The organism is Pelorhabdus sp. sgz311001, assembly GCF_055901755.1.
Map to the genome: position 1 here is coordinate 115343 of NZ_JBVXUT010000002.1, position 230686 is coordinate 346028.

Annotated in this window: 191 protein-coding genes, 1 other RNA gene, 2 riboswitches and 1 other annotated feature (2 of these 195 cut by a window edge); of the genes, 16 read left to right on the forward strand and 176 right to left on the reverse strand. The window is 44.9% G+C overall.

Going from position 1 to position 230686, the window contains the following annotated elements:
* From AC0MXB_RS06620 to AC0MXB_RS06680, 13 genes are all read right to left on the reverse strand, one after another.
* Positions 1 to 174, reverse strand: the start of a protein-coding gene (locus AC0MXB_RS06620; protein WP_474038857.1) for an ABC transporter ATP-binding protein. 519 nt of this gene lie to the left of the window's left edge; 174 of the gene's 693 nt are visible here — the first part of the coding sequence; it begins with the start codon at positions 172 to 174; the stop codon falls past the left edge of the window.
* Between the two features lie 17 nt (positions 175 to 191).
* Entirely contained in the window at positions 192 to 1325 is a 1134-nt protein-coding gene (locus AC0MXB_RS06625; RefSeq protein WP_474038858.1) for an efflux RND transporter periplasmic adaptor subunit, read from the reverse strand.
* Positions 1326 to 1338: 13 nt separating this feature from the next.
* On the reverse strand, positions 1339 to 2598 hold the full coding sequence (locus AC0MXB_RS06630; protein WP_474038859.1) for a TolC family protein: 1260 nt from the start codon (positions 2596 to 2598) through the stop codon (positions 1339 to 1341).
* Positions 2599 to 2739: 141 nt separating this feature from the next.
* Positions 2740 to 3132 carry a dihydroxyacetone kinase phosphoryl donor subunit DhaM gene (gene dhaM / locus AC0MXB_RS06635; RefSeq protein WP_474038860.1) on the reverse strand — a complete coding sequence of 131 codons (393 nt, stop codon included), beginning with the start codon at positions 3130 to 3132 and terminating at the stop codon, positions 2740 to 2742.
* 2 nt (positions 3133 to 3134) lie between these two features.
* The gene (dhaL, locus tag AC0MXB_RS06640; protein ID WP_474038861.1) at positions 3135 to 3767 is read right to left on the reverse strand and encodes a dihydroxyacetone kinase subunit DhaL; all 633 of its coding nucleotides are present in this window, start codon (positions 3765 to 3767) and stop codon (positions 3135 to 3137) included.
* Between the two features lie 15 nt (positions 3768 to 3782).
* Positions 3783 to 4778, reverse strand: coding sequence for a dihydroxyacetone kinase subunit DhaK (gene dhaK, locus AC0MXB_RS06645; protein WP_474038862.1), 996 nt, complete (start codon positions 4776 to 4778; stop codon positions 3783 to 3785).
* Between the two features lie 219 nt (positions 4779 to 4997).
* Positions 4998 to 6722 (reverse strand): methyl-accepting chemotaxis protein, encoded by a 1725-nt coding sequence (locus AC0MXB_RS06650; RefSeq protein WP_474038863.1) that lies wholly within the window; start codon positions 6720 to 6722, stop codon positions 4998 to 5000.
* Between the two features lie 299 nt (positions 6723 to 7021).
* Positions 7022 to 8716 (reverse strand): methyl-accepting chemotaxis protein, encoded by a 1695-nt coding sequence (locus tag AC0MXB_RS06655; RefSeq protein ID WP_474038864.1) that lies wholly within the window; start codon positions 8714 to 8716, stop codon positions 7022 to 7024.
* A gap of 281 nt (positions 8717 to 8997) precedes the next feature.
* A complete protein-coding gene (putP, locus tag AC0MXB_RS06660) occupies positions 8998 to 10479 on the reverse strand; it encodes a sodium/proline symporter PutP (RefSeq protein ID WP_474038865.1) in 1482 nt (493 codons plus the stop codon).
* Positions 10480 to 10599: 120 nt separating this feature from the next.
* Entirely contained in the window at positions 10600 to 11778 is a 1179-nt protein-coding gene (gene chrA / locus AC0MXB_RS06665) for a chromate efflux transporter (protein WP_474038866.1), read from the reverse strand.
* A gap of 2 nt (positions 11779 to 11780) precedes the next feature.
* Positions 11781 to 12605: a TIGR03915 family putative DNA repair protein gene (locus AC0MXB_RS06670; RefSeq protein ID WP_474038867.1), complete on the reverse strand. Its 825-nt coding sequence runs from the start codon at positions 12603 to 12605 to the stop codon at positions 11781 to 11783.
* The gene (locus AC0MXB_RS06675) at positions 12599 to 13960 is read right to left on the reverse strand and encodes a putative DNA modification/repair radical SAM protein (protein WP_474038868.1); all 1362 of its coding nucleotides are present in this window, start codon (positions 13958 to 13960) and stop codon (positions 12599 to 12601) included. The genes AC0MXB_RS06670 and AC0MXB_RS06675 overlap by 7 nt, the downstream gene beginning before the upstream one ends.
* Before the next feature lie 110 nt (positions 13961 to 14070).
* On the reverse strand, positions 14071 to 14922 hold the full coding sequence (locus tag AC0MXB_RS06680) for a DUF6282 family protein (protein ID WP_474038869.1): 852 nt from the start codon (positions 14920 to 14922) through the stop codon (positions 14071 to 14073).
* 170 nt (positions 14923 to 15092) lie between these two features.
* Here AC0MXB_RS06680 and AC0MXB_RS06685 point away from each other — a divergent pair, with 170 nt between their 5' ends.
* The gene (locus tag AC0MXB_RS06685) at positions 15093 to 16055 is read left to right on the forward strand and encodes a LysR family transcriptional regulator (RefSeq protein WP_474038871.1); all 963 of its coding nucleotides are present in this window, start codon (positions 15093 to 15095) and stop codon (positions 16053 to 16055) included.
* An 88-nt stretch (positions 16056 to 16143) separates the two neighbouring features.
* On the opposite strand, the gene dapA is transcribed toward AC0MXB_RS06685, so the two are convergent.
* Complete coding sequence (gene dapA / locus AC0MXB_RS06690; protein WP_474038872.1) at positions 16144 to 17028, reverse strand: 4-hydroxy-tetrahydrodipicolinate synthase; 885 nt, start codon at positions 17026 to 17028, stop codon at positions 16144 to 16146.
* 114 nt (positions 17029 to 17142) lie between these two features.
* Positions 17143 to 18090 (reverse strand): phosphoglycerate dehydrogenase, encoded by a 948-nt coding sequence (locus AC0MXB_RS06695; RefSeq protein ID WP_474038873.1) that lies wholly within the window; start codon positions 18088 to 18090, stop codon positions 17143 to 17145.
* Between the two features lie 249 nt (positions 18091 to 18339).
* Between AC0MXB_RS06695 and AC0MXB_RS06700 the strand changes: the two genes are divergently transcribed.
* A complete protein-coding gene (locus AC0MXB_RS06700; protein ID WP_474038874.1) occupies positions 18340 to 19638 on the forward strand; it encodes an SLC13 family permease in 1299 nt (432 codons plus the stop codon).
* A gap of 70 nt (positions 19639 to 19708) precedes the next feature.
* On the opposite strand, the gene AC0MXB_RS06705 is transcribed toward AC0MXB_RS06700, so the two are convergent.
* Positions 19709 to 20797, reverse strand: coding sequence for a response regulator (locus AC0MXB_RS06705; RefSeq protein ID WP_474038875.1), 1089 nt, complete (start codon positions 20795 to 20797; stop codon positions 19709 to 19711).
* 234 nt (positions 20798 to 21031) lie between these two features.
* Positions 21032 to 21293, forward strand: a binding site (T-box leader).
* Between the two features lie 65 nt (positions 21294 to 21358).
* On the opposite strand from AC0MXB_RS06705, the gene AC0MXB_RS06710 reads away from it, so the two are divergent.
* Positions 21359 to 22651 (forward strand): MFS transporter, encoded by a 1293-nt coding sequence (locus AC0MXB_RS06710; protein WP_474038876.1) that lies wholly within the window; start codon positions 21359 to 21361, stop codon positions 22649 to 22651.
* Between the two features lie 78 nt (positions 22652 to 22729).
* Here AC0MXB_RS06710 and AC0MXB_RS06715 read toward each other — a convergent pair whose 3' ends face one another.
* The 15 genes from AC0MXB_RS06715 to fliD (AC0MXB_RS06785) form a co-directional block, all read right to left on the reverse strand.
* Positions 22730 to 23209 (reverse strand): HD domain-containing protein, encoded by a 480-nt coding sequence (locus AC0MXB_RS06715; RefSeq protein ID WP_474038877.1) that lies wholly within the window; start codon positions 23207 to 23209, stop codon positions 22730 to 22732.
* Between the two features lie 67 nt (positions 23210 to 23276).
* Positions 23277 to 23942 carry a response regulator gene (locus AC0MXB_RS06720; RefSeq protein WP_474038879.1) on the reverse strand — a complete coding sequence of 222 codons (666 nt, stop codon included), beginning with the start codon at positions 23940 to 23942 and terminating at the stop codon, positions 23277 to 23279.
* 52 nt (positions 23943 to 23994) lie between these two features.
* Positions 23995 to 26025 carry a methyl-accepting chemotaxis protein gene (locus tag AC0MXB_RS06725; RefSeq protein WP_474038880.1) on the reverse strand — a complete coding sequence of 677 codons (2031 nt, stop codon included), beginning with the start codon at positions 26023 to 26025 and terminating at the stop codon, positions 23995 to 23997.
* 89 nt (positions 26026 to 26114) lie between these two features.
* Positions 26115 to 27803 (reverse strand): sensor histidine kinase, encoded by a 1689-nt coding sequence (locus tag AC0MXB_RS06730; protein WP_474038881.1) that lies wholly within the window; start codon positions 27801 to 27803, stop codon positions 26115 to 26117.
* Between the two features lie 166 nt (positions 27804 to 27969).
* Positions 27970 to 29226, reverse strand: a complete 1257-nt coding sequence (locus AC0MXB_RS06735) for an L-lactate MFS transporter (protein WP_474038882.1) — start codon at positions 29224 to 29226, stop codon at positions 27970 to 27972.
* Positions 29223 to 29672: a MarR family winged helix-turn-helix transcriptional regulator gene (locus AC0MXB_RS06740; RefSeq protein ID WP_474038883.1), complete on the reverse strand. Its 450-nt coding sequence runs from the start codon at positions 29670 to 29672 to the stop codon at positions 29223 to 29225. Before AC0MXB_RS06740 ends, AC0MXB_RS06735 begins: the two co-directional genes overlap by 4 nt.
* A 78-nt stretch (positions 29673 to 29750) precedes the next feature.
* Complete coding sequence (locus AC0MXB_RS06745) at positions 29751 to 30467, reverse strand: NAD-dependent protein deacylase (RefSeq protein WP_474038884.1); 717 nt, start codon at positions 30465 to 30467, stop codon at positions 29751 to 29753.
* Positions 30468 to 30551: 84 nt separating this feature from the next.
* Positions 30552 to 31061, reverse strand: coding sequence for a hypothetical protein (locus tag AC0MXB_RS06750; RefSeq protein ID WP_474038885.1), 510 nt, complete (start codon positions 31059 to 31061; stop codon positions 30552 to 30554).
* Positions 31062 to 31211: 150 nt separating this feature from the next.
* The gene (gene msrB / locus AC0MXB_RS06755) at positions 31212 to 31682 is read right to left on the reverse strand and encodes a peptide-methionine (R)-S-oxide reductase MsrB (RefSeq protein ID WP_474038886.1); all 471 of its coding nucleotides are present in this window, start codon (positions 31680 to 31682) and stop codon (positions 31212 to 31214) included.
* A gap of 75 nt (positions 31683 to 31757) precedes the next feature.
* Positions 31758 to 33047 carry an aspartate aminotransferase type Ic gene (locus tag AC0MXB_RS06760; RefSeq protein WP_474038887.1) on the reverse strand — a complete coding sequence of 430 codons (1290 nt, stop codon included), beginning with the start codon at positions 33045 to 33047 and terminating at the stop codon, positions 31758 to 31760.
* 158 nt (positions 33048 to 33205) lie between these two features.
* Positions 33206 to 33538 carry a hypothetical protein gene (locus AC0MXB_RS06765; protein ID WP_474038888.1) on the reverse strand — a complete coding sequence of 111 codons (333 nt, stop codon included), beginning with the start codon at positions 33536 to 33538 and terminating at the stop codon, positions 33206 to 33208.
* Positions 33539 to 33624: 86 nt separating this feature from the next.
* Complete coding sequence (locus tag AC0MXB_RS06770) at positions 33625 to 35424, reverse strand: glycoside hydrolase family 3 protein (protein WP_474038889.1); 1800 nt, start codon at positions 35422 to 35424, stop codon at positions 33625 to 33627.
* Positions 35417 to 36475: a mechanosensitive ion channel family protein gene (locus AC0MXB_RS06775; protein ID WP_474038890.1), complete on the reverse strand. Its 1059-nt coding sequence runs from the start codon at positions 36473 to 36475 to the stop codon at positions 35417 to 35419. The genes AC0MXB_RS06770 and AC0MXB_RS06775 overlap by 8 nt, the downstream gene beginning before the upstream one ends.
* Positions 36476 to 36609: 134 nt before the next feature.
* The gene (locus AC0MXB_RS06780; RefSeq protein WP_474039297.1) at positions 36610 to 38613 is read right to left on the reverse strand and encodes a SpoIIE family protein phosphatase; all 2004 of its coding nucleotides are present in this window, start codon (positions 38611 to 38613) and stop codon (positions 36610 to 36612) included.
* Between the two features lie 139 nt (positions 38614 to 38752).
* A complete protein-coding gene (gene fliD, locus AC0MXB_RS06785; protein WP_474038891.1) occupies positions 38753 to 40030 on the reverse strand; it encodes a flagellar filament capping protein FliD in 1278 nt (425 codons plus the stop codon).
* Positions 40031 to 40265: 235 nt separating this feature from the next.
* On the opposite strand from fliD (AC0MXB_RS06785), the gene AC0MXB_RS06790 reads away from it, so the two are divergent.
* Positions 40266 to 41777 carry a dihydrolipoyl dehydrogenase family protein gene (locus AC0MXB_RS06790; RefSeq protein WP_474038892.1) on the forward strand — a complete coding sequence of 504 codons (1512 nt, stop codon included), beginning with the start codon at positions 40266 to 40268 and terminating at the stop codon, positions 41775 to 41777.
* On the opposite strand, the gene AC0MXB_RS06795 is transcribed toward AC0MXB_RS06790, so the two are convergent.
* The 4 genes from AC0MXB_RS06795 to AC0MXB_RS06810 all read right to left on the reverse strand — a co-directional run bounded on the left by AC0MXB_RS06795 (position 41762) and on the right by AC0MXB_RS06810 (position 46893).
* The gene (locus tag AC0MXB_RS06795; RefSeq protein ID WP_474038893.1) at positions 41762 to 41998 is read right to left on the reverse strand and encodes a (2Fe-2S)-binding protein; all 237 of its coding nucleotides are present in this window, start codon (positions 41996 to 41998) and stop codon (positions 41762 to 41764) included. The two genes, AC0MXB_RS06790 and AC0MXB_RS06795, sit on opposite strands and share 16 nt — an antisense overlap.
* Positions 41999 to 42267: 269 nt before the next feature.
* Entirely contained in the window at positions 42268 to 42777 is a 510-nt protein-coding gene (locus AC0MXB_RS06800; protein WP_474038894.1) for an ECF transporter S component, read from the reverse strand.
* Between the two features lie 85 nt (positions 42778 to 42862).
* Positions 42863 to 44245 carry an amino acid permease gene (locus tag AC0MXB_RS06805; protein WP_474038895.1) on the reverse strand — a complete coding sequence of 461 codons (1383 nt, stop codon included), beginning with the start codon at positions 44243 to 44245 and terminating at the stop codon, positions 42863 to 42865.
* Positions 44246 to 44365: 120 nt separating this feature from the next.
* Positions 44366 to 44442, reverse strand: a riboswitch (glycine riboswitch).
* A 3-nt stretch (positions 44443 to 44445) separates the two neighbouring features.
* Positions 44446 to 44523: riboswitch (glycine riboswitch) on the reverse strand.
* A gap of 168 nt (positions 44524 to 44691) precedes the next feature.
* On the reverse strand, positions 44692 to 46893 hold the full coding sequence (locus tag AC0MXB_RS06810; protein WP_474038896.1) for an ATP-dependent helicase: 2202 nt from the start codon (positions 46891 to 46893) through the stop codon (positions 44692 to 44694).
* Positions 46894 to 47075: 182 nt separating this feature from the next.
* Here AC0MXB_RS06810 and AC0MXB_RS06815 point away from each other — a divergent pair, with 182 nt between their 5' ends.
* The 3 genes from AC0MXB_RS06815 to AC0MXB_RS06825 are packed head-to-tail and all read left to right on the forward strand — an operon-like array spanning position 47076 to position 50394.
* Positions 47076 to 47879: a hypothetical protein gene (locus AC0MXB_RS06815; RefSeq protein ID WP_474038897.1), complete on the forward strand. Its 804-nt coding sequence runs from the start codon at positions 47076 to 47078 to the stop codon at positions 47877 to 47879.
* A gap of 11 nt (positions 47880 to 47890) precedes the next feature.
* On the forward strand, positions 47891 to 48979 hold the full coding sequence (locus tag AC0MXB_RS06820; RefSeq protein WP_474038898.1) for an AAA family ATPase: 1089 nt from the start codon (positions 47891 to 47893) through the stop codon (positions 48977 to 48979).
* A gap of 5 nt (positions 48980 to 48984) precedes the next feature.
* A complete protein-coding gene (locus AC0MXB_RS06825) occupies positions 48985 to 50394 on the forward strand; it encodes a vWA domain-containing protein (RefSeq protein ID WP_474038899.1) in 1410 nt (469 codons plus the stop codon).
* Positions 50395 to 50585: 191 nt separating this feature from the next.
* On the opposite strand, the gene AC0MXB_RS06830 is transcribed toward AC0MXB_RS06825, so the two are convergent.
* The 48 genes from AC0MXB_RS06830 to AC0MXB_RS07065 form a co-directional block, all read right to left on the reverse strand.
* Positions 50586 to 53249 (reverse strand): two-partner secretion domain-containing protein, encoded by a 2664-nt coding sequence (locus AC0MXB_RS06830; RefSeq protein WP_474038900.1) that lies wholly within the window; start codon positions 53247 to 53249, stop codon positions 50586 to 50588.
* Between the two features lie 159 nt (positions 53250 to 53408).
* A complete protein-coding gene (locus tag AC0MXB_RS06835) occupies positions 53409 to 55130 on the reverse strand; it encodes a ShlB/FhaC/HecB family hemolysin secretion/activation protein (RefSeq protein WP_474038901.1) in 1722 nt (573 codons plus the stop codon).
* A 664-nt stretch (positions 55131 to 55794) separates the two neighbouring features.
* Positions 55795 to 56976, reverse strand: coding sequence for an AraC family transcriptional regulator (locus tag AC0MXB_RS06840; RefSeq protein WP_474038902.1), 1182 nt, complete (start codon positions 56974 to 56976; stop codon positions 55795 to 55797).
* Between the two features lie 14 nt (positions 56977 to 56990).
* Entirely contained in the window at positions 56991 to 58343 is a 1353-nt protein-coding gene (locus AC0MXB_RS06845) for an APC family permease (protein WP_474038903.1), read from the reverse strand.
* A gap of 28 nt (positions 58344 to 58371) precedes the next feature.
* Positions 58372 to 60168 (reverse strand): amidohydrolase, encoded by a 1797-nt coding sequence (locus tag AC0MXB_RS06850; protein ID WP_474038904.1) that lies wholly within the window; start codon positions 60166 to 60168, stop codon positions 58372 to 58374.
* A gap of 131 nt (positions 60169 to 60299) precedes the next feature.
* Positions 60300 to 62021 (reverse strand): methyl-accepting chemotaxis protein, encoded by a 1722-nt coding sequence (locus AC0MXB_RS06855; RefSeq protein ID WP_474038905.1) that lies wholly within the window; start codon positions 62019 to 62021, stop codon positions 60300 to 60302.
* 77 nt (positions 62022 to 62098) lie between these two features.
* On the reverse strand, positions 62099 to 62221 hold the full coding sequence (locus AC0MXB_RS06860) for a hypothetical protein (RefSeq protein ID WP_474038906.1): 123 nt from the start codon (positions 62219 to 62221) through the stop codon (positions 62099 to 62101).
* Positions 62222 to 62537: 316 nt separating this feature from the next.
* Positions 62538 to 63323: a hypothetical protein gene (locus tag AC0MXB_RS06865; protein WP_474038907.1), complete on the reverse strand. Its 786-nt coding sequence runs from the start codon at positions 63321 to 63323 to the stop codon at positions 62538 to 62540.
* A 176-nt stretch (positions 63324 to 63499) separates the two neighbouring features.
* Positions 63500 to 65125: a DUF342 domain-containing protein gene (locus AC0MXB_RS06870; RefSeq protein ID WP_474038908.1), complete on the reverse strand. Its 1626-nt coding sequence runs from the start codon at positions 65123 to 65125 to the stop codon at positions 63500 to 63502.
* Positions 65126 to 65570: 445 nt separating this feature from the next.
* A complete protein-coding gene (locus tag AC0MXB_RS06875) occupies positions 65571 to 66245 on the reverse strand; it encodes a type 1 glutamine amidotransferase domain-containing protein (protein ID WP_474038909.1) in 675 nt (224 codons plus the stop codon).
* A gap of 235 nt (positions 66246 to 66480) precedes the next feature.
* Complete coding sequence (locus AC0MXB_RS06880) at positions 66481 to 67914, reverse strand: alanine/glycine:cation symporter family protein (protein ID WP_474038910.1); 1434 nt, start codon at positions 67912 to 67914, stop codon at positions 66481 to 66483.
* A gap of 214 nt (positions 67915 to 68128) precedes the next feature.
* Positions 68129 to 69829: an MATE family efflux transporter gene (locus AC0MXB_RS06885; protein WP_474038911.1), complete on the reverse strand. Its 1701-nt coding sequence runs from the start codon at positions 69827 to 69829 to the stop codon at positions 68129 to 68131.
* A 224-nt stretch (positions 69830 to 70053) separates the two neighbouring features.
* Entirely contained in the window at positions 70054 to 70500 is a 447-nt protein-coding gene (locus AC0MXB_RS06890) for a chemotaxis protein CheW (RefSeq protein WP_474038912.1), read from the reverse strand.
* Positions 70501 to 70724: 224 nt separating this feature from the next.
* Positions 70725 to 71363, reverse strand: coding sequence for a deoxyribose-phosphate aldolase (gene deoC / locus AC0MXB_RS06895; RefSeq protein WP_474038913.1), 639 nt, complete (start codon positions 71361 to 71363; stop codon positions 70725 to 70727).
* Positions 71364 to 71367: 4 nt separating this feature from the next.
* Positions 71368 to 72375: an ABC transporter permease gene (locus tag AC0MXB_RS06900; RefSeq protein ID WP_474038914.1), complete on the reverse strand. Its 1008-nt coding sequence runs from the start codon at positions 72373 to 72375 to the stop codon at positions 71368 to 71370.
* 1 nt (position 72376) lies between these two features.
* Entirely contained in the window at positions 72377 to 73387 is a 1011-nt protein-coding gene (locus tag AC0MXB_RS06905) for an ABC transporter permease (RefSeq protein ID WP_474038915.1), read from the reverse strand.
* A 20-nt stretch (positions 73388 to 73407) separates the two neighbouring features.
* Positions 73408 to 74892, reverse strand: a complete 1485-nt coding sequence (locus tag AC0MXB_RS06910; protein WP_474038916.1) for a sugar ABC transporter ATP-binding protein — start codon at positions 74890 to 74892, stop codon at positions 73408 to 73410.
* 105 nt (positions 74893 to 74997) lie between these two features.
* Positions 74998 to 76074, reverse strand: a complete 1077-nt coding sequence (locus AC0MXB_RS06915; protein WP_474038917.1) for a substrate-binding domain-containing protein — start codon at positions 76072 to 76074, stop codon at positions 74998 to 75000.
* Between the two features lie 18 nt (positions 76075 to 76092).
* Positions 76093 to 76539, reverse strand: coding sequence for an RbsD/FucU family protein (locus tag AC0MXB_RS06920; RefSeq protein ID WP_474038918.1), 447 nt, complete (start codon positions 76537 to 76539; stop codon positions 76093 to 76095).
* Positions 76540 to 76556: 17 nt separating this feature from the next.
* Positions 76557 to 77489 (reverse strand): ribokinase, encoded by a 933-nt coding sequence (gene rbsK, locus AC0MXB_RS06925; protein ID WP_474038919.1) that lies wholly within the window; start codon positions 77487 to 77489, stop codon positions 76557 to 76559.
* Positions 77490 to 77578: 89 nt separating this feature from the next.
* Positions 77579 to 78616, reverse strand: coding sequence for a LacI family DNA-binding transcriptional regulator (locus tag AC0MXB_RS06930; RefSeq protein WP_474038920.1), 1038 nt, complete (start codon positions 78614 to 78616; stop codon positions 77579 to 77581).
* Between the two features lie 121 nt (positions 78617 to 78737).
* Positions 78738 to 79616: a damage-control phosphatase ARMT1 family protein gene (locus tag AC0MXB_RS06935; protein ID WP_474038922.1), complete on the reverse strand. Its 879-nt coding sequence runs from the start codon at positions 79614 to 79616 to the stop codon at positions 78738 to 78740.
* Between the two features lie 132 nt (positions 79617 to 79748).
* Positions 79749 to 80558 (reverse strand): HAD-IIA family hydrolase, encoded by an 810-nt coding sequence (locus tag AC0MXB_RS06940; protein WP_474038923.1) that lies wholly within the window; start codon positions 80556 to 80558, stop codon positions 79749 to 79751.
* A gap of 51 nt (positions 80559 to 80609) precedes the next feature.
* The gene (locus AC0MXB_RS06945; RefSeq protein WP_474039298.1) at positions 80610 to 81959 is read right to left on the reverse strand and encodes an MFS transporter; all 1350 of its coding nucleotides are present in this window, start codon (positions 81957 to 81959) and stop codon (positions 80610 to 80612) included.
* Between the two features lie 369 nt (positions 81960 to 82328).
* On the reverse strand, positions 82329 to 84815 hold the full coding sequence (locus tag AC0MXB_RS06950; RefSeq protein WP_474038924.1) for an HD domain-containing phosphohydrolase: 2487 nt from the start codon (positions 84813 to 84815) through the stop codon (positions 82329 to 82331).
* 235 nt (positions 84816 to 85050) lie between these two features.
* Positions 85051 to 85397: a transfer-messenger RNA gene (gene ssrA, locus AC0MXB_RS06955) on the reverse strand.
* Between the two features lie 281 nt (positions 85398 to 85678).
* Positions 85679 to 87139, reverse strand: coding sequence for a 4-hydroxyphenylacetate 3-hydroxylase N-terminal domain-containing protein (locus tag AC0MXB_RS06960; protein ID WP_474038925.1), 1461 nt, complete (start codon positions 87137 to 87139; stop codon positions 85679 to 85681).
* Between the two features lie 79 nt (positions 87140 to 87218).
* Positions 87219 to 88790, reverse strand: a complete 1572-nt coding sequence (locus AC0MXB_RS06965) for an acyl CoA:acetate/3-ketoacid CoA transferase (protein WP_474038926.1) — start codon at positions 88788 to 88790, stop codon at positions 87219 to 87221.
* Positions 88791 to 89285: 495 nt separating this feature from the next.
* A complete protein-coding gene (locus AC0MXB_RS06970) occupies positions 89286 to 91301 on the reverse strand; it encodes a calcium-binding protein (protein ID WP_474038927.1) in 2016 nt (671 codons plus the stop codon).
* A gap of 477 nt (positions 91302 to 91778) precedes the next feature.
* Entirely contained in the window at positions 91779 to 93263 is a 1485-nt protein-coding gene (locus AC0MXB_RS06975) for a hypothetical protein (RefSeq protein WP_474038928.1), read from the reverse strand.
* Between the two features lie 173 nt (positions 93264 to 93436).
* Entirely contained in the window at positions 93437 to 93907 is a 471-nt protein-coding gene (gene smpB, locus AC0MXB_RS06980; RefSeq protein WP_474038929.1) for an SsrA-binding protein SmpB, read from the reverse strand.
* A 126-nt stretch (positions 93908 to 94033) separates the two neighbouring features.
* Entirely contained in the window at positions 94034 to 96571 is a 2538-nt protein-coding gene (gene rnr / locus AC0MXB_RS06985; RefSeq protein WP_474038930.1) for a ribonuclease R, read from the reverse strand.
* 2 nt (positions 96572 to 96573) lie between these two features.
* Positions 96574 to 96969, reverse strand: a complete 396-nt coding sequence (locus AC0MXB_RS06990; RefSeq protein ID WP_474038931.1) for a PaaI family thioesterase — start codon at positions 96967 to 96969, stop codon at positions 96574 to 96576.
* Positions 96970 to 97239: 270 nt separating this feature from the next.
* The gene (locus AC0MXB_RS06995) at positions 97240 to 99240 is read right to left on the reverse strand and encodes a sodium-translocating pyrophosphatase (RefSeq protein WP_474038932.1); all 2001 of its coding nucleotides are present in this window, start codon (positions 99238 to 99240) and stop codon (positions 97240 to 97242) included.
* Positions 99241 to 99299: 59 nt separating this feature from the next.
* Positions 99300 to 99530 carry a preprotein translocase subunit SecG gene (gene secG, locus AC0MXB_RS07000; RefSeq protein WP_474038933.1) on the reverse strand — a complete coding sequence of 77 codons (231 nt, stop codon included), beginning with the start codon at positions 99528 to 99530 and terminating at the stop codon, positions 99300 to 99302.
* A gap of 117 nt (positions 99531 to 99647) precedes the next feature.
* A complete protein-coding gene (gene eno, locus AC0MXB_RS07005) occupies positions 99648 to 100934 on the reverse strand; it encodes a phosphopyruvate hydratase (protein WP_474038934.1) in 1287 nt (428 codons plus the stop codon).
* Between the two features lie 28 nt (positions 100935 to 100962).
* Positions 100963 to 102501, reverse strand: a complete 1539-nt coding sequence (gene gpmI / locus AC0MXB_RS07010) for a 2,3-bisphosphoglycerate-independent phosphoglycerate mutase (protein ID WP_474038935.1) — start codon at positions 102499 to 102501, stop codon at positions 100963 to 100965.
* 75 nt (positions 102502 to 102576) lie between these two features.
* Positions 102577 to 104499 (reverse strand): triose-phosphate isomerase, encoded by a 1923-nt coding sequence (gene tpiA, locus AC0MXB_RS07015; protein ID WP_474038936.1) that lies wholly within the window; start codon positions 104497 to 104499, stop codon positions 102577 to 102579.
* A 75-nt stretch (positions 104500 to 104574) separates the two neighbouring features.
* Positions 104575 to 105579, reverse strand: a complete 1005-nt coding sequence (gap, locus tag AC0MXB_RS07020; RefSeq protein WP_474038937.1) for a type I glyceraldehyde-3-phosphate dehydrogenase — start codon at positions 105577 to 105579, stop codon at positions 104575 to 104577.
* Between the two features lie 13 nt (positions 105580 to 105592).
* The gene (locus AC0MXB_RS07025) at positions 105593 to 106624 is read right to left on the reverse strand and encodes a sugar-binding transcriptional regulator (RefSeq protein ID WP_474038938.1); all 1032 of its coding nucleotides are present in this window, start codon (positions 106622 to 106624) and stop codon (positions 105593 to 105595) included.
* Positions 106625 to 106937: 313 nt separating this feature from the next.
* Positions 106938 to 108320, reverse strand: coding sequence for an RNA polymerase factor sigma-54 (gene rpoN, locus AC0MXB_RS07030; protein WP_474038939.1), 1383 nt, complete (start codon positions 108318 to 108320; stop codon positions 106938 to 106940).
* Positions 108321 to 108335: 15 nt separating this feature from the next.
* Positions 108336 to 109349 (reverse strand): hydrogenase expression/formation protein HypE, encoded by a 1014-nt coding sequence (gene hypE / locus AC0MXB_RS07035; protein ID WP_474038940.1) that lies wholly within the window; start codon positions 109347 to 109349, stop codon positions 108336 to 108338.
* Positions 109346 to 110437, reverse strand: coding sequence for a hydrogenase formation protein HypD (gene hypD / locus AC0MXB_RS07040; RefSeq protein ID WP_474038941.1), 1092 nt, complete (start codon positions 110435 to 110437; stop codon positions 109346 to 109348). The genes hypE and hypD overlap by 4 nt, the downstream gene beginning before the upstream one ends.
* Positions 110424 to 110648, reverse strand: a complete 225-nt coding sequence (locus AC0MXB_RS07045; protein WP_474038942.1) for a HypC/HybG/HupF family hydrogenase formation chaperone — start codon at positions 110646 to 110648, stop codon at positions 110424 to 110426. The genes hypD and AC0MXB_RS07045 overlap by 14 nt, the downstream gene beginning before the upstream one ends.
* Entirely contained in the window at positions 110639 to 112915 is a 2277-nt protein-coding gene (gene hypF / locus AC0MXB_RS07050; protein ID WP_474038943.1) for a carbamoyltransferase HypF, read from the reverse strand. Before hypF ends, AC0MXB_RS07045 begins: the two co-directional genes overlap by 10 nt.
* Positions 112916 to 112963: 48 nt before the next feature.
* Positions 112964 to 114328, reverse strand: coding sequence for a thioether cross-link-forming SCIFF peptide maturase (gene scfB / locus AC0MXB_RS07055; protein WP_474038944.1), 1365 nt, complete (start codon positions 114326 to 114328; stop codon positions 112964 to 112966).
* Positions 114329 to 114429: 101 nt separating this feature from the next.
* Positions 114430 to 114570 carry a six-cysteine ranthipeptide SCIFF gene (scfA, locus tag AC0MXB_RS07060; RefSeq protein WP_474038945.1) on the reverse strand — a complete coding sequence of 47 codons (141 nt, stop codon included), beginning with the start codon at positions 114568 to 114570 and terminating at the stop codon, positions 114430 to 114432.
* 64 nt (positions 114571 to 114634) lie between these two features.
* Positions 114635 to 115723, reverse strand: coding sequence for a copper amine oxidase (locus AC0MXB_RS07065; protein ID WP_474038946.1), 1089 nt, complete (start codon positions 115721 to 115723; stop codon positions 114635 to 114637).
* A gap of 82 nt (positions 115724 to 115805) precedes the next feature.
* Here AC0MXB_RS07065 and AC0MXB_RS07070 point away from each other — a divergent pair, with 82 nt between their 5' ends.
* Positions 115806 to 116942, forward strand: a complete 1137-nt coding sequence (locus tag AC0MXB_RS07070; RefSeq protein ID WP_474038947.1) for a metallophosphoesterase — start codon at positions 115806 to 115808, stop codon at positions 116940 to 116942.
* Here the strand turns inward: AC0MXB_RS07070 and AC0MXB_RS07075 are convergent.
* From AC0MXB_RS07075 to AC0MXB_RS07125, 11 genes are all read right to left on the reverse strand, one after another.
* Entirely contained in the window at positions 116932 to 117726 is a 795-nt protein-coding gene (locus AC0MXB_RS07075) for a polysaccharide deacetylase family protein (protein WP_474038948.1), read from the reverse strand. The genes AC0MXB_RS07070 and AC0MXB_RS07075 overlap by 11 nt on opposite strands.
* Positions 117723 to 118679, reverse strand: coding sequence for a DNA-binding protein WhiA (whiA, locus tag AC0MXB_RS07080; RefSeq protein WP_474038949.1), 957 nt, complete (start codon positions 118677 to 118679; stop codon positions 117723 to 117725). Before whiA ends, AC0MXB_RS07075 begins: the two co-directional genes overlap by 4 nt.
* 12 nt (positions 118680 to 118691) lie before the next feature.
* The gene (locus AC0MXB_RS07085; RefSeq protein WP_474038950.1) at positions 118692 to 120053 is read right to left on the reverse strand and encodes a gluconeogenesis factor YvcK family protein; all 1362 of its coding nucleotides are present in this window, start codon (positions 120051 to 120053) and stop codon (positions 118692 to 118694) included.
* 3 nt (positions 120054 to 120056) lie between these two features.
* Positions 120057 to 120935, reverse strand: a complete 879-nt coding sequence (gene rapZ / locus AC0MXB_RS07090; protein ID WP_474038951.1) for an RNase adapter RapZ — start codon at positions 120933 to 120935, stop codon at positions 120057 to 120059.
* Between the two features lie 82 nt (positions 120936 to 121017).
* Positions 121018 to 121755: a PHP domain-containing protein gene (locus tag AC0MXB_RS07095; protein WP_474038952.1), complete on the reverse strand. Its 738-nt coding sequence runs from the start codon at positions 121753 to 121755 to the stop codon at positions 121018 to 121020.
* Between the two features lie 76 nt (positions 121756 to 121831).
* Positions 121832 to 122557, reverse strand: a complete 726-nt coding sequence (gene bioD / locus AC0MXB_RS07100) for a dethiobiotin synthase (protein WP_474038953.1) — start codon at positions 122555 to 122557, stop codon at positions 121832 to 121834.
* A gap of 15 nt (positions 122558 to 122572) precedes the next feature.
* Positions 122573 to 123757 carry an 8-amino-7-oxononanoate synthase gene (gene bioF, locus AC0MXB_RS07105; protein WP_474038954.1) on the reverse strand — a complete coding sequence of 395 codons (1185 nt, stop codon included), beginning with the start codon at positions 123755 to 123757 and terminating at the stop codon, positions 122573 to 122575.
* Positions 123741 to 124523 (reverse strand): 6-carboxyhexanoate--CoA ligase, encoded by a 783-nt coding sequence (locus tag AC0MXB_RS07110; protein WP_474038955.1) that lies wholly within the window; start codon positions 124521 to 124523, stop codon positions 123741 to 123743. Before AC0MXB_RS07110 ends, bioF begins: the two co-directional genes overlap by 17 nt.
* On the reverse strand, positions 124501 to 124992 hold the full coding sequence (locus AC0MXB_RS07115) for a hypothetical protein (protein WP_474038956.1): 492 nt from the start codon (positions 124990 to 124992) through the stop codon (positions 124501 to 124503). The genes AC0MXB_RS07110 and AC0MXB_RS07115 overlap by 23 nt, the downstream gene beginning before the upstream one ends.
* Positions 124993 to 125223: 231 nt before the next feature.
* Positions 125224 to 126027, reverse strand: coding sequence for a Cof-type HAD-IIB family hydrolase (locus AC0MXB_RS07120; RefSeq protein WP_474038957.1), 804 nt, complete (start codon positions 126025 to 126027; stop codon positions 125224 to 125226).
* A 95-nt stretch (positions 126028 to 126122) separates the two neighbouring features.
* A complete protein-coding gene (locus tag AC0MXB_RS07125) occupies positions 126123 to 127826 on the reverse strand; it encodes a methyl-accepting chemotaxis protein (RefSeq protein WP_474038958.1) in 1704 nt (567 codons plus the stop codon).
* A gap of 315 nt (positions 127827 to 128141) precedes the next feature.
* Between AC0MXB_RS07125 and AC0MXB_RS07130 the strand changes: the two genes are divergently transcribed.
* Entirely contained in the window at positions 128142 to 128999 is an 858-nt protein-coding gene (locus AC0MXB_RS07130) for a MurR/RpiR family transcriptional regulator (RefSeq protein WP_474038959.1), read from the forward strand.
* A gap of 334 nt (positions 129000 to 129333) precedes the next feature.
* On the opposite strand, the gene AC0MXB_RS07135 is transcribed toward AC0MXB_RS07130, so the two are convergent.
* From AC0MXB_RS07135 to uvrC, 5 genes are all read right to left on the reverse strand, one after another.
* Positions 129334 to 129840: a hypothetical protein gene (locus AC0MXB_RS07135; RefSeq protein ID WP_474038960.1), complete on the reverse strand. Its 507-nt coding sequence runs from the start codon at positions 129838 to 129840 to the stop codon at positions 129334 to 129336.
* Between the two features lie 125 nt (positions 129841 to 129965).
* Positions 129966 to 130127 (reverse strand): rubredoxin, encoded by a 162-nt coding sequence (gene rd / locus AC0MXB_RS07140; RefSeq protein ID WP_474038961.1) that lies wholly within the window; start codon positions 130125 to 130127, stop codon positions 129966 to 129968.
* Positions 130128 to 130203: 76 nt separating this feature from the next.
* On the reverse strand, positions 130204 to 130971 hold the full coding sequence (locus AC0MXB_RS07145) for a TPM domain-containing protein (RefSeq protein ID WP_474038962.1): 768 nt from the start codon (positions 130969 to 130971) through the stop codon (positions 130204 to 130206).
* 14 nt (positions 130972 to 130985) lie between these two features.
* The gene (locus AC0MXB_RS07150) at positions 130986 to 131543 is read right to left on the reverse strand and encodes a LemA family protein (protein WP_474038963.1); all 558 of its coding nucleotides are present in this window, start codon (positions 131541 to 131543) and stop codon (positions 130986 to 130988) included.
* 97 nt (positions 131544 to 131640) lie between these two features.
* Positions 131641 to 133434, reverse strand: a complete 1794-nt coding sequence (gene uvrC / locus AC0MXB_RS07155; RefSeq protein ID WP_474038964.1) for an excinuclease ABC subunit UvrC — start codon at positions 133432 to 133434, stop codon at positions 131641 to 131643.
* Between the two features lie 147 nt (positions 133435 to 133581).
* Here uvrC and AC0MXB_RS07160 point away from each other — a divergent pair, with 147 nt between their 5' ends.
* Positions 133582 to 134910, forward strand: a complete 1329-nt coding sequence (locus AC0MXB_RS07160; RefSeq protein WP_474038965.1) for an acetyl-CoA carboxylase biotin carboxylase subunit — start codon at positions 133582 to 133584, stop codon at positions 134908 to 134910.
* A 107-nt stretch (positions 134911 to 135017) separates the two neighbouring features.
* On the opposite strand, the gene uvrA is transcribed toward AC0MXB_RS07160, so the two are convergent.
* Complete coding sequence (uvrA, locus tag AC0MXB_RS07165; RefSeq protein WP_474038966.1) at positions 135018 to 137840, reverse strand: excinuclease ABC subunit UvrA; 2823 nt, start codon at positions 137838 to 137840, stop codon at positions 135018 to 135020.
* Between the two features lie 104 nt (positions 137841 to 137944).
* A complete protein-coding gene (gene uvrB / locus AC0MXB_RS07170; RefSeq protein ID WP_474038967.1) occupies positions 137945 to 140062 on the reverse strand; it encodes an excinuclease ABC subunit UvrB in 2118 nt (705 codons plus the stop codon).
* A 479-nt stretch (positions 140063 to 140541) separates the two neighbouring features.
* On the opposite strand from uvrB, the gene AC0MXB_RS07175 reads away from it, so the two are divergent.
* The gene (locus AC0MXB_RS07175) at positions 140542 to 140598 is read left to right on the forward strand and encodes a CxxxxCH/CxxCH domain-containing protein (RefSeq protein WP_474039299.1); all 57 of its coding nucleotides are present in this window, start codon (positions 140542 to 140544) and stop codon (positions 140596 to 140598) included.
* Positions 140599 to 140736: 138 nt separating this feature from the next.
* Here AC0MXB_RS07175 and AC0MXB_RS07180 read toward each other — a convergent pair whose 3' ends face one another.
* From AC0MXB_RS07180 to AC0MXB_RS07450, 55 genes are all read right to left on the reverse strand, one after another.
* Positions 140737 to 141888 (reverse strand): S41 family peptidase, encoded by a 1152-nt coding sequence (locus AC0MXB_RS07180; RefSeq protein WP_474038968.1) that lies wholly within the window; start codon positions 141886 to 141888, stop codon positions 140737 to 140739.
* A gap of 93 nt (positions 141889 to 141981) precedes the next feature.
* Positions 141982 to 143100 carry a murein hydrolase activator EnvC family protein gene (locus AC0MXB_RS07185; protein WP_474038969.1) on the reverse strand — a complete coding sequence of 373 codons (1119 nt, stop codon included), beginning with the start codon at positions 143098 to 143100 and terminating at the stop codon, positions 141982 to 141984.
* A gap of 46 nt (positions 143101 to 143146) precedes the next feature.
* On the reverse strand, positions 143147 to 144034 hold the full coding sequence (ftsX, locus tag AC0MXB_RS07190) for a permease-like cell division protein FtsX (protein WP_474038970.1): 888 nt from the start codon (positions 144032 to 144034) through the stop codon (positions 143147 to 143149).
* Positions 144024 to 144710, reverse strand: coding sequence for a cell division ATP-binding protein FtsE (gene ftsE, locus AC0MXB_RS07195; protein ID WP_474038971.1), 687 nt, complete (start codon positions 144708 to 144710; stop codon positions 144024 to 144026). The genes ftsX and ftsE overlap by 11 nt, the downstream gene beginning before the upstream one ends.
* A gap of 140 nt (positions 144711 to 144850) precedes the next feature.
* The gene (locus AC0MXB_RS07200) at positions 144851 to 145582 is read right to left on the reverse strand and encodes a zinc metalloprotease (protein ID WP_474038972.1); all 732 of its coding nucleotides are present in this window, start codon (positions 145580 to 145582) and stop codon (positions 144851 to 144853) included.
* Between the two features lie 76 nt (positions 145583 to 145658).
* Positions 145659 to 146597 carry a transketolase family protein gene (locus AC0MXB_RS07205; protein ID WP_474038973.1) on the reverse strand — a complete coding sequence of 313 codons (939 nt, stop codon included), beginning with the start codon at positions 146595 to 146597 and terminating at the stop codon, positions 145659 to 145661.
* An 11-nt stretch (positions 146598 to 146608) separates the two neighbouring features.
* On the reverse strand, positions 146609 to 147445 hold the full coding sequence (locus AC0MXB_RS07210; RefSeq protein WP_474038974.1) for a transketolase: 837 nt from the start codon (positions 147443 to 147445) through the stop codon (positions 146609 to 146611).
* 19 nt (positions 147446 to 147464) lie between these two features.
* Entirely contained in the window at positions 147465 to 148313 is an 849-nt protein-coding gene (locus tag AC0MXB_RS07215) for a YitT family protein (RefSeq protein ID WP_474038975.1), read from the reverse strand.
* Positions 148314 to 148330: 17 nt separating this feature from the next.
* Positions 148331 to 149425 carry a polysaccharide pyruvyl transferase CsaB gene (gene csaB, locus AC0MXB_RS07220; RefSeq protein WP_474038976.1) on the reverse strand — a complete coding sequence of 365 codons (1095 nt, stop codon included), beginning with the start codon at positions 149423 to 149425 and terminating at the stop codon, positions 148331 to 148333.
* On the reverse strand, positions 149418 to 151460 hold the full coding sequence (locus AC0MXB_RS07225; RefSeq protein ID WP_474038977.1) for a DUF5693 family protein: 2043 nt from the start codon (positions 151458 to 151460) through the stop codon (positions 149418 to 149420). The genes csaB and AC0MXB_RS07225 overlap by 8 nt, the downstream gene beginning before the upstream one ends.
* Before the next feature lie 59 nt (positions 151461 to 151519).
* Positions 151520 to 152230 carry an LmeA family phospholipid-binding protein gene (locus tag AC0MXB_RS07230; RefSeq protein WP_474038978.1) on the reverse strand — a complete coding sequence of 237 codons (711 nt, stop codon included), beginning with the start codon at positions 152228 to 152230 and terminating at the stop codon, positions 151520 to 151522.
* Positions 152231 to 152244: 14 nt separating this feature from the next.
* Positions 152245 to 153352, reverse strand: a protein-coding gene (gene prfB, locus AC0MXB_RS07235) for a peptide chain release factor 2 (RefSeq protein WP_474038980.1) whose coding sequence is annotated in 2 segments (ribosomal slippage) — positions 152245 to 153279 and positions 153281 to 153352 — 1107 coding nt in all. Because the reading frame shifts where the segments join, the coding sequence is not laid out codon by codon here.
* Between the two features lie 5 nt (positions 153353 to 153357).
* Positions 153358 to 155877: a preprotein translocase subunit SecA gene (gene secA, locus AC0MXB_RS07240; protein ID WP_474038981.1), complete on the reverse strand. Its 2520-nt coding sequence runs from the start codon at positions 155875 to 155877 to the stop codon at positions 153358 to 153360.
* Positions 155878 to 156107: 230 nt separating this feature from the next.
* Positions 156108 to 156638 carry a ribosome hibernation-promoting factor, HPF/YfiA family gene (gene hpf, locus AC0MXB_RS07245; protein WP_474038982.1) on the reverse strand — a complete coding sequence of 177 codons (531 nt, stop codon included), beginning with the start codon at positions 156636 to 156638 and terminating at the stop codon, positions 156108 to 156110.
* 166 nt (positions 156639 to 156804) lie between these two features.
* The gene (locus AC0MXB_RS07250) at positions 156805 to 157524 is read right to left on the reverse strand and encodes an amino acid ABC transporter ATP-binding protein (protein ID WP_474038983.1); all 720 of its coding nucleotides are present in this window, start codon (positions 157522 to 157524) and stop codon (positions 156805 to 156807) included.
* Complete coding sequence (locus tag AC0MXB_RS07255; RefSeq protein ID WP_474038984.1) at positions 157511 to 158176, reverse strand: amino acid ABC transporter permease; 666 nt, start codon at positions 158174 to 158176, stop codon at positions 157511 to 157513. The genes AC0MXB_RS07250 and AC0MXB_RS07255 overlap by 14 nt, the downstream gene beginning before the upstream one ends.
* 179 nt (positions 158177 to 158355) lie before the next feature.
* Entirely contained in the window at positions 158356 to 159126 is a 771-nt protein-coding gene (locus AC0MXB_RS07260; protein WP_474038985.1) for a basic amino acid ABC transporter substrate-binding protein, read from the reverse strand.
* Positions 159127 to 159284: 158 nt separating this feature from the next.
* Positions 159285 to 159512, reverse strand: coding sequence for a hypothetical protein (locus tag AC0MXB_RS07265; RefSeq protein WP_474038986.1), 228 nt, complete (start codon positions 159510 to 159512; stop codon positions 159285 to 159287).
* Positions 159513 to 159603: 91 nt separating this feature from the next.
* Entirely contained in the window at positions 159604 to 162474 is a 2871-nt protein-coding gene (locus AC0MXB_RS07270; protein WP_474038987.1) for a beta strand repeat-containing protein, read from the reverse strand.
* 198 nt (positions 162475 to 162672) lie between these two features.
* On the reverse strand, positions 162673 to 164076 hold the full coding sequence (locus AC0MXB_RS07275) for a lipopolysaccharide biosynthesis protein (RefSeq protein ID WP_474038988.1): 1404 nt from the start codon (positions 164074 to 164076) through the stop codon (positions 162673 to 162675).
* A 5-nt stretch (positions 164077 to 164081) separates the two neighbouring features.
* The gene (locus AC0MXB_RS07280; RefSeq protein ID WP_474038989.1) at positions 164082 to 165221 is read right to left on the reverse strand and encodes a glycosyltransferase family 4 protein; all 1140 of its coding nucleotides are present in this window, start codon (positions 165219 to 165221) and stop codon (positions 164082 to 164084) included.
* 91 nt (positions 165222 to 165312) lie between these two features.
* On the reverse strand, positions 165313 to 166668 hold the full coding sequence (locus tag AC0MXB_RS07285; RefSeq protein WP_474038990.1) for a sugar transferase: 1356 nt from the start codon (positions 166666 to 166668) through the stop codon (positions 165313 to 165315).
* A 12-nt stretch (positions 166669 to 166680) separates the two neighbouring features.
* Entirely contained in the window at positions 166681 to 168069 is a 1389-nt protein-coding gene (locus AC0MXB_RS07290; RefSeq protein WP_474038991.1) for a glycosyl hydrolase family 28-related protein, read from the reverse strand.
* Positions 168033 to 169256: a glycosyltransferase gene (locus AC0MXB_RS07295; RefSeq protein ID WP_474038992.1), complete on the reverse strand. Its 1224-nt coding sequence runs from the start codon at positions 169254 to 169256 to the stop codon at positions 168033 to 168035. The genes AC0MXB_RS07290 and AC0MXB_RS07295 overlap by 37 nt, the downstream gene beginning before the upstream one ends.
* Positions 169256 to 170488 carry an O-antigen ligase family protein gene (locus tag AC0MXB_RS07300; RefSeq protein WP_474039300.1) on the reverse strand — a complete coding sequence of 411 codons (1233 nt, stop codon included), beginning with the start codon at positions 170486 to 170488 and terminating at the stop codon, positions 169256 to 169258. Before AC0MXB_RS07300 ends, AC0MXB_RS07295 begins: the two co-directional genes overlap by 1 nt.
* A 9-nt stretch (positions 170489 to 170497) precedes the next feature.
* On the reverse strand, positions 170498 to 171439 hold the full coding sequence (locus tag AC0MXB_RS07305) for a glycosyltransferase family 2 protein (RefSeq protein ID WP_474038993.1): 942 nt from the start codon (positions 171437 to 171439) through the stop codon (positions 170498 to 170500).
* Positions 171440 to 171455: 16 nt separating this feature from the next.
* Positions 171456 to 172130, reverse strand: a complete 675-nt coding sequence (locus AC0MXB_RS07310) for a CpsD/CapB family tyrosine-protein kinase (RefSeq protein WP_474038994.1) — start codon at positions 172128 to 172130, stop codon at positions 171456 to 171458.
* Positions 172131 to 172161: 31 nt separating this feature from the next.
* Positions 172162 to 173565, reverse strand: a complete 1404-nt coding sequence (locus AC0MXB_RS07315) for a GumC family protein (protein WP_474038995.1) — start codon at positions 173563 to 173565, stop codon at positions 172162 to 172164.
* A 30-nt stretch (positions 173566 to 173595) separates the two neighbouring features.
* Positions 173596 to 174339 carry a polysaccharide biosynthesis/export family protein gene (locus AC0MXB_RS07320; RefSeq protein ID WP_474038996.1) on the reverse strand — a complete coding sequence of 248 codons (744 nt, stop codon included), beginning with the start codon at positions 174337 to 174339 and terminating at the stop codon, positions 173596 to 173598.
* A 29-nt stretch (positions 174340 to 174368) separates the two neighbouring features.
* Positions 174369 to 176075 carry a ShlB/FhaC/HecB family hemolysin secretion/activation protein gene (locus AC0MXB_RS07325; RefSeq protein WP_474038997.1) on the reverse strand — a complete coding sequence of 569 codons (1707 nt, stop codon included), beginning with the start codon at positions 176073 to 176075 and terminating at the stop codon, positions 174369 to 174371.
* A gap of 195 nt (positions 176076 to 176270) precedes the next feature.
* On the reverse strand, positions 176271 to 177029 hold the full coding sequence (locus AC0MXB_RS07330; RefSeq protein WP_474038998.1) for a basic amino acid ABC transporter substrate-binding protein: 759 nt from the start codon (positions 177027 to 177029) through the stop codon (positions 176271 to 176273).
* A 222-nt stretch (positions 177030 to 177251) separates the two neighbouring features.
* On the reverse strand, positions 177252 to 177545 hold the full coding sequence (locus tag AC0MXB_RS07335) for a zinc-ribbon domain containing protein (RefSeq protein ID WP_474038999.1): 294 nt from the start codon (positions 177543 to 177545) through the stop codon (positions 177252 to 177254).
* Positions 177546 to 177863: 318 nt separating this feature from the next.
* Complete coding sequence (locus AC0MXB_RS07340; protein ID WP_474039000.1) at positions 177864 to 178967, reverse strand: Gfo/Idh/MocA family protein; 1104 nt, start codon at positions 178965 to 178967, stop codon at positions 177864 to 177866.
* Between the two features lie 10 nt (positions 178968 to 178977).
* Positions 178978 to 180285: a nucleotide sugar dehydrogenase gene (locus tag AC0MXB_RS07345; protein WP_474039001.1), complete on the reverse strand. Its 1308-nt coding sequence runs from the start codon at positions 180283 to 180285 to the stop codon at positions 178978 to 178980.
* Between the two features lie 76 nt (positions 180286 to 180361).
* Positions 180362 to 181600: a DegT/DnrJ/EryC1/StrS family aminotransferase gene (locus AC0MXB_RS07350; protein WP_474039002.1), complete on the reverse strand. Its 1239-nt coding sequence runs from the start codon at positions 181598 to 181600 to the stop codon at positions 180362 to 180364.
* A gap of 140 nt (positions 181601 to 181740) precedes the next feature.
* Positions 181741 to 184653 (reverse strand): flagellin N-terminal helical domain-containing protein, encoded by a 2913-nt coding sequence (locus AC0MXB_RS07355; protein ID WP_474039003.1) that lies wholly within the window; start codon positions 184651 to 184653, stop codon positions 181741 to 181743.
* A gap of 110 nt (positions 184654 to 184763) precedes the next feature.
* Positions 184764 to 185336 carry an acyltransferase gene (locus AC0MXB_RS07360; protein ID WP_474039004.1) on the reverse strand — a complete coding sequence of 191 codons (573 nt, stop codon included), beginning with the start codon at positions 185334 to 185336 and terminating at the stop codon, positions 184764 to 184766.
* Positions 185337 to 185360: 24 nt separating this feature from the next.
* Positions 185361 to 186470 carry a non-hydrolyzing UDP-N-acetylglucosamine 2-epimerase gene (gene wecB / locus AC0MXB_RS07365; RefSeq protein WP_474039005.1) on the reverse strand — a complete coding sequence of 370 codons (1110 nt, stop codon included), beginning with the start codon at positions 186468 to 186470 and terminating at the stop codon, positions 185361 to 185363.
* Positions 186471 to 186486: 16 nt separating this feature from the next.
* The gene (locus AC0MXB_RS07370; RefSeq protein ID WP_474039006.1) at positions 186487 to 187380 is read right to left on the reverse strand and encodes an NAD-dependent epimerase/dehydratase family protein; all 894 of its coding nucleotides are present in this window, start codon (positions 187378 to 187380) and stop codon (positions 186487 to 186489) included.
* A 29-nt stretch (positions 187381 to 187409) separates the two neighbouring features.
* Complete coding sequence (locus AC0MXB_RS07375) at positions 187410 to 188930, reverse strand: B12-binding domain-containing radical SAM protein (RefSeq protein WP_474039007.1); 1521 nt, start codon at positions 188928 to 188930, stop codon at positions 187410 to 187412.
* A complete protein-coding gene (locus AC0MXB_RS07380) occupies positions 188927 to 191263 on the reverse strand; it encodes a glycosyltransferase (protein WP_474039008.1) in 2337 nt (778 codons plus the stop codon). Before AC0MXB_RS07380 ends, AC0MXB_RS07375 begins: the two co-directional genes overlap by 4 nt.
* Positions 191264 to 191283: 20 nt before the next feature.
* Positions 191284 to 193353, reverse strand: coding sequence for a glycosyltransferase (locus AC0MXB_RS07385; protein ID WP_474039009.1), 2070 nt, complete (start codon positions 193351 to 193353; stop codon positions 191284 to 191286).
* Between the two features lie 134 nt (positions 193354 to 193487).
* Entirely contained in the window at positions 193488 to 195011 is a 1524-nt protein-coding gene (locus tag AC0MXB_RS07390; protein WP_474039010.1) for a flagellin N-terminal helical domain-containing protein, read from the reverse strand.
* 198 nt (positions 195012 to 195209) lie between these two features.
* On the reverse strand, positions 195210 to 195557 hold the full coding sequence (locus AC0MXB_RS07395; RefSeq protein ID WP_474039011.1) for a hypothetical protein: 348 nt from the start codon (positions 195555 to 195557) through the stop codon (positions 195210 to 195212).
* Complete coding sequence (gene fliS, locus AC0MXB_RS07400) at positions 195554 to 195949, reverse strand: flagellar export chaperone FliS (RefSeq protein ID WP_474039012.1); 396 nt, start codon at positions 195947 to 195949, stop codon at positions 195554 to 195556. Before fliS ends, AC0MXB_RS07395 begins: the two co-directional genes overlap by 4 nt.
* A gap of 17 nt (positions 195950 to 195966) precedes the next feature.
* Complete coding sequence (fliD, locus tag AC0MXB_RS07405; protein ID WP_474039014.1) at positions 195967 to 198159, reverse strand: flagellar filament capping protein FliD; 2193 nt, start codon at positions 198157 to 198159, stop codon at positions 195967 to 195969.
* Between the two features lie 33 nt (positions 198160 to 198192).
* On the reverse strand, positions 198193 to 198663 hold the full coding sequence (locus AC0MXB_RS07410) for a flagellar protein FlaG (protein WP_474039016.1): 471 nt from the start codon (positions 198661 to 198663) through the stop codon (positions 198193 to 198195).
* 31 nt (positions 198664 to 198694) lie between these two features.
* Positions 198695 to 198931 (reverse strand): carbon storage regulator CsrA, encoded by a 237-nt coding sequence (csrA, locus tag AC0MXB_RS07415; protein WP_474039017.1) that lies wholly within the window; start codon positions 198929 to 198931, stop codon positions 198695 to 198697.
* 2 nt (positions 198932 to 198933) lie between these two features.
* Positions 198934 to 199395 (reverse strand): flagellar assembly protein FliW, encoded by a 462-nt coding sequence (gene fliW / locus AC0MXB_RS07420; RefSeq protein ID WP_474039018.1) that lies wholly within the window; start codon positions 199393 to 199395, stop codon positions 198934 to 198936.
* Positions 199396 to 199414: 19 nt separating this feature from the next.
* On the reverse strand, positions 199415 to 199981 hold the full coding sequence (locus AC0MXB_RS07425) for a DUF6470 family protein (protein ID WP_474039019.1): 567 nt from the start codon (positions 199979 to 199981) through the stop codon (positions 199415 to 199417).
* A gap of 19 nt (positions 199982 to 200000) precedes the next feature.
* Positions 200001 to 201923 carry a flagellar hook-associated protein FlgL gene (gene flgL / locus AC0MXB_RS07430; RefSeq protein WP_474039020.1) on the reverse strand — a complete coding sequence of 641 codons (1923 nt, stop codon included), beginning with the start codon at positions 201921 to 201923 and terminating at the stop codon, positions 200001 to 200003.
* 15 nt (positions 201924 to 201938) lie between these two features.
* Positions 201939 to 204107, reverse strand: a complete 2169-nt coding sequence (gene flgK, locus AC0MXB_RS07435) for a flagellar hook-associated protein FlgK (protein ID WP_474039021.1) — start codon at positions 204105 to 204107, stop codon at positions 201939 to 201941.
* 10 nt (positions 204108 to 204117) lie between these two features.
* Positions 204118 to 204606, reverse strand: a complete 489-nt coding sequence (locus tag AC0MXB_RS07440; protein ID WP_474039022.1) for a flagellar protein FlgN — start codon at positions 204604 to 204606, stop codon at positions 204118 to 204120.
* A gap of 12 nt (positions 204607 to 204618) precedes the next feature.
* A complete protein-coding gene (gene flgM, locus AC0MXB_RS07445; RefSeq protein ID WP_474039023.1) occupies positions 204619 to 204918 on the reverse strand; it encodes a flagellar biosynthesis anti-sigma factor FlgM in 300 nt (99 codons plus the stop codon).
* A 120-nt stretch (positions 204919 to 205038) separates the two neighbouring features.
* Entirely contained in the window at positions 205039 to 205443 is a 405-nt protein-coding gene (locus AC0MXB_RS07450; protein ID WP_474039025.1) for a flagellar protein, read from the reverse strand.
* 164 nt (positions 205444 to 205607) lie between these two features.
* On the opposite strand from AC0MXB_RS07450, the gene AC0MXB_RS07455 reads away from it, so the two are divergent.
* A complete protein-coding gene (locus tag AC0MXB_RS07455) occupies positions 205608 to 206204 on the forward strand; it encodes an HD-GYP domain-containing protein (protein ID WP_474039026.1) in 597 nt (198 codons plus the stop codon).
* A 32-nt stretch (positions 206205 to 206236) separates the two neighbouring features.
* Here the strand turns inward: AC0MXB_RS07455 and AC0MXB_RS07460 are convergent, their stop codons facing one another.
* Positions 206237 to 206941 (reverse strand): ComF family protein, encoded by a 705-nt coding sequence (locus tag AC0MXB_RS07460; protein ID WP_474039027.1) that lies wholly within the window; start codon positions 206939 to 206941, stop codon positions 206237 to 206239.
* Entirely contained in the window at positions 206938 to 209091 is a 2154-nt protein-coding gene (gene recD2, locus AC0MXB_RS07465; protein ID WP_474039028.1) for an SF1B family DNA helicase RecD2, read from the reverse strand. Before recD2 ends, AC0MXB_RS07460 begins: the two co-directional genes overlap by 4 nt.
* Positions 209092 to 209353: 262 nt before the next feature.
* Between recD2 and AC0MXB_RS07470 the strand changes: the two genes are divergently transcribed.
* Entirely contained in the window at positions 209354 to 209542 is a 189-nt protein-coding gene (locus tag AC0MXB_RS07470) for a hypothetical protein (RefSeq protein WP_474039029.1), read from the forward strand.
* Positions 209543 to 209638: 96 nt separating this feature from the next.
* On the opposite strand, the gene AC0MXB_RS07475 is transcribed toward AC0MXB_RS07470, so the two are convergent.
* The 7 genes from AC0MXB_RS07475 to AC0MXB_RS07505 all read right to left on the reverse strand — a co-directional run bounded on the left by AC0MXB_RS07475 (position 209639) and on the right by AC0MXB_RS07505 (position 214642).
* On the reverse strand, positions 209639 to 209785 hold the full coding sequence (locus tag AC0MXB_RS07475; protein ID WP_474039030.1) for a YvrJ family protein: 147 nt from the start codon (positions 209783 to 209785) through the stop codon (positions 209639 to 209641).
* A 4-nt stretch (positions 209786 to 209789) separates the two neighbouring features.
* Positions 209790 to 210002: a DUF2922 domain-containing protein gene (locus tag AC0MXB_RS07480; RefSeq protein ID WP_474039031.1), complete on the reverse strand. Its 213-nt coding sequence runs from the start codon at positions 210000 to 210002 to the stop codon at positions 209790 to 209792.
* Between the two features lie 36 nt (positions 210003 to 210038).
* Entirely contained in the window at positions 210039 to 210263 is a 225-nt protein-coding gene (locus AC0MXB_RS07485; RefSeq protein WP_474039032.1) for a DUF1659 domain-containing protein, read from the reverse strand.
* 6 nt (positions 210264 to 210269) lie between these two features.
* Positions 210270 to 210911 (reverse strand): sigma-70 family RNA polymerase sigma factor, encoded by a 642-nt coding sequence (locus tag AC0MXB_RS07490; protein WP_474039033.1) that lies wholly within the window; start codon positions 210909 to 210911, stop codon positions 210270 to 210272.
* A gap of 206 nt (positions 210912 to 211117) precedes the next feature.
* Entirely contained in the window at positions 211118 to 213091 is a 1974-nt protein-coding gene (locus AC0MXB_RS07495; RefSeq protein WP_474039034.1) for an ABC-F family ATP-binding cassette domain-containing protein, read from the reverse strand.
* A gap of 330 nt (positions 213092 to 213421) precedes the next feature.
* Positions 213422 to 214258 (reverse strand): family 1 encapsulin nanocompartment shell protein, encoded by an 837-nt coding sequence (locus AC0MXB_RS07500; RefSeq protein WP_474039035.1) that lies wholly within the window; start codon positions 214256 to 214258, stop codon positions 213422 to 213424.
* Positions 214259 to 214300: 42 nt separating this feature from the next.
* Positions 214301 to 214642: a ferritin family protein gene (locus AC0MXB_RS07505; RefSeq protein WP_474039036.1), complete on the reverse strand. Its 342-nt coding sequence runs from the start codon at positions 214640 to 214642 to the stop codon at positions 214301 to 214303.
* 234 nt (positions 214643 to 214876) lie between these two features.
* On the opposite strand from AC0MXB_RS07505, the gene AC0MXB_RS07510 reads away from it, so the two are divergent.
* Entirely contained in the window at positions 214877 to 215410 is a 534-nt protein-coding gene (locus tag AC0MXB_RS07510; RefSeq protein WP_474039037.1) for a hypothetical protein, read from the forward strand.
* On the opposite strand, the gene AC0MXB_RS07515 is transcribed toward AC0MXB_RS07510, so the two are convergent.
* From AC0MXB_RS07515 to galU, 7 genes are all read right to left on the reverse strand, one after another.
* Positions 215403 to 215846, reverse strand: coding sequence for a hypothetical protein (locus AC0MXB_RS07515; RefSeq protein WP_474039038.1), 444 nt, complete (start codon positions 215844 to 215846; stop codon positions 215403 to 215405). The two genes, AC0MXB_RS07510 and AC0MXB_RS07515, sit on opposite strands and share 8 nt — an antisense overlap.
* A 59-nt stretch (positions 215847 to 215905) precedes the next feature.
* The gene (locus AC0MXB_RS07520; RefSeq protein ID WP_474039039.1) at positions 215906 to 216580 is read right to left on the reverse strand and encodes a response regulator; all 675 of its coding nucleotides are present in this window, start codon (positions 216578 to 216580) and stop codon (positions 215906 to 215908) included.
* Positions 216581 to 216593: 13 nt separating this feature from the next.
* Entirely contained in the window at positions 216594 to 217997 is a 1404-nt protein-coding gene (locus AC0MXB_RS07525; RefSeq protein ID WP_474039040.1) for a secretin and TonB N-terminal domain-containing protein, read from the reverse strand.
* Between the two features lie 14 nt (positions 217998 to 218011).
* Entirely contained in the window at positions 218012 to 218635 is a 624-nt protein-coding gene (locus tag AC0MXB_RS07530) for a hypothetical protein (RefSeq protein ID WP_474039041.1), read from the reverse strand.
* Positions 218636 to 218775: 140 nt separating this feature from the next.
* Entirely contained in the window at positions 218776 to 220260 is a 1485-nt protein-coding gene (locus tag AC0MXB_RS07535) for a glucose-6-phosphate isomerase (protein WP_474039042.1), read from the reverse strand.
* Between the two features lie 55 nt (positions 220261 to 220315).
* A complete protein-coding gene (gene galE, locus AC0MXB_RS07540; protein WP_474039043.1) occupies positions 220316 to 221317 on the reverse strand; it encodes a UDP-glucose 4-epimerase GalE in 1002 nt (333 codons plus the stop codon).
* 44 nt (positions 221318 to 221361) lie between these two features.
* Positions 221362 to 222264, reverse strand: a complete 903-nt coding sequence (gene galU / locus AC0MXB_RS07545) for a UTP--glucose-1-phosphate uridylyltransferase GalU (protein ID WP_474039044.1) — start codon at positions 222262 to 222264, stop codon at positions 221362 to 221364.
* 199 nt (positions 222265 to 222463) lie between these two features.
* Here galU and AC0MXB_RS07550 point away from each other — a divergent pair, with 199 nt between their 5' ends.
* A complete protein-coding gene (locus AC0MXB_RS07550) occupies positions 222464 to 223351 on the forward strand; it encodes a CsgG/HfaB family protein (RefSeq protein WP_474039045.1) in 888 nt (295 codons plus the stop codon).
* Between the two features lie 111 nt (positions 223352 to 223462).
* Positions 223463 to 224560, forward strand: coding sequence for a hypothetical protein (locus AC0MXB_RS07555; RefSeq protein WP_474039046.1), 1098 nt, complete (start codon positions 223463 to 223465; stop codon positions 224558 to 224560).
* Positions 224561 to 224666: 106 nt separating this feature from the next.
* Here the strand turns inward: AC0MXB_RS07555 and ppdK are convergent, their stop codons facing one another.
* The 4 genes from ppdK to AC0MXB_RS07575 all read right to left on the reverse strand — a co-directional run.
* Positions 224667 to 227324 carry a pyruvate, phosphate dikinase gene (ppdK, locus tag AC0MXB_RS07560; protein WP_474039047.1) on the reverse strand — a complete coding sequence of 886 codons (2658 nt, stop codon included), beginning with the start codon at positions 227322 to 227324 and terminating at the stop codon, positions 224667 to 224669.
* A complete protein-coding gene (locus tag AC0MXB_RS07565) occupies positions 227325 to 228122 on the reverse strand; it encodes a pyruvate, water dikinase regulatory protein (RefSeq protein ID WP_474039048.1) in 798 nt (265 codons plus the stop codon).
* A 129-nt stretch (positions 228123 to 228251) separates the two neighbouring features.
* Positions 228252 to 229952, reverse strand: a complete 1701-nt coding sequence (locus AC0MXB_RS07570) for a methyl-accepting chemotaxis protein (protein ID WP_474039049.1) — start codon at positions 229950 to 229952, stop codon at positions 228252 to 228254.
* A gap of 216 nt (positions 229953 to 230168) precedes the next feature.
* Positions 230169 to 230686 carry the final stretch of a calcium-binding protein gene (locus tag AC0MXB_RS07575; RefSeq protein WP_474039050.1) on the reverse strand. Its footprint extends 883 nt past the window's final position, so the window shows 518 of its 1401 coding nt (coding positions 884–1401); the start codon falls outside the window, past its right edge; it ends in the stop codon at positions 230169 to 230171.

Sequence of the window (230686 nt, forward strand, 5' to 3'; positions counted from 1 at the left end):
AGGTCGATCAAGACAACCTAGAATATTCATAAGCGTTGACTTACCAGAACCCGATGGTCCCATGATTGCTACAAATTCACCTGTTTCGATCGTCAAAGAAATGCCACCGAGAGCAGCCACTTCTTCCGTACCAATCTTATAATACTTTTTAATATCCTGCAGCAAAATCCCCATAACGGCACCTCCCTTCACTACATGGGCGGCGGCGGACCATTATCTTTTTTCGCCGCCGAAGTTGTCGGCGATTTCGTATAGGAAACGACGAGTTGATCGCCTGCCGCTACGCCGCTCAGCACTTCCACTTTGTCACTATCCATAAGCCCAACCGTAACAAAAACATTTTCCCGCTTTCCGTCAGGTCTTAAAATAGTAACATATTGACCGTTGGCGCTTGTCTTTAAAGCCGATAGCGGTATAAGCAAAGCATCTTGCTTTTCCGCTACTTTAATATTGACGCGAGCTGTCATTTCCGTTTTTAACAGATTTTCCGGATCATCTACTGTAAGCGTCACATAATAGTAGATGACACCACTAGTAGAAGACGACGATGATGACGAAGAAGACGAAGCGCTAGAAGAAGAGACAGTAGTCGTACTAGTAGAAATTTGGCTAATCTGCTCTACTTTGCCGGAAAAAGTCTTATCCGTATAGGCATCTACCGTAAAAGTTGCCAACTGCCCTGCTTTCACCTTGCCAATATCAGTCTCATCAACTTTTACCTTTACTTTTTTACTTGACACATCGCCAATCATCATAATGACTGTGGGATTATTAACGCCAGCGGTAACAACCGTACCGACCGACACAGGTTCACCTAAAACAACGCCGTTCATAGGTGATAGAATTACAGTCTTATCTAAATTTGATTTTCCTTCCGCATAACTAGACATGGCTGTTTGATAATTGAGCAATGCATCTTCTAAATCAGCTTGTGATTTGGCGCCGATCGAATGTAAGTATTCAGCCCGTTTATACTTGGCTGATGTATTATTCACTTGATAACGCGCCTGCTCTACTGTAGTTTCCAAAGCTCGCTCTTCTAAAATAGCTAGAACTTGCCCGGCTTTAACATAATCATTTTCCTTGACCTTAATTTCTTTTACTTGCGCCGCAATTTGCGACGTAATATCTACCGAATTAGCCGGTTTTACCGTGCCAGTTGCCGCTACAGTCGATACGATTGACCCTTGTACGACAGCGACCGTTTCTACTGGCACATTTTCTTTCTGTTTCGCATTGTGATAATAAAAAAAGCCGCCGCTTGCTGCTATAGCGAGCAAGATAAGTCCAATGAGACCTTGTTTACGCCTTATTTTCCCCCACATGATTCGGTCCCCCTTAATCAATTCCCATGGCATTTTTCAATTTGGCCACATAGGTCACATAATCGTATTGCGCCGTAATATAATTATTCTTCGCTGTTGACAGAGCCAGCTGGGCATCAATAATATCAAGCAATAAACCTTCGCCCGCCTTATACTTTTCCTCAGCAATAAAAGCATCTTCATCAGCCTTATGAATCGCCACCTGTGTTGTCTTTAAACGTTTCTCCGCTTCACTAATTCCCAGATAATATTCTTTGACAGCCAGTTCTACAGAGTCTTCTTGCTGCTCTAATTGCAGCTGCGCTGCTACAAGAGAGCTTTCGCTCTTTTTAATTTTTGCTGTTGTAATCTGTCCATCAAACAGATTCCAAGACGTGCTCACACCGACATATAAATTGCTATTATTGCTGTCAGGAATCATACTGCTGCCCCAGCTAGAAGCCACATTCAACGCAACAGACGGCTTCTTATCGGCTTTCGCAATATCAATATTTTGCCTGGCTTCGTCCACAGTAAGACGATATTTTTTTAAGTCCGGCCGATTGGCTTTAGCCGCTTGCAGGCATTGCGCCAGCGTCTTATTCCATGGAATATATTGAAAGTCATCGGTTAGTACAAGACCTTCCTCGCTTTTCCAGCGAATTAGATTCTTCAAATTATTCATAGCAACTTGCGTATTATTTTTCGCTTTCACTAAGCTTTGCTGCGCATCAGCCAGTTCCACTTCTGAGCGCAGTACATCGGCTTTAGCGATGCTCCCTGCGTAATACTGCGCCTGAGCATTTTGTAAATGCAGCCGGTAATTGTCAACCGTTTCCTGATCGACCTGCTGCACCTTTTGTGCATCTAGTACATCATAATAAGCTGACAGTGTTTTTAATACAACATCTTGCCGCGTCTTGGCCAAATCCAAATCGGCGATCTTCACATCGGTTTTCGCGACTTCAATATTGCCTTCATTTTTGCCGCCGCTGTAAAGCGGCAACGATACCGTTAAGGACGTAGAGCTTGGCAGAGAATGAAAATGAACTTGCTTTAAGTAAAACGTATTCGATGCGTCAACTGACAAGCCTTTCACGTCTTCCGTACTTTGCAACGTATACTTTGCTTGCGTTGTTTTTTCCTGGGCTATCTTAATATCAAGATGCTTATCTAGCGCAAGTCGAACGGCATCGGCAGCGGATAAAGGCGCTCCGAAACACCCCGCACTTTGCCACAGTAAAGCAGCCCCGATCAATAAAAACAGCCTAGCGCTCTTTCTTCTTTGCTTCAATATAAAACCCCCTTGCTGTAACCCTTGTTTTTTATTATAGCAAATAAATGTTACTAATTTATGACAGAAAAAGATCTCAAAACTGTCTAATAGACCAGTTTTGAGATCTTACCATTAGAAAAACACGTTCCGTTTAATCTACTAGCATTTATGCAATTCCCGCGCTTGTTCGGCCACAGCAACCACCTCGTCAAGCGTCGCTCCGATCGATGCTTGAACCGTAGCCGCAATAGCCCCTTCCACAAAAGGCGCATCAGCAATTCTGACTTTTTCCCGAATCGCTTCTTCCAAGAACTCTAGGGCCGTTTCACTGCTTAACACAGCACTGCCTAAATCAGCCAAAATAACGACGCCATCGCCGCTATAAGCCGCTGTGACAGCCTGAGAAATCCGCACAGCATCCGTACCAATCGCCCCATCTTCCAAACCGCCTGCCGCCATAATTTTAACGTCTTGTCCGCCCATTTGCGACGCTAATTCCAACAGGCCTTCCGCAATCTTATGATGATGGGAAACGAGCACAATACCAACCATAATTACCCCTCCTGCCCCTTGGCAAACTTAGCCAACGCTTCTAGGATTAAAGTGGCGGAAGTGGCTCCGGGATCTTGATGACCAAGACTTCTTTCCCCTAAATAACTGGCCCGCCCCTTCGTAGCAATGATGGTTTTCGTATATTCTACGCCTGCTTTCGCGGCCACCACCGCTTTATCCAAAGCAACGCTCAGCGCTTCGTTCGCTTCCATTGCCGCAGTAAAAGCTTCATAGGCTGGTTCTAAGGCATCAAGCATGGTCTTTTCGCCACGTTGCGCTTTACCACGATCTTTAATTCCCTGAATAGCCGCTTGCAGCATACTTGCCACGTCTTTACTGTCAAGCGCCGCCTTCTCCTGGCTTGCTGCCGCAGCGCGTAGGCAGGCTGTACCGTAGAGCGGACCAGATGCGCCGCCTACGGTAGAAATCAGCGTCATCCCTAGTTGCTTTAGAGTGCTGCCAATATCGCCCGGCGCTGCAGCCTGTTGGAATTTATCGATTACGGCAGAAAAACCACGGGCCATATTGAGGCCATGATCGCCGTCACCAATAGCAGAATCAAGCTCTGTCAGATATTCTTTATTCGCAATAATTACTTCGCCTACTGCGACAATTGCTGCAACGATTTGGCTCACACCAATCGCCTCCTCTTAGAATTGCACCCAGGCAGGCGTATCAGCCGGCGCTAGGAGCAGTGATTTTAATTCTGCATCCAATTTTAATAAAGTAATGGAAAAACCTGCCATCTCCAAAGAAGTCATGTAGTTGCCCACATAAGTTTTTGCTACTTTAATCTGCTTATCAGCCAATGTAGCAGCCACTTTTCGGTTTGCTACATATAATTCCATCAGCGGCGTACCACCGAGACCATTTACGAGAACAGCAACCTCATCGCCTGCGGCCAGCGGCAGATCCGCAAAAATCTTATCAAGGAGCTGCGTTGTAATTTCATCAGCTGAGCGAATTTCTTCGCGGTGCGTGCCTGGTTCGCCGTGAATCCCCATACCAATTTCGATTTCCTTCTCGCCTAACACAAAGCTCGGTTTTCCCGCAGCAGGTACCGTACAAGGGGCCAGAGCCATCCCCATCGACCGTACATTGGCGATGACTTTTTCGGCAACAGCCTTTACTTCTGTTAAACTGCCGCCAGCTTCCGCTTTCGCTCCGGCAATTTTATGAACAAGCAGTGTTCCAGCAATACCGCGTCGCCCCGTTGTCCACGTACTATTTTCTACGGCTACATCATCATTGACGACAACTTGTTCGAGCTCAATTCCGTCAGCTTGCGCCAATTCTGCCGCCATTTCAAAATTCAGCACATCACCAGTATAATTTTTTATGACAAGCAGTACGCCTTTGCCGCCATTGACCGCCTTTACGGCTTCATAAATTTGATCTGGTGTCGGTGATGTAAATACAGCACCCGCCACAGCGCCATCAAGCATCCCTTTACCTACAAAGCCGCCGTGAGCCGGTTCATGACCGCTCCCGCCGCCGCTAACTAAAGCAACTTTCGGCTGAGGGGCTGCCGCACGAACAATAACATCAAACCCCGGCACTCTTTTGACATACTGCGGATGGGCCGCAACCATTCCCTCCAGCATTTCCTCTACAACATTTTCAGGCACATTAATGATTTTTTTCATACATAAAACCCTCCTCATAAAATTCAATTGTGAAAAGAGAATCTGTTCATAAAAACCCTAATAAACCTTGTGAATAGACCTTATTACTAGTTGTAAATATTTCACATCGGCAATAAAAGTTCCTGCCAGAGAACGCAAACCGCAAAATATCTAAAGAAAGCAGCAAGGATTTATCAGTTTGCGCGATAGCTCCTTGCTGCTGTTCGATGAATGCTTCGGTTATAGGCGGAACCGACTTACGGCACTTTGCAATTCTTGGGCCAAATGGGCTAAGGAACGGCTGGCTGACGCAACATCTTCCATCGAAGCAAGCTGTTCCTCCGACGCAGCGGAAACGCCCTGAGCTTCACTGGCAGTAGTATCACTAAAACTGTCAATTCGCTGTACTGCTCCCACAACATTTTGACTGCTTGCCGCCATCTGTTCCACCGCAGCGGAAATGTCCTGAATCTGGCCTGATACATGAGTAACAAGATCAGCAATTTCCCGAAAAGCACTCCCTGCTTCATCTACAACAGCAGCCCCAGTTTTGACTTCTCGCGTACCATGCTCCATCGCGATAACCGCTTTGTCCGTGTCCCCCTGGATTTCTTGAATTAAATCGGCAATCTTCTTCGCCGCTTCTTGGGACTGTTCCGCCAGTTTCCGCACTTCTTCGGCTACGACAGCAAAACCGCGGCCCTGCTCCCCGGCTCTAGCCGCCTCAATGGCGGCATTGAGCGCCAAAAGATTCGTTTGACCAGCAATCCCCGAGATCGCATCGACAATCTGGCCAATTTCTTTGGAGCGTTCGCCTAATTTAGCTACCACTTGGGCGGAAGTATTGACGGTTGTCTCAATTTGCACCATTTGCGAAACTGCTTTATCGACAGCTTTGCCGCCCATTTGCGCTCGGTCGGCGCTCTGGGCCGATTGTTCAGCTACTGAAGTAATTTTCACAGCAATATGATCAATCCCTTCCGACAACTGACTAATATGTTCGGTGGCCTCACCAACATAACGCCGCTGCTCAGCAGCGCCGCTCGCTACATCGATCATAGAATGTGCTACCTGATTCGCCGCCGTAGCTGATTGCTCAGCGCTTGCTGTTAATTCTTCCGAAGAAGAAGCTACATGGTCGGCCGATGCTGATATCTTCCGCAGCATAGTGCGCATGGATTGCACCATCTGATCCATAGCCCGCGCCATATCAGCCACTTCATCTTTGCCGCGTAAAAAAGCCTCAGGAACCGTAATACTGTAGTCGCCAGATGAAATCGTATTGAGATCCTGTACCGCCAGTTTAATCGGTCCTGCTACCTTACGCGTAATGACTACGGCGATAACGACGCTGCTGATAAAGGCAATAAGTAAAAAGATCAGGATAATCATTTTGGCTCGTTCCATTTGGTCTTGGCTAATATCAAAAGTCTTATTAATTTGTTGTTCGCGAAATTTAATATATTCCTGATACTTGTCGCTCAACTTGTTAGCTGCCGGTGCTAGCTCCGTATTCATGAGCGCGATTACTTCTTCTTTTTTACCTGCTTTTTGCAACGGTACTAGCTTCTCCGTAATAAGCTTTTCATATTGATCCGATAAAGTCATGATTTCTTGCGCATATTGTTTCCCTCGCGGGGTTCTAGCCTGAGCCTCCAACTCTTTCACAATGGCATCTGAATCGTTATTCAATCCTTTAAATTCTTGGATATATTTTTCATCATTAGTAATGACATAGCCCCGTAACGCCGTGATCTGTCTAGCGCCAAGCAGTGCTGCATGATTCGTTTGCAGTAAACGCGGCAACGTATCATCTTGAAGGTCATCGCTTGAATGCCGGATTTGCTGCAATAAGTACCAACTGATTCCACCAGAAATAGCCATTAAGAAAACAACCACTAAAAACCCTGTTGCTATTTTTGCCCCTATTTTCATTTTCTGGCTGGCAAATGACCAGCACTCCACCTACCCTTCTTTTATTTAGCGCTTTATCCCCATTTTCCCATTGACCATTTCGATTTTTTACGACAAAACACCTCTATTTGTTTTAAAATTTTCTTTTTCTTTAAGATATTGTTTTTCGCTTTGTAATTCAGGTTGCAATGTAGACGACAAAAAAATCGCCCTATCGAAAACAACAGAAAAAAATTCCACTGCTTCCTTTGATAGGACGAAAAAATTTCCCAAATTCTACGAATTGTACTAGATCGCAATTCAATCTGATTTTTTCTCTACTTCAGTAAAATTATTTAGAATTGCTTCGTTTAGAGACGGAATCGACTTACGGCGCTTTGCAAGTCCTGGGCCAGATGAGCTAACGAACGGCTGGCTGACGCCACATCTTCCATGGAAGCAAGCTGCTCTTCCGAAGCGGCGGAAACGCTCTGCGCCTCACTGGCGTTCGTATCACTAAAGCTGTCAATTCGCTGTACTGCTCCCACAACATTTTGACTACTTGCCGCCATTTGTTCCACCGCAGCGGAAATATCTTGAATCTGACCTGATACATGCGTAACAAGATCCGCAATTTCCCGAAAAGCACTCCCTGCTTCACCCACAACAGCAGCCCCAGTTTTGACTTCTCGCGTGCCATGTTCCATGGCGATAACCGCTTTATCCGTATCACCCTGGATTTCCTGAATTAAATCGGCGATCTTCTTCGCCGCCTCTTGGGACTGTTCCGCTAGTTTTCGTACTTCTTCGGCTACGACAGCAAAGCCGCGCCCTTGTTCCCCGGCTCTCGCCGCCTCAATAGCGGCATTGAGCGCCAAGAGATTTGTTTGACCAGCAATCCCGGAGATCGCATCGACAATCTGTCCAATCTCTTTCGAACGTTCGCCTAACTTAGCAACTACCTGGGCCGAAGTATTGACGGTTGTTTCAATTTGCACCATTTGCGAAACGGCTTTATCAACAGCCTTACCTCCAGCTTGCGCCCGATCGGCGCTCTGGGCCGATTGTTCCGCTACAGATGTAATTTTCACAGCAATATGATCAATGCCTTCAGACAACTGTCCAATATGTTCGGTGGCCTCACCGACATAACGCCGCTGCTCTGACGCGCCGCTAGCTACATCCACCATGGAATGTGCTACCTGATTGGCCGCCGTAGCCGATTGTTCGGCGCTTGCGGTTAATTCTTCTGAAGAAGAAGCCACATGGTCAGCTGAAGCTGAAATCTTGCGCAGCATAGTTCGCATCGATTGCACCATCTGATCCATCGCCCGGGCCATATCAGCCACTTCATCTTTACCGCGTAAAAAGGCCTCAGGAACCGTAACACTGTAGTCGCCAGATGAAATCGTATTGAGATCTTGTACCGCCAGTTTAATCGGCCCCGCTACTTTGCGCGTAATCACTACAGCGATAACGATGCTGCTAATAAACGCAATAAATAAAAAGATTAGGATAATTATCTTGGCCTGTTCCATTTGATCCTGGCTGACATCAAAGGTATCATTAATTTGCTTCTCGCGAAATTTAAGATATTCCTGATACTTTTCGCTTAACTTACCAGCCACAGGCGCTACTTCTGTACTCATAATTGTAATTAATTCTTCTTTTTTACCTGCCTTTTGCAATGGTACAACCTTTTCCATAATAATCTTTTCATATTGGTCAGCTAAAGCCATAACCTCCTGCGCATACTGTTTTCCTTGCGGCGTAATCGACTTAGCCACAAGTTCTGCTTGAATTGCATCGGCTTCCTTATTCAGATCTTTATATTCTTGCAAAAACTTTTCATCATTTGTAATGACATAGCCTCGTAATGCTGCAATCTGTCTTGCGCCAAGCAGCGCTGCGTAATTGGTTTTTGCCATCAATGGCAGTGTCACATCTTGAATGTCATCACTTGAATGCCGGACTTGCTGCAGTAAATACCAACTGATTCCACCAGAAACAGCCATCAAGAGAACAACTATTAAAAACCCTGTTGCTATTTTCGCCCCTATTTTCATTTTCTGGCTGGCAAATTACCAGCACTCCACCTGCCCTTCTTTAATTTAGAGCTTTATCCCTATTTTCCCGCATAACCATTTTCGCTATTTTACGACAAAATACCTCTTTTTTATCAAAAAACTTTCTTTATCTTTAAATAGTCGCATTTTTCCTTGCGATCTGGGTTGAATTTAGGAAACAAAAATCGCCCTACCGAAAAAAGCAGCAGAAAAATTCCGCTGCTTCCTCCAATAGGACGAAAAAGTTTTCCTAATCATATGAATGGTACTAGTTCTAGTAATTAAATCTCATTTTTCTCAACTTCAGCAAAATCGGCTAAAATGGCTTCTGAAGGTTCCTCATCGAACAGACTAACAACATAAATTGTCAGACAAGACAAGAGGAAACCAGGAACAATTTCATAGAGACCAAACCAAGCAAACTGTTTCCAAATCAAAACAGTTACACCGCCGACAATCATACCAGCCAATGCGCCATTGCGCGTCATACGCCGCCAAAATAGCGATATGATTAAGACTGGACCAAAAGCGGCCCCAAAACCAGCCCAGGCATAAGCAACCATATTTAACACAAAATTGTCAGGATCAAGGCCAAGCACAATCGCCAGCAGCGATACACCGACTACAGTAAGGCGGCTAACCCAGACAAGCTCTTTTTCTGAAGCATTTTTCCTGAGCAACGCTTTGTAGAAGTCTTGTGATACCGCCGAAGCCGTAACAAGCAGTTGCGACGAAGCCGTACTCATTACGGCAGCGAGAACAGCGGAGAGAATCAGCCCGGCAAAGAACGAGGAAAATAATTCATGAGTCATTACCATAAATACCGTTTCCACGGCGGAGCCTTCTAACGGCTGCTGCAAATAAACCCGCCCGACCATGCCGACAAGCACCGCGGCAATCAAGGAAAAAATGACCCAGGTCATGGCAATATTCGTAGCCCGCTGAATTTCTCCCGATGAACGAATCGCCATAAACCGCACTAAGATATGAGGCTGGCCAAAATAACCAAGGCCCCAGGCAAGTAACGAAATAATTTCTATTGCTGAAAGCATCTGCCCATCAGGTTTCGTAAAAGGATTAAACATTTCTGGATTAAGCGTATTTAAAGCTTGCGTTGTAGCCGCTGGCCCGCCGAGAAAGCAAGCAGCAGTGACAGGTACAGCAATAATGGCAAAAAACATCATCACCCCTTGGACAAAATCAGTCCAGCATACAGCCATAAAACCGCCGAGAAAGGTGTAAAAAACAACAACAAGAGCGCCAAGTACCATCGCCGTAATATAAGGAAGGCCAAAGACTGTTTGAAACAACTTGCCGCCAGCAACAAAACCAGAGGAAGTATAAATCAAAAAGAAAATTAAAATAAATAAAGCCGAAGCAATCCGTAAAATCTGCGATTTATCATGAAAACGATTTTCAAAGTAGTCCGGTAAGGTTAAAGAGTCATTGGCAATCTGGGTATACTGCCGCAGCCGTTTAGCCACAAACTGCCAATTGATCCAGGTACCTAACATCAAGCCCAACGCAATCCAACCGGCCTGAACCCCGGCAACATAAGCATAGCCGGGAAGCCCCATGAGCATCCAGCCACTCATATCAGAAGCCTCAGCACTCATCGAAGTCACCCAAGCGCCAAGCTGCCTGCCTCCCAAAATATAATCTGACATACTTTGTTCCTTGCGCCAATGATAAATGCCGATAGCCAGCATCACGAGAATATAAAGCGCAAAAGCGGCAAAAATTCCGCCGTTTTGTTCAATCATAGCTCTTTCTCTCCTTCATAGATCGTGTTTTGAAAAATAAATCCATTTATAAAGTATACTGGTAAACTTCGTTTACAGCAACAGGGCAAAAAAATCCCCCTCTGATCCAGAGGGGGTTCATCATAGCCACATCGTCAATAGGCAACCAATGATTACGACGCACCAGGGAGGTACTCGCCAGAACTGAAGGAGTCCGAAACAAAGTATCGCTACAGTAAAATCGACTGCGTTGTTTATTGCCGATGTCCAAACCGGATCATACAGCGCGGCAAACAATATACCTACGACTGCCGCATTGATTGACCACAACGCCGCTTGGAGACTTGGCTTGGTTCGTAAAGTATCCCAAAAAGGTACAACACCAATAACGAAAAGGAAAGATGGCAAGAATATGGCAACTGTTGTAAAAACAGCGCCTAGCCAGCCACCCATAACCGCCCCAAGGTAGGCGGCGAATGTAAACAGCGGCCCTGGTACAGCTTGTGTCAAGCCATAACCAGTTAAAAATTGGCCTCGTTCCACCCATCCCACGGGAACCACTTCCTTTTCGAGTAGCGGCAAGACAACATGGCCGCCACCGAAAACGAGCGAGCCAATCCTAAAAAAACTATCAAAAATACCAAGCCACTCATTTCCGGTGACTTGTCGTAATATGGGCAAGCCAACAAGCATAGCTGCCAATATAACTAGCGCTATAATTCCGCTTTTTTTTGAGAGGGGAAAAGACAGAGTCTGATCATTGGTCACAACTCCAGACTTTTTAAGCAAAGTACCAACGAAGCCTGCAGCTACGATAATCCCTACTTGAATCAAAGCATTCGGCCAAAGCAACGTGATTGCTGCCGCAATCATAGCTATTGTGGCTCTGGTTTTATCAGGCGCTAGTTTAGCACCCATGCTCCATACCGCTTGAGCAACAACGGCTACGGCAATAATCTTTAGTCCATGTACCCAGGCTAATTGGGCTGTGTCCATATCGTGCAACCCATAATAGGCAAGTACGAGAACAAATGTGGAGGGAACTGTAAAGCCAAACCACGCAATCATGCCGCCAAGTATGCCGCCACGGTAAATTCCAATTGCTATACCGACTTGACTGCTTGCCGGCCCAGGGAGAAATTGACATAAAGCAACCAAATCGCCATAAAGTTCTTCACTAATCCACTTACGTTTTCTTACATATTCGGCGTGAAAATAGCCAAGATGCGCAATGGGCCCGCCAAATGAAGTAAGACCTAAATAAAGCGAGACCATGAGTATTTCTTGCAATCGTCTGAAGTAACGCTTATTCTCATCCATGTCTAACCTCTAGTTTCATTATCGTTCGATAATGAGGAATCGGTTGTACCAAGCTGCAATAATCTTGTTGTAGGCAAAACGTCGCTTTGAAACTCCGTGAGGTATTTCCAGTAGCGCAGCGGCATTTGGCTGCGCCGACAGAGCGGATTGTGCCGTTCTTTGATTTCAATTGTTTCATAGAAAAGCTGCCACAATTGACGAAATTTCACTTCTTCAGCATCTGCCTCTGGCATAGTAAAATCAGCAATAGGCAGAATCTGAGCCCGATACGCTTCATAGATAAGCCCCATCTGATGAGTTCGATCATAAATGAAAAACCGTTCTTCTGGATAGCGACTGCGAAAATGCGCCACAAGCAACGGCAATACAAAGTTTTTGGGTTCAATTTCAGCGACAAGGGCTCCCGCAAATATAGAAAACCGAATAAAACCTTTAAATAAATGGCTTTCTCGTTCTAAAAACCGTACTGCTTTTACCAGCTTGTCAACACAATCCTCGGTCAGCTGATTCACAATAGTAGGACCCACGCGATAGCCAAGGCGTAAAAAATGGAGAATGGCTAATTCCTTTTGGGGCAGACACGTAAGAAAGGCTTTTTGAATCAGCTCTAGCGCTTCTTTCCCGATTTTTTGCGGAATCGAGCGATACACGCGCTGCGCTTTGTCCTCCTCTGTCGCGATTGCTTCAATTGGAAATAGCAGCGTCACCGCTTGATCAGGCGGCAAAATATCGATAGGAATCTCTTTACGGTCATAACTGGCAAAAACACAGCATAAGAGCCCTTCAAAAGTACCGTCATATTGATAAACAGGCGCTTCTGCTACCATAATGCTGTCGCCTCCAACTGTTTCACTTTATCGGTCAAACCGCTAGGCAGCTTGATCGTTGAAGCTGTAAGTACGCTTTGTTCCACCGCGTCGGGAAATAGCGATAGCTGCGTGGACTGTTCGTTACCGGGCTTGTCTTGCAACAACCGCAGTTCCTTTACTGATAGGAGCGACTGTAGCATCGCCTGCTCTGATTTGATCATACCCGCAAAAGTCTTGCCGCGGCAAGTAATAAAATACTGCGCCCGTTTTAAGACGACGCCCAGCTTCTTTACGCCTTCAAATGTCAGTGAACCACTGCGTCTGGCCCGAATGATTCGTTTAGCGCTCAAGACGCCAATCCCCGGTACGCGCAGCAATTCTTCATAAGCGGCCCGATTGATTTCTACCGGGAAAAACTCGGGATGATGGAGCGCCCAACTGCATTTGGGGTCCATCGTCGGATCAAAACTTTGCCGCGTTTGATCAAGTAGTTCTGTGGCCTGAAAACCATAAAAACGCAGCAGCCAGTCAGCCTGATAGAGCCGATGCTCTCTTAAGAGCGGCGGCGCATCAAGGGCAGGCAGCAGACTATCTTGAGCTACAGGTATGTACGCCGAAAAAAAGACCCGCTTCAATTTATAGGTTTTATAGAGACTTTCCGTTAAATGCAAAATCTGAAAATCCGTATCAGCTGTAGCGCCGATAATCATTTGGGTACTCTGCCCCGCTGGGGCGAATTTCGGCGCATGACGATATTTTACGAGATCGCGGGAGTTTTCTTGCCGCTTTCCCGTTATAAACCCCATAGGTTTTAAAATAGAATGCTTCGATTTATCAGGCGCGAGCAGCGCCAAGCTCTTTTGCGACGGCAGTTCAATATTAACGCTCATACGATCTGCCAAGAGTCCTAGTTGTTCAATCAGGCGGCTGTCAGCGCCAGGAATAGCCTTTGCATGAATATAGCCAGCAAAGCGATACTCCTGGCGTAAAATTTTAAGCGTAGCAATGAGCTGTTCACAAGTATAATCAGGATTTTTAAACACGCCAGAGCTTAGAAAAAGTCCCTCAATATAGTTACGGCGATAAAAACTAATTGTGAGATCTGCTAATTCCCGCGGCGAAAAAGCGGCGCGATCGGTCTCATTGGAACGACGATTAATACAATATTTACAATCATAAATACAGATATTGGTCATAAGCACTTTTAACAACGAAACACAGCGACCGTCAGCGGCAAAAGTATGGCAGATTCCACAGGCAGCGGCGCTGCCAATGCCGCCCTTGCCTGCCTGTTTATCAACACCGCTTGACGTACAAGCCACATCATATTTCGCCGCATCCGTTAAAATCTTCAGCTTTTCAAAAACATCCACTTTGATCAGCTCCCTTACTTCTTATCATTATAATATAGAACATACGTTCTTGCAAAGAAGTAAAAATAAAGCGAGTACCTAAACGAGATACTCGCATGCTGACATAGTGATTAGAGCAGATCAAGTAGTTTTGCCGGATTGATTTTAGTCATTTGATCCATAGCGGTCTGAGAAACGCCGGCCTGTACAAAAAAGTCAATATGTTCAGCTAACGCTTCACTCCATAGCGGATTTTCCGTCTGCCCGCCATCGGTAGACAAGATCGTCGATTCATAACCAATTGCAGCAACAGCCTCCAGATTGATCGCAAAATTTTTCCGATATCCCTGACCAGGCGGTCTTGTGGCGTAACACCGTTCAAAAAACACGCCATACTGAGCTAATTCTTTCTGCTGCGCTAGCGACATATTAATGGACCACCATTCCGGGTGATTCACCATGATTTTTTGAACGCCCACTCGTTTCGCCGTTTCTACAACGATGAGTGTTTCCTCTGGCGCTAAATGGCCTGTGCCTAATACAATATTATGCTCCGCAATCAGCTTCAATACAGCAAGCAGTTCCGGCGTTACTTTACGATCTACTACGGAGGTAACACCGCCGCTTTTCCCTTGCAGCCGCTTTTCATGAGATGAATCGGCTGTAGGCAGCCAAATAATTTTAGCGCCCATCTTTATAGCAACCTCAACGGCTGCCGGATTGATACCGCCCACATACGAATTTAACGTGAGCCCGCCAAAAACACGAATTCCTGGCACGACATACTCAGCAATACTGGCTCGATCCATCGTCGGCACAAGATGTGACTTAATCACGATCGCTTTTGCCCCTACCCGCAAAGCTTCACGAGCCAATTCAATATCATTAAGTCTTCTAAGACGTACGTCAGGATTCGTATGAATATGCGTATCAATTACGCCCTGAAGTAACTCCTCGGAAAAGGTTTTTACACTATTTCCCATTGTCTTCCTCCCTTTTTAGATTTGACTGAAATTCTTTTATTTTTTTCGAATATTCTTGTTGTTTTTCGTTCTCAATTATATAATAATTCTATATATATAAACAAATACATAATTTCTAATAAGCCCTATAGTTTTAATTTATACATATTGAAAGAAGGCGCTGCACTACAATGACGGAACGTGAACTTCTTTACGTAAAAACAGTAGCTGATGAAAAAAGTCTGTCGAAAGCAGCAAAAAAACTGTTTTTAACCCAGCCATCCCTGAGTGTCTGTATGCAAAAAATCGAAACAAACCTTGGGATCAAACTCTTTAAGCGCACAAGCAAAGGACTTTTACTCACATTTGCTGGCGAAAGATATTATCAAATGGCCACAGATATTTTAAAAATCTATAATGATTTTGAAATTGAAGTGAGTGATATCAACAATTTGAAAAAAGGCCGAATGACCATTGGCATTACCGTATATTTGGCTACTTATATGCTACCGCTGGTGCTGCCCGCTTTTAAACAAAAATGTCCAAATATCGAAATATTTATCATTGAAAAAAATTCTACCGAGCTTGATAAATCTCTCGCGTCAGGTGAAATTGACTTTGCGATCATGCATACTTTTCCCTTTAATGAACATGCCAATAATATCAATACTAAAATTCACCCTTTATTTAAAGATCCACTCGTGCTGGTAACCAAACCAAACCATCCGCTGCGACAATATGCAATACCCAAGAATGACTTGGAATTTCCCCAGATCGATCTCACCTTATTTGCCCAAGAACCCTTCATTATGCTGCACCAAGAACAAAAAATCCGACAGGTCACTGATTTAATCTTGCAAAAAGCAGCAATTATCCCCACGATCGCCTTAACGACTAAGAGCTATGAAACGGCGAGAAGACTCGCTTGCGAGGGCCTTGGCGTAACCTTAGTTCCCCGCCAATACCTCGATATTTTTCCTAGTACCTTTCATCCTGATTACTATTACATTGAGGAAAAATATTCTCCCTACTGGACCATGTGTGTCGCTGTACAAAAAGATGCCTATATTTCCCGGGCGGCACGCCTATTTATCAGCATGATCACTGAACAATTTCATTTCACACCAGTAAATTTGAATAATTCTTTCGAATAAAACTAAAACACCTCGCATCGGCAGGCGTGTGAACTGCCGATGCGAGGTGTTTCCATAAATTTAAAAACAGATTAGCTCCGTGTTTAGCTTAGCCTTTAATCAAACCGTAAGCGGCCATTTCTTTCTTGAGCAATTCCAAATTTTTATCGCTTAGTTCGCTCAAAGGCATACGACAACGCCCCACGCGATAGCCAAGCAGCCCGACAGCTGTTTTAACAGGAATCGGATTTACTTCACTGAAAAGCGATTTGATGAGATTCAAAGTTTTAAGCTGCAGCTTTCTTGCGCCAGCAATATCGCCCGCATGAAATTTCATCACCATATCATGGGTATCCTGCGGAATGATATTGGCCATAGTGGAAATAACCCCTGTACCGCCTAGCGATAAGAGTGGCAAAATATTGCCATCTTCACCGGAATAAACCGTCATATTATCACCACATAAGTTGATAATATCGCCGACTTGACCTAAGTTACATTCCTTAATTGCAACAATATTGTCTACTTTAGACAATTCATAAACGGTTTCCGGATTAATATTCAAGTTCGTCCGACTAGGAACATTATAAAGAATAATCGGAATATTTACATTTTCAGCAATCGCTTTAAAATGATCGATAAGGCCTTTTTGTGTTGCTTTATTATAGTAAGGAGTTACGGAGAGCAGGGCATCGGTGCCGACAGCTTCCGCCTCTTTCGAAAGATCAATCGCATGACGCGTATCATTGCTGCCTGTTCCGGCAATGACAGGGATCCGTTTCGCCACCTTTTCTACAGCAAATTGGATGACAGCAATATGTTCTTCATCAGGCATTGTGGAAGCTTCACCCGTTGTCCCGCAAATCACGAGAGCGTCGGTTCCGTTTTGGATCTGAAATTCAATCAGCTTCCCCAGACTCTCATAGTCGACGCCGTCATCCGTAAAGGGAGTGACGATCGCCACAGCAGAGCCAATAAATAATGGTTGTTTCATGAGTTTTCCTCCTCATTTCTCTTGAAAAAATGTAAAGTCTTACTACTATGATTTTAGCCTATCTTACGCGAAAAAGAAATTCTATTTCTTTGAAAAATCATAAATTCTGTAATTTTATTGTGAAATACTTGGCTGAGACCGTAACAGACAGCCAATTTTCTCGAAAGAAACGCGATAAATCTCAATAGCTGCATCAACAGTCCCACCGCCAACATGGGGCGTCGCCACGACATTATCAAGTTGCAAGAGGGGATTATCAGCTGCTACTGGTTCACTGGCCCAAACATCAATCGCTGCTCCCGCAATTTTCCCCTGTTGCAAAGCTTCATATAAAGCTTGCTCATTCACCACATTACCACGACCTACATGAATGAGAACAGAGCTTGGCTTCATCAGCGCCAGTTCTTTGGCAGAAATAAAATCTCGAGTCCCACTTGTTAATGGCAAATGAACACTCACAATATCGGATTGCTGCAATACCTCTTCCAACGAGGCATACTTTACTTGATACTTTGCTTCAATAGCGGGTTCTAAGCGCGTGCGATTATAATAAAGCAAGGTCGTGCCAAAAGCCCGGGAGAGTTCGGCCACCCGTTTGCCAATATGGCCAAAACCAACGATACCATGGGTTTTTCCTTTTATTTCATAGGAACAAGATCGATAGGTCCACATGGACCATTGTCCGGCTCGCGTGCGTCGATCAAGCAGGATCGTCTTACGATATAAATCAAGAATCAGGCCAATTGTCAGCTCAGCAACACCATTGGCATTGCCGCCAGGCACATTGCCTACTACAATACCGCGTTTTGCTGCTGCCGCCGAGTCAATATTATCGGTGCCAACACCGACTTTCTGGACGATTTTCAGTTTAGGCGCCTTACTCATGAACGCCTCATCAACTTTATACGTTGCCGTAAGAAACGCATCAGCCTCAGCTAGTTTTTTCTCCTGTTCCGCTTCCTCTAATTCACTAAGAAAAATCAGTTCTAAATCCTGCGGCGCCTCTTGACAGAGCAACGCTTTCATTTCATCCGTAATTTGATCAAGAAAAATACAATTCACGCCAATTCTCCCCTTGTGTACCGCTTTTTACTCTCATTGATATTTTTTACACATCACACTTCCCGCTTCCTCTATAAACCTATATAGAAAAAATTTATAGGGGACATAGAATAACAAGTATTTGATTATAGCAGTTACCCATTATATAATTTAAAATACAAAATGCCAAGAATATTCACAACATATTGTCATAAGCGTCATGTGGTATTTTGTTAGTATTTTATAATGAAATAGGAGGATTTTCTTTAAATGATTAGTTTTTTTGTGGTACTCGCTATTGCGGTTTCTATTATTTTAGGCTATCGAACTAAAATAAACACCGGTTTTTTTGCAATTGCCTTTGCTTATTTGATTGGTTGTTTTATGTTGAACTTAAAATCCAGTGAAGTCGTAAGCATGTGGCCGATTAGTATCTTTTTTGTTATTTTCGCTGTTTCTCTCTTCTATAACTTTGCCCTTGTAAACGGCACACTGGAAAAGCTGGCCAACCACCTTTTATATGGCTGCCGACGCTATCCTCACTTACTGCCCTTTGCTATCTTCTTTGCCGCAACTTTGATTGCCGGCCTAGGCGCTGGCTTTTTTACGGTTATGGCCTTCATGGCGCCAATCACCCTGTTGCTCTGTGAAAAGACAGGCTTGAATAAGATGGTAGGCGCTGTTGCAGCCAATTATGGCGCCCTAGGCGGCGCCAACTTTATGACAAGCCAAAGCGGTATTGTGTTTAAAAGCCTCATCGAAGCTGCTGGCTTTCCCGCCGATTCTGCCTTTGCCTACACCACAACCATTTTTGTAACAACCATGGTAATTCCGCTTCTAGTTATTTCCGGGTTACTGCTCTTCTCAAAAAATGGCAAAGTCTCCAAAGAAAATTTCACCATTGAAAAACCGCAGCCCTTTGACAGCAAACAAAAGACGACACTCTATCTAATTATTCTCATGATGGTCATCGTTTTGGCCGCGCCAATTCTCCATATGATTTTACCGGCTAATAAAATGATCACCTTTATTAACTCCAAAATGGACATCGGACTCATTGCCATCGTGTTGTCAGTTGTTGCTCTCTTATTAAATTTAGCTGATGAAAAAAAGGTTATAGCCAATGTTCCCTGGAGCACACTGATTATGATTTGCGGCGTGGGCATGCTCATTTCCGTAGCGATTAAAGCCGGAACGATTAAATTGCTTGCCAGTTGGATCGGCTCCAGCATGCCTTATTACCTTGTTCCTATAGCGCTTGCTATTGTAGCTGGCATTATGTCCTTTTTCAGCAGTACGCTAGGCGTTGTTTGTCCCGCCCTGTTCCCGATTATCCCTTCGCTTGTTGCCGCCACAGGCATCAATCCTATGATTTTATTTACCTGCGTTGTTATCGGCGCTCAGGCAACAGCGATCTCGCCCTTTTCCTCTGGCGGCAGCCTTGTACTTGGCGCTTGCACCAGCGACGAAGCCCGTACTAGCTTATTTTCGAACCTACTATTCCGTGCCGTTCCCATCTGTTTATCAAGCTCGGTAGTAATGAGCGCCATTATTTATTTGCTCCTCTAATTCGCTAAATAGAACAGACTGAACCTTGCCTAAAACAAAGTCCAGTCTGTTTTTTTATATCTGATAAAAACTATGCAATTAATAACTCGGCTACTACCGAAATCATGGACGTATTCTGATTCACATAGGTATAAGTCGCCGTAATGCCATAAGGCGCTCCCATAAGCGATAAAAGACTTACATAATAATCAAGATTTTCATAAGTAAGCAGTTCATCAGAGTCAATCAGTACAGTAGCCCCGTCAACATAGCCAAGCTGAAAAACATTGCTCATACGGACAAGGCCTCTGTCTTGATACTTTTCAAAAGATAAAATATAATCCACTTTTCGATCATCGCCGGACCAGCAAACAAGGTCAATGACACAAGCAAGAATCATCTGCAATAAGGGACCATTGCCCATAACCGTCACAAGTTCCTGGGGTAACTTTTCTTGATAGCGAAGTCCGCTATGGCGCTCTTTCACATGTTGCTGCAAAGCCTCGGCAGCTGCTGATAAAGTAAATTCGCTGAAAGCGGCTGGCATCGTCTTAAAGTAAGACGACGTAAATGCCTCGATAATTTTCAGACTTGTAGCGGCTTTTCCCCAGCTCCGATCAGATTTATGCAGTTCTCGTTCCAAACCGGAAAACATCTTTGTAAACACGTTTTCCACATGGCCAATCTTGTCAGCGGCAGTAGCGGACTTTTCCTCCATAAGGCGCAGCATTTTTTTATAAGCTTCATTTTTATGCTGCAAAGAGCGTTCTATATTCTGCTTCTCTTTGATTAGGTTATAATATTCGATCCCTTGACGCAATACAGGCAGTAAATCTTCTTCCATACGCCAAGGCTTTGTAATAAAGCGATAGATTTCGCCATGATTCATGGCAGCAAGAACTTGATCAAGCGATAAGAGAGCATAACCTGATAAAACAATCCGTAACGTATTAGGATACATCCCTTTTATTTTTTGTAAGAAGGCGATACCATCTGTTCCTGGCATACGAATATCAGTGACTAATACACTGACCTCATGCTTTGCCAGCAATTCCAATGCCGCTTCCGCCGAAGTCGCAAAGAGCGGCCAAAAGGGTTCATCGGCTACACCACGTTTAAGCGAATTCAGCACACTAATTTCATCATCTACAAATAAAACTGTATTTTTGTAGTACTGCATTCTATTGCCCCCTCATCCTTAAGCAAGGCTGATTTTCTGCATTTTTTCTCTATGAAACAGTGACTTTCCTGCAAAAATCCGGAAATTTCTCAAAATCACGACATGCTATGCAAAACTTCTCTCGGGGCGTCCCCAAAATTGTTTTTAAAAAATTATAAAAAAATCTTGACGATCATAACTTCCTAAGCTATACTTGATCCATTACAACTTTACACTTACAATGAAAAATTACTTTAAAAAGTGATGAAGGAGACTACCTTACTGCGACGTTTCCAGAGATCTGGCGGTTGGTGCGAGCCAGAAACAAACCAGTGAGAATCAATCACTCCTGAACTGCAAAGCTTAACGGTTTCTAGAGCCTAGTAAGCTGCGCCGGACTCAACTCGCAAGAGTGCAACCGTTATTTGCTTAGGGTTGTTTGACCTGATGAGAGATGTTCTTTCTGTTGGAAAGGACAATAAGGGTGGTACCGCGAGATGAAACTCTTGCCCCTTGCCTGGGGAAAGAGTTTTTTTATTTTCCCGAAAACAGTCTTCATTTAAAAATTTCAAGGAGGATTTTATGAATCAAAAAGCTTCGAATTTCCGTTGGTTTTTAGGCGCACTCGTATTTCTTATCAGCTTCATCTCCTATATGGACCGCGTCAATCTATCGGTGGCCACACCAGAAATCATGAAAGAATTTGCTTTTACTAAGCTTGATATGGGTCTTTTACAAACCGCTTTCTTTGTAGGCTATTCCCTCATGCAGATTCCCGGCGGAATTTTATCGGAAGTCTTAGGGCATCGTCTTGTTGTCAGTGGCGCAGCTGCTTTGTGGTCTGTATTTACGGCGCTGACGGCAGCGTGCAATAGCTTGTCCCTGTTTATCGGCGTTCGCGCCTTATTCGGCGTTGGTGAAGGTCCTTTAGCACCTTCTTTCGGTCGCTTTATTTATCGCTGGTTCCATAACGATGAAAAATCACGCGGTACTTCATTCTTATTAAGTGGCGTCTTTTTTGGCCCTGTTGTCGGCCCAGCCTTGACTGTCGCACTCATGCTCGCTTTTGGCTGGCGTTCTGTCTTTGTTATCTTCGGCGCCATGGGCTTGGTTCTAGCTGCCGCCTGGTATTATTTCGCGAAAGATGAGCCGAAGCAAAGTCCCTTCGTAAATGCGGCAGAAGCCGCTTGGATCGACCAAAACAAAGTTCCTCTTGGGCAAACAAAAAAAGTCATGGCTCCATGGAAACACTTCTTATCGTCTTCGCAGTTTTGGGCCATTGGCCTGCAATTCTTCATTACGGACTATATTATGTATGTCTTTTTAGCTTGGCTCCCCCTCTACCTCATGGAGGCGCAAAACTTCTCTCTGCAAAAGATGGGCATTGCCGCTTCCTTTCCTTGGGCCGCTCTGTGTCTTGTAACCTTGGTCACCGGCTATTGGAGTGACAAACTCATTGCCAAAGGAGCTTCCAAGCACCGGATACGCACTTTGTCAGGCATTGTAGGTCTTGGGCTTTGCTGTCTTGGCCTGTATTTTGGCGCTACAGCAACAACACCTACCCTCAATGTCTTTTGGCTCACCCTATCGCTCGGCTCACTCGGCCTAACCTTCACAGCTGGCTGGTCTACTTGCATTGATCTCGGCGGTGCTTTTGCTGGCTCGGTCTCTGGTTGGATGAATTTCTGGGGAAATATCGGCGGCGTTATCGCCCCCATTCTTACTGCCTGGATTGCCACAAATTATGGGTGGCAATCAGCAATTACCGTTACTGCTGCCTTCGCCGTAGCCGGTATGGTAGCTTGGATCTTTGTCAGACCAGAGCGGTCGCTTGTACAAAACCCAGTCATACAATCAGAGAAAGAAGCGGTGTAGACTGCCCCATAAGTACAAGAAACTGACAGTTGCGCTTAACGCAGCTGTCAGTTTCTTTTTCCCCATACCGAATAAATATTAGATTAGACCTAACTCTTTTTGCACTTGTGCCAATCGATCTCGCTGTTCCTGCCTGACTAAAGTTTGTCCGTACTGATAGCAATCAAGTACATCGGCGTCTTTTACAATTTCTTCTAGCGGTGTTCCAACTACCTCTTTACTACTATGATGCTTAGCCGCTAACGCTAAGCTTTCTATTTCGGCGGAAGTAAATAGCTTCAGGTTCGTCAAAAATTCTATCAGCGGTCCATATGCTGCCTCAGCATGGCCCGCCTGCTTGCCTGTAATCACACGGCCATAGTCGTGAAGCGATGTGGCAATGGCTGCCAGCTCTGGATCGACGCCACGTTTCACAGCGAGCAGCTGGCCAAGACGCCCACAGCTCGCCATGTGAATTCGTTCCCAGTCTAAGGGGTAATCGCGGTCTGCTTCCCCTGTTCCAACATACTTATTAATTTCCGCTAGAAAAATGCTTTGTACTGTAAAAATCTTATTCATAGCTAACTCATCCTACTCTTTCTCAGCTTCTCTCGTTGCCGTTGCTATTTAGACCACACCCTTGTCCTTATCGCCCATCTTTATAAAATTTCGATGCATAAGCAATCAACTGAGTGCGATTATTACACCTTAGCTTCCGTAAAATTTCATTCACATGATATTTTATCGTCGTTTCTCGCAGATCAATCGTCTCGCTGATTTCCCGATAAGTCAGCCCATCAATCATGAGTTTCAAAATAGCTTCCTGCCGCTCACTTAGCGAATTTAAGGCTACTTGCTCTGTTTCGGCTATCTCCTTTTGTTCCATGCTTGGTTTAAGCTGTGAAAATTCTCGTAAAATTCGCCGGACTAGAGTAGGCGCAAGTGGAGCTTCGCCGCGCATGAGACTTTGAATTTGAGCCCAAAGTGCCTCGCCTTTCATATGTTTCAGCAAATAGCCGGAGGCCCCAGCACGAATCGCTTCAAATAAATGCTCCTCATCTTCCGATACGGAAAGCATAACAATTTCAATATGAGGAAAATCATGTTTAATAATTCGCGTTGTTTCTATGCCGTCACAGCCCTCCATCTGCACATCCATCAGAATTACATCAGGCTGATAAATCTCTACTTTTACGAGCGCCTCCAAACCATTGCCAGCTGTTCCTACTACATTCAAGCCATGGCAGCGCAAAAAATCGGCTAGCCCTTCTACATACAAACTGCTATCATCCACTAAGAGCCATTTCACCATCTATGCACTCCTTTGATTTTGCGGCAAATAAATCTAATTGTAGTTCTATGATTTAAATCTTAAATCGTTTCGTAATATCGTCGAGTTCTGAGGCCATTTTCGTTAGGGCCCTTACGTTTTCATTCACTTCATGCAAACTCGCATTTTGCTCCTGTGCAGCAGAAGCAACCGTTTCTGTATTCGCTTTCGTTTCATCGGCAACACCATTTAAATCCTGTACATTTAAGACAGCAGATTGCATGCCATCTGCCGTTTCCTGAACAGCCCGTGTTATCTGCCCAATTCCTTGCTGTACCTGTTCTAATTGCGTAATAATCCGCTGTAACCCATTTTCGGTATCAGCAACAGCATGTTTTCCTGCCGCAACTTCATTATTCGTTTTATTTACAGTCGCTACAGCTCGTTCAATCGCTGCCGTCATCTTGACAATAATGTCCTGAATATGGCTTGTCGCTTCCGCACTTTGTTCAGCAAGCTTACGAACTTCTTCGGCAACAACAGCAAAACCACGTCCAGCTTCGCCGGCTCGAGCGGCTTCAATTGCCGCATTTAATGCTAAAAGATTTGTTTGTCCAGCAATATTACGAATCACCGTAACAATATTTTCTATACTAGCAGAACCTTGAACCAGCTCCTGCGAAATATCCGTAATTTCGCCCATTGATACTTCTACAGTATTGTTTTGCTCTACCACTTTTTGAATGAGTTCCATCCCTTTACGCGCATCTTGTACGGCCTGGCAAGTTTGTCCATTGACTTGTTCGGCACTCGCATTCATTTCCTCAGTACTTGCAGAGATTTGTTCAAATACTGCCGATACTTCGCCAATACTTCTTGTATTTTGAGCCGCGCCAGAGGCCATTGTATTTGCAGTTCTGGCAATCACCTCTGAGGCTTTTAGTTGTTCCGTAACAGTAGCGCTTAACTCTTCGCTAGACGCAGCTACCATGTCAGCATTTGTTCTAACTTGTCCTACGATCCGATTCAGTTGCTGCCGCATTCGAATAAAGGCTTGGGCCATTTTTCCAATCTCATCATGACTGTGTACGGTAAGAGCAGTTTCCCGCAAATCGCCTGCCGCCAACTGCTCAAGGGAAAGCTGCATCACTACAATTGGTTTCGTAAAGCGCCGACTCAGCCAAATTACACTAAGCCCTGTAAGCACAATACAAATAAAGGCGCCAACCGCTAACAGGATTGTCATTTTCCTGACATCTGCCTTCAACTCGCTCTCATCAGCAGAAATCATAACAACCCATTTTTGCCCGTTTCCCATATCGACTGGCATAAAGAAACCCACGCGAACATCCTGATTCACAAAATTATAGACGCCTCTAACTGTTTGCTCTTGCTCTGTTGCGGCTTTAAATAGTTTTATTAAGCGTTCATCTAAGTCACTTGCTAAATTCAACTCTGCCGCCTGCTTTGCTGTAGAAAGATTTAATTTTCCTACTAGCTCGTGTGCCTTGGGCTGAGCCATTAACATGCCCGCTCCATCTGCCAAGGTAACATAGCCAGTTTCCTTAAACTTTATCTGTTCAATCATATCAGTAATCGCATCAAGCGTATAAACAGCCGCTACAAGACCTATGTACTGTTGATTCGCGCCAAAAACCGGTACAGCAATCATAACGGATAGCTTGCCATTGTTTTTAGCAACAACAGGCGCTGAAACGAAAGGCTGTTTCGTTGCCGTAACAGCCTTAAAATAATCTCGATCTAAGGCATTGGATGTTGTATTGTCAGAACGAACTACTCTTCCGTCAGCATACACGAAAAACAAATTATTCACTGTCTTCATCCGCTTTTGATATTCCTGCATTCCAGCAACAACGTTAGGTCGCTCACCAGATTTTAGCTTATCGCCAGCCGCTGCATCTTCAAGTTGAAGAATAATATTATGAACCGGATTCTGCACTTGCAAAGAAATATATTTACTTAATGAGTTCATACTTTCATTAATATTTTTTTCAAGATAAATCGAAGAATAATAATAGCTTATGCCAGTAAGTACTATAAATGAAACTAAGATAACAGGCAAAATAGTTAATATAAGTCTTGCACTAATGGACCGTACTGTCATCAGTAGTCCTCCTTAAAAAAATCATGCAGTTGTCGTAACAGTTCCTCAACATACAAACTGCTATCATCCACTAAAAGCCATTTCACCATCTATGCACTCCTTTGATTTTGCGGCAAATAAATCCTAACCTTGGTGCCAAGACCTTGCTCTGATTCAATCTCTAATCGTCCACCTAAATCCCCAGCTCTTTCCTGCATGATCACTAGTCCTTGATGTCGACCGCCCTGAGCCTGAGGCCGCTCCTCCAAAGAAAAGCCACAGCCATCATCAGCCACAGTAATCGTAATCCGCCCGTTTTGTACCATAAAGGATACTTCAATCGAAGCAGTCTGAGCATGCTTGCGGGCATTCGTCATTGCTTCTTGTATAATCCGCAGCAATTGTAATTCCTCTTTAGGTGTAAACGAAACGATCAGATCTTCAGGAATCAAGAGTCTTGTTTCAATGCTATACGTTTCTTCATACCAACTTAAAAACTCTTTCAATGCTGGAAAAAATCCCTGTTTTGCTGTAGCCGTTTTTAAACCATTGATGGCTTCACGAACATCGTTATGGAGCATATCAACTGTCTTGACGAGTTTTTCCAAAACACTTTTAGCCTTTACCGTTTTTCCTGCTGCGATCAGATCAATGGCACTTTCCTGCTCCAACTTTAAATAGCTCCAAATTTGGCCTGGACCGTCATGCAACTCGCGGCGAAGACGTTCTCGTTCCTGCAAAATAGACAAAGCTCTTTCCTGTTCCAACATTTTATACTGATCCATTTTTTGTTTCGTAATATCTTTAAACAGAAAAACCATGCCTAAATAATGACCATTTGATTGTAAGCGGATTTTATGAAATTCATAATAAAAAACCTGTCCCAGTCGTTCCCGCTGCACCTCACTAACCTGCTGATCACTGCTATTAATTGCTTCCGTTAAAGCAGGCCAACTAGATATCATTTCATTAAAGGAATCGCCAATATTCGCCGCAAGGCCTTGTAAAATATCTTGTGCCACCGTGTTGCGATCAGCAATATAACCATACTCGTCAACAACAATCAAACCATCTATCATATTCCTCACAGCAACTTGCTGAGCTACAGGTAAAATTGCATAAGTCTGCCAACGATAAAAGCCCCAGGTAACAAAAGAGCTTGATAATAAAAAGCCTAACGGCATGGGCGCCAAAGGTTGGCACTCTGGTATATTATCTAAAATAATACCTATTAAAGAAAAAAATCCCGAACAGGAAAACCACCAGGCTTGCCGCCGCCGTAATCCTGTTGTTCGTAAAATCCAACGAAACCCAAGCGATAATGTAACGAGGCAGAAAGTATAAGAAAGTGGAGCAGCAATCGAAAAAATCGGACCAGCTGTAGCCATAACAATATCGTCAGTTACTGCTATGGTCTGCCAATACTGCTCGTGCCATGGATTCGAAAAAATAGCCACTGTCATCAACAGACCGAGAAGAAAATAACCACGCTTTGCGAAACGCCAGAATCGATTCTCCTGCTGACTCATTTCTAAAACAAAAGCAAACCAAAAACAGCTGGAAAAATAACTCATACATTCTCCGAGCGATACCCACAGTAACTTATCGGACGGATCGGATAAACCTGTGAAAACCATAAACAGCAACCAAGCACTACGACATAATTGCCCGCCAACCTGAGACTTTACGCCAGGAAGACTGCGGAATTGCCAGGTATAGGTTGCCAGAGCAATCAGAGCCCCAATCACGAATAAGGTAAAGGGAATATACGCCTTAGCGCTATAGTAAACGAGATCCATGTAAGCAAATGATCCTTTCTCAACAAGCAAAACACTTTTCATTCACTGTTAACAATGACGAAACGAAATTCCGCCTTACTTATTTCACAATATGGAAGAAATAATTCGACAGGCGGCTCAGGAATCCTGCGGAAAAATCGCTACTACGAAAAGTGTAAATTTACAGTTATTTCTCACTATAGAGGGCGTTCGCTTCTGTAACAAGGGCTTTTTGACGAATCCCAAAAGTCAAAGCGCAAGCAACGGCCATAAATCCTGCCGAAAGTAAATAGGCATACAAATAGCCGCCTGTCCAATCAACAACCAGCCCCGCCAAAATCGGCCCAATCAAGGCGGCACCGCCCCAGGCAGTAAACAAAACGCCATAATTGATACTTAAGTTTTTCACACCAAAAAACTCCGCCACGGCCAAAGGAAATAATGCCGGACAAGTACCATAGCAAAAGGCCAGTAATGCTGCGCCGGCGCAAAGCGATAAGGGAGTTTCATAAGAGGCAAAGAACAGTAAATCCATAGCCAACACGGCAAAAATTCCTTTCATCAGGTTCAGCAAAGCAAAACGATCTGAAAAAAAGCCTGCAGCTACCCTGCCGAGTGTATTGAAAAGCGCAATAAGCAATACTAAATAAATCGCCTGATCCCACTGCGCCTGTTTTTTCGCAATCATCGCAATATGACCGATAATCATCAACCCAGCTGAAGAGGCAAACAAATACATAAACCACAACCGCCAAAACAGTGGGGTGCCAATCATTTCTCGCCAAGAGAAAGCTGAACTATCTGAATGGAAAGCAGCGGCTTCCGGATCAAATCGAGCAGTTTTCACTGGCGCCGTAGCTGCTAAAACGGGAGCTTTCGTAATAAATAAGGTCATAAATAAGAGCAGGCAGGCAACACCAATTCCTAACAGTAAAAAAGTGCGACTTATGCCATATTGCAATAATAGCCAATTGGCTATAAACGATACATAAATAGGCGCTAACCCGCTGCCACTAATGACTACACCTGTAACGAGTCCCTTTTTTGCCGCAGGGAACCAGGCTATGACTGTGGGCAACGTAGTTGAATAACAAATACCTGCACCTAACGCAGCAAAAGAATAAGCGCAAGCAATAAGCAACGGCGTCTGAGAAAAACTGCAACTGATAAGTCCAAGCCCCATCAAGACAGCGCCGAGGCGAATCGCCCGCCTAGGCCCTAATAACTTTTGCAATTTACCACTCAACAGCATCGCGACCGTAATGACAACAGCATAGGCTGTGTAAGGCAGTGAGGCTTGCACTAAAGTCCAATGCCAGTCTGATACGAGCGCCTTTTGAATCACACTCCAGGAATAATTAAGTCCCATCGATAAATTTACGCCTGTAGCCGCTGCCAACACAATCCAAGGCCGCCAGCGTAATAAAGTTCCCTGAAAACTCATTGGATCGCCCCTCCTTGCTTGGCGCGATCCGTCAAATTTACAGTTATTCGATCAATCATACTTTCTAGGATTAACTGTTCTTCGCGCGAAAACCCGACCAGGGCTTCCTGCGCCACTTTAGAGGCAACTGCCTGCCACAAAGGAAACTGTTTTTTCGCTTGTTCCGTCGCTATCACTTTTTTCTCGCGCCGATCCTTCTCATCAGCAATGCGCTGAACCCAGCCAGCCTGTTCTAAGAGCAGAACCGTCTTAGATACAGTCGGCGCTTCTAGGGATAGCCGCACAGCAATCTCACTTTGTGTCAAGGCTTCCTCATTTCTAAGACATTTTAAAACAGACCACTGGCTTGCCGATAATCCAGTTCCAGTAAAGCCTTCATTCGACCGCTTTGCCAGCAGCCGTCCTAAAACAGCAATTTTTATACCGATAGAATGTTTTTGCTTCATTTTGACCACCTAACAATAATTAGTTTCAAAACTAACTATTATCATATAAAAAATCACTTTAGTTCGCAATAAAATTCTTTATTTAATCTGATTTAAAATCTCGCCAACCTTACCATGAAGCACAAAATCAGCTTTACGATCCGCTACGGTTGGATCGCGATTGATTAAAATCAACTTGTTGCCGCGATAATAATCAATTAATCCCGCCGCAGGATAAACGACTAGCGACGTTCCTGCCACAATCAAAATATCAGCTTTGGCAATATAGGTAATCGCTTTTTCTAACACAGACTGATCCAGACCTTCTTCATACAATACGACATCAGGCTTAACGACTCCACCACAAGAACACGTCGGAATCAAAGAACTGCTTCGAATAAATTCAAGCGGATAGAAGGCTTGGCAACGCTCACAGTAATTTCTCTGAATCGATCCGTGTAGTTCCAGCACCTGCTGACTGCCTGCCGCCTGATGAAGTCCGTCAATATTCTGCGTAATTACAGCTTTTACTTTCCCCGCCGCTTCCCAGCGAGCCAGCCACTCATGGGCTTTATTGGGCTTTGCTTGAGGAAAAATCAGCTTTTTACGATAAAAATCGAAAAACTCTTCCTGATGCTGTACATAAAAAGTATGGCTCAACATCACTTCTGGCGGATAAGCATACTGTTGGTTATAAAGCCCGTCGACACTACGAAAATCCGGTATGCCGCTTTCGGTAGAAACACCAGCACCACCGAAAAATACGATATTATTGCTTTGCGACAGAATCGCAGCGATTTCCTGTAATTCCTTCATATTCCTACCCTCTCTCGTAACTACTTTTCTATAGCGATTAATGATTTCCTATGACTATTAAACCTGTCTCGCTTAAATTCCTTATCATTTCCGATTACGTTCATTCATATAGAGATTCCATATTTCTGGATTTTTCACGATCATAATCCCACTGCGGCTCACAAGATGAGCTGAAAAAAAGAGAAGATATACCGTGCCGCCATGATTTAACAACTCCATACTAGGATAATCATGCAGCCCCCAAAATACTGCCACACGAATCGGTACAATCAAACACAGCGGCAAAAGGCTCCGCCAACCGCCTTCTTGATATAAACAGCCATCTTCTTTACGGACTATTTTTGCCATTCCAGCGGCGACTGCGCCTGTAAATAGGCCGCAACCAAGCAAAACGAAAATTGGTAAAGTAAGCTGGTACAACTGATCGCCTAACTTAGTTAAAGACTGATACGTAAAAAACAACAGTATAAGAGGCATCACTACATATTTGCGCCCTCGCACCAATTGCGCTTTCGTCTGTTGATAAATAATATAACCAGCTAACAAAATAATTAGAATCAAATGATCTAGCGGCATCGCGGCAAATTGACTCACAGCAGTTTTCTCCTCCTCTTGATACTTTTATCATTTTATGGAATAGAATACGACAGCGAGCTATATTTCCCTTTTAAAAAACCTAGCCCTATCGGCAGCTTTTCCGATAGGGCTAGGCTTTACTTTACTAAAAGAATTGCCTGTATGCACTCACTTTGATGCTTTTTGCGTTATGTCCGGCAAAAATATTTTTTCATATTCACCATAACCGGCCTCTTGCAGTTTTTCTTTAGGAATAAATCGCAATGCAGCCGAATTAATACAGTAACGAAGACCCGTTGGCGCCGGACCATCAGCAAAAACATGGCCGAGATGGGAATCGGCTGCCTTACTCCTTACTTCCGTGCGATACATTCCATGACTCACATCTTCTGTTTCGACTAATACTTCTTTTGCCAGCGGCTTCGTAAAACTGGGCCACCCGCAGCCAGAATCAAATTTGTCTAAAGAACTAAACAGAACTTCCCCCGAGACAATATCGACGTAAATGCCAGCCTCATGGTGATTCCAGTACTTGTTTTGAAAAGGCGGTTCTGTATGACTTTCCTGAGTTACAGCAAATTCTAGCGGACTTAGCCGCTCTTTTAGGTCTTGCTTTAATGAAGCGCGATCTTGTTTCATGCTCTCACCCTTTCGCCAACACTATGCCTTTACTATTTTGTCCGTTCTATTTCGCTTAATTCGCCTCTGTTACTCTTAATTCGCGCGTTTTGCCAGCTCCTGCTCAGCGCTAACCAGTTTCACACAGAGAACGAAGAGCTCCATGGCTTGAGCCAGTTCCGCCAACGGCGGGAAAGTTGGCGCAATGCGAATATTTTTGTCTTCTGGGTCTTTGCCGTAAGGATAGGTTGCTCCAGCAGAAGTCATAATAACGCCAGCTTCAGCGGCTTTCGCCACAATCTGCTTCGCACAGCCTGGCAACGCATCAAAACTAATAAAATAGCCACCAGTCGGGTTGCTCCAGGAAGCAATTCCCTTACCACCAAGTTCTTGTTCCAGCAACTCAATCACCAAATCAAATTTGGGCTTAATCAAAGCAGCATGGTTCTTCATATGAGCTTCAATCCCCGCCCTGTCTTTGTATAAACGTACATGGCGAAGCTGATTTAATTTATCAGGGCCGATTGTCTGCACATTAATCTCTTTTTTCAGCCAGCTAATATTTCTTTCACTACTCGCTAACATGGCGACCCCAGCTCCAGGAAAGCTGATTTTCGAGGTCGAAGCAAAAGCAAAAACGCGGTCAGGATTCCCCGCTTCACGGCAAGCTGCCAAAATACTTAACAACGGCTTAGGCTGATCCGTCAAATGATGCACCGTATAAGCATTATCCCAGAAAAGTCTAAAGTCAGGCGCTTTGGTAGGCATAGCAGCCAAACGCCGTACTACTTCATCCGAATAGGTTACGCCCGTCGGATTGCTATACTTAGGCACACACCACATTCCTTTGATAGAATCGTCAGAAGCAACAAGTCGTTCGACTTCTGCCATATCCGGACCGTCAGCTAAATACGGTACAGGAATCATTTCAATGCCTAAGTGTTCGCAAATTCCAAAATGGCGATCATAGCCAGGGCTAGGACACAAAAATTTTACTTGCGGCAATTTACTCCAAGCAGTTTCACTGCCAGGAATCGGTTTCAGCATCGCCCGAGTCATCAAATCATACATCATGGTCAGACTGGAATTGCCGCCAATGATGACTTGCTCTGGCTGGGCATCAAGAAACCAAGCCATCAGTTCCTTCGCTTCAGGCAATCCGTCAACGCCGCCATAATTACGACAATCAGTTCCATTCGTCGCTTTGTAGTCAGAAGGGCCTAAACAAGTAAGTAATTCCGAAGAAAGCGCGAGCTGTTCACTGCAAGGCTTACCTCGTGACATATCCAGCTTCAATTTTTTGGCCTGCACAGCTTCATAGCTTGCTTGCAATGATTTTTGATATTTAATTAATTCCTCTTTCGTCATACTTTCCAATATATTCATAGTAGATCGCTCCTTTACAGTCTTTTTTATTGTAGGAGTCCCACGCAGGCGAGTCAATACCTTCCAGTTATGTATGCAAGATACATGAGGTTTTATCACTTAGGTCAATAAAAAACCTGATTCATGCCATATAGGCACAAATCAGGCTGTTAACTTCTTTAATTTTTGGGAATGACAATAGAATCTTTCATTAATTGACTGCCAGGCAAAGGGACATTGCGAAAAATTTCATCCTTAGAATTATTATCTCTGGCGCGACTTGTACTGAGAGCCTTGCGATAATGAATAAAGGCTCCTTTTTGACCACATTCGGGACAATAGGTATTATCACTGCGGTGACGATTGGCCTTCCAGGAAAATAAGTTGAAATGAAGCCCGCAGTTCTGGCAGATAAAACCGTTTACAAAAACGCCTTCCCGCTCTTTTTCCGCCACACCCACGGGGCGATTCTCCCGGCATAACGCAATCTGCTTTTGACTTAGATCATTCATAGTCCTTACCCCTCCTCCACAAGATCCAACTTTTCCTCGGTTGAAGCGATGAACAGCACCGTATAATAATAAGAATTAGAAAAATCTTACTCTTTTCCTGCTACTGCTGTTAAATTTTTTGCAAGAGTAAATCCTAAAGGAAAGATAAGCTTGCCGTCGTCATAGACAGGAACAGGCAAACGTCCCGCTGGTGAAAGCCGCCCAAATACAGCAGCCATACCAGCTTCCATATTACTGGCATTCTTTCCATATACAGCCAGATAGGCCGATAGATAAGGCAACGCAATCATATTATAAGGTGTATCAATGGCAATTCCGATAACTCGTTTGCCCTGCTTGCGGCTAAACGCCGCCAAAGCCGCAGCCCCTGCTTCTTCCCGCGGTAAAGCCATGATGACAATATCAGCGGCTTGCACTGTCTGCATTTCTGCTAGCGTCAAGGAACCGTTGTCTTGATAGAGTAACGGACTGAACTGTAGCTCTTGGAACCCTAAATCTTTACATTGAGTTTGCGCAAAATCTTGCATTAACTTTATTGTATCCGCCGTGGGAGCAGCTAACACAATGTTTTCACGACCAGTCAGCTGCAACGGCATTGCCCCAGCTTCATTTTTCACAAGCGTCACTGCCGCTGCGGCAATTTGCGCGGCTGTATCCTTAGCAACTATATTGCCAACCATTTTTTCGGCCCCATCTTGACTAAACTTATTTGTTGGGAGAAGTTTCGCTTTAAGACATAAGATTCGTCTAACTGACATATCAACTCGCTCTGGGGCAATACGACCGCTTCGTACTGCCGTCATAACCGCTTCATAAGCTTCTGGTAGATTTTCCGGCATTAGCAAAATATCCGCTCCTGCCTGCAACGCCATCAGAGCCGCTTGTTTTGCTCCAAAGTGCTTCGCAATGGCTTTCATCTCCAATGCATCAGTAATGACAACACCTTCGTACCCTAACTCTTCGCGTAGCAGCTTTGTCGTAACCTTCGGCGACAGAGAAGCTGGTAAATAAATCGCTTCGCCGGTATCCTGCGAAAGTACTTTCGTAGCATCGAGCGCCGGAAAAGCAATATGTCCGACCATAACCATGTCAGCAGTAGCGAGATTATCAATAAACGGTCGCAATTCCATTGCCGCCAAAGCCTCTTTATCTCGCTTCACAATCGGCAACCCCACATGGGAATCAACAAAAGTATCGCCATGTCCGGGAAAATGTTTCATAACAGCCAAAACGCCGCCATCATGAAGTCCTGTAATATAAGCTTTGCCTAAGCGAGACACGGCAATGGGATCTGCGCCAAAAGATCGAACACCAATGACAGGATTTTCCTGGTTACTATTCACATCAAGTACTGGCGCTAACGCTAAGTTGATCCCGAGCGCCGCCATTTCTTGTCCCAGAATATAGCCCGTTTGATAGGCGCCTTCGTTGTTACCGCCCGCACCGACGGCCATATTTCCCGGCAGAGCCGTACCGAAGAAGTATCGATTAACGCGACCGCCTTCCTGATCAACAGCGATCCATAAAGGAACTGGCCCGGCCAGAGCTGCAAGATCCTGGTTCAGCGCTACAGTCTGATCGACAGACTGAAAGTTTTCCGCAAACAAAATAACGCCGCCTAAATGATACTGCTGGATAGAGGCCTTTAGCTTTGACGTCACAGCTCGCACCGGTCGATTTTCTTCTTGCCGAAAGGCCGCTATGAACAGCTGTCCGACTTTTTCTTCCAAACTCATCGCTTTAAGACGCTCCTCGATCGCATCAGGGATCACTTCAGGAGTGAATCCATTGCTAACAGGCTGCGCCGCAGCAGCAGAAAAAGCAGTCAGGCAAAATAGTAATGAAAGCAAAAGCAACCGCATCATCCGTCTCGCTTGCCTAGACATTCTCTTTTTCAGCATAAACCGTCCGAGTTGGAAAAGGAATCACAATGCCCTCCTGCCGATAGCGACTATGAATTTTTTTGATAAATTTATGACGCACAAGATGCTGATCTGTCACGGTCTGAACGCGCAAAGTCACATTAAAATCAATACTTGATTCACCAAAGCGCGTGTAGCGAAGAACTGGATCGGAAGCCGCTACAGCCCCTGGTGTTTCCTGCAAAACCTCGCGAGCCACGGCAAGTGTCACAGCTTCTACCTGATCTAAATCACTATCATAGCTTACCCCAATGGGTATGCCGATGGAACACTCCGCAAAAGGCTGCGCATAGTTCGTGAGCGTTGCTGAGGCCACTTTCTGATTGGGTATCACTACCATATTTTCCGTAGAAGTCTTGATCGTCGTGTTCCGCCAATTCATATCGACAACATGCCCTTCTTCGCCGGTAGCCAATTTTACAAAATCGCCGATTTTGATTTGCTTCGCAACAAGAATATTAATACCAGAAAACAAATTCGCCAAAGTATCCTGCAAGGCCAGAGCGACAGCTAAACCGCCGACGCCTAAAGCCGTCAATAAAGGAGAAATGGCCACGCCAAAGGATTCCAATAAAAATAAAATTCCCATTGTGTAGACAGTTAGATCAATTGTTGTCGCCAAAATCGACGTAGAGGCAAACGCACCTGATGTCTTGCTGAATTTCTGCTTGAGATAACCAGAAGCCAGCCTTGCAACTACAAGAGTAATCGTTAAAATAACCAGCGAGTGAAAGAGCCGCTGTAAAAATAATAGCGGCCGCTCGGGAATCGCCAAAAATTCCATTACTAAGTACAGGCCAATTAAAGAACCAAGTAAAGTAGGAATTCCACGAAAAGTTTGCCGTAAGAGCGGATAAGAAAGATCAGTTTTATGGGCAATCACTTTCAGTACACGGTAAAAGAGAAAATGAATCACAATAATACCGCAAAATAAACTGACAGCAAACGCGGCAAGATGGATTTTAAAGCCGCCGTTTACAATTTGATTCGCTAAATCACTAAATATCTGGGGCATAGAACCTCCTTAAGAACTAACAAACCTTTATTCAGGAACGCTGAAAAATTCGTCACAGTCTGATGAATCCCCTGCCCTAAACAAATGGTACTTTCTAGTAAATGGACTATCTAACAGCCTTCTAAAATATTTCGCTATTGAATTTGGATGCAGACAGCCGAACAATCATCATGAATATTCTCCTGAAGCGCGAGCGATTTCAGCTTCGCCACAGATTCCGAAAAGCCACAGAATGCCGGCAATGATTCCTTAGGCAGCTGTTCATATAAACCATCACTGAAAAAATAAAAAGCATCACCTGGCTGAAAGGAAAGGACTAGTGTTTCAAATTCGGCAGAAGGGCCAATCCCCAGATAGCTTCCGGGAAGAGTCCGAACTTGGGGCCGATTCTGCTGACAAAGCATAAAATGATTCATACCGCCAGCCAAACAGCAAAGCTGGCGCTGGGAAAAATCAAATTCAAAGGCTATCATCGCCAAAAAAGAATCATCCTGAAAATAGCGGATCATCTGCTCATTAAATTGTGCCATCGTCTCTGTCGTCCAGCCCTGCATTTCTTCTAGCAGATGATCAAGCAGATTGGTAATTGCAGAAGTATGCAAAGCTGTGGCCATACCGTGACCCGCCACATCAAGTACATAGCCATAAAATTTATTATGATCCCGTGACCAAGCATAGCTGAAAAAATCGCCGCTCACGAAGTGAACTGGCTGATATACGGTTTGAACAACTAGCGATTTGTCGGCATAATCGCCAGGCAGCATACGCCGCTGTGCTTCTCCCGCCAGCTTGACTTCTTGTTCGATTTGATTCGCGAGCTTTTGTTCCAGCGTAATGTCACGATAATGAACGATAATCAAGGCTTCTTCTTCATAATGAATCAACGAAGCAGCCCGCTGTACACAAATATGTTTCCCTGCCTGATTATTAAAATAAAACACGGCCATAGGCAGTGACCCAGCTTCTTGCAGCATACTTTGATAGGCGGCAGCGCTTACCCCTTCTTGGGTTTTCCAAAACTCAAATAGATTCTCTTTGAGTGTCTCTATACCAAATAAAGTACAATACGCTTCATTGACTTCAAAAATCGTTCCTGTAGCAAAATCAGCCACAGCAATAGCCTCAGCTGCTTGCGCCATCAACGCTTGATAGCGTCCTTGACTTCGCGATAACGCACGCGTCATGTGAACTTGTTTCCGCATTTGCAGCCAAATAACTACGAAAGCGCCAAGAATGAGTAAGGAAAAAAATCCAGCCCGCAAAAAATAGAGGAAGCGAAGTTCCTGTAAAGGCTGCATTACCGTTTCTTTCGAGGTTCCCGCTAAAACTAGCAAAGGATAATCGCTGAAAGCGCGAAAGGCGCCGTAGCGAGCAATCCCATCGCCAATAGAAACCGCTTCATAAGTTCCAAAGTTTTCCCCTTTGCTCATGCGGCTGAAAGCTATGTGGGAAGAATAAAGTCCAGCTAACTCCTCTAAAGAGCGATTATTGGGTACACGTGCCAGCAGTCGTCCGTCTGTTCGCAGCAAAACGAGACTATTATCTCGGCCCAGCTCCAATTGACTAAACACACTCGTGAAATATTTTTGATCTAAGCCCACAGATACAATCCCCGCAAAATTCCCTTGGCTATCATTGATACGGCGACTCAGAAAAACAGATGGCGTTCCCGTAGCCCGGTTGATCCACGGAGCAGCAATGTAAAGTTTATCTGAATCATAATCAACCTGTGCCCGAAAATGCTCTCGCAGCGCAATATTTAACGGAGCCTGCAACGGCACAGCGCTAAAAATCAGATTACCAGCTGAATCAGCTACAGCAATCTGATTAATCGTACCTAGTTCTAAAGAGCTCTGTAAGAGACTTACATGCTTCGCTTCTAAGAATCCGTGCGTTTCCATATCAATTTTCATGACTAATAGAATATTATCAGCCTGCGATAACATGAGCCGAACATTTTCCTCTACAAGTCTCGTTACATTTTTGTTGGCTGTATGAGTTTCTTCAATCTGTGCGGCAAGATCTCGTTGGTAAAGTCCTTCTGCCGAATAAAAAGCCACAAGGCATAAAGTAACCGCAAGGCAGGCAATAAAAAACGTGGAACGCCAAAATGGGCCTTGTTTAAGGCCATTTTTCACAAACAAACTAAACACCTCACCTATTGCTTGGTTTACTTTCGCCAGCGGCTGAAGAACTTCCCGCTTCCCATTAAAAGTCTGTCACAAACCGTAAAAAAGCCTGCAGCAATGAATTCGTCAAAGTGCAGGCTGATATAGATTACAACATCATGTCAAGAAATAAAGACTGTGAATAATTATAGTAATTCGTATTATTATTAGTCTGTAAGTAATTACTCATAGTCGGCGCTTGGAAATAAGCGGAAGTTGGTGTACTTTGCGCTGTTTTTGCAATCTTACCCGCCGTTGTAGCTAACCCGTTAGGACCAGAAATCAGTCGATCTACATTAGCAGCGTCTGTCTTCAAAGCCTTTGTCAGTGTTTCCGTATCAACAGCAAGGTTACCAGTCTTACGGTCCATGGTAATGCCAATTTTCTCATATTGGCTGCGACGAATTCCGTCAAACTGACTTTGAATTCCCTTTAGCATCGTTTCACCACGCTTTGTCACATTCTCAGAGTTCTGGATATTATAGTTAATCTCATTATATGTTGCCGCTAAATCACGTACGGCACTAATGGTCTTATTCGCATCAGGTCCAACAGTCACTTTTTCTGCACCGACTGTAGTGCTCTTTAGGGTTAGGTTCACATTTCCATTGTCAATCTTGATCGCATTAGACGCTGACTTTTGGCTAACACCATTCACTGTATATGAGGCATCTTGGGCCTGTTTTACTTGATTTGTTAAACTAGTCTGACTAGCAAGGCTACCATAAATATCACGGACAGAAAAAGACGACGCCGCACCAGTTTGGCCTTCCATCGCCAAGTATGTTTTATCATTGACTGTCTTCACTTCCGCTTTCACGCTGCTGCCGCTACGATTGACCGCGTCAGCAATCTTGGTGAGAGCCTGTTTATTTGTATCCGTACCGGAAATATTAACAGTGATCTGCTTTTCTGTACCGCTCCCCACAGTAAGGCCCATCGTATAGACGCCAGCGCTAATACCGCCCAAGCCAGTAGACGTAAGAGTTTTTCCTTGATTTTGCTGGGCTGTGGCCACTTTTTCTACACTTACATCATAAGTGGCTGGTTTCGCTGCGGTTTTAGCTTCACCACTAACAGCCCCCGTCGAGTCTGAAACATACTTTTTATTCAATACACTCGCAGTTCCCGTTAAAGTTTGCGATCTTGTCTGCAAATTACTAACAGCCGTCTTAAAACCAGCTGTCTGATTCTGATACTCTTCCTGCTTCGCTTTAAAATTTGCAGCTGATAAATTTGAATTAATGGAAAATGTCGTGTTATTTGCCGCAATATTCATGTAATCTGTCAAAAAGGAGTCGTTCTGACCTACCTTGGAACTGTTCTGATTCAAAAAAATCTTGGTAAACAAATATGAATTAACGGAATTGTTAATATGTATCGCCATAAAACGCCACACCTTTCGCTTTGCGACTTCTTTTCTCCCAGCTAAAAACCTCTCATTCTTTATATCGAAAAAAATAGTCTGATGATTAAATGATTCTTAAAAAAACCTTTAAACAGCTAGACTTTTCAAGGATATTGCTAATGAATAGGCGAATTTACTTGGTAAAAGTCTAAATCAGAAAGCTTCTTGATTCTGGCAAAAGATCACCTTTATTCTACAAAAGGAGCAAACAGTCATGAAAAAATACGATGTTGTCGTAATTGGCACAGGGGCGGCGAATATTGTCTTAGACGCCGCCTTAAAACAAGGCTTAAAATGCGCCCAAATTGAAAAAGGGAAATTTGGCGGAACCTGCCTAACACGAGGCTGCATTCCTACGAAAGTCATGGTTACTGCAGCAGATTATATTCGGGAAATTCAGGAACTACCGAAAATCGGCGTCAATGTAGCGCCAGCTTCGATGAATTGGGAACTTGTCAGCAAACGGGTCTGGCAAAAAATAAATGAGAGTGATGAACTACGTTCCTACTATGAGTCCATCGAAGAACTAGATGTTTATCGGGGAATCGGTCACTTCACTGGCGAAAAAACCTTACAGGTAACCCTGCCTGATGGCGCCTTATCTGAGGAATTTACCGCCGACAAAATCATTCTCGCCGTAGGCGCCCGTACGAAAATCCCCACAATTGAAGGTCTCGAAGCAACAGGCTATCTCACATCAGAAACTTTCTTTGGTGAAAAATATCCGGCTCAGCCCTTTAAAGATCTCATTATCATCGGCGGCGGACCTATCGGCACAGAATTCGCACACGTATTTGCCGCTGCTGGCACGAAAGTAACGGTAGTTCAGCAAAATGTCCGCCTATTGCCGCGAGAAGATAGCGAAATTTCCGCTCACTTACTGCAGGGTCTACGAAAAGCAGGCATAACAGTCCTCGTCAATCACAAGCCCCTGCAAGTAAAACAAGGCGAAGATAAAAAAACCCTTCGCCTCCTTGACAAAGACACCAACCAAACCAGCGAAATCGCAGCGCAGGAAATCATGCTTTCCACCGGAATTGAATCAAATGCGGACACACTGCAGCTCGAACATACCGCCGTAGAAACGAATGATCGCGGCTGGATTGTCACCAATGAATTTCTCGAAACAAGCGCCGCTGGAATTTGGGCGTTAGGTGATGTCAACGGCGAAGCGCCCTTTCGCCATAAAGCCAACTATGAAGCAGATATTTTGGCTCACAACCTCTTTAGCGGCCATCATCCTAGTGACTGGCGCTGGGCCCGCTATGACATTGTCCCTGCCGTCACCTACACCTTCCCGCAGGTTGCCCATGTGGGACTTACCGAAGCAGAAGCACTGAAACAAGGCTATGAAATCACCACAGCTAAACACCATTATTCCGCTACAGCCAAGGGCTTTGCTCTCGGCTTCAATCCTGGCGATGAAGAAGACGGCTTCGTAAAAGTAATTGTAGAGAAAGCAACGAAAAACATCTTAGGTATTCATATTGTCGGGCCGCAGGCCTCAATCTTGCTCCAACCTTTCGTCAATCTGATGAATGCTGGCGAAACACGCCTTACGCCTGTCCACAACCATATTGCTTCACCTACAACGGAAAACTTAAGACGCTCCCGCCTAGTTCGCAATCTTGATCCTCGTTCCATTGTAAGTGTCGGTGAAACAATGACGCCGCATCCCTCGTTGTCAGAAGTGATTATGTGGATTCAATACTACTTCCCAGACTGATCACGGCTTAGCAAATGATCTTCTAGCAATGCTTCAATTTTAGGCGTACAACGCCGTCCATGACAGGAGCCAGACCCGGCGCCTGTCTTTTTTTGCACCGCGACTACCGAATCGGCTCCTGATGCAATAGTCTTCTTCATCGTCGCCCGACTAATGCCTTTGCATAGACAAACCTTAGTTAATTTATCGAGTACTTGCTGTTGTAATTCTTGTTCTTCCATAAAAATATCCCCCCATGTATTCCCTGAATGATTTCCTTTTGTGATGATTGTTCTAGCTTCGTGATGATCATTTCCAGTTAATAATGTTCGCTTTCGCTTGATGATTATCATTTTTACTTTATAATAATTATCTTCTACTTCTCTTTTAAATATACCTTTAATAAAACCTTCGTCAATAAAAAAAGACTGCCAAAAGGCAGTCGTAAAACTTCAAAACCAACTATTTCTAAATAGCGATTTGCGAAACAGATTCTTCCGATAAAATTCTTTTACCGCTTCACATACATTCTCAGCCTGGAAGCTAGCGGCAACACAAGAATTGCTGCTACGCCGATCTGTACAAGATTGCCAGGAACAGACAGCATTGGCGCCACCCAGTTGCCGTAAATAATACCTTCCGCCCCATAATAGCCGACCACCTTAATCAGGCAGGCTGCTAGCAGCGCTAACACATAGGCGGAAAAACTTTGCCGTTGCTCACAAATCGCCCCGACAACATAGCCCATAAGCCCGACAATCACGAGCGTAAAAGGCGCCCACAAAAACCAGCCGCCAACTACATCAAACAGAGCCATGCCAATGCCGCCAGCTACAGCGCCGAACCAGCGACCGTAAAGAATTGCCATAATAAAAAGCGGTACATTGCCTAAATGAATGAGTCCGCCATTTGCCGCAATGGGCAAGCGTATATTGACAAAAGAAGTGCAAATAAACACTAGAGCGATGCCTAAAGCTGCCATAACTAATTGTTTCGTTTGATACCTTGAAGATTGTCTCATGTTAAAATGCCTGCCTTATCGAAAAATAAAATATTTATCTACCATATCACACGAAACAACTTTACACAATAGGCAAATCCCTAAATTAAGCTAAACTGCTTTCTCCATCCTCGGCTTCTTTCGTTCTGCTCTTCGCGGCTTTATAAATCACGCCAAGCATAATAAACCATACTGGCGTCACAAACAGAGCAACGCGTGTTTCTTCATTTAATGCCAAGGTGACTAATACAAAGGCAAAGAAAGCTAAAATAATATAATTAATCACAGGGTACAGTGGCATTTTAAATTTATTTTTTGCCGCAAGCTCTGGTCGCGTTTTACGATATTTCAAATGACAGATCGTGATCATCGCCCAGATAAAAATGAAGCAGAACGTCGAAATACTGGTAATCAAGACAAAGACGCTTTCTGGCATAATATATTGCAGAATCACGGCTAATAGTATAACGAAAGCCGAAAAGAGCGTAGCATTCGCCGGTACTTGATTGGAGGTTAATTTTTTCATCGATTCTGGTGCATTACTTTCTCGTGCCAAAGCATAAACCATGCGGCTCGTACTAAAGATACCGCTATTGCAAGCCGATGCCGCCGAAGTTAACACAACAAAATTAACAATCGTTGCTGCCGCGGTAATCCCGATCGCCGAGAAAACCTGCACGAAAGGACTTTTTGCCGGACTGAGCGCCGTCCAGGGATAAATACTCATAATGACAAAGAGAGCGCCAAAGTAAAATACAATAATTCTGAGCGGAATATGATTAATGGCCTTCGGAATGACCTTTTCGGGGTTTTCCGTTTCCCCTGCAGTCAAACCAACTAATTCAATGCCCGTAAACGCAAATACCACCATTTGGAAAGACAGAATGAACCCGCTGATTCCATTAGGAACCCAGCCGCCATAGCTCCACAGATTAGCAAAGCTTGACGGGCCAGCGTCAGTCGCAAACCCTTTGATAACCATAAACGAACCAATTACAATAAGTGCTAAAATCGCCACAACTTTAATCAAAGCAAACCAAAATTCCATTTCACCAAAATGCTTTACCGCCGTCAAATTCATAATCAGTAGCACAACTAAAATCATGAGACTGGGAACCCATTGCGCGATATTGGGAAACCAATACTGAATATACAGCCCCGCGGCCGTCACATCGGCCATCGCCAAGGAAATCCAACAAAACCAGTACGTCCAACCCGTAATAAAGGCAGCGCCGTTACCCATATAGTCGCGGACAAAATCCACAAACGAATGATATTTGCTGTTAGACAGTAGCAATTCGCCTAGCGCCCGCATTACAAAAAAACAGATCGTGCCTGTAATCATATAGGCAAATAAAATCGATGGCCCCGCTAAGTGAATCGAACGACCTGAGCCGAGAAACAAGCCTGTTCCAATCGCCCCGCCAATGGCCAGCAGCTGAACATGACGATTTTTCAGCCCCCGTGATAAAGTTTGTTCTTCTGACATATGTATCCCGCCTTCCCTTCTGTTACTACGTGCCAAATACCAGCCTCGAGAAAAACAGAAAGAGGCCAAATTATAAAAATTTGGCCTCAAAATAAAACAGCAAGAAAATAGCTTTGTCTGCTCTGTCCTTTTACCTGAGAGATTCACTGATTTAGTATCAGCTTGCTCCTTCGGTGCTCAATTGAGGCTCTCCAGAGGTTCGTCCAGTAACGGTTCTTTTGCCTGAAAGCATAACATCTTCGGCGGATTATTGCTAATCTCTCTCCCGTTACCTTCATACGAAGTTCGGTATTCACTTTGATAGTACAGTTACATACTTTAGCACTCTTCATAGAAATTGTCAACCTTAAACAAACATTTTTCTTTTCTGTGCGTATATGAGCTACAATAAATCCTTAGCGTTAGCCAATAGCTTACTGTCCCAGCCAATATCTTTGATCGCTACTTTAGCGAACAGGCTCCAGAAAGCCTTCCTCTAAACACACGGCAACTGCTAAAGTTTTCACCTTGTCGGCAAACTTAATATCGAGACTCACCGCATTGAGCGCCGTAATCTGGCCCTCACCGAACCGGGCATGTCTGACCCTAGCCCCTACCTTCAGCCCCTCGCGCTTACGAATGGCGGTAGGCGATAAAACTTTTGCTGGCTGAGTTGGCACTAGCCGCGTGCTTGCAAAGGGACTTCTCACTGGCTGACGCTTCGGCTGCAACGCTTGCGGCGATGGCGCCTTGGGCGGCGTTACCATATGGCGTATGGCCATAACAAACTGCGACTCACTGACTTTTTCCTGATCCCGCTTCTCATAAGTGATCAATTGAAGTTGGTGCCTAGCTCGCGTCATAGCTACATAAAAGAGACGAACCGCCTCGGCCATAGCAGCTGGCTTTCCTTGCTGTTTCTCCATTACATCGCTGGCGGCAGGAATAATTCCCTCAATTAAATCAATCATATAGACCTTGTCAAACTCCATTCCTTTCGCGCTATGAAAGGTCGACAGAGTCACTTGATGATCTTTTTTCTGTCTCGCCTGCTTAGTCACAGTTTCTAGATGTTTCAAGCGGTTGGCAAAGGCTTCGACACTATCAAGTCCTGATGCAATCTCCTCGAGTGTGTTTAAAATGCCCAAGAGATATTCCTTGCGAAACCCCAGTCGGTCACACATTCGATCTAAGGCCTTGTCGTAACCAAGCTGATGGCGAATTGCCGCAATGGCTGCCAGAGGCTTTTTTTCTTTTAAAGAAATAATTACGTCCCGGCAACTTTCAATAAGCGGCCACTGATAGTCCTGCAGCGGCACATGACGGAGTAAATTCTGAAATACCGACTCGTGATTTCCCAATTCTTTTACGGCTTCCAGCTGCTGCTTCGTAATATAGCCGTTCATCTTCGCAAAGATCTTTTCAAAAATATCAATTCGTTTATCAGAGTAACTGAGTCGCATAAAGTTTAAAATATCAGCCACGACCCAGTGAGAGAAAAAGCGCTTGTCCTCATCTTGCATGGCAAAAGAAAGACCGGCTCGCTCCAATTCATTCACAAGGATAATCGCCGATGAGCTATTGCGATATAAAATAGCAATACTGTCTTTCGCGACCGCCTGTCGAATCGCCTCAATCAAATACTTAGCCTGCTGTTTATAATCACTGAGACAACGAATGTCAATGGGCGCCCCATAAGGATTTTCCGTAAACATCTGCTTCGGATACCGCTGGGCATTACGCTGAATAAACCGATTGGCGGCAATCACTATATTGCGGGAAGAACGATAATTTTGCTCCATATACAACAGCTGCGCCGCTGGATAAACCTCGCGAAAGTGCAGTAAATAATCCGGTTCAGCGCCGCGCCAACTATAAATCGACTGATCATCGTCAGCGACCACGCAAAGATTGCCATGAGCTTTGACGAGCTTTTCCAGGATAAAATGCTGTACCAGCGACGTATCCTGGCTTTCGTCTGTTAAAATATAGTCATAATACTGTTGGTATCTTTTCAGCAAGTCCGCTTCGGAGTTCAGAGCCTTATAAGCATAGAGCAGCATATCATCATAATCAAGTAACAGTGTCTCGCCCGCTGTCTTAAAGGCTTCATAAGCTTCTAAAATTTTTGCCGCCCCTTTCACGCTGCAATCCACTTCCGCCCACTTTTCCCGGGGAATAAGCTTGTTCTTGATAAAACTAATATAGGTGGTCAGCTCATCCATCTGATCTTCCGTCATCGTTTCCTTCGTAAGGCTTTTAAAAATATCCCGTAAAATCTGCCCCTTATTCAGCTCCGCTTGTCCTTCAATCAACTGATACGTCACCTGGCGCTGACGAAAATAGTCTCGCACAATCCGAAAGGCCAGACTGTGTATCGTCGAAAACTCAATAGACTCCAATTGCGGAAATAAAGCTTGAAACCGCCCGTTCATTTCTGCCGCAGCAGCCCGACTAAAGGTGACCGCTTTAATCCGCCGCGAAGCAACGCCTTGTACAGCAATCAAATAGCCTATTTTCGCAATGAGCGTTGTTGTTTTTCCCGAGCCTGGCGATGCGAGCAGCAGCAGCGCGCCTTGATTATGCAACACTGCGTCACGCTGTACTTGGTTAAGCACTACACCACGTTTCTCCAATTGTTCCCAAAAACTTTGTTCTGTAACCATCATGTAAAAACCCTTTCTCATCGCCCAGTGCAACAGATGGTACTAGCATCGCTGCGAAATCGTCTTTTTATTATATAATAGACCCTGCTAGTCGCGAGTGATATAATAAATCTGATTTAGCTCTGATAGAAAATCGTAAGTAATAATTATAATAACAAAAATACGGACTAAAGGAAAATCGGTCTATGGAAAATACAACCTTTCTGGAATTAATCCGGCAAAATCCCTATACACTCACCTCGATCAAGAATCCCACTGATGAAATGAAGCTGCTTGCTGTCAAAAGAAACGGCCTCATGCTAAAACATATTAAAAATCCAACCAGCGAAATGGAACAAACCGCACTGGAAAACAACAGCCGCGCTATCGAATTCATTGAAACTCCCACTGAAGCAATGATGCAAAAAGCCATTACAGCCAGTTGGACCAACTTGGAATATCTGAACAATCCCCCGGAAAAAATCATCGAACAGGCCATCAACCAATCCGGCTGGGCTATTAAATATATCAAAAATCCTAGCGAAGCATTGCAACTATTGGCAGTAAACAAAAATTATGATGCGATCAAATTTCTGAAAGAACCGACTAAACAAGTCCAACTGGCAGCAATAACGCATAGCTACGAAGCGCTGCGCTATATCAAAGCTCCTACACCGGATGCCGAGCGCCTGGCAGTGAGTCAAAATGAACGAGCCATTCAATTAATCAATGATCTAACGAAGCCCAAAATTCTAAAATTTCTCGCGATGAATTTTCTCGTCATTAAATATGTTATGAAGGAAATCTCTGTAGAAGAATTACGGCAAGTCCTACAAACCCAGCTTGCCAAACCAGATATTGCTGAAAAGTATGTACGCGATTTTTTAACTTATACCACCATTGACAAGCTAAGCCCCATTATGGCTATCGACCGACTCCTACTGATTGATCAGTACGGCAGTTGCACCGCGAAACGAATTGCTGTCGATGAACAGCTCAAGTTACTTTAGGAGGAACCCCCGTGAATTTTATTGATACCTTAACAAGCGCTGATTTAGTGCTCGCCACCGAAGCCGTCCCCCTCATTGTCGGCGAAAGCGGCATTGGCAAAACCGATTTAGCAAAAGAACTAGCCCGTCAAAAAAACTGGAGTCTCATTACCATTGACGCCAACCTCTTAAAAGAAGGCGAAATTGGCGGCTTGCCTACCGTAAAAGACAATACAACGGTCTATGCCGTGCATCATAAACTTAAAGAATTAGAAGAAGCTGCTGCGCAAGGGAAAACCGTGCTGTTATTTATTGATGAAATCAATCGCTGTGAACATGCGGTGCAGCAGGAACTAATGAATTTGATCTTAAACCGGGAAATTAACGGCTTCACCTTGCCGCTAACCGTAAAGATCCTGGCAGCCATGAATCCCTCGGGGAAATACGGCGCCGATTATGACTACCAGGTCGTCGATATGGATACCGCCCAGGAAAACCGCTTCGTTTGGCTCTACATGGAACCAGATTACCACCAGTGGCTCGCTTGGGCGACAGAAGCTGGTCTGGAAGCCAAAGTCATCGAATTTATTGCGACCTTTCCGGAGTACCTCCATAAAAATAACGAAGCCGATCTACAGGCCACGCCGCGCAGTTATGAACGAATTTCGCATATTTATAAAATTTATCAAGAAAAAACCGATGCGATTTCCCGCTCCGTCTTTCTCAATGTAATTCGCGGCAATGTGGGCCGCCTTATTGCCGAAGAATTTGTCAGCTTTGTCGAGTCAAACTATGCGCCGCTCTTGACTTATGAAGACATCTTTGCGGGCACAGCTTTATCAGAGGCTACCCGCCAGAAAATTAAAGCTGAAAGCCATACAAGGCTCTATCTCGCGGCAAAAAACATCCTAAAACACCTAGAAACAACTATCACGCAGGAGCCAACGACAGCCACGGAGCTAGTAAGCCGTCTAATTGACTTTTTACAAGCCTGCCCAGCCGACTTAATGATTGGACTCATGAAAGATATGAAACAAAATTATGAGAAAACCTACGCAGCAGCCCTTGCTGACGATGCTTTCGTCGAAGCTTATTTTGCAACTTACCGCTCAAGCAGGTGATCACGATGAATACTCCCTTTGGACAACACCAGCAAACACTCTATGACGAAGCCAAGGAAATCATCTCTCAATTTCTCCGTTCCAGCAAACAAAATACTTCGCGTAAAGTTCCGATTCCCGCCGCCTTTAAGGAAAGCTTTTTTCAACTAATCGATCAAGTGAATCTCGGCCTTATGGCCGATCAAGATAATTTCTATGGCTATTTTTTATTTCAAATGTCACGAGACCTCCGGTTTGACATGACTAGCCCCACTGGCGTCAATTTTCAAGCGCCGCGCTATGTCTTATATTTTAATCCCGTCATTTTTCTAACACTTACGGAAAAACAAATGGAGAGCACGATCAAACACGAAATCCTTCATGTTCTGTCACTCCACTTGTTACGCGCTAGAAATCTTACGAGTCAATATGGCACACTCGCCACAAATATTGCTATGGATATTGTCGTGAATACCTATCTTGATTATCTGCCGCCTTATGCGACAACATTAGCCTCAGTCAATGCCTACTATAATTTGAAGCTGCTGCCCTTTGAAACCTTTGAATACTACGCCGAAAAAATTCAGGCTGCTATTGACTTACTAGCGACTGACGAAAAAGGCGCCGTCGATGACAGCCGCCTTGATGAGGCTGTAGAAACAAAGTACGAACCGCAGCGAACCCATGATCTTTGGCAAGAATCCAGCGAGATTGACGCGAAAACCTTCTTAGAGTTTACCGAAAAATTGGCGCTTCAAGCTCAAAAAGGCACGCCTCCTGCTTATATTCTCAGTATGCTAGAGGCTCTCGCCGCCCGTAAAGGCGAACTTCCCTGGAACTTGTACCTCAAGCAGTGCTTGGGAACGATTGCCAGTACGAGACAGAAAACGACGTCCCGCCGCAACCGCCGCCAGCCAAACCGCCTAGACTTACGCGGCGAACTACGTAGTTACAAAGCCAAAATCGCCGTAGCCCTTGATATAAGCGGCAGTATTAGCGACGAAGAATTTCAGCAAGCCATGAAAGAAGTCTTTGCCATTGTAAAAAACTACAAGCATGAAATTACCTTGGTAGAATGCGATGATGAAATTCGCCGCGTCTACCCGGTAAAAACAGCCAAAGATCTTAAGGAACGGTTAAAAATCCGTGGCGCCACTCGCTTTACCCCGGTGTTTGATTATGCTAACCAGCATAAAATCAACTTACTCATCTATTTCACCGACGGCCAAGGCGAAACATCACTACAGACTCAGCCCCAAAGCTATAAAACTTTATGGATTCTATCTGGTAACAGTAAAGGCCTTTCCCTGAAAACAGCCTATGGCGCCGTAAAGCAACTTAAACCAGTCGAAAATAAGGATACAACCGTCGATCCTAATGATGTGGCTTTTCGCGACGGCTACTCCATGAATTCTCAGGAAAAAAATCATATATGAACAATGCCAAAAGCAAAACTTCTGACACACAACTTTTAAGGGACGAACCTGCTAATCGCAAGTTCGCCCCTTCTTTGTATACCTATTTTTCTGCAATACTTTTATAGTTTTTTATTATTAACTGTAAGCCCTTAATCAACTGCAGCCAGGCTCACGCCAATACAGCTCACTGCATACAAGCTAGACGCCCCTCATTGAGAGATAGCATCATCACCAAATACAACGGTATAGCCAACTATCCGATCCAGATTATCTTCCATCTTTTCTAACCAGACCACCGGACCATCATCGTCATCGTCATTTAGATTACTATTGACAGTTACTCTTCCGCTGTTATTACTTGCCGTAACAACACCATCTCCTTCGGAAGAGAAGCCAACCAAACCGCCTACATTCCTCTCGCCAGTTACATTCCCGCTGTTATTACTTTGCTGGATATTACCATAATTCCAGCCAACTAAGCCGCCTACATACCTCTTGCCAGTCACATTCCCGCTATTATTACTTCCGCCAATATTGCCCCAATTCTCGCCAGCCAGGCCGCCCACATAATTTTCCCCATTCACGCTCCCTTTATTATCGCTCCTGCTAATATTATTTTTCTCCCAATTATCACCAACTATTCCACCTACATGAGTAGCGCCACTCACATTTGCGCTGTTATAACTTGCACTGATATTGCCATGATTCTCGCCGACTAGACCACCTACACCAGTCTCCCCTTTCACACTCCCGCTGTTATAGCTGCCATTGATATTGCCACCATTCTCGCCGACTAGACCACCTACCCTATCACCACCGTTTACACTCCCGCTGTAATAGCTTGCATTGATATTGCCACCATTCTCGCCGACTAGACCACCTACCGTCATATAACCACTTACGCGCCCGCCGTTCACGCCGACATGGTACAGCGTCCCTAGGTTCGTCCTAGCGATAACCCCAACGCCAGAGGCATAATCTTCCCCTGTTACCATGGCATTATTTACTACCAAGTTGCTCACAGTAGCGGAGTCCTCAATCAAGCCAAAAAGAGCGCTACCATAATGCCTTGTAGCCGAAATTGTCAAATTCGAAATAGTATGACCCAGCCCTTCCAAGACACCATTAAATCTCTGTTGTACGACGCCGCCTCTGCCGCTATCATTTATATCTGTACCCAACGCATAATAGCCGATTGAACCAATATCTCGTAACGTATTAACGACTGTATACCGATTCCCATTTATCGTAAGATTGGGATTCGCGCCACTCAGAGTCAGCGAAGCATTATTAAAGGTTAAATTTCCGCTACCTTTCTCACTCTTCCCCGTTCCTGTTGTATCATTCGTAATCAAGTTCACGCCAGCATTCGCCCCTGACGCCGTTATACTAGCATTTACATTTATACTTCGATAAGCATCCAGCGTTAATCTTCCGCCGTTTCCGCTCCAACTAATCGCTGAATTGACGTTGATATCGCCATTCCCGTTTGGATTCGCACTACCGCCTAGCGCTGTGCCAATCCCTGTCGCCCCAGCGCTTGCTGTCTGGGTCTGCACTTTCACATTCCCGCCGCTATTTAAAGCGCTACTAATCGCATTAGCGCCGCTCGCATCAATCGTCATGTCATAAGGATCTAACAGCCAGCTACCGCCTTGTCCTTGCCTGCCCCCTGCTACCAAGACCTTCCCGCCGGAAATATCAAGTTTCTCTCCTGATGTTTCTACCACACCGCCGTTACCGCTGCCTTGCCCCACCACGCTGATCGTTCCTCCCGCGATGGCTTTCTTACCAATCAGGCTGACGCTGCCCCCATTTCCTTCTCTTAAAGCGTCAGCGCGAATCAGACTCGTTTCTTTTGCGGTTACTCCTTCTGCCTGCCAATTGCCAATAACGGCGCTACCACCGCCAGCCTGACCGCTTACATCCACTACCGACTCATTTTCCAGTCGAATCGTACTGCCTTCCAGCGTTATCTTACCGCCTGTTTCGCTCGTTTTCTCGCCTATAGCTGCAATGGTGCCGCTATTTATCACTTCATCACTGGAAAAATAGATCGTTCCTTGCTTTTCACTTACACTTTTCGCTCGTACCACACCGCTGTTATTCACTACCGTATGTAGCAGCGCATCCTTCGTTCCCGCGCTCATGACGACCAAGCCGCCATCCGCTGTAATCGTACCGCGATTCGTAACCTTGGCGTCAGCCGCCTTTGTATCCACTGTTAAACTAATAAGATCATCGCCGCTAAAAGACAAGCTCACTTGACCGCCTGCGCCAAGACCTACCACTTTCGCTGCGATCAATCCTTCATTTCCTACTGTCGAACCAAGAAGCATTGCCTCTTTTTGAGCTTGGATCATTCCTTCATTCACAACACTGGCGCTAGTACTGCCAAATCCTAAATTGTTTTGTTTGCTAAACACATACTTTCCACTCAAAAAATCCTGATCACTAATGGCTAATGTGGATGCTACGAGACCGCCTACATTTACTTGGGAACCAGGGCGAAAATAGATGCCGTTAGGATTGACAAGAAAAACCTTGCCATTGGCGCTTAAGCTGCCATAGATGCTCGATGCCTCGCTCCCTACAATCCGATTTAAAGCGACTGACGCCAGCGACGGCTGGACAAATCGCACGGTCTCTCCCTTACCAATATTAAAACTCTGCCAATTCACAACAGTTTTGCTGCTTTGCTGATTCACTGTCATCACTGGGCCTTGGTTCACAATCTGGACGGTGCCGCTCGCTATAATTGCACCGCTCGGATTAGCATGGGCCGATACACTAAACCACAGTAAGCTCCCAGCCACGACCGGCGCTGCCAGCCTAGCACATTTTTGCCATTTCCGTTTCCACTTTCTTGACACGATCTATTCCCCCATTCATTTAATCGACAAAATTCCCTTTAATATTTTCCAGTATACAACAAAAAGACAGCAGCCCACTAGGGGTTATCCTGCTGCCTTTAAGGGGTTATCCTGCTTTCTTCATTAATAGCCGATCCGGAATAAACGAGAAAAAAGACTTTACAAGCCCTGAATCAGCTGCAGCCACAGCCGTCCTGATTTATCCGTATCATTTTGCGCTTTGTGACTGCCGACTTTCCAGGCATAATCAAGGCGCATCCTAAACTCACCGACTTTATTCCATTCCACGCCAATCCCTGCCCCGCTTAGAGTCATTTTATTTTCGCCAGCGCCACTCCAGGAATTTTTATTCACAGTAACAGTGCCGTAATCATAAAAAACCACTAAGCTGACTTGACTCCTCGTCTGACTCCAGCCAGGCACACGCCAATAGAGCTCACTGCGTACCAGATAGCCTTCATCACCGCCGCTTTCGCCCTGCGGATAAGCTCGTACGCCTGTTGCTCCGCCTAAGTATAGTTTTTCACTGGAATCAAGATTTTTTCCAGCTAACTGTCCTGTAACGCTAATCTTAGCTGTAAGCCCCTCGTTAAGCCACTGAGTCCGCTCTAGCTGCAGCATTTCCTTCCGATAGAAACCGCTGCTATGATTATAGAGCGCATCACTTTGCTGTGTCACCCCATCTTCTATGCCTAAATGGCCTTGCACATAATTCAAGCTATACTGCGTAACGCCACCGCCCTGCCAAACGTCGCGACTACTGCCATAAAGCCCCAGAGTCATAGCCCGGCTTTTTTTGCGCGAGTCACTGCTTGCCGCTCCTACGATATCTTCTAAACGTTTTTGTTCATAGCCAAGCGACAAATTCAGCTCTTGATCGCGCTGTCGTACCAAAGGATAAGCAAAGGTGATACTGTCTGTAACCGCTTTCCCGCTCGCGCCAAGTTCCTGATAGCTGTCGCCAAGCGAATAATGCATTTGACTGCGATTCACGGTGACAGTCCAGCCGCTCGGCGCCACTAGTTGCCGATAGCCGATATGATAATCATGGATTTTACTGCTGCTTGTCAGCATTCCGCCAAAGCTAAAAGCTTCGCCTTGTCCCAACGAATTGACGAATTGGCCGTCAAAACCAAACCGACTTTTGCCGCTGTAACGACTGCCCCAGTTATCGCTGTAGAGGCTGCCAGAGAAATTCTTCTCGTTCTTAACGGTAAGAACAAGGTCGGCGGAACCGCCTTCTTTGCCGGGACGCAAAGCCCCTTTAACTTCAATTCCAGCCAATTCATTGGCTAGGCGCAGCGCCCGTTCGAGCGACGTGGTTTCAATGACTTCCCCTTTTTTCTGTGTAAAGAACAGCGAATGCAGTCGCTCTGGGCTGATTTTCGAACTGCTTTCGATGACAATCTCGCCATATACACCTGGTACAATCTGCAGCATCACAACGCCATCACGGACGGCCTGCGGCGGCACATAGGCAAACGCTACAGGATAGCCAGCTTCTTGCAAGACTTGCGTAATTTTCTGGGCTAACTGCTGCATACTTTGGAAAGTCGCTTGTTTCCCCTGCTGAGCTGCCACGAGAGGCTCTACGATAGGACGCATCGCCGGCAATAGCCCTGGCAATTCAATATTTTGGACCTGAAAAGATGGCCCTGCTTGGATTTGCGCCCCAGGCTGCTCGACGCTTGGCGTTTTACTCTTATCAAGTAGATTGTCTGGCATTTTTTGCGCTGGAAAAGCTTCTTTCGGCGGCGCTGTATTTTGCAGTGTGGAGCCAGCGTCAATCGTCGGCAATGGCGCTGCTAAGCCGCTGGTCAAAGGAAAGAGGCCGAAAAAAGCGGCCAAAGATAATGCGACTGGATACTTACATTGTTTCAAAACAATCACCTCAGCTATTATAGTACATACTGTTTCTGCTACGTGAGATCAGCCTAACCTTCTATGCTACTAAAGGGAATGTCAGAATAATTGTCCGTTAATAACTCGCCGAATAGCGGCAAAATCGAGCAATAAACTTCGCAATGATGCTTTTTCCGAAACGCCTCCAAATAGGCAAAGCTCGCAAAAGTATCCCGACAATTTTAATATGGGAAAACCGAAATAATACTTTCTTTCCTGTCAGGCCAAAATCATGACTGAAAATAAGTTTCTCTTCTTTTAAAACTTGAATGCAACGCATAATAACTTTGGCGTCAGATTCCTCTTAGAATACAAAATTTTACTGTTCACTAGTTAGTGTACAGTAAAGAAAAGCAGCTTTCTAGGGGTTATCCTGTTGACTTTCTCTAAAACCGCACTGAGAGACTGGATTTTTCAAAAATATCTGAAATAAGGCATCACACTACCGCTGCCTTATTTGCTATTCTTCTCGCAAATTTCAAGGGCTGCCCCCAGCCATTGGCTTTTCGGGAGCAGCCGCTCAGATAATCTCATTATAAAACAACAAATCTTGTGCCAAAATACCCTAACAATAAACAGGAGGTTTCTCCTTATCTAAAGGACAGTTTTTTTCCAGCTTCGCGGAAAAGCAAAATTTTCTTTGTTACTTAATAAGCCAAAAATCAATATCACTAGCAGCTTCGCTTTGAAAGTCCTGCAGAAGCTTTTCGAGACGCTGCAGCAGGTGTTTGCATTTATCGTTACTGCCAATCCGTATAACAGCATAAGAATTCCCCGCCTGGATCGGACTCGTCCGGTAGTTCTGTTCAGCTAGATTCTTACTTTGTTCTAAACAAGTTAACAGGTCTGTTGGTGAACCAATATTTTTTAATGTCAACGGCGTCATACTTACTTTATTACCAAATTGATCTGCAACCGCTGCTTCAGCTTGGCTGGAAAACTGCTCTATCGCCGCTAAACCAAGAGCTGCCTCGCTAGGTTTCGCTTTAATGGGCTGACCAATCTCCTGTTGATATTTCTGCCGATAATCAAGGGGTTTTACGCCAAACCACTTTTTAAAAATCCGGTTAAAAGACTTGCCGTCAGAAAAACCGCATTGATTGACAATAGCCAGAATCGTACAGTCTGTCTCTAGCAGCAGCCTTTCTGCCTTGGCGACCCGCACATAACCTAAAATATCTTGAAAGCTGGCAGCGCCAACCTCTCGAAACAAATGGGAAATATACGACTTGGAATAATACTCTTGCTGCGCAATATCGTGCAACAGATTTTTATCAAAGTATTTTTCATAAATATAGCCCATAATGCGATAATACATATCGTGTTTTTCCGGGCTGACTTCACCACGGCGATTGTAGTAATGCTCAAGCGAATATTCACGGACAAGCAGCTCGACCAGTTGGAAGGACAGCTCTTTATAGGCCCCCTTCTCCAGCAAAGCGCCCAGTAACTGTAAAAGTAGCTGACGCAGCTGTACGGTCTGTCCTTTATACTGAACAAGATCGAAAGATTCACAAGCAAACAATACATAATGAATCTGAGGAAACAAGGCGCGGTAATAGGCAAGGTTGATATGAAACACCGCCACCAGATTTTCACTGGCGTCATGGCGCCAGATTTTATGGGAGTCTTCTTGATTGACGACCACATAGTCTCCGGCTTTTAATGTGAAATATTCAAAGCTCGCCTTCACATTCACCACGCCTTGCAATACAAGAATAATCTCGATCGCCCCGTCATGGCAATGAAGCGGATATTCTTCAATCTGGTATACCTCAAATGCAATGGGCGATTGTTCGTCAAACGGAATGATTTCTCGATACATCGTCTCTTACTCCTCTAATCCAGCCTCAAAGTAGGCGGCGCTTGGCGAAATCCCCGCGTGACAACCGCCAGATACAAAAGACCCAGTCCCAGCCAGGCAATTCCTAACAGTTTCGCCTGAGATCCCAAATAAAACAGAAAATAGATACACAAGAAAGCGCCGCTTAAGGGGCATAGCAAATATCGGATCGTATGATAGCCGGATCGCTGTTTGCCGCGCCAGTAGAAATGAACAATAACCGCTATATTCACCATGGCAAAACCAAACAAAGCACCAAAGCTAATCATCGCCATCATATCCACCAAGTTATCGATCCAAATCGCGCCAAATAGCGTCAGGAAGGTAATACATAAAGTGTTATAGACAGGCGTTTGCCAACGGGGATGAATATAGGCAAAAATAGGACGCGGTAAAGCACCGTCACGGCCCATCCCCAAAAGAATCCGCGACGCTGCCGCCTGAGCTGAGATACCGCAAGTCAGGCTGGCTAAATTGCCGATCCAAAAATAGAGCGACTCCATATAATTGGCCTGTAGCTGCCTAGCCACCTCCATAAAGCCGGTATTTTCATCAACGATTTCCTGCCAGGCAAGCGGCCAGGCAATTTGACAAAAATAAGACTCTACCATAAAAAAAGCGCCAGAAACCAAACAAACTGCAATTAAGGCTCGTCCTACCGTTTTTTCGGGCTGAATCGTCTCTTCCGCCAAGGCAGTGACAGCATCAAACCCCAAAAATGCCAGTGTCAAAGTTCCCACCGCCGCAAGAAAGCTCTTTGTCTCAAAGGCGGGCGGATTATATAGAGCTTGGGCTGAAAAAAAGGTTCCGGCACCGCCGCCTGCCAAGATCAGCTTCGCCACCACACCAAGAAACAACAAAGAAAATCCTGCCTGCAACAAGACTGTCCAGATATCAACAGTGACCGTAAGCTCAATGCCGGCTATATTAATGAAGCAAATAATGACGGCGCTAATCACCATCCAGGCCCACACAGGCAGCAGCGGGCAGGCATGATTAAAAAACAGACCTAAAAGAAAAATGCAAAGGAGCGGCATAAACACATAGTCAAGTAGCATGACCCAGCCCGTAATAAACCCCATAGAGGGATTGAGCGATTTTTGCACATAAGTGTAAGCCGAACCGGCCATAGGATAGACTGACGCGAAGGCTGCATAGCTGAACGCGGTCAGCAATATCACTACGGTAGCGGCTATATAGGCCAGTGTCATCATGCCATGACTTAAGGCCGCCAGCGCGCCAAACTGTGTAAATACGGCAATCGGCGCCAAATAAGAAAGCCCGAAAAAAATAAGCTGCCTGCCGCTGAGTACTCGCTTCAAGGTAATATTGTTATCAGGTAAACCCATCTTGCAACCTCCGACATAATTTCCTTACTTATGGGTTCCAGCCAGAAGCCTGATACTGGGTTTCCCCGTTACTTACTGTCTCCACAACTTGTATCGAATGAATCTGATTCTCTGGGATCGTAAAAATATCCTTTGCTAAAATGACGAGATCGGCGCGCTTGCCAACCTCTAAAGAACCGGTAACTTCCTCAAGTCCCAGCGCTTTGGCGCCGTTAATCGTAGCCATGGCCACAGCTTGCTGGCGCGTCAGTTTCTGCCTGGAATTATGACGCAGCCTACTATTGGTCGCTCCTGGCGCATTTCGCGTCACCGCAATTTCAATGCCCCATAGGGGAGCAGGTTTTTCGCTGATTTCGCCGTCAGTAGCCATACAAGTCAACACGCCTGCCGCTGCTAAGACCTGCGCCGGAAACATGTTTTGGACCCGCTTTGCACCAAGGAGCGGCGCAAAAATTTCTTCATAATAAAAGGGTTCTTTATAATGCCAATAGGAATTGAGGGAGGCAACAATATTGCGCTGAGCCATACGTGTAGCATCTTCCTGCCTGACTAAGAGCAAATGGGTCAGCGTGTGGTGCAAATTTTTATCGCCATAGCGACTGCACGCGGCATCGAAACCGTCAAGACATACTTTGACCGCCCGATCTCCCATAGCGTGAATATGAACCGGAATATTTTCGCGGTGCATCACTGCAATGAAGCGCTTTAGTTGTTCCTCTGTAGCATTTTTATATAAACAACCGATATTCGCCGAGTTATCTGGCTCATCGGCGTAAGGCTCCATCAAATACATGCCTTTTTGAATCGCGTCAGCAAAGAGTTTCACTGAAAAAAACTGAAATTCCGCCACAGCACCATAGTGCTTTTGAGCATTGCGAAATTCTTCGACTGTTTGCTCCGGGTCAACCACATTTCCGAGCAGCGACACACGCCAGAGCAGCTGCTTGCGCCCTAACCGCAGCAGATCATAGACTGCAACAACATGAGGCGATTGGTTAGGCGATTTGAGTAAAATATCTTGAAGCAGTGTAACGCCATAGGAACTCATTTCACCGATAAAAGCCTGCATTCCGTGATCGGCTTGCCGTTGCTGCGCGGCTATCGATAGGGATGGTAAATACGCGTCCACATACTGACAAGCTCCTTCGCGCATAACTCCCCAGGGCTGATCGGAATACAAGGAAAAATCAGTACCGTGATACCAGCCAGTCAAGGTCGCCGGAATCCGGTTAATCTGATCGCTGCCCCTGTTTTCCGTAATCTCTCCGGCGATATCAAATCCCTGTCCGCGGGCCAACTCAATCGCTACGCTGTTATACCAAGCACAATGATAATCATTCGAGTAGAGCTTCACTGGCTTATGTTCCAGCAAAGTTCCCCGTAATGCTTCATCTAAGAGAAAACGACTTGGTCCGAGCTGACTTGTGGCCACGCCATAGACAGCGCCATTATATTCTTGAAATACGGCTTGCTCCCAACCAAAGCCAGTGATAACCTCGTCTTGGACTTTCGCCGTATCATTGGCAAAAGTGCGGATCAGCTCGATATATTGCGGAACGGTTTTTACGTCGGCTAAATAAAGGCTCGTAAACTTCGCTGCCGACTCCGCCGCATGCGTATGATTGTCGACAAAGCCTGGCAATACAACTTTGCCCGCCAGATCGGTCACAACCGTAACTTCCGTACAAAGTTCGGTAGCAGCGTCATGACTCCCCACAAACAGAATCTTGCCGTCTGTGCCGATCACTAAAGCTTGCGCCACTGACCAATCAGAATCTACTGTATAAACCAAGCCATTTTTCAGCAAACGTGCTGCCTCAGCCACATTCTCTCCGCCTTCTCGTTTTATGTTACATTTATCCAATTTAATTATAACATAAGGAAAAAGGGACTATCTTCTCAAATATCGAAGATAGTCCCTTCCTATCATAAAACAACTTGCAGTTTATCGTTACCTTAAATTTTAAATTTCCGAATCGATTGCTGCAACTCTTCCGCCATTTTTGCTAAATGTTGGCTAGCCGAAGCAATTTCTTCGACAGATGCCGATTGTTCTTCTGTAGCCGCTGAAATCGTCTGCGTCTGCTCAGCAGCTCGTTTGCTTTCCTGGTCAATTTCTTGCACGGCATTGACTACATCTTGCGTACCACTCGTAATGCTGTCAATCGAACCAGATATTTCACGAATTTGCTGCGTCATCTCCCGAACCATTGTCAATATCTCGCCAAAGCTATTTCCAGCTGTCGAAACAACTTGCGATCCTGACTCAACCTCTTTCTTGCCATCTTGCATAAAAGTTACGGCACTATCGGTTTTCGCCTGCACTTCATCAATGAGTTCCGTAATCTGTTTTGCTGCATCTTGAGACTGCTCGGCTAGTTTACGCACCTCTTCGGCAACGACGGCAAAGCCCTTGCCTGCTTCGCCGGCTCGCGCTGCTTCAATGGCTGCATTAAGAGCTAGCAAATTCGTCTGGCTGGAAATATTCGAAATTACATCAACAATCTGGCCAATTTGTTTTGATTTGTCTTCCAAATCACCAATCACGGCTGCCGTATCATTTGTCTTTTGTTCAATCACTGCCATTTGGGCTACGGCTTGTTGAATCGCAGCCTCCCCTTGGTTAGCTGTACTAGCCGTTTTTTCAGCAGACGTTGAAACCGTTCCCGTATTCGCAGCAACTTGACGAATGGCTGTCAATATATTCTGCACTACTTGATTCGAGCGCCTGACTAAGTGGAGTTGGTTTTCCGTCCCCTGCGCCACTTCTGTGACCGAGCCTGCTACCTGATTGGATGCCTGGGCTGATTGTTCGGCGCTAGCTGTCAGTTCTTCCGAAGAAGCCGCTAACTGCTCTGAAGTATTCGATAAATGTTTAATTAAATTTTTAATGTTATTTTTCATATCATTCACAGCGCGGGCTAACGCGCCAAATTCACTTTTATCAAGCAAACTTTCCGTCCGAGCTTCGTGCGTAAAGTCGCCTTGAGCCAAAATATCGACGAAACGGACTACTGCATTCAGCCGCTCTACAATCCGCTTCGTAATAAGCCAGCCAAGCAAAATTCCAAGTACAATCGCCGCTAAGGTCACACTTAGAAATAAGGTGTTAGCAAAAGCAAAGTTTCGTTTATTTTGCTGATTCATGGACTCGGCTTTCTTTTTCATCTCTTGGGACAAGTTGCGTAATTCGTTGGTAAACTCTTCAGACAAAGCCTTGCCTTCTTTACTGAATAGCGCATAAGCTTCTGCATTCTTATTTTGCATAGCCAAATCAATCACCTTGCTTCTTACTGTACGAAACTTGGCCAAGTCCTCGCGAATTTCTTTCAGTTTTGCCTTTGACTCATTATCTAAAGGAATCTGTTCGTATTTTGTTAAATTTTCGTCAAAGGCTTTTGCCCTAGTAGTAATGTCATCAAGTAACGCTTGATTTTCTTTGACGTCAGTAGTAAGCATCAACGCATACGTATCTGCTTCAATTTTTCTGGCATGAGTCCGACTATCATTTAGCAGTTCAATAGCCACTAAATTTTCATTATATAAGGTAACTAATGAATCATTGGTCTTACTAAGAAAATAGTAGCCTGTCCCCCCTACACACAAAACTGCCATAAGCAAAATCGCAATTAAGAGCCCTAATTTTTTGGCAACTTTTAAATTATTTAGCCATGACATCGTAATGACCTCCCTTTGTGATAAAACTCTCCCGTAACGCTTTCCCTAGATAGCTCTTCAGTCTATCTTTCTCTCTATTAGATCCGGCTATTGGCAAATCCATTCAGCTGCTGTGCCAAACTTGTCATCGCTTCGACGCTAGCTGTTACTTCTTCAATTGCAGCCTGCTGCTCAACAGTTGATAAGGTTTCATCGCCCATGGAAATCGTTGCAGGACCGCTAAGTTAATCCCATCTGTCAATGTAAGATCTGCAACATTGTCCCCATTTTTGTTCTGTTCCACAATCATTCCTCCTAATCTAAATAAAATTTACTTTCAATAAAAACAAAAAATACGCTTTGCAAAAAATGCAAGCGTACATTAAACATCTACCCATATGGTGAACTGCCTAACTTACTCAAAAAAACACAAAAGCTGGACTCTATTCATTTCATAAACTGCTTTAATAACAGATGTACTCTATCTGCACTGCATCTCCTTAAAAATAAAAATCTTTAAAAGACACAGCTAGCAAACTAGGTATTCATGTTATCGAGAAAAGCAGACCATTGCTGGCTTGATAATGGCGATAAAATGATAAGCTTGTCGGTCTCCTTATCAAAAAAAATAAAAGGTTCCCCTTCTTCTAACTCAGCGTGGAAATACTTATGTAGCAACTCGCCTAATGCCATTTCTGCCTGTATCATAAATATTTTTTCAATCACATCAGACTCTTGCGAATCCGCTTGGATAAAACTTCGTAAAAAGGGACTCAACAGTCCTGAGATCATAATGGTAATAAACTGTTCCTCTAAAATCGCCACAGAAATTTGCTCGGGTCCATAGCGATTCTGCTTACGAAAATAACCAGATATGAAGGCTACAATTTCTTGTTCCAATGAGGCCTGTCCCGAATTAAAGTTTTTAAAAATCGGCTTTGCAAAAAAGTTCACAAAAAAACTATAAATCATGTTTTTATGATACCGTGGCGAAAAAATATGACAATACCCAATAGGACAAGCATAATCAAGCACTTTACGCGGCACAATGGTTGTCCTAACTAAGTTCAGGATGATGGAATAATATTCGTGATAAATATGTTTTTTACCATATTGGAATACAGCTTCCTGCTCCCAGCCAGTCAAATTACTCGCTAAAAAACCGATTTCTACATTTTTTCGTAATGCAATAAAAGGGTTTGACGCAATGTTGGGAAATTGAAAATGTTGACCGATTTCATAAATGATTGACTTGTGGTAATTTGACAAATTTTTCAACGTTTCTTCATAAGCGGAAGAATTGAGGATCCTCACTGCTTTCACCTAACTCTCTACTCAAAATCCTACAAAACTCGCCTATTAGGATTTGGCAGTAAAATTAATCATTCGCTAAAATAGGTTAAAAACCTTTATTTTTCTTATAAAACAAAGCAGGACTATCTTGCTAATTTAAAAGACAGCCCTACTTTTTACTTTGCTACTTTGATAAATAAAAGCGTTTATCCTGAATAATTATAAGGGGTAAAGCAAACCGTATCGTCGTGAACATAAAGCGTCAAGTTCTGCAAAGCGTCAATAAAATGTCGACGTGACTGACTTATGACCACATAGACCCCACCATAAATAGCATCATACACATGAATTTTCCCTGGCGAAAGAGCTGACAACAGACGCTCTAACTCTTGGATTCGATCTTTTATTTCCTTAATTTCCTCAGTAAGCTGCCGATGTTTCTTATACAAATTTTCATACATATCGCGTTTTTCTTGCGGTAAACTCTGCAGATTCTGCTTAATAAAATAAAGCAAAGCCCGTTCTAATTCCTGATAAATTGCGTCATTACGTTTCAGGACAAGACGCAGACGACGAAGCTCTTCACTGCAAACAGGGTTCCCTGAAATCTCTAAATTGGTCGGAATGTTCGCCGCATTTCCCGCCGTAGTAACTCGAATTTCCTGGCCTGCTGATAGGCGTCCGCCAACAACTAAACCGCGCTTTCCTTCAACAATAATCGATACCCCAGCAAAAAGTTGACTATTCATCACAGCGTTTCGTACGAGAATTGTTTGATTCGCGTAGACGATGGCGTTCTCAATAAAGTTAGCTTCCACCCATTCGCGAACCTTAACCACCGTATACTCCATTCCCTGAATCCCTTTATGCACAACAAGACGCTTAGCATCCACATTCCCACCGCACACACTGCCATAAATCTCCACATCACCAGTAGCCTTGATCGAAAACCCGCACTGGAGCGAGCCATGCACAATCACGCTGCCAACAAAGTCAATGTTGCCTGTGGAATAATCCACATCTTCAGCAATTTCCAAAATCGGCAAAACTTGAATCCGTCCATTTCGAATGTGAAGCTGACCATCAATAGAGGCGATTAAGTGGAAATCGTCTCTAAGCTCCGTATTTTTGCCTGGATGTAGCACAATATTTTTACCTGGTTTAGCTGGAATTGGCATTCCCCAGATGTCCACGCCATCAATCCCTGGTTCAGCAGGAATTTTTTCGATAAGAAGGTCATCCTTATATACATTCAAAAAGCGGCGGATATTTTTCATATCACAACTGCCGTCCGCACACTGCACAGGCTTGCCTTGACTTTCTAGGTCAACATGATAAACAAGCTTCGCATCAGCGCCCTTTTGCGGCTCAATTCCCATGGCACAGGAAAATTGCGTACCAGGCTTCGCCGTTAGCGCAGCTAACAAAGCGGCTTCACGAATGCCGAATATGATGTTTGCTTCAATTAAACTACTAAAAAGATCACTGAAAGTAATACCACTATCCGATAAAAGTTCGTTAATTTCCACGACGGCCTCTAAGCGATCCCGGCGAATCCGTACAGAAAAAGCTTTGCTAAGATCTTTTTTTTCTTGTAAAACCTGCAGATTGATTGGCTCTTGAATTTGATTTTGTACTATCGCTCTTACAAATTTTTCTTCGATATAATCTATTTCAAGCTGTCTAATTTCCGATAAAATCTGTTCTATCACGGTAGATGTCATGGCCATAGTACCAATGGCATCAGAAGAAATCTTCAGAAATAGTCCAGCTTCGTTTCTAAATATTTCACAAGACTGGTCCGCATATAAAACAGATTGATTCACTTCCATAAAACTCCCCTTCAAAAAATCCATTTCTATCGACTCGTTGTATTTGCGAGACTATTATATTTTAAATTGTTCCACATTTTTCAGTAGTGCGTTAGTCCTATCTGTTAAATTCTGCGAAGCGGCACTTACTTCCTCTAGCGCAGCTTCTTGTTTTTCTACTAGATTTAAGGTTTCTTCCGAAGCAGCGACAACTGGAAACAATCAATCACAAGTTTTGCCACATAAATCACATTAGTTATGATATTTGACAAATTTTAAACGATATGGTTAGATTTCTCATTCAGTTGTCCCATTGCATCATCAGATTCGACGAAACTTTAACGTAAATCCCCACTGGCAGTAGCTTCATTTAAAGTATAGTAACTCGCAAAATGATTTTAAGATATGGCAAAACCTGACACATAAATAAAATAATGTCAGGTTTTGACTAGGGGAAAGTATTTTTTTACGCTAGATTAGCCAATTCATCGATAATGGCTTTAGCAAACAAAGCACTAGATTGCGGATTCTGTCCGGTAATCAAATTCCCATCAACAACAACATGAGCCTGCCAAGCTCCGTTTCTAACATAGGTTCCGCCAAGTTCTTTTAGCTTATCTTCTAGCAAGAAAGGCACTATATGATCTAATTGCACCGTTCTTTCTTCTTCATTCGTAAAGCCAGTAACCTTTTTGCCAGCAATAAGCGACTGACCATTATCAAGTACCGCACTAACCAGTGCAGCAGGGCCATGACATACGGCGCCAATAATTTTATTAGAGTTATGAAATTTATTTAATAAGGCGGCAAGTTTTGCATCTACAGCCAAATCGAACATGGGACCATGACCACCTGGCAATATCAGAGCATCGAAAGTGTCTGCTGACATGGATGCTAGTGTCTCAGACGAATCCAACACTTTCATGGCTGACTGCCAAGACACGGGGATTTCTTCAGCAAGACTATTGGGATCTAAGGGGATTTTTCCGCCCTTAGGACTCGCAACAACGACAGAATATCCTGCATTCAAAAACTCAATATAGGGTACGGCAAATTCCTCTAGCCACAATCCGGTAGGATGATTTTCATCTATAGCATGCACATTCGTAACAACCATCAAAATTTTTTTACTTGCTGCCATAATAAGCGCCCCCAAATAACAATTATCGGTTAACATGATTTATTATATAATTAATTATTGCTTTTGTCAAATTATTACTTCTTCTTGAGGATCGTTTTCTGTCGATCTAGTAAACAATGACTGTATATACTAAAAATAAATCAGGGCCTGCCCAATTAACACTAACCTGGCAGACCCTGTAATACGATTCACTGATAACATAAATGACGAATCATTTGCTGAAGCTGCTTATCAATTAACCAGCTTGCTTATTTGCTTTTTCGGCACGCGTCGGCCAACATTCTAATTCACCTAAACCTTCAATGCTGTCAGAATAAAAAACGGGATTTTGCCCCGCTTTTTTCTGCGCCCGATAATCTTCTAAAGCCGCAAAAGCAATTTTTCCCAGCCACAAAATAGCCAGCATATTAATAATCGCCATAAAGGCCATAAACAGATCGGCCATATCCCAGACTATTGCCACTTTAGCAACCGAACCAAAAAATACCATAGCTACAACGGCTGCCCGAAAGAGCATAATATTGGTTTTACTTTTTTTAATAAACTCCAAGTTTGTTTCGCCGTAATAGTAATTGCTGACAATAGAGCTAAAAGCAAAAAGCAATACAATGATAGCTACAAAATCATAGGCCCATTTGCCCACGTGGACACTCAGCGCCGCCTGAGTCATCTCAATGCCGCTTAGGCCGCTGTTTAAATCAATGCCTGATAGCAAAACAATAAAAGCTGTAGAACTACAAACTAAAAAGGTATCAACAAATACGCCCAGCGCCTGGATCAAGCCCTGCTTTACTGGATGAGTGACATGAGCTGCTGCTGCCGCATTCGGTACACTGCCCATCCCAGCTTCATTAGAGAAAAGACCGCGCTTAATCCCCATCATCATCGCCGCGCCAACCCCGCCGCCAACAACGGCCTTAACACCAAAAGCGCATTGAAAAATGAGTAGCAACACATCAGGAAGCATGGTGATATTTTTCACAATGACATATAAAGCTAGTAAAATATACCCACCGGCTTTAAAAGGAACCATCCATTCTACCATGGCCGCAATTCTTTCGACACCGCCAAAAATAACGATCCCTACCATCAGCGCTAAAATAGCCCCCATTGTCGTACGATCTAAACCGTAGGCGCTTTTCATAGCAACTGTAATACTATTGGCGTGAACAGAGTTAAAGACGAGGCCAAAGCTCAAAGTAATAAAGATAGCAAAGACTATGCCCATCCAGCGATGCTGCAGACCTTTTTCCATATAATAGGCCGGACCGCCGCGATATCCTTTCGGGTCTTTAATTTTATAAATTTGAGCCAAAGTGCTTTCAATAAACCCGCTTGCCGCTCCAATCAAAGCAATAAGCCACATCCAGAACACCGCACCAGGCCCCCCTAGCGCAACAGCCATGGCAATACCTGCAAGGTTTCCCGTTCCAACGCGGGAAGCTGTACTAATACAAAAAGCCTGGAAGGAAGATACTCCCTTTCCTTTCCCGCCTTTACCAACCCCTTCACCGAGTAAACGAATCATTTCACCTAGTAATCGAATCTGAACAAACTTAGTGCGAACGGTAAAATAAAGCCCGCCACCAATTAATAAAACAATCAACACATAAGACCACAGTACATCATTTAGTAGGGTAACTGTTTTCACCAAAAAATCTTCTAACAAAACGGCACCTCTTTTCCTAAAAATCAACTTTTTTAGTTTATCACATTTTGCTAAACTGTACAGTATTTTTCAGAAAAAATGTCTATTGGAAAAAGATTTTTTTAGTAAAGTACTTTTAAAGACAACAAATTTTTTCTAGCCTTTGCTACACTATTTTTGTATCTTGTCAATCTTGTCAATCTTGTCTTTCAGTCCAAATTACGCTAATCCCCTGCTAATTAACTGGTATTTCTATATACGTATTATGATAGCCCATTACACTTAACTGGCTGACTCGGTCATCAGCCTCCGCTACTTCTGCGGCTACTGCTTTACTATCGTCACGCAAACGAACCTTGATCACCCCATCATAAACGAACGCCATAATATCGATGGTTTTCCTTGCGTTCTTCTCCTTGTCAACGATCCTCATAAGTCTTTCAAATAGTAATTGTTTCGCTGCCTCAATCGTTGATTCGGGAACTTGTTGCTCCGCCAAAAATTGGCCAAACAGCTCATTATATCCCGTCGCCGCTTCGGCTGTGGCATAAATTGAATTTCCCAGGACAAAACCAGGCTGTACTTCATGGATGAAAATACCGTGATATTGACCATTCGATCGCTTACCAATGTATTTTGCCGTAACAATAATAAACAGCAATAGCAGCAAGTTAGCCGCTAGCACATAAGCCCATACAGCTTGATTGCCAACGCCGTAGCCAAGTAAATAAATAAAGAGCACTGCAAAAATTTCGCTACCAGCGCTAATGGCAATAGAAAAAGCTTTACGCGCTGTTGTCTGCATATAGGTCATCAAAATATAGGTGAAACTACCAATCAATAAGCCAAGCGCATAAATTCTAAGCGCCGTTACTCCCATTGCAATAATATTCCCATCATGAACGCCGAAAAAGGATAGTATGCTGCTCGGGAAAAATTCAATAAGGAGAGTACATACAGCCACAAAACCCATAACAATTTTCGTAATACGCATAGCTACTTGATGCATTGACCACCAATCTCTTTCCCCAAAAAGAGCGCCAACAATGGGCACCATGGCGCTTGTGGCGGCATATCGAAAGGAAGAGAGAAAAATAGACAAAGAGGCACAAACTGTATTTACAATAATCCCGCTCTTACCAGCAAGATCCATGATAACTACATTAATACAGAAAGTAACAACAGCCCCTAAGCCTTGTCCCAAAGCGGAAGGAAGGCCGGCTATAATAATATGACCTAAACGCAACAAATCCTTTACTGCTAGCGGCACAAAACAAAGTGTTCGATTTTTACGAAAAACTAGATACGGCGACAGCAGCAAAAATCCGGCGACAAAACCAGTCATTGTACCATAAGCAGCGCCAGCAATTCCTAATTGCAACGGTCCAAGATAGAGTACTTTACTAATCGTACCGACAATATTTACAAAAACCATAATCCCTGCTGCCAGTTTCGGCAAAGCATCAACTTTAACAAAGTAAGTCATACTCGTGACACCAATCATAAGCGGCGCTGTAATAAAAATAATATGAATATACTGGGCCAAAAGAGGTTTCATTTCCGATTCGCCGCCGCTTAACACCGTAGCAACACGATCACTAGCGCCAAGACCGATAAGAGTAAACAAAATACTGACGGTAATAATCGTAAACATAGTAAGTGAAAACAACTTGTTAGCCTCGGTCTTATTCCCGGCTCCCTTTGCCGCCGAAACTAAGACTTCGCCGCCAATTCCTAGCAGCATATATACCATATTAAAAACCATCGTAAGCGGTAAAGCTAAACTCACGGCCCCCATAGCAATAGGCCCGAGCATCTGACCCACAATGGCAATGTCTAGGAACATACTCGCAGTGATCGACAATGCTGATAATAATCCAGGAAAATAAAAGACATTGACTCTGTCATTCATGAGTCTTCCCTTATACTCAAACATCGAATTCCCCCTTATGAGCTTTATTTCTGACACTTTTTGTCGCAATAACAGTAGCTATATTCTCCAAAGAGCAAGTAAAATCATTTTATTATATATAAAAATTTTACCAAACGATAGCATCAAATCAGCAAAAGAATAGTTTAAAAGGCCGCGAAATCTATCACGGCCTTTTTGACTGCTTTTTGCCACTGCAACATCAGTTGTTATATGCAACAACGAATTAACTAACAAACCTCCTCTATTTTTGTTATTTCTAACTGAGTCAATACTGTATCAATATCTAATAAAATACAAATCTGATCTCCAATCTTGCCAATTCCCTGGATGGATTTGCAATTGGGACAGGAGGAAAACTCAGGAGTGCTTTCTATATTACGTTCATCGAGCTCTTGTACCTCTTTTACGGCATCAACTAGCATAGCCACTTGCATATTGCCAAGTTCCACAATCACAGCCGTTCGTTCTGCGGCCTGTTCACCACGGATTCCTAATTTCACCTTCAAGTCAATGACAGGAATGATCGCTCCCCGTATGTTGACTACACCCTCCATATAGACAGGCGAATTTGGCAGTTTTGTAGCTCCTTGGTAGTCTAGTATTTCTTTAATTTTAAAAATATCTATTCCATACTCTTCACTTCCCAATTTGAAGCTCACTATCTTCATATTCATTCTACCTCCTCTTTTACGAACTAAATTTATACTTTTTACGACATTAAATGACATTTGTATTTTTTTTGAATTCGACCTTACCGCATAATTTCCTTTATAAGATTGGGCTAGGCAAATATTTATTTTTTAGGCGCGTTTCTTCATAAAAAAAAAGCCCAGTATTCGTAACGTAATCGAATACTGGGCTTGACTCTCCCCTATGTAACTTATCAAAACTAATTGTACTATTTCAATAAAATAACTCCATTGCCTGCGCCAATCCGATCAGCTCCAGCCTCCACTAGCTTACAAGCAGCTTCATGGGTACGGATACCGCCGCTCGCTTTCACCTTAGCCTGATCGCCAACAGTCTGACGCATCAGCTTGACATCCTCCACGGTTGCGCCGCCGGTACTAAAACCAGTGGACGTCTTGACAAACGCGGCGCCAGCTTGAAGCGCAGCTTCACAAGCAGTTACCTTTTCTTCATCACTTAATAAACAGGTTTCGATAATGACCTTAACGAGAGCAGGCTTCGCCGCTGCCACAACTTTGCGAATATCTTCTGTCACAAATTCTATATTCCCGTCTTTAAGACTGCCAATATTAATAACCATATCAATCTCTTGCGCTCCGGCTTTTACAGCAGCTTGCGTTTCAAAAACCTTAGCCTCAGTCAGCATCGCTCCTAAGGGAAATCCGACCACGCAGCAAGTTTTCACTTCGCTTCCGGTTAACTCAGAAGCAACAAGCGGCACATGACAGCTATTCACACAAACAGAAGCAAAGCCATGCGTACGAGCTTCCGCACAATAACGCCGAATTGTTGCTTGGGTTGCTTCCGGTTTCAACATAGTATGATCAATCATCTGTTCCATTTTCATACGATCACCCTTTCATTGCTTGTTTTTTCTCACGTTCATTGGCGACATAATTGTAAATAAGGACAAAAATGAGGAGCGCCCCCCAAAAGATCTGCCGATAAAAATTTGATATATCCTCATACATATTAAGCCAGCTGCTAATCATTTGTACAATGATCGTTGCTACGATAACACCGCTGATATTCCCTTTGCCGCCATATGGGTTGATCCCGCCCAAAACAGCAATTAAAATAGCCTGCATCAAATACGAAGCGCCATAGTCGGCTTTGGCCGAATTGAATCGTCCCAGCATAATAATCCCAGCAACCGCACTAAACACAGCGCTTAATATGTAATTGGTCATAAATAAACGCACATTATCAAAGCCCGAAAACGTAGAAGCCTTGGCGCTTGTACCAAGCATGCGAAGCTTATAGCCTAACGTTGTTTTACTCATAATAAAAGCAGCAATTGCCGCAAATACTGCAAAAATAATCAGGGGCACCGGTATGCCGATTACACTACTGTTCATGGTAGCTGACAACTGTTTGGGCAGCTTTCCCAGTGTGCTGCCATTCGTCAGGACAATGGCGATACCTGTATAAAGCGCCTGCGTCCCCAAAGTTGCCAAAATGGGCGTAATTCCAACAACGCCAATTAGAAAACCATTGAGGGCGCCGCAAAGAACGCTCACCATCAAGGCCATACAACAGGCCACTGCAATCATCATAAATACTGTACTGTCGCTCATATCCGGCGTAGTCAGAACGATTAATAACTTGGCCATTAGCACCGCACACAGATTCGCAATGGCTACAACGCTAAGGTCAATCCCCGCTGTAAACAAGGTAAATGCCATCGCAATCGATAGAAGGCCAAACTCAGGAAACTGTTTCCCAATCGACTGGAAATTGGAAACATTCATAAACATAGATCCCTTAAGCGCGGCGCAAGCTACAAGCACAATTAGGAAAACGACCAGGAGCTGCGCTAAGTTTTTATCTTTATTTATTGCTTGCTTAATTGCATCCATCTCATTTTCCTCCTTCATTCAGCTTAATGGCAAGCTTTTTTTCGTTACGCTTCACTTGAATGGCGGAGGCTGCCGTCCCAATAATAATAATTGCACCAATAAATACTTTTTTCCAAATCGTTGAAATCCCTAATAAGATCAAGCTATTATCGACAATAACCAACAACGCCATGCCCAGCATTGCACCAAGCACACTCCCTTTACCGCCTGTCATTCGCACGCCGCCAAGAACGCAAGCAGCAATAACCGTCATTTCCATCCCTTCTAAATTATTAGGATGCACAGCCAGAAGCATTGTCGAACGAAGTACACCAATCAAGCCTGCCATACAGCCGGAAAAAGCATAAATCGCTACTAAAATGCCAAAAACATTAAAACCAGCCCGCTCCGCCGCTTTCACATCGCCGCCAATTGCATAAATCCCCCGTCCGAGCATCGTTCGATTTAAAATAAACCAACCGAAAAATACAAGTACAATCATTAGCACAACCCCGACAGGCATATTGGAAGTTAAGCCGGATACAGGGTTTGTTACTGAAAATAAGTTCATCTCGCCGAGTTCTTTAAGCGGTTCGCAAAGCGGGTATTCCCGCGACTTGAACACCCCTTGCATAATCCCAAAACAGATACTACTTGTCGCAAGGGTAACAATAAGTGCTGGAAATTTAAACCGCGCAATAATTACACCATTCAGTATACCAACGACCAAGCCGATCAGCATCGCAACTAAAAAATAAGCCAACGGATTGGTGAAAACGTCCTCTAATTGCGAGCAAACTACAAACATGGACAAGGAAGCAATCGCCGGAAAAGAAACATCTACACCGCCTGTAATAATAACGAACATTTCACCGATACAAAACATCGCTGGTACCGAAAACGCCCGCACAATATCAACGAGATTATTGCCTGTAAAGAACTGGCCGCTTTTCATTTGAATGACCATACACAGGAGCAGGATGATCAATGCTACATAAAATTCAGTCGACCTTACCGTTTTCTGCAAATTCATATCTGAATCGTCCTCTCCTTCTAATTTGCCAACTCAGCAAGGCGACTCTCTTCGAGGCCCTGTGTCGATAGAATTTGAACTAACCGACCAGACTGCATAACCATCACACGATTACAGTTCGTCAGCACTTCCGGCAAATCATCTGAAATAATAATAACCGTCAAGCCTTGCTTCGCTAGGCGTTTCACTAGCTCATAAATATCAAATTTAGCACCAATATCTACCCCAACGGTCGGTCCATTCAAAATTAATACCTTAAGATCCAGTGCCAGCCACTTGGCTAAAACACATTTTTGCTGATTCCCGCCGGAAAGTGTCCCTACGGGGTCTTCCATATTATGAAGGGCAATCGACAATTCCTTGGTCCAATACCCTGTCATTTCCTCAATCTTTGTTCGGTCAATTTTACCTAACCGATTGGCATAATCATGCCATTTTTTTATGGAAATATTGTCTGATATCGGCTGTGATAAGAAAAGACCTTCCGTAACACGATCCGATGGCAGATAGCCTATCCCATTGTCAATCGCTTTCTTTATAGAATCAATTTTCACCAATTTCCCATCAATAACAATCTCGCCGGAATCGGCTGCGTGATACCCAAATAAAGTCTCTGCTAATTCGGTTCGGCCTGATCCTAACAGACCAGTTATGCCGATAATTTCCCCCTGTTTCAGTGAAAAGCTTACATCCTTGAACCCATTTTTCAAGGAAAGATTCTTCACTTCCAATACGGTTGGTGCATTTTCTCTCGTATACTCATACCGAGACGAAACGATCTCCCGTCCTGTCATATAATAGGTAAACTTATTCTGATCAAGCTCTTTTGTATTTCCTGTGGCCACATTTTTCCCATTACGGAAAATTGTAAATCGTTCAGCAATCTCAAATACCTCATCAAGCTTATGAGAAACAAAAAGCACTGCGATCCCTTGCGCCTGTAGGTGTTTAATAATTTTAAACAAGGCTTTAACTTCCCGTTTCGTAATTGCCGTTGTCGGCTCATCCATAATGATCAGTTTCGCATCATTTAATAACGCACGACTGATCGCAATCATTTGGCGCATACCTACCGTAAGATTTTCCACTGTTTCATCTAAATCAATCTCAAAACCAATCTTGCTTATGGCTTCTTCGGCAATTTTACGCATACGCGCTTTACTTACAAAGGTTCTGCTTGCTGCCACTTCCATATTAATTGCAAGGTTTTCCATGACAGTCAGGTTTGGAAACAAAGATAGATCCTGGTAAATAACCTGTACACCGCTCGCTATCGCTTGTTTGGGGTTCATTTTTTCATGTTTTATGCCATCGATTTCAATCGTGCCCGAATCCGGTGTATAAAATCCTGAAATAATATTAATAATTGTGGATTTACCACAACCATTCTCGCCTGCCAGGCAGTGAATTTCACCTTTTTTGATCTCAATATTTACACCATCAAGTGCCTTGACGCCACCAAAATATTTCTTAATATTTGTTGCTTTTATAATATAATCTGACACTGCTTTCCCCCCCAGCCCTACACACTACCTATCACAGCTCTTTATCATTACGAGATCGGCAAAAGTGATGAGCCAACAGCCCCCTCACTTTTGCCAGAACGTTTCCTAGAAATTGTAGTTATCTACGTTTTCTTTATTAATAGCAATCCAGCCGGCGCCCATGAACAGCGTTGGGTTTTCTTTGCTTTGGATCAGTTTACTATAGGATTTCAAACCAAGATCGGTACCATCAGTAATCTTTTTACCTTCAAGCACTTGACGAGCCAATACGCACATGGCATAACCAGCTTCTGCCGGGTCCCAAAGAGTAATGAAGGAAAGCGATCCGTCTTTAATTAAAGAACGGCATTCGTTCGGCATACCAGTACCAACAACAAAGGTTTTGCCTTTCAGGCCCATTTCATTAATCGCACGAGCAATGCCTGGGGTATCCATCGAAGATGTACCGACAAAGCCTTTCACTTCAGGATGTGATTTCATGACTTCCTTCGCAACCTGATAGGCTTTTTCTGAATTATTTTCTGATTCTACGCGTTTGGGATTCGCAAGTAATTGTAAGCCGGGATATTTAGCTTGTTGCTGAGCAACAGCACCATTGGCCCATTCATTTTGCGAAGCATTGGTAAGATGAGCCACCATGGTTGTGTAAACACCTTGGCCCCCCATGGATTCTTGCAGTTTATCCATGATAAAAGCGCCATATCCAGCATTATTGAAAGCTTCTAAATCATAATCGACATTTTTACAGCTTGATCCTTCATGAGTAATAACAACAATCCCTTTATCACGAGCTTCTTTCAATACAGGATCGCAGGCTGCCGGATCAACTGGTACAACGCAAAGGGCATTGATTCCTTGATTGATAACATCTTGAATAACTTGAACTTGTTGGGCAGCATCGGTAGAAGCAGGTCCCTTTTGATAAGCATTGATTCCTGTATCAGCGGCATATTGTTTAACCCCTTGATCCATACGAGCAAACCAGCCATTAGAAGAGTCTTTTATAACAACGGCAATTTTCCAATCTTTCTTCTGGCCTTGTGTCGCAACATCTGTTGTCGTAACCACTTTTTGAACGGATGCCTTGGGTGCATCGGCTTTCTTACCACTGTCGCCACAGCCAGCCAAACCAGCGCAAAGAAGTAATCCTAACGCAACTGCTAAATACTTTTTCTTATTCATCAATAGTCCCTCCTTAAATTACATAACACCTTTTTGTAATATAATACAGCCATAGGGCTGACGTTCTCCCGTCGAAACAGTAACAAAGGCGGCTTTTCCTTTTTCATAAAACTCAAATCGATCGATAAACCCGACACAGGCTTCGCCCTTTGGTTCATTTTTCTTAACGGCTGCGATGAAATCATCCCAAACTTTCGGCCGTTCCATCGACCCTTTTAAATGATCCATAATGTCCATAATCATGACCGGATGCTCTACATACTCCACGTCAAGCGGCATAAGCTGCAGTACGGCATCGACCATCTCCGCCGCCCCGATCCCATCGGCATTAATTGTAATACCATTCTTCGCCATAGAAACTGCCGGATAAAAGTCATCAGCAATTACAATTTGATCACCATGTCCCATATCAGCCAATGCCTTTAACAGATCCGGACTAATGCATTTAGGAATTCCCTTTAGCATACTTTCCCTCCTATCTACTAATCGATGCTTGCCTGTTTAAGAAACGCTTCAACCTCCTCTCGCGTTGGCATCGCTGGAGTTGTGCCAATTTTCTGAACAGATAGGGCAGCAAGTGCACTGGCAAAGCGAGAAGCTTCCCACAAGTCTTTCCCCTCCGATAATGCTGTCAGGAGGCCACCATTGAATGCATCGCCTGCACCGGTAGTGTCGACTGCATCAACCTTAAATGCACTGATAATTTCTTCACGCCCATGATCAGAAACGAACACACCTCGTTCCCCTAATGTTATTAAAACGACTTCAACGCCCTTATTGTAAAATACCGCAGCAGCCTTTTTCGCTGCAGCCAAATCCTCTACAGGTACACCGGTCATCATTTCTGCTTCCACTTCATTCGGTGTTACCATATAGACCTTTGCTAAAAACTCATCACTGACTTGCTGATAAGGAGCTGTATTCAAAATGACTTTACAGCCACATTCATTGGCAATGTCAACGATGCGTTCATTGGCGTCCTGATTCACCTCCAACTGCAACAGCACATAAGCGCACTCCTTAAGCAGAGGTTTCAAATTATCAACGTCTTGTGCTGTTATGGTACTGCAGGCGCCAGGTACAATAATGATTTTATTCTGACTGGTTTGTTCATCCACCATAATAATGGCAGAACCTGTACCAACTTCCTGATTATAAAGTATGTATTCTTTGCTTAAGTTCAGCTCAGCCATGACACTAAGCGCAACATCAGCAAAAGCATCGTTTCCAACTTTCGTAATCATGGCCACGTCCGCTCCTGATTTATGAGCAGCAACGCCTTGATTAAACCCTTTGCCGCCAGCTCCCATCTTAAACATGGACCCCTTAACCGTTTCGCCGGGCTGCGGTAGATGTGCCGCTCTTGCCATAAGATCTACAACAAAACTTCCGAAAACTGCAACCTTTTTCCCCATGAAAAAGTCTCCCTTCTTTATCCAAGCTTGTGATTTATGATGTCATTTTGCCCGTATGTAACCGGTTACAAAAATGTGCATAGCAGTTTCTAGCCTCGCCATTTCTCTGACCCACGCAAAATCAGTTTTGTCGGCAAAAAGATTTCTTGCCGGCAAGGCACCTGGTTTGGATCATTCCTATCAAGCTCATCCAAACGTCTTGTTAAAAGTTCAATGGCATTCCAGCCCATGCTATATACATCACGATCTACAACGCTTAGACGAATGTTCATATATTTCAATATCTCCATATCATCAAAGCCGATCATTGAAATATCTTCCCCAAGTTTCAAGCCTTTTTCCGTAATATAATGAATACAGCCAAGCGAGGTCATATTATTTGATGAAAAAATTGCAGTCGGCGGCTGTGATTGCTCCATAAGACTTTTCATAAGCTCATAGGCTAATGGCTCATGAAAGTCTCCTTGCCGTACATAGCAACTTTCCGGCTTAACACCCCATTTTTCTAGAGCTGCTAAATAACCCAGCCAACGCTCATTTCCCGGACGAGAGTTCTCCGGTCCTTTTATTGTAGCAATGCGCCGATGGCCTTCTCGTAAAAGACAATCTACAGCAGCATAAGCCCCGTTAAAATCTTCGGAAAATACACCATTCAAACGACAATTTTTAAGAGCCCGGTCAATCAGAACAACGGGAACACCGGCTTTTTCAAATTCAAGTAACCGCTTGCAACTTTCCGTGTTATTCTCATCAATCGGAATCACAATAATACCACTTAACCGTTCCGCCTTAACAGAACGAAAAAACCGGTGCTCTTTCTCAACACTATCATCGGTTCCATAGAGAAAAATATTATAGCCATATTGTTCGGAAGCATTTGTTAGCCCACGCAAAAGTTGCGAAAAAAAAGGATTTTCAATATCGGGAATCAAAAATCCGATGTTCAAAGTATTACCCGTACTAAGGTTACGGGCTAAAGAATTGGGCGTATAGTTCATTGAGGCAATCACATTCAAAACTTTTTCTTTGGTCTCTTCACGCACATGAGGCTTATTATTAATAACCCTCGATACCGTTGCCGATGAGACACCCGCTTTTTTGGCAATATCATATATATTAATACTCATTTTCAACATTCCTTCGCATTGTAACCGGTTTCAATTCCATTCTAACAGATTGTTTTGAATTGTCAATATATTGTATTGCAAAAATATCCTTCTCAGAACAACAAACTCCCCTGGCAGCGGCTTATGCTTCCGGACGATACTCAGCGCAAACAATAGATAGCTTGTCTACCTTTAATGAGTTTGCCACAGCATCGCATTTCGCCATGAACAAAAAGAATATATGCTCGCGATCAATTTCACTCAAGCTTTCATAATTTCCTTGCCCTTTAGCGATGATCACATCAGCCTTATAAAAAATTTCTCTAAAAGCTGGACTCGTTTTTTCTATAACCGTACCAAGTGATCCATCGCCATTACTAATGACTTCGGCCACTTCTTGCATATGCACCATAGTTGCATCTTCCACGGTAACGTCATTGACAATCGGTTCCCCTCTAACGCCAAAATAAACTTTTAGGTTAGGAAATGCTGCCTGAATATATTCAATAAAAATTTTATCAATAACGATTTCGCCGCAATTGTCCCCTAAATAGAGAAGTGTTGTTGCCGTTTTTAATTTTTCATATAATATTTTACTATCGTCAATAGGCATCGTTTGTGCATGAATCGCAGCTATTTTTTCCAGCAGCATTTTTTCATCAAAAGTATGACTTGCCGCAAAGTCGATCAAGTTCGCCGTAATAGCAATCTTTAATGCGGCATCAAATTTACCGTCCGATTGATTGATCAACTTGCGTATGCTATCAGCAATACCGAGAAGTTCCTGATTGTAGTAACTTTTAATTTTTTTATAAGGATCGGTATCATCAATATACTTAGTAATAATATCCCAAGTACCTTTAATCACTTCAGGATTAGATCTTTCATAATTCGTACCCTGTAAATATCCAAGCGCGTCACGCATAATTTCTTCTTTCTTAGCAGAGTCTAACTGAACAAAATCTGTGACTGTTAAAATTTGTTTTATATTGCATAAAATGCAATTCAGATTCAGTTTCATAATCGCGATTCTCCTTGTTTTAGCTAATACTTATTGAATACTTCACCAATCATATTATCGGGAAAGACAAAATTAGCAGACCAACAGCCTGCTAATTTTGTCTTATACAATACATTTCGTAGTACCGCTTTACTATTTAGCCGCTTGTAAAGCAATAGTCAATTCGGCGACACTTGGAAACACATAGTCAGGCTGAACTTCCGCTTGCGCCAAATCAGCCAGCTTAGTTTCGCCGCTTAATACGAGAATACCACAAATAGCAGCATTCTTTGCCAGTTTAATATCTGTATACAGTCGATCTCCAACCATAGCCGTTTCTTCTCGTTTGCAATTGAGCTTAGCAACTAAAACATCAATGATTTCCCGATAAGGCTTTCCGATAATTTTGGCTTTTTTACCTGTAGAAGCATAAATCAATTCCAACATCGCTCCCGTATCAGGTAAATAACCAGAGCGATCATCGGTCGGGCAGTTAATATCAGGATGAGTTGCAATAAGCGGTACGCCTTCCCTGATTAAGTGACAAGCTTCCGTCAACTTGGCATAAGTAAGGGTCTGATCAAATCCTAAGACGACATAATCGGGGTTGTCAGCTGTCAAGATGAACTGTTGTGCGATAAATTCTTGTTCTAAATCAGGTGTACCTAGTAAAAAAATTCGCGCTTGCGGTTTTAGCTTTTTTAAATATAGCGCGGTCGCTTCACCGGAAGTCAATATTTGTTCAACAGTTGCTTCAATTCCTAAAGCCTGAAGTTTTGTAACATAAGATTGTTTATTTTTTGAAGAATTATTCGTTAAAAACAGATAGGGTCTGCCGCTCGCTTTTAAATATTGCAGAAACTCTATGGCACCAGGCAACAGTTTTTTGCCTAAAAAAATGGTACCATCCATATCTAACGAAAAATATTTTAAGCGTCGTAACTTCTCAAAATTCTGCGACATTGTCTGTCGCCTCCTACTTTTTACAACCTTACGCGCAGCAGCGCCAACAAGCTATACGATTTCTTTCGGTTTGGCATTCCATACAAGCAGCGCCAACAGACAAGAAACAACAGCCGCGCCTACCCAGAATTCCCCTGCCAGTGTAAAGTCATAAATTTTTTCGCCGTTCACAATTGTCATATGAGAATTGATGAGATAGCCGCTGATCGCTTCCTGCATTGCTGCACCGGCATAACTTAACAGACCAATCATCCCCATTGCTGCACCAGTTGCCCGTTTAGGAACAATATCAACTGCCATAAGACCACCTAAATAACAGACAAGAGCTCCCATTACCCAACCGTATAGGCTCAAGCTAAACATATCCATAGCAAAGCTTGGCGGAGCCCAGAGGAAAAGCATAACTGATATAACATATAAAACACCATATATTAATGCTGGCATATTCCGTTTGTGATTAAACAATTTATCGGAGACAAGACCGCAAGTCAAAGCGCCAAAGATCCCGGCAACCTGCATTACACCAAGGACACTACTAGCTCCCACTGTGGAATAGCCTTTTTCTGCTGTTAAGTAAACAATCCCCCAGCTTTCAATGGCATAGCGTGTGATATAGCAGCAAAGGCTCGATAAGCCAAGAATCCATACTGCGGGATTTTTAACAACTTCCCATTGCAGCTGGCTTACCGTTTTAGTACTCTTTATCGCTTCTGGTTGTACTTCCCCTTTATATACTTCTACATTAGGCAACCCATTTGTTTCAGGACGGTCGTGCATGCAGAATAATATAGCGAAAGAACCTACCATACAAACAAGACCCGGAACGATAAAGCCCATTTGCCAGCTATACGTAGTAACAAGTACAGCTGTTACTACATAAGTGAAGGCGGCGCCGAGATTATGGCTTGTAAACCAAATACCATAATAGGTACCACGTTCTTTATTCGTAAACCACTGATTCAATGCAACAATGCAAGGTCCGGCGCCAAAGGACTGGAACCAGCCGTTAATGCCCCATAAAACCACAAGCGGTACGAAAGTATTGCAAAAGCCCATACCGACACTAGCGACAGATGACATAAATAGTCCGAAAGCAAAAAAACGTTTATTATTAAATCGATCCGCTAGAAAACTATTAGTAAATTTACCAAGACCATACGTAATGAACATCGCCGAGCCCATAAGCCCCAACTGCTGTGCATCTAGTATACCTAATGACATAAGCTGTTTTTTCACTACCGAAAAGTTAAGTCTCAATACATAAAATAAGCCATAGCCAATCGTAATCGAACCAAATACTTGCCAACGCATCGTATTAAATTTCGATTTGATTTCTTTTGGATCCGTAAGCGGTGTTATATTTGCGCCCGTTTTAAAGAAGGTCCAAATAACATCAATGATTCCCATACCTTTTCACCCGATTCCTTCATTTTTTGTTTGGCTGGTAGCAGATACGTTCTGATTTCAAAGAAAACGTAACATTGCCTACCATTACGCCCATAGCAATCAACCTATTCCCCTCAGACACCTCCCCTGCTCTATATTTACACTTATCCATATCTGAATTATCACACAATTTTTGATATTTTGTTATCAGAAAAACAAACGAAAAGCACGTAGGAATAAATCCTACGCACTTTTCACCGGGAATAAACTGGACATATAGAACCCTATTTCTCTGCTCTATCCCAAATATACTCCATTGTAGCTTTACAGCATATTTATTCGAGCAATGTATAACATAAATTTTGCAGCCCGACGTTATTACTGCTAGGCTGAAAATGCTTGGTCATCCGTCGCTTGCTCAATAACGGTAATCATTTCGCAAAATTTTTCAACAAGGCTGGGATCAAATTGAATACCTGCACATTTCTTCAGTTCAAGGAGGGCTTCACGACTCGAAATTGCGTTTCGATAAGGGCGGTCGCTTGTCATAGCATCGTAAGCATCTACAATTGCTAAGAGGCGGCATTCAATTGGTATCTGCTCTTCTTTAAGACCTAAGGGGTATCCGCTACCATTCCACCACTCATGATGTTTTAAAATCCAATCTGCTATTGGCATTAGATCAGGAGCCGCTATAGCAATTCTGTGTCCAATTTCGACATGGCGCTGCATGATACGACGTTCTTCCTCGTCGAGAGGTCCCGGTTTCAAAAGAATATGATCAGGAATACCAACTTTACCAATATCGTGAAACTGGCCTAATAGGCGCAGATCTGCAAGATTTATCTCGGGAATATTAATAGCTGTGGCTAATAAAACTATTTTATTCTGTAACCGATCAGCATGTCCTCCGGTGCAGAAATCCCGCACTTCAAGCGCTTTCATTAAGGCCTTGACGATCGCACTACGTGTACTCTGTTTCCGATGGAGTTTTTCGCGATACATCATATCATCAGCTTGTTTAAATAGATGCAATAGACTTCCTGAAACCGGAAGACCGACTGCCGAGCCTGTAGATATACTGAGTAGATTTTGAGGATCTTTTCTATTAGAAGTCTGAACAGCAAGCTTAATTTTTTGGCAAACCTCGTTTACTGTTGATAAAGTGGTATTTTTTATAATAATTACAAATTCATCGCCACCAATCCGAGCTACGACCGCGCTTGGGGGTAAAGATTGCTGCAGTGCTATAGTTGCCGAAACTAGTAATTGATCACCACGATCATGGCCCAAAGTATCATTAATTAACTTTAAACCATCGACATCACTAACAATCATACCAACCGGAGAAGTCTCCGTAGCTAAACGCTGAATTTCACTTTCGAAAAAAGCACGGTTATAGACTCCTGTAAGCGCATCATGAAGACTAAAATAAAGTAATCGTTCTTCAGCATATTTACGCTCCGTAATATCACTGAAACTACCACGAACACCAAGAAAGTTTCCACTCGCGTCAAAAACCTGGCGGCTCACATGGCTAACCCAATATTTTTGTCCAGTTTTTGCTGTAATATCAAATTCCGTTGGTTTATCGGAAATTTCCTGCGGATGTCCACGAAATAGTCTGTCAAGCAGAACAGGCGAGGCATAAAATTCCTCATCCCGATAGCCTGTAAGCCGCTCACAGTTGGGAGAAATATATAGTATTCGTCCCTCCAGACTGCGCCAGTAAGCTATATCTGAGGCAAAATCCACAACTGTCCGGTACAGTTCCTCACTTTTTTGCAGTGAGGAATTTTTTTTATCTAGCTCTTCTACCATTTTATCAAAAGCCTGGGATAAAGCGCCAATTTCATCATGAGATTTAATTTGGCTGAACCGACTAGCTCCTGTTTTTGTCTGGATTTCTTCAACATGGCGAGTAAAGGTTTTTAGCGGGGCCATTAAATGGCCTACAACGTACCAGATTAAACTGAGCACAACGAAAATACCTAAAATTGTGCCCTTAAAAAAATACTCTCTTCCTCGCACAATTGGAGCATAGGCCTCAGCAATAGGATAGTTAGATACGAGAATCCAATCGGTAGATGGGACCCGCTTGAATGTTGCAAGGACAGCATTACCCCGTGAAGTACTTGTTTCTTCTGTACCTTCAAAACCCTCAATGGCTTTATCGAATAATAGGTTGGCGCCTAGGGGGACATCTTGTTGCAAAATGCGTTCACTGTCAGGATGAATAATGATTGTCCGATCCGTATTATAGAGATAAAGGTATCCTGTTTTGCCGATTTTTGTTCGAGATAACTCACCAAGAAAGTTGTCTTTCATAAGGTCAATACCGCCAGCTAGTATAGCCACCACATTCCCATTATTATCGAAAATAGGCGCAGTGCACATAATTGCCGAATGTCCGTGACTTTGACTGGAAACATATGGATTCCCCAGAACGGGAACCCTCTCAGCCAGCGTTCTTTTTATATAATCGCGATAAGAAAAATCAAGTCCCCGTCGATTCGGTGCAAAAGGATATTCGGCAACGATTCGACCTTGTGGTGAAAAGATAAAAATATTATTATCAAATATTGTATGCAGGCCAGCCATGCCGTTTAAGAAGTCTTGCGCTTTTTCTGGATTATCTGCAAGGTCAAATGGCGCATGTTTTGACTCAGCAATAAGCGTCGCATGGGCAGTGAACAATTTACTGTCAATTTCTTTTGCTATAGCCGACAGTAGGGTAAACTGCTGGTTGGAAATGGATTGCTTAAACTCAGATTCAAAATAGGTAAATGTCAAAAATGACATAATTGACATCAGTACCGTAGCTAATAATGATATGGTAAGTATGGCTTTATTTTTAATGCTAAGTACCATAAATATCCCCCCATAGCAGAGTAAAAAAGTTTAATCGTAGCGTCGGAACAAATGCTGATATATCCTGTAAATATATCAGAAAATTCCCCCTTATGAAACAAATCTCCTGCAATTATTTGAGTAAACTGGAAATTATGTTTATATACGACCATCATTGCCTACCCCAAATCTTTTAAAGAACAAACAACAAAAAACCCGCGAAATTCGCGGGTTTTCAATTTTTTTCGGATTTAATTGGTGGAGGTGAGGGGAGTCGAACCCCTGTCCAGAAACATTGCTACAACAACTTCTCCGAGCGCAGTTTGCGATTTAGATTTCGCCGCCTTGACGCCCGCAAACAGGCTTCTTGGCCGCTATCTCGATAAAGTTTCCCAGTCGGCTCTCCGAGAATTGAGCTTCAGGTATCCCGCTAAGTGACGTTCATCCCCGGATCACGGGCGAATCTGAGGCGAACGTTAGCATTAAGCTGCTAAAGCGTAATCTTCGTTTGCGTTTAATTGCGTTCCACCGTATTGACGGGCTGATGGAATCCCGGCTCGCTATTGCTGCCACAACTATCCCTGTCGAAACCAGTACACCCCCATGATGACGGGATGTACGGCGAATAGCCGTAGCGAACGATTTTATCATCTGCCACTTTTACAGAGATAAAACGTTTGTTTGCTTATTATAGCATAAAGAACAAGAGTTCGCAACAACTGCAGTCTTTATCGCTGTTTGACTTGTGAATGTATCAGATGAAAATATCACTATAAATAATGAAATACTTTATTTAATAGATTGCCTTATGCCAACAAAAAATGGCCACTTTTAAATAATGAATGGGTGTGTATGACTAGCAATGCACACCCATTCATCGGAACTTACTTCTTCGCTTTTTCTGGTTCAGTCAAATCTGCTGTAATACCAGCAATCCGTTTCGCATCAGCAGCATAAGCTTCCCACTTGGTAAAAGCCTTAACGACCATTTTAGCCCCATCTGGTGAACCGCCGCCATGCATGCAGCCTGGAATGCCGCCGCCCACGGTCAACCACTCAACAAGACGAGCCGCCCGGGCCCGGGTTTCACCATCAGCTCCAGCAACAAGACATTCAAGCAATTTCTCACCGTATTCTGGCGACTGGAAATCTGTATAGGATGGGAAACAGCCAGTTTCAGCGATACCACCACTGATGTCCTGGGCCATAACTTTGGTTGCATAAGGAAGTTTAGCCACCTGAGTTTTATTGGTATGAGCCAAAAGTGCATCAGGCACAAAGAGTCCAGCTGGCTGTTGCTTGCCGATCATCATTGCCCCAAGTCCCAGACCGTAATTCACTTCGTTATTAATAGCCATTTCCGTAAGTGCTGCCTGAAACGTCTTTTGACCTAAGCCATTGGCTCTTGCCATGTTAATCGCTGCACCAATCATGACGTCGCCCTGACCGGCAACGCAAGCACCAATAGCCGCACGGTAAATAGCGGCAAAATGACCAATGATTTGCCCTGAATATTTAAATTCGCCATTCATAAATATGCGATCATTCGGCACAAATACTTTATCGAACAACAGGAATGCCTGAGTGATATTCCCTACTTTCGGAGCATCCCAGCCTTCTTCTTCGTCCCGTTTTTCACTGGGACGACGGGTTTCAACAATAGTCAGTCCATCAGCATCACGAGGAACGGCGCAAGCTACGCAGAAATCCTTTTCGGACTCACCATAGCCGCTGCCAGGAACAGCAATAATTTCATGAGCTGCCGCCACACCACAGATCTGAATTTTGTACCCACTAATCACGACGCCATCGGCCCGAGTTTCTTCTACGTGCAGATTTTGCATTTTATTAGCTTGCTGGGAAGGCTTTAAAGATCGATTGCCTTTCGCATCAGTGATGGCGCCAGCCAAAGCTATGGCATTGTCTTCTACATACCGAAAATACTTTTTTAAACGCTCATGATAAACCGTGCCTAAGTCTTTATCCATTTTAGCTGTTACTTCCCACAAAACATTAAGTCCAGTCCACCCCGCGCAGGTAGCGCCTTGACAAGTTCCCGTCATATGAAACTGAGCACGCTTCATATTGGCATTGCCTACTACAGCTTCGGCACTATCCATTAACGTGTTCCAACGATGAGCAGTCTCACCAGTAAGCTGCGACTTAGCAGTGAAAATAGACGCTCTTTCTGGATCAAAGGCGGCATCATAAGACAATGCAACGGATTGAACATGCAAGCGAGTCGCCGGATCGGTGGTAACATCCTCAATCAGTTTACCCCACTTGTAAATATTAGGCCGCAGTTTCTTCAAACTCGCTTTATACTGATCGCCATTCATCAACATACATCTACACTCTCCCTTTTTTGCATCTATTTGTTAACAGGGCATCTGCCCCACGAGCAAACCAGCCTAAACATAAAGCCTATTTCTTGGCTGCTATTTCCGCTTTGATTTCCATCGATTCCGCCTTGAAAATCCGGGCATCCATCAACTTAAGATCAGCGACAATATGCGGTCTAAATCCCATTTGGGCAATAATATCCTTCTCAATATCGATACCCGGAGCAATCTCTGTAAGAGTAAAGCCTTCAGGCCTTAGTTCAAATACCGCCCGCTCTGTAATGTACATAACCTGCTGTTTAATCTCCCTGGCATACTCACCGCTAAACGTAATCTGACCAACCTTGGAAACTATTTTTTTGCTCTTTCCTTCTTGGAGAATCTGCAACTTACCGTCTTTTATATCTATTTCTAAGCCGCCAGCTGTAAGTGTGCCAGCGAAAATAACCTGCATGGTATTTTGCGTAATATTTACAAAACCACCGGCTCCTGCAATACGCGGACCAAACTTGCTGACATTCACATTCCCGAATTGATCAGCTTCGGCCAAGCCAAGCACCGCTAAATCCAAGCCGCCCCCATCATAAAAATCAAATTGATAGGGGTGATCCAAAAGCGCTTCTGGATTCAGCGCACAGCCAAATCGCAGTCCCGATAAGGGAATACCTCCAATAGGCCCTGGTTCAACAGTCATAGTCAGTTGATCAATGAACCCTTCCTCAGCTGCGACGGCAGCAACGCCTTCAGGCATACCAATTCCCAAGTTAATAACTGCATCAGGAATTAACTCCATTGCCGCCCGGCGGCAAATAATCTTGCGTTCATCCAAGGGCATAATCTCCCAGTTGTTCAGGGGTACTTTTAGCTCACCGCAGAGCGCCGGATCATACGGTCTCGCCATAGTCTGCCAGTGATTTTTCGGTTTTGCAACAACCATATAATCCACCAGAATACCAGGAACCTTAACAAGCTTGGGATCAAGCGTACCAACCGCAGCTATACGCTCTACCTGGGCAATAACAATTCCGCCAGAGTTATGGGCCGCCATGGCAAGTGACAGAATTTCCAAAGAAATGCCTTCCTTTTCGCAAGTAATATTCCCGCGAATATCAGCGGTTGTCCCACGGATGAACGCGACATGGATGGGAAAAGCCTTATAAAAAAGATATTCCTTGCCATCAATCTCAATCAGCTGAACCACTTCGTCCTTAGAAATTTCATTCAGCCTTCCGCCCGTTTCCCGAGGATCAGCAAAAGTGCGAAGACCAACAGGGGTTACAATCCCAGGCTTTCCCCCAGCAATAGCCCGGTATAAATGCATGACTACTCCTTGCGGTATATTGTAGGCCTCAACTTTATTATCCATGATCATTTTAACCATGTCTGGCTGGAGACCAAAGTGACCGGCAACAATTTTGCTTAACAATCCGTCATGGCAGAGACGATTTAATCCCCACCAGGATTTCCCATCATTCTGACTAGCGCCAAAAGTTAATTTCAAATTACTTGGCTCGTTAGATTCCAAAAATCTTTTTTCCAATGCTTCAGTCAATTCGGCGGGATGTCCCATGCCAATAAAGCCAGATATCGCTAAGGTATCACCTGACTTAACTAATTTAACCGCTTCAGCAGCACTGATAATCTTGTTTTCCACGTTTACCCCCTCCTTTGGCTCGCCCTCGGTTTGTCCATATATTAAAACTCAATAAAATAGGAGATTGCCTATGAACTTTGAAATTCCATTACTGTACCATAAAAATAAGAACTTCGAAGGATAATAATCAAAAAATTCCGTTTATTTTTGTGATAGTGCTACAGCAAACCCTATTATTGCTAAGTCATAGGTAATCGATCTAATCGCGAAACAGCCAATACATTCAATTTAAAGGCGCCCCTAATCTTAATATGCTTGAACATTTTTACTTATGTCAGGGACCGTAAAACCATTTTCTGAACACTCGTCGTTACCATCACTGACATGAACTTGCTGAGTAACCTACCTTAAATTCCATGCAAAAAAGAAGCATAAAATGGCCAAACGGCCCTTTTATGCTTCTTTTATAAAAATTTTGTGATTTGTATGGTGGAGGTGAACCAAATTTCGACCTGCATCTTAATTTTCAGAATGCAGGCCTCCTGCTTCAACTTATCACTTGGCTGACCAGCTCTTGCCGTCAGCTGCTAACTGATACATTTTACCGCCAATATTAAAAGAATTCAGCTGATAGCCGCCGCCCTTCGCCCAATCTTTAATCGTCAAAGTGTCACTACTGCCATCAAGCGAAATGACTAGATCATTGCCACTCAGCTGGCTGTGCACACTACTTAAAGACATATTGTAGAGCATGATGGAGTCCTGACTATTGTCAGAGCGGCCGCTGATCACATCTTGACCGTCTGTCTGGCCCCACCAGTACTCATCCTTGCCGCTGCCGCCGGTCATAACGTCACTCCCGGCGCCACCCCACATCTTACTGCCACCGGAACCTGCTGTCAAAACGTCAGAGCCGCTACTGCCGCGAAAGATCATTGCACCACCGTCCGCCGCTGTGACTTGATGAATCCCATTTAAAGCATAGCAGGGATCTGATAATTCTACCGTCGCCGCCTGACCGTCATTCCAAGCTACGACCTCGCTGCCAAAGACCCAGCCTTGAATTCTCTCTTCCGGTTTAGCGCTATACCAGCCTTGTACTGTCAAAGTAGAACCGTCGCCTGTTTTGATAACATAGTCATCGCCCTGCCGTTCGCCGCTGTAGCCGTTTCTAGCCACATTATAGAGATACAAGGCATCACCGCTGTTCACAGCCGACTGACTAACCACATCCTGCCCATTGCCGCTACCCCACCAGTAAGCCGTACTGCCGCTGCTGCCAGCCATACGGTCGTTGCCGCCAAGACCGCCCCACAGCTGCCCTCCCATAGCGCCTTCCTCTAGTATATCATCGCCATTTCCGCCGCGGACAATGCCGACTTGTCTGTCATCGACTACGACCTGATGGATATTTTCCTGGGCGTAAGCTGGTTGCGCCAATTCGACGGTAGCCGTTTGACCATCATTCCAGGCTACTACGGTATCGCCAAAAACCCAGCCTTGAATCCGACTCGCTGGATCTGCTGCATACCAACCTGCTACGGTCATACTTTCCCCGTCAGGTAGACTAATCACAAAATCATTGCCGCTTTGTTCGCCGCTATAGCCATTCCGATCTACATTATAAAGATACAAAGCATCGGCTCCAGCGCTGCTGGTACGTCCGCCTTCCTGCACCACATCATGACCATCGCCCTGGCCCCACCAGAAACCATTACTGCCGCTGCCGCCAATCATTTTGTCATCACCAGCCGCCGCCCAGAGTTGATTATTGCCGCCACCGCCATCTAACACATTATTGCCGCTATTACCGCGGAAAATATCATCACCAGAGCCGCCGATAACATTGGGAACCGTACCGACAGACATGTTGATTTCCCTTGCACTAGAATCGGACGAATAATCAAGGGTACTAGCTGAATGAGATAAGACTGTAATACCAACCTGAGTTGTCGCTGCTGTATTATGCGAATCCGTCACTTTCACGTTAAAGGAAACATTTTGCGTACTTCCCGCCGTCAGCCGATTCGTCGGCGTAAAGATCAGCGTGTTCAGATCATTTTGCACCTGCGCAACACTGCCTGTTGCGCTGTATATTCCCGTACTGGCATTGTAGCTGCCACTCGCTGCAGTAAGACTTCCCATCCACGGGTTTATCAGTTGCACATTCAATGTTTNAGTTGTTGCTGCTGTATTATGCGAATCCGTCACTTTCACGTTAAAGGAAACATTTTGCGTACTTCCCGCCGTCAGCCGATTCGTCGGCGTAAAGATCAGCGTGTTCAGATCATTTTGCACCTGCGCAGCACTGCCTGTTGCGCTGTATATTCCCGTACTGGCATTGTAGCTGCCACTCGCTGCAGTAAGACTTCCCATCCACGGGTTTATCAGTTGCACATTCAATGTTTCAATATCATTTACATCCGGATCGCTGATCCTTATGCTGCTAAACGGCGTAATAGTCGCATCATCGTTCACGGTCTGGCCTGATATTCCGCAACTAATCGTTGGGGCGGTATTATACGAATCGGTCACTTTCACTGTAAAGTAAGGTTGTTCCCTAACATCCATTTTTATCCTCCCTGAAACTATAGATTTCTAAAATCTTTTGATGGGAAAGCCGCTTAACAAGCCTCCCACTATGACGCTCGATAATTTCACGATGTATAAAACCATACTATATATAAGTACACTTTACCACTTCAGTAATTCTTTTCCCATTATTTTTATAAACTATAATATTGTGGGATATATATCATATATTATTCTTTAATTCATAATTGTTAAACTAGACAACATTTTTAAACTATTCTAGCCAGATTCAGCAAATTCCTATAGAAACATATATTTTTTCCATTTAAAGAAAAACCCATTTTATTGGTGGAAATACACATAGCCTTTCAAAAAACACATAGCAAAAAACCTGCAAACTTTAAAGATTTTTAAGTTTTCCGAATTTCCATGTAGGATAATGTGAAAAATAGAACCATGAAACAGCCATTTGACTATTTCATGGTTCTAATATTTGCAAGAATTCCGACCTAAATCTCAGCGGGTTTTATAGCCTTGATAGTCTTTCAACTTCGTATCTTTGGCGAGCATCTGTCCGATTGTCATACCGCCATTGAGTTCAGCAACGGCCTTTAAAGCACGGTCTGACAAGAAGACTTTGCTCGATTTTCCTAAGAACTGTGTCTGCCGATCCGGCCACAGCTGGCCTGTCGTTTCATTGCGGCCTTGCAAAATATATTTCACGTCACCCTGATCATTGGCCTGCTGCAACGAAATCTGCTGTGTTGTCTCATACTCAGCGATAGCAGCACATAAAGCCGCATCATCTTTCCGTTGACGATTCATAATCAGCACAGCTTTCGTGTCCTTAAATTCTGTGCAGAAATTAAAGTCGCCCTGGGAATCCATCGCGGCAAAGATCGGCCCTTGTCCATTATATAAGGGACGAATTACTTTTTCGATACTTAGTGATTTACCCACGCCTTGCGTCTGAGCATGCAAATCATAGTCATACTGATTGATATAAGTTCCGTCAGCGCCTAACTTATTGGTCATACCCACCACGTTGACCACGCCAGGAATCGCAAAATACTGAACAGCCGCTTTCACCACATCGACCTGCGAGGCCGATACAACCCAAGGATCAATGCCATTGTCCGCTAAAGCGCGATATAATTCCTTCATTTCCGGTGTCACCGTAATTCCCAGTTTAAAAGATACAGCAACCGTTCCGGCTTCACTGGCAGTTCCGTCAGGTGTCGTATATTTCCCTTTAGTCCAAGTCTGTCCTTTGGCCGGATCGCCATAATAGCTATCACACTGATAGGCCAAATTGAAAACTTCTTGAGGCGTCATGCCTGTAAACCAATAGGTCACCCAAGGATAGGATACAGACGTATCCATAGTTTCTGATACAGCATCATAGAGCCAACGCATTTTAGCGCGAAAATCCTGATAAGCAAAGGTATTTTTTACATCAGTCGTGACTTCGCTACCTGCCTTGGTCACAACTCCTGCTTCATATAAAGTCCGATAATCATTCACCGCATCATTAATCGCCGCCTGGATGGTGACAGGCTCGCCTTCGCCATCATTAGCGCCATAAGTAAGAGTCAATTTATCATCAGGAATACCTGATTTCAGAATCGTTTCTAATTGATCTGGCTTAATGGCAAAAGCCAAATGATCTAATTGCCAAATAATCAGTTGTTCTTCTACGTCCATGATCGAAGTAGTGTTATCAAAATCAAGGGTCGCATAGGGACGTTGGCTCGCATGATAAGTGGGCGAACGTTTGCCATACTTCTGTAAAAATTCATTGAGTGTCGCTTTTGTTTCTGGTTCCCAATTCACGCTCTGCAAATATCCTGACTGGAGTTGCTGGGCGGCAATCGGCGTAGTCATAGCAGCCAATTCGGCGGCCTGTGCATACACAGGGGGCTGCCATAAATTGAACGATAGTACCGTATTTAGAACGCCGCCGGCAAGACATAGAGCTTTTGCTGACTTCATTTTTTTCATAAGTGGTAACACATCCTTTCCATTCCTTTTCAGTATAGTCCGGGAAAAGAGTAGCTGTATTATCGTTATATTAAGTTTTTGTTACGTTTCACCTAATTGGAATAGGAACAGGAATAGCAATAAAAAAACGAGACAAAAATTTGTCCCGTTCGGTAGTACTTTATTGGAATGATCTAATCTCTCTGCCGATCTTTTAAAGCCCGATCCACATCCCGTTTTGCCTCGCGCGCTGCTAAATCCTGGCGTTTATCATAATTCTTTTTACCACTGGCAAGACCAAGCTGTAATTTCGCTTTTCCCCGCGCAAAGTAAATTTTAAGTGGCACAAGTGTATAGCCCTTGGTCTGAGTCTGACCAATCAGTTTCATGATTTCCCGTTTATGCAATAACAGCTTACGCGTCCTTAGCGGCTCATGATTATAACGATTTCCCTGTTCAAAGGGACTAATGTGTACATTATGAAGCATCACTTCTGCATTTTCAATGCGAGCAAAGCCATCCTTTAGATTGGCTTTTCCGGCCCGCAGGGATTTCACTTCCGTACCAGTCAGCGCAATCCCGGCTTCATAGCTCTCGTGGATAAAATAATCATGTCTAGCTTTACGATTTTCTGCAACAATTTTAATACCGGTTTTGGCTTCCATAGGAAATACCCCCTTTTTTGCCTGTATTTCATCATATAGCAAAATGAAAGATCCGTCAAGGATGACAGTAATAACAAGGGCGGGAGCCTTTTCCCGCCCGAAAAAATTCTATTAGCGAATCACAAATCATCCTTCAAAAGACTGACGCTTTTTCTGGCGCGCCGCTTTGCTTTTCGAACGCTTCTTTTTCGCCCGTTTCGCTTTGGCGGCGATCGGATCATACCAAGCATTCTCTTTCTGCGTCACTGGCTTTGCCACGGGCGCTGTCTTAGCGATCTTGCCTGGTTTTCCTTTACTTGACGTTGTCCGTCCATTCTGTTTCGCTGTCTTTTTATCAGAAGACAACACATATACAGAAGAGTCCCCTAGTACATGCGTTCTTGACACAGTAGTGTCTTTACCTGTCCGGCTTCTATCGTCTTGACCACGCGAGTCTTTCCCACGGCCAAACTTTTTATTTTTTCCTGAACCGCGACTATCACCGCGTCCTTTTTTCAGGAAAACAGGGCGATCGGCTTTAAAACGAGGCGTAAGACCTTCGCCTTCCCCAGCTAATAAGATAAAATCAATACTGCGTTCTTCTGGATTCACCTTCACAAGTTTAATCTGCACGGGATCGCCTAAACGATACTGTTTACGCGTTCTCTCGCCTAGCAACATATAACGTTCTTCCAGGTACTGATAGTAATCGTCATCCATGGTAGAAACATGGACAAGACCCTCAATACCGTTTGCCAATTCCACAAAGAGACCAAAGGCCGTTACGCCGCTGATAAAGCCTGGAAACTCTTCGTCCACAAACTGCGCCATATATTCTACTTTCTTCAAATCTACTGTTTCGCGTTCGGCATCTGCTGCCGCCCGTTCTCGCAGCGAACAATGATGCGCCCATTCCGGCAAAAGCTTCAAGAGAGCATCCTTTCGCTGTGGCGTTAAGCTCTTGCCTTGGAAGGTTTCGCGCAGCAGCCGATGAACAATCAAATCAGGATAACGGCGAATCGGTGATGTAAAGTGCGTATAATAGGAAGCAGCCAAACCGAAATGACCTAAATTTTCCGCTTCATAGCGCGCCTGCTTCAACGATCGCAGCATAACTGTGCTAATAATTCGTTCTTCTGGCTGTCCTGCGATATTACTTAACACTTGCTGCAACGCCAAGGGCTTCACTTCGCCTGTCGTAGCAATTGCTTGGCCAAAATTATGTAAAAGCCCATTTAATTTCGCAATTTTCTCTGGCTCTGGCTCTTCATGCACGCGGTATACAAAAGGCAGTTTGCGCCGCACCATATGCTCGGCCACCGTTTCGTTGGCCACAAGCATAAATTCCTCGACAATCGATTCAGCAATCGAGCGAACTCGCTTGACAATTTCTACAGGGTGTCCCGCTTCATCAAGTTTTACTTTTATTTCCGGGAAATCAAAGTCAATGGCGCCGCGGCGCATCCGACGATTCCGTAAAATCAGACAGAGCCGTTCCATTTCTTCAAAATGCGGCACAAACTCCTGATATTCTAAACGCAGCGATTCATCTTGCTCTGCAAGAATCTTACGAACGATCGTATAGGTCATCCGTTTTGTCACATGAATCACGCTAGGGAAAATCTCATAAGTTAAGACCTTGCCATCAGGGCTGATTTCCATTTCACAGGACATAGCGAGCCGATCTTCTCCGGCATTTAAGCTGCAGATTCCATTGGAAAGACGGCGTGGCAGCATAGGGAGCACACGGTCGACAAGATAAACGCTTGTCCCTCTTTCGCGGGCTTCTTGATCGAGAATGCTGTCTTCCGTGACATAATAGCTGACATCAGCAATATGGACGCCAAGACGGTAGCGACCGCCGCTTAATCGCTCTACTTCTACTGCATCATCAAGATCCTTCGCATCTTCCCCGTCAATTGTTACGATCGTCCGTTGCCGTAAATCGCGTCGTCCCGCCAATTCGTCCGGTGAAATCTGGCTAGGAGCCTGTTCAGCCGCTGCCTTGACTTCTTCGGGAAAATCGACTGGTAAATTATGCTTTTTTATAACGGATAGAATTTCGATTCCCACATCGCCAGGCGAGCCAAGAATTTCGCTGACAGAACCTTCGGCACTACGGCCTTTATCAGGCCACTTGTTAATAGTAGCCACAACTTTTTGCCCATTTTCCGCGCCATGAAATTCTTCTTGCGGAATAAAAATATCATAGCCAATCCGTTTATCGTCAGGCGTCACAAAGCCATAATGGCGCCGCGCCTCAAAGGTTCCTACAATGGATGAGTTCGCCCTAGTGACAATGCGAATAATTTCGCCTTCCTGAGCTCGTCCAATGATTTTGCCACCGTGAATTCGGGCGACAACTCGATCATGATTCATCGCTCCATTTAACGCATGAGGTGCAATATGCACATCAGGCAAATCTGGAATTTCACTAATCACAAACCCAGCGCCCTTACGGGTCATCTCGAGTCGTCCGACCATGAGATTCATGCGCTGCGGTACACCATACTTGTCAAAGCGCGTTTTAATGACTTGCGCACTCTGCTCCAAACTCTCTAATACCTGCCAAAATTCTTGTAGCGCTTCACCATCTAAAGCAAGCTGATCGGCCAAATCTTCCGCCGCCAGCGGCTTATAAGCTTCGTGATTCATAAACGTAAGTATTCGTTCTGTTAAGTTCATTTTCATTCATCCTTTAGCACGATTACAGTAGTTTTGCCTTCGGCTGTCACTGTTCCGTCTGCCAATTGAATTTTACCAAGTAGTTCATACATCTTGCCCTTTACCTTTACAATACGGCCTGTCACTGTAAGGGGTTCACCGATCGGCGTCGGTGCGCGAAATCTTACTTCCAGCCTTGCGGTCAGTGCTTTCATTCCCTTAGCGTAAATATAGCGAGCCGTCGCTTCATCGAGAAGCGTACTGATAATGCCGCCATGCAAAATCCCATCATAACCTTGATGCTCTTTTTGCCCGACAAAAATCGTCTTATATACATTATCTTCTTCCGTGAATTCCAAATGCAACCCAATTGGATTTTGCCGTCCGCAGGCAAAACACCAGTCATTTTCTTCTTTCATTATTTTACCCCTCCAAGCTATAAAATACTCGTAAAAGGCTACAAATTCCTCGCCTTCTTAAAAACATACTATACAGGCTCACGTGGGCTGATCATTCAGGCTTAGTATATATTTATAATTACCCCTTAAGGCAGTTTTCCGCCTAGACAAAAAACACGTTGCTATTCATTGTATTTCTCCATTTCCCAATTAAAACCTTTAAAAAGTCGTCTTTTGCAAAAACAAGAAAACGACAGCCTCAAAAGAAGCTGTCGCATCTTTACCGTTGCCCTAAAAGAAGAGCAACGGTGCAATAATTAAAGAAATCGTTCCGGCCACTTTAATGAGGGGGTTCATTGCCGGTCCTGACGTATCCTTAAAGGGATCGCCAACCGTATCGCCAATAACAGCAGCCGCATGAGTCGGTGTGCCTTTACCGCCGTACTGACCTGATTCGATGTACTTCTTAGCATTATCCCAAGCTCCGCCGGCATTGGCCATGAAAATCGCCATAAGTACGCCAGCAGCCGTAACCCCGGCTAAAAAGCCAGCAAGCGCTTTTGCGCCAAGAACAAAGCCGACAAAAATCGGCGATCCAACGGCAAACAGGCCTGGTACCATCATCTCACGAATGGCCGCCCGCGTGGAAATATCAACGCAACGAGCATAATCCGGTCGTCCCGTTCCTTCCATAATGCCAGAAATTTCACGAAATTGACGGCGTACTTCGCCGATCATTTCAAAAGCAGCCTTCCCAACCGCTTCCATGGTAAAGGCGCAAACAAGAAACGGCAGTGTCGCTCCTAAGAAGATCCCGATAAGCACACCTGGTTCAGTCAGATTCACCACGAGATGACCACCGATAAGTAACGAACTCAGCTTAGGATTCTTCGCCACCTCTTCACCAAAAGCGGTAAAGAGAGCTAACGCCGTCAAAGCAGCAGAACCGATCGCAAAGCCTTTCGCAATAGCGGCTGTCGTATTGCCTACAGCATCAAGCTGATCCGTTGTTTTCCGTACATTCGGTTCCAGTTCAGCCATTTCAGCAATGCCGCCAGCATTATCAGCAACAGGACCAAAGCTATCGACAGCAACAACCATGCCAGCGGTGCAAAGCATGCCCATAGCGGCCATAGCAATACCATAAATACCAGCTTGTTGAAAGGCAATCGCTGTAGCGATACAAAAAACAACCATAGGTAAAGCCGTGCTTCTTAAACCATTAGCAATACCAGCAATAATATTGGTGGCAGCGCCAGTCTGAGATGCATCGGCAATCAGGCGAGTCGGTTTTTTCGCATGGGACGTATAATACTCCGTAATCGAACCGACAAGCACATTGACGATAAGACCGCAAACCACAGCAATAAAAATACCTAATCCTTTACTGCCGAAGGTAGCCGTAGCCAGAAAGTAGGCAAGAACTGCTACAATGAGGTTCGTTCCCCAAAGACCACGATTCAAAGCAGCCTGAGGATCGCCATTTTCGCCGGTCCGCACCAAAAAGGTACTCACAAGGGCCGCAAAAATCCCAGCAGCGCCCAAGAGCAGCGGGAAAATAACGCCATCAACGCCAAACAGTCCGTTGCCAATGAGCATAGCGGCAATCGCCGTAGCGCCATAAGATTCAAACAAGTCAGCTCCCATGCCTGCCGTATCGCCGACATTATCGCCGACATTATCAGCAATAACGGCCGGATTCCGTGGGTCATCCTCGGGAATCCCAGCCTCGACTTTGCCGACGAGGTCGGCCCCGACATCAGCTGCTTTCGTAAAAATACCACCGCCAACACGAGCGAAAAAAGCAATGGCGCTGGCGCCGAAAGCAAAGCTATTTATCACGCTAGGATCGCCAAAGATTAAATAAAGAACAGATACGCCAAGCAGTCCGAGTCCCACAACAGACATCCCCATAACCGCCCCAGCGCGAAACGAAACACTTAACGCTTTGTTGAGGCTGGTTCTGGCTGCTTCTGTTGTGCGGGCGTTCGCTTTTGTTGTCGAGCTCATGCCAATATAACCAGCAATGGCTGAACAAACTGCGCCCACTAAAAAGGAAATAGCGAGTTTATATCCGGAAACAACAAACAAGAGGACAAAGATAATGACAGTAAACGGAATGAGGGTTTTATACTGGCGGTTTAAAAATGCCATAGCCCCTTCAAAAATCGCCTGTGACAGGCCTTGCATTTTCTCATTACCGGGGTTCTCCCTGAGGACGCTCGCAGCAAGATACGCTGCAAAAAGCAATGCGACAACTCCGGCAACAGGTGCAATGTAGATCATTTCCATTTTTGCATTCCTCCTTTATTTGGCTTACCAGAAAAAACCTTCCGCCAAATGCCCGGATTCTATTGTGAAAGTTTGACTAAGACCATGGTGACAATAGCGAACAAAACGCCTAGTACCATCGTTGCTTTCGCCAGAATTTCATCAACGCCTTTTTTCTTACCGCCGAAGATCGCTTCTGCGCCGCCGCTAATCGAACCGCCCATGCCGGCACTTTTACCGGACTGCAGAACGACTGTGGCGATAAGAGCCAGGCAAATAACGGCCTCTACAACCATCAGTGCTGTATACAAAGATATACACCCCCTACTTTATACAATTCATTGTAGCATACATTAAATGGCATCCGCAAGAGACCCTGAAAAGCGCTCTGCTTTTCAGGGTCTCTAAATTTGAAGCAACTATGCAATTTATTTCAGGTTATAAAACACTTTACGGCCTTTATATTGCGCTAAAGTGCTCAGTTCTTCTTCAATACGCAGCAGCTGATTGAACTTAGCAACGCGGTCCGTACGAGTCGGCGCGCCTGTTTTGATTTGGCCAGCATTCACAGCTACGGCAATATCAGCAATCGTAGCGTCTTCGGTTTCCCCGCTGCGATGAGAAATTACGCAAGTGTAGCCAGCGCGTTTCGCCATTTCAATCGTATCAAAGGTTTCTGTCAGCGTACCAATCTGATTGACTTTAATCAAAATGGAGTTAGCTGTCTGTTGTTTGATGCCTTGGCTGAGGCGTTCCGTATTCGTTACGAATAAGTCATCGCCAACAATCTGAATTTTGCTGCCTAGTTTATCTGTAAGCAACTTCCAGCCGTCCCAGTCGTCTTCACTGAGACCATCTTCCAAGGAAATAATCGGATATTTTGCTACAAGCGCTTCATAGTAGGCAACCATTTCTTCGGAAGTTTTTACAACGCCTTCGCCTTCTAGATGATACTTGCCGTCTTTATACAGCTCCGTTGCGGCCGTATCAATAGCTAAAACGATTTGTTCGCCTGGTTTGTAGCCTGCTTTTTCAATGGCTTCTACAATCGCAGCGAGAGCTTCTTCATTCGAAGCAAGATCCGGTGCAAAGCCGCCTTCATCGCCGATCGCTGTATTTAAGCCTTTATCTTTCAATACTTTTTTCAAAGTATGGTAGATTTCAGCATTCCAACGCAGACCTTCCGCAAAGCTTGGCGCGCCAACAGGCATGATCATGAATTCTTGAATATCGACGGTGTTATCAGCGTGTTTACCGCCATTTAAAATATTCATCATTGGTACAGGCAGTTCTTTGGCATTGATACCGCCAAGATACTGATAGAGAGGCAGGCCAATGGATTCTGCGGCGGCTTTCGCGGCGGCAATGGAAACGCCAAGAATGGCATTGGCGCCGAGTTTGGCTTTGTTGGGCGTACCGTCCAGTTCCAGCATCAATTTATCAATGCCAATCTGATCAAGAGCATCCATACCAATTACTTCCGGTGCAATCAGGTCGTTGACGTTTTTCACAGCGTTCTGTACGCCTTTACCTAAATAACGACTCTTGTCGCCATCGCGCAGTTCTACGGCTTCATAAGCGCCAGTCGAAGCGCCAGATGGAACAGCAGCGCGGCCTCTAGTGCCATCTTCTAAATATACATCTACTTCCACGGTAGGGTTTCCGCGGGAATCCATAATTTCACGGGCAAATACATCAGAAATAATTGTCGACATTGTAAAACCTCCTACAATAATTTACGCTTTATTTTTCCAACAAAGATGTGCCAGTCATCACAGCAGGCTGCGGCACCTTAGCTAAATCAAGAATCGTCGGCGCAAGATCAGCGAGACGACCTTCCTTCAGTTTGGCCCCGCGATGCTGCTCAGAAATCAGAATGAGCGGCACTCGGTTTGTCGTATGAGCCGTAAAGGGCGTTTTATTCACTTCGTCATACATATACTCAGCATTGCCATGATCGGCTGTAACAAGAACGATCCCACCGCGATCATGCAGTGCATCAACGACACGGCCGAGGCACGTATCAACCGTTTCAACAGCGCTAATCGCAGCATTCATAACACCAGTATGCCCCACCATATCACCATTCGCAAAATTTAAAATGATGAGATCATGTTTGCCTGACTGAATTTCCGCTACTACGCGATCCGTAACCTCCACCGCACTCATGGAAGGCTTCAAATCATAGGTGGCTACCTTAGGTGAAGGAATCAAAGCACGATCTTCCCCTTCGTAAGGCTGCTCTTCACCGCCGTTAAAAAAGTAAGTCACATGAGCATACTTTTCGGTTTCAGCAATGCGGAGCTGTTTTAAGCCTGCTTCGCTAAACACCTGTCCTAAAGTCTGGCGAATCTCCTGCGGCGGATAAGCTACAGGTACGCCAAAGGTTTCGTCATATTGCGTCATGGACGCAAACTGAACAGGTAAGTAGCCTTTTTCCCGCACAAAACCCGCAAAGTCTTCCTTGATGAAGGTTTGCGTTAACTGCCGAGCGCGATCAGGCCGGAAGTTGAAGAACACGATGCCATCGCCCGCCTTGACACCACAGGCGGAACAAGCAACAGCCGTCGGTTTAACAAACTCATCGGTTTCCCCGCGTTCATAGGCGGCCTGCAATGCTTCCACTGCAGTTTTCGCCTGGAAACCAGTGCGGCTTACAATGGCGTCATAGGCAAGCTGCGTTCTTTCCCAGCGTTTATCACGATCCATTGCGTAATAACGGCCAGCGATCGTCGCGATCGCGCCAATACCTGTTTGGGCCATAGCCGCTTCCAGTTCGTCAATATATGCTTTAGCGCTCGATGGCGGCACATCACGCCCATCGAGAAAGGCATGAATATAGACTTCCTTCAAGCCCTGCTCTTTCGCCATAGCGACAAGGGCTTTGAGATGACCAATATGACTATGAACGCCGCCGTCAGACAAGAGCCCCATCAGATGCAGCGCGCCGTTTTTCTGTTTTGTTTCACTCATAACTTGCAGCAAAACAGGATTTTGATAAAATTCGCCGTCCCGAATGGCTTTTGTAATCCGCGTAAGCTCTTGATAGACAACCCGGCCAGCGCCAATATTCAAATGGCCGACCTCGGAATTGCCCATCTGTCCGTCAGGCAAGCCTACGGCTTCACCGGAGCAGGCCAGAGTCGTATGCGGATACATTTCCGAGTACAGTGTCATATGGGGCGTATTTCCCTTGGCCACTGCATTAAAAGGATCATCAGCCCGGCCGATTCCCCATCCGTCTAAAATAACTAAGGCGATTGGACTTTTCAATTTACTCATGGCCTTCCCCCCTAACAGATCCATTTATTATTCTATTGCACGATGAAGCAAGGTTTATAATTCGTAGTTTATGACTCAATAGTTGATAATTTTAGCAAAGCCGTCGGCTTCGAGCGCTGCACCGCCCACCAGGGCGCCGTCAATATCGCTTTTTGCCATGAGTTCGCCAATATTCGAAGCTTTCACGCTACCGCCGTAAAGAATGCGCACAGCCTGAGCTGCTTCATCGCCCACAAGTTCCGCTACTTTCGTGCGGATCACAGCGCAAACTTCATTGGCGTCGTCAGAAGAAGCTGTCCGGCCTGTGCCTATGGCCCAAATAGGTTCATACGCAATGACAAGTCCAGCCACTTCACTTGCCGTAAGACCAGCTAGCCCGGCAGCGACCTGACCATTCACCCAGCTTTTCGTTTCGCCCGCTTCTTTTTGCGCCAGACTTTCACCAACGCAGAAAATCGGCAAGAGCTTCGCCGCGAGAGCCGCTTTAATTTTTCGATTGACGGTTTCATCGGTTTCGGCAAAATATTCCCGCCGTTCCGAATGACCAATAATTACAGCTTCACAACCAATATCGACAAGCATGGCTGGAGCGATTTCACCGGTAAAAGCGCCTTTGGGTTCAAAGTGAACATTTTGCGCCGCTACTTGAATCGCACTGTCCTTCACGGCCGCAGTTACTGCTGCTAACGCCGTAAAGGGCGGGGCAATGATGACCTGCGCTGCCGCGTCTTTGGCTGCGTCAATTAATGCCTGAGCCAATTCTACCGCTTCTGCAACCGTTTTATGCATCTTCCAGTTTCCCGCAATCACTGGACGTCTCATGTCCGCCAGAGCGGCAATACCAGGAAGAATCTTACCTTCTAAATATTCGAGCGAAGCGCCGCCGCCGGTAGAAATATGACTGATTTTTTCAGCAAGACCGGTCTTTTCTAAGGCAGCAATGGAATCGCCGCCACCGACAATACTGGTAGCGCCTGATTCGGCTACCGCTTTCGCTACAGCTTCGGTGCCCTTCGCAAAAGCATCCATTTCAAAGACGCCCATCGGTCCGTTCCAAACGACTGTCTTAACACCAGCAAGAGCAGCAGCAAAAGCTGCCTGACTTTTGGCGCCAATATCAAGAGCCATGCCCGCTTCGTCAATTTGATCAACAGGAACGGTTTTATGGGGAGCATCAGCTGCAAAAGCCGCCGCTACAACTACATCTTCCGGCAGCAGCAGATTGACCTTTCTTTCCTTCGCTTTGGCAATGAGTTCTTTCGCCAAATCAATTTTTTCTGCTTCCACCAAGGACTTCCCCGTTTTATAGCCCTGCGCCGCCAGGAAGGTATTGGCCATCCCGCCGCCAATAATGAGCGTATCCACTTTGGTTAAAAGATTGTCAATTACACCGATTTTATCGGAAACTTTCGCACCGCCGATAATGGCTGCAAAAGGACGAGCCGGATTGGCCACGGCCTGACCGACAAAAGCAATTTCTTTTTCCATTAGGAAACCGGCTACCATGGGAATAAACTTCGTGATCCCTTCAACCGAAGCATGAGCCCGATGGGATACGCCGAAGGCGTCATTTACTGCCACATCAGCCAGTTCCGCCAATTGACGGGAGAACTCTGGATCATTCTTTTCTTCGGCCTTATGATAGCGCAAATTTTCTAACAGCAAAATCTGACCAGGCTGTAACGCCATGGCTTTTTCTTTGGCAACAGGTCCAATACAATCTTCGGCAAACAAAATTTCCTTACCAAGTAAAGTGCCGAGCGCTTTAGCCACAGGTTGCAAACTGAATTCCGGCACTCTTTCGCCTTTTGGCCGTCCCAAATGAGCTGCCAAAACGAGCGAAGCCCCTTGTTCCAAAAGATAGTTCAGTGTTGGCAGCGTAGCCCGAATCCGCGTATCGTCTGTAATGTTTTGGGCTTTGTCCATGGGTACATTGTAGTCGACCCGGACAAATACGCGCTTTCCTGTGAGAGAAATATCGCGAATTGATTTTTTCACAGTAAATTCCTCCTAAAAAGGGTCACAAGTAGCTTGTGACCCTTTCGTTGTTTACTGATTGGCATTATGAATCGATTAGAGGCCTTTTTTCGCAATATAGACAACTAAGTCTACAACGCGGTTCGAATAACCCCATTCATTGTCATACCAAGATACGACTTTGGCCATGCCGTCAACAACCATTGTGGACAGTGCATCAATCGTTGAGGAAGCGGGGCAATGGTTATAGTCAATTGATACAAGCGGTTCTTCCGAATAATCCATGATACCTTTCAGTTCGTTCTCTGATGCTTTCTTCAAAGCTGCGTTAATTTCCTCCACAGTAGCCGGTTTTTCCAAATTTACCACTAAATCGGTAATGGAAACATTGGCTGTAGGCACACGCATGGCAAAACCGTTCAATTTGCCTTTCAGTTCAGGCAGTACAAGAGCTACTGCTTTCGCAGCGCCTGTCGTAGTCGGAATAATGCTCTTAGCCGCAGCACGAGCACGGCGCAAATCTTTATGGGGCAGATCAAGAATCTGCTGGTCATTCGTGTAAGAATGAACTGTTGTCATCAGACCTTGTTTGATACCGAAGTTTTCCATCAGAACTTTGGCAAAAGGCGCCAAGCAGTTCGTCGTGCAGGAAGCGTTGGAAATAATATGATGCGCAGCAGCGTCATATTTGCCTTCGTTAACGCCCATAACAATGGTAATATCCTCCCCTTTAGCTGGAGCGGAAATAATAACTTTTTTAGCGCCTGCTTCAATATGAGCTTTGGCTTTGTCTCCTTCGGTAAAACGCCCCGTCGATTCAATAACAACTTCTACGCCAAGCGCTTTCCAAGGCAGTTTGGCTGGTTCCCGTTCAGCCAATACTTTAATTTTTTTGCCGTTAACAACAATATCAGAACCTTCTACTGTAACTTCTGCATCAATTTTACCGTGAATGGAATCATATTTTAGAAGGTGAGCCAGCGTTTTTGCATCCGTTAAATCATTAACTGCCACAATTTCCACGTCGGGGTTATTCAAAGCTGCCCGAAATACGTTGCGACCAATTCGCCCAAAACCATTAATCCCTACTGTCGTTGCCATAATGTGATTCCTCCTATTTTTTGTTATGTATAATCATTTGCATGACTTTCGCCGCCGCTTCGTCAATGACGAGAATTCCGGTACGACTCGCTCTGGCAACGGCAATGACTGCCTCTGCCTTACTGGCGCCGCCGGCGACGGCAATTACGGAATCAATGCCCGCTAAGTCACCCAAATGCAATCCCACGCTACTTGTTGCATAAACGATTTCCCCCGAAAGTGTACAGAAATGACCGAGAGCCTCGCCAACTGCCCCTTTTTCTAGCAGTTCTGCGACGACAGCGGGGTCCATCTTTCGCCGTCTAGCCATGGCGTCAGCTTGCCCGATACTATGAAGCAATACATTTGTATGCTGCGTCAACGCGCGAATTTCCTTGGCCTGGGGATCATTCGCCAAAATAACTTCCAGTGCACTTTCATGAATCCCATCAGGAATATGAAGCATCCGATATGACCCGCCTAATTTTGCCGCCATGACCGCAGCAATCGTATTGGCCTGCAATTCGACTTGTTCACCCAAGCCGCCGCGGGCTGGAACAACAACCGAATTAGGCCGTGAAAAGGTAATTGATTCAGCTACCATCGACATGGTAGAACCGCCGCAAACACCGACGATCATGCCATCTTTTAGCTTTTCGGCTAATAGCGTTGCCGCTGCTCTGCCTAATTCTTTTAAAACAGTATGATCCTGCTCAGAATCGCCAGGAATAATCATCACTTTTTCTAGCGCCAGACTCTGTTCCAGTTCTTCTTCTAACGGAGTGAGTCCATGAACCAGTCTAATATAATCGGACAGATCGGCAATGAGCTGCTGCCCCTCAGCCGTGACAGTCATACCTAGTGAGCTAAAATCAAGCAGCCCGGCATTTTTCAAAAAATCCACTTGTGCTCGAATAATTCGTTCGCCTGTGTCAAGCAGCCCAGCCAATGCTCGCCTGCCAATCGGCTGAGCATATTGGATATGTCGCAGAATATGATAGCGTTCTTCAATAACAGCAATGAGTTCTGGAGCAATTTTGCGATGAATCTGGACTATCTTCTTCATGGGAAGGCTCCTTCTCCTTGAAAGGTTGCGCATGAACAAAAAATGACGTTTTTTAGCCAATTATGACAAACCTTCTCTTAGTATGCTTCTCTTTTTAACGAAAAATCCCTTCTAAGAAAAAATGAGTCATTGAATTTAGTTTGGGGACTTTTTTTGTCCCTGCACGTTATTATCTGTCCCTCGTACTATGTTATTCTTGCTGCGCCAAAAAATTCCTTCTCACTATAAAAACTTTTTTATTTTTTTCTGAAAATAAGAAAAGACTTGCTTTCGCGGGAATTTTCATCCTAATCAAAGCAAGTCTTCCTGATTTTCAATAACGTTTTCGTTTACTGGAAGAAGGTATCCCGAGTTCTTCCCGATACTTTGTCACCGTACGACGCGACAAAACAAGGTTCTTACGACCAAGCAATTCGGATAACATCTGATCACTATAAGGCTTCTTCGGATTCTCCGCCGCAATCAGATCTTTGAGTTCATCCTTGGCTTTGCTTGCCGCTACGTCTTCGCCTGTGGCGCTGTGCACACTAGAGGAGAAAAAGGTCCTGAGTGCAAATAGTCCGTGGCTTGTAGCCACATATTTATTAGCAATGGCCCGACTTACTGTAGACTCATGCATTTGAATGCCGTCAGCCACTTTTTTCATCGTCAAAGGCTTAATATATTTGGGACCATATTCAAAAAAGTCGTGCTGAAATTCTACAATCTGTTCCATTACGGCAGCCAAAGTCCGCCGCCGCTGCTCAATACTTTTGATGAGCCAAAGCGCCGCGCTGAGGCGACCTTCAATAAATTTTTTCGCTTCTGTCCCGGCTTCTTTCACAACATGGCGATAATAAGGGTTAATCGTCAAACGAGGAACGAGTGAGTCATTGACAAGGATGACAAACTGACCATTGATTTTTTCTACTGTGACATCAGGTGAAATATAGCCAGGATCACTCTCGCTGCCAAAAGCCCGTCCCGGTTTCGGATCAAGCGTCTTGATTAGATCAATCGCTTCTTGGACTTCTACGGGACTTGTGTGCAGCTTCTCCGCAATCAATTTGCATTTTCCCGCCGCCACTTCGTCTAGATAGTATTCAATAATCTGTTCAACAAGATCCTCTTTAATCTGCTTATGAGAAAGTTGCAGCCGCAGACATTCCTTTAAGTCACGGGCGCCAACACCGCTGGGATCAAAGGTCTGAATAATATGGAGCATTCTTTCTACAAGCTCTTCGGGCTGTTTGAGCTGTTTTGCCGCTTCTTCGAGCGTCAACATCAGATAGCCATTGTCATTGATACAGCCAATTAAATACCGACCAATTGCCAACGATGGCTTATCAAGGACCGTAAAATTCAATTGAAATTCCAAATGTTCGTGGAGCGATACCGTACGCAGGCCTACATTTTCATGAGGACCCTGCCCGGCCTCTTTCAGCCACTCCTTTTGGGAATCTTCGTCAAAGTAGTCAAGCCATTCGGCCACTTCGGTGCTGTTATCCTGCTCAGACGTATCAGCGCTCTCATCTTCCCCGTTTTTTTCTGCCGTGGGCTCCTCAATTTCTAGCACCGGATTTTCCTGCAGCTGCTCTTCAATCATGTCCGATAACTCCAGCGATGACAGTTGCAAAATAGCAATCGCCTGTCGCAATTCCGGTGTCATAACGAGTTTCTGATTTAATTCCAGTTTCAAACCATAATCTAGATTCATCGTTCCTCCTCCCTTCTAGCAAATACGAGGAAGCTGATCACCAATCAGCATATCCAATTTGCGAATCCCTCCAATTGTTGTTCGAAGCCCAACTTGCCCTGCCGGTTCGGTTACGACTTGACCTATGCGCGCCGCTTCTCGACCATAAGGATGACGCCGTAGTACTGCCAACGCTTTCTCAGCCAGTTCTTCGGCAACTAGCACGATCATTTTCCCTTCATTGGCAAGATATAAGGGATCAAATCCCAATAAATCACAAATGCTCTGTACTTGCGGCCGTACCGGAATTGCTGTCTCATCAAGCAAAATACCGACTTTCGCCTGCTCCGCTATTTCGCAGAGAGTTGTGGCCAGTCCCCCTCGCGTTGGGTCCCGTAACACAGCCACTTCTGGCACTTCAGCCAGCAGGCTTTCGGCTAAACCATTTAAGGGTGCACAGTCACTCACTATTTCTGCGGGAAAAGTCAAGCCGTGACGCTCTTTCATCACCGCTAACGCATGCTCTCCTAATGTGCCGCTGATCAGTACGGCCTGGCCTGGCGCTGCCAAATCAGCTGAAATCTGTACCTTAGGCAAAATCCGCCCAACGCCAGCCGTATTAATATAAAGTCCGTCAGCCAAACCGCGCTCGACTACTTTCGTATCGCCGGTAACAATCTGTACCCCAGCCGCTTTCGCTGTTTCGCCCATAGCCGCAGCAATCTTCTTTAAATCTGCCAACGGATATCCTTCTGCAATAATAAAGCCAGCGCTCAAATACAGTGGCACGGCGCCATTCATGGCTAAGTCATTGACTGTGCCGCACACAGCGAGCTTACCAATATTACCGCCGGGAAAAAAATGCGGGCTAACCACAAAAGAATCCGTCGAAAAAGCCAGTCTGGCGCCGTCAATAGTAAACTGAGCGCCATCATGACGCGCTTCCAACATCTCATTGGCAAAAGCAGGCATCATGACTGATTCAATTAACTCTTGGCTCAGCCTGCCGCCACTGCCATGAGCCATTTCAATAAATTCTTTTTCCTTCATATTGACCACCTGCTATCGCCGTATTTATACCATGCTGCGCATGTTCCTTCCACACTGACCATGCAGGCGCCTACAGGACTCTCTGGCCGACAAACCTGCCGAAACAGCGGACAAGACGGCGGCGTAATTCGCCCCTTCAAGACCTCGCCGCAGCGACAGCCTGCTGGTTCCGCCGCTGTAACTGGCGGCAAAGGCAGACGATTTCTAATATCAAAGTCCTGATAAGCTTCCCGTAAAGCCAAGCCGGAAAGCGGTACTGAACCAATGCCGCGCCAGATTGCATCGACCGGTTCATAGACTGTATCAACAAGCTGGCTGGCCACAGGATTTCCGATTGATTTCACTACGCGTCTATACTCATTTTCCAATCTGGCTTCGCCGGAAGTAGCCTGACGGGCTAGTTGCGCCACAGCTTGTAGAATATCAAGCGGGTCAAATCCAGCAACAACCGCAGGCATGTGATACTGCTCCGCTAGAAAATCAAAGGGCGCAAGACCCGTCACAGCACAAACATGACCTGGCAGTAAAAATCCGTCAATTTTCGTAAGTGGGTCATCTAATAAGGCTTTTAATGCTGGCGGCACCAGCTTATGAGCTGGTAATACAGCAAAATTTCGCAAATTTTCCTGCTGTGCCGTAAGAATGGTAGCCGCTGCTGTTGGTGTTGTTGTCTCAAAGCCGACAGCTAAAAAAACAACCGTTTTATCTGTTTCTTCTCGGGCAATTTCCAGACTGTCTAAGGGCGAATAGACGATACGAATATCGGCGCCTTGCGCTTTTTCCTGTAGCAAAGTGCCTAACGATCCCGGCACTTTCAGCATATCGCCAAAAGTTGCAATAATCACATCACTACAGCGACTATAGAGAATCGCTTGATCCATATAAGCGCTTCCAGTCACGCAGACCGGACAACCTGGACCGCTGACAAGCTCAATATTTTCCGGCAAAAGTTGACGAATTCCCGCTTTAAAAATAGAGACTGTATGAGTGCCGCAAACTTCCATGAATCTCACTGGCCGATCGAGTAACGCTAGCTCTGCCGCAATGTTTGCTGCCGCTTGTTTCATTTCCTGGTCAGATGGCTTCATGCGCTGCTATCTCCCTAAATAATTCCATGGTTTTTTCGGCCTCTGCCGCATCAATGACCTGAATGGCAAAGCCCGCATGAATCAGTACATAATCGCCAATGGCAGCCTCAGGTAGCAACATGAGACTAATTTGACGCGTAACGCCAGTGACATCCACTTCAGCGCTATATTCTTCACGCGACAGAATTTTTCCGGGAACTGCTAAACACATCCTCGTACCCTCCTCATACCGGCGATGACCGCCTGTCCTAAAGCCAAGCCACCGTCATTCGCCGGAACTTGTTGATTCCAATAAACCTGAAGTCCTTGAGTCTCAAGTTTCTCAATCATATATTCCAGTAAAAAAATATTTTGAAAGACGCCGCCGCTCAGAGCGACTTTGGTAAGCTTATGATCTCGGCTGATGGCAATCACCTGATCCACAGCAGCCTGCGCTAAGGTCAATTGAAAGGACGCGGCAAGATCAGCCTGACTTTCTCCTGCCAACAGCCCTTCCGTTAAGGCCGCCATGGTCGGCAGAAAATCGAGTTCTTTCCTAGTTGAAACGCGATAAGGCAACAATCGGCCCCGCCCCTTCGCGGCTAGCTGCTCTAGTTCCACTGCAGCTTGTCCTTCATAGTGTGTCGTAAAACGCAGCCCCAGCAGTGAAGCCGCCATATCGAAAAGGCGTCCAACACTGGAAGTAAGCGGCGCCCGTAGCTTATTATCAACAGCCTGTAGCACAAGCTCGAAGCCTGACGGCAACGCCTGTACTAGCGCCAGATCTAGCGTCGTAAACGCATCACCGTATATTTCCCTAAGGGCCCATAGACCAAGACGCCAAGGTTCAGCAATCGCTTTTCCGCCGCCAGGCAATGGAATATAAGCAAAATGGGCGATCCTCTGATACTCTGTTAGAGAAGCGATTAAAAATTCGCCGCCCCAAAGTTTACCGTCAGCGCCATAGCCAGTACCATCAAAAGCGACGCCAATGACTGGTTCATCCAGGCCATGTTCGGCCATGACGCTAGCAATATGAGCGTGATGATGCTGTACTGCTGTTTTGGGCCCCGAAAGCGTTGCCACATATTGTGTGGAAAAGTACCGAGGATGAAGATCATAGGCGGCTAGTTCCGGCTCCATATGGGTCAAACGCGATAAATGCATAATATTAGCACAATAATGCTGATAGGTCGCTTCATTTTCCAAATCACCAATATGAGCGCTCATAAAGGCCTGACGGCCGCGAATCAGACAGAAGGTATTCTTTTGCTCCCCACCGGCGCCTAGCACGGGCGGCAACTCCCAATCAAGTAACAGCGGCAAGGGTACATAGCCGCGACTGCGTCTAATAAATGACGGTTTATGCCGCACAAGACGCATCACACTATCATCAACAGGGCGAAAAATCTCCCGATTATGAATTAAAAAGAAATCGGCTAGTAGCGCCAATTTTTCCTGGGCGACTGCATCGTCATAAGCCAAAGGTTCTTCGCTTTTATTGCCGCTCGTCATGACTAAAAGATCGTCTTTGGCTAGCAATAGATAATGAAAAGGTCCATAAGGCAGCATCACGCCAAGATATTCATTGTCAGGCGCTACTAAAGAAGCAAGTATTTTGCCCGCTTCCGGCCGTTTTTTTAGTAATACAATAGGCCTTGCCCGACTGGTAAGCAAAGCTTCTTCCTCCGAATTAACAAAGCACACTGCTTTCACGGCAGCAAGACTTCCAGCCATAACCGCCAGCGGTTTTCCTTGACGGAATTTTTTAGCCCGCAGTTTCGCTACAGCCCGTTCCAAGCGAGCATCACAGCATATGTGATAGCCGCCGATCCCTTTTACGGCTAGCAGCGCCTCCTGCTGCAACAGGGCTCGCGTCTGTTTCCATAAAAGCGCCGATTCGCTAGCCAACTCCCTGCCGTGATTATCGGTAAGGCGATAAGTCGGACCACAATCCGGACAGGCATTAGGCTGCGCATGAAAGCGGCGACTGTGCGGATCGTCATACTCAGCTTGACAGCGAGGGCACATGGGAAAATCAGACATCGTCGTCAGGGGCCGATCATAGGGAATATCACGAATAATGGTATAGCGGGGACCGCAGTGCGTACAGTTAATGAAAGAATAGTGATAACGCCGATCTCGCGGATCATTCAGTTCCTGCTCACAAGCGCGGCAAATGGCCACATCTGGTGAAATGAGAGCGATTTTATCGTTTGTTTCCTCTGAGGCCAGGATAGTAAATTCCGTCGCCTTAGTCACAGCAATGTCTTGCACAGTCACTTTCAATAAAATAGCCAGAGGCGGTTTTTCGGTCGTCAGACTCGTCTTAAAAGCGTCTAAGGACCTTTCATCTCCCTCGACCTCAATCACTACACCTTGCCCATCATTTTTCACCCAGCCCCCCAACGCGAAACGCTGGGCTAAAGAAAAAATAAAGGGGCGGAAACCCACCCCCTGCACAATCCCTTGAACAGTAAGTCGTTGACGTTTCATCATTTCTCCTGTGAGGATCGGTTTAGTATATTATTAAAAATTCACCATCTGCTATTTCTTTTCCTGCTCCATAGCCAACTTTGCCTGAATATACAGAGCGCACTCTAGGCGCTTTTTCTGCAGTTCACAACCGAGTTCATAAGGCTTAGTAATATCATGATGGAAAAGATCCGCATTGGCGTGACAACCGCCGCTGCAGTAAAAGCGGGCCCAGCAATTCGCACAAGCTGGTTTATTTAAAACATGAGCCTGTCGGAATTTCAGCGGCAGTTCCTGATTCTGCACGCCCGTAAATACTGTACCGAGCTTGTATTCATCACGGCCTACGAACTGATGACAAGGATATAAATCTCCGTCTGGCGTAACCGCATAATATTCATGACCAGCGCCACAGCCGCTCAGCCGTTTGGCAACACACGGTCCATGGTCAAGGTCTACGTTAAAATGGAAAAATTCAAAGCCATTACCAGCAAACTTCCGTTCTAAATAGGCTTTAGCCAATTTTTCATATTCGGCGGCAATCGCTGGCAGATGTTCTTCGGTCAAACGATAGTCAGCCGATTTTTCCACTACAGGCTCTACTGATAATTCTTTAAAGCCCATGTCGGCCATAGCTAACACATCACTGGCAAAATCGAGATTCTTAGCGGTATAAGTGCCCCGCAAATAGTAGTTTTGGTTATTACGCGAAAAAATCGCCTTGGAAATATTGGGCTGTACCTGAGCAAAACTGCCCTTGCCGCCTGGATAAGGCCGCATAGCGTCATGAACCTCTTCGCGCCCATCCATGCTCAGCACCAAACTAATATTATTTTCATTTAAGTATTCAATAACGGCATCATTTAATAAGACGGCATTTGTCGTAAGGGTCAGTTTAAAGATTTTGCCTGCTTCTTGCTCGCGTTTACGTACATAAGCGACAATCTCTTTAACGACATCAAGATTCATGAGCGGCTCGCCGCCGAAGAAATCAATTTCGCAATGCTTGCGCGTACCGCTATGTTCAATAATAAACTCCACAGCGCGCTTACCTACTTCACTTGTCATCATGGTGCGGTTATGGCCGAAATCGCCCGTTCCAGCAAAACAATAGCCGCAGCGCAGATTACAGTCATGGGCGATATGGAGACACAACGACTTTACAATTGGCTCTTCGCTAAAAGTAAGCGGCACTGTTAAGTCAGGCGAAAAAAGCTGTTCCGCTGCTTCGAGTTCCTTCAGTTCAGCCATTACTTCCGTTAATTCAGCGGCATCATAAGTATGAGCCCATTTTTCTAGCACTACAGCTTCATTGGCGCCGTCAAAATCCTCGAGTATATCATAGACAAGTTGATCGACCACATGAACGATCCCGCTGTTAATATCAAGGACAATATAAAGTCCGTCTAAAGAAAATTTATGAATTCCCTTATGCATAGTACAATCCTTTCTTTCTCACACTATTTATAGCAGCCCGAAGGCGTCATAAAAAAAGCAAGCCCCTGCGAAAAAGTCAACAGGGGCTGGCTGCTAGAAGCTTACTTTTGGCAAACCTGATTGCCAACGGTGCAAGAAGTCTTGCATGCCGACTGGCAGGATGCCTGACATTCGCCGCAGCCGCCGGTATAAACGGTCTTTTTCAAAGATTCTTTGTTAATTGTAAGAATATGTTTTGCCATTGTAGTCCCTCCTTAACCTGGATATTCTTTTTAAGTGTACCATAGATCCCTTAGCCGAACAAGATTACTTCTTGTCTAGCGCTTTCGTAAGAGAGTCTGGTACAAAGAGCAGACGAATCGGCAGATTGGAAGCGCCGGGCGGTGAAAAAGTAACCCATAGCGACTTACCGGACTGATACGTGCCGAACAGTTCCGCCGCAGTAATCGTATCAGCGCCAAATACCGGCTGATCTTTCGGAGTCAATACAGGCGGTTGAATCTTAAAATCATACTTAATCCCTAAAGCACCGCCATAATCGCCGCCAAGCGGATTTAGATACCCTTTAAAGGTTTGTTTGCCATCAATAGAAGGCATAAATACATGATACATGACACCGTAATTGCCATAATTCATCACAGGGCGACCACTCGTCGCATCTGTGCCGATCACATAAGGATCTACTTCATTATCGGCTAGCGTAATTACGACGGAACCATCTTGGGTCGGATTGTAAACCGCATTGGGGATAAGCAGCTTATCACGACCAGCAAAGGTACCGCGCAGCGCTGTCTCATCATTCGGCAATACTTTTAGCGATTTAATCGTTTCCTGTTTATACTTTTCCGGTACCATAACCGTTTTTACGGTTATGGGTTGATCGACTTTAAAGTCAAAAATACCATTTACGAGTTCATCTGGTTTTACCGTCATTTTCTGTAAAGGCTCCCAGAGCAAAGAACTGCCGCCTGCCGGTACCGACACCGTATAAGCTTCATGGCGATCTGCCAAGTAATCCAGTTGCGCGTCCTTGCCAATTAAACCGTAAGCAAGACCGGGACCGGAGAAACCATAACGATACACATTAATGTTAGCTTCTTTTGTACCGTGATTTTCAAGTAATACTAAAATCTTTTTCGGCTCTTTCGTACCATTCACATGGTGAAAAAAGAGTCGTACATCGCCATGCACTTTATCTTCGTATAGAACGCCATCGGCTGGCGCCGTTTCTGGACTGTCTGATAATAGCAGCGTGCCACCATACTGCGTAGTCGTCAAAGCCCATTCCGGTGAATCGACAAATACTTTATCAGGTAGCGGGGCTGATGCAGCAAAGCCAGCACTTTGTCCCAAGAGCATTACAGCAGAACTAAGAAGTACTAATAATTTTTTCATGTCTCGTCCCCCTTATCTCGTTTATTATAGCAAAGGCTCTTCTGTCTGTAAACGGAAGGCATTAGAGCGAAAGGAAGATCGAATGAAAAAGGGAGTCATGCTTTTCTATGGTTTTTACGCCTTGACCCACATCTACATAGGCTTTCGTCTCACAAGATTGCTCAAGCTGTCCGCTTTTGGCATGGGGCTGCTCTGGGCTACGCTTTTCTTGTTGTTTTTTGCTTTTTTACTTGGCAGAAAAATCTCTTCATCGGCAAAACTGGCGAATATTTTTCTAAAAACAGGTGCTTATTGGTTCGGCATTTCCTACTATTTAGTGCTCTTTCTCCTGCTTGGTGAAGCGCTGTTATTTCTGCATCGCCGCCACCCTTTTCTGCCGACTGTTTTTCTCGCCACCCCTCGCCTAAGCGCTTTGTTCTTATTCTGTTTACTAAGCTTGATTCTCCTCTGGGGCGCTTACCAAGCGCGTACGGTAAAAATCCGCTCCTACAAGCTTGCTATCGCTAAACCTGCCGGTTCTCTTACATCGCTGCACATCGCCTTCGCAGCAGATCTACACTTAGGCAGTATCATTACGAAAAAAGACCTACAGCGCTTTGTGAAATCCCTAGAAACGCTGCAACCTGACCTCATTTTACTAGCTGGCGACATCATTGACGGCGACGCCTTTACTTGCCGTCCGATGCTGCCGCTATTAAAAAAGCTCCAAGCTCCCTATGGCGTCTATGCTGTGTTAGGCAATCACGAGTACCTCAATGGGCAAGTTCAAGAAATTACCGCTTTATTAACGCAAGCTGGAATTCGTGTCTTGCGCGACGAAATAGTGATCCTCGCCAATAACTTAGTATTGGCGGGACGTGACGATAACACCAGCAAAACCTTTACCGGCAAAGACCGACTCTCCCTAAACAGCCTGCTAACAAAAGCCGATCGCCGCCTTCCTATTTTGCTATTAGATCATCAACCGATCGAATTAGACAAAGCCCGGACGGAAGGAGTCGATCTCCATCTGTCCGGGCATACTCACTACGGTCAATTATTTCCGAATAGCTTGATTACAGGCAAAGTATTTGAAGTCGATTGGGGCTATCGCCAAAAAGAAACTCTGCAAATTCTCGTCACCTGCGGCTTCGGAACGTGGGGCCCGCCGCTACGCATTGGCAGCCAGTCAGAAATCATTGATCTTACGATTACTTTTGCCAACCCGATCATCCCGTAAAGGGAGTAACGAAGCAGGCCTTCCAAAGGCGCAGCTTGAATTCGAGCAGCCCCCAACGCGGCCGATGCATATTTACTCGTTTTAGCCGATACGGTTCATCGCCAGCAAGCCAATACCCGGAAACGCCGGAGCAGGCGCCGCGATACCCCGCTTCTTTGAGCAAAGCAAAAGATTCTTGATCATAAGAACCGAAGGGATAAGCCAAAAATTCTACAGGTCGCCCCAGTTTGGCCTCTAGCGCCGCTTTCGATCCGGCAATTTCCTGCTGTTTTTGCGGCAACGGCGTTTCCGCTAAGGCTGCGTGATTTAACGTATGCGAACCGATTTCAATGCCGCGCTGTTGCATATCTTTGATTTGATCCCACGTAAGATATTCCTCTTGTCCGATCGAATTTACAATGACAAAAACAGTACCGCGAAAGCCCTGCTGTTCCATGAGCGGCAAGGCCGCCGTATAATTATTGGCATACCCATCATCAAAAGACAGCACGATCGGCTTGTCTGGCAGTGTCGCCCGCCCAGCCTGAGCTTCAGCCACTTCATGGAGTGAAACCGTATGATAACCGGCCGCTTTAAGATAGGCTAACTGCTCTGTAAATTCGGACGGTGAAATTCGATAATCTTCCTCTAGATCACTGGGATCATGCTCAGCCACTTCATGATAAGCAATAATCGGCACGCCGCTGTGATAAGCCACATGCCACTTTGCCAGCAAAATTCCCAAAACAAGTAAACCAACAAGTAAAAGCGCTTTTTGCGGCTTTGACAGAGATTTATTTCTCATAAGGGTCCTCTTTCCGGTAAGTTTTTCGCGATTTCCGCTAATTTGCGCAGACGATGATTCATTCCTGATTTGCCAACCGTCCCCCCCAAATGATCGACCAGTTCCTGTAGCGTCGCCTCAGGAAAATTCAGACGTACTTCCGCTGCTTCCCGCAGATTCGCCGGGAGACTCCCCAGTCCTTGGTAGGCTTCAATTTGTTTAATAAATTCAACCTGACGAAAAGCAGCATCAACGGTTTTTTGCAAATTTGCCGTCTCGCAATTGACGAGACGATTGACTTGATTGCGCATGTCCTTGACTTTGCGAACTTTTTTAAAAGTCTTGACTGCTTCGCTAGCGCCAATGAGCCGCAAAAAAGCTTCAACGGCATCGCCATCTTTTAAATATACAATAAAGTCAGCTTTGCGATCGGTCATACGGGCAGGAAACTGAAAATACTTCATGAGACCTACCAACGTTTTTGCATATTCTTCACTACTTGTAACAAGCTCTAAATGATAATCGCCTTCGGGGCGATTCACTGAACCGCCGCCGAGAAAAGCGCCGCGAAGATAGCCCTTCCGACAGCAGGCCTTCCGAAAAAAAGCCTTGTCCTGCCCAGAGTAAATACCGCCTTCGCGCATCAAGCCGAGCTGTGCCAACAGTTCCATGACTTCTGGCGTTGGCATAATTTTAATCAAATAGCTATTATTTTTTTTGAGCCGACGACCTTTCGAAACAACGACCTGCGTTTTCAATTGAAAACGCTGCTTTACTAAAACTAGAAATTTTCTAGCTACAGCAGCGTTCTCTGTCGTAAAATTAATTCCCAGTGTCTGGTTGCCGCCAATTACCATATTACCACCCATGCGCATCAAAGAAGCCAGTTCAGCAACTAGGCAGCAACTTTTACCACCCACCATGCGGGCCAGTTCATTTTTTACCGTATTAGAAAAGGAAATGGGAAAAGACATATTCTCACCTAACTATTTATCGTCCTTTAATTCCTTGATATGTTCGCTAATTAAGTAGTAATCCAGTAGCTTCATTCGCTCTGAATTGGCTTTTAATTTATAAACCATCGACATAATCGTTCGTGACAGCCTAACAGGATCGTGACGGACAAGATTTGTCTCACTGATTAGATTAGCCTGTACGACTTTTACACCTAATTTTTCAATAGCGGCAATGTCTTCCGCCATAACGGGTCGCGCGCCTTGCTGCGCATAAACTTCCTGCAGTTCTGGCGCAACCTTTTGGCTATTGACTACCACATAGTCAATGCAAGGACCCACATGATCGAGAATCGCTTTGACATGATCGTACGCTGTAAATCCGTCCGTTTCCCCAGGCTGGGTCATGACATTGCAAATATAAATTTTTACGGCATCGCTTTGGCGCAGCGTTTCCGCCATTCCCCGAATCAAGAGATTAGGCAATACGCTCGTATATAGGCTGCCTGGTCCTAAAATGACGGCATCGGCTTCGGTAATCGCTTCCAGCGCTGCTTGTACCGGTTTCACATCAGGCGGCACAATATCGACGCGATGAATCCGTTTTTGCACGAGAGGAATCTGCGATTCCCCTTCCACAATGGTTCCGTCTTCCATAGTCGCCACAAGGCGAATCGTATCAACGGAAGAGGGCAAAACCTGGCCGCGTACAGCCAAGACTTTACTGGATTTTTTCAAGGCTAGCTCTACATCGCCCAACACTTCCGTCATGGCGGCAATATACAGATTGCCAAAGCTATGCCCCGCTAAATTCCCGGTACCGCCAAAACGGTGCTGAAACAACTTTTCCATGAGCGGTTCTGTATCGGCCAAGGCCACAAGACAATTGCGTAAATCGCCTGGCGGAATCATGCCAAGATCCTGGCGTAAACGACCTGACGAACCACCATCATCAGCGACTGTCACAATGGCCGTAATATTGCTTGTAACGCTTTTGATCCCGCGTAGCAGTACCGATAAGCCTGTCCCACCGCCAATGACGGTAACACAAGGTCCACGATTCAATTTACGTTTTTCAAAAATCATCTCCACAAGCTTATCAGCGCCGTCAGGAATAAGCACTGTTACGACAGATCGGATGATCTTACGTGTGGCAAATAGCATAATAATCAAACCGACGACAATGGTTATAGATCCGGTTACAAAGGTTGCTGTGTAATCATATTTTCCGGTACTCAAATAGACCATGCGAAAAATGGTCTCTTCCACAAAGCCAATATACTTATAGTTAAACACCATGGCTAGGCCTAGACTTGCCGCAATAACACCGACAGAAAAAAGCAGTAGCCACCGTTTAAAATTCATGCCAGGATAAAGCCACTTCAAATAATGCATCTACTACACCTCAACGACATTATGCTGAATGTCTCTATGCTCCAAATTCACTTTGTAGCCTTTTTTACGCAATCCATCATGAATTTGTCGCGCCACATAAACAGATCGATGCAGACCGCCCGTACAGCCAATAGCAATAATCAGCTGACTTTTTCCTTCTTTAATATAGTTAGGAATAAGAAAATCGACAAGTCCGCCAAGCTTTTCCATAAACTGATGGGTAATGGGCCATTTGGCAATATACGCCGCCACATCGGTTTCTTCACCACTATGACGCCGCAGCGATTCGACATAAAAAGGATTCGGTAAAAACCGCACATCAAAGACCATGTCAGCATCAATTGGCATGCCATGTTTAAAGCCAAAGGAAACGACAGTAATATTCATGCGTTCGTATTCCTGATCACTGGAAAAAAGGCGAATAATCCGCTCCTTTAACTGGCTAGTTGCGAGTTCCGACGTATCAATAATATGAGTTGCCCGACCACGAATCGGCTCAAGTTTTTCCCGTTCTTTTAAAATTCCTTCACTAATCCGTCCCTGCTGCGCCATAGGATGGCGACGACGCGTTTCTTTATAACGTCGAATCAGCGTTTCATCGGAGGCTTCTAGAAAGAGCACTTCATATAAATGGCCTTGTGTCTCCATCTCTTCTAAGGTAGCCACAAGCGAGTCAAAAAATTCACCGCCGCGAATATCCACAACCAGGGCAATCTTATGAACGCCACCGCCCGACTGTGCGCACAAGTCAAAAAATTTGGAAATCAGCATGGGCGGTAAATTGTCGACACAAAAATAGCCTAAGTCCTCCATAGCGCGAACAACCTGTGTTTTACCGGCTCCAGACATGCCGGTGATGATCACTAAACGAATATTATCCATAAATATTTACCACCTCCTGCAAAAATAACCAACTAAAAGAGTAACAAATAAACCTAAACAAAACTTTATTTATAAATTATGGTTAAAATACGACTTTATGCGTACGATTACTGCGTCGATTTAAATGATCTAGAATTCGCTCAACCGATGTATTTAAGACTTGTTCTGCTGGAATTCCATGGGTAGAAAGAATCTCTTGCGCTGCGCCAAAATCAGCCACCGTATCAGCAAAATGGCTATCAGAACCAACAACAAGCTTCGTACCATACAATTTAGCCAAATTCACGATATTGTGGCAATGGGGTTCGCTCCCCTTGCGCGCAGCCGTTAGTGAGCAATTGTTTATTTCAAGCGCCACATCTAACTCCGCTGCCGCTTGCACAATAATTGCTTCATCCATCAAATATTCTGGATTACCAGGATGGACAATAATATCAACAAAACGATTTTTCATCGCATTAATGAGCATCATCGTATTTTCGTCCATCGAACCATAAGGGGCGCAAAAAGTATGCAGACCAGCTGCTACTACGTCAAGCTTTGCTAAACGATCGTCATCAAGGTCTAGTCCGCCATCACGATTCATAATATTAGCTTCAATCCCTTTTAAAATTCGAACACCATGCACCCGATTCGGAATCGCCACTTGATTACTAAAGTGATAAGCACAGGGAGCTCCAGGCATACTTGGACCATGGTCTGTCAAAGCAATCATTTCTAGCCCTTCCTTTTTCGAAGCAGCCTGAGCAATTTCTAATACCGTACTATAGGCATGACCGCTGGAAATGGTGTGAACATGCAAATCAGCGATAAATTTCACAAAAATCACCTTCCTCATCACTTTTCACTACAATTATAGGACAGAGCGGTCAAAAAAGCAAAGCCTCCTTCCTGTCTTAGCGAAAGAGGCTGATGATTTGATCCATCTGGAGGTACTGTTCAGCAAGAGCGGCTAACGAATCGGTTTTTTCGGTACTGACATCAATCGATGGTGAGAAAGGAAACTTCCCTAGTGTAGGAATAGCGGCAAGTCGTTCAATATAGTCGGCATTGGTTGACTCTAATACTCCAGTTTTTTCTTTATTCCATCCGTTATAAATCAGGCCTTGCCAGTCGACGCCGCGCTGACGACCATATTCTGCCGTCAGCAAAACGTGATTAATCGCGCCAAGATTCGGCCAGGTTACAAGTAGGGTAGGAAGCTGTAGCTCTCGCATAAAATCAATCAACAAATAGTCTTCCCAAAGAGGTGACGTAATCCCGCCAACACCTTCTACTAAAACAAACTCATGACGCTGCTGCATTATAGCGACCGCTTGTAATAAAACATTCACATCGACAGTAACCCCACTGACCTTTGCCGCTACAGCCGGAGTGAGAGCGGGCTCCAAACAAAGCGGATTGACTAACTCTCGCTCCGCTTCGCCAAGACCGGCCGCTTTCATGAGAAACGACGCATCCTCTGACAGAAGCCGACCGCCAGCGTTGCGAACACCGCCTGAAGCTACGGGTTTGACAACCCCCACATCAAGCCCCCTCGCTTGCAGTGCCGCTGCGATCGCCCCAGTAATCACGGTCTTGCCAACTTCTGTACTTGTCGCTGTAATAAATAAACCAGCCACATTTTCGCCTTCCTTCTATAGATCTGTTGTTAGTAAATTCATGCCTTGGAGTACCTGACCAATCTTTTGGGCCGCCACGGTCAAATCGTCTTTATTGTGTGCCGCCGTTACGGTCAGACGCAACCGACTGCTCCCTTGTGGCACTGTAGGCGGACGAATTGCCGAAACAAGCAAGCCTGCCGCTTCTAATCTTTTCGCAGCTTCCATCGTGTTAGCGGCATCGCCGATTAAAATCGGTATAATCGCTGTTTCACTCATCATGATTGGTACCTTGTAGGACTGTAATAGCGATTTAAAATACTCACTTTTCGCTGCAAGGATTTGAACAATTTCCGGCTCAGCCACTAAAACATCGAGCGCTGCCGCTGCCGCTGCCAAAGTTTGCGGCGCCAAAGCCGTCGAGAAAATAAAACTACGTGATCGATTCATTAGATAGTCAATCAGTAGAGTTTTGCCAGCAACAAAGCCGCCTTCCGCCGCAAGCGACTTGCTGAGTGTCCCCACCTCTAAATGAATGCGACCCTTTAACCCAAAATGAGCGGAAGTTCCTTTGCCGCCTGGTCCAATCACGCCAGTGGCATGAGCGTCATCGACCATAAGCAAAGCATCATACTGTTCGCCTAACGCCACAATCTCAGGCAATTTAGCAATATCACCATCCATACTGAAAACACCATCAGTTACAATGAACCGCTGGCCTGCACAAGGCGTCACTGCAAGTAGCTCAGCCAAGTGGTCCATGTCACTATGACGGTATACGACAGTTTTTCCTTTTGCCAAACGGCAACCATCAATGATGCTCGCGTGATTTAAGGCATCGCTGAATACAATGTCTTGTTCGCCAACCATGGCGCTGACAATTCCCAGGTTCGCCATATAGCCTGTATTAAAAATCAAAGCAGCTTCCGTTTCTTTGAACTGTGCCAACTTTGCCTCAACAAGTCTGTAGCCGCTGTGATTGCCGCTCGTCAAGCGCGCTCCGCCCGAACCAGTTCCGTAGGCTACCGCTTCACGCGTCTGTGCCATGACGGTTTCGTGGTGAGTCAGTCCAAGATAATTATTGGAAGAAAATAAAATATATTCCTTGCCATCTTTTCGCACTCGCGCTGGCGTAACTGGTTCAAAGTCCACTAAGCGCCGCCGCAGCTTATTATCATCAAGCGCCGCTAACTGTGCCGCCATTTCATCGAATTTTTTCATGGTCTGCCTCCTGAGGAATCGCTAAAACAGGCTGATTCTCTAAATAATCCACAAGATTGTCTAAATCAACTGCTTCAGTAACAAAAAAGGCTCTGCCGCCTGAAGGACTACCAAAGCGTTTTAAGTGGGGCAATCGAAAATAACACTGGCTCGATCCTACATACCCTGTCGTATAGTCAGGATCATCAGACCAACATAGCTCGGCAACAACTCCAGGCGCCGCCTGAACTTTCGAAGCCAAAACCAGCGCCTCTCTAACATGAAGATTCGTAAGCCCCTGCTCCGCTAAAAACTTCTCATAAAGCGGCCCGTCAGCCACATCCATAGCGCTAACCCGAACACCTCGCTTAGCAAAAGAATCAAGGCGTCGTCCGTCAACCGCTGACAAGATCATCGCCCCGCGCATGCTATCAGGTAAAGCTGCCAGAGCTTCCATTCCCTTATAAGCCGCTCGCTCAGTCACACCAGCTTGAACTAGCGCTAAAATCGCCTGTTCGCGCCCTTGTTCAATCGTTGCCGCTTTCCCAGTAACAATCGGCAAAAGCGGAATTTCCTGGATTTGTGGTTGCTCAATGCCTTCGATCTTCAGATTAATAAAATCGGCGGCACCGCGACTATGACGGAAAGCCCGCTCAATCATCGCCAGCGCCGCCTGCTTCACAACTTCTTCACGGACAATCCGTTCGGCGCCTGATATATGACGTCCGCCCATTTCGTGCGACCCACCTTGAGCCGAACGCATCTTAACGCTGTATAACATGCTCATAAGCCCTCTCTGTTTCCCGACGAACCCGCCGCAACAATAAGGTAAGCGGCCAAGCCGCAATCGCCGTATAAACCATGCCTGGTACAGCAGCAAACACAACGGCCCAAGCTGCCTGCCCAATCACCAACATCAACGTCAATCTTGCCGCAAACGAAGCGATAGGCCCAGCTATAGCAACAGTAATAAAGGAGGTTCCACCAAGTGCCAACACCGCGCCTGCTGTTAGGCGAAAGAGTAGTGCAATCGCCGTATTAAATATAGTTTGCGTCCCCAATAGCAGCATGGCTAAACTTGCCAAAACCCCCGCTAAAAAATACCGTCGAAAACCATAGACAGCGCAAACGGCTACCGCTAAAGGCGCTGACAATTGAAATTCCGTTCCTGGTAGAATGCCCGGCAGCTTTAACGAACCAGATACCGCAATAAGCGCCGACAAAAGTGCTGTGACTGTCATATCCTGTACTCGCATAATTTTTCTTTGGCCGCCTTTCCAACATGAATAATATGAAATAAACCTTTGTAATAATCTACGTAAACCAAATAAAATTAATAGGTTAACATTAAATCGAAAGAAAAACCGCTGCCGCGATAAAAATCGCCAAAGCTACGCCGCAACGGTTAACTTATTATTCTTATTTAGTTTACAATTATCACTATACTGCAAAATTCACTAAAAGTAAAGGCAAAGAATTCAGACGAATCAAATGTCCAATACATATTTTTCTATAGCTTTAGCAACGCCATCATTGTCATTCGTGTCGGTAACCGCCTGAGCAATCGCTTTCACGGCCGAAGCGCCATTTCCCATAGCAACCCCCCAGCCGGCAAAAGAAATCATATCTGTATCATTGAGCGAATCTCCCAACGCCATCACTTCTTCTTGCGAAATAGAGAATCGTTTGGCCAACAAATCTAGAGCTGCCCCTTTATTGACTGCGGCATGCATAATTTCGACATAGCCAGGCTGAGAGCTTGTTGCGTAAATCTCGCCAGGATACAAACGATGTAATTCATCAATGACGCTTGCCACCTGCTGTTCTCCCACCATGCCCAAAAGCTTCGTAGGCGCTTTAGCAAGCCGATAGAGATCCTTGCCGATCGCTACCGCCTCTACCTTTACGCGACTAGCATAGGTCTTGGCAATCGCATTAAGCTGATCCACATAGAGTTTATCATCAGCATAGGCTTGAATATACCACCCTTTATCTTGAAACAAAGTAAGAATTTCTTTGGCAATAGGACTAGGAATCGGCTGATGATAAAGTACCTCCCCTGATAAAGCGGATTGGATCAAAGCGCCATTATAAGTGATCAAAGGAACATCGAGTCCGATCTGCTTGGCAAAGATCACCGCAGAAGCAAACATTCTGCCTGTAGCTATGGTAACAACTACATCCTTGGCCACAGCACTTTGCAGCGCTGCAATCGTCCGCGGCGATACGGTCAGATTTTCTTGCAATAGCGTTCCGTCTAAATCAATCGCCACAAGGCGAATTTTCGGCATAAAAACCCCTCTTTTCTTGGTATGTACCATTTTTTCTTGGTATGTACCCTCTTTTGTTCGTCATGCCGAAAAAGAACTCCTGTTATGGCTTCCGATTAGAGTTTAAACTTCTCTACAATCTGTCGCATAGACATTGCTAAGTTCGCCAAATCAGCAGCACTGCTATTAATCTCTTCCATTCCCCGACTTTGCTGATGAGCCGTTTGCGCAACTTGATCAGCACTGGTAGCCGCAACAGCAGCTATTGAGCTAATGCTTTCCACATTCTGCACCATTGACTGCGTCCCTTGGGCCGTTTCCGCAACAGACAAAGCAATATGGCCAATTCCCTTCTGAACATCGGCTAGCCGCTGTAGAATACTTTCAAAGCCTTTTTGCGTATCAATTGCCGATACCTGCCCCTGTTCAGCTTCCTTCGTACTTTCTTTGACTGCCGTAACGGCATAGGCGATTTTCTCACTCATTTGACTAATAATATCACCAATATCCTTCGTCGCCTCAGAGCTTTGTTCCGCTAATCTCCGCACTTCTTCCGCGACCACAGCAAAACCGCGACCTGCTTCTCCAGCTCTAGCAGCTTCAATGGCCGCATTTAAAGCGAGCAGATTCGTCTGTCCAGCTATTTGGTCAATGACGCTAACTATACCACGGATTTTTTCCGATCCCGTCGATAAGTCAGCCGCTACTGTATCGATTTCTTGCATTTTATTACTAATAGATTCGTTTTGTTCCACGACGCGTCGCAACATTCCCATGCCTTGCGAAGCTGCTTCGGCCGTTGTCTTAGTGCTCTGATCAACTTCATTGGCACCATGACGAATCGTCTCTGCCCCTGCTGAGATTTCTTCCAATGTTGCCGACATAGTATGGATACTATCAGCATTTTTTACTGATCCTACAGCAATTTGATCAATACTTTGTGCAATCAAAGCTACCGAGCGCATTTGTTCCGTCACCGTAGCGCTAAGTTCTTCGCTAGCAGCAGCCAACTGTTCACTATTGCTATGAATCTGTTTGACAAACCCCTTTAAAGACTCACGCATAGAATTACCAATGCGACCAATATCGCCTAATTCATCATTACGAATAATAGGAATCGGATTGCCTGATAAATTCAATTGACCGACCTGCTCAAGATTACGACAGACACGATCAAGACGCGTTGATAAATGACGACTGTATAAAAAGATCAGCAAAATAACCACAACGAGAATAACACCGCTCAAAATTGCTGCTATCTGGCTATTTCTCTCGGAAGAAGTCACGATTTTTTGACCTTGGCTTACCAAATAAACTTGCTGCGCTTCCGCTAATTTCGCAAACCCTGCATCAATTTCCGTAACGGCGTTACGCCCTTCGCCAGTCAAAGCAAGCCAATTAGGCGCATTACTTTTTCTTGCCGGAATCATCCGTTTATCCGCATAATCTATATACCACTCTAAGGCCTTTTGTATTTTTTCGCCCTCACTTTTTCGTTCCGTCGCAGTAACGGTCTGATTATATTCCTTAATTAAATCCAAACTCTTTACGATACTATCGCGATAATTTTTTTCATAAACGGCCATCCCATCAGGATAGAACAGAAAGCCTCTCATATTGAGTAAAGCCCGCGTAAACTCTGTATGACCGCTTTTTATCGTCGCAAGATCTACTGCCGTACGATTGACAATCACATCAGCTTCCCGTCCCGCTTGGCGAAATTCTAATAAAGTAAATCCTAAAATGCCCATAAACAAAACAACCACTACAGTAAACATTAAAGCAAGCTGCATCCCCATTGAAAACCGAACATTCCCCATAATTAGTCCCCCCGCCTTGTAATTTTCCCACATTTTTCTATTTTTCTCTTTTTTCTACTTTATCTAATTTCATTTTATTATTTACAACATTATTTTACAAGAGACTATTGACTGAAAATTTTGCAGTCCAAAATATCTGCTATAAAACAATAGGACCATTTGATACCGCAATGATTGGAATACTATGGAGAAGCCGCAACCTTTCCTATTTGAAGCCATAGTAGTCATATTTTAGCTGACTTAGAAAAGAAATTTTGCTTATTCCTAAGTCTATAGTAAAATAAAAAGTATATTTTCTTGTTCGGAGGCGCTATCATGAAAGATCAATCAAAATCAGCTTGCTTACTGCGTATTCGCAGCGTCTTCCATAATCTAACCAAGGCGGAACAAAAATCAGCCCAATTTATTCTTGATCACCCTGCCGATATTATCCATATGACAATTACCGAACTAGCCGAAACAATCGAGACGGCAGAATCAACGATTTTCCGACTTTGCAAAAAAGTAGGTTTCTCCGGTTACCAGCAATTCAAAATTGCCTTGGCTAGCGACTTATATACGCCCTTTGAATCGCTTGTCAATGAAGTTGAATTGTCAGATTCTGTTTTAGAGATTGCCGGCAAGGTCTTTCAACAAATTGCCGAAGGACTGCAGGATACCTTAAAACTCATGGAAGAACCAGCGATGAGTAAAGCCATTGCCGCTTTAGCACAAGCTCGTCGCATTGATGCTTATGGTTGTGGCGGTTCTGCTGTAATCGCTGCTGACATTGAACACCGCTTTATGCGGTTTGGCGGCGCCGTACGAGCATATGCCGATCCGCATATGCAGTTAGCTTCAGCGTCACTCTTACAAGCAGGCGATGTAGTCCTTGCCATTTCCCACAGCGGTTCCAATCAAGACATTCTCGCTGCCGCCGCTTGTGCCAAAGAAAGCGGTGCAACAATCATTGCTCTGACAAGTCACATGCGCTCGCCTTTATCGCTGCTTGCTCATATTTCGCTGTATGGCATGTCACGCGAGGTAAAATACCGCTCAGAAGCCATGTCCTCGCGGCTCATTCACCTCGCAATTATTGATGTCTTATATGTGGGCGTTATGTTGCTGCAACAAGATACGATTACTGATAATATGGAAAAAGTCCGTAAAGCCATTGCAATGAGACGCCTCTAAGAGGAGGAAGGGTTTCGTAACGCGTCAACGTTAGCACTTGACTTCCGCTTTTACGAAATCCCTTCCTCCTTGGCCTGGTTACTAAAAACTAGATGGGTTTCGTAACGCGTCAACGTTAGCACTTGACTTCCGCTTTTACGAAATCCCTTCCTCCTTGGCCTGGTTACTAAAAATTAGATGGGTTTCGTAACGCGTCAACGTTAGCACTTAACTTCCGCTTTTACGAAATCCCTTCCTCCTTGCCTATCTATAAAATTTAAGAAGGAATTCGTGGCGCATAGCAAAGAAAAAGGCACCTATTTTCGCAAAAGAAAATAAGTGCCTTTTTCTTTGTTTATTTTTTAAAAAGTGTTTTAACGCCAAAAACTAGTACAACGGCGACCCCGAAAAACATTAGTGCAATCGAAGGGGCGGCCAATAAATGAATGGTTGCTTTCGCCGCAGGTATACTCCCGACGACAGGAGCCTGAAAAGCGACTAAGAGCCATGAGCAAGCATAACCTAGTCCGCCTAAACCAAGTGCCAAGGAAGCCCATTTCTTCAATTGCTCGCCTACATTCAAACAAGCCAAAACAAAATTTAAGATCAGCATGGCCGTACCAATGGCGGCGCCATGTAAATGTGCTCGCAACAACATTCGCCAGCACCGATCCACCAGCGCAGTAATTTTCTGCGGATCATTTTGGTAAAGTGTTGCCAAGCCAGGCTGGGCTAATTCTTTCCAGTAATGCTTTATTGCTTCTTCTGCACCACCCATAATAACACCAATAGAGAAGCCAAATAAAATAGTTAATATAGCTAGCAAGCTTCCCCATCTAACACTTTTTAATTTTTCTTCCACTCTTTCTTCTCTCCTTCACACATTCCATAAACTATTTATGGTCAAAACAGCTTGATACTAATTAGAAATATTTCTAAAATATTCTAAAAAAAGGTTCTGCTTCTGCAGAACCTTTTGTATCACTACTATTCTTGTTTTTCAAACTGATCTTTGCCTACGCCACAGAGAGGACATACCCAATCATCTGGAAGGCTGTCGAAAGTTGTTCCTGGTGCTAAACCGTTATCAGGATCCCCAGCTGCTTCATCATAAACATAACCGCAAACTACGCATACATACTTTGCCATATTAGTAAACACTCCTTTTTCTTTTCGCTATTTAGTATTATGAAGATATTATTATTTTACCATACAAATTCTCAGATTACCAGTTTCTGTTTGAGCCACCGCCGCCGCCGCTGCCACCGCCATAGCCGCCTCCGCCGGAGCCGCCGCCAAAACCACCACCGCCGCCGCGTCGAAATAAAATAGATAAGATCATACCAGTTATAAAACCGCCAAAAAATACCCAGTCACTTACCAACAGCAGCACTAGCAAGGCAATACCGGCAATTTGCAGCCATTCGGGAATATTCGTACTGTTTGTCTGCTGCGCCGTGCTGTGAGCGCGCGCTTCTGGTCGGGCAATATCTACATTGTATTCTTTCGCCGTTTCTCCGATGATCGCAAAATAGCCATTCAAAATTCCTTGCTCATATTGATTATTTTTAAAATAAGGAATCATATACTCATCTTGAATGCGCCCGGTTTTTCCGTCAGGCAGCGCGCCCTCCAGGCCATAACCGACTTCAATGCGTGACTGTCGATCATTTACCGCCACAAGCAAGACTACACCATTATTTAATTTCTTATCGCCAATACCCCACTGTCGTAAAAAAGCAAGGCCCAGTTCGTCAATGGCTTGTCCTTCTGTCGATTTTAAGGTAACCACAACAACCTGAGCCTTTGTTTTCGCTGCTAGTCTTGCCCCGACTTCATTGATTTTATTCTTTGCTTCCGCCCCTAAAACGCCAGCGTAATCCTGTACGTAAATGCTTGATGTCGGCGCAGGCGGAATAGCAACCTGCGCCGCTGCCAGCGAAGGCAAAAGCAAGCTTGTAAGAAGCAGTAATCCGATAAGCCATTTCTTCAAGCTAATCGCCTCACTTAAAATTGAACTTTCGGCACCTCTTTTGCTCCTTCATCAGCCTTGAAGTACTCTTTCGGCATAAAGCCCATCATTCCGGCAAAAATACTCGTCGGCAAAGTACGGATTTTCGTATTATAAAGCTGTACCGAATCATTGTAGTCCTTGCGAGCTACAGCAATCCGATTCTCTGTGCCGCTTAACTCATCCATTAACTGCCGGAAATTTTTATCAGCTTTTAAATTCGGGTAGTTTTCCGCCACAACCAAAAGTCTGCTTAAAGCCCCGTTTAATTCACCATTTGCCGCCGCTTTCGCTGCCGGTCCCTGTGCCCCGCCTAATTTGGCACGCGCATCAGCTACGGCTTGAATCGCGCTTTGTTCATGAGCTGCATAGCCTTTGACTGTATTCACTAAGTTGGGGATAAGATCACTGCGGCGCTGTAATTGATTTTCAATCTGGCTCCACTTTCCATTTACATTTTCATTCAGATTGACCAAACCGTTATAGCTTGACACAGATCCAATGAGCAGTAAAACAATGACCCCGATTACAACCCATAATGTTTTATTTTGCATTGACCAAAGCCCCCTCGATTTTCTGATTTGTTATCAAATACCAAATAATTGTTGGTACTTTCATTTTACTACGTCTGTCCCAAAAAACAAAAGCTTTTTACTTCTGGCGAAAGAAAAGATATACAGCTTCTGCCGCCGCTTGATTCATCCCTTCCGCCGCCAGCAATTCTGCTACGGAAGCCGCCTTGATTTTCGCCAAAGTACCAAAATGATCCCACAAGGCCTGACGCCGTTTGGGGCCAATTCCTTGTACATGGTCAAGAACGGAAACCAGATTCCGTTTCGACCGAAGCTTACGATGATAGGTAATGGCGAAGCGGTGAGCCTCGTCGCGAATACGCTGCACCAAATAAAGCGCTTGGCTATGGCGCGGTAAAATCACCGGATCCGATTCACCCTCGCGAAAGATATGTTCAAATTCCTTGGCAAGCCCCACCACGGGACCATCATAACCACAGTCGCGAATCACTGTCAGGGCGGAACTCAACTGCCCTTTGCCGCCGTCAATGATAATCAAATCAGGTAACGGCCAATCTTCCTTACCATAGCGACGCCCGACCACCTCTTGCATCGATTTGAAGTCATCAGGTTTCCCTTCCACTGTTTTCAGCTTAAAGCGCCGATAATCCTCTTTCTTGGGTTTACCGCCTTCAAAAACGACCATAGAGGCTACCGTTTCAGCGCCTTGGATATGGGAAATATCAAAACACTCCATGCGATAAGGCTCCTTCGCAAGACCGAGATAGCGCCCAAGATCAGCCACAGCGCCGCTTGTCTGAGCATCCTCTAAGGCCAGCTTTTGAGCTTGCTGCTCTAATACAACCGCCGCATTCCCTGAGGCCATCGCCACAAGATCATGTTTCGTACCGCGCTGCGGCGTGATCAATTTCACCGAACCGCCTTTTGTTTCGCTGAGCCACTGGGCGAAAAGTTCTTGCTCTGGTACAGGAAGCGGTAAAAGAATTTCACGGGGTATAAAAGTAGTTTGATTATAGTACTGCTTTAAAAAAGCGTCTAAAACAGCGCTATCGTCCTCCGCCTCACTACCAGCAAGCAAAAAGTGATCACGGCCAATGAGCTTACCACTGCGAATAAAAAAGACTTGCACACACGTACCGACAGCGGACCTAGCAAGCCCAATAGCATCCTGATCCCCAGAGCCTGTTACAATATTCTGCTTCGCCTGTACCTGCGCAATGGCAGCAAGCTGATCCCGCCGTCTAGCTGCCGTTTCAAAGTCAAGAGCCTCTGCTGCGACTTCCATACTCTTTCGCAGTTTTTTGGTCACATTATCGCTACGCCCTTCTAAAAAGAGACAAATCGAGTCGACCATTTCGCGATACTCTTCCGCCCGAACCAGCCCGGTACACGGTGCTAGACATCGCTTAATATGGAACTGCAGACAAGGTCTTTGTCCATGCAATTTGGGACAAGTCCGTAGCGGAAAAAGCTGCCGAATTAATTTTACCGTCTCGTGCATGGCGCCAGCATTCGTAAAGGGACCGAAATAACGAGCGCCGTCTTTTAAAACCTTCCGCGTCACATACAAACGAGGAAAGGTCTCACCCACGGTAACTTTAATATAAGGAAAGGTTTTATCGTCGCGCAGACTAATATTATATTTCGGACGATGCTTCTTAATCAAATTACATTCTAAAATCAGCGCCTCAATTTCGGACGTTGTAATAATCGTTTCCAAATTAGCAATATGTGATACCATCGCCTTAACCTTGGGCGAATGATTTGCGCTTACCTGAAAATAAGAACGAACGCGATTTTTTAAATTGACAGCCTTGCCAACGTATATAATTTTCCCCTGACTGTCCTTCATGAGGTAACAGCCTGGACGATCTGGCAATACTTTGAGTTTTTCTGCCACCTCTTCTGTCATGTTAGTCCTCCTATTTTTGTATACAAAATACTGTGTTTTTAGAGAATTTCTTTTATTCTAGTTGCCAAAATAATATTTGCGTCTTATAATAGTTGATATTAGGACCAAGTATAAATTATATATCATTTGCTAATGGAGGTCTAGACGATGTTCAATCGACTGCTCATTGCCAACCGCGGTGAGATTGCTGTCCGAATTATCAGGGCCTGCCAGGAGCTTGGAGTAAAAACAGTTGCCGTGTACTCTGATGCAGATGTAGATTCTCTGCACGTGCAGCTTGCCGACTACTCCTGCCGTATCGGTCCTGCTGACGCGGTCAGCAGCTATTTAAACAGTACAGCGCTGATTAACGCTGCCAAAACAGTGCAAGCCGACGCCATTCATCCTGGCTACGGGTTTCTCTCTGAAAACGCTGAATTTGCCGAAGCAGTAACAGCTGCAGGCCTTACTTTTGTAGGTCCTACTGCCGCAACGCTAAATCAAGTCGGCAATAAAGACGCTGCAAGAGCTGCTATGAAAACAATCGGCATCCCTTTAATTGAAGGCAGCGGTCTATTAACTACCAAAGAAGCTACAATCGCAATTGCCCGTGAAGTTGGCTATCCGGTTATTTTAAAACCAAGTACCGGCGGCGGCGGTCACGGTATGATAATTTGCAATACGGAAGAAGAACTCCTTCACAATTATGAAATGTTAGAAAGTGCTGGTCAAGTACATACCTTTCTACTAGAACACTATATTACAGGCGCACGTCATATTGAAGTACAAATTTTAGCTGACCACTATGGTCATACCATTCACTTAGGCGAACGCGAATGTTCTTTGCAGCGACGCAATCAAAAGCTGTTAGAAGAATGTCCTTCCAGCGCCCTTACCAGCGCCTTGCGCAACCGCGTTGGGGAACTAGCTGTTCGTGCTGCCAAAGCAGTGCATTATCGCAATATCGGTACAGTAGAGTTTTTAATGGATCATTCAGGAAATTTCTACTTTATGGAAATCAATCCGCGTGTTCAAGTTGAACATGGGATTACCGAGCTTGTTACCGGTGTAGATTTAGTGAAAAAACAAATTAAAATTGCTGCAGGGAAAGTCCTCAATCTCAATCAGGAAGATATCACCTTTCATGGTCATGCCATTGAGTGCCGCATTAACGCTGAGGACCCTGCTCAGCAATTTCTTCCTTCGGCTGGAACGATCTCCATTTACCATCAGCCAGGCGGTCCTTCTGTCCGTGTCGACAGCGGCGTCATGGCCGGCTCTACGATCCAGCCTTATTATGATTCTCTGATTGCCAAGGTCATGGTTCTTGGCAGATCTCGCGGCGAAGCAATTCGCATTATGGAAAGAGCACTTGCCGAATACCGAATTGGCGGTATTCACACAACCATTCCGTTCCACCAGCAAGTGCTCAGCAATGCCCTCTTTTGTTCAGGCGACATTGACACACAATTTGTTGCCAAAAAGATGGCGCTCTAATCGTTAATAAGGTTTAGACCCTTATTATAAAAGCCTATTTGTTCAAGCCTGTAGGGCTTGGCGGCCACCGCTATGGCCGCTTTTTTTATTTATACGCGAAAGTTTAGCTACTTTCGCGCTAATATCGGCCCGAGAAATTGACCTGTATAGGATTTTTTCTCTTTGGCGACTTCTTCAGGCGTACCTGTAGCAACAATCGTACCGCCTCTGACGCCGCCTTCTGGTCCCAGATCAATTAAATAGTCAGCCGTCTTAATCACATCGAGATTATGCTCAATAACGAGAACAGAATCACCGCCGTCAACTAAACGCTGCAATACTTCTAAAAGTTTATGAATATCTGCCGTGTGCAGCCCTGTCGTCGGTTCGTCTAAAATATAAAGAGTTCTGCCGGTACTACGGCGCGCTAGTTCCGTTGCGAGTTTGACACGCTGGGCTTCGCCGCCGGATAGCGTCGTCGCCGGCTGACCTAATTTAATATAACCAAGACCCACATCCTGAAGGATTTGCAATTTACGGTGGAGCTTAGGAATATTTTGAAAGAACTCTACCGCTTCATCAACGATCATCGCTAGAACCTGGGAAATACTCTTCCCCTTATAATGTACCTCCAGGGTTTCTCGATTATAACGAGCGCCCTTGCAAACTTCACAAGGAACATATACGTCAGGCAGAAAATGCATTTCAATTTTGATAATTCCATCGCCATGGCAAGCTTCACAGCGGCCGCCTTTGACATTAAAACTGAAGCGCCCCGGCTTATAGCCGCGCATCCGGCTTTCCGGCGTCTGACTAAAAACATCACGAATAGTATCAAAGAGCCCTGTATAAGTAGCTGGGTTTGACCGCGGTGTACGGCCAATCGGCGATTGGTCGATTTCAATAATCTTATCAATAAACTCGGCGCCTTTTAAGAGTTTATGCTCGCCAGCTCGCTGACGCGAACCATATACCTGCTGCGCCAACCCTTTATAGAGAATCTCGTTGACAAGAGTACTCTTACCAGACCCTGATACGCCAGTTACTGCCGTAAACAGCCCGAGCGGAAACTTTACCGTAACATTTTTTAGATTGTTTTCTTTGGCGCCAACGACTTCGAGCCATTTGCCATTGGGCTTACGTCGTTCCTTCGGTACAGGAATTCGCCGCACGCCGCTAAGATACTGGCCAGTAATGGATTCTGGGCAGGCTTTAATATCATCAATCGTTCCTTGCGCCACTACGCGGCCGCCTTGAACGCCAGCTTCTGGACCAATATCAATAATGTGGTCAGCAGCAATCATGGTATCTTCATCATGCTCCACCACAAGCAGCGTATTGCCAAGATCGCGCAGATGCTTTAGTGTCGCTAATAAACGATTATTATCGCGCTGATGCAGTCCAATGCTTGGCTCATCTAAAATATATAAAACCCCTACGAGGCCTGAGCCAATCTGCGTGGCCAAACGAATTCGCTGGGCTTCGCCGCCAGACAGCGTCCCTGCCGCCCGATCTAGCGTCAAATAATCAAGTCCTACATCATTTAAAAAGCCAAGTCTTGCCGCAATTTCTTTAAAAATCTGTTTGGCAATCGTTTGCTGCCGCGGCGTAAGCGTTAATGAGGCAAAAAAAGCTTGGCAGTCCGCAATATTTAGCTGCGTGACTTCATAAATATTTTTATCGCCGATACGAATTGCAAGAGCTTCCGGCTTCAACCTGGCGCCGTGACATTTCGGGCAAGGCTTAGAACTCATAAATGCTTCGATTTCTTCGCGCATCATATCAGAAGAAGACTCGCGGTAACGACGGTTCAGCGTTGGCACGACCCCTTCAAACGCAACATGATACGTCTTTTCTTCGCCATACATATTTTCATAAGAAAACGTAATTTTATCATCGCCGGTTCCTTGCAAAATCGTCTGCTGTAAATCCTGCGGCAGACTATCCCAAGTATTGTCCAGGGAATAACCGGCCTGACGAACCAGCGCATCAAGCTGGCACATAAAGTAGGAATTTAAATTTTTGCTGAGAGCGGCAATGGCGCCGTCAATTAAAGCTTTACTGCCATCAGGAATCACTAGCGATGGATCAATTTCCATGTTGTTGCCAAGACCGGTACAGGAGGGACAAGCGCCGAACGGACTGTTAAAAGAAAACATGCGCGGCGCAATTTCCGGCAAACTAATCCCGCAGTCAACACAGGCAAAATTTTCACTAAAAGTCAATTCGCCTTGCTCAGCAGTTCCGACAAGAACAATCCCATCGCCCTGCTCTAATGCCGCCTCCAAGGACTCAGCCAATCGAGCTTGCACATTGTCGCGCAGAATAATCCGGTCGACAACAATTTCAATAGAATGCTTCTTGTTCTTTTCCAAAGAAATTTCTTCTGACACGTCATAAATCTGACCATCTACGCGCACACGAATATAGCCAGCCTTGCGAATCTGTTCAAAAACCTTGACATGCTCGCCCTTTTTACCGCGGACAACAGGAGCTAATATCGTCAGCTTAGCTCCTTCGCCTAAAGTTAACAGTTGGTCAACCATTTGTTCCACCGTCTGCTGTTGAATCGGCTTACCACAGCGCGGGCAGTAAGGAATCCCAGCTCGGGCAAACAGCAACCGAAGATAATCGTAAATTTCCGTAACTGTTCCCACTGTAGAACGGGGATTACGGCTAGTCGTTTTCTGATCAATCGAAATTGCTGGCGAAAGACCTTCAATATAATCAACATCGGGCTTGTCCATCTGGCCTAAAAACTGTCTGGCATAAGCCGAAAGCGACTCGACATAGCGTCTTTGCCCTTCAGCATAAATCGTATCAAAAGCCAGTGAAGACTTACCAGAGCCGCTCAAACCAGTAATAACAACAAACTGGTCGCGGGGAATGGTAATATCAATATTCTTTAAATTATGTTGTCTTGCACCCTTTACAATAATCTGATCCTTCACAACAAATTCCTCTCTATTCTCTTTCGCAGACTCGCTTTGCCCTTTAGACACGCCGTGTGCTGCTTGCTTTATATTAAATATCAGCTATTTGCTTTGCATATCATTTAACTGCGTTGCGTACCGCTTGCTTTTGCTTTACTGTTCCCCTTGGTGGTCTTGCTCGTCCCTTGCGCCTTGCCGCTACCCCGTCCTTTCGGAGCAGCCGTCTCCAGGCGCTGCCTGAGTTCTACAATCTGATCGCGTAGCTGGGCGGCCCGTTCAAACTCTAAAGCCTTTGAAGCAGCTTTCATTTCTTTTTCCAGACTAGCCGCCAAATCCTGCATTTCCCGCAAGCTCAATGACGTCATGCGCGGTGCTTTATATTCAGCCGGTTCTTCGGCCACCTTGGTTGTCTCAATCAAATCTCGTACCTGCTTTTGAATCGTCTGTGGCGTAATACCATACTTTTCGTTATGAGCCATCTGAATTTCCCGACGGCGATTCGTTTCATTGATGGCCCTTTGCATGGAGCCAGTCACTCGATCAGCATACATAATAACCATGCCTTCGGCATTTCGCGCCGCCCGGCCAATGGTTTGAATCAGCGATGTTTCTGAACGCAAAAACCCTTCTTTGTCGGCGTCAAGAATCGCTACTAGCGACACTTCCGGCAAATCCAGACCTTCCCTGAGCAAATTGATGCCAATTAATACATCAAACACCCCAGCACGAAGATCACGAATAATTTCACCACGTTCAATCGTGGCAATATCAGAATGAAGATAACGAACCTTAACGCCGGTTTCCTTCAGGAAATCCGTCAAGTCCTCAGCCATTTTTTTCGTCAGCGTCGTCACAAGAACGCGCTCATTTTTAGCAGTGCGCTGCTTAATTTCACCAAGTAAATCATCCATCTGTCCAGGAATTGGACGTACTTCAATCATAGGATCGACTAGACCAGTAGGACGAATAATCTGCTGTACAATCTGACTGCATTCCTTAATCTCATAATCAGCCGGAGTGGCTGATACATAAACAATCTGATTGATTCGCTCAACAAATTCATCAAATTTTAACGGCCTGTTGTCATAAGCCGAAGGCAGACGAAAGCCGTTCTGCACAAGCGAATCCTTGCGCGAACGGTCGCCAGCATACATGGCCCGGACCTGCGGCAAAGTGACATGGGATTCATCAATCACCATAAGGAAATCTTCCGGGAAATAATCGAGCAGCGTATAGGGAGAATCGCCGCTCTGCCGCGCCGTCAGATGACGCGAATAATTTTCAATACCGGAACAATAGCCCATTTCCAACATCATTTCAATATCGTAATTCGTTCGCTGCTCTAGCCGCTGCGCCTCTAACAACTTACCATCAGCGCGCATCTTAGCCAATTGCTCCTGCAGCTCAGCCTGAATATCGTCTACAGCCCGCAGCAAATTTTCCCGCGAAGTGACATAGTGAGATGCCGGATAAATGGCAATATGTTTACGTCGCGCGAGAATTTCGCCAGTCATCGTATCAATCTCGACAATCCGTTCCACTTCATCACCGAAAAGCTCCACTCTTATAGCTCGCTCCGCATAGCCAGCCGGAAAGATCTCAATGACATCACCACGAACGCGAAACTTACCGCGCACAAAATTAATATCATTGCGCTCATACTGAATTTCGATCAGCTTCCGCAAAATTTCATCACGGTCTTTAATCTGGCCTTCGCGCAACGATAATACAAGCCCTTGATATTCATCAGGCGAACCCAAACCGTAAATGCAAGATACACTTGCCACAATGATAACATCGCGCCGCTCAAAGAGCGAGCTAGTCGCTGAATGTCGTAGTTTATCAATTTCATCATTAATCGAAGAATCCTTAGCAATATAAGTATCAGTCTGAGCAATATAGGCTTCCGGCTGATAATAATCATAATAACTTACAAAATAACCAACTGCGTTATTCGGGAAAAACTGTTTAAACTCACTGGCCAGCTGAGCGGCCAGTGTTTTATTATGAGCAATGACCAAAGTTGGCTTTTGCACCTGTTCAATCACCTTGGCAATCGTAAAGGTCTTGCCTGTTCCGGTAGCGCCAAGTAGAACCTGACTAAACTGATTCTGCCTGATTCCTTGGGCCAAGCGCTCAATCGCTTCAGGCTGATCGCCTTTCGGCTCATAGGGCGCCTCCACTTGAAAAGGAATGCCGCCTTCGTGATAGACCGTATTCAGCTTAGGAACCGTCGCCATCGTGCACCCTTCTTTCCTCTAACAATCGACAAACGCCGTCGCCAGATAATCATTATTATATCACAATAATTATAAGCATATATATAAACTGCTACGAAAAAATACTACCACAATTGCGACTCAAAAAGCAAACATAAGTTCGTATTTTTTATCACCGAACAGACCGAAGAGAAGTAGTCTTTCCCCGCGTCCCCCCTACCGACGAATCGCTGCATTCATGTTTACCGCCGAGCAGACCTAAAGTAGGTGGCGATTACATAAGCGAAAGTTTGATCCACTTCAATCACTATTGTCACCCAGACGGCCGGAGACGAATGACCTTTGTATAAGCGGAAGTCAGTGCTAACTGTGAAGCATTACAATCGCCATTGCCACCTAGCAGGCCGGAGACGAATGACCTTTGCCTCTCTCTTCTCCCCTTACCAGCGAATCGCTGCATTCATGTTTGCCGCCGAGCAGACCTGAAGTGAGTAGCAATAATGTGCTCTAATCACTATTGCCACTCAGCAGGCCGGAGAGGAATGACCTTTGCATAAGCGGAAGTCAAGTGCTAACGGTGGAGCGTTGCAATCGCCATTCCTCTCCGGCCGTCTCTTAGGCGAAAAGGCAAAAAAAGGAAGCAGTCGATTCGCCCCACCTTCCTAGGCTCACCTTCTGCTTCCCTTTTTATAACTTTATTGTTTCAGCTTACCACTGACCACTTCAATTGCCTTTTGCAGTTGTACATCCGAAGCCTGGTCCTTCGGCGGCGGCGCATCAAGTACAATATCAGGCTCAATCCCAATGCCGTTAATCGATCGATCATTCGGCGTAAGATATTTTGCGATTGTCAATTTAATTGCCGTCGAACCGTCGAGTCGTACGAGAGTCTGTACCGACCCTTTACCATAGGTCTTCGTACCAATCAGCGTTCCTGCCCGCGTATCTTGAATCGCTCCTGCTACAATTTCCGAGGCACTGGCGCTGCCGCCGTTTACTAGTACCGCCACAGGATATTTGACTGCAGACAAATTCGATGTATGGGTTTCCCGTTTGCCGTCACGCGTCACTACTGATACGACCGGCCCTTGCGGTACAAAACGATTTGCCACTTTCACACACTCTTCCAGTAAGCCGCCGGGATCATCGCGAAGGTCAAGAATCACAGCCTTCATTCCTTGATTTTCTAGCTCCTGATACTGCTTATTAAAATCGCTGCCTGTATTTTCATTAAACATGGAAATACGGATGTAGCCGATCTGATTGGGCAGCATCTTGCTGCTGACTGTTTTAATCTGGATATTAGAGCGAACAAGCGAATAATCTTTCGGTTCTTCGTTACCGCGCTTAATCGACAATACAACAGTGGTCCCTTCTGGACCGCGAATTTTGCTTACGGCGCCGTCAAGGGGCATATCTTTCGTAGGCTGTCCATCAATCCCAACAATCTGATCACCGCTTTTAATGCCTGACTGTTCACCAGGCGTTCCTTCGATTGGCGATATAACGAGAAGCTTTTTATCTTTTACACCAACTACAATTCCTACACCGCCAAAAGAGCCTTCTGTCTCAATCATAAACTCTTTGAACATCTTCGCGTCCATATAGAGGGAGTGAGGATCGCCGAGCGACTCAACCATGCCTTTAATCGCTCCAGCCATCAGCTTATCAAGTGGTACATCTTCTACGTATTTCGATTCTACAACCTGCACCGCTCGAAAAAACTGCAGAGATGACAATACATCACCTGTATGAACTTTCAACACGTAAAGAAACCCAGCTGTCGTTACAACAAAAGTACAAAACACGAGTAAAATTGCGCTGGCAATCAGTTTGCGCCGACTCATAACCCCATCACCTAACTCTCTTCACCTGCAGCGCCACGAGCGCCGTCCCGTCTTAACTATATGCAAAATCAGCACAAACTATGCTCCTACCACTTACGGCAGATACCCCATCGGGTTCACAGGCGTACCGTTTTCCCTCACTTCAAAGTGAACATGGGGACCTGTAGCATAACCGGTTGCGCCAGCTAAAGCAACAGCCTGGCCCTTGCCAATCTGCTGGCCTTCGCTGACAAGCAGCTGACTATTATGACCATATAGTGTCGTAATACCATTGCCATGATCAATCATAACTGCTTTGCCATAGCCGCCCATCCAATCAGCATAGATGACTACGCCAGAATCAGCCGCCACGACGGTATCGCCATAATCAGCGCCAATATCAATTCCGGTATGAAACCGAGGATCGCCGAACACAGGATGATTTCGTCCGCCAAAGGGCGAGGTAATTGGACCGGAAATCGGCCACATCATGGCGCCGCTACCGCTGCCATGGCCAATATTATAGCCGCCGCCGCGAATCATCCGTTCAATCCGTTGCGATGTTTCCATGAGTTCCTGATAAGCACGATTCGCTGCATCACGCTCATTGATCGCGCTATTCATGAGCGACTGCAGACCATTCTTCTTTTCTTCCATGATTTGCTTCTTCTGGGCTGCCACATTTTTCAGTTGCTGAATCTGGGCCTGATTTTGTTCTAGCTCATTCTTCTTTGTTAGAATCAGCTCACGTTCTGCCTTTACTTCCATCACGAGGTCAATATCCTGTTTGACCACACGTTGCAGTAAGTCGAGTCGTGTCGTAAAATCAGTAAAGTCTGTTGCACCAAGCAACACGTCAAGATAACTGATCTGACCGTTTTTATAAACATCGCGCATGCGCTTATTCAGTACAATCGTTCTGGCTGCTAGCGTTTTTTCCGCCTTAGCCAATACTTCTTTATTTGTCTCAAGCTGTCCTTGCGTTTCTTTTAGCTGCGAATCGACGCTCTTATACTCATTGAGAGCCGTCTCATAAGACACCTGTGCTGACTGCAGCATCGGGTTAATCGAATCTACCTTTTTCTGCGCTTCTGAAATCTTATTTTGCTGTGTATTCATTTGCTGCTGTACGCTTTGCAGATCACTTTCATTATCGGCAAAAGCAGTAACCGTGCCAAAAACTAACAGTACCAGAGCTGCTATTACAGCAGTTCCTTTACGAAACCGATTCATCCAATCCCTCCAAAACCCGCTGATGCATAATCGCTTGTCCCTGGTCTTATACTCGTAAAAATTTCTTCAAGGAAATCGTACTGCCCACTGCGCCAATAACCGTACCAACGATGAGCAGAAAAATACTGATTTCCGTTACAAAAGGATATCGTGGAATTAAGGGGAAAAAGGCCATTGTCTGATAGACCTTTTCAGTAAGAAACCCGTAAGACTGTCCTAATAGCAGAACAGCAATCAGAGCGCCGCCGAAGCCAAGAATCATACCTTCTAAAATAAAGGGCCAGCGGATAAACCAGTCTGTCGCTCCGACATACTTCATAATGCCAATTTCCTTACGCCGTGCAAACACGGTAATACGAATCGTATTGGCAATAATAAATAAGGCGGCAAAACCAAGAAAGACGATTAAAATAAGCCCGACAATCCGAATCATCTTGGTAAGCTGGAAGAGATGTTCAATCACCTCTTGCCCGAAGCGAGCATTTTCTACGCCCTGAATTTCGCCAGCCGCCTGAGCTACAGTTTTCACCTGCTCTGGCCTGTCTACCTTGACTTCAAAAGCATTTGGCAGCGGATTGCTATCGCCAAGAGCGGTTAAGAGTCCTTGCTGCTCACCAAGGCGCTGCTTGAATTTCACAAGCGCATCTTCCTTGCTGACAAATAAAACTTCCGTTACGCCAGACACCTTCGTAAGTTTTGTACCGACTTCCCGCATATCTTTATCACTAAGATTGTCTTTTAAGTAAACGGAAATTTCCACCTGCGACTCTAAAATTGATGCCATGTGATTTAAGTTAAGCACCATCATTAAAAAAATCCCCAGAATCAGCAGGGACAAAGCCACCGTACTAATGGAGGCAATACTCATTAGGCCGTTATGGCGCAGGGATTTGAAAGATTCGGCAACAAAATATTCCGCCGTTCTAATCTTCATAGCCATATACCCCTTTCAATTCATCACGGACAATACGGCCCTGCTCCATAGCGATGACTCGCCGCTTTAAAGCGTCAACGACGTAGCGGTCATGCGTCGCCATAATAATCGTCGTGCCTTCCCGATTGATTTTTTCAAAGATCTGCATAATTTCCCAAGATGTTTCCGGATCAAGATTTCCTGTCGGTTCGTCGGCAATAATCACCGCAGGCTTATTCACCAAAGCTCGGGCAATCGCTACACGCTGCTGCTCGCCCCCTGATAATTCCGACGGATAATGTCTAGCGCGATGCCTCAGTCCCACACGGTCAAGCACAAAATGAACGCGCTTTTGAATTTCCCGGTGCGGCGCCTCAATAACCAGCATGGCAAAAGCCACATTTTCATAGACTGTTTTATTAGGAAGTAAGCGAAAATCCTGAAAAACAGTGCCAAGACTTCGCCGTAAATAGGGAACATCCTTTACTGCCATTTTCGTTACATCATATCCATTGACAAAAATCTGACCGGAACTTGGCAGCTCTTCGCGAAACAATAACTTTACAAAAGTTGATTTACCAGCGCCACTCGGGCCAACAAGAAAAACAAAATCGCCTGCTGCAATCTTCACTGTAATGTCAGACAAGGCGACAGAGCCGTTGCTATAGACTTTCGATACCCCTGTCATGCTAATCAAACCAAAAGCACTCCTTTAACTTCAGAACAAAATCAGAACAATAATGAAACTGTACTTAAATTGAACCATATGTAAGGACCTGTATTCGACAGGAGTCATAAAAAACCTTCTTCTTTCAAAAAAATCGCCTAGTAAAATCCTTATTTTAACAAGCCCCATACATACCAAGTCAAAAATCCCAGCAAAAATAACAAACCAAAATACCAGCATCCTACGGTCATGCGCTGATAAAAGGCGATTCGATAATAAGCGCCTTCACTGTTTTGCCGCCAGAGCTGCCGTAAGGAGCCGACAAAAACAAGCAAAACCAGCAAGTTTGCTGTAAAAAAACAAAAACAGCCGAGAACCAGACTACCAATCCACCACAGCCGCGGCGTAATCGCTTCGGCAATTTTGCCGCCATCCAGGGGAGCACAGGGAATAAGATTCAACAAATTGAGTAGACAGGCTGTATAGGAAAGCACCAGCCAGAAGAGACTGTCAGACCAAAAATAGGCTGTCAGAAATAGCAAGGCGGAAAGCGTTCCGGCTGCCGGACCACCTATGGCAATATTGGCTGCCATTTTCGCATTACTCGGGCCTTGCTTCAGTTGAATCACAGCGCCCACAAAGGGCACGAACCATAATCCCCCTGTTTCAATACCCACGGCAGCCGAAGCTAGAAGATGGCCCAGTTCGTGAATCAAAAGGAGCACAATAAAGCCAACCGCAAAATGCCAGCCGAACGCAGCGGCGTAAAGCCCCAGAGAGAGCGCGATCGAGGCGGCTGTCGTCAGAATCGGCCCTAGCGATGCCATAGCGCCAATCCCCATAAGTGCAATGGCTAACCGCTGGGCCAGGCGTCCTCCCAAACGGACTACCCGAGTCATCATGGCTACGCCTCCCTTGTATCGCTAAAATCAAAAAGGGCTCATTCCACTTTATGCGGAATGAGTCCTTCTTATGCTTTTATTTCCGGGCAATAACCTTGAGAGCCGCCGCAACAATGTCGGCTGCTGTTAAATGATATTTCTGCAACAAGTCGCCGGCCGTACCGGATTCGCCAAAAGTATCTTGAACACCAACGCGCTGCATCGGTACAGGCGCCGCTTCCACTAAGACTTCCGCCACAGCGCTGCCCAGTCCGCCATAAATACTGTGTTCTTCACAAGTTACAATTGCGCCCGTAGCCTGAGCTGCCGCAATGACCGCCGTCTGATCGAGCGGCTTAATCGTATGGATATTGAGAACTCTAGCCGTATAGCCTTGTTCGTTAAGCAGCTTAGCCGCTTCCTGCGCGGCGGCTACGAGCATCCCTGTGGCGATCAGCGTCACATCTTTGCCGTCAGCAAGCTGCACCGCCTTGCCTGGTTCAAAGACATAGTCTTCGCCAAAGATATCAGGCGTTCCCATCCGGCCGAGACGCAAATAAACGGGACCTTCATAGGCTGCGGCATAAGCTACAGCAGCTCGGGTTTCTGCTGCATCGCAAGGAACAATTACTGTCATATTCGGAATCGTCCGCATCAACGAAATATCTTCAATCGACTGATGGGATGCGCCGTCTTCGCCAACAGTGAGTCCAGCATGAGTGGCCGCAATTTTTACATTGAGCTTCGGGTAACAGATCGAATTGCGAATCTGTTCGTAAGCCCGTCCCGCCGCAAACATAGCGAAAGTAGACACAAAGGGAACTTTTCCCGCCGCCGCCAAACCAGCCGCTGTTCCCATCATATTTTGTTCGGCAATGCCTACATTAAAAAACCGTTCTGGATAGACTTTTTTGAAATCTGCTGTTTTCGTTGATTTTGACAAATCAGCGTCAAGCACAATAATATCTTTATTTTGACCGCCCAGCTCTTTTAAAGCCTGGCCGTAAGCTTCTCGTGTGGCAACAAGTTTTCCCATGAGCTTTTCCCTCACTCCTCTTCAAATTGCGCCAAGAATTTTGCACACTCTTCGCTTGTCGGCGCTTTTCCATGCCAGTCTGCTTTATTTTCCATTTCACAGACGCCTTTTCCCTTAACCGTATGAGCTACAATCAGCGTTGGTTTGCCTTTATAGGCTTTAGCCGCTTCCAGTGCGTCATGAATGGCAGTAAGATCATGTCCATCAATTTCAAGCACATTCCAGTTAAAGGCCCGCCATTTTTCGGCAATCGGCAAAGGCGACATGACTTCTTCAATAGGTCCGTCGATTTGCAAACCGTTAAAGTCAACAAAGGCTGTAAGATTATCAAGCTGATAGTGACCGGCAAACATAGCTGCTTCCCAAATCTGTCCTTCTTCGAGTTCACCGTCGCCCATGAGCGCATAAACGCGATACTCTTTCTGGTCAATGCGACCAGCCAAAGCCATGCCATTAGCTGCGCTAAGCCCTTGTCCCAAAGAACCTGTCGACATGTCCACGCCAGGAATGTATTTCATTTCTGGATGGCCCTGCAAGCGACTGTTAACTTTTCTTAAACTCATAAGCTCCTCTACCGGAAAATAGCCTTTTTCCGCTAAAGCAGCATAGAGAACTGGCGCCGCGTGACCTTTACTTAAGACAAAGCGGTCACGATTGGGATCTTTGGGCTGCTTGGGATCTACCTGCAAATGTTTAAAATAAAGCATTGTTACAATATCAGCGGCCGACAAAGAACCGCCGGGATGACCCGATTTCGCCTCTGTTACCATGGCGATAATATGCTTGCGGATGGCTACAGCCTTAGCTTGTAATGCTGCCTGTTCCGCCTGAGTCAATGTTTCTGCCATATATAAGCCTCCTAAACCATCATGTATTATCTTTAATTGAGCCAAACCCCTCGCCCATCACATCATGGGCATCTGTCACAATCACAAACGCGGCTGGATCAATTTTATGCAAAATTTCCTTAATCGGGGAAACTTCGTTAATACTTACTACACACAGCACTACATCGCGCTCCTGACCGGTAAAAGCCCCGCGACCACTTAAATAAGTGACGCCGCGACCAAGCTCAGCCATAATGGCAGCGCCAATCTCACTGGAATGATCCGTCATAATCAAAAAAGCTCGGGCGGAGCTGCGCCCCTCCTGAATCAGGTCAATAAGCTGCGTAGCTACGACGAGCGTAATGAGTGCATAAAGCGCTAATTCAGCTTTAGCAAAAGCAAAACCTGCGAAAGCGATTACAAAAAAATCAATAGAAAGCAAAGCCTGCCCTACGCTAATGCCGATGATTCGGCTGAGAATGGCCGCGCCTAAATCAGTGCCTGCTGTTGTCCCATTAAATTTAAAGACAAGGGCCAGACCAATTCCGTCAATGACGCCGCCATACAAGCAGGCCAATAGAGAATCATGGGTGAGTACAGGAATGAAAGGTTCCAAGCCGTCAATAGCTAGTGATAACACAATCGCCCCATAGAGCGTATTGAGTCCATAGCGTTTCCCGAATAGCTTAATACCAAGCAGAAACAACGGCACATTCATGGCCAGACTGGTAAGTCCGACCGGCCAGTTGAAAAGATAGTGGAAAATCGTCGCCAGGCCTGTAATGCCGCCAGCGGCAATTTTATTGGGAATCAAAAACATATTTAGTGCAATAGCGCTCAAAATTGCGCCGATAGCAATCCCAACAGCATCACGCAGCCATCGTTTCACTGTGCCGCCCCCTCATGTCATTTGCGTTGAATCAGGGAAAATGCTTTCTCTACATTGGAAAAAGCCAAGTCGCGCAGTTCGCTGATTTTCTTGGACTGCACAAAGGCGTCTTGTTCAATCTGCGGCCACAAATCATCAATTTTTTTCTTTAGCGCTGCGGCCGTAACCGTCATCAGCGATCCGCCGTGATGCGCTGATAAGCTCGCCAAAAACCGATCAATTTTCGGATCATAGGAAATACCAATTAAGGGCACCTGCATAACCGCCGCAAAAATAAGCGCATGAAGACGGATCCCAACGAGTAAATCCATATTGCCTACGAGTGACAGCATCTCTGTCGTAGTAAACTCTTCTTTTAACAAAACAGCAGACTCTTTCATCTGTTTCACGACTTTTTCCGCTGTTTGGAAATCGTCAGGCCACTGCATAGGCAGAAAAACTACGCGAGCCTCATAGGCGGACGCTACATAATCAGCGATTTGGGCTAATACGGTTTTGTAATGAGGCCATTCCTTCCATTCGCGAATGCTAATTCCCACTACCGGTCGTACGCCAGTCACACCATAGCGACGCAAAATCGTCCGTCCAATCTGCTTATCGACAGGATGCATGGCAAGAACCGGATCCGCCGTAACATAAACTGGCGGCTTGTTAATTCCAAGCTCCACCAGTTCTTCCCGCGAGCCCTCATCACGTACCGTAATTAAGTCAACCTGATTGCCAATGCGACGCATAACGGCCCGAGCTAAAGGTTTCTGCACCGGACCGATCCCTTGCGCATAGAGCATAACAGGCTTACCAAGTTGTTTTGCCAAAAAGACAATACTTAAATAATAGTAGAGACTCCGATCACTCGTCACATCCTGCAAGAGACTGCCGCCGCCGCTAATTACCAGATCGCTACTAGCAATCGCTGCCATGATCTTAGGATAATTCAGGCGATACACGGCAGCTACGCCATGACGACGGCGCGTATCTTCAGGATTCCCGGAAATGACCGTAATCATAACATCGGGTTCTAAATCAGTAAATGCTTCGATCATCGCAGCTAGCATGGCTTCATCGCCAGCATTGGCGAAGCCATAATAACCGGAAATCACTATACTACTCATTCGATGTGGATCTCCTTCCGGCCCACTCACTTAACCACCGCAGCAGTTCCACGCCAAAGACAGCTATGATTCCAAACAAAGCTCCTAACACCACGCCGTCAATCCCGCGAATAAAGGACATCAAGACAGGCGTACGTACATGGGCAAAGGTTTCGACAAGCGATCCCAACGCAATGGTCGCAACAACTACGAGAGCGAAATGAAGCGCCCGCGGCCAACGGCGATAAAAAGCCAGCGCCGCCAGTAAAAAGGCAGGATGACCAATCATAAATTCTTTTTCCCGCGGCCGAGCGTACATGGCATTTTCCAAAAAGGCTCTAAGTTTCAGCTCAATCGCCGGTACAGGCACACCAGCCGTATGACCGGAACGACCAACATAAACCCAGACAGCAATAGCAAAGACGCCCAAAGCCAGCATCATTTTCATATCAATTGTCATACTGAGTAAGCGCTTCAATTGAGGGCCAATCTGTTTTACTTTCTCCTGATCAAACAGATTAAACCTGGTTAAATAAATTACAAAAATTAAGAGAAGCGGCATCACAAAAGTTGCTTTTACACCGCGATAAATTTCCATTTCCAAGAAAAAGCGTACATCACCAAGTAAAGCTGCTACATATAAGCCGCCTACCATAGCAATCGAGAAAGCAATGGTCAAATTGAAGAGGCCTCGTCCTAAAATGGCTGGCAGCGTAAGATCTTTCGGTCCTTCGGCCCGCCATTTATCAAGCTGATAGGTCATAGCCAGCACCGGTAACGTAATGGCGCTGAGCGTTGCCGCCGTCTGGCGCACAAGCGTACCGCCGCCTTTTAAGAGTGGCAAAAGCATTAAGACTGTCGGCAACAGCAATAGACCATATAAGTATTTTACCGGAACAGGTCGAATGGCTGAAACAAGCAGGCAAACAGCCGCCCAGACACCGAGAATCATAAGCGCTAACAGCGGTACAGGCGGATAGTAGACAGGAAACAGTCCCGCCTGGCCAATCTGATAGCCCTTATCCATTAAAGCCTGCGCCGTCTCGGTAACATAGCTTATGTTTGTCTCTAACAGCGTCATTCCCTGAGCGGGTTTATCATATTTTCGCATTAAGTTAACACGGATATTCCGTTCTTCATCGGTCAGTACCCACCGATGTACTGCTTCATCGAGTTTCAGCTTCGGTTGTTCATCTTTGGGGATCACATAGACGCGAGCTGACTTATAGTCATTCATCGCGGCCAGCGGCAGCAAGCCGTCTTGTTTTAAAAACTGCAGCTGCAAAGGATGCTCAATCATCTGTAACGTAAGATGGCGCGCCTTCATCTTGTCAGCAACCTGCGGCAACAGCCCCGGATAACCTGTTACTTCATCACCGACAAACATAATGCCTGACAGGTTTTTCGCACTGTCAAGACGGGCAAACACAGCATCGATGTCACTTTCATCCACTTTTGTATAATTCGTCGGTCGCGCTACTACGGCAAAACCAGCGTCATTGACAGCCTTCATTTCGTCTGTGGGCAAACCGAGATTCCATTTATACACTTTTTCATAGTCAGCTAAAACAGCTAGAACCGGATGGTCGCCGCCGCGAATCTCCGTAACTCGTTCCGGACTTAAGCGACGAATTAAATCTTCTTTTACCTCTGTAAAGGTCTGATCCTGATTGCCAACTACATAGGCAGCTTCCGGTTGAAGCCGTCCTGAGGCCACTAAATCCCGCCAAAAGGGATCCGTCAAAGAACCTTCCCGATACTGATGGAGAATAGACGTACCGGAAAAAGACGTAACTTTACCGCTCTTATTGAGTTTTTCCAGCGTCGTTTCATAAACAGCCATGGAAGTAATTCCCGCCTGTTTATATGCAGCCAGCAACTCTGGCAAGGAGATGCCCTCCATATGGGCCAGCTCTACAGCATCTTCATAATCTAGGACAAGTTCGACTGTCCGGTTATTTTGCTCTAATTGAAAACGCTGCCCTAAAACTGCCAAAGCTGCCATTAGGCCCACAAGCACCAGGGCAATAAACACTTTATTATATCGATTGGCCACAATCTCTCCACCTTTAATCTGCAGCTACGCAAAGCAGCTTTGCTTGCAAAATTCTAATCTTATTGTTTGCCGCTGGCAGGACTCTGATTCCCGGCATAGATGACAATTTGTCCGTCTTCATTTACGATGTTTTGAATCGTTGTACCAAACGGAAGCTTTTTCGTATCAGCCAAAGGAATTTCTGTCAAAATAGAACCGCCCAAATTCCCTACTGGCGAATGATTCAGTAAAAAACGCTCCGTCACAAACTTAATTTTCTGACCGTCGGCGGCAATCTTTCCTTCCAACGTAATGGACAAGGCCATCAAACCACCTAACGACAGTTGGGAGCTTACGGTAATCTTATCAGGCTTCACCGTAACAGTAGCATTTTTACTTCCCTTGACATTGGCGTCAAGAAACTGCGCCAGTTCTTTTTCGGTCACAACGGCTTTTAAATTTACAGTATCTACTGATTGAACGGTAAACCGCCGCTGCAGCAGTAAAGAATTCATATCAAGCTGTAATCCTTTCAGTTCCGCCTGCATGGAAGAAACCGTCAGTTTATCAAGCTTGGCATTCTTCGCATCAATCTTCACCGTGTCAAATTGGCCTGAGAGCATCAAAATCGCGGGATGCTTTTCAGTCTGCAACGTAACCTGCTCACTGCCTGTCAGCTCTTTCAAGCTTTCCGCCCCATAAGCAGCTGTCCAGGACGGGAGCAGCAATTCAGCCGCACCGCCGAAGATAACAAGCAAAAAAAACAGCAATAACAACAGCTTCTTGACCATAGGCTCACCTTCTTTTATTCTTTTGCAACTTGTTTCTTTAGGTAGGCCTCAATGAAAGCGTTAATTTCACCGTCCATAACGGACTGCACATTGCCTGTTTCGGCGCCAGTCCGATGGTCTTTGACTAAATTATAAGGATGGAACACATAGGAACGAATTTGGCTACCCCATTCAATAGCCTGATATTCGCCGCCTATTTCATTTTTCAATTCCTGCTGCTTTTGTTGCTCTAATTCAAAGAGACGCGCCCTGAGTAGCCGCATGCACTGTTCTCTATTTTGAATCTGCGACCGTTCGCTCTGGCACTGCACGACAACACCCGTAGGAATATGAGTCATACGGACAGCCGAATCGGTCTTATTGATATGCTGACCACCAGCGCCGCTGGCCCGGTACGTATCAACCCGCAAATCAACGGGATTAATGTCAATTTCCACAGAATCATCAATTTCCGGCATTACATCAAGGGCGGCAAAAGACGTATGGCGCCGTGCCGAAGCATCGAAAGGCGAAATTCGCACAAGACGATGAACGCCCTTCTCTGCTTTTAAGTAGCCATAGGCATTGACGCCTTGAATCATGAGCGTAGCACTCTTTACACCAGCCTCATCGCCAGCCAGAAAGTCCATGGTTTCAATGCGAAAACCATTTTTTTCCGCCCAACGGCCGTACATTCTAAGGAGCATGGAAGCCCAATCCTGTGCTTCCGTGCCGCCAGCGCCAGCATGAAGTGTAACAATGGCATTATTTTTGTCGTATTCGCCGCTCAACATAAGAGTGAGTTCAAGATGCTCCATTTGGGCGTTGATTTCTTGCAGGGACCGCTCCACATCGGCGTAGACGCTTTCGTCTTGTTCCTCTGTGCCAAGCTGCCACAAAATTTCCGTGTCAGCAAGCTGCTCCTGTAGTTTTGTATATTCGCCAACGGTATCTTTCAGAATTGTTACTTGCTGTGATACCTTCTGGGCACTGTCAGGATCATCCCAAAAACCAGGGGCCATCATTTCCTGCTCCAGTCGCTGAATCTCTAGCTCTTTCGCAGAGACGTCAAAGAGAAACCCTGATTTCTTCTAATTTTTTCCCTGCCCGTTCAATTTCAATCCTTAAATCTTCTAATAACAACAAACTCATCTCCCGCAACAATTTTTATATTTCTTACCTGAGCCGCAGGGACACACTTCATTGCGTCCTGTCTTATCATGATTCACAATCGGCGTCTTAGGCTGCGCTTGCGCTTCCGTATCTTCACCGTGAGAAGCATGCGCCTGTTGCAATCGATCTGACGCCTGCGGCTGCTCTGTTACGATGTTGACGCGATACATATATTTCACAATATCATCTTGAATATGCTCAATCATCTGCTGGAACATATCATAAGCTTCCAGTTTATATTCTACCAAAGGATTTTTCTGACCGTAAGCCCGCAGTCCAATGCCTTGACGCAGCATTTCCATGGCGTCAAGATGTTCCATCCACTTATCGTCAACAACTTTCAGCATAATGACGCGTTCCAGTTGGCGCATATTGTCTTCGCCAAACAGCTGTTCTCTGGCATCATAGGCTTCCGTAGCTGCTTTGAGCAGTTCTTCCTGCACTTCAATCCGGCTCATGTCAGCGAGCGCTTCTACGGTTAAACGGCCTTCCGCCGCAAAGGCTTCTTCGCTGAAATGAATTAGCCCAGCCAAATCCCATTCTTCTTCATACACTTTTTCATTGGCGTAAAGATCCATGCCTTGCTCAATGAGTTTCTCAATCATCAAGAAAATATTTTCCCGCAGATTGTCGCCCATGAGAATCTTGCGACGCTGGCTATAAATCACTTCACGTTGCTGATTCATGACATCATCATATTCTAGGACTTGCTTACGAATATCAAAGTTGCGTCCTTCGACTTTCTTCTGGGCCTGTTCAATGGAACGCGTAATGAGCGGATGCTCAATGGGCTCATCTTCCTCCATGCCGAGCTTCTCCATAATCCCGGCAATATTGTCAGAACCAAAGAGACGCATCAAATCATCTTCTAAGGACAAATAAAAGCGCGAAGAACCAGGGTCGCCTTGACGACCGGCACGACCGCGAAGCTGATTATCAATTCGGCGGCTTTCATGACGTTCTGTACCGACAATATGAAGACCGCCTACTTCCGGCACTCCTTCGCCAAGCACAATATCAGTACCACGACCCGCCATATTCGTCGCAATCGTCACAGCGCCCATCTGCCCGGCCTGAGCTACAATCTGGGCTTCTTGTTCATGAAACTTAGCATTGAGTACATTATGAGGGATTCCCTCTTTTTTCAGCATATCGCTTAATAACTCTGACTGCACAATGGAAGTCGTACCAACAAGCGTCGGTTGACCTTTCCGGTGCACTTCCACAATGTCAGCCACAACGGCTTTATATTTTGCTTTTTTGTTCTTATAAATTACATCAGGCATATCTTGACGCAGAATCGGCTTATTCGTCGGCATAACGATAACGTCTAAACTGTAGATTTTACGGAATTCCGCTTCCTCTGTTTTAGCCGTACCAGTCATACCGCCCAGTTTTTCATACATTCTAAAATAATTTTGGAAGGTAATCGCCGCCAGGGTTTGGCTTTCCCGTTCAATCTTCACGCCTTCTTTGGCTTCAATGGCTTGATGCAATCCATCGGAGTATCGGCGACCAAACATGAGACGGCCCGTAAATTCGTCGACAATGACGACTTCGCCGTCTTTTACTACATAATCTTTATCGCGTTTCATCAGGCCATGAGCCCGCAGCGCCTGATTAAAATGATGGGACAGTTCAATATTTTCCGCTTCATAAAGATTAGTTACGCCAAGGAGTTTTTCTGCTTTGGCAATACCGCTTTCCGTAGGCGCTACTGTATGAAGCTTTTCATCAATCGTATAATCTTCGGTAGCAACCAGCTTTGGCACAACTTTAGCCAAACGGGAATAAAGCTCTGTCGACTTTTCGCCAGGGCCGGAAATAATCAACGGTGTTCTCGCTTCATCAATTAAAATACTATCGACTTCGTCGACGATGGCGTAATGCAAAGGCCGCTGCACCATTTGCTCTGGCTGCACAACCATATTATCACGAAGATAATCAAAGCCAAATTCATTATTCGTACCATAAGTAATGTCAGCGCCATAGGCTAATTTACGCTCATCAAAATCAAGGCCGTGGACAATAAGCCCCACGGACAGACCTAAAAAGCGATAGAGTTTTCCCATCCACTCGCTGTCGCGGCGGGCCAGGTAATCATTAACAGTTACGACGTGAACGCCACGGCCTGTCAACGCATTAAGATATACAGGCAAAGTGGCAACCAAGGTTTTACCTTCCCCTGTACGCATTTCGGCAATATTACCTTCATGCAATGTAATGCCGCCTAAGATCTGTACGTCAAAATGACGCATGGCCAAAACACGGCGCGATGCTTCTCTTACTACAGCGAATGCCTCAGGCAAGAGGTCATCGACTGATTCACCCTCTTTAATCCGACGCTGAAATTCCACAGTCTTACCTGTCAACGTTGTATCGCTCATAGCCTGCATTTTAGGCTCTAGGGCATTGACAGCGTCAACATACTTTTGCATGCGCTTAATTTCGCGTTCATTGTCATCGCCGAGCAGCTTTTTTAAAAATTTTAACAAGAGTATCAACTCCCCACAATCGTGTCCTAATAAGATCTCTCTATATAAGTAAATAGAGGTATTTTCCTACTTCAGGCTATATCTTTGCCTATTATATGATTTTAACAGAGCCAATTTAAAAAGTCAAAAAGGCGTCACTCTTTATTATATAGCGAACGACTCAGAAAGTGTACTGAAAAAAAGAAAAACAGAAGCTGACAAGCAGCTTCTGTTTTTATCGTTTCGTCGCTTTAGAATTCTGGTTCGATTAAACCGTAATTGCCGTCTTTGCGGCGATAAATCACGTTGACTTCCTCGGAATCGGCATCGCGGAATACGTAAAAGTCGTGATGAATCAAATTCATCTGCAAAATGGCCTCTTCGGTCGTCATTGGTTTTACGGCAAACCGTTTCGTTCTGACAAGCTTAAATTCCTCGCTCTTTTCTTCCGGTACCGGCGCTGGAACTAACTCGCTCTTAAAGGAGCCTCCCCGCATTTTACGAGAAATTTTCGTTTTATATTTTTCAATTTGTTTTTCGATTTTATCAACGACAAGATCAATTGAAGTATACATATCATTCGTTGATTCTTCACCGCGGAGCAACATGCCGTTTACCGGAACAGTGACTTCCACAATGTGCTGGCCTTTTTCCACTTTGAGGATGGCGGAAATGTCGCCAATACCGTCGAAATATTTAGTGATCTTTCCGACGCGTTTTTCGACATATTCTCGCAGTGCAGGTGTAATTTCGATGTTTTTACCTCGAACATTCATTTTCATATGATACATCCCCTTTCCAGTCTCCTATTTTATATAATTCACCGTTTCTTTCAAAAATCCTCTTAGTATTGTAACAGAAAATTAACAAAAAAATAAACTTGTCTAACAGCAGGCTCTGCTCAGACAAGTTTTACAAAAAGACACTAATAATATGTCAACCAAATTTTTACAGAATTTTCGACAGGAAGGCGCGCGTTCTTTCTTCCTTAGCACCAGTGAAGAAGGCCTCTGGCGTTCCTTCTTCAATAATCCGGCCTTCATCCATAAAGACGACACGGTCTCCCACCTCACGGGCAAACCCCATTTCATGGGTTACTACAACCATGGTCATTCCTTCACGAGCCAAGGCTTTCATAACATCAAGTACCTCATTGATCATTTCCGGATCAAGCGCCGAAGTAGGTTCGTCAAACAGCATAATCTTGGGTCGCATAGCTAGAGCCCGCGCAATAGCCACACGCTGCTGCTGACCGCCAGAAAGCTGATCAGGATAGGCTTTCTCTTTATCAGCTAAACCAACCTTTGCCAAGAGTTCCCGCCCGATCTTTTCAGCCTCGCTTTTTGCCATCTTGCGTACCTGAATTGGCGCTAGTACGATATTTTCCAACACTGTCATATGAGGAAATAAATTAAAGCGTTGGAAAACCATCCCGACTTCTTCTCTTACCTTATTAATATTCGCCTCGCCAGAAAGCGCAATGTTGTCAACAACGATCGTCCCTTCTGTGGGCTCTTCCAAATAATTTAGACAGCGTAGTAGCGTACTTTTTCCCGATCCGCTCGGTCCAATGATCACGAGAACTTCTTTTTCTGCTACCGTAAGATCTATTCCTTTTAAAACATGCAAGTGTCCAAACTTTTTATGGATATTTTTAACGTCGATCATCGATTTTATACCTCCGCTCCAAATAAGCGATAAACCGGGAAATTGTCAGTGTCATCATTAAATAAATGAAAGCGACAGCTAGCCAGATTTCAAAAGATCCGTAGGTTCTAGCAATAATGAGCTGTCCCCGCCGAGTTAGTTCCTCAAAACCAATCACCGATACGAGCGATGAATCTTTGAGCATGGCAATGAACTCATTACCTAACGGCGGAATAATACGCTTAAAAGCCTGAGGCATGATAATAAATCGCATGGTCTGCGCCCAGGTCATGCCCAGAGACCGCCCTGCTTCCATCTGCCCTTTGTCAATCGATTGAATCCCACCGCGGAAAATTTCCGCCACATAGGCGCCGCTATTAATACTGCAGGCCGTAATCGCCGCAATAAACGGATCGATTCTCTGTCCGACAATAATCGGCAGCGCAAAATAAATGAGAAAAATCTGGACTAACAGCGGCGTGCCGCGAATAAAGTCAACATAAACAGCCGCCGGATAAGAAAAAAGTTTTTGTTTCGATAATCTGGCAATGCCGACAAACATACCGATTAAAAGACCAAAAGCTACACTGAGTGTCGTAATTTCAATAGTAACCCCAGCGCCCAGTAATAATAACGGGAACGAGTTGACGATAAGTTGAAAATCAAAGTTCATAAAAACTACTCCCCTTGCCTAAAAATAAGCCCATCCAAACGATACAATGAATAATCATACACCTTTTGATTATAGGCACACAAAAAGAGACTGTCAATGAAAAAGTGCTCTTTTAACAGACAAAAGGCAGCAAAGATCGCTCTCTGCCGCCTTTCGTGTTTCGTTACTTTCCCAAAAACTTATGGTTTTTTGCCGAACCATTTTACATAAATCTTTTCATATTCGCCGTTTTTCTTTAATTCTTCCAACGCTTTGTTGATATCAGTAATAAGCTGAGCATTCTTTTTGGAAGCAGCAAAGCCATAGTCTTCAGAACTTAAGGCATCGCCAACTTGTTTCGAACCCTTGCCCGTCTCTTGATTCATGTAATAATTGTTGACAGGCATATCATTAATAACCGCATCAACACCGCCGGCCTTAAGTTCTAAAAAGGCTTCTGGCGCCGTATTAAATTCACGGATTGTTGCATCTTTTACTTTTTTCGCTTCATCCGCACCAGTCGTACCAATCTGTACGGCAATTTTCTTGCCAGTTAAGTCCGAAAACCCTTTAATTGCATTGTTGTCACTCTTTACCACAATGGACAAGCCCGATTTATAGTAAGGTGCCGAGAAAGCCACCTTTTTAGCCCGTTCTTCCGTGATCGACATGGCCGAAACAGCCAAATCAATATTGCCTGCTTCCAGAGCCGGAATGAGTCCGTCAAAGTTCATGCTTTGAACCTGCACATCAGCATTCATTTGCTTACCAATGGCCTTGATTAAATCCATATCAAACCCGACATATTCTTTACTTTTATCATCTTGGAATTCAAAGGGAGCGTAAGCTGTATCAGAGCCTACCTTAATGACTTTTTTCTCGGCCGCTTTCGGTTGAGAGCCACAGCCAACTAACCCTAACGACAATACAAACACAAGTAACATACATAGAGAAAGCATCTTCTTTGTCACGATAAGTCCCTCCAGGCAAGCGAGATCATCTCGCTGTTTATTTTTAGTAATTATACACCTCCTATGAATAATTCAGCAAGACTTTTTTTTATTAAAATGTTACCTTTTTACTTTATTTATTAAATAAATTAGTCGTAAACTACTGCAATGTAGTACCTTCACGGGCCAACAATCTGAAAATCATCGCTAACAGCTGGTTTTGGCATTTGTATAATCATAACTTTGCGATCATGGTTTTGCATTGTCGCCGTTCCGTGCGCTGCTAAAATCGGCGGCGGCGATGCTAAAAAAGCGGCAAAAGCCACGATAAACACAATAAGAACAATCCCCTGTTTCACCTTATCGTCCTCCATTTCGTTCCAACCAAGCAATAACTTTGCGGCCAAAGAAGTATCCTTAAATAAAGCAGTTAGACGAAAGTGTTTACTCTCGTCTAACTGCTTATCACAAGCCCCGTAAGAATTTATCCAAAAGTATTTAGGACTGTTCTTTTCCTACGACCTTGCCGATAACACCGCCGCTAGCTGTTACAGAACCCCCATCCTGGCATCCCTTCACTGTTGAATTATAATCCCAGGCAACGACACCACCAGTCCGGCTTCCAACGCCCTGTCCGCCTCGTATTATACCGTTATTAGACGAGTAGGTCAGTAAGCTCCCAGCACCGTTCGCGCCAGAAATGCCACCAGCATTGCTAAAAAATCCGAGATCCACAATCGCACCGTTATTTTGGCTATCAGTAATAACAGCGTTAGACCAGTTAGTACCAGCAACCCCACCAGCGTAACTACAGTCAGCCCGATTGGTAATAGCACCACTATTGACGCTGTTAAAAATGGAAGCCTGACAATTGGCGCCAACAATACCGCCAGCGTAACTATAAAGGGAATCGGTTGTTACTGCGCCCGCATTACTACTCTCGTGAATCGCAGCGTAATTCGTGTTAAAACCGGCAATGCCACCTAGATGCCAGCCGCTGCCACTAATTTTGCCGGTATTCACAGCATTTGTCACCAATGTAGTGGGGCCATTACTTGCCGTGCTATTGCTTGCCGTACTATTACTTACCGTACCATAGAGCCAACCCACAATGCCGCCCACATTGCTACTACTGTTTATGCCATAATTTTGGCTTCTATCATAGGTAGTGATGCCGGAAACTGCCACCTCGCCAGAATTTGCTACATCTCTTACCGTTGAATTGAGATAGGCAAATCCAGCGATCCCGCCGATATTGCTATTCATGGTCCCAGTCACGGCAGCCGTGTTTCCAAGGAAGCTTAAAGAATCTCCAGCGCTTAGACCAACAACGCCGCCTACATTGCTGTAGGAAAGCGAGCTCGTAACAGCGCCGTAATTAGCGTCATTCTTAATAATGCTGCCCTCGCTATAGCCGACAAGTCCGCCCAAATTTCGCGTTCCACCAATATGCGTATCCATTCGTACATTCGTATCATAAAGAGGCGGCTCAGCCGGCGTACTTACGTCAGCATCATCAGCCACTTTACCAAGATTTGCACTATTTACAATGGTACTATTGACATTATGCCCGACAAGTCCGCCAATATCGGAATTGCTACCGCCTGATACATTGCCTTTATTAAAGCTGGAGTCAATTAGACCTTCGCCATAATTTACGCCCACAAGTCCGCCAATATAACGGCTTTGGCCGGTTACAAGACCTTTATTGGCACTTTGAAACAAAACACCCGCTTTATTGCCGCCAATCAGACCGCCGATATTGCTATTCGTACCGCCGCTAACATTACCATAATTTACACTATCTTCTACAATAGAACCTTCCCAGTTAGACCCTACTAAGCCGCCAACATAATCTTGATCATAAACGCCGCCTGTTACGGAACCAAAGTTTGCCCCATTTCTAATCATACTATTGTTATAGTTATAGGCTACAAGACCACCTGCATAGCTTTGGTCCCCTTGCGACGCAATCTGCCCATAGTTTACATCACCGGAAAGCACACTGCCGCCATAGTTCATTCCGACAATACCAGCCGCATGCCGCTGTATGCCAGCACCCGTCACAGACGCATAGTTGCTGCTATTTTGAACAACTGTATTGCCATCGGCTCGACCTGCAATGCCAGCCGCATAACCAAAACCTGTCGCATTACCCCTTACGGCGACATTCCCACAAACAGTCACATTATCAATCAAGCTGCTTGAAGCGACACCGACCAGACTGCCAAGGTAGTTTGTATCGGCACCGCCTGCAAGCGAAACAGAGTCAAGGGTTATATTACGAAGCGTAGCATTTTGGGCGCTACTGAATAATCCCACATTAGCCGCATCAGATGAAATTTTCAAATTACTGATTTTATAATTCTGACCATCGAATCGACCCGTAAAATTGCCAAGCGGTACAAACGCGCCGCTACCAAGATCGACATTTTGACTTAAAGCATAAATACCAGCCAGATTACTATTAACATTTTGCAAATTATCGGCATTATTCACCAGCATATAGGCTGAGAGAGTTCCTCCCGAACCTACTTTTACCTTACTGGTATAGGGATTGCCGCTTGTATCTGATTTCGTTGTTATATCGGAGTAGGATACAGGATTATAAAAAATCAGTACATTTTGGCCGGAAGCCTTGGCTCCAGAATCGATAGCCACTGTGCCGACACCACTACCATCGACACCGGCTTTTAAAATCAAATCGCCACTAGCCGAGAGAGACGAACCAGCTTTTAAATTTACGGAGTTACCAACTAAACGAATCACGCCGTCGGCAGCCGTCACGCCAGAAGCCTGGATTTTCCCTTCATTATTGACGACAGCCGCCCACAGTTCTACCGCACCATTGGCCGCTTGAATCGTCCCCTGATTCGTTATGGCCGCACTGCCACCATTAAGCGAGTAAGCGTCCTTCATAAAGTCAGCAACTTGAATGTCTTTGGTCGAAGCCGTTAAAGCTCCTACATTGACTTGCGCATCCTTACCAAATAAAACACCGCGCGTATTGATTAAAATCACTTTACCGTCAGCAGTAATCTGCCCCAAAATTGCTGATGGATTTGAACCAACCACACGATTCAAAGCAACAGCTTGACTGGATGGCTGATTAAACTGCACTCGCTCGCCAGTCCCAACCGAAAAGGCGTTCCAATTGACCGCTAGTTTATTGGAACTTTGATTGATCTTAACAAAAGATGTGCCTTGCCCTTTGATCGAACCGCTTCCTGCTACGACAGTTCCACCAGAAGGATTGGCGTAGCCCGTAGCCATGGCCGTTACAATTACACTTGCCACAAGCCACTGTACTACTTTCTTTTCACCCGTCTTAACATTTTTGTCCCACATACGCCGCCATGCTCTTTGCATCTACCTACCGCTCCCTTTTCTTTAGCCTCTTTAGTCAGTAAAGCTTGATCATTTTCCATCTTATACTATTATCAAAAGAGAAAAAAATATGCGTGTTCTGTAAAAAAAATCCTTGTATCTTACAAAGAATCTGACAATATAAGAATAAACCTTTTTACATTATTTGTAAATTATCAATTTACATTATTTGTAATTTAATTAATTCTCGCAAGTAACTTCCCGGACTTTTGCCAGTAAACCGAACACTTTCCGCCGAAATAGGCAAAAAACCAAGACCAGCTGCCCCAACAAGACACAGCCACTTGCCTCATAGGTTCCCTGTAAAAAAACATAGGCGGACAGACCGAATAAGGCGAGGGCCGCCAAAGAACTTCTTTGCCAATCGCCATAGTGGATTGTCCGTTTTAGCCGCCAAAACCGCAGAAAGGAGCTAGTCAGGTAACCACTGGCAAGGGCTAAGGGAGCTGCTATAACGCCAAGCGAATCCAGTAAAGTCTGCAGTAAAACCACATTGACGATACAGGCGCATAAAGTTGATAGAAACAAAAACCTCGTCGCTTTAAACGCCGTAAAAATAGTACCTAAAAACCCATTATAGATACTTGCCAGAATCGCTGTCATATACAAGGGAATCAAAGACCTAGCTGCCGCATAAGCGCTATCGACAAGGAACGGAAAGACTAACGATACAAAAGACAACCACAGCGAGCCGCAACAAAACAGACTCAGTAAAAAGAAGCCACCTGCCTTACTATAAAAGGTTTCGCTAGCGTCACTCTTGGCAAAAGCCGTCTCCTGCCAAGCCAATTGAAAGCATAATGAGATAAGTAAAAGGGCCAACGGGAATTTTCCCGCCAGTGAAAACAGGCCATTCGCCTCAGGCGACAGCTTATGAAAAATGACAGTGCGATTATAGTCTGTTAAAAACCAGTAACCAAGAGAGTTGAAACAAAGGGGCAAGGCAAAAACAAGCATCGACCGAATCTCCTGGGGACAACTGCAACACCAACTCACATGATGACGCAGAGCCAGCTTTCCTTCCAGCAACAGGAGTTGTCCAATCAACCCTAGTAGCATGGCCAGATACAAACTGCCATAGCCAAGCTTTAAAACAGCTAGAAAAAACACACTGGCAGCTGCCATGATAAAACTGTTTACCATGCCGGAAACAGCAAACAACGTATTTTCCCCAAAGCCTCTGGCCACAAACGTATAAAAACTTTGCCAGCAATAGGCAAAGCCATAGAGCAGCAATAAACCCAGGTAAGGTATGTCACAATAACAAAACAGCAATACACCGCAAATCCCATAGAGGCAGAAAGATCCCCATAAAATAACAAGACCGCTACTGACTGCTGAATATTTCCCCTTCTTATCGCTGTGATCAAACATAAAGCGTAGCACAGTCGCCCAAATATCAAGAAACAAAACAGACGTAAATAAATTAAGGTAGGCTAGTGTCACATCATAGTACCCGTAATCAGCTGACGAAATATAGCGAGTATACAACGGTATGAGAAAAAAAACGGTTAACTTGCTAAAAACAGTGCCAATCAGATAGGCCAAAGAAGAGCGGGCAAAGCGGCCCACCAATAAAGTCATGAGCATCACCTTCCCAGCAAAACTTGTTCATAGACCTGCAACGTTTTTTCTGCCATAAGCGGCAAAGTAAACTCCTGCTCATAGCGCCGCCGCCCAGCCTGACCAAACTGAATTCGCAGTCTGGGATTGAGACACAGCTCCCAAAGACGTGATGCTAAGGCAGTCAAATCACCCCGCGGCGTAAGAAACCCTGTTTCGCGATCAGTCACAGCTTCCTTTACACCGCCCACATCAGAAGCAATTACAGGCAAGCCTTGACGCATGGCCTCCAAAATACTAATGGGAAACCCTTCCCATTTACTTGCCAGCACAAAAACATCCTGTTCAGCCAAAATAGCTACTACATCATCACGCGCACCGAGAAAATGAACTTGATCCGTAATGCCAAGCTTTGCCGCCAAAGTCGTCGCCTCAGGCAGCGTCGGCCCATCGCCCACAAAAGAAACCTCCACCAAAACTTCCCGTTTCAAGAGCTTTGCCAAGGCTTGAAGCAGCAAAGCCTGATCCTTCTGCTGATTAAAGCGGGCCACCATAACCAATCGAACCGGATCACTGCTTGGCCGCAGCGCCCGACCAGACTGGTTTTGACTCAAACACGACAACTGACGCTGCGCCTCAACACCATTATGAATTGTCAACATTTTATGACGACATCCTGGCATCGCCCGAACCCCTAATTGTCTATCATAATCAGACACACAAATAAAACGACTGGTCCCCGCGGCAGCGATCTGCTCCGCCAGACGGTAAATTAGGCGCTTCGGCCAAGAGATCCCTTCTGTAAAAGCCCAGCCGTGAACTGTAAATACGACAGGTGTTGCCGAAAATCGTCCAGCCAGCCGACCTAAAAACCCAGCTTTACTAGAATGACAGTGAATCAGATCAGGCTGAAGCGTCTGAATCAACTTTTTCAATTCCCACAAGGTTTGAATATCCTGTTTCATCGCCAGAGGCTGCACAAGTTCAGGCAAAAGATGTAAAGTAGCCCCCGCCGCGGCGAGACGATCTCCCAGCCAGCCGCTCTGTCCGAGCGCCACATGAACTTCATAAGAAGCGGGCAGACAGGAAATTAAATCAGCCAAATGACGCTGCGCCCCGCCAAGACTGCCTGTTGTAATCACATATAGGAGCTTTCTAGCGCCCATTTTTTCACCTTCTCATTCATATTAGATGAATCAATCTAGCTTCAACCGCTTGGCCTGATCTACCCCAATGAATCAGCCTGTAGTCCTTACCTTAGCTACGATAGGCCGCTTCCTGTATCGGTTTAGCCGCCACCCCTTCAGTGCTTTGCTTCGAAACAAGGACCCGAAAAGTTTGAAGCATAATTTTTACGTCAGTAACCAGATTCATATTCTGAATATATAACAAATCATATGTGAGCTTATCGCCAGCTGTCGTATTATACTTGCCATAAATCTGCGCCAAGCCGGTAATTCCCGGTTTTACACGGTGGCGATAAGTATAGGCCGATAATTCCTGCTTAAAATTTTCTACAAAAAAGGGGCGCTCTGGCCGCGGCCCTACAATACTCATCTGACCTAAAAGAACATTGACAAACTGAGGAATTTCATCAAGACGCGTTGCCCGCAGGAAACTTCCCACTAAGGTAATCCGCGGATCCTTTTCACTAGCCATGACAGGGCCACTAACTGCTTCGGCATCACGGCGCATCGTGCGAAACTTATAAACCATAAAAGGCCTTTCATCGCGGCCACAGCGAATTTGACCGTAAAATACCGGCCCCTTGCTATCCCATTTAATCGCTGCAGCAACAATAAGCAATAGAGGCGAAAGGAACAACAGGGCTACAGCGGAAAAAGCCATATCAAAAATCCGTTTAAGACAGCGCTGCTCTAACGTAGGCTGAAGATAACGGGGACGAAAAAAGGGAATATCATCCATTTTATCGAGAAAGCCTTGATGACAAATTAGGTCATAAAAGACAGGGACAAGAAAAACTTGTTTATTCTCGCGCTGACAAAAATCAATTACCTGCGCCTTTACAGTAAGCGGTAGACTGGCACAGGCAACAATTACATCGACTTGGTCAGCGAGCTTCTCCCATTTTCTAGCAGCCCAATTATGACAGACATACTTGACCTGATCATGTAAATGGCCTTGCAAAGCCAGCCGCGAGACAATCCGTTCGCTTTCGGCGGCGGAACCTAAAAGTAGCAAGGTGCGAGACCGCATGACAGCCTGATCAAAGCGCCAGCAAAGATAGCGCCAAAAAGTCAAAACAACGAACTGCGTGAATAGAGCCGTCACAAACAAGAAGCGTAGAGAGTTAAAATCTGGCAAAAACAAGCTTAATAACAGCACTCCGGCCGCTACATTACCTAACGACATAACCAGTCCCAAGGCCACTTCGCTATAGGTTTTACGCAAGGTTGCAAAAAGACCGTTAGCTCGAAACAACAGCAGTGTCACACCGAGCAGCAAGGGAATCATATCACGGTATACAGCCGTTGCAGCAGACTTGGTCCCGCTGCCAAATAGTACGGGAGCGCCGTAATAAGCTGTCGCCATTAGCGCTATGTCAACAAACACTACCAAAGTCTTTAGCAAACAAGGAAATTTCTGTCGCATGAACTGTCCTCCTCATGATGGATCTTGAATAAAGGGGAGCACGTTTTCATAATAAGGCATCCCCTGCAATAACCCCCCCAGGACCGGATGATCGATCACAAGCTCCCTAATCTGATAACCCGCTTGGCAATCCCAAATATAAAAAGGAGCTGTTGTTACACGCAAAGAACCTCGCTCCTCAATCAAAGGATTGGTGAGAGTAATCCGGCCGATACAAGCAGTTCTTCCCGGAACATTCCCTGTTTTATGGACAATAGCGATAGCCGCGCCGTCAGCATTCGCCCCCCTCAGACCGCTCCGATTCGCATTGATAACATGAATGTTGGCAAGATCAATATAATAGGAACGACTGTCATGATTCTCGATTTTAAGACCATTCAGCCTGTTATTTTCCCATAGAGAGCCTGCAACTTGAACTCTGCCTGCAATAATTTCATCTCTGCCAACAATACTCAAGCCGCGTTTACTGCCAAAATCATGGTGATTTTTAATTTCCACTGATACTGGTACAGTCGATCCGGCTAAATTACCAAGCAAAAGTTGAATACCGGCTCCGGCATTTTGGGCCGTAATCGGATCAGTTATGACAACATGTTCTAAGCTGTCGCTCGGCCGATTCGGCTCCAAATCCAGCCCCCCCTCAGGGTCCTGTCCTTGCGTACTTGTTAAAACAGGCCGTAGGAGCGTCACATTCCTCCCGGCAATAAGGGAAATTCCCTGACGGCGATTGCCGCTAGCCGTAACATCCATTAACGTTATGTCTTCTGGCACAGCATTGAGCTGTTTCCAGGTACCGGGCCCTGTAAAGACCTCTGTTCCGATATAAACCCCATCGCCCCAGCATGCCTTGGCGGTAATCCCCTGCACCAGGACCTGTCGGCTGCCCGAAATAAACAAACCAGTTCCCCATTGACCTTCTGATCCCTGATGCCGCTGTCTATCGCCACAGAGAGTCCCGCCAAACACCATTACATCCTGCACATTTTCAATGGACAACACCGCGTAAAAAGCCGCCCTATTTGGCTTAGCCTGGAGCGTAGTCCGCTCTGTCAGATAAAGTCGACTATGATCGCGCAGCTTAAGTGACGTTAGAGCGTCAACAAGGTAATTTCCCGGCGGAATCCAAAGACTTTTACCGTTATTTGCCGCCTCATCGACAGCGTGCTGCAGCGCCGCCGTATCATCATGAATCCCATCACCCAACGCACCGAAATTCTTCGCATTCAGTGCATCTGACGGTACCGTTGGCAGCGGCGCTCTGATTACATCCTGATCAAGCCCTGCTTGCAGCTGTTCTTCTGGCGATAACTTAGCCGCCAAGGTGGTACAACCGGCGGTAAAGACCGCAGCAAGAGCTAACGTGATTAGCCATTTTGCCACTGACTTGGTTGGGATTGACATAAAAAATCCTCCTTGGACGCAGCCTGCGAAAAACGCCGCCAAAAATTTTGCCGCAAGGGATCAAGCGCCGATGGCCGATACGCCGCCGCCAAGGTAAAATTACGCTTAGCCTGATTTGAGCACCAGGCTGAATTATCCAAAGCTGCGCCAATTCCCGCCGCTAAAGCCATACTGTCGCCAGGTTTGTGTAAACAGCTAGGCGGCAGAAGCTCGGGGATGCCCCCGGCGGTGGAACCAAGAGCTGGACAGCCCCGCCCCATAGCTTCCAACAAAGCACGCGGCAGTCCCTCTTGAAAACTAGGTTGAATGTAGAGATCAATCTGGTCCAACCACTCATTGACCGCTGTACCGTGAGGCAGCGTACCGCAGAAAACGGTACGATCGCCGATCCCATATTGTTCGGCTAGCTTTTGCCAAGGCGCCGGATCGCCGCCGCCTAGTACTTGAAATGAAAAATCATCGCGGTCTTTCGCTAAATAACTTAGCGCTTGTAAGGCAACATGAACGCCTTTCATGTGATTTGCGAGTGTCCCGATCAAGCCGATTTTTCTAACAGGCGTCGCTGCAAGACTCAGCCGTAGCAAACGCCGTTCTAGCACATAAGGCGCTTCATCAGCCAGTTGGACGTCGGAGCAGCTTACAGTCTCACCGTAAGAAGGATAGCGTTTCTGTAAAAACGCCTTCGTAACATACAAGGCATAAGGCGCTTTTTCTACCATACGGCGTGTAGCCCAATAGGCGTAAGGAGCATAAAGTTTCCCCTGCCAAGAGCCATGATTCCAGAGAGCGTCAAAGGGACAATACACAACCTCGGCCAGCCAGGGTTTCTTCTGCTTTCTTGCTAGCGGCGCCGCCAAGCGACTGATCTCACCGATCCTTGCAATCAGCCCGTCGCACTGCACTAATGCATCACTCAGTCGTTTCACAGCCTCCTGCCGCGCCCCCAGCCAGGCCAGCGGACTGCTCACCGAAGGAATCTCGACAAAGCGAACCTTAGGGCCGCTTGACAAATCAAGATACTGCCGTTCTTCCGTTTTTCCTAAAGAGCGTACGCGAGCCGCCACAACAATCTCATCGAAAACCTCGAGATAGCGCCGCCATAACCTGTAGGGATACTGTCCATCAGAATAGTAAAGGCCTTTCTCATCCTTATAAAACTTATGATCATGGGTAAACAGTACTTTCATCAACCTCGCCTACTCTCTGTTTCTTCTCTAGCTATCGTAAGCCCCACAGCCAATAAAAAAGCCGCATGAAGCCCATTGCCCAAAATGCCGCCGACGCTTTCCGTCAGCCCAATGAGCAAATAAGCAATCATGACGAACAAGGGCACGGCGCAATAACCATCAAACTGGACTTTTTCTATAGTTTGCCAAAAGGCTAAAAAACATACCAATCCGTGGAAGAAAACCAGCAATGCAAACGCGAAAATCCCCTTCGTTCCCAAAACAGCCAGATAAACATTATGAGCTAAAATACCGACCTGGGCCGTAAAATACTGATTTCCATGCCCCAAGACCTCAGCTTCGGCAAAAACTTGGCGCCACACAAATTCGCGGCCGGAAAGCAGTGTCTGATCTGGATTCGAAGCAAACTTATCGGTCATCGTAGCAAAAATCCCTTCATGTATCCCGCCCAAAACCAACAACAGAACGATACCGCTACAAAGTACGGCAAACCCGCTAACCCCCCATAGCCAGCGCCATTGCTTCGCACGATCCAAAAGCAAAGTCCCATAAAATAAGCCAGCCATTGCCAAAAAAGCTAAAAAACTAGTACGCGATCCCGTAAAAATGATTAGCAGGACCGAAGCGCCAAGCGCCAAAACCAAAGCAGCTGTTACGCAACCTTGCCTTAGAGTTTGCTCAGTTGCAATCCGTCCGCGCAGCAGGCCAAACAGCCCCGCAGACAACGCAACCAGAATGAGTCCCATGGTGTTGGCATTCACAAATACGCCTTTGTAATAGGATGTTGTTACAGGATATAACGCCAGTGACGCCACTAGATAAGCGGCAAAAGCTAGCACAAGTCCCCAAGCTAAAATGAGGCGCCCGCGCGGCCCCGTCAAATATGGAAAGCCCAAAAAGAAAATGACCGGTACACCAAACAGCTGCCAAACCTCGCCAAATAAATCATCCTGATTAGAAAGGGCAGAAAGTAGCGACAGCAACGAAAAAAGCAACCACAAAAATAGTACGACCATCGCTTTTCGCGTTATACTCCCTAGCGAAAATCCGGTCAAAAACAAAACAATATAACCATAAAGACCCGCCACAGCGAAGCGTAGTAAACTAAAATGGCCCTGCTCTTCAGTAAGAGCATTGAGAGTTAAAACGCCTAACAGAACAGCCAGAAGTACGCTAAGAAAGATCATAGTACGACCTTTCATGGCAAAGGGTTTCGAATGAGCCTCAAGCATCGACACCAATCAGAGCACCTCCCGCCGTTGTGTCTCCCAAGCGCGCATGAGCGCCAGCAATCGCGGACTTACAAGTCCAGCAAAAGCGATAAGCCAACCGTTTTTCTGCCAGGGATACTCCTGTAGATAAGCTAGGGCTAGCTTGAACCCTGCCAAACGATTGCTCGCTAAAAAGGAATAAAACAGCGCTCCCTGACGAAAAATCCGATACCACTTCGGCGCATAACGCTTCAAAGCAGGTCCATGTCGACTTAAAATATAGGCCGTATCGTGGGCTTGATCTGGCGCATCACGCAAAAAGCCTTCGGATCGCTGCCAAATTGATACGTTGCTAGCACGATTTGCACTCGTTAAATGAACGAGTGCAACCACTTCGGGAATCATCCGTGTCTGATAGGTTTGCGCAAAATCTAGTAAGTACGTTTCTTCATAGGCCCGACCGCGGGAAAAGCGCACCTTTTCTAAGGAACGCCGACGAACGCAATGAAAAAAATCGCTCAGTCCGACGCTGTCGCGCCAGCGCAAAAAAGATTCATAATTGAGCACTGTAGCGCCGAAAACGGGTTCTGGCGATACTCTGCCATCATCGCGACGATAGAGAAAGCCCAGTCGTTCAATTATTTCAGGACAGCGCAGCGTTTCCTGACGGATTTTCAGCAAAGCGTCTGGTAGCAATTCATCATCACTATCAAGAAACAACAGCCATTCCCCCTGACTATAGTCAATCCCCGTATTGCGCGCCGGACAAACTCCCTGATTCTGTCGATGGCGAATCAAACGAATGCGATAATCTGAAATCGCCCCCGCCACATCAGCCGACTGGTCTGTGGAGGCATCATCGACAACAAGCACTTCAAAATCATCAAAGGACTGCTTCAGACAGCTTTCAATGGCTCTTACCACTTCTTTTTCCCGATTAAAGACAGGAATGATAATTGTAAAATAAGCCAAAACGTTCCCTCCGCTTCTACATTGCTCCCTGAAAAAAAGCATCTGCTAATTTTACGCGTGTCATTAACAAGCCTAGTAGCTTCGCACGAGTTCCCTGCAGCATTTCCGCCGCTTTCTTCGCTTTTGTCGCTTTGACGGAGCAAGCCTCAACAAGCAAAATAACGCCGTCAGTTTTTGCCGCTAAAAGGCAGGCGTCAGATACGATATCGCTTGCCGTAACAAGCAGCGGCGCACTGTGAATCAGCACATAATCAAAGCATTGTTTTAGCTCGCCTAAAATTTCGGTGAGGCGCGGCCTCGCCAAAAGACTCATGGGCGGCTCGGCGGAACAACCGCTTGGCAACAGCGTAAGTCGCTTCAAGTGCGACGGTTGGAGCATTGCCTGAGCGCTTTTACCGCTTCGAAGCAGTTCGACCAAGCCCGTATTAGGCACATGAAATAAGCGGTACAAAGAGGGACTGCGCAGGTTAGCGTCTACCAGCAAAACGCGTTTTCCCGCATAGGCGAGAGCCACCGCTACATTCGCTGCGGTCATGGCATATTCATCGCTTTGATGGGTCCCTGTAAAGAGAATCGTTTTTAGCGCTTCCCGCTGCGCTGTATCCTCTAAAATAAGCCGGAACGACCGAAAGGCTTCAGCCTGCGGCGACTGCTCGCGGTCCATAAGAAGACGATATGCAAAATGCCTCATAATAAGACCTCCCAAAAAATTCAATGCAAAGCTAAGACTGTTTTCCCTGGCGCGACACTGGTTCAGGAATCGCTCCAAGCACCGGCAGACCTAAGTATGCAGCGCCCTCGGCTGTCGTATCAATGGTTTTGCCAAAAGCTTCGGTAAGAAAAGCAGCGGCAACACCGATAAACAGACCGCCCAAAAGTCCCATGACCAGATTGAGCCATTTCTTCGGCTTACTTGCTTTGATCGGCAAATCAGGCGGATCCACAATCTGCACATTGGTCGGTTCTTTCACCTCATCAATCCGGGCCTGATCATAGTTCTTGGCTAAATTCAAATAAGACTGCTCGGCAACAGCGCTGTCACGCAAGAGCTTTGCCAGCCCTTCTTCTTTGACAGGCTGGCTCATCAGTTCGGCCGTAAGTCGCTGCGCTTCACTATGCAAAGCCGACTGCCTTGCTCTGGCGCCAGCTGCTTCCACCTCGGCCTGCAGCTTACCCTGCACAAGTCCCACGTGAATAGGATTACTAGAAGGCGCCTTGTCACTGGCAACCTTATCAATTTCCCCTGCCAGTTTATCTTGCAGTCCCTTAATACCGGCCTGCAGACTCTGCACTTTAGGATGATTTTCCTTATAGGTTTTTCGTAGCGAAATCAGCTCGACATCCATTTCTTCCAACTTACTTTTATACTGCTGAATCAAAGGGCTATCGCCAACAAAATCCGGATCTTCTTGCGCAAGCTGCCGATTTACCCCATCGAGCTTCGCTTCTCCATTGTTTACGGCCATCTGATTCTCTATGATCATCTTTCTTAAAACCGTTTGCCGATCTAACAAATTTTTGGTTTGATCATTGACCGAATAGGCCTGATGACTTTCTTTATAAGTCACGATGGCCATTTCAAGAGCATCCAAATTGGCTTTCGCCTCATCGAGACGCTGACCGATAAAATTTTTCGTCTCGCGACCTTCAGCCCGTACAATGTCAGTAAGACGAAGGAGCAACGTATCCACCAGGGCATTGGCCAATGCCTGCGCTTCTTCCGGCGTCTTCCCCTGAACAGATACAGTCAGAATTTCCGTATTTTTCAAGGGAACTGCTTCAATTCGCTTACTCACACTGTCATAGTCAGGACGCTCAGCCTCAGGAACATCACTATATACCTTGGCGATGGCCGCCTCGACAACAGTTTTTCCTTTAATAATTTCCGCATAGGTATAAATCTGCTGGCGCATGACTTCTTCTTGCGATAAAGTGCCAATCCCGTCATTTAAACTACGACTGTATTTCACCCGCAAATTCACATTGGACTCATACTGCGTAGGCAAAAAACAGTTGGCTATAGAAGCGGCCAGCAAACAACCACCGACAGTCATGGCAATCACCTTACGCCGTCGCACCAGAATTTGAGCCAGATCACTTACTTCTAGTCTGCCGTCACTATACATGAATGATTTCGCACCTTTCTTTGCGTAAAATCAGGGTTCTTTTTCCCAATGATGAAGTAAATAGAAGGGATAGACAAAGGGAAGAATATCGCGAATCAAATCTACGCGATGATTGCTGCTCACATAGATAACATCGCCGTCCTTCAGGGTATAATTCTGCCGAAAATCCTGCTTTTGCAGCATATCCAGCAAATTAATCGGCGGTACGGCTGCAAACTGCTCCTCACTTGAATTTAACTGTGGTAGTGCTGACGCATTGACATCATGCTGCGTAACTTTAGCCTCTTGCGATGCTCCTTGTGTAGTCAACGTCATAAACTGAGCTTTGTGAAATAACATGATTTTAGTTTTCGCGGCGTCTTTGGTCCAACCAGAAGCCATACTCAAGGCATCGAGCAATGTCCCCCCTCGTTCCAGACTGTAATAGCCAGGATGATACACCTCGCCAAGCACACTGACCTTGATGGGCTGACGTCGTAGTAGATTGACCGTAACCAACGGCTGTTCCAAATAGCGTTCTAAACGCTCTGTCAGCACAGCAGCAAACTCGCTTGCCGTAAGATTCTCCGTCTGGACTTGTCCCGCCAAAGGGACCGCAATCATGCCATCAGGCTGAATTACTACCTCTTTCAAGGACAGCTCATTATAGCCATAAACACTAACAGCTAACACATCGCCTGGTTCAAGAACATAGGCGGCGGCGCCACTTGCTACATTGCTTACCGTCATAAAAGAACAGACGCAACAAGCAACAAGAAATCGTCTAATTTTCATAAGCTTTTCTCCTTTCGCGGCACAACCGTCTAAAAATAACGATACTGCAATAAGAAATGAAAGCGACCGCTTCCAGCATATTTCCCCCCGCCTACGGGCCTCCCCCAAAAGACTTGGGCTTCTACATTTTTGCCAAAGCTGGCAATCACACCAACGCCCAAGCTGGTCATATAGCAGTCGCGGTTATTCGTAATGGACGATACATCATAGGAAAAAACGCCGCCATGATCCAAAAACAGAACTCCCTCCCAGGACGCCAAGGGAAAATGATACTCTGTACTGATAAAGTAGCCCCTGTCACCGCTTAGTTCTCCTTCCTTATAGCCGCGCACGGACGAAAATCCACCTAGAGAAAACACATCTGTTGAGGGCAGATGCACCGACGGCTGAAAATTCCATTGACCAGAAACGCGAAAGAGCCAGCCATGCTGCTCGCCAAGGGGCAACTGGCGAACCCAGGATAAATTAGCCTTCGTATAATAAGCTCGGCTTTCTGAACTCCCGTCACTAGTATCCACGGTATAGCCTCGTGTAACGTCAAAGCGATGATACACAAGTCCGTTACTATCGTTTTTCTGACTAGACCACCCCGTTGTGAAGCTTCTTGCTGTATAAGCCAGAATGGCATCGCCTAGCAAATACGTATCGGCTTTTTTTTCGTGAAGCTCGAAATACTGCGTCGTTTTATCCGTAGCTGTCGTTACGAGCGGACGATTCAATGTCAGCGCAAGGTCAGAGGAATGGCCGCGAATCTGCAAACTTTGAAAAACGCCTGATACTACATCATTTTGGTTTTTACTGTAACTCATTCCGAGCCGGGTTCCGTCTGTACCGACAGGCAACTCGTAAGCCACACTGCCACCCGTATTCCCGCGGGAATGACTCACATTCACAGCGAGTTCGTCTTCTTGTGTAAAAAGATGATGCCACGACGTATCAACCCCTAGCCGATATTCGCCGCTCGTCTCAGTTCCGCCGTTGTCACTGTATAAAACCACCGACGCCGAAGGCGTATCACTTGCCTGCAGTAAAATATCAGTCGTACCAAAAGATTCGCCTCGACGCAAAGCCGCCGTAAGCTGCGTTTGATTCGTCTTATTAAAGCGAATTAAATTCGCTTCCAGCTGATCCAGATTGAGAAGACTTCCGGCTTGTACCTTGAGATGCTCTAAAACATAAGACTGCTCCGTTTGCGGCAAAGTTTTATCGAAGCGGACAGAGCCAACACGACTTTCCACCAAAGCAATGTGAACGACCCCCTTATCAATGGTCTGCGGCAATAACAAAGCCCTAGCAATATAGGCAGGCGTACGGCGATACAAGTCATTCAACTTGTCAACAGCTTCAGAAACCTCCTGTAGCGTCACCAACCGCCCTTCGTAGCCGCTGACAACAGACCGGATATCAGTTGGCGATAAAATAGTTGACGGATCAACATCAAGTCTTGCTAGAAAAAATGTCATTTTTCCGCTTGCCGCCGAGTCCTGGGAAGAATCGCCGGTTTGCTGCGAACTTGGCTGCTGCAGACCTTCTCGCTGCAGCGTGTTTCCTAGCTCACTAGACGTTTTTTGCCGAAGCGATGCATTGAGCTGCAAACCATCACCAGGATGCGATTGAGTAAGATCTTGCGCTGCCACTGCCATGGGACAATTCAGAATCGCTAAAAAAGAACTCCCCCAAAGACACAGCCATAATTTTGTTTGGTTCAGCCTTGACAATCGCTGCAACGATTTCATCCTCCCTTAAAAACAGCTTAGATCAAATTCCATATTTTGTAATATAGATAACTTCGCCATGTAACGCAGTTATCCTTCCATCTTTTACCATTTATTTTGAAATTTTTTCCATATAAAAATAAAAAAAGAGCCTATGGGCATTTCTATGCCACATAAGCTCTTGCTTGTTTAACAGTATTCTATTAATACTGCAAATTATTTATTTTTAGCTCCGAACCATTTTTCATAAATTTTATCATACTCGCCATTTTTCTTGATCGCTGCTAAAGCATCATCAATCTTTTTAGCCAGTTCCGTGTTTTTCTTAGCTACAGCAATCCCGTAATCCTCCGCATGGAGTAAATCGCCGACCATTTTAGCTTCACTGCCGCCAGTCTGTTTAATGTAATACTGGTTAACAGGAAGATCATTAATAACTGCATCAACGCCGCCGTTTTTCAGCTCAATAAAAGCGTCAGGCGGTGTATTGAATTCACGCACTTGGGCATTGGCAATTTTTTTGGCTTCATCAGCGCCAGTTGTACCAATCTGTACACCAATTTTCTTGCCTTCTAAGTCTTTAAAAGATTGAATTGTCGTATTGTCTTTTTTAACAATAATTGTTAAACCGGACTGATAATAAGGCGCTGAGAAATTTACTTTTCCTTTTCTTTCTTCCTTAATCGTCATGCCGGAAGCAGCTACGTCAATCGTATTGCTGTCAAGCGCCGGAATCAGTGCATCAAAGCCCATATTCTGAAATTCTACCTGCACACCCATTTGCTTGCCAATTGCTTTCATTAAATCCACATCAAAACCAACAAATTCCTTGCTCTTATCATCTTGGAATTCAAAGGGTGCAAAAGCCGCATCCATACCGACCTTTAACGTCTTCGGCGCTTCACTCTTGCCGCAACCGCCGAGCAGAGCCATCGCCAAAACCCCCACCATTACGAGCATCCATTTTGACCGCATTAAAAAACCCCTCCAACTTTTATTTTTCATGTAATTAATTATACAATATATATGCATAAAAAATCAAGAAAAAGTCCACTATACCGAGAATTTTTATTTACTTGTCTTTATTAAATTACCTTATTACTATATTAACGCTCATTTTTCACTACCACTTTGGAAACGGACATAAAAAAACCCGACAATACGTCGGGTATAATATGTTATAATTGCGAAAAGTAATTAGCCTCTTTTGCCATTAAAGCAATCGCGGCAATAAACTGGACGGTCGTTGCGAGGTTTAAACGGCACTTGCGTCACTTGACCGCATTCAGCGCACACAACTTCATGCATCTCACGTTGAGGAGCTTGATAATCGCCGCCTTCCCGGCTGCGTTTGCGGCTATTACGGCAATCGCGGCAGCGTGCCGGTTCATTTTCAAAACCTTTTTCTGCATAAAACTCTTGCTCTCCAGCCGTGAAAATAAAATCACTTCCACAATCTTTGCACTTCAGCGTTTTGTCTTCAAATGCCATAACCGATATCCCCTTATCCCTTTGAATTAAGATACCCTTGCTTAGCCGACCTGGTCTTTGCCCCCACACTCGCCTGCTGGAAATTTAGCTACTAGGATACGATTCCCCTCACAACTCTTTCTCTCGACTCTTTGTTCGGCAGGTCTTACTTCTAAGCCGCACCATGCTCAAAACCATTTTTGATTCCTTACGTGGATCGTTTCGCCTGCGACTGGCATCGATTTTCAACCACAGACCTAAGCAAAAAGGTTCTTACTTTAAGTATAAGGGAAGATCCTGTAAAATGCAAGAAAAATAAAACAAATAAGACAATAGCAACTATTTATGGTAAGAAATCGCTGTAAGCTCTTTGTCGCCAAAGCGTACAGCCCTTCCCAAGGTCTGCGCTTCGTAGGCATGCAAGATAATCGACATGGCAATTTTTCCTTGTCGCCCATCGACTAGCGGCGCTTCGCCGGTCTGCATAGCGTGCGTCCAATCGGCGTATAGGGGCGTATGACCACGGCCATAGACGCTATCGATTTCATTATTACATTCTTCCCGCACTTGCTCTAATGAATCAAGACCGTCAGCAAACTGCCAAACCTGGACGCGGTTTAAAGCCTCGCCGCCAATGACGACCGTTCCCTTTTCCCCTAGAAGTGTCAACGTTTCTTCCAGATTACGCGGATAGACGCAGACAGTGCCTTCGACATTGCCAATGGAGCCGCTGGCAAAACGCACTTGGATCGAGCCATAATCTTCCGCTTCAATATAAGGATGGACAAAATTCGCCAGCATAGCCTGTACCTGCTGTGGCTCGCCGCCCAGCATCCACTGCAACAAGTCAATATTATGAATGCACTGATTCATGAGACAACCACCGTCTTGCTCATAGGTTCCACGCCATGGCGCCTGCCGATAGTAGTCTTCATTCCGATTCCAGAGAATGCGTGCATTGCCTGCTAAAATCCGGCCAAAGCGTCCTGTCGCCAAAGCGTCTCTTACTTTTAAGACCGTCGGATTAAAACGGTTCTGGTGTGATACGCATAAAGCCAAACCCTTGGCTTCCGCTAGCTCAATCATCGCATCCGCCTCTTGCGTGGAAAGCGCCATAGGCTTCTCTACCAGAGCATGTTTCCCCGCATCCAGGAACTCCAACGCAATAGCACCATGCTTGCCAGACTCGGTGGCAATAGCCACCGCTTGTACTGCCGCATCAGCGACAAGCTCTTTATAATTTACTGTCATTTTCACGTCAGGCTCAGCTAAACCCGCAGCGGCAAAGCCTTGTTTATAAGCCTTCGCCATCGCCTCGGCCCGCTCTGACACAACATCGCAGACAGCATAGAGCGATAATTCTTCACGATTATTCAGCAGCGCTTCAATATGCTTATGGGCAATGCGACCACAGCCAACTAGCGCTATATTGATTTTCCCCATAATCGACCTCCTAAAGTTTTTCAATATTGCCGCGCTGTTCTACTTCCTTAAAAGCATTTTTCGTGTCAAAAATCATGCGAGCGTGACGAGCAATCCAGCCATAATCAAAACCTGTATGCATCGTTGTTAAAATGACTAGATCCGCCTGAGCTACAAGCGGTTTCGTAAGTTCCGCCGATTCATAGGACTTCCCTTTATAACTAAAGCTGGCAACAAAGGGATCATGATACGCAATATCCGCTTCATATTTCTCCAGATTGGCAATGACCTCAAGAGCTGGCGATTGGCGTACATCATCAATATCCTGCTTATAGGCTACACCGAGCACGAGAACTTTCGCGCCTTTCAAGGATTGTCCGAAACGGTTTAAAATCTTCATAGCCCGATCCACAACAAATTCCGGCATAGAGTTATTGATTTCCCCAGCTGTTTCAATCAGCCGCGTATGATAATTGTATTCCCTGGCCTTCCATGTCAAGTAGAAAGGATCAATCGGGATGCAGTGACCGCCCACGCCAGGGCCAGGATAAAAGGGCATAAAACCGTAAGGCTTTGATTTCGCTGCATCGACCACTTCCCACACATCAATACCCATTTTGTTGCAAATCAGCGCCATCTCATTAGCAAGACCAATATTTAAAATACGAAACGTATTTTCTAGAATCTTTTCCATTTCAGCTACAGCAGGACTCGAAACAGTATGAATATCGCCCTCAAGTACTTCTTTATACAAAGCTGCCGCTACTTCCGTACAATCCGATGTAACACCGCCAACCACCTTCGGCGTATTTTTCGTATTATAATGCTGATTGCCTGGGTCGACCCGTTCCGGCGAGAAGGCTAGATAAAAGTCCGTGCCTGTCTTTAATCCTGTCGCTTCCAATATGGGCTTAATAATTTCTTCGGTAGTTCCAGGATATGTCGTGCTTTCCAGCACAATCAACATACCTGGATGAAGATATTTGGCAATTTCCTGAGCCGAGTTCACCACATAAGACACGTCAGGCTGCTGGTATAAATCAAGGGGCGTCGGCACACAAATGGCCACACAGTCGATTTCCTTCAGCTTGCTGTAATCTTCAGTCGCACTCAAAAGGCCAGAGTTCACAACAGCTGTTAAATCCTCTGGTACAATGTCGCCAATATAATTTTCCCCCGCATTGACCATGGAAACCTTTTCCTGCTGTATATCAAAACCAATAGTACGATAGCCTGCTTTCGCTTTTTCTACCGCCAAGGGCAGACCTACATAGCCAAGACCGACTACACCGAGCACAGCCGTCTTTTGGTAAATCTTTTCTAACAACGCCTTTTTCATGGATTCCCACTCTTTCTCTGCAGCAGTTGCTGATTAAATTTTGAAATTCAAGATTTTATTTAACGCTATATTGCAGCTACTTTCCGTAAAATTCCTTCACCTTGGTAATCACATAGTCCTGCTGTTCTACCGTCATTTCCGGAAACAGCGGTAAAGCCATCGTTTCTTGACAAAGTTTCTCGCTCACAGGCAGGTCACCGGCAGCATAATGCAATTTATAACGCCCCATTTGATAAACTTTCTGTAAATGAAGCGGCACAGGATAATAGACGCCCGTAGCTACACCAGCTTCACCGAGAAACCGACATAAAGCTTCGCGTTCCTGACATTTTACAATATATAAATGCTTTACAGCGAAAATATGGTCCGGCGTTTGCTGCGAAATAAGCTTATCTGCCAAGCCTGCCGCTTGAAACAGTTCATCATAGCGAGTACTAAGCCGCCGCCGCGCTTCATTCCATCCAGCAAGGTGCTCAATCTTCACGGCAAGAATAGCCGCTTGCAGTGCATCTAGGCGACTATTTACACCAATGAGGAAATTATAGTATTTCGTCGGATCGTAAATCGTCGCATCAGCCGAAGCAGTCTCAGCCTCACCTAAGTCAACGGTCTCACCGTACAGCAATTCATAAGCTTCTTTACCGTTTTTCCCACTTCCATGAGCCCTAAGCGCTCGAATCACCTTCGCCAGATTCTCGTCGGTTGTCGTCATCATCCCGCCATCACCAAAGCCGCCGAGATTTTTCGTTGGATAAAAGGAAAAAGCAGCACTGTCGCCGATCGCTCCTGCCGCCACCGTACGGCCATCAGAAAAAGTATAGGAAGAACCGATGGCCTGACAAGCATCTTCTAGCACCTTAAGCTGATGTTTTTTCGCAATAGCCAGAATTGGCTCCATATCAGCAGGCTGCCCAAAAATATGAACAGGCAAAATGGCCTTGGTCTTTGCCGTAATGGCTGCTTCTATTTTTTTCGGGTCCAGATTAAAAGTAGTCTCTTCTACATCGACAAACACGGGTACCGCGCCGAGCCGAGAAATGGCTTCTGCCGTAGAAAAAAAGGAAAAAGGCGTTGTAATGACTTCATCGCCTGCTGCGACTCCCATCGCCTCTAACAAGAGGACTAGCGCATCCGTACCGCTATTACAAGCTACAGCCATTGCACCGCCTGCCACTTGCGAAAAATCCGCTTCAAAATCAGTTACCGTTTTTCCCATAATAAAAGCAGTGTTAGCAAAAATCTTCTCGATTTCCTGCATAATTTTTGGCTGCAAAAGCTTCGTCTGCTGCTGTAAATCAACTAAAGGTATCCGCATAAAAAATCCTCCCCTATAAACATGACCAAACACAAAATCACATTACCTATTATATCGTGATTTTCCGACAAAAGATTAAGGTCAGAAACAGAAACGGGAATGACTTTTCATAATAAAAAGTCATTCCCTACTAAATCAATTTATCCTTGTAGCAGTTGCAATACTTGCTGAGGCTGCTTCGAAGCTTGAGCCATCATAGCATTTGACGCCTGAGCTACAATAGAATGCTTCGTCTGTTCCATGAGTTCTGCCGCCATATCCGCATCGCGCAGCTTTGATTCAGAGTCGGTCAAGTGTTCGCCATAGGTTGTCACATTGCCCAAAGTAGCTTGCAACGCTTGCATAGTAGCGCCAATAAATGTCTGCGATTGACTCACTTGTTTCATCGCCTGATCCACAACCGTAATTGCTTTGTCAGCGCTCTCACGATTGGTCAGATCAAGCTTATCAATTCCCAACGTCCGTGTAGCCATAAAAATCGGAATCCCTGAACTCATATTCATATCTTGATTGACTCCGACTTGTAGCTTTAAGGTACTGCGTCCATCCATCTGACTTAAATCCCGTGTAGACTCAACCTTCTTCGTCGGGCCGGGATAAAACAGCGTATAAGAAGCATTGCCGCCCACACCATCAATCACATAAGAACCATTTGTGCCTGGCGAATAGGTCAAACGCAACTGCTGTTTGCTATTATAGCTCGCTGTAACATTAAATGATGCAAGATCATTGTTTAACGTCGCTAAAAGTTTATCTGGTGTATAACCGCCTTCCGGCAGGGTGACAGAATGATCAGTGCCATTAATCGAAAAAGAAAGTGTGTCATTGACCCCACGATCAATCGTTACACCGCTAGCCAAATTCAGCCGTCCCTCCACATAAGCATCGGTACTGCTTGGCGAAGTGTAGGAGGCCCAGCCAACATAATCATTTTTGCGAAATAAAGCTGGTACGGCACTCCCAGTAAGACCGCTGAAATCTTCACCGCTATTAACTGCCGTCAGCCGCAAAGTCGAACCATAATAGCTGGCTGTCACAGGGATACTAGCCGATGTCAATTGCTGATTGATCTCCGTCAGTAAACCGCTGGCAGAATAGGTATTCGCATTCAGCGTAATTGTTTTCGTCATGGCGCCAATCTTAAAACTAAAGGTATTATTACTGCTATTGATTGTGAGTCCTGCCGAAAGATCAGCCACACCATCAATTTCAGCTTTACTGTCATATCCTTGTACGGGCGTAGGAACGATGCTACGCATAAAGGAATCATAGCCGTTACCGGAAAAAGAGTCTAGCGAATAAGGAAACTGAGGAATTCCGCCGCCTTCATGGGTATTCGTAAAATTGAGCACAGCCCCATAGAAGTTATAGCCAATAGAGGCCTGCACTGATAAGCCAGAAAGCTTACTATTAATTGCTGACACAAAAGAACTGGCGCTGTATGTTCCCGGATCAAGTGTAATCGTATGAGCTGTACCATCGAGTTTAAACGAAAAGGTATCATTTTTCCCCGCACGAACAATAGCACCGTTACTTAAATCAGTCAAACCTTCAACCCGTGCAAAACCGTTGGGAAGTGGCGCACTACTCCCTTCGATGTATTGATAGCTGCCAGGATACACGCCAGGAGTTCCTTTACTGTAAAACAGATCATCTACGGCCGTACCAGAAAGACCTGTAATCGAATGATTCCCTGCACTATTATAAGCAATACGGAGTTGACCTGAATTACTACTTGCTGTAAGCGAAGTTAACCCCTGCACCGCAAACTGCGCATTTAAATCGCTAGCGATATTGGTTGCTGTCAAATTCGTTCCAGGTGTTACCGTAAAGGCATAGTTCGTACCATCAACAGTAAACTTTAAAGAATCATTGTCACCTGCTGTAATGGTCACGCCGCCAGCAAGACTTTTATTGCCGGTGATGGCAGCCGTGGTATACGTAGAAGAATAAACAGACTCAGTCAATGCCGTATAGCTTTGAAATAAATCAGGATAAGCGCTGCCGCCTAAAGTATCCAAAGTATGACCGGCGCCGCTAATATTATGCATCAGCTGTAATTGACCACTTCCAGTATAGGTCGCCGTCACAGGAATATTAGAGTTACTGAATTGATTATTAATTTCCGTCAAAAGACTGGATGCCGTATAAGTATTACTTGACAAAGTAATGCTTGTTGCCGCACCGTCCACATTCATCGTCAGCGTATTATTACTTGCCGTAATGGTAAGCCCGCTGCTTAAATTGCCATACCCAGTTGCTGCGGCTCCAGAAATGGAACCATGTTCTGCCATATCATAAAGAATCGACGTATAGGGGTTATTAATTTGCATCATATCGCCGCCAAAACTATCCATAACATGAGTCGGCGAATCAAACGCTAGTCCGTCTCCCTGATAAAAAGCCGTTACATCGGTTCCTGCTGCAACAAACTTCTGATTTAAATCATCTAATAGCTGTTGAGCCGTATGTGGCCCAGAATCAAGCGAAACAGAATAAGGCACTCCGTCCAGCTTAAAACTCATGGTTTGATTTTGTCCTGGCGTGACATCAAGCCCATCAGGCAATAAATGCGTATCACCAGCTAAAATGCCTGGACTAGGGTAAACTTTTGTTTCAGTAATCTGCTTGGGAATCTGCGTAAAAATCTTTTGCGTATTAAATTCTGCATTAGAAAAAACATTATCAAGATGACTTTTAAGCTGCTGGATCTCTTCCTGAATTCTTTGCCGATCTGAATCCGTCAGAGAATCGTTCGAGGCCTGCACCGCCAGCTCCCGCATACGCTGCAAAGTCGGATCATTAATCGCACTTAAATGGCTATCAGCTGTCTGCATCATCGAAATTCCTGTCTGGATATTCGATGCGGCCTGAGACAGTCCACGAATTTGCGCCCGCATACTTTCACTGATGCCAAGTCCTGCACTGTCATCGGCTGCCCGATTGATCTTTAGTCCGCTCTGAAGACGACTCGCTACTTTATTTTCACTCTTCGTCGCTTTTTTATTCTGACTTTCCGCTCGCATAAGTGTAACGTTATGGTTGACAATCATAAACGGCTTACCTCCCATGGTATAAAAATGCCATAGTATAAAAGTTATTTTTATTATACCATAGGGGGTAATATGCTCCAATATTTTCCTAAAAATTAAATCAAATCAGGCTAGACTAATTTAACCCCATGCTCATTTTTTTCATAATGCAGACCACATTCACGACAAGTTGCCTGAGCGCCAGAAAAGTTTAGCTTTTCGCCGCACTGACACATCCAGCCAATCTGGCGTGCTGGATTTCCCGCCAAGAGGGCATAATCAGGTACATCCTTCGTCACTACAGCACCGGCGCCAATAAAAGCATACTTGCCAATCGAGTGTCCGCACACAATCGTCGCATTAGCGCCGACAGAAGCTCCCTGGCCAATCTTTGTCTCGAGGTATTCATGCTTACGACTTACATGACTACGGGGATTCCAGACATTCGTAAATACACAAGAAGGGCCAAGGAAAACATCATCGTCGCAAATAACCCCCGTATAAACTGACACATTATTTTGGATCTTGACGTTATTACCTAAGATAACTTCTGGTGATATCACGACATTCTGACCAATATTGCAGTTCTTACCAATTTGACAATTCGCCATAACATGCGTAAAATGCCAGATTTTCGTTCCCTCACCAATCTGGCAGGGTTCATCAACGTAGCTTGATTTATGAACAAAATAATCTTTTAACATAAAATGCCTCCAGACAACTAATCATTATAAATAGTCTGCAAGAACTTTAACAATCTTTTCGCCTGCTTTACCATCACCAAATAAAAAAGGATCATACGAATTTTCCGTAGGGACGTATTCGGTAAAATGATAAATATCATTCTGAAAATCAACGAGACGATTCCAACCAATCTCAACAGTCTCATTCCATGCAGTTGTATCCATAACTGTAATACAAGGAATCTTCGAAAAATAAGCCTCTTTCTGAATTCCTCCAGAATCAGTAATAATAAGCGAAGCTTTTTTTTGCAGAGCAATCATATCTCGATAACCTAAGGGTGCAATACACTGTATATTATCACTCAGTTCGAGATTATTTTGTTGTATTACGTTGCGGGTTCTTGGATGTACAGGAAAAATAATCTTTTTACTCAAACCTTTCAGTTCTTTGAAAATTTTGTTCAGCATTTTAGCATTAGTATTTTCATCTCTATGTATCGTCAGTAAAATATAATCTGCCTTTTCAATCCCGTATTGCTCCAATCTCATATCAACCTTATTTTCTTCAAAAAGAAACGCATCAAACATCACGTCACCGACATTCTTAACGGTAATAATCCTATTTCCTTTTTTCTTTTGGTCTGCAATTCCCTCTTTACTCAGATACACAAGTGCTGATTCGGTTGGACAAAATAAAACTTGTGACATATGGTCTGTCAGTATTCGATTTTGTTCTTCTACATTATCCATATTACCATTGCGTACACCAGCTTCAACGTGCGCTATAGGAATATGCAATTTAGCCGCCATAATCGCTCCAGCCATAGTAGAATTAGTATCGCCATATAACAAAACAACATCTGGTCTTTCTAATGAAAAAATTTCTTCAAGCCCTATTAGCATCCCTGCTATTTGATTTGCAGTTGTCGAGCAAGAACGAATCTTTTCACCTATATGAAGATTATAAGCAGGCGCACTCATTTTCAATTCATCAAAAAATACCCTTGACATATTTGGGTCATAGTGTTGTCCCGTATGAATAACAATTTCATTAATATTACCACCGAAATTCTCATTATGTTGTTGTATTGCCCTACTAACGACTGCAGCTTTTATAAATTGTGGACGAGCACCAATAACAGTAACAATTTTCACTCTTTACACAGCCTTGTTATTTATTTTTAAATCGATTAGCAATTCGCTTAACGCCCTCATCAATATGGATTTGAGGAGTCATCTGCAATAGGCGATTCATTTTATTTAAATTAGGTCGCTTGACTCTCGTCATTCGTCCTGGCAATTCTATAAATTCAGCGTATTCATTAATATCTAAACCAAATTCCCTAGCCATTTTTTCCGCAACTTCGCTCGTTTCGATATATTCGTGCGATCCAATGTTAATAGCCTCATAATTTTCTACATAAATTGCTTTTTCCATTGCGATTACAGCATCATCCAAATGCAACCACGATCTCTCACTGTTCCTATGTACAATAACTTTTTCTTTCTTCGAAAACCGCAATGCGAATTCAATAATAGCAGCATTAATATCACCGACTTTACTATTTTCATGATAAAGCATGAAAGGTCTTAAAGAAACAGCTTTCAACCCATGATTTCTAACTTCATATTCAACTAATTTCTCACCTAAATATTTTGTAAGGCCATAACGGTTATTAGGCTGTGGTACCGTCGTATCTTCATTCAATTCTTCGGCCAAATCGCCGTAAATTTCTGAAGTAGAAAAGCTAATTAACTTTGAATTATATAATTTGCATAGTTCAATTACATTATTCAACCCGCTAATATTCAAATTTACAGTCATAATCGAGTTTTCCTCTGAAGCAACCCGACTTACCATAGCTGCCAAAGAATATACGACATCAGGTTTTTCATTTGCAAAAATCTTAACCAAATCGACAGCAGATGTAATATCTGCATGATAAAATCCTGGTCGGAATCCGCGAATTATATCAGCACAAATCACTTCATGCCCTACACTTTCTAAATAAGGAACTAAACATTGTCCAACATTGCCTTCTGATCCAATCACTAATATTTTCATATTTTCCTCCTGCTCTTGTTATATATAAATTAATCCAGTGAATAGTTTGGCCAATTCTTGCGTATTTCCCAAGATAGTGCCACTAACTGTTCAAATGATACCTGGTCAAAATCATCTTCACATTTTTTGATTTCCGCAAAATATTTTTTAGGAAGAGTCGCATACAGGTTATAAACCCTTCGCAAATTATAAATCTCTTCCTGAGTCATTGGCTGATTTTTCAAGATACTTTTCTCTGTGAAAGTATGAGCTTCTTCTTTTCCTGTAATGTACTTTTTACCAATGCAATATTCTCGCAACGGCACTCCAACGAATGGATAAAATACAGACATAATCGATAAATAAGGATTCAATCGCCGTATCAGTTCAATCGTATCAAAAACATCTTTTCTAGTTTCTTCGGGAAAGCCAATCATTACATAAGCTCGAGTAAATATACCGTATTTTTTCATCAGGTCAAAAGCCTTGATTGTCTGTTGCCGTGGCGTAAAACGATTGCAAATTTCGTGTAATATTTTTTCACTGCCAGTTTCTACACCGCAAGACATCTCGATATGAACACCAATTGTAAATAATAGCTGAATTTTTTCTTCTGTTACACTTTCTGCCCTAGCTTGAATAATTAGGGGCAAATTAATATTTACTTTGTACCATTGGCAAAAATCTCTAAGATTTTCTAATGAAATATTAAAGAAATTCTCATCTAAAAATTGAATCAAGTTAAACCCTTCATCACGTTTTTGCTGTAACTCTTTCTTTAATAGGTTTAATGGTTTAAATCTCACAAAGGTTCCTTTTCCACGATATAGCTGTTTCAATGCACTATTTACACAGTAATGGCAATCAAAAGGACAGCCTCGCGAAAGTTCTACAAATGCCTTTTTATAGAGTTGTCCCTCAAAAGGTTTTAAATAATACTCTTCCTTATCATAAAAACTATAGTCTTTTTCAAACAACCATAGTTGATCGGCTGCAAGCAATTCTCTAATTTCATTCTTATAAATAACTCCCGCTTCTTTTACCCAAAGATTTTTAATAGTCCGCAAAGACTGGTTTTCTTGATATCGTAAAAGAAATTCATCAAAAGCTTCTTCTCCTTCTCCAATACATAAAGCATCAACAAATGAATTTGCAATAACCTCATCTGGCGAAAAAGTTGCATGCACTCCACCAACGATCGTAAAGGGTTGCCTATCTTTTAGACTACTTTCCTCTGCTATTTTTTGGAACAAATCATACTCCAAAGAATTTGCTGTAACCGCTAAAACATCAGGCTGAAATCGCCCTAAAGTTTCATTAAAATCATCGAAAAGGCTTTCATATGAGTGCAGCTCTTTCTTTGCCCCGATTCCATTTACTGGCTTAAATTCGCCAGAAACAGTTCGCTCTTCTGCTGCCGTAGCTTTTTTATGGTAAAAAGACGTTTCAAAATAAGCTACATCCCAATTTCTTTTCTTTGCAATCGCTGACAAAATTGTAATGGCATTTGATACGACTCCATCATTACTTGTATTAGGAAATAAAAATAATATTCGCTTCTTTATAGTCATCCTTTATAAAGCTCCTTTAATTTGATTTCTACGGCTTTTGCAATCTGCCTATATTGCGCATCATCTCTTTCAAAAACCAATGATATATATTTCTCGCATAACTGTTTAAAAGGAGTCAACAATATTAATTTTTCTTTTTTAGGTAAATTCACTTCCCATTTACCAAAAACACGATAATCTTCTAAGTAAAACTGAACGAACAAGCAAAAGTATTCTGTTAAAACACTATATTTATTGATTTTTTGTCTTGCAATGTCAGGAGAAAGTAAATGGGAATCAAGGTAATAGGATTCATCAAAATGTTCAATGATATAAGTAATAATTCCATAAATATCCTTTAAGCGTACGGATAAATCAAACGTACTATTTTCATTGTGCTGTCGATAACGAAAAACCGGATAATTTATTTTTTGATATACTGCTCCACGACGAATCAAAATCAAAGAGTTTAACGTGTCATTAGCGACATCATGAAAACTTTCCCAACCATATTGATTTTTTCGATAAAACTCAGTCCGATGCATCGCAAATAAAATTGGTAGTACCCCTGAACCAAATCGGTTAAATACTTCTTTTACCACGTCTTTTCTGTCAAAATACTCATATTGAATTCGTTCTAGTTCTTTTGATTCCTTATCAATTAAAATTTGATCACCATAGATAAAATCATTAGCTGGATTTAATAAAAATCCATTGACCAATTTTTCAATCGTATCTTTCTCTGCTAACATGTCATCGGCACTTAAAATAATAAAATAATCACCCTTACACCACTTCGTTATAAATTGATTAATGCCATACCGATACCCTTTATTTTCTTTATTATACTTTCGTACAATTCTTTTATCGTCTTTTGCTAAGCGATCAATAATAGCGCGGCTACTATCAGATGAAGCATCATCAATAATAATCAATTCTATATTTCGATAGGATTGATTTAGCACAGATGCAATCGCTTCACCAATATATTTTTCATAGTTAAAACTAGTTATGCAAACTGAAACAAGCGGTTTTTTTACTACCTCCGACTCAGCAGCAGCTAGTTGATGTATCGTTTCTTCTACCCGCCTCAACAAGATTCTTGAATCATAAAAACTAGCAATAAATTCACGATACTCATTGGAATTGTAATCATCATTTTGTAACATTTGAAGTAATTCATTCATAGAAGACCAAACATACTTATTTGAATAAATCCCTTTGCTTCCTACAAAATTATGAATTAAAGGTTTAATGCCTTTTGCCATTGCCTGCATGACACTCATATTTTGGGACTCTAAAACACTCGTACAAATAATATAGTTCTTGTCTTCCATCCATTGATCTAAATTCTTTTGCCATCCTTGATAAAAAACATTGTTTTCAAGACCCCACTCTTTAATCATTTGCTGAAAATAAAGCACATATCTAGCATCTTGAAATTCTCCAGCAATATATAGCTTATATCTCGGATCAAAATCATAAATACACTTAAAAGCATGCAATAAAAGCATCGGGCCTTTTTTGTAATTGATATACCCCACGTACGCAATGTTAAATCCATTAGTCCGATTGCCAAATGTATATTTTTCGAGATCAATTCCATTAGGAATCACGATAATCTTCTTCGCCTCTAGAGAATAGTTTAAAATCATAAATTCACGTATGTGATCAGCAACGCAAACTAACAGATTGACATTCCTCCACTTTACCTGCAATGGATATTCTGTAAAAGCCTCATAACTGTGTAGGCGACAAATGATTTTACGTTGCTCTGCTAAATGATGATTTGATGCATAAACCAACAAATCATCACACCACTCAAACCAACAGATATCTGCCCAGTTCATTGCTGCGTCAATTTTATTCGTATCAAGTTCTTTTATTAAGCGAATTTCATAAAAGCCATTCAATGCTTCCGCAATAAAACCTAAAAAGCTATCCATTTCTGGCTTTACGAACAAGGCTACTTTTTTCAAAACCCGCTTATCTTTTTCCAATATTCTTTGCAACGCTAAACGAATTTCATCGTGTTCTATCTTACTTACAGTATGTCTGTTTGCCAATTTTCTATATAAAAATTCTGCATCTTGATATTTTTCTTCATACTCTAACACAAAAGCTTGATTAAACAATAAGTCGAAATAATCAGGATCTATTTTCAAGCCTTTTCCCAAAAGTTCTTTTGCTAAAGCAATATCAGATTCCAGCAAAGCGAAAATGACCCGAATCGAATATAGCTCGACGCTATTAGGATCTACTTTCTCATATTCATCAGCTAAAGTCCGAGCCTCTCTCAAGTAGCCGCTCTGGATCAAATCCTGTATGGTATTAAAAATAGCACTCTTTTCCAAAGTACCACCGCCTAAATCATTTATTGTGGGAACGAATCAGAATTTGTTTTTAAAAACAATTTGGCTTTTATCGCAAGTAGTCGGGAATTCCCCTCCAACATTGTTTCAGCCTCCTGCAGAACTTGTTGCGCCTGGGATAAATCCCCTTTTTCAATTAAATCGTCTAATAACTCTACTAACTGATCCGTTAATTTCTGCATTGAATCACTCGAAGTCTTTGATTCTTCCATTCTACTTTCCATTAACTTTGCTATCCCTTTTTTCATTGAAGGCATAGCTTGTAACGCCAATCTCAGATATCGAATATAATCTGCCTCACTCTTACAGCCACGGGCTTTATACATATAAAGTAAAAATACTTCCTCATCATTTTTCAGCTCATAGACCCACTCATCTTCTAAAACGTGACTATGATAAATTTGTTGTAAATATTTTGTTCCTTCGGTAAGATACCGTTCAAATAAAAACTCATAATGATTTGTCCCAATGCGGTTAAGAAGCAAGATATAACGAGCCAAATTTTTATTAAATTTATTAATAAAAAATTTTTCTGTGACCGGCAACTTCTCCAGATAGGAAAAAATCACGTCACTTAAATCATCATGACGCTGAGAAATATATTCAAATATATGACTAAGCCAAATTTCCTTGAAAAATTCACCGTAGAACTCTAATGACGCATACCTTTTTAGCGCATAATAAAAAATCTCGCTACAATATATCGGTAATGTTTCAATGTCGACAGATTTTAGACTCATAAGGTCGCTAGGATATTTTTCCAGATGCCGATCTTCCAGAATCATTCGACACAATAAGCCATAAGAGTTATTTAAATATGAAAACGCCCTGCTTATCCCTATAGATTCTTTGCTCGAAAAGTTACTCTTTTCCATTTCCATTTTAGAAATAAATAAAGTCTGCCATTCTTGACGATCAAATAATTCATATTGTAATTTTAGTTCATTATACTTACCTAACTTTAAACATAAAAAAATAAACGTTGACAAATTATCCTGTAATGTTTTTTCTTCTCGTATTTGTTTCGCATAATAAAATGCCAGTTCATACATTTCTTCCCTCTTGCAAATATTGGATAAATTGTAATAAACAATATAATCATATCCAATGCTATATTCAATAACAGACGTATCTTTCTTATCAGTTTGGATGTGTTTTTCTCTCAACTTTAAATATTCCTGATAGCAGGGAATTGCTTCTTTATATTTTTCCTGACAAGCCTTTGCTTCAGCCAAATAGTAAAAGATATCGAGATAATTTTTAGTAAAACTTAATACTTCAAGACAAATCTCTTCTACTTTTTCGTAATTTTTTATTTGTCGGTAAGAAAGTATTTTTTGCGTAAAAATAAAAATTTGCTCTACACATCTATGTTCTGGAAGAAGTGAATAGGCCTTCTCAATACACTCTACTGCTTTCTCATAGTCTTCATGCATTCCATAGGTAGAAGAAAGCTGAGCCCAGTAATAAATATTTTGAGGATCATTTTCCAGTTCATGCTTTAAAATCTCACTTGTTCGCAAAAATTTTTTCTCCATCAAATCTTTATCACTAGAAATATAGCCATAGTGAAAAAGCGCAATCCCCGGCAATGCAATTTGTTCACCACGAAATACCGGCTGATTGTGAACAGCACCCTCATAATGAAAAAAACCATCATTTCTAAAAAACCGGAAAGTTGTCATAACAGAATAAGCACCAGCCTCTTCTGCATTAATAATATTTTTACAATCTATTGCAATCGCGCCATAAAGACTGGATTCTTTACTTTTTAAAAATTGAATAACAGAATTGCTATCTACGACTTCTTCATCTGCATCCAAAATAAAAATCCAGGTACCTTTTGCATATTGGATAGACAGATTTCTCATTTCCGAAAAATTATTATTCCACTGATGAAAATAAATTTCTTTCGTATAACGTTTTGCAATTTCAACAGTATCATCAGTAGAACCAGTATCAACAATAACTAATTCTGATTTAACAGAATCCCGAAGCTTTTGCACACTATTTAAACATCTTGCTAAATTTCCACTTTCATTTTTCACCATCATAACAATACTCAGATCCATAAAGTTCCTCCTTATCAAGTTTCAAATTAACAGAAACTCAATTTATAGATATGATAAAAAATTTATTGTTAAAATTCTTTATCATATCTATAAAAAAAGGACTCTGGATACTCCAGAGTCCTTTTTCAATTTGTTTAACCTTGCAGTAATTGGAGTACTGATTGCGGCTGCTGGTTTGCTTTTGCAAGCATTGCATTGGCAGCCTGCTGCAGAATATTGTTTTTCTGATAAGTCATCATTTCTGAAGACATATCAACATCACGGATACGAGATTCAGATGCAGTAATATTTTCATTTGAAGTATTAAGGTTATCAATCGTATTTGTCAATCGATTTTGATAAGCACCTAATGCAGAACGCTGTTGTGATACTGTATTGATTGCTTTATCAATTATTGTAATAGCGTTATTCGCATTCGCTTGTGTACTAACATCAATACCAGCAACAACAGTGGCGTTTGTTGCAACATTACCATTATTCAGTACTGCTGCCGACGAAGTAGTTGCTCTCGAAAAGAAGGTAGTCGATCCTGCAGTAACTTTATTATAATCAAATTGTAGAGAAACTGTTTTACCGGCATCGCTATCACCAACAGTAGCGGCCGTATCGCCTTTATGAATCGTAACTGTCGATCCAACGTTAGTTCCCGTAGCCACAGCACCAGTTCTCAGTTGTAGTACTTTATTTGCAGCACTAATACTGAAATTCCAAGTATCCCCAACAGCAAAATGCGTCGCGGTTGTTGAAGAATCGAACTGGAACTTCAATCCATCAATAGCAACACCAGTATTGGCAGTATTATGGAAGTCACCATTAATCGTTGTCCAGCTCGTACCATTATCAGTAGAATAGGAGATACTGGCAACAGCCGTCCCTGCCGTATTGGCCAAGCTTGCCACTTTAACCATGTAATTAGCATCAGTAGTTCCGGTATAAGCACTCACCGAACCAGTTGTACCAGTCATATTGATTCCAAAACCAGTTGCGGAAATAGTAGCAGCTGCTGAACTTTGTGTAATTTTTTTAGTAAGAGTAGCAGCATTACTGGAGATAACTGCTACACGAGTTGTGCCAGCTGAAAGCCCCCGTGATACAGAAGTAATATTTACTTTTGCATTATTCGTTACAGTCGCTGCAATGTTAATGCTACCAGCAACACCAAGACTCTGAGCATCCATTGCACTAACAGATACAGCCAGATTCTGGTTGGCATTTGCACCAACGTGGAACGTATCACTTAGGCCACCTGCCAAAAGATTTTGCGTATTGAACTCAGTCGTATTAGAAATGCGACTGATTTCTTTGGCTAATTGGTCAACTTCACCTTGGATTTTCTGACGATCATCGGACGTATTCGTATCATTAGCCGACTGTACAGACAACTCACGCATTCTTTGAAGAATGCTATGAGTCTGATCCAATCCGCCTTCAGCCGTTTGCAACATGGAAATACCATCCTGCGCATTCGAGGAAGCTTGTTTTAAACCGCTGATCTGACCACGCATTTTTTCGGAAATTGCAAGCCCGGCAGCATCATCAGATGCACCGTTAATACGGAAACCTGTGGAAAGCTTCTGCAAAGATTTGCTTGTTGCCGCATTGTTTTTTCCTAATGCATTCAAAGTATTGATTGCTGAAAGATTGTGATTAATAATCATTTAAAATTCCTCCCTGATATTTTAATTTTGAGCATCCATGCCCAAATCTTTTAACTTGCTTAAATTGGATTTCTTCACCCCGGCCGGCAGCGAAGGAATCTCTTTTAAACCTTCAATTATAATATCGGATGTTTTTTCAATATCTTAAGCCTTATACTACATTTTTTTATTTTTTCTTTAGTAAATGTCTAAAAAAAACTAAGTATGGCGATTTAAATACTGTCCTGCCAAATTACCACCGCCTTCGTAAGCATTGGTAATATTCTCACGACGTTTCATGGAATTAAATGCAATATGAAAGACCTGTAGCAAATCTTTATTTTCAGCTTTCACTTCTCGTATCAATTCTTGATTCGCCGGAAGTTCATAATAAGCAGCTTCTTCTTTCGATACTGTTTGGATCGACTGCAAAAGAGATCCCCTCTGCTCAAGCAACGCGAAAAACATATCTAACTCACGCTGTAAGAGAAACTTTTTCATCTCTTCTGTCAGAAAGAGATAATCCTCCCATTGTTGCTGCAGTTTTTTCTGCGCTTCAGTCATCATTCACTGCCTGCCGCCTTGCTTTGGCGAGTGATTTTCATGGCCTGCACCCAAGTATCGCGAAATTCTGTCAGCAACGTCTTGGCTTGCTTCAATAATTCTACATCCTTTTTAATGTTGCCTTGAACTAGGCAGTGCATAATATATTCTTCTAAAACCAGCCAGTTTTTTGAAATTTCATAGCTTGTATCTGTGGTAACCATCAGTTCGTGGACAATATTTTGGGCGCGCATATTACTTTTATGGGCCCGTTCGATTTCCTTATTTTCCGTCGCTTGAATGCTTTCTGTAGTAAAACGAATTGCGCCATTATAGAGCATTAAAGTCAATTCTTCCGGCGACGCAGTCATTATTTGCTGCTGCTTATAGGCGTTGGCCATATTTGCCGCATTCATGACAATCCTCCTTATTATTAGCTTCCTAGTAAAGATGATAACTGACTTGTCTGCTGTGTCAGCTTTGACAAAGCAGTTTCCATATTACTGTATTGCTTATAGTAGTCATTTTCTTTCGTCTGCAGTGCTTTGAACAAGTCTGTAAGTTGTGTTTGATAATCCTTAGCCTGCTTGCCTAATATACTCGACGTGTCACTGGTTATTGACGCTGTGGTGCCAGCTTCGGTGGAAATACTTGTCGTCGCTGTTTTCAAAGCATCGTTAAGGCGTACAGCAATTCCATCGTGGGATGTGTCAGCGCCATCGGTACTGAACAGCTTATACACTGCATCGGGATCATTTTGCAATGCCGTCCGCAACGTCGTTTCATCAAGATATAGTTTGCCATTCTCTGTCCAATCAACGCTGGTAGTAATCCCTAGGCTGGACGCTGTTTTGTATTTCCCATCAACACCCGAAACGGAACTAGAAAAAGCATCACGCATCGAATTGGTTAAACTCCGCAAAATCGAATCATTATGTAGTAGCCCTGTTTTTGCTTTTGTCGTCCAGAGAGATATATCATCATCTTTCATGGCCGACTTTTGATCATCGGTGAGCGGCAAATAATTTCGGTCATAGGCTTCTGTAACTTTTGTTGTTACAGAGGCCAGTAAAGCGTTATAGTCGCTAATAAAAGTCTTTACACTATTGACAATTTTATCGACGTCGTTTTGTACAGTAATATTAATAGAACCAGTACTGAGCAAATTATAGGTAACACCAGCTACAGTAAAATTGTTTTTCGACTGATTCATCACCACACCATCTAGTTTAAAAACAGCATCTTGTCCCTGTTGATTTGTTAATTGTAAAGTATTTGTTAAATAGCCGAGAGCTGCCGAATCACTACCGGACAAATCCAGAGTCGTCCCATTCTGGGCTGCTTTAATCGAAAATTTGCCATGATTGAAGCTAGCCACGGCCAAAGCTTTCCCATTGGCATCAGTCAAACCATTAATACTATTAACGAGATCCGCCATACTCATTGTCTGCGTATTGACCGCCAAGCTTTTCGTAGTTGTCCCATCTGAAATGGATAAATTAAAAGTTCCTGTATAAGCACTGGAAAAAGAAGTCGCAAGTTTTGCCGTCTGATCAAAAACGACAGCACTAGCGCTTGTAGCCACATTCGTTGTGTTACCTATGGCACTCCAATCCGCTACAGAACCCATTTGTAATTGATTTTTAAAAAAGTTGAGCCCAGCCGTATCACTACCGCTCATATCAAGTGTATTGGTATCAGATGCTGACTTAATAGTGAGCTTTCCATCTATACCAACGACCGCAGAAGCTAACTGATTGCCTGACGCATCTTTAATGTTATTAATTTGCGTAACAATGTCGTTTAGTGTTGTTTTTGTCGTATCTACATTAATATTAGCTGTAGCCCCAGCAACTCTTAGATTTAAATTAAAGCTACCAGCAAGTCCTGTGAATTGACCTGCCAAAGGCAGTGCATCCGTCGTGCCAAGATAAGAACCGCTAGAAATGCCGCTTGTATTTACCGCCGACACAGCACTAAGCTTCAGGTTGTTTGCCAGAAAATTAAGACCTTGCGTGTTTGTACCCGTAAAATCAATTTTAGCACTGCTACCCATTCCTGTGGTATAGAGGTAAAACCGATCTTGGTTTGTATCATATAAAGCCGTTACACCTGCATCGGCTTTATTAATAGAGCTAACAAGGTCATTAATACTCTTGGAAGAATCCACAGCAACTTGTTTGCCATTAATAGTAAGGTTAAATGTGCCACTAATTCCAAATTGGCTGGCAAGAGTTGTCTTACTTTTCCCAGTGGTAATCGCTGCTGAACTACTTTGGGTAACTCCACTGGCAAGTTGACTCACACTCAGTGCATGATTGACATTAATCGCATCGCCATTCGCTGTAATTGTAGCTACACTGGTATTACTAGAAGTAACCGCTTTTGCATCTAAGGTGCTTTTCATATTAAAATTGAAGATTTTATTGTTGCGAAAATCATTAATGCTTGTATACATCGTATAGTAGTCGCTTTTCTTCCATTCCAAGGCAGTTTCTTTTTGTTGCAGCGAATCATAAGGCTTCCTAGCTGTTTTCATCAACTGCTGTACCATCGAATCAACGTCGATACCAGAGCCGCTTAATCCAAACGTTCTATTTACACCACTGCTAAACATATCAGACATGTAATCCCCTCCTTCAATCAGCTTTATTATTTACTAGATTTTTTTATCAAGAAGTGAACCGACAAATTCACGAATTCGAGCAATCGTATCAAGCAATTCTTTTGGCGGCGCTTCTCTAAGGACTTTATGCGTCTTATTATCGACGACCTGGACCATCAGTTCCTGTAATTTATTATGTAAAACAAAGCGGATATCTGTATTCATCGACTCCATAAAATCATTCAAACCCTCGGTAATCTGTTCGATATCTTTCTTTGCCAACTCTTTCTGGTTCTGTGGCAAAGCTGTTTTATCCTGTACTGAATCAAGATCGCCTTTATCATTCATTTGATTGTTCAAACTGGCAGAGCTGGTATTAGCCGCCACCGCATTACTCAGAAGGGTTGTATTACTTCCAACAGTTGTAGGTATTGACGCCGCTGCCGCATCCTGCTGAACGGACGTGAGCCGCACCGAACTTACGGCCGCTATTGTTGAATAATCAGGAATCGATTTAATATCCACTGTAAAAGCCTCCTTGCTTTACTGTAATATTTTATTTTTTCGGGAACTTGTACGCTTTTAAAATATCCATGGTTTCCTGGCGATCAGGAATGACTGCTTCTTTGTTTTCCGCCGCAATAGCATCATAAATTTCACCACGATAAATTTTTATCTCTCTTGGTGCTTCGATGCCCAAACGTATATTATCCCCTTTAATATCAACGACAGTAATCACAATCTGATCGCCAATCACCAGCCGCTCTCCTATTTTACGCGTTAAGGCAAGCATTCTTACTTCGCCCCTTCCGCCGCTGACTTGTCAAATCCCTGAGGAAACAGGCGGTGTCTTGTCGTATAAATTACCTTTTCCAACACAAATTGCATAGCTAGCCTCGTTTGCATATTGATCACCACTGGAGCCAAGAGATTCGCCGTCATCTCCTCAGGGTTTTGGGGAATATTTACAATATTTACGACATGAGGCGGATTTTCTAAACTGATTTTTAGTTCTTCCTGTATTCCATCAGGCAAAGTAAACTCATAATCAGGAAAAAACGGAAAGGGCTGCACAACTACAAAAGTAAGATTCGGCTCTGACAGCGACTGCAAAAACGAAAAAGGATTATTTTCTTCGCAAGGTACAATGGCGAACTCTCTTTCGTCTAAAAATCCCGGCAGGCCATCAGGAAAAGTAATTACCATTTCTTCTGGCACATCCATCTCACCAAATCGGACTGAATGTACTTTAATCACGAAACCACCTCGCTACTTCTTATGCCTCTATATTAACACGATTCGACTGATTCGAAACGCGAAAATGCACTTCCGGATACTGCAACATCGTAAGATCTACTGTACCTTGCTCAAGCTGCCCAGTAGCCGTTCCTTTATTGAGTCGTAGTTGAAGTTTTTCTGGCTGTACCTGTGTTCTGACATCATGAGTCACCACTTTTACAGTTGGCGACGGCACATAGGCAACATTAATATCCCCATCCTTACCTTTGACAGACGCTTGGAAAAGCGCTTTCAAGGGATTACCATGATCTTCAATCTTCGCCAACATGGCTCCTTCACGAGCAATTTTCCCCGCCCATGCTTGTAAAGCTTCCATACCTTTTCTGGCATTGTCACGGTCAAAATCGACATTGTTCCTGATGCCCCTGGCGTAATCGCTAGGATAATTATCAATATAAACTTCCGCCGCGGGCGACTCCATGGTGATCTGCAAAGGTTCTGATGAAATTTCCATGGAAGGGTCCGTCGTTTTCATACGCATAAAGGGATCTTTAATATCAAGCTTCGCTTTCACGTTTTGCGCTGTAATTTCTACTTGAACCACGAACGATCACCTCATTTCATCAGCTTAAGAAATCGACAAGCGATTTTTGCATGATTTTAGCACCAACAGCTAACGCACTGCGATAGACATTCTGCGCCGTGTTAAAGTCGGTAATCGCTTTGGGTACATTAAGATCTTCCGCACCAGCCACATCGCTTTGAATAACCGCATTTTGACCTTGTAGAATATTTGAAGCCATTTCATAAGCGGCCATTCGCGTCCCAAGTTCTGTCTGTTTTTGCAACTGTGTACTATGAATATCATCAATCTCCTGAGTTGCAACGGCTGAAAGCCACTTCACATCCGGTCCGGAGCCCTGCGGTAAGGAGAATGCAATGTTATCACCCGCTTTATTATTAGCCACCGCCCCATTAGCAGTCGTTGTCGCCGATACATGGAGCGTAATTCCATTGCCATTTGGTAGATTAAACGAGGTTTCCGTCGCTGACGTCGTTGTATCAATTTCCGGTGTTGCTTTCGAGTCAATGACAAAATAATCGTTTACTTTAATCGAACTAGTAGCAGGAATTTTGACTGTCTGTCCACCAGGAAGTGAAATCACCGATGTATATACATTTTTTTGCGCATCTGTATTATAAGCCACTTCATAGGAAACAGGCACCGCACCGCCATTCATTTGCGTAATGCGCCCTTCACTATCCACCGCATTAACCGTCAATGTATAACCTGATAAAGTTGTCGTTCCACCACTTACTGTCGGCATCGGACCATTTGTATTACTAGCTGTCACTTTATAATTAGATAGAGTTGTCCAGGTTGAACCGCCGTCATTGGAATAAGAGGCACCGTCAACTTGACCACTAGAATTGACACTATCAACACGTAAATTGTATTTGGCCACACCAGTTCCTGTATAAGAACCAGAAATTGCTGCAGCCCCACTAACGGTATTACTTTCTTGAATCGTAAAAGCTGCCTGCGGCTCGCGGAAGGAATAAACATTTTGTGCTGCATTGCCTGTACTTGTGGCAATATTGAAAACCACACCATCTGGCAACGATAGAGTAACTGCATGCACACCTGTTGATACCGAAGGCGATGCCGTCCAGTTCGTACCGCCGTCTACAGAGTACTGGGCCACTGCCGTCCAGGTTTTGCCGCCATCAGAGGAATAGGACGCGCCAGTAACCTGTCCTGGGTTGGTCGCTGTATCGACCGTATCAATTCTGACGCTATAATTGGGATAACCAGTACCGGTAAATGCACCACCAACAGTTCCAACACCACCCTGTGTATTTGTTTGACTGACAGCAGTTGTTTTCTTCAACTCATTTTTGATTTCCAGAAGCTGATTAAGTGCCTGCATGGTCGTCTTACCAAAAACATTTTCTGTCGGTCCAAACGCTTCTACGCCTGTAATATTAACACTATCCTGAGTTGGATTCGCCGAACCAGCCTGAATAGCCATAGACATTTTATCGATATCACCATTATAAAGAACTACTTCCTTGGTCAAATCAGAATTAGGATCTTTGATTGTCGTGCGTGTAAAAGGTTGTGTCGAATCATTCTGTCCGCCAAAAAGATAACGTGTGCCAATCTTCGTGTTGCCAAGCTGGACTACTTGATTGATCATGCCGTCGATCTGAGCGCCAATCGTATTAAGAGCGCCCGTGTCTTTTGTATCATCGGCGCTAACAACAAGCTCCTTCGCCTTGATCATAATAGAACTTAGGTCAGACATAACACCATCGGTATTTTCCATCCACGATTGGGCAGTACTCAAATTGCTTTGAAACTGCTCGTTTTGAACTTGATTGGAAGTATAATGCAGATCGCGAACCGTATTCACAGGGTCATCTGACGGACGATGTAGAGCTTTGCCATCAGCCAACTGTTGTTGCAATGTATTTTCTTTTTCCATCGACTTATTTAAGCTGCGCAAAAAATTATAACTCATCATATTACTTGCAATACGCAAATTCCTTCACCTCATTTACCGGCCAACCATACCTGTGCCGTTAATCAGTTTATCAAGCATTTCATCCATGGTGGTTAGTACGCGGGCAGCGGCACTATACCCTTTCTGGAATGTAATCATATTTGTCATTTCTTCATCCATATTCACACCTGATACGGATTGACGAGAGTTTTCCACCTGGTCGACAAGTGTCTGCTGATTTTCCATCAACCGATCAGCATTTTGCCGCTGTACACCGAGCGCTCCGATTGCTGCTGAATAGTAAGCATCTAACGATGCATTATTTAAGATGTTGCTTGTATCAGTTTTGAGCCGTTTAGCTAAATTATTGGCGTTGTCACCACTACCGACATTGCCTTTCGATAAACTGATCGAATACTGATCTGTTGCTTTATTATTCGTATTTGTGGCAATCGAAAACTTTAAAGCGACACCATTAATGGATGGCAGTGTAAAAGTCCCATCTGCGGATGCAGCTACAGGCGCCGAAGCCCAAGTAGAGCCGCCGTCAGTAGAATATTTGATCTTTAAAATCTGGCCAGTGGCCGTAATCGAAGTCAGAGAGGAGTCAAAAGCTTGCACCACCACATTGGTCGGAGTATCACCGTTCGTATAAGCGCCTGCAGCAGAATAGATTTTCATATCGCCGCTAATCGAGTTGCTTTTCGTCGCTGTGAGCGTACTAGCGGCGCTATTCTTATTTAGCGTAAAAGTATAAGAATCGCCATTGGCGGCACTGGCTGCATCAAAATTCATGGTAACCGTAAGTCCTGTCGTCGTCGTAGCATTATTGGGATCAATGGAAACAGGATTGATAATATAGGTATTGCTACCGGGAGGGGTGGCCGATAAAGGCGTCGTTGAAACATTGCTCCAAGTCGTACCACCATCTGTTGATGTACTATAAACAACATTCCCTGAAGCATCCTTGGCAATCTTAACCATGGTCGCCGTATCCCCCTGAGTATAGGAACCGCTAGCAAATACAAGCGGCATATTTGCTGTGCCAGTATTACTGCTACTAGCAATTACACCAAGGCTGGCGCCTGCTGTCTTTGCCGCAATTTTGCTGACACCACTGGAGTAAAGTACAGGATTGACAGCTAACTTGTCAAGCCACTGTTCTTTGACATACTGACCAGATAGGGGATTCGCTTTATAGTCAAAATTAGACTGACCAAAGAAGTTATTGCCTGTCGTATTATCCGAACCATAGCCGCTGCGATGCACTTCATTGAAGTCTGTAAGCAAGAATTGACTCATAGTGCTTAGATTATCAAGATACCCCTTGATTCCGGCAGGTGAGGAGTCACGTGTCGATATAAGACCATACATTTCCCCATTAGAGAAATTGATTGGCGTATAATGACCGTCATTGAGGACAACCTGATCTACTTCATAGCCGTAGTCGACGTCGGCCGTTTTTTTTGTAGAAAGCGTCTGATAGCTCGTAGTATTCACAAGCGTTGTATTACCAAACTGAACAATATAGCGGCCATTTTTATCTTCATTGACCGAAACATTGCCAAGAGAAGATAAATTATCAATCAGCAAATCGCGCTTATCACGCAAATCATTTGCATGGTCGGTACCACTGGCCTCCACAAGACTGATCTGACGGTTTAAATCACTAATTTGGGCTGCATATTGGTTAATCGTGCCCACTCGGGCGTTAATGGTATCATTAATATCAGACACCATATTTTGCAACTGCTGAGCACTTGTCTTAATCGCAGTGACAAGCTCATTGCCGCGTTCTCTGACTGTCGTACGAGTTGCTTCATCAGAGGCATTGGTGGAAAGCGTCTGCCAGGACTGCCAAAAGTTATTTAAGACGGACTGAATACCAGTATCCGTCGGTTCACCTAAAGCATTTTCCACTTTGCCTAGCGTATTATAAGTACTATTGCTAGCGCTCAAAGTGGAATTTTCCTTCCAAAACTGCTGATCGATAAAACTATCGCGCGCTCGCGTCACCGAGGCCACATCAACACCTGTACCAAGCTGATAGCTACCACTTTGTCCATAAATCGTCTGAGGGGTTGTCGACACTAAGTTGGCTCTCTGGCGAGAGTAGCCCTCTGTGCTAGCATTTGCCACATTATGTCCTACCGTATTAATAGCCGCCTGCTGTGAGTAAAGACCGGTAGCTACTGTATTTAAACCACCGAAGGTTGATAACATCTAATCACTCCTATACTGATTGGTCGAGCAATGATTTTCCCTGTTTACCGACTGGTCCCTGCCTACTCGGTCCATAAGTAGGATCTACCGTCGTGCGGGCCATAACATTGATATTGAAATTAATCATCTGCATCGCCTGTGTCACAAGTTCCGTATTAAGTTGATTGAGCGGAACAAGTTCAGCCAAAAGCGTTTGAAATTTTGCTTCAATCATTTCCAACTGTGCTCGTTGCTCTGGCTCAGCCAGTTCTTTTATATTACTCAATTTCGCATTGACACCAACGCGCTCGGCAATTTGTTTTACTACTTTGGCACGCTCTATTTCAAAGCGGTTAATCGCCAAAATATGTTTTTCCTCTTTTTGAATAATCACACCAAGATCTTTCACTTCATATTTGACAAGATGTTCTTTTTTTGCCTTGCCCAGAGCGAGAAGTTCTTGATATAGTGCAAGGATTTCGGTTAACAAACGAATTAGTTCATCAAATAAAAATTTCACAAAATCCCCCTCTTATCGTAAATAATCAACGACTTGACGACCTAGCATTTTTTCGGCAATTCCCCTGCCGCTCACCTGATAAGTGCCGCTATCAATTTGGGCTGAAAGCTCAGCCACTTTGTCGTCACGCACATCTGTTGCCGCTTGAATTTTTTGCAAAACACGACCAAATTCCTGGACCTGCGGCGATAAAACAACCCGGTCTGGATTCTGTGTAGTACCCGAAAAGGAAATCCCCTTCGTCTTCTCTGTATTTTTTGAATTCTGATAAATCTTAAGGGCATTTTGGACCTGGCTACCAGATACAATCATTGCCAACACCTCACACTTTTCATACTCTGCTTATTTATTGTATCGAAAAAAACAGCAGGGAACTTAATCCCTGCTGTCGATTTAATTTCTTTGATTTTCGGTAAACTTTGCAGAAGCGCCTTATTTCTTTTCTTTCGAATACATGCGAATGCCTTTGGCTTTATTCTTGGCTTCCTCTTCTTTGTCTGCTGCACGTTTGACGGATTGCGTCACTTGCGATAAAATATTTTCACTACATTCTGAACACAAGCGGCCATGCGAAATCAGTTTACCACAACCGTCGCAGTGATAGGTAATTTTATCAGCACCAACAATACGTCCTTGCTGGATCATTCGAACAATGGTCTTTGTCTTAACACCAGTAGCCTCATGAATCTCGTCCACCGAAGCATAATCTACCACATCACGCAAGTAAGCTACTACCTTGAGTTCGTCCTCTTCTTGCGCCCGAATACACTCTGGACACATATTAAAATTGTTCTCTAAATATAATTTTCCACATTGACGACAATTTGCAAGTCCCATGGTAATGCCCCCTTACATCTACTATTTGTATTATACAATATTTTTTTATAATTCGCCTAGCTATTCTAGGTGCTATTCGCAAATTAATTCTGACAATAGGCAGGAATCTCAAAATTTTTGCCTAACAAAATAGGGAATCCCTTACGAAAGGCAGTTTACCGATTATGCTGACACTTATTCAATTTCCCGAAATGTATGAAGAACTCAGCGAAGAGGTCCAACAGATCGTGGGCCAGCTGCTTCATCTTTTAGAAATTAAGAATCCCAAGCTTCATCTCCATAGCTATCAGGTAGCCAATTACGCTGTCAGTATTGCCGCTAAAATGCGTTTACCGAAAGAGGAAATCGAGCGAATCCGCATAGCTGCCATGCTGCATGACATTGGCCACTTGACTGTTCCTAATATGATTCTGTCCAAAGCGCCTTATCTCACCCAGAGAGAGCTTGCGGCCTACAAAAACCACTGTAATGCCGGCAGTTTCATGCTGGAAAATTTGCCATCCTGCCAGGAAATCAGCCTCTATATCCGGCATCATCACGAACAGTTTGACGGCAAGGGCTATCCGAAGCGGTTAAAAGGGGTAAACATTCCGCTTGGCGCCCGAATTATCGCTGTAGCCAATCACTATGACCGTTATATCAATCCCTGCACGCAGCACTGGACTAAAACACCGGAAGACGCCGTGAAAGAATTAAATGATAAAGCCGGCACGGCCTTTGATACAGAAATTGTCCGGGCCTTCATCGAAGCGCTTGGCTAATCCTGGCTATGAGAAGTACAGCCGCCAACTTCCTATCTCGCACTGCTTGCCAACACAATAGCCGAAACAGCCTTGGCCCCAGCGGCAAGTAACGTATGGGCACAGGCATCAATCGTAGCGCCTGATGTAAAAATATCATCCACTAAAAAAATAGTCTGATCCTTGACCTGACTTGGGCGCGTTACATAAAACGCGCCTTTTACATTTTCCCGCCGTTCCATTGGCTGAAAGCGATACTGCGGCGCCGTTGGCCGCAACCGCACTAACAATTCCGTCTGCCAGTACGCATCGCCAAACATCGCCTTTACCCATGTTGCGAAAATCACTTCCGTTTGATTATAGCCCCGCTGGCGGCGCTTTGCCTGGTGAATTGGCGCAGGTATAAACAAGCAGGTAACAGCTTCTGTGAGCATTGGAAAAGCTTGCTCTAATTCGCCACGGTTTGGCAAAAAAGCTTGTAAATATCGCGCCGCTTCACGTCTTTGTCCATACTTTAAGGCTTGCAGTTTTTGGCGCACTGCCCCCTGATAGTCGGCTAACAACAGAATTTGATCAACATAGAAGAGGCCTCGGTCTTCGCCTGTTAACAGTAGTTTCACCATATAGTGGTTCTGACAAGCGGCACACCACTGTCCATAAGACGCCTGACTGCGGCCGCAATGGGGACAGCGCGGCGGTAAGATAATATCTAATAACGCCTGATACCAGGAACGAAACCAAGCGATCGAAAAATTCACCAGTCTTCGCCTCGCAACCGTTCCGCCAGCAAAGAATATCGCCGCTTAGTACGATCATTGGCCACAGCTGTATTGAGAGCGGCCTTTGTCCCAAGAAGAATGACTAGTTTTTTAGCGCGCGTTACAGCCGTATACAGCAAATTACGCTGCAGCATCCGATAATGGCCCGCCACTAATGGCAAGATTACTGCTGCATATTCACTGCCCTGACTCTTATGCACGCTCATTGCGTAGGCTAGATGAAGTTCATCCCATTCACTTTTATGATAGGCTACTGTTCCTTCAGGATAGGCGACGATAGCCGTCTCGCTGTCAAGATGGTCAATATAACCAATATCACCGTTGAAAACGCCTTTTTCATAGTTGTTGCGCATCTGCATGACCTTATCGCCCTGCCGCAGGCAGACTCCCATAGAAAGAACCTCGCTCTTTTCCAGCTGCGGCGGATTCAAAGCAGCTTGCAGTAATCTATTTAAATTTTCTACACCACATTCCAATTTGTGCATTGGTGATAAAACCTGCAGATCCTTGCCCCAATCATAGCCGATTTTCGGCAGTTGCTCGCCGCAAAGACTTACAATCGCTCTAGCTGCAGCGGCTTCACTCTCCAGCTCATAGAAAATAAAATCGCCATCGTCGCATTGCGGCAAAAGACCCTGATTAATTCGATGAGCATTGAGAACGATCGGGCTTTCGCCAGCTTGACGAAAGATTTCCGTAAGGCGTACAACAGGAACGGCTTCAGAACGAATAATATCTTTCAGCACACTTCCCGGCCCCACAGCAGGCAATTGATCCACATCGCCTACGAGCACAAGACGGCAGCCTGATGGCACTGCCTGCAAAAAATCGTGCATTAACAAAATATCCATCATTGATACTTCATCTAAAATAACAGCATCCGCATCTAAAGGATGGTTCGCATTGCGGGCAAAATAAGGCGCCCCTTCCGAACCGCCTGTAGATTCAAGCAAGCGATGGACCGTCATGGCTTCACGGCCTGTAGCTTCACTGAGACGCTTGGCTGCTCGCCCTGTTGGCGCGCCAAGAAGAATTTTTAAACCGGCTGCGGCCAAAACCTCTAGTATCCCCTTCACGGTAGTAGTTTTGCCGGTACCAGGACCGCCGGTCAGAACGAGAATACCATGATCGAGGACGCTCACCAGTGCTTGACGTTGCGCCTTTGCCAAAGTCACTGCCGCTTTTGCCTCCCACTGCGCCACAAGCTTATATTTATCGGCACAGAGGGCCGATTTCACCTCGGTTTGCAGCTCACTAAGACGTGCTGCTACATTTTTCTCAGCTTGATAGAGCGGATACAAATAAATAAGATACGTCCCTTGCCAAGATTCGGCACATAAGAAGCCGTTTTTTATAAACTGACTGATCAAGCAAGCCACTTCATACTGATCAGCCTGCAGAAGTTTCGCTGTTTCCTTGACTAACAATTCTTCGGGCACACAGGAATGTCCCGCCTGGGTCGTCTGGAACAAAGCAAAATCAATGCCAGCTTCCAACCTCGCTTCATCATTTTTGCCAAAGCCTAAAGCCATAGCAATTTGATCGGCCGTACGAAACCCAATGCCTGGTACCTCTTTGGCCAAACGATAGGGATTGGCGCGCAGAACATCTAGTGTATCGCGGCCATAAGCGCCATGAATTTTTGCCGCATAAGCGCCGGATACGCCGTGGGTCTCCAAAAACAGCATGATCTCCCGCAAATCCGATTGGGCGGCATAGGAGGCGCGAATCTGTTCCGCTTTTTTCGTACCGATCCCTTCGACCTCGGTCAAACGGTGCGGTGCGGCCGCAATCACTTCGAGCACCTGCTCGCCAAAATAAGTGACAAGTCGTGACGCCATAGCCGCCCCGATCCCCTTGACAGCGCCTGACGCTAAAAACCGTTCAATACCAGCCGCTGTAGTCGGCTTGATACGACGGCAAGAAATAGCTTGGAACTGTCTACCGAATTTAGCATGATCCACCCACTTACCTGTGAGAACAACCTGTTCGCCGATAAGCGGTGCAGCAATCCGGCCCGTTACGGCTGCTTGCTGCTTCTGCCCATCTGGCGTAATTTTAAAGACAGCAAATGCGCCGTCAGGGCTCTGAAAAGTAATCGCCGCAACGACGCCTGTCAATTCTTCCATACAAATCCCGCCTACTTCCATTCTCAAAACAGAACACACGTTTCGCTTTGTATGATTATTTCGCAAACCCCAAGAAAAAATCCTTTTTTTCCAGTAAAAAGAGGAGGACTTTTTGTAAAAAAAGAGTATAATAAATTGTTGTATCCACTCAATAAGTGGTAGCGGCATAGAATGAATATCATGAGCCAACAACGAATGAATCAGCTGGCTAGAAATTCATATTATGATTACAATGAATGCTATTATTATAGGAGAGGCCTGTATGCGAGAAGTTCTTATGCGAGAAGTCCCTGTGCGCGAAATTTCTATGCGCGAAGACATGTATACGTATCATTATTTTAAACGCCGTTGCCTAAACCAATCTATCCAGAAAAAAACGGTTCTCATGTCTGCTATTTTGTTATTCAGTGTTTTATATTTTGCCTCGACTTTGTTTCTACTAACCAAATAGTCCTTCATTCCAACGATGTTTTGCGTAAAAGAGGATGTTTCTCATAAAAATGCTTATGAGAAACATCCTCTTTTACTATTCCCTATTCCTGCTACTTTACCTGACCGACAAGGCCTTCGCCAAATTGTTAATGCTGTCCGATAGAGCATCAAGCCGCTTTTCGATCCGGACTAAAAGATAGATTGATACTACCATAGGAAAGCCATAGTTGGCGGCGGCTGTCAAGAGCGGCGCTACATCCATCGTACTATTCTAAGGGCGTTGTTTCATTAACCCGGATCTTAGCCCCTATGATCTGTACGAGATCGCCATTTTTCGAAGCAAAAATTCCTTTGGTCACAATATCCTGCATAACCGGTTGCGCCTGAGCTAACGTCAGGTTGTCTACAGGATCAGGCAAATTCAGCGTGACCTGTTTACCTGATTGATCATGAAACAATAGTTGCAATGTCTTGGCCATCACATATCCTCCTTGTTAGTTTTTATAAATGATTGCTTACGAATTACTAAGTGTGCCTTCGTCAAGACGTTCCACTACGAAGGGCGTATGCTGCTGCAAAGCGCCTAGCGCTGTGCCGACAGCATAGACGTCAGCGTCAGCCGCACTTGCTTTCAGGCCGGACAGAGTCCGCTGTTTGTATACCGGTTTTCCTGCCGTATTCACGCCGGTCTGCACTTTCAAAATCAGTTTACCAAGCTGCGTTTCTTTATTGACTGCCATTACCTCTCACCTCCCCTCACTCTCTACCATTCCGTTAAGGCTCACTTTTAAACGGCGTAGGGAACGTTTTTTCAGTTGCGATACAGCTTGCGGCGTTAACGACAGACTGCGGGCAATGTCTGTAAGGCTCCAACCTAAAGCCCAAGCTTTCAGCACTAACTGTTGCCGCTCTGATAAAGATTTTAGCGCTCGCTGCACTAAGTCGAACCGCAACCGTTGTATAACTGTGTCTTCCAAATTATGCGGATCGGCGAAAAGAGCCGTATCGCTGACCTCACCGCGAATTCTGTCAGTAGACTCATCCTGATCATCCCAGGCATCATAAGAAAAAACACTTTGCCACAGATGCCGCTCTTTTTTAAACAAATTCCATAAAGCGTATTTGACGCGGCTTGCTACATACGCGGCAAAAGGAATATTCTTGTCCTTATCAAAGCATTGAATGGCCTCAGCTACAGTCAGACGAGCCACTGAAAGCGCTTCCTCGCCGAGGGCTTGTAAGTGAGAAGCTCTGGTATAATGAACAACCAACGGATCAAAGTAGTGGCACAAAGCCGCAAAAGCTGCTTTGTCACCGGACTGGGCTAAACGAAGCTGTTCTGCCAAGGGTTTCTTACTTTGTCCCTGAGGTTGCACAGTACACTGCATTTTTTACTGCACCTTCTAGTGAGTAACGTTACTCTAATTTAGCGCTTGCCTTCAGCATAGACGCAATTGATCAACCAAGCAAAACCTGGCTTAGCGCTAAGTCAGACGCGACAAATATTGCTATCGTGGCTTAAACAAACAGAAAAGCCCCTCAGCAATTCGCTGAGAGACTATAAAATACAATATATAAAGTGACTGCATAAAAATTACTCTTCCTGTGCCAGCAGCCAAGTTTCATAGACTTCGTCCAGTTCGGCTTTCATGGCTTCATATTCCTCGTATAAAGCTTGACTTACGGCAAGATCCGCCTGATTTTCCGGCAAGTTAATCTCTTTTTCCTTGAATTTGAGCATAACTTCTAACTCACGAATCCGCAGCTCCAACTTCTCCATAGCGGCTGCATCGCGCCGCACAGAACGACTTGCTGTACTCTTCGTAGCGCTGCTCGTAGATTCGGCTACGTTCTCCAAAGACGCTTTATTCTGAGAAACTGGCGACGCTGTCATAGCCTTCGCTAGGCCTGATGACGTCTTGCCTTGACCCGTTTTAGGAGCCGCTTCCGCTGCTAAAGCTGCTTCTTTCGCCCGCTTTTCGCAAAAATGCTTATAATCACTATAATTGCCGGGATAATCGCTAATAGCGCCATCTTTTAATTCGATCACTCGCTCAGCTACTTTGTCGAGGAAATAGCGATCATGAGACACAGTTAAAAAGGTGCCAGGGAACACGGCAAGCGCTTCTTCCACGGCTTCTTTCGCCGGAATATCTAGATGGTTCGTCGGTTCGTCAAGAATCAAAAAGTTCGCCCCGGTAAGCATGAGCTTCAGTAGAGCTAACCTTGCTTCTTCACCGCCGGACAGACTGCCGACCTCTTTGAAAACATCATCGCCGCGAAATAAAAAAGCGCCAAGATAATGCCTTGCTCGTTCTTCGCTCATGCCAAAATCGCGCACAATTTCATCAAGAACCTGCCAGTCAGGATGAAGGTTTTCATGCTGCTGAGCAAAATAACCGACCTGCACGCGACTGCCCAGCTTCAACGATCCTTTACGCAGCTCTAATTCTCCCGTGATAGCCTTGAGAAGTGTCGTTTTACCAGCGCCATTCGGTCCAATTAAGGCTACGCCTTCTCCTTTACGAATGGATAAGGCGAGGTCTTGAAAAATCATAGTTTCGCCATACCCTGCCGCTGCATCTTGAATATCTAATACTCGTTGGGCTGAATCGCCAAGAGCATTAAATTCAAAGAAATCGAACTGCGCTTGGCCGCCCACCGCTTCGAGCCGTTCCAACCGACTGAGCTGCTTGGCTCGTCCTCTAGCTTGTTTTGATTTAATCCCGGCACCGTAACGGCGAATATATTCTTCTGTTTTAGCAATCTGATCCTGCTGCTTGGCATACGCCCGTTCCGCCGCTAAGGTTAAAGCGGCCTTTTTATCTAAATAGGTACTATAATTGCCTTGATACTCTCGCAAACTGCCTGCTTCGAGCTCCCAGGTCTTGGTAGTGACTTGATCAAGAAAGTACCGGTCATGGGAAATAATTAAGAGTCCGCCACGAAACGCTGCCAAATAGTTTTCTAGCCACTCTACCATAACTAAATCAAGATGATTCGTCGGTTCATCGAGAAACAAGTAATCAGGATCTCGCACCAGCGCCTTCGCGAGCGCAATCCGAGTTTGCTGTCCGCCAGAAAAAGAAGTTACTGGTCGAGCTAGTTCTGCTTCAGTAAAACCAAGCCCCGTAATAATTTTTGCCAAACGCTGCTCATACTCATAGCCGCCGCCACTATCAAACGCCTGCGACAGCGTACCATAAGACTGCATCAATTTATCAAGTTCTGCGCCGGATGCGTTGGCAATTAAGGCTTCCAATTCGTGAAGCTTATTTTGCAGGATTAATAGCTCAGAAAAAGCCCCAAGCAGTTCTTCCTGCAGTGTTCCCGTACCAAAATCGCTTTGTTGTTCCACATAGGCCAGCGTTTCGCCTGGTGACAAAGCAACTTCACCGCCATCATATTCTTCTAGCCCCAGCAAACACCGCAACAGCGTCGTCTTGCCTGTCCCATTAGCACCGATCAACCCAATTCTATCGCCAGGACGAATTTCAGCCGAAACGCCTTCAAATACGCGCCGAATGCCAAAGAACTTGCTCAGGTCCTTAATCTGAATCAATCCCATAATACACCTCATTGCTCTCTCTTTATATCCCAGCCAGCCTAAGCTAACTCTACTAGTTACTCTAAATCGAATGAAATTATTATACCACAAAAAGTCCTGATAAGACCGTATCATGGGCGTCACCCGATCAGCAAATAGAACTACCTGATTGAAGGTAAGGATGTTTCAGCTCTGTTTAATAAGCGGGGAATCGAATGGCCTTGCGACAAATAGACGCAAAAACCCCGGTAAGACAGGCCGAAGTCAAGTGACAACGGTGAGGCGGTCTTACCGGGGTCTTTGCATTTGTAAAACGTTTATAACGCCTTTGCAAAGCGCTTCTATATTTGTTTATTCAATGGTACAAATCGCATTTGGACGACGAATCAGTAAAGAACAGGTTTCCATCACGCGGAACATATGATTCATACTGACAGGTCCCAAGTAGGCTGTGACCATATCCTGTCCAATCGCCAAGCTCACATTTTGTGCGCCAGCAGCAACAAGCACTGCTTCATTGTCTTTCAAAACGCCTGTTGCATAAACACCGCCACCCACAAGGGTTTTGATCTGATCTAATTCCAAAATGCCTGATGCGCTATGTACGCGAATCATACGACCAAAAAGAACCGGACTAACAGCCAATGCATAGGGGCCATAGTAGCCAGCGCTAGTTAGCTTACTAACGGCAGCAACAATGCTATCTAAAGCACCGCCGTTTACATTCCAGTCAGCGGCCTTAGCAATGAGGCGACCTTTTGCATTTAAAAGACCTTCCTGTCCTAATTCTTCATTACCGCGAAATACTAGTTCATCTTCCTGCACGGACAAGACTTCTGCCGCTACAGCTGCAGCACTTACATCAAGGGGCAACCCGAGTTTCCGGTCTGTCTCGACATCACGCCACTGAATTTTAAAATCCTTATAGATAAGCGGAAATTGCGCCATTTTACGATTTTCCGCCGCCACAACGTCGCCTTCTTTATCGCCGGTCAAATTGACCTCAGCCGCTCCGGCGTTGCCAAATACCGAATAAGGCAGTGTATAAATACCGGAACCAAGCGGTCCGAGCACATCAATCATTTTACGGCCTACTAGCTGCTGACGAGCGGCCACGATCACGGCATTGTCTAAATTCGCCCAATCTTCCTTCGTAAATGGCGCCGATTCTCTATCTAAATAATCCATAATAAATCCCTCCTTAATATCTTCGTTGGCTCCCTTAACGCCTTAACGCAATTTCCCGACCGTCGGTTCACTGTCAGCAGGAGCGCTAGCTGACACGACAACTTTTTCGTCATGACCGACCGTATGATCTTCCAAAAACTTCTGTTTTTGAATCTCGTCAATCCGCGCAATAATATGCATAAGCTCAGCGACATGTTCTTTTTCATCGTCGCGAATATGAGCTAAAAGATCTTTAATTTCTTCATTATCGATATTATCAATATGGAGCTGATATTGATTTATGGCCTCAAATTCACCAATCAAATCCTCTCTCAACCAAATTAGGAGCTGCTCAAACTTTGTCGCCTGGATTGATGTATCTTGTTTTCCTTGTCCATAAGCCATAATTCATTGCCTCCTTCAAAATATCTACAGTTTTTACAAAGTAACACAAATCGATACTTTTTATTAATTACTTCGTGTTATCGTTAAGAAAGTCCTGCTAATAAATTGAACACAAAAACTAAATTTAACGACAAAAAATGCAATAGTGGAACTTACGATTCCCACATTTTTGAATTTTACGTCTATTTTTGTTAAAATAGAAAGAAAATGTAGTCGGTAAGGGGGATCTCAAGGATGTCAATTGTTAAACCTGACGCTGTCATTAGCGCCTTACTGCCTTGTTACACAAACCAAGGCGATCATAGCCTGCTATGCTTCGCCACAGGAAAAACAGCAGAGTTTACTTGCAGTGTAGAAACTGTACTAAAGCAACTTGCTGTTGCCTACCAAATCAATCTAGTGAGCCTACGCCAAGAAGGACGTCGCCGCACTGGCCGCCAAGAATACATACCGTTGCCCTTTGCACCGGAGCTTTTACTCACACCGATAAAACTGCGTCAACCCCGCCTCATTGGGGATGGTTCGCTTGGCTATATTAATACTTATCTGATTCGTTCCATCCAAGATGCTCCCCCGCCTTATGAAAGTGAGATCCAGCTTTCCTGTGGTCAGCGAATTCTTGCCTACTGGAAAAAAATCAACGTAGAAAAGCAAATTCGCCGCTCCCGCATTACCACAGTCGATCCTGGTGAAAGTAATGAAGACCGGCGTTGCCGCCTGCTGATCACGAATATTTTAGCTTTGCTCCACACGTTTCCAGCTATGTAGTTAATATGCGGTGTACTAGCGCAATGCAGACACTGGGTTTCGTGCGATGAACTAAGTCAAAAAAGTGAATGGTGTCGCCCCGACACAGCGGCAGCCAATCCTGGATGCCGCGAAAAGCGCCATGGACTAAAAGGAGCCGTTCGGCAAAACGGGTCTCACCAATTCTTAAAATAATCGGGACGGTAAGATCCTTCGATCCGCCATCGACCACAACAAGTTCTACTTCCCGCGAAGTTTTATCAAACTCTAACAGTAGCGCAGCAAGCAGCCCTTCAATCATGCCTTCGCCGTCGCGTACAAAAAGAACAATCGTTAGACTAGGCGGCTGCAACCGCTCTGATAAAATGAGCCATTCACTGACATCTCGCAGCATCTGCCATAGTCCGTACAAGGCCAAGGCAAGTAAAATCACACTAACTGTATAAGAAAAAAACAAACTATCCCCTCCCTGTTCTGGGATAGAATAGTTTATGAAATCTCTGATTGTGCTGCTACTTAATCAAGCAGCACAATTTTATTTTTAATAGCATATAAGACAGCCTGGGTCCGGTCATTCACCTTCAGTTTGCGGAAAATATTCGTTAAATGATTCTTCACAGTCTTTTCACTTAAAAACAATTTATTCGCAATTTCCTGATTGCTCATGCCTTGACAAATAAGCTGCAGCACATCAATTTCCCGATAAGTAAGACGTTCTTCCCGTCGACGTTGCTGTAACTTTGAGGCAGCATAAAGGTCTTCCTCGCGACGGCGGTTCATTTCGCCAAAGAGCCGCTTGGCCAAAGTCGGATAAATAAAGGTATCGCCCTTACAAACGGAGCGAATGGCCTGCACAAGCATACCAGGCTCAATATCTTTTAGTAAATAACCAGACGCCCCGGCTTTAATCATTTCCATCACATAAGTCTCATCATCATTAATTGTCAAAATAATAACCTTGCTTTTCGATGGCGACAACATAAGCTGTTTCGTCACTTCTAAGCCGTTCAGTTTCGGCATATTAATATCAAGCAAAAGCACATCAGGCTTATGCTCCTGTACCAGTCGAATGGCCTCTTCGCCATCCACGGCTTCAGCAACGACTTTAAGGTCCGACTCCAACTCTAATACATTTTTAATCCCCTGTCTTAGCAGCATATGATCATCTGCTATTACAATCGTATATGGCACCAAAAATCCCCCTTTATTTTGCCACAGCCTGCGAATCTTGCGCTGTTTTCCCCTCATGCATAATACGGGCCGTCAAAAAGATGACAAGTTCTTGCCCTTCCCTGTTTTCCACTCTATGAGTAAACAAGCCGCCGATCAAAGGAATATCTCCTAAAATGGGCACCTTCGTTGTTTGTTCTGTTGCCAGCCGATTCATTAAACCGGCTATTGCAATCGTTTCACCATCAGCCATACGGACCTCCGAACTGGCAATCCGCTTCGAAAATTGATAGGTTTTAAGGTCACTCACCCAAGTGGGCGCACTGACTTCCGTATCAATCTCAGCCGTAATAAAATGATCAGCTTGAATATAGGGTATATAGGTCAAAATAATGCCGGAATCGGCATAGTCATAGCTTGTTGTTGTCTCAACCTCTGTGGTTGTCGTCTTCGGAATTGGTAAGGTATCGCCAACATGGATAAAGGCGGCTTTGCCGTTTACAGCCATAATTCGCGGCTTAGCCACTAGCTTAGCGCTTCCCTCAGTCAGTAGCGCCTCTAGCGTTGCTGCATAGGAAACGGCATAGCGACCGCCTTGCGGGTTGCGTCCAAATAAAAGAACGCCGCCATAATTAGAGCTATTTGTCCCAGTCCCTTGCGGAATATCAGACCAGCGCCACTCTAAGCCGAGCTTTGCAGCCGCCTGTTTATCAATACTGACGATTTGCGCCTCTACCATGACTTGCGGCGTAGCTACATCTAATTTTTCAACTAATGCCTGCAGCTCTGCCGCGGCTCTGTCGGAAGAACGAAAAACCAGGGAATTCGTTGTGTCATCAATTTTAATGGATTCATAGGCCCGATCCACCTTTAGAGCCTGTTTGGTATTCAATCCGGTGATCGGCGACAGTTTTTGGGTCTTAACAGCGCCTTTACGCCCACTTGGCTCGGAAACAACAGTTTGATTGTCAAGTTCAGTCGTTGGCCCAGACGACACCATAGCCATCGCTTGCGAATTGCCTTTATCCCGCAGCAGCAGCGCCGCCTTATCAATAACCTCTTCGGCTCGCACATGATGCAGCATGATAATATGCAGCGGCTCAATGAGCCGTTTTTCTTTCGTCTCATCGACAATGAGAACATCACTGCCGCGCTGTTCATAGCGCAATCCCTTGGCTTCTGCGATTAAGTCAAGAGCCTGCGCAAAAGGAAGATTCTGCACGGCAAGCGAGATTTTTCCCTGCACCGAATCATCAATGACCATATTGACTGAACTGAGGCGCCCTAACGCGAGCAATACATCGCGAACTGACGCATCTGACGCAGTTAAAGTAACAAGAGGACTAAGCTCGCCAAGACGGGTACTCCCAACGAGTAGCCATAATACACAAAACAGGAGTCGATATAATCCAAAGTGACAGTTTTGCTGTTTGCTCACTGCTCCCTACCTTCTTAGTTGCCGACAGTGAGTACTAAAGTTCCCTCCGGGCCCGTCAAAGTAACAGCTTGATCAACAATTTCAGCCAAAGTATAGCTCCCGATCGGATCTCCGAGAAAATACAACTGGCTTGCTGCGCCTGTTGCAATGACAGCAGCCTGACTGCGCCCTGTCGTTACAATCGCGGTGACTCGATACATTGCAGCGGCGGTATACTGTACGCCTTGCTCTGGCTGCTTGACTTCCGTAGTAGCTTTCTTAGCACTGCTTGCCGCTTCTGTCGGCGAAATTTCACGGCTTGTACTATTGTGGTCAGACTGCAACGGTAGCGGCGGTGGTTTGGCCGACAGTTCGGCTGGTTCTTGGCGGGAAAATCCTGACGGCGGCTGAAACGGATCACGGCCCAGCCTTTGACCGTCTGGCCCCGCCGGATTCACAAGATTGGTAGGTTTTATCAGATTTGCTGAATTCACCGAATTTCTAGCAGCGCCTTCTAACGCCGCTGTGCTTGGTTCTACAGAATCGTGCGGCAAAAAGTATGCTTCTTGCCAACCGTGATTCGCAGTAAAGATCAGACAGCTGCCGCCAACTAGAGCGGCAGCTAGTGCTTTCTTCATCCAAGCTTTCACAATGAACACCAGGATTCTTTCTAGACGTAACTGCAATAGTTTGAATGACACTAGTCTTAATTTATTATTTGTTTATCTATTATTTTATAGTATTCTGTGAAAAAGACCAATCACTTTTTTAATTTACTATAAAAAGGGTAAGTCCGATTCTATTTATATTCTTTTAACTTGGGCCCTAAAATCCGCTTATAGGCCTCAACACCAGGCTGATCAAAGGCATCAACCTGAGCCAACTCGCCCTCGTAAGCAATCGATAAAGCCAGAAGATACAAGAGCTCGCCGAGATGATAGGCCGATAGCTTCGGCAGCTGGAAAGTACCATTTAACCGATTTTCCTTGGCAAGTGCTTCGGCGTTAGAACGCAGCGCCGCCTGCAAGGCCTTGCTCATGGAAATCCCGGCCATAGCCGCAAGCGGACCAATCTCAGGATATAAGTTGGGGATAACCGGATCAATCGGCCACTCCAACACTTCCACAAACTGGACGACCTTGTCAAGACTGCCATCTTGATGAAGCTGTGTCTGCGAATGCATATCGGTCGTACCAACAGCCACTACAGGCGTTCTACCGTAATAAACGGTCTCGCCAGCGCGATTCGTCCGTTTGCCCAAAGATTCAGCCAGAAGCTGAATATACCATTCGGCCGTAGATTTCAGATAGTCGCCATAGGGCATAAATACTTCAATATGGCGACCGTACTCTTTGGCAGCCACATATTTAATCGCTGCATTGAGCATCGCTGGATTTTCGGTTAATACTTCAGAGCGACAGGCTTCATCCATGGCTTTCGCTCCGGCCAGAAACGCATCAATATCAAAGCCGATGCAAGCGCCGGTTACGAGACCAACCTCAGAAAAGACGCTAAAGCGACCGCCGATGCCATCCGGTACGCTAAAGGTCGTCCAGCCCTCAGACTGAGCGAGCTTTTTAAGCAGCGTCGCCTTATGGCCTTCTGCGGGATCGGTTACCGCCACAACCTGCAGCGAAATGGCTGGATTCTGCTTTAATTGTTCATAAGCAACCAAAAAATTGGACATGGTGTCAAGGGTCGAGCCCGACTTAGAAATCACCACAAGGAGCAGTTCATAGACAGCACTGTCGCCCATGCCTGCCGCGAAGTGAGCCGCTTTCACTTTCGCCTCGGCCTCCATCTGACTGATAAGCTGGCTAGTCCGTAACGGATCAATATTATTACCACTAAAATAGAGTTTGGGATAGCCATCACGTTCCGCGGCGCTTTTACTATTCCAAAACTCGCCGCAATGTACATCAAATAGAACTTTATTACCTAAAAAGGAACCGCCAATCCCGAAGGAAATAACAGCATCCGTGTGATAGCGTAGCGACGCCGAAAACTCTTTCAACCGCGCTAGCGACGAAGGACTATTCAAATGGTCTGCCGTCACAAACGGCAGTTCTGTAAACAGAACTGGTTCGGGTGTGCCGTCTTTTGATAAATGCCCTGTGACTTCGCCAGTCTGACGCATATGCGAAATGGCGGCATGAGCTGCTTTCAATTTTTGGGAAAGCGCCGCAAGATCTTGTTCCGTAACCTTGCCTTCACCAACTAAATTGCCATAATCGAAGGTAAAACCAGAATCTAGAGTCAACTGCTTTGTCTGCTTTTCTATCATCTTGTGTCACTCCTTCTATCGATTTTGGGTGGCTGCTCATCACATTACATAGGACTCACTCGTCGCCATAGCCATCAGGATAGGCTTGATGCCATTCCCAAGCCGATTCGACGATCTCTCGAACCGAGCTGTGCTGTGGTTGCCAGCCTAGTTCGGCGCGAATTTTGGCGCTAGAAGCCACAAGCACTGCAGGATCGCCAGCGCGACGCGCCGCTTCTTTTACCGGAAAATCAACACCTGTCACTTCTTTGGCTACGGCAATAATTTCTTTAACGCTAAAGCCGTGCTCACTGCCAAGATTATAAACCGCCGAAGCGCCGCCTGCCAATAAATGCCTAAGCGCCAGCACGTGAGCGTCAGCTAAGTCAGTAACATGAACATAGTCGCGAATACACGTTCCGTCAGGCGTCGGATAGTCTGTGCCAAAAACAGAAATCGCTTCTCTTTGGCCTAAAGCCGTCTTTAAAATTAGCGGAATCAGATGCGTTTCTGTGGCATGATCTTCGCCGATAAACCCGCCTTCTAGCGCGCCGGCAGCATTAAAATAGCGTAGAACAGCATACTTTAGGCCATATGCTGCTTCATAATCGGCCAGCATCCCTTCAATAACAAGCTTCGTCCGACCATACACATTCGTTGGCGCCTGTTTCGCCGTTTCCAAAATAGGTACAGCTTCCGGTTCGCCATACACAGCCGCAGTAGAAGAAAATACGATTTTCTTCACCTTCGCTGCTACGAGAGCATTGAGGAGCGATAGAGTTCCAGCCACATTATTTTGATAATAATAAGCAGGATTTTTCATGGACTCGCCCACAAGACTCGCTGCAGCAAAATGGACGACAGCATCAATTTTTTCTTCGTGCAGCACCGACTCTAACAGCTCCGTATCGGCAATATCGCCAAGGACAAACTGGACTTTTTCCGCTTCAGCTGGTACAGCGTCTACATGACCTGTCACCAAGCTATCATAAACGACGATCTTATCCGCATCGGCTAACAGCGCCTGCACTGTATGCGAGCCAATATAGCCAGCTCCGCCTGTTACTAAAATATTCATCAATACCACTCCATTTTTAAACTGGCTCTGACAATTGCCAAAGTTTAATCGCAATTATTCAAGAGCGGTTTTACTGTCCGTACAAGATACTCCAAAAAGGGATCTCTAAGATCAGGCCGTTTCAAGGCATATTCCACAGTCGCCTCTAAAAAGCCCTGTTTATCGCCAATATCATAGCGCCGTCCTTCAAACTGAAAGGCATAGACGGATCGATCAAGAGCTAACTTCTGCAGTGCATCAGTCAGTTGAATCTCCCCACCGCGGCCTGGCTCCGTTGTTTCGAGTAAAGCAAAGATCTCCGGCTCAATAATATAGCGTCCCAATACAGCAAGTCGTGATGGCGCTTCGCTCACATCAGGCTTTTCTACCAAAGATTCCGCCTGCCAAAGACGCGGCTTTAAAGCCTTTGGTTTCACAATGCCATAACTCGACACCTTATTTTGCGGCACTTCCTGAACACCGAGAATCGTACCGGGATTCGACTCATACACATCAATAAGCTGCTTTAAGCAAGGAACGGAAGAATCGACAATATCATCTCCTAAGAGAACGGCAAAAGGCTCATTGCCCACAAACTGCTTGGCGCAAAGGACAGCATGACCCAGCCCCCTGGCCTCTTTCTGACGAATATAATGAATCTCTACATTAGAGATTTCTTCAATCAAACCGAGCATGTCATATTTGCCACTGGCCTTTAATGAAAGTTCTAGCTCGATGGACCGATCAAAGTGGTCTTCAATGGCTCGTTTGTTTCGTCCAGTGATAATTAAAATTTCTTCAATCCCTGACTGGATTGCTTCTTCAATAATATACTGAATCGCCGGCTTATCAATAATTGGCAGCATTTCCTTCGGCTGCGCTTTGGTTGCTGGCAAAAAACGAGTCCCCAGACCCGCTGCTGGAATAACAGCTTTGCGAACTGTCTGATTTGGCTTTCTAGTTACCACAGGCAACACTCCATTATTATTAGATTATTTTTTGTATTCGCTCACAGTAGAATTGAATCCTGCCCTAAGCCTCCATTGAGCAGGTGAATAGAGGAAAAAAGTCACAGGAAAATTAAAAGGATTCTCGACAAAACCAGCGAAATTATTTCTAATGCTGTATTTACCTATTGTTGCTATCATTTAAGAGGAGATGAAGTTTGTGCACCGTTTTACTAAGAAAACAACTCTAGTTACACTTGCGCTCATGATCGGCTGCTTTTTGCTGACTGTAGCCACAGCTTCGGCAGCGCCGAAGCGAATTGGTATCACTAAGTTTGAAACAAACAACTACACAGTCCGTGTTCGCGGCGGCTACTACGATATTGGACTTGGCGCTTCCGATATGCTCACAACTGAACTGGCCAAAAATAGAAATTTTGAAGTCGTAGAAAGAGAACAAATTCGTTCCGTATTACAAGAGCAGGGTTTTGGCGCATCTGGCGCAGTGGATCCTAGCACGGCCCCGCAGATGGGCAAACTGCTTGGCTTAAAATACATTGTCTACGGTAAAATTCTGTCAGCTGGCGCAGAAGAAAAACATGACCAAATTATGGGCCTGCATATTGATAAATTAACAGCCAAAGTCCGTATTTCCGTACGCATGATCGATGCTACGACAGGCTCCATCGTCTGGGCGGATCAGGTTGAAGGGAAAGTCGAAAAAAGTGGCGGCGGCATTGAAGGCCTTGGCGGCACCTCAACCGAAGTATCAGCAAGCATTTATGACGATGCTCTGCATGGCGCCATTAACCAGATTGTAAGCCGCATCAATCAAGGCGCTCCTACAGAAGGCGCTATTGCGAAAGTCAGCGGCCGTAAAGTATATCTTGATATCGGCGTAGACCAAGGCGTACAGCCTGGTCAAACCTATGTAGTATACCGTGAAGGCGAAGCCATTACGAATAGCGCTGGTCAAGTTATCGGCGTTGATAAAACCGATCTTTGCACGGTAAAAGTGACCCGCGTAGACGGCGGCATGGCCATCGCTGAAATTCAAGACAAAAGTATGCCACTATTGCAAGCTGGCGATAAAGTCCGTTCCAACTAAATTTACAGACTAACTAAATCTACAGAATCATTAGGTTAATAGATTCTAAAACTGATCATAACCAAAAGGCGCTCTAACTTAGAGTGCCTTTTTCAGAAGGGAGTTTTTTGCATGAAAAAGAGTCTTCTGGCAAGCTTTTTTGCTCTCTTACTATTTCTAACAGCGCAGACCGTTTTTGCGCAAAGTGTGACCGTCACAGGCAATGGCGTCTCTCGTGAAGATGCGATTCGCGATGGATTGCGTCTAGCCGTGGAACAGGCCGTCGGCACCTTAGTTGACTCACAAACCTTATCGCGAAACAACCAGATTGTGAACGACGAAGTCTATACAAAATCATCAGGCTTTGTACAGGATTATCAGGTCGTCAGCGAACAGCGAAACGGCGGTGTTTACACCGTGGATCTTGCTGTCACTGTGGATACCGATCCAAGCTCGGCCTTATATACGAAACTGCAAAAGCTGCGCCTCATCGAAGTAATGCTGCGCGATCCGCGCATTGCCGTCTTTATTCCCGAGCGCTACCAATCTGGCGCTTTCCCTGATCCGGCTGGTGAAACAGCCGTCATCCAGAAATTGCGTGATGCCGGCTTTAAGCATGTCCTTGACGCGCGTCAGACAGCCAATATTCAAGAAAATCAGATTGTCCGCGCCATCCTTGACGGCAATCTCCGTGACGCTCGCTCCATGGCTACCACCTATCAGCTAGACTTTGTCATTGTCGGCGAAGCTACGGCCCAATATGCTGGCGATCTGTATGACAGTGGCATCAAATCAAGCCGCGCTCATATTGATGCCAAGGTTCTCAAAGTGGATACAGGTGAAATTATTGCCGCTCAAGGTTTTGAAGCAGGCGGTGTTGACATTACGCCGCGGATTGCCGCTAAAAAAGCCCTAGCTGCGGCGGGAGCGCAAGTCGGCGATTATATGGTCCAACAGCTCATGCAGTATGCAAGCGATCCTGATAAGCCACTGACCATCTATGTCAGCCGCGCTAGTTTTAATAAGCTTAACCTTATGCAAAACGCTTTAAAGCAAGTACCTGGCGTAAAATCAGTCTTTTTGCGTTCTTATACGAATGGCGTCGCCCAAATTGACGTGACCTATACAGGTTCGCCAAAAGTACTGGCTGACGCCCTGCAAAACACGGACGGCGTATCGCTTGATGTAACGTCCATCTCGAACAGCACGGTTCAGGTAACACTGCGTTAAATAAAGCTAAAGCTCACGACCACAAACAAAGCCTCAGCCTTTTCCCAAACGGAAATGACTGAGGCTTTTGCTTTGTAACTTTACGTACGAATCACAATTCTATTGTCTATTTCGTACCGTGATTTTCCCCTTTGCTTACAGCCGCTTGGGCTGCTGCCAGTCTAGCTACGGGAACACGATAAGGTGAGCAACTCACATAATCAAGCCCGATCTGATGGCAAAACTCGACGGAACTCGGTTCACCGCCATGCTCGCCGCAAATGCCAATAAGCATGCCTGGCCGCGTCTTCCGGCCCCGTTCTACGGCAATCTGCATCAATTGACCGACCCCGTCGCGATCGAGAACAATAAAGGGACTTTCCTTAAAGATTTTCGCATCAATATAATCCGCCAGGAACTTGCCTTCGGCATCGTCACGGCTAAAGCCAAGCGTCGTCTGGGTCAAGTCGTTCGTCCCAAAACTGAAGAACTCTGCTTCCTTAGCCATGCGATCTGCTAAGAGAGCCGCTCGCGGCAATTCGATCATCGAACCAATGGTATAAGCAAATTCGACCTTCATTTCCTGCATAACATCCGTAGCAATCCCTTCAATCCGTTCCTTGAAGAAAGCCATTTCTTTCGGATCAATCGGTAGCGGAATTTCCACTTCCGGCATGACCTTCACGCCTTCTTGCACGAGTCTTGCTACAGCCTGGAAGATAGCGCGGCTCTGCATATCGTAAATAGCCGGGAAGGTAATGCCAAGGCGGCAGCCGCGATGGCCCAGCATCGGATTAAATTCATGGAGCGCCCGGACCTTCTTTAAAATTTGCAACCTGGCTTCCAGTCGGGCCGGATCCTTGCCAGTCACCCGCAGTTCCGTTGTCTCTACCAGCAAATCTTCTAAGCTTGGCAAAAATTCATGAAGCGGAGGATCTAAGAGACGAATCGTTACGGGATAGCCAGCCATAGCCTTAAAAATGCCGTAAAAGTCGCCTTCCTGCATGGGTAGCAGCTTATCAAGGGCATCTTGCCGTTCTGCTTCATCTTCCGCTAAAATCATCTTCTGGACAAAAGGCAGGCGATCTTGCGCCATAAACATATGTTCCGTCCGGGTTAAGCCAATTCCAGTTGCGCCAAATTGCCGTGCCTTCAGCGCATCTTCCGGCGTATCGGCATTGGCCCGTACTTCCAGGCGTTTGACTTCATCAGCCCACTGTAAAATTGCCAAATATTCTTCAGACAGTTTCGGCTCTAACATCGGAACCGTACCGCCGATGACTCGTCCGGTAGCTCCATCAATAGAAATCATGGCTCCTTTGGCAAAAACCTGGCCGCCGACAACAAATTCCTGCTTGTCATAATCAATCTTTACAGCATCGCAACCGCAGACACAAGGCTTGCCCATACCACGAGCTACCACAGCGGCATGGCTCGTCATACCACCGCGACTTGTCAAAATCCCTTGAGCCGCTACAATCCCATGAATATCATCAGGCGTCGTTTCGTTGCGAACAAGAATCACTTTTACGCCATTTTTCCCAAGGCGCTCTGCTTCATCGGCGTCAAAAACAACTTCACCCGACGCAGCGCCAGGCGACGCTGGAAGTCCTGTTGCCAGTACATTGAGCTTTGCTGAGTCATCAATCCGCCGATGCAGTAGCTGGTCAAGCTGACCAGGATCAACTAGGAGCAAGGCGTCCCGTTTCTCAACCATACCTGATTGAACCATATCATAAGCAATCTGAATCGAAGCCGCCGCTGTCCGTTTCCCATTCCGAGTCTGGAGAATATACAGCTTACCCCGCTCAACAGTAAACTCAATATCCTGCATATTTTTATAATGCCGCTCCAGCTGGCGAGAGATTTTATGGAATTCCTTATAAATCGTTGGCATTTCTTCCGCCAGTTTGGCAATAGGCTGCGGCGTCCGAATCCCAGCTACCACATCTTCCCCCTGCGCATTGGTCAAATACTCGCCATAAAGCACATTCTCGCCCGTCGAAGGGTTACGACTAAAAGCAACACCCGTACCAGAATCGTCACCCATATTGCCAAAGACCATCTCTTGAATATTGACAGCCGTGCCAAGGTCATGAGCAATCTTATTGATATTCCGATAGATAATGGCCCGGTTGTTATTCCAGGAACGAAATACAGCTTCCACCGCCATAAAGAGCTGCTCGACCGGATCTTCCGGGAAGGGCTGGCCGCTCCGCTGTGCCACAAGCTTCTTATAATCGGCAATGACTAGGCGCAGTGTGTCGGCAGACAGTTCCTGATCGAGTTTTACGCCCTGCTTTTCCTTATGGTCCGCTAAAATCAGTTCAAAGTCATGCTTGGGAATTTCGAGCACCACATCACCGAACATTTGAATGAAGCGGCGATAGCAATCGCAAGCAAAGCGCGGATTTTTCGTATTTTTGGCCACAGCCGCCATAGTCTGTTCATTTAAGCCCAGATTTAAAATGGTATCCATCATGCCAGGCATGGAAAACATGGCGCCAGACCGAACCGAAACAAGCAGCGGATTCTCGGCATCGCCTAGCTTTTTCCCACTCTTTTTTTCGACAGCCTTCAGACAAAAGCTCACTTCATCCTTTAAGCCGTCAGGCCATTTTTTACCGGCCTTATAGTAGTCATTGCAGGCGGCCGTCGTGATTGTCATCCCTGTCGGCACAGGCAGGCCCATGCGAGTCATTTCGGCCAAATTGGCCCCCTTACCGCCTAAAAGCGCTTTCATTTCGGCCTTGCCCTCATCAAAAAAATACACATACTTTGCCACTTACTTTTCCCCCTTCCGATATATCTCCATAATCATCGCTGCCGTCTCTTCTACCGCCTTATTGGTCACATCAATCGTAGGACAGCCAATGCGGCGCATAATCGAAGCAGCGTAATCAAGCTCAGCTAAGATTCTTTCCAGGTTTGCATAGTCGCTGTTTGGCGATAATTTCATCGACCGCAACCGTTCCTTGCGAATTTCATAAAGCTGCATGGGATCAATCGTAAGACCGAAGACTTTTCGCTTTGGCACTTCAAAGAGTTCTTCCGGTAAAGGCGTTTCCGGTACAAGCGGAACATTGGCTGCTTTTAGGCCCTTATGAGCCATATACATACATAACGGGGTCTTCGAGGTACGCGATACGCCCGTAAAAACAATATCAGCCTTTAGCAAGCCCCGCGGCTCCTTGCCATCATCAAATTTTACGGCAAACTCAATGGCCTCTACCCGTGTAAAATAATCATGGTCAATTCGGCGTATCAGACCAGGTTCATGCGTCGCTTCCTGCTGCACCAAACCGCCCAACATAGCGATGACAGGCCCCATAATATCGGTACAGGGAATATCAATCTCCGCTGCCTTTCGTTCTAGATACTCTTTCAGAGTGGGTGTTACGAGCGTATAGACAACAGCCGCTCCTGACGCTTCCGCCGCCTGTAAGGCTTCATCGATTTCTTCGGGTGTACTGATGTAGGGAACACGGCGAAATTCAAAGCGTACCTGCCGAAATTGGCTGGCAGCAGCCTTGACCACAATCTCGCCAGTCTCGCCGATGGAATCAGACAGAACATACACCACAGTGACTTCTCTGTTACTAATACATGCCGCCTCCCTTCAGACTAGAACAAGTGTAATTTAATTTTATGAGCTGTAAATTAACTTTATTTTTGGAATATTTTCTTATTTCTATTATACCACAAAATTTGTCTATACCTTAAATTTATGAATCTCCGCCTGAAGATTATCGGCTAATTTGGCCAAAGCCTGACTAGCCGAAGCAATTTGCGCGACTGCCGCAGCTTGTTCTTCCGTAGCGGCTGATACAGTTTGAGTCGTATCATTGACATGTTTACTTTGATTAGAAATGGAAGTAATTGATTGTACGATCTGCTGACTATTTCCCGTCATTTTGGTCACCGCTGCGGCAATCTCCGTAATTTTTTGCGAAACATGGTCAATCAAATTACGAATCTCATGAAAGATCTCGCCAGCTGACGCCACCACTTCGTTGCCTGTAGCTACTTCTTTTCGTCCCACATTCATCGAAGCAACAGCCTGTTCCGTCTCACTTTGAATATTGCCAATTAAATCAGCAATCTGTTTCGCCGCCCCCTGCGATTGTTCGGCCAATTTACGGACTTCTTCCGCCACAACGGCAAAACCGCGCCCTTGCTCGCCAGCGCGGGCCGCTTCAATCGCTGCATTGAGGGCTAAAAGATTCGTCTGACCGGAAATATTAGCAATCGTTTCGACAATCTGACCAATTTGCTGTGACCGCTCACCCAGATTTTCAACGGTTTGCGCCGTATTGGCCACAGCCGCTTCAATGACATTCATTTGTTTTACAGCCTGCTGAATGGCCGCGCCGCCCTGACTGGCTGCATCAGTCGTTTTTGCCGCCGCCTGCGATACAGCTTGCGTCGTTACTGCCACTTGATCAATTCCTGTATTGAGCTCTTTAATCACCCTAGCGCCGCTTTCTACCGATTGCAACTGTTGCTCGGCCCCTTGCGCCACGGTACCAATTGCAGCAGCAACTTGATCAGTAGCCTTTGAAGATCCCTCGGCACTAGCTGTCATTTCCTGAGAAGTTCCCGCCAGCTGTTCGGCCATACCGGTCATCTCTTTCATTAACGTACGCAATTTTTCCCGCGTCTTCCCTAATAATATAAACATATCGCCAATTTCATCATTCATTATGGCTTTCGCAAAATCCGATGTAAGATTCAACGCTTCCATTTGCGCAACAATATGCCGCAACCGCTCAATACGATGAATTAAAAACCGTGTATATAAGACAGCAATCGCAATACTAAAGAGGGAAACGGCAATTGCGATAATACCAATCGTCCAATTGGTGCGACCAATATCGCTATTCATCCGCTTCGTCCCTGCTGTTAACATCGTTTGCTGCGCCTCAGTCAGCTGATTAAACTCTTTTTCTATGGTATCGACAGCAGTCCGTCCCTGCATGGCCACATCCGACGGCAAGGGCTTATTCTGTTTTTTGAAAGCAATTCCAGTGTCGCCAATCGTAAGATATCCCTGCAATTCCTTGAGCAACTTGGCACTTTGCTCCTTTGCTGCGTTATTTTCCGATTCGTCGACAAGCTTTTGAACTTGACTAATCGCTTGATTCATATCTTTGCGATACGCCGCTTCATAGGACGCACCATCACTATAAAGAAAAAAGCCTCGCATATTGAGCAGCGCACTCGTAAAGGCAATATGCGCATCTTTAGTCTGAAGCATCAGCGGCACATTATACGAGGAAACCTGTTCAACTTCTGTCGAGACTTTACGAAAATTATAAATAGCAAAAACCGAAGAACAGCTGAACAACAACACAATAATTAAATACATGCCAATGACTTGCACCAATAAAGATAACCGTTTTTCTCTAAACATTCTCTGCTACAGCTCCTTTAGTATACAATCAGCCAAACTTATTACCTTTACATTCTTCGTCAAAAAATACTAATTACCTCCGAAATATTACATGACTTATTTCCTGTTTTATGAGAATACTACAAAAAACAGCAAGCACTGTCGATTTAGCGCTTGCTGTTTTTATAGACTACAGAAATATAGATTTATTATGTTGACCATCATTCTCTTTCCCGCTTACTTCGCTGACCAATTCTGGCCATCAACCGCTACTTGATACATTTTGCCGCCGATATTAAAGGAGTTCAACTGGTAGCCGCCGCCCTTCGCCCAGTCCTGGAGCGTCAGCATGTCACTACTGCCATCTAGCGAAATAACTAGATCATTGCCGTTGAGCTGACTATGGATGCTACTTAGGGGTGTATTATAGAGCATCACGGCATCTTGACTATTATCAGAACGTCCCGTAATCACATCCTGCCCATCCGTCCGCCCCCACCAATAGGTATCCTGACCGCTACCGCCAGTCATAGTATCACTCCCGGCAGCGCCCCACATTTGACTGCCGCCAGAACCGGCTATCATAATATCGTCACTGCTACTACCGCGAAAAGTCATGTAGCTGCTATCAGCTGCTGTCACTTTATGAACCTTATTAAATGCATAAACTGGCTGTCCCAATTCTACGGTGGCAGCCTGACCATCATTCCAAGCTACTACAGTATCGCCAAAAACCCATCCCTGTATACGATTCA

Excerpts from the sequence above, each read along its gene's own strand:
- AC0MXB_RS06625 (WP_474038858.1), bottom strand. The coding sequence starts at position 1,325 with ATGTGGGGGAAAATAAGGCGTAAACAAGGTCTCATTGGACTTATCTTG.
- dhaM (WP_474038860.1), bottom strand. The coding sequence starts at position 3,132 with ATGGTTGGTATTGTGCTCGTTTCCCATCATCATAAGATTGCGGAAGGC.
- dhaK (WP_474038862.1), bottom strand. The coding sequence starts at position 4,778 with ATGAAAAAAATCATTAATGTGCCTGAAAATGTTGTAGAGGAAATGCTG.
- AC0MXB_RS06655 (WP_474038864.1), bottom strand. The coding sequence starts at position 8,716 with ATGAAAATAGGGGCGAAAATAGCAACAGGGTTTTTAATAGTTGTTCTC.
- putP (WP_474038865.1), bottom strand. The coding sequence starts at position 10,479 with ATGATTGAACAAAACGGCGGAATTTTTGCCGCTTTTGCGCTTTATATT.
- chrA (WP_474038866.1), bottom strand. The coding sequence starts at position 11,778 with ATGGATGAGAATAAGCGTTACTTCAGACGATTGCAAGAAATACTCATG.
- AC0MXB_RS06670 (WP_474038867.1), bottom strand. The coding sequence starts at position 12,605 with ATGGTAGCAGAAGCGCCTGTTTATCAATATGACGGTACTTTTGAAGGG.
- AC0MXB_RS06680 (WP_474038869.1), bottom strand. The coding sequence starts at position 14,922 with ATGGGAAATAGTGTAAAAACCTTTTCCGAGGAGTTACTTCAGGGCGTA.
- AC0MXB_RS06685 (WP_474038871.1), top strand. The coding sequence starts at position 15,093 with ATGACGGAACGTGAACTTCTTTACGTAAAAACAGTAGCTGATGAAAAA.
- dapA (WP_474038872.1), bottom strand. The coding sequence starts at position 17,028 with ATGAAACAACCATTATTTATTGGCTCTGCTGTGGCGATCGTCACTCCC.
- AC0MXB_RS06700 (WP_474038874.1), top strand. The coding sequence starts at position 18,340 with ATGATTAGTTTTTTTGTGGTACTCGCTATTGCGGTTTCTATTATTTTA.
- AC0MXB_RS06705 (WP_474038875.1), bottom strand. The coding sequence starts at position 20,797 with ATGCAGTACTACAAAAATACAGTTTTATTTGTAGATGATGAAATTAGT.
- AC0MXB_RS06710 (WP_474038876.1), top strand. The coding sequence starts at position 21,359 with ATGAATCAAAAAGCTTCGAATTTCCGTTGGTTTTTAGGCGCACTCGTA.
- AC0MXB_RS06715 (WP_474038877.1), bottom strand. The coding sequence starts at position 23,209 with ATGAATAAGATTTTTACAGTACAAAGCATTTTTCTAGCGGAAATTAAT.
- AC0MXB_RS06720 (WP_474038879.1), bottom strand. The coding sequence starts at position 23,942 with ATGGTGAAATGGCTCTTAGTGGATGATAGCAGTTTGTATGTAGAAGGG.
- AC0MXB_RS06725 (WP_474038880.1), bottom strand. The coding sequence starts at position 26,025 with ATGACAGTACGGTCCATTAGTGCAAGACTTATATTAACTATTTTGCCT.
- AC0MXB_RS06730 (WP_474038881.1), bottom strand. The coding sequence starts at position 27,803 with ATGGATCTCGTTTACTATAGCGCTAAGGCGTATATTCCCTTTACCTTA.
- AC0MXB_RS06735 (WP_474038882.1), bottom strand. The coding sequence starts at position 29,226 with ATGAGTTTTCAGGGAACTTTATTACGCTGGCGGCCTTGGATTGTGTTG.
- AC0MXB_RS06740 (WP_474038883.1), bottom strand. The coding sequence starts at position 29,672 with ATGAAGCAAAAACATTCTATCGGTATAAAAATTGCTGTTTTAGGACGG.
- AC0MXB_RS06745 (WP_474038884.1), bottom strand. The coding sequence starts at position 30,467 with ATGAAGGAATTACAGGAAATCGCTGCGATTCTGTCGCAAAGCAATAAT.
- msrB (WP_474038886.1), bottom strand. The coding sequence starts at position 31,682 with ATGAAACAAGATCGCGCTTCATTAAAGCAAGACCTAAAAGAGCGGCTA.
- AC0MXB_RS06760 (WP_474038887.1), bottom strand. The coding sequence starts at position 33,047 with ATGAATATATTGGAAAGTATGACGAAAGAGGAATTAATTAAATATCAA.
- AC0MXB_RS06765 (WP_474038888.1), bottom strand. The coding sequence starts at position 33,538 with ATGAATGATCTAAGTCAAAAGCAGATTGCGTTATGCCGGGAGAATCGC.
- AC0MXB_RS06770 (WP_474038889.1), bottom strand. The coding sequence starts at position 35,424 with ATGTCTAGGCAAGCGAGACGGATGATGCGGTTGCTTTTGCTTTCATTA.
- AC0MXB_RS06775 (WP_474038890.1), bottom strand. The coding sequence starts at position 36,475 with ATGCCCCAGATATTTAGTGATTTAGCGAATCAAATTGTAAACGGCGGC.
- fliD (WP_474038891.1), bottom strand. The coding sequence starts at position 40,030 with ATGGCGATACATATTAACAATTCCGTTAATTCATATTTGTTTACCAAG.
- AC0MXB_RS06790 (WP_474038892.1), top strand. The coding sequence starts at position 40,266 with ATGAAAAAATACGATGTTGTCGTAATTGGCACAGGGGCGGCGAATATT.
- AC0MXB_RS06795 (WP_474038893.1), bottom strand. The coding sequence starts at position 41,998 with ATGGAAGAACAAGAATTACAACAGCAAGTACTCGATAAATTAACTAAG.
- AC0MXB_RS06800 (WP_474038894.1), bottom strand. The coding sequence starts at position 42,777 with ATGAGACAATCTTCAAGGTATCAAACGAAACAATTAGTTATGGCAGCT.
- AC0MXB_RS06805 (WP_474038895.1), bottom strand. The coding sequence starts at position 44,245 with ATGTCAGAAGAACAAACTTTATCACGGGGGCTGAAAAATCGTCATGTT.
- AC0MXB_RS06810 (WP_474038896.1), bottom strand. The coding sequence starts at position 46,893 with ATGATGGTTACAGAACAAAGTTTTTGGGAACAATTGGAGAAACGTGGT.
- AC0MXB_RS06815 (WP_474038897.1), top strand. The coding sequence starts at position 47,076 with ATGGAAAATACAACCTTTCTGGAATTAATCCGGCAAAATCCCTATACA.
- AC0MXB_RS06825 (WP_474038899.1), top strand. The coding sequence starts at position 48,985 with ATGAATACTCCCTTTGGACAACACCAGCAAACACTCTATGACGAAGCC.
- AC0MXB_RS06840 (WP_474038902.1), bottom strand. The coding sequence starts at position 56,976 with ATGTATCGAGAAATCATTCCGTTTGACGAACAATCGCCCATTGCATTT.
- AC0MXB_RS06845 (WP_474038903.1), bottom strand. The coding sequence starts at position 58,343 with ATGGGTTTACCTGATAACAATATTACCTTGAAGCGAGTACTCAGCGGC.
- AC0MXB_RS06855 (WP_474038905.1), bottom strand. The coding sequence starts at position 62,021 with ATGTCATGGCTAAATAATTTAAAAGTTGCCAAAAAATTAGGGCTCTTA.
- AC0MXB_RS06860 (WP_474038906.1), bottom strand. The coding sequence starts at position 62,221 with ATGGGCGATGAAACCTTATCAACTGTTGAGCAGCAGGCTGCAATTGAA.
- AC0MXB_RS06870 (WP_474038908.1), bottom strand. The coding sequence starts at position 65,125 with ATGGAAGTGAATCAATCTGTTTTATATGCGGACCAGTCTTGTGAAATA.
- AC0MXB_RS06875 (WP_474038909.1), bottom strand. The coding sequence starts at position 66,245 with ATGGCAGCAAGTAAAAAAATTTTGATGGTTGTTACGAATGTGCATGCT.
- AC0MXB_RS06885 (WP_474038911.1), bottom strand. The coding sequence starts at position 69,829 with ATGTTTGAGTATAAGGGAAGACTCATGAATGACAGAGTCAATGTCTTT.
- AC0MXB_RS06890 (WP_474038912.1), bottom strand. The coding sequence starts at position 70,500 with ATGAATATGAAGATAGTGAGCTTCAAATTGGGAAGTGAAGAGTATGGA.
- deoC (WP_474038913.1), bottom strand. The coding sequence starts at position 71,363 with ATGAAAATGGAACAGATGATTGATCATACTATGTTGAAACCGGAAGCA.
- AC0MXB_RS06900 (WP_474038914.1), bottom strand. The coding sequence starts at position 72,375 with ATGGATGCAATTAAGCAAGCAATAAATAAAGATAAAAACTTAGCGCAG.
- AC0MXB_RS06905 (WP_474038915.1), bottom strand. The coding sequence starts at position 73,387 with ATGAATTTGCAGAAAACGGTAAGGTCGACTGAATTTTATGTAGCATTG.
- AC0MXB_RS06915 (WP_474038917.1), bottom strand. The coding sequence starts at position 76,074 with ATGAATAAGAAAAAGTATTTAGCAGTTGCGTTAGGATTACTTCTTTGC.
- AC0MXB_RS06920 (WP_474038918.1), bottom strand. The coding sequence starts at position 76,539 with ATGCTAAAGGGAATTCCTAAATGCATTAGTCCGGATCTGTTAAAGGCA.
- rbsK (WP_474038919.1), bottom strand. The coding sequence starts at position 77,489 with ATGGGGAAAAAGGTTGCAGTTTTCGGAAGTTTTGTTGTAGATCTTATG.
- AC0MXB_RS06930 (WP_474038920.1), bottom strand. The coding sequence starts at position 78,616 with ATGAGTATTAATATATATGATATTGCCAAAAAAGCGGGTGTCTCATCG.
- AC0MXB_RS06935 (WP_474038922.1), bottom strand. The coding sequence starts at position 79,616 with ATGAAACTGAATCTGAATTGCATTTTATGCAATATAAAACAAATTTTA.
- AC0MXB_RS06940 (WP_474038923.1), bottom strand. The coding sequence starts at position 80,558 with ATGTCGCAGAATTTTGAGAAGTTACGACGCTTAAAATATTTTTCGTTA.
- AC0MXB_RS06950 (WP_474038924.1), bottom strand. The coding sequence starts at position 84,815 with ATGGTACTTAGCATTAAAAATAAAGCCATACTTACCATATCATTATTA.
- AC0MXB_RS06960 (WP_474038925.1), bottom strand. The coding sequence starts at position 87,139 with ATGTTGATGAATGGCGATCAGTATAAAGCGAGTTTGAAGAAACTGCGG.
- AC0MXB_RS06975 (WP_474038928.1), bottom strand. The coding sequence starts at position 93,263 with ATGAAAAAAATGAAGTCAGCAAAAGCTCTATGTCTTGCCGGCGGCGTT.
- smpB (WP_474038929.1), bottom strand. The coding sequence starts at position 93,907 with ATGGAAGCCAAAACCGGTATTAAAATTGTTGCAGAAAATCGTAAAGCT.
- rnr (WP_474038930.1), bottom strand. The coding sequence starts at position 96,571 with ATGAACTTAACAGAACGAATACTTACGTTTATGAATCACGAAGCTTAT.
- AC0MXB_RS06990 (WP_474038931.1), bottom strand. The coding sequence starts at position 96,969 with ATGAAAGAAGAAAATGACTGGTGTTTTGCCTGCGGACGGCAAAATCCA.
- AC0MXB_RS06995 (WP_474038932.1), bottom strand. The coding sequence starts at position 99,240 with ATGGAAATGATCTACATTGCACCTGTTGCCGGAGTTGTCGCATTGCTT.
- eno (WP_474038934.1), bottom strand. The coding sequence starts at position 100,934 with ATGTCGACAATTATTTCTGATGTATTTGCCCGTGAAATTATGGATTCC.
- gpmI (WP_474038935.1), bottom strand. The coding sequence starts at position 102,501 with ATGAGTAAATTGAAAAGTCCAATCGCCTTAGTTATTTTAGACGGATGG.
- gap (WP_474038937.1), bottom strand. The coding sequence starts at position 105,579 with ATGGCAACGACAGTAGGGATTAATGGTTTTGGGCGAATTGGTCGCAAC.
- AC0MXB_RS07025 (WP_474038938.1), bottom strand. The coding sequence starts at position 106,624 with ATGAAGAAGATAGTCCAGATTCATCGCAAAATTGCTCCAGAACTCATT.
- rpoN (WP_474038939.1), bottom strand. The coding sequence starts at position 108,320 with ATGAATCTAGATTATGGTTTGAAACTGGAATTAAATCAGAAACTCGTT.
- hypE (WP_474038940.1), bottom strand. The coding sequence starts at position 109,349 with ATGAAGGAAAAAGAATTTATTGAAATGGCTCATGGCAGTGGCGGCAGG.
- hypD (WP_474038941.1), bottom strand. The coding sequence starts at position 110,437 with ATGAAGCCATCTGACCAGGAAATGAAACAAGCGGCAGCAAACATTGCG.
- AC0MXB_RS07045 (WP_474038942.1), bottom strand. The coding sequence starts at position 110,648 with ATGTGTTTAGCAGTTCCCGGAAAAATTCTGTCGCGTGAAGAATATAGC.
- hypF (WP_474038943.1), bottom strand. The coding sequence starts at position 112,915 with ATGATGAAACGTCAACGACTTACTGTTCAAGGGATTGTGCAGGGGGTG.
- scfB (WP_474038944.1), bottom strand. The coding sequence starts at position 114,328 with ATGCATAAGGGAATTCATAAATTTTCTTTAGACGGACTTTATATTGTC.
- scfA (WP_474038945.1), bottom strand. The coding sequence starts at position 114,570 with ATGGCAAAACATATTCTTACAATTAACAAAGAATCTTTGAAAAAGACC.
- AC0MXB_RS07065 (WP_474038946.1), bottom strand. The coding sequence starts at position 115,723 with ATGAAAAAATTATTAGTACTTCTTAGTTCTGCTGTAATGCTCTTGGGA.
- AC0MXB_RS07070 (WP_474038947.1), top strand. The coding sequence starts at position 115,806 with ATGAAAAAGGGAGTCATGCTTTTCTATGGTTTTTACGCCTTGACCCAC.
- AC0MXB_RS07075 (WP_474038948.1), bottom strand. The coding sequence starts at position 117,726 with ATGAGAAATAAATCTCTGTCAAAGCCGCAAAAAGCGCTTTTACTTGTT.
- whiA (WP_474038949.1), bottom strand. The coding sequence starts at position 118,679 with ATGTCTTTTCCCATTTCCTTTTCTAATACGGTAAAAAATGAACTGGCC.
- AC0MXB_RS07085 (WP_474038950.1), bottom strand. The coding sequence starts at position 120,053 with ATGCATTATTTGAAGTGGCTTTATCCTGGCATGAATTTTAAACGGTGG.
- rapZ (WP_474038951.1), bottom strand. The coding sequence starts at position 120,935 with ATGGATAATATTCGTTTAGTGATCATCACCGGCATGTCTGGAGCCGGT.
- bioF (WP_474038954.1), bottom strand. The coding sequence starts at position 123,757 with ATGAAAAAATTCGATGAAATGGCGGCACAGTTAGCGGCGCTTGATGAT.
- AC0MXB_RS07110 (WP_474038955.1), bottom strand. The coding sequence starts at position 124,523 with ATGAGCATGTTATACAGCGTTAAGATGCGTTCGGCTCAAGGTGGGTCG.
- AC0MXB_RS07115 (WP_474038956.1), bottom strand. The coding sequence starts at position 124,992 with ATGCGAGTACAGGATATGACAGTCACAGCACTTTTGTCGGCGCTTATT.
- AC0MXB_RS07120 (WP_474038957.1), bottom strand. The coding sequence starts at position 126,027 with ATGCCGAAAATTCGCCTTGTGGCGATTGATTTAGACGGAACGCTATTG.
- AC0MXB_RS07125 (WP_474038958.1), bottom strand. The coding sequence starts at position 127,826 with ATGGGGAATGTTCGGTTTTCAATGGGGATGCAGCTTGCTTTAATGTTT.
- AC0MXB_RS07130 (WP_474038959.1), top strand. The coding sequence starts at position 128,142 with ATGAAAGATCAATCAAAATCAGCTTGCTTACTGCGTATTCGCAGCGTC.
- rd (WP_474038961.1), bottom strand. The coding sequence starts at position 130,127 with ATGGCAAAGTATGTATGCGTAGTTTGCGGTTATGTTTATGATGAAGCA.
- AC0MXB_RS07150 (WP_474038963.1), bottom strand. The coding sequence starts at position 131,543 with ATGCAAAATAAAACATTATGGGTTGTAATCGGGGTCATTGTTTTACTG.
- uvrC (WP_474038964.1), bottom strand. The coding sequence starts at position 133,434 with ATGACAGAAGAGGTGGCAGAAAAACTCAAAGTATTGCCAGATCGTCCA.
- AC0MXB_RS07160 (WP_474038965.1), top strand. The coding sequence starts at position 133,582 with ATGTTCAATCGACTGCTCATTGCCAACCGCGGTGAGATTGCTGTCCGA.
- uvrB (WP_474038967.1), bottom strand. The coding sequence starts at position 140,062 with ATGGCGACGGTTCCTAAGCTGAATACGGTCTATCACGAAGGCGGCATT.
- AC0MXB_RS07180 (WP_474038968.1), bottom strand. The coding sequence starts at position 141,888 with ATGAGTCGGCGCAAACTGATTGCCAGCGCAATTTTACTCGTGTTTTGT.
- AC0MXB_RS07185 (WP_474038969.1), bottom strand. The coding sequence starts at position 143,100 with ATGAATCGGTTTCGTAAAGGAACTGCTGTAATAGCAGCTCTGGTACTG.
- ftsX (WP_474038970.1), bottom strand. The coding sequence starts at position 144,034 with ATGAAGATTAGAACGGCGGAATATTTTGTTGCCGAATCTTTCAAATCC.
- AC0MXB_RS07200 (WP_474038972.1), bottom strand. The coding sequence starts at position 145,582 with ATGATGACTCGGGTAGTCCGTTTGGGAGGACGCCTGGCCCAGCGGTTA.
- AC0MXB_RS07205 (WP_474038973.1), bottom strand. The coding sequence starts at position 146,597 with ATGGGAAAACTTGTTGCCACACGAGAAGCTTACGGCCAGGCTTTAAAA.
- AC0MXB_RS07210 (WP_474038974.1), bottom strand. The coding sequence starts at position 147,445 with ATGGCAGAAACATTGACTCAGGCGGAACAGGCAGCATTACAAGCTAAG.
- csaB (WP_474038976.1), bottom strand. The coding sequence starts at position 149,425 with ATGAGTAGTATAGTGATTTCCGGTTATTATGGCTTCGCCAATGCTGGC.
- AC0MXB_RS07230 (WP_474038978.1), bottom strand. The coding sequence starts at position 152,230 with ATGGTCAAGAAGCTGTTGTTATTGCTGTTTTTTTTGCTTGTTATCTTC.
- hpf (WP_474038982.1), bottom strand. The coding sequence starts at position 156,638 with ATGAAAATGAATGTTCGAGGTAAAAACATCGAAATTACACCTGCACTG.
- AC0MXB_RS07250 (WP_474038983.1), bottom strand. The coding sequence starts at position 157,524 with ATGATCGACGTTAAAAATATCCATAAAAAGTTTGGACACTTGCATGTT.
- AC0MXB_RS07255 (WP_474038984.1), bottom strand. The coding sequence starts at position 158,176 with ATGAACTTTGATTTTCAACTTATCGTCAACTCGTTCCCGTTATTATTA.
- AC0MXB_RS07270 (WP_474038987.1), bottom strand. The coding sequence starts at position 162,474 with ATGCAAAGAGCATGGCGGCGTATGTGGGACAAAAATGTTAAGACGGGT.
- AC0MXB_RS07275 (WP_474038988.1), bottom strand. The coding sequence starts at position 164,076 with ATGACTTTATTGGTGGGCCGCTTTGCCCGCTCTTCTTTGGCCTATCTG.
- AC0MXB_RS07280 (WP_474038989.1), bottom strand. The coding sequence starts at position 165,221 with ATGGGCGCTAGAAAGCTCCTATATGTGATTACAACAGGCAGTCTTGGC.
- AC0MXB_RS07285 (WP_474038990.1), bottom strand. The coding sequence starts at position 166,668 with ATGCGACAGAAATTTCCTTGTTTGCTAAAGACTTTGGTAGTGTTTGTT.
- AC0MXB_RS07290 (WP_474038991.1), bottom strand. The coding sequence starts at position 168,069 with ATGTCAATCCCAACCAAGTCAGTGGCAAAATGGCTAATCACGTTAGCT.
- AC0MXB_RS07295 (WP_474038992.1), bottom strand. The coding sequence starts at position 169,256 with ATGAAAGTACTGTTTACCCATGATCATAAGTTTTATAAGGATGAGAAA.
- AC0MXB_RS07300 (WP_474039300.1), bottom strand. The coding sequence starts at position 170,488 with ATGCTTGAGGCTCATTCGAAACCCTTTGCCATGAAAGGTCGTACTATG.
- AC0MXB_RS07310 (WP_474038994.1), bottom strand. The coding sequence starts at position 172,130 with ATGAGGCATTTTGCATATCGTCTTCTTATGGACCGCGAGCAGTCGCCG.
- AC0MXB_RS07315 (WP_474038995.1), bottom strand. The coding sequence starts at position 173,565 with ATGTATAGTGACGGCAGACTAGAAGTAAGTGATCTGGCTCAAATTCTG.
- AC0MXB_RS07320 (WP_474038996.1), bottom strand. The coding sequence starts at position 174,339 with ATGAAAATTAGACGATTTCTTGTTGCTTGTTGCGTCTGTTCTTTTATG.
- AC0MXB_RS07325 (WP_474038997.1), bottom strand. The coding sequence starts at position 176,075 with ATGAAATCGTTGCAGCGATTGTCAAGGCTGAACCAAACAAAATTATGG.
- AC0MXB_RS07330 (WP_474038998.1), bottom strand. The coding sequence starts at position 177,029 with ATGCGGTCAAAATGGATGCTCGTAATGGTGGGGGTTTTGGCGATGGCT.
- AC0MXB_RS07335 (WP_474038999.1), bottom strand. The coding sequence starts at position 177,545 with ATGGCATTTGAAGACAAAACGCTGAAGTGCAAAGATTGTGGAAGTGAT.
- AC0MXB_RS07340 (WP_474039000.1), bottom strand. The coding sequence starts at position 178,967 with ATGGGGAAAATCAATATAGCGCTAGTTGGCTGTGGTCGCATTGCCCAT.
- AC0MXB_RS07345 (WP_474039001.1), bottom strand. The coding sequence starts at position 180,285 with ATGAAAAAGGCGTTGTTAGAAAAGATTTACCAAAAGACGGCTGTGCTC.
- AC0MXB_RS07350 (WP_474039002.1), bottom strand. The coding sequence starts at position 181,600 with ATGCGGATACCTTTAGTTGATTTACAGCAGCAGACGAAGCTTTTGCAG.
- AC0MXB_RS07355 (WP_474039003.1), bottom strand. The coding sequence starts at position 184,653 with ATGATTGTCAACCATAACGTTACACTTATGCGAGCGGAAAGTCAGAAT.
- AC0MXB_RS07360 (WP_474039004.1), bottom strand. The coding sequence starts at position 185,336 with ATGTTAAAAGATTATTTTGTTCATAAATCAAGCTACGTTGATGAACCC.
- AC0MXB_RS07370 (WP_474039006.1), bottom strand. The coding sequence starts at position 187,380 with ATGAAAATATTAGTGATTGGATCAGAAGGCAATGTTGGACAATGTTTA.
- AC0MXB_RS07375 (WP_474039007.1), bottom strand. The coding sequence starts at position 188,930 with ATGACTATAAAGAAGCGAATATTATTTTTATTTCCTAATACAAGTAAT.
- AC0MXB_RS07385 (WP_474039009.1), bottom strand. The coding sequence starts at position 193,353 with ATGGATCTGAGTATTGTTATGATGGTGAAAAATGAAAGTGGAAATTTA.
- AC0MXB_RS07390 (WP_474039010.1), bottom strand. The coding sequence starts at position 195,011 with ATGATTATTAATCACAATCTTTCAGCAATCAATACTTTGAATGCATTA.
- AC0MXB_RS07395 (WP_474039011.1), bottom strand. The coding sequence starts at position 195,557 with ATGATGACTGAAGCGCAGAAAAAACTGCAGCAACAATGGGAGGATTAT.
- fliS (WP_474039012.1), bottom strand. The coding sequence starts at position 195,949 with ATGAATGCGGCAAATATGGCCAACGCCTATAAGCAGCAGCAAATAATG.
- fliD (WP_474039014.1), bottom strand. The coding sequence starts at position 198,159 with ATGTCTGATATGTTTAGCAGTGGTGTAAATAGAACGTTTGGATTAAGC.
- csrA (WP_474039017.1), bottom strand. The coding sequence starts at position 198,931 with ATGCTTGCCTTAACGCGTAAAATAGGAGAGCGGCTGGTGATTGGCGAT.
- flgK (WP_474039021.1), bottom strand. The coding sequence starts at position 204,107 with ATGTTATCAACCTTCGGTGGTTTAAATACAGTAGCTACCGGTCTTTAC.
- flgM (WP_474039023.1), bottom strand. The coding sequence starts at position 204,918 with ATGATTGTATCTGGTAGCCAGGTCCAAAATGCCCTTAAGATTTATCAG.
- AC0MXB_RS07450 (WP_474039025.1), bottom strand. The coding sequence starts at position 205,443 with ATGGGACTTGCAAATTGTCGTCAATGTGGAAAATTATATTTAGAGAAC.
- AC0MXB_RS07455 (WP_474039026.1), top strand. The coding sequence starts at position 205,608 with ATGCTGACACTTATTCAATTTCCCGAAATGTATGAAGAACTCAGCGAA.
- recD2 (WP_474039028.1), bottom strand. The coding sequence starts at position 209,091 with ATGGAAGAATTGACAGGCGTCGTTGCGGCGATTACTTTTCAGAGCCCT.
- AC0MXB_RS07470 (WP_474039029.1), top strand. The coding sequence starts at position 209,354 with ATGCGAGAAGTTCTTATGCGAGAAGTCCCTGTGCGCGAAATTTCTATG.
- AC0MXB_RS07475 (WP_474039030.1), bottom strand. The coding sequence starts at position 209,785 with ATGGATGTAGCGCCGCTCTTGACAGCCGCCGCCAACTATGGCTTTCCT.
- AC0MXB_RS07480 (WP_474039031.1), bottom strand. The coding sequence starts at position 210,002 with ATGGCCAAGACATTGCAACTATTGTTTCATGATCAATCAGGTAAACAG.
- AC0MXB_RS07485 (WP_474039032.1), bottom strand. The coding sequence starts at position 210,263 with ATGGCAGTCAATAAAGAAACGCAGCTTGGTAAACTGATTTTGAAAGTG.
- AC0MXB_RS07490 (WP_474039033.1), bottom strand. The coding sequence starts at position 210,911 with ATGCAGTGTACTGTGCAACCTCAGGGACAAAGTAAGAAACCCTTGGCA.
- AC0MXB_RS07495 (WP_474039034.1), bottom strand. The coding sequence starts at position 213,091 with ATGGGATTGATTCAGATTAAGGACCTGAGCAAGTTCTTTGGCATTCGG.
- AC0MXB_RS07500 (WP_474039035.1), bottom strand. The coding sequence starts at position 214,258 with ATGGATTATTTAGATAGAGAATCGGCGCCATTTACGAAGGAAGATTGG.
- AC0MXB_RS07505 (WP_474039036.1), bottom strand. The coding sequence starts at position 214,642 with ATGGCTTATGGACAAGGAAAACAAGATACATCAATCCAGGCGACAAAG.
- AC0MXB_RS07510 (WP_474039037.1), top strand. The coding sequence starts at position 214,877 with ATGTCAATTGTTAAACCTGACGCTGTCATTAGCGCCTTACTGCCTTGT.
- AC0MXB_RS07535 (WP_474039042.1), bottom strand. The coding sequence starts at position 220,260 with ATGATAGAAAAGCAGACAAAGCAGTTGACTCTAGATTCTGGTTTTACC.
- galE (WP_474039043.1), bottom strand. The coding sequence starts at position 221,317 with ATGAATATTTTAGTAACAGGCGGAGCTGGCTATATTGGCTCGCATACA.
- AC0MXB_RS07555 (WP_474039046.1), top strand. The coding sequence starts at position 223,463 with ATGAAAAAGAGTCTTCTGGCAAGCTTTTTTGCTCTCTTACTATTTCTA.
- AC0MXB_RS07570 (WP_474039049.1), bottom strand. The coding sequence starts at position 229,952 with ATGTTTAGAGAAAAACGGTTATCTTTATTGGTGCAAGTCATTGGCATG.